A 230,686-nucleotide genomic window follows, 5' to 3' on the forward strand; every position below is an offset into this window, starting at 1 on the left:
CGATTGCAGACCAGGAGATCAGATCCTGCAGATACTGAGGGGAGATCGGGTCGAGTGCTTCGGTCGCCAGAGGCAGGCCCATTTCCGACAGATCGATAAGCAGTTTACGGGCGATGTGCAGGCCCTCTTCAATTTCGAAGGAGTCGTTAAGGTGTGGATCGTTGATCAGGCCTTTCCAGCCCACGGTAGTCCGGGGCTTCTCGAAATACACACGCATCACCAGATAGAGAGAGTCTTTAACCTTTTCCTGCAGTTCCTGCAGTTTTTTGCCGTACTCGATCGCAGCATCAACATCATGGATAGAACAAGGCCCGATTACAACGAACAGGCGCGGGTCCTTGCGGTCAAGAATGTTTCTCACCACTTCGCGGCCCTGCATTACGGCAGCAGCAGCTTTTTCAGAGATTGGCAGTTCAGCTTTCAGGGCGTCCGGTGAAACCAGGACGGTATTGGATTCGATATTTAAATCTTCAACGCGTGTATCGGTCATTATTACTTATCCTGCAGTAGAGGGCCTTTAACGCTTTGTTTTAGTGGCTCTCTGGACTCTTTGTCATGGTGAGACCTGTTTTACCATAAAGCTATGCAGGTTATAAGTAGACGCCTGGGTTAATCTTCGTTAATTCTGATCTGAGCCAGTGCTTTCTGCTGCTTGTCGGAACAGCCGTGGTACAATGGCGCAAATCGCTCAGGGAGCTTGCGAATATGTTGTGCAGGCACTCTGGCTTGAGTGATGATTCACAATCAAGGAAATGCTTTGCAGCCATGTCCGGATCTTATACAAGGTAGTTCCTTAGCTGATGGATCGAACTGATTCGTTTTTCTGTTGTCAATCAGGCGTCTGGCATCTAATTCATAGGATTTATTGTGTTCGAGCTTCTCTGCCTGCCGCGGCGGCTTCTTCTTACTCTGCTTCTGATTTTTCCATTCACGGCCAGTGCCGGCCTGTTTGATAGCAATCCCTTCTCTGAAAGTGGTCCTCTTGAAGTGGATCAGGCGTTTAAATTTACCCATATTCAGCAGGGCAACAATCTGCGGCTGTTCTGGGAGATACCTGATGACTACTACCTGTATCGGGATCGCATCGAACTGAAAACAGATACGACTACCCGTATTCTGCAACGGAGTAACAGCCCGGCTGAACAAAAGAATGATCCTCTGTTTGGACAGGTCTGGGTTTATCATAATCAGGCTGAAGTGAATTTCAGTCTGGCCAGTGAATCCGAAACGGCAACGGACGCTACGCTGATTGTCACCTATCAGGGCTGTTGGGAAGGGGGAATCTGTTACCCTCCCGTAACCCGGGAGCTACGGTTGACGGGTATAACGCCGGTCAGTGATGAAGCGCTGTCACAGGTCGCTTCTGAGAAGGACACATCAAATCAGGCTCAGTCATCGGGGGAGGCCCGGGTATCTGTTACTCCGGTTACCCTGAGCGAGCAGGATCGCTTCGCAGCCATGCTCAGTGGTGACAATCTGGCCCTGACCCTGCTGGCGTTTTTTGTTGCCGGGCTGGCGCTGTCCTTCACGCCCTGCGTTTTTCCTATGATTCCGATTCTCTCCAGCATTATCGCCGGACATGGCGGCAAGGTGTCCGCAGGCCGTGGCTTTATGCTGTCTCTGATTTATGTTCTGGCAGTCTCTGTGACCTATACACTGGCGGGGATTTTTGCCGGGCTGTTTGGTGAAAACCTTCAGGCGATGTTCCAGAACCCCTGGATTATCGGCAGTTTCAGTCTGATCTTTGTCTTGCTGGCGCTCTCTATGTTCGGTTTTTATGAGCTTCAGTTGCATGCCGGTTTGCAGAGCCGTCTCAGTCAGGCAAGCAACAGCCGCAAGGGAGGCACGTTTACCGGTGTTGCCCTGATGGGGTTGTTGTCTGCGCTGATCGTCGGGCCCTGCATGGCTGCTCCGCTTGCCGGGGCACTGATCTACATCGGTCAGAGTGGTGATCCGGTACTGGGTGGTTCTGCGTTATTTTCCATGAGCCTGGGTATGGGTGTGCCGTTGCTGCTGATCGGTACTTCTGCTGCGAAGCTGCTGCCGCATGCCGGGGTCTGGATGGCGAAGGTAAAAGCCGTGTTTGGCGTGCTGTTACTGCTTATGGCGATCTGGATGCTGGATCGTATCGTGCCAACGGTTGTAACCATGTGGCTGACAGCCGTTGTGCTGATTCTGTCATCCGTTTACATGGGGGTTTTCAGTCGCGGCGATCGTACAGAGCACGCGGTTGTTAAGCTGGCTCGCGGGTTTGGCCTGATTGTGCTTATCTATGGTGCTTCGCTGATGATCGGAGCGCTCTCGGGCAGTAACAGTATGCTCTATCCACTGCAGGGGGTAGCCGGCACACAGGCTGCTGAGAAACGAGCCCTGCCGTTTGTTAAAGTCACAACGCCTGCCGGATTAGAGCAGCAGCTTGAGCAGGCCAGAGCAGCGGGCCAGCCGGTCATGCTGGATTTTTACGCGGATTGGTGTATCTCCTGCATCGAGCTGGAGGTGTATACCTTCGCTGATAATCAGGTTCAGTCTGCACTCGGTCATTACAAACTGATCAAAGTGGATGTGACGGCTAATGACAGCGCAGCCAAAGCCTTAAACCGGGCCTATTCTCTGATTGGCCCTCCGGCGCTCATTTTTTACAACGCCAATGGGGAGCACTTGCCGAACAAGACGTTAATCGGCGTGGTTGATCCTGAAGATTTTGTCACCCACATCAGTACCATCTGATCGCATATATCTGATAATGATTCCCCGAGGCGCCACCCCAGTGTGGCGCCTTTCTTTTTTACCTGCCGATTTCCTGCTTATTGCCTTCCTGTTTCAGGATCAGGCCTGGTTTTTGCAAAACACCTTTCTGGCTTAAAAATTTGTTTGCAGCAGGTTGCGACTGCGTGAGGTTGAAATGAACAGTCTGTGACGGCTCTGCCGTTTCGGTCTGGGCTATCAGCTAAACCGCGTAAGCCTTGGCTGTTGTGTTGTGGAGGGTGCCTGACGAAGTAGATGAGATTGTTATTTATCGTATGAATTAACTGCGTATCAGCCTCAGGCCTGTTGCCTGATGGGCGGGAGAGTATTGCCGCTTATCAGTGAAAACAGGCAAGGCTTTACCGCCTTTCAATCCGGGATGGAATTTTTGTTTTTGCATTCAGCAAGAACCGGTTTTCTGCGCCCTGAATTTTGATTTCTGCTGTGGAGCTGGCTCTGCGGTACGGTGGTTTTTACGCAACAAAAACAGGATCTACCGGAGGATGTAATGATTATTCAATCAAGTCATATACAGATGGGTGTTGAGCACGAGAAGGTGGAGCAAAGCCAACTGATCAGTCAGGTTATCAGTGGCGGTGATAATCAGATCAGTGGTTTTGGTTTTGCGTTACAGCGGGCACAATCCGAGTCCCTGTCTATGAATGCGGGATGGTTTACGCAGCTAAATGATACGCCGGAAGAGAATGGCACCGCGCCCTCAGTTCTGGTGCTGACAGATCAGGGTTTGCAGTTCAGAACAGCCGAGTCTGATTCCACCATGGAAGAGCAGCAGAGTCTTTATCGTGAACGTCTGCTCCAGATTCTGTTGAGTGCCCTCCATCCGCAAAACCGTTCTGTTACGCAGTCAGAACCCATTGAGTTACCGGCTGGCGCCGCAACTGAGCAGGCTCCAACACAACCGATCAGGCTGTCACCGGTTAGCCTCGAGCTTTCCTTCAGAGTGGAGGAGAGTATCAGTGAGTACGAATGTACAGCGTTCAACAGTTGCGGACGGGTGACCACTGCCGATGGGCGGGAGATCGAGTTCGCGCTCGATCTAAAGATGGAACGAAGCTATAGCGCAACCCGTGAATATGAGGAGACCCGGGAGGTGGTCTTTACGGATCCGTTAATCCTCAACTTTGATGGTAATGCAGCCGATCTGAGTGACGAAAAATATGAGTTTGATCTGGATGCGGATGGTGATCAGGAGCTGATCAGTTATCTTGCCGGGAACAGTGCGATGCTGGCCATTGATCGCAATGAAGATGGCATCATCAACGATGGTTCTGAGCTGTTTGGTGCGCTTAGTGGCAATGGTTTCGCCGATCTGTCAGCTTATGATGAAGATGGTAACCAGTACATTGATGAAGCGGATTCGATCTATGATGAACTGCTGCTCTGGAGTAAAACAGAATCGGGTGAAACCCTGGAAACTCTGGCGGAGCGGGATATAGGGGCGATCTATCTGGGTTCAACAGAAACGCCGTTTGATATCAAAGGGGAAGAGAATCAGCACAATGGCCGGGTTCGTGCCAGCGGTATCTATCTGACGGAAGCAGGTGAGGTAGGCACCCTGCAGCAGATTGATATGGTGGTCTGAGTCACAAGCCCGGGCCAGTCACCGGGACTGTGTCCGGGCTTTACTATACAATAGCCGCTGATTTTTCCCGGGAGATGCATCACTGATGCCTGATAATCTGCCTCTGACAGTCGTTCAGATCCGCCTGCTCCGTACTGCCATCTTTGCGACAGGTGTGATTCTGTTGCTGGGGCTGGTCTCGCCTATGCTGACCATGAGCCAGTTCTACTTTTTTGCCAGCTCATTTTCGGTGCTGGGTGGGGTGCAGAGTCTGTTTGTTGAGGGTGAGTATCTGCTGGGGGTGCTCATCTTTATGTTCAGCGTGGCCTTGCCTGTCGCCAAGTTATGGTTGCTGTATCGTCTTACAGACCAGACTCAACCTGCCGCTCAGCAGCGAAAATGGCTGCACTGGATGCACGAATACGGACGCTGGGCGATGCTGGATGTGATGGTCGTGGCTGTATTGATTGTGACTGTCAAACTGGGTGCGCTGGTTTCGGTCGAGGTCCATTGGGGGCTGTATATCTTTGCGTTGGCAGTGCTTTTAATTATGTTGTTAACCCGATACCTTGTGAAGTTAAGTGATGGATGAGTTAGGCCCGTTCTATACCCGGCTGGCGAAACGCAAAAACTCCCTGACCGTATTTAATCCTTACCGCGAACCTTTCAAACTGGCTAACCTGCAACGTTATCTTGAGCTGGTGTTCGCCCAGTCAGGGCCGCGGGTCATGCTGGTAGGCGAAGCGCCCGGGTTTAAGGGGTGCCGGCTGACTGGCATTCCGTTCTCCAGCGGGCGTTTGTTCAGTGACATTCAGCACCCGTTTCTCAAGGCGTTGGCTTCGCAGATTGAGTTAGACCCTTCTGACCTGAGCCATGAAAATACCGCATCGATTGTCTGGAACTACCTTAGCGGAAAATCGATCGTCCCTCTGTTCTGGAATGCGTTTCCATTTCACCCGCATCCATCCCGGGTGCAGAAGAAGAATCGGGCACCGAACCGGCTTGAGCAGGAGGAGGGGATGAGCTATCTGACTGAGCTGGTTGATTTGTATCAACCTGAATATATCGCCGGGCTGGGACGCAAGGGTGCTGATTCTGTGCAGAAAATGTTCCCGCAGCGTTCCGTCGCATATATTCGCCATCCATCTTATGGCGGCAAGCAGGATTTTATTCAGGGAATGGAGCTGCTGTTACATCAGACGCGGCTCTGATTTGTCTTTTATACGCAGGGAGCTGTAACCGGCAGGGAGTGTCAGTTAAAGGAAGTTAAATGCGCAAGCAGTTAGTGAGTATCGCGCTCCTTCTGCCGGCAATGGCGCTGGCAGATAAACCACACACATTCAGTCAGTCGAAGAAGCAGTTGGCAGTTATTTATGCTGACAACCAAACCAGCTTTTATTGCGGCTGTGAATATTACAAACAGGGTAAGAAATTAAAACCCGCACTGGCTGGCTGTGGCTACCAGCCAAGAAAAAATGCCAATCGTGCGAACCGGATCGAGTGGGAGCATGTGATGCCGGCCTGGGCGTTTGGGCATCAGTTACAGTGCTGGCAGGAGGGTGGACGTAAAGCCTGCCGGAAAGATCCGCGTTTCGTACAGATGGAAGGGGATATGCATAATCTGGTTCCCGCTGTAGGTGAGGTCAACGGAGATCGTTCTAATTACAGCTTTGGCATGTTACCCGGCGAGTCCCGGGTGTACGGTCGCTGTGATGTGGAGATCGATTTTAAAGCCCGAAAAGTTGAGCCCCCTGAGCAGATACGCGGAGATATAGCGCGAACCTATTTTTACATGCGGGATCGCTACGGGATAAAAATCAGTTCAAAGCAGGAGAAGCTATTCTCGGTCTGGGATCGACAGGACCCGGTCGATGCGTGGGAAAAGGAGCGTAATCTGCGAATCAGCAGGATACAGGGCAATGCTAACCCCTATGTCGACGGTGCCGAATCAGTTACAGTGAAGGAGTCGTCTGTGCTTGCAGGCCTGAGGCGGCTATTAAGTACGGATTAATCGTTAACGGTCTAGCCTTGCTGTTTTTTGAGGGAATATGAATGAATATTGTGAATCTGATTCTGGCAATTTTACTGCCACCACTCGGTGCCTTCTTACAGGTGGGCACCAGCAAGCATTTTATTATTAACCTGCTGCTATGCCTGTTAGGCTGGTTCCCGGGAATCCTGCATGCCGTCTGGCTGGTGGTAACCAACCAGAAAGGTTAACGCCGACGTTTATTTTGTCCGCTGCGACGGTTAGCCTGGGGTGATCGTCGCCGCTTCTGCCCGCTATTAAAGGCCCGGGGCTTCAGTTTCAGCTCCACTTCCAGAGTCCGGGCTTCGCCCGGTTGCAGTTTATCCAGTGTCCATTCACCAATGGCGTAACGAATCAGGCGCAGTGTCGGAAAACCTACCGCTGCGGTCATCCGTCGTACCTGACGGTTTTTGCCCTCAGTAATCTTCAGCTCAAGCCAGCTTGTAGGAATGTTCTTCCGCTCGCGTATCGGTGGATTCCTCGGCCACAGATCCGGTGCCGGTATCTCTATGGCTCCGGCCGGTAGGGTGAGGCCGTCTTTAAGTTCAACGCCTTCCCTGAGCTGTCGAAGCGCTGCTTCGCTGATAGCACCTTCTACCTGAACCCAATAAGTTTTCTCCAGCTTGGTTGCCGGGCTGGCCAGATGATGCTGTACCGGGCCTTTGTTGGTCAGAATGAGCAGGCCCTCTGAATCATAGTCAAGACGTCCCGCAGCATAGAAGCCGGGACGCTGGATGTAGTCGGCGAGGGTGGACTTGCCATCATCACTGGTAAATTGGGTAAGTACCTGAAAAGGCTTGTTAAAAAGGAGCAGTTCTGACATCGGTTCTGGCTGATAAAAAGTATCTGGATCGGATTGAAGGCGGTTGGCTGATCTATACTGAGTCTGTTCGCACAATAATAACACTCTCAGGCCATAGAGTATCAGGCCGTTTAATCAGATGGAGCATTTGCATGGGATACAGCAAAATTTCGATTCCAGAAGGTGAGAAAATTTCAGTCAATCAGGATTATTCACTGGTTGTACCTGATAAACCAATCATCCCTTATATTGTCGGTGACGGAATTGGCGTGGATGTTACTCCACCCATGCTGAAGGTGGTCGATTATGCCGTGAATAAAGCTTACGGTGGCCGAAGACAGATCGCCTGGATGGAGGTCTATGCGGGTGAAAAAGCGACTGCAGTTTATGATCAGGATACCTGGCTGCCGGATGAGACTCTGAGAGCTTTTAAAGAGTTTGTTGTAGGCATTAAGGGGCCGTTGACCACGCCGGTAGGTGGAGGCATTCGATCCCTCAATGTGGCACTTCGCCAGGAGCTGGATCTGTATGTCTGCCAGAGACCGGTACGGTGGTTTAAAGGTGTACCAAGCCCGGTTATTAAACCTGAAGATGTCGATATGGTGATCTATCGCGAGAATTCAGAAGATATTTACGCGGGTGTCGAGTGGAAAGCGGGCAGTCCTGAGGCCGATAAAGTGATCCGTTTCCTGAAAGAGGAGATGGGTGTCAGCAAAATTCGCTTCGATCAGAACTGCGGTATCGGTATCAAACCGGTGTCTGAAGAGGGTACCAAGCGGCTGGTCAGAAAAGCGCTGCAGTACTGTATCGACAATGACCGTGATTCCCTGACGCTTGTCCATAAAGGAAACATTATGAAGTTTACCGAAGGGGCTTTTAAAGACTGGGGCTATGAGCTGGCACGGGATGAATTTGCGGCGGAGCCATTGGATGGAGGCCCCTGGATGCAGTTCAAAAATCCGCAGAATGGAAAACAGATCATTGTTAAAGATGTGATCGCTGATGCGATGCTGCAGCAGATCTTACTCCGCCCGGCTGAGTATGATGTGGTTGCCACCCTGAATCTGAATGGTGACTATCTGTCTGATGCGCTGGCCGCAGAAGTGGGGGGGATCGGAATTGCTCCGGGAGCGAACCTCTCAGATAGTGTGGCGATCTTTGAGGCGACACACGGAACGGCGCCTAAATATGCGGGCAAGGATATGGTCAACCCGGGGTCTTTGATTCTGTCTGCAGAGATGATGCTGCGCCACCTGGGGTGGAGCGAAGCAGCAGATCTGGTCATCAAAGGGATGGATGGTGCGATTGGTGCGAAAACCGTCACATACGATTTTGAACGCTTAATGCAGGGGGCAACACTGTTGTCTTCATCTGAATTTGGCGATGCGATTATCGCAAATATGTAACTCAGCAGCGATTGGCTGTAAAAAGTGTCCCCCAAAAAGACCAGCCTTGCTGGTTTTTTTGGGGTGTCAGCATAAGTTGTTGGCTTATTATTGTTGTGTTTCTAAGGGTTTAATCTGGACTGCGTGGGTTCCCTTGGGTCCTGGTTTGGTTTCAAACTCGACCTTCTGGCCAGCTTTGAGGCTTTTGTAACCATCTACGTCGATCGCAGAATAATGGGCAAAGAGATCCTCTTCATGTTCGTCGGATAGGATAAAACCGTACCCTTTAGAATTGTTGAACCACTTTACTTTCCCTGTCTGCATAAATCACTCCCGTATCCAATAAACATCTGGATTACTAACCTGAACGTCCTACCCATTGGTGCTAGAATGACACTTAAGGTAGTTTCATATACTTGCAGGTACATCAGGGGTGAACCTATCCTGCCCCAGATCAAAAATGTAAGGCCGGTATGCCTGGCTAATTCTTGATCGTTTACCATAATAAATTGTAGTACAAGAAATTAGAAGACTTACATCAATGTTTATAGGTTTAAACGGAACAACCATTAGAATGTCTAATGAAGATCAACCGGATCAGGATCATTTTGACCATGGGCTTGTCACAGAGGAGGCTAAACCGCAATTAAAAAAGCCGCCCATGTATCGGGTTGTGCTGATCAATGATGATTACACCCCAATGGATTTTGTTGTGGCTGTGCTGATGATGTTTTTTTCTATGGACCAGGAAAAGGCGACACAGGTGATGCTTTCGGTCCATACTCAGGGAAAAGGAGTTTGCGGGATATTTACCCGTGATGTGGCTGAAACTAAAGCAGCTATAGTTAATCAATATGCCAGAGACAATAGTCATCCTCTGTTATGTGAAGTTGAGAAAGTCTGAAAGGAGCCGTCATGCTAAACCGAGAACTTGAAGACACGCTCAGTGCAGCTTTTCAGGCCGCGAAGGAAAAGCGACATGAATTTATCACTGTCGAACATCTGTTACTGGCGCTGCTGGACAACTACGAAGCACATGAAGTGCTCGCAGCCTGTGGTGCTAATTTTGAGGGTATACGAAAAAATCTTTCTGACTTCATAGAAGAAACCACGCCTTTACTGTCTGATACGCTTCCTGATCTGGATACACAGCCGACGCTTGGCTTCCAGCGGGTATTGCAGCGGGCTGTTTTCCATGTTCAGTCTTCAGGTAAGAATGAGGTGACAGGTGCTAATGTGCTGGTCGCGATCTTCAGTGAACAGGAGAGTCAGGCGGTCTACATTCTTCAGCAGCACGGTATTGAGCGTATTGATACGGTTAACTTTATCTCCCACGGCATCTCTAAGATGTCCGAGCATGACCATGATCATTCCGAAGCGCCGGTTGATAATGAAGGGGTAGAGGAAAAAGATGACAGCCCGCTGGCGAAATACGCGATCAATCTGAATATTGAAGCCGAGAAAGGCCGCATTGATCCACTGGTAGGGCGAGACAGTGAAGTTGAGCGGGTGGTTCAGATTCTCTCCCGTCGGCGTAAGAATAACCCGTTGCTGGTGGGTGAGGCCGGTGTTGGTAAAACGGCGATAGCCGAAGGCCTGGCCAAATTGATTGTGGAGCAGCAGGTTCCTGAGATTATTAAGGATTCAGTGGTTTATGCGCTGGATCTGGGGGCGTTGCTGGCGGGCACCAAATACCGCGGTGATTTTGAGAAGCGCCTGAAGGGTTTGCTCAACGAGATTAAAGAGAAGGATCATGCGGTCCTGTTTATCGATGAGATTCATACCATTATTGGTGCCGGTGCAGCATCCGGTGGATCGATGGATGCATCGAATCTGCTTAAACCGCTGCTCAGCTCAGGTCAGATCCGCTGTATCGGCTCGACGACTTTTCAGGAGTTCCGTGGCATCTTCGAGAAGGACCGGGCACTGGCGAGACGCTTCCAGAAAGTGGATGTGCTGGAGCCGAGTGTGGAGGATACCTACGCTATTCTTAAAGGCCTTAAACAGCGCTTCGAAGATCACCACGAGCTGCAATACAGTGATGCGGCGCTACGTGCTGCAGCAGAGCTGGCCGGTCGTTATATCAATGATAAGCATATGCCGGATAAGGCGATCGATGTGATTGATGAAGCCGGTGCTTACCAGCGACTGTTACCTGCGGAGTTGCGTAAATCTGAAGTTGAGGTGGAAGATATTGAGGCGATTGTCGCTAAAATTGCGCGCATCCCGCCGAAAAGCGTCTCTGCATCCGATAAGAATCAACTGGCTAAACTGGACTCTAACCTGAAAATGGTGGTGCTGGGGCAGGATGAAGCCATCGATACGCTCTCGTCGGCGATCAAGCTGTCCCGTGCAGGGCTTAAAGAGCCGAACAAGCCTGTGGGTTGTTTCCTCTTTGCCGGCCCAACCGGTGTAGGCAAAACGGAGGTCACGCAACAACTCGCCCGGATTATGGGTATTGAGCTGGTTCGTTTTGATATGTCGGAATATATGGAGCGGCATACGGTATCCCGTCTGATCGGCGCGCCTCCGGGCTATGTAGGCTACGATCAGGGCGGCCTGCTGACCGAAGCGATTACCAAGTCGCCGCACTGCGTTTTGTTGCTGGATGAGATTGAGAAAGCCCATCCTGAAGTCTTTAATCTGCTGCTGCAGGTTATGGATAACGGTACATTGACTGATAACAACGGGCGTAAAGCGGACTTCCGTAATGTGATTCTGGTGATGACGACCAACGCCGGGGCGGAAGATATGAGTCGTGCATCTATCGGCTTTACCAAGCAGGACCATGCAACGGATGGTATGGCGGCGATTCGTAAGATGTTTACCCCTGAATTCCGCAACCGTCTCGATGGCATTATTCAGTTCAAAGCGCTGAGTACCGATATTATCAAAGGCGTGGTTGATAAGTTCTTCGCTGAGCTGCAGGTGCAGTTGGAAGATAAGCGGGTGGTGTTGCATCTGGATGATTCTGCCCGCACCTGGTTTGCTGAGAAGGGTTATGATGCCCAGATGGGAGCAAGGCCTATGAAGCGTCTGATTCAGGAGAAGCTGAAGAAGCCACTGGCTGAGATGATCCTGTTTGGTGAACTCGCCGACGAAGGCGGTGAAGTATCTATCAGCGTGGATGAAAATGGGGAGATCAGCGTAGAGGCGATGAGCTGCGTCTGATCTTAAACGACCGGTTCGGATACCTTTGGTTGTCCGGGTCGGTTGTACCCTGGTCTGAAGCAGCGGGTCTGAAACAGCCGATTCAAAACACAAAAAAAGGCAGCTTGATGGCTGCCTTTTTTTGACTTTCCTGAACCGGAATTCAGGGAAGAGAGCGATGGTTAGCGGGCACGGTACACGATACGGCCTTTGCTCAGGTCGTAAGGAGTCAGTTCAACTTTAACCTTGTCGCCTGTCAGAATGCGGATGTAGTTCTTACGCATTTTGCCTGAGATGTGTGCAGTTACCACGTGACCGTTTTCGAGCTCAACCCGGAACATAGTGTTCGGGAGCGTGTCGATCACGGTGCCTTCCATTTCAATGCTATCTTCTTTAGCCATTAATTCTCTACCTTGTTAAGGATCTCCAGAGGTCTGGACCTGATAATTGCGCGGTATTGTGCCTGAAAACAGCGGTCATATCAAAGGTAAATCTGCCTAATCTCTTGATTAGCGCGGCTTAACCAGCATCCAGTCGCCGTCGATCAGAAGCTCAAAAGGAGAGAACGCTGTCTTGTAGCTCATCTTGCGGCAGGCTTTCACCCAATAGCCCAGGTAGAGGTAAGGTAGCTGGTGCTCCTCGCAGTACTGAAGTTGCCAGAGGATACAGTAGGTGCCGAGGCTGCGTTTGCTGAGTGACGGGTCGTAAAAGGTGTAGATGGCAGACATACCCTGTTCCAGCATATCCACCACACTGACAGCAAGCAGTCGCCCTTCAGGGTCGCGGAACTCCATAAAATAGGTATGTTCCTCACCTTCAACCAGAAATGAATTGAATTGCTCAAGGCTCGGTGGGTACATATCCCCGTCCTGATGGCGTTCATTGATGTAACGGGAATAAAGGGCGTAATACTCATCGCTGAACGCAGGCGTGGTCTTGCTGACGGTGAGATCGCGGTTTTTGTTGAGGATCCGTTGCTGGCTCTTACGAAATTTGAAGTGGCGAACAGGTACACGGACAGAGATGCAGGCATTACAGCCATCACAGTGCGGTCGATAAATGTGTTTACCGCTACGCCTGAAGCCCAGATCTGATAAGCGGCTATAGGTTGCCTGATCTATCTCGGCTTGCGGGTCGACAAACAGGGTCTTGGCCGTTTTGCCAGTGAGGTAGCTGCAATCATGCTCAGGCGTGGCATAAAAATGTAAAGCCCTGAGATTGGTCACGGGTTACTCCACAAAATCTACAGTCGGAGGTCGAACTGCCAGTCGTGACTGACGGGACTGTCCAGGTAGCGGTTAAGGTATTGCTGGAACTCTTCCCGGGGCATCTCGCTGGCACCAAGAGAGAGCAGGTGGTCATTGCTAACCTGACAGTCAATTAAAGCATAGCCCCAAATTTTGAGCTGTTCGACCATTTTTATAAAGGCGATCTTGGAAGCATCGCGTTGCCGGCTGAACATGGATTCACCAAAAAACAGCTTACCCATCGCCAGTCCATACAGGCCGCCTGCCAGCTCATCATCTATGTAGACCTCAACCGAATGGGCTATACCGCGCTTATGCAGTAGTGCGTAGGCCTGCTGCATCTCCTCAGTGATCCAGGTTCCGTCAGAATCTCTGCGTGGCCCGGCGCATGCGGCCATAACAGAATTGAAATCCTTATTAAAAACAACGCGGTAGTCGTTTTTGTTAAGGCGCTTTCGCATGCTTCTGGAAATGTGGATCTGATCCGGGATCAGTACGCAGCGCGGGTCAGGGCTCCACCAGAGAACGGGTTCTCCCGGGCTGTACCAGGGGAAAATTCCGCTACGGTATGCGCTGATTAAACGCTCCTGAGAGAGTCCGCCGCCGGCTGCCAGTAGCCCGTTAGGGTCTTCCAGCGCCTGACTGATCGGAGGGAAGGGGTCTGTAGGATATTGAAGCCAGGGGATCATAAGATGGAGGAGCCGCAGTGGGCGACTCCTCTCCGGTACTTACTTTTTCTGGTCGTCGAGGAAGCGTTCAGCATCCAGCGCGGCCATACAGCCGAAACCTGCAGAGGTGATCGCCTGGCGATAAATATGGTCGCAGACATCGCCTGCGGCGAATACGCCTTCAACGCTGGTCTGGGTGGCGTTACCTTCAAGGCCTGACTGGATCTTCAGGTAGCCATCTTTCATTTCAAGCTGGCCCTGGAAGATATCAGTATTGGGTTTATGGCCGATGGCAATAAATACGCCAGCCACATCCAGATTCTGCTCGTTACCATCGACGGTGCTTTTCAGGCGCAGGCCGGTTACACCGGAATCATCGCCGAGCACCTCTTCCAGAGTGTGGTTCCAGAGAATGTTGATGTTGCCGTTTTCGGCACGCTCCAGAATTTTATCCTGAAGGATTTTCTCTGAGCGCAGGCTGTCGCGACGGTGAATCAGGGTCACTTCAGCGGCGATGTTGGAGAGGTAAAGCGCTTCTTCCACAGCGGTGTTGCCACCACCGACAACGGCTACTTTCTGGCCACGGTAGAAGAATCCATCACAGGTGGCGCAGGCAGATACACCTTTGCCGGCAAAGGTTTCTTCAGAAGGCAGGCCCAGGTACTGAGCAGAAGCGCCGGTAGAGATAATCAGAGCGTCACAGGTGTACTCGGCCATATCGCCTTTCAGACGGAAAGGGCGGCTCTGCAGATCTGTTTCATTGATATGGTCAAAGATCACCTGAGTATCAAAGCGTTCGGCGTGCTGCTGCATACGCTGCATCAGCTCAGGGCCCTGAACGCCGTCTACATCGCCGGGCCAGTTGTCGACATCAGTTGTCGTGGTGAGCTGGCCGCCAGCCTGCATGCCGGTGATCACAACCGGGTTCAGATTTGCGCGGGCTGCGTAAACAGCAGCGGTGTAACCGGCAGGGCCACTGCCAAGAATAATAAGCTGATGGTGTTGTGTTTCGCTCATGGTCGTAAAACTAAATCCGTTAAAAAGGTTGCTGATTAAATGGGGGGGGATAACAGAAAATCAACCCGCCTTACTGATTTTTGCGTTGGCTTGTTCGTAGAATTTGTCCAGAGCCAGCATCATGAAGCTGACCCCGGAAGGATCACGAACATAGCCTTTAACCGGTTCGCCCTTGTCGATACTGTTGAGGGTGTCCATGGCCATGGGCGGGTAATCGATAATATCGCCGATATTGTCCAGCACCATGGAAAACCAGGGAGTGCGGCCATCTTTGGTCAGATGTAAAACGATCGGATGGATGCTGTTTTCGAGGTAATCACGGATGTAATCCAGCACCCTGAGGAGTTTTTTCAGGGTGGTCTGTTTTTCCAGTTGCAGTTCGTTGATCGCCTGAGCCTGTTTTCCGGCTGCGGTCATATCCAGCAGGGTATCTGCAAGGGAGTGAATATGCTGGTGTGGTTCTTCAATCTTGTCGAGCAGGGTTCTGAGGCCGCTGTCTTCAGTCTGAAACGAGTAGAACCACTGTCCAAAAGCACACATCCGCGGGTTTCGCGGTTTGGTGAAAGGTTCGCCGCTGGTGATGGAGTGTTCCAGCGCGTTGACCCAGTCGATATGGGCCTGCTGGTAAGTTTTTACATCCTCAACCAGATCGCTGACGGAATCCCGCTCTTTGTTATGACTTAATGAGGTAGCGCATTCGAAGACCTGAACCAGCGTGTTGCGAAAGTCCAGATAGCCGACAAAACCTTCAATATTATCACTGGCGTATTTGATCTCAGAAAAGCTGTCGGAGAAGGAGAGTATGTGGCTGACATCGATCCCGAACAGGCTGTCACCGATCGAAAAAGTTAATGCACGACGGTTATCTGTATGCAAATTAGCCAGAGACATAAAACAGCTTCCCTCTATTCATAGATTCGCTAACTATGAATCATAAACACGGGGTCTTCAACCATTAGCCGGGGAATAAATTATGTTATTGTAGGGGCTGGATTTTTTACATAGTTACGGAGCTGGACCCTTGAGCGCGACCGATAGCGGACAACGATTAAGTTTTACTGAATTACTGGCCCGGATTAGCCGCGAATCCGGCCTGATTATTGTGATTGCGATCACCGTTTTTCTGTTGGTCGCACTATTAGGGTACAACCCGAAAGATTCTGGCTGGTCTCATCTGGGTTATCAGCCTGAAGTGACGAATATGGCCGGCCCGGTGGGCGCCTGGATTGCCGATCTTTTTGTATCCGGGCTTGGTCTCGGGGCGTACCTGTTGCCGTTACTGATTATCTATCCACTGGTGCGGTTTCTGCTGCGCCGTAGCCGATCACTGATGGATAGTGTTCCGTTCTTTATTGTTCGGGTAAGCGGCGGACTGCTGTTGCTCGCTTCATTCAGTGCGCTTTGTTCAACGCATATCTCCAATACCGGGCTGGATTACCCCTTTAGTGCGGGCGGTATCATTGGCGAAGCTATCTCCGATCTGAGTGTAACCTGGCTGAGTCTGGTGGGTAGCTCCGTTGTACTTTTTACTGGACTGTTGTTTGGCCTGACTCTGCTGCTCGAGATGGGCTGGGCCGGGTTGCTGGAGAGATTAGGTGAGAAACTGATGCGGCAGGCGGACCGTTTGCCAGCGCAGGGTAAAGCCGAAACGGATGCAGAAGAAAGCAGCTTTGACCTCAGTGAACAGCAGATGCAACGCGCCGAGAGCTCACTTGCCAGTGAATTAATGCAGGAAGCGGCAGAGGCGCAGGCACCGCCGGTAGTTCGGCAGCGGGTAGAACCTGAATTCAATATGTCTGTGGCGGCCCCCTTAAAACCGGCTGCACCTGAAGTTGATCCGGAGCCTGCAGCGCAGAATGTTCCGCTGATCAAACCTGAAATGGCGCCTGAGCCAGAGCCAGTCAAGGCGCCTGTTGCAGCAGACGAGGATCTGCCTCCTTTTGTGCCGGATAATCCACCGTCTGTTGCCCCGGTGCCACAGGCTGAGGCTAAGCCGCAGGTGAAGATCGTACCGCTATCTGAAACCCATAAACCGATGCAGGATAACGAACTTGGGCTGGATAAAACCGAAGCCGGCAATAAGCGTAAACCGGCGCGTAAAATCCCGCCGCTTGAGCTGCTGGATCCGCCTGAACTGAATACCGACACCGGTTACTCGCCAGACGAGCTGGAACAGATGTCTCGTCTGCTGGAAAGCAAGCTGAAAGACTTCAACGTGGTTGCTGAAGTGGTTGAAGTTAATCCGGGGCCGGTGATCACCCGTTTCGAGATACAACCTGCCCCGGGCGTAAAAGCCAGCAAAATTACCAATCTGGCAAAAGATCTGGCACGCTCCATGGCGGTCAGCAGTGTCCGGGTCGTTGAGGTTATTGCCGGTAAGTCCGTGGTGGGTATCGAGATTCCGAATGAAACCCGGTTAACGGTACACCTGAGTGAAGTGCTGAGTTCCAAACCTTACCTGTCGGCTGCCTCGAAACTGACACTGGGTCTGGGTAATGACATTGCCGGTAACCCGGTTGTGGCGAATCTGGCGAAGATGCCCCATCTGCTGGTTGCGGGTACGACCGGTTCCGGTAAATCGGTAGGGGTGAATGCTATGTTGCTCTCCCTGCTGTTTAAAGCGACACCGGAAGAGGTTCGCCTTATTCTCGTTGACCCTAAAATGCTTGAGCTGTCGATCTATGAAGGTGTGCCTCATCTGCTGACACCGGTTATCACCGATATGAAAGATGCGGCTTCAGGCCTGCGCTGGTGTGTGGGTGAAATGGAGCGTCGCTACCGCCTGATGGCGAAGATGGGTGTACGTAATCTGGCGGGCTTTAACGATAAGATTGAACAGGCGCGCAAACAGGGCAAACCGTTACTGGACCCGCTCTGGAATCCTGAAGAGCATGGTGAGCCGTTCGGTACGCCTGCGCCTGAGCTGGACCCACTGCCTTATATTGTCGTCGTGATCGATGAGTTTGCCGATATGATGATGATCGTCGGGAAAAAGGTAGAGGAGCTGATCGCGCGAATTGCGCAGAAGGCTCGTGCAGCCGGTATCCACCTGATTCTGGCCACGCAGCGACCGTCGGTCGATGTGATCACCGGTCTGATCAAGGCAAATATTCCGACCCGCATAGCATTTCAGGTTTCTTCCCGCATAGATTCGCGGACTATTCTGGATCAGTCCGGCGCCGAGCATCTGCTGGGGTGGGGTGACATGCTCTATCTGCCTGCTGGTACCAGTCTGCCAAACCGTGTTCATGGTGCCTTTGTCAGCGATGATGAAGTACATCGGGTGGTGGAAGCCTGGAAGAAACTCGGACAACCGGAATACATCACAGAGATCACCGAAGGTGAGACCCTGTCAGACGGCGGCGGTTCAGGTTCGTTGTTTGATGATGAGCAGGATCCGCTTTACGATGAGGCGGTGGCGTTTGTACTGGAAACCCGCAAGGCTTCTATCTCCAGTGTCCAGCGTAAGCTCAAGATTGGGTATAACCGGGCTGCTCGTATGGTTGAGACAATGGAAGCTGCGGGTGTGGTCAGTCCCGCCGGCAGCAACGGTCAGCGAGATGTGCTGGCTCCGTCGCCGCATGGCGAAGTTTAGAGTCACCCTGAGGAAGTTTATGTTTTTGAGTCGTTCTACTGTAACCCACTGGATGAAGAAGACGCTGCTGGCTGGCTGTCTCGGTATTTCTGCAACCGCGCTGGCGGATGAAGCCGGTGCTGACCGTCTGCAGACGATGCTCAGTGGTTACACCAGTTTCAGTGCCAGTTTTGAGCAGATAACACTGGCTTCAAACGGGCGCAAGGCGCAGAGTACTGAAGGTCGTTTACAGCTCTCCAAACCGAATCGATTTCGCTGGCATACTGAACAGCCTTTCCCGCAGGAGATTGTCTCTGACGGTGAAAATATCTGGATCTATGATCCTGATCTCGAACAGGTGACGCAACGTAGGGCGGGAAGTCAGCAGAGCAGCGTGCCTGCGCTGATTCTGAACGGCCAGATTGAGCAGCTCAGTGAGCGCTATGAGATTAATCTCATATCGGCAGGCGAGACCGATCCGATTTTCGATCTTCAGCCTCTGACTGAGAACTTTAACTTCAGCCTGATTCGGCTGGCGTTTTCGGATGGTGTGATCTCCGAACTGATGCTGGAAGACTCGCTCGGGCAGCGCACCTCGGTTGTTTTTACCGAACAGCAGCTCAACCCGGCGCTGGATCCGGCAACCTTCCTCTTCCGCGTACCTGATGGTGTGGATCTGATTGTAGATATCGAAAACTGATGGATCTGTTTAGTTCTGCACCGGCCTATGAACCGCTGGCGGCGAAAATGCGCCCGCAGAGCCTGGCTGAGTATTGTGGTCAGGCACATCTGCTGGGGCCCGCTAAGCCGTTAAGAACGGCACTCGAGCAAGGCTCTGCTCACTCCATGATATTCTGGGGCCCCCCGGGTGTCGGGAAAACAACACTGGCCCGATTAATAGCACACCATGTGGATGCACATTTCCTCACTCTCTCTGCAGTGTTGTCCGGAGTAAAGGATATCCGTCAGGCCGTTGAACAGGCTAAACAGCATTCGGCTCAGAGTGGTCGAAAAACCATCCTGTTTGTAGATGAGGTTCATCGCTTCAACAAATCACAGCAGGATGCGTTTCTGCCTTATATCGAGGATGGCACCATTATTTTTGTCGGTGCCACCACAGAGAATCCGTCATTTGAATTAAATAATGCGCTGCTGTCCCGCGCGCGGGTGTATTTGCTCAGGGCGCTGGATGAGCAGGATATCCTGCAGGTACTGCAACGCGCGCTGGAGGATAAAGAGCGGGGGCTGGGGCAGCGCAAGCTCAGGTTATCGGATGAGATGCTGGGTCAGTTGGCCCGGGCGGCTGACGGTGACGCCCGACGCTCACTTAACCTGCTCGAACTGGCCGCCGATCTGGCCGAGTGTCAGGACGATGGCAGTGAGTTGATTGACGAGCAGATCCTCTCTGAAGTGCTCAGATCAAGTGGGCGGCGATATGATAAACAGGGAGATCTGTTCTATGACATGATCTCAGCCTTTCATAAATCCGTCCGTGGCTCCTCGCCGGATGGCGCGCTGTACTGGTATTGCCGGATGCTCGATGGTGGTTGTGACCCGTTGTATGTGGCACGGCGTCTGGTTGCGATCGCCTCTGAAGATATTGGTAATGCGGACCCCAGGGCCATGCAGGTTGCGTTGTCTGCCTGGGATGCTTTTGAGCGGGTTGGCCCGGCCGAAGGTGAAAGAGCGATCGCACAGGCTGCGGTTTATTGTGCCAGCGCGCCAAAAAGTAATGCCCTCTATCAGGCGTTTAATCAATGTCTGGCGGATGTGAAATCACAGCCGAGCTACGAAGTACCGGTTCATCTGCGCAATGCGCCAACCAGCCTGATGAAAGAGATGGGTTACGGTGAGGAGTATCGTTACGCACACAACGAACCCGATGCCTACGCCGCAGGGGAATCCTACCTGCCGCCGGAACTAGAGGGGCAGCAATGGTACCATCCGCAGGCCCGGGGGCTGGAGATTAAAATCGGGGAGAAGCTGAAGCATCTGCAGCAGCTTGATCAGCAAAGCCCGCGCCGACGCTATTCAGATGAACAGAATTAAACGGGGATAATCTGATGCTACATATTATCGCTATTGCCATAGGTGGTGCAGCAGGTGCCCTTGGACGTTACTGGGTCAGCGGGCTGCTGAATAATGCGGATCACCGTATTCCTGTTGGCACCCTGACCTGCAACGCGCTGGGGTCATTTCTTATGGGCGTCTGTTTTGTGCTGATTCTGGAAAAGTCACGACTCAGCCCTGAGATGCGGCCTCTGTTGATGGTCGGATTCATGGGCGCGTTTACCACTTTTTCTACTTTTTCTCTGGAAACTGTCGCAATGCTGCAGGAAGGGCATGTCATGTCGGCAGCGATTTATATATTATTAAGCGTTCTGTTGTGCCTGGTTGCCCTGTATTCAGGCCTCTGGTTCACCCGCTTGTTCTAATCAGTGTTTTAAAGGTGTTTTAGATACTCATGCTTGACGCAAAATATGTCCGCGCCAACCCGGAAGAGGTTGCGCAGCTTCTGAAGAAGAAAGGTTTCGATTTCCCGGTAGACCAGTTTGTGAAGCTGGAGAATCAGCGTAAGCAGTTGCAGGTAGATACTGAAAACCTGCAGAACGAACGAAACACCCGATCGAAAGGCATTGGCAAGGCGAAAGCCGCGGGTGAAGATATTCAGCCTTTACTGGCTGAAGTAGCTGATCTGGGTAATAAACTGGACGCGGCCAAAGCTGAGTTGGGCGAAGTGCAGCAGCAGCTTGATGAGCTCCTGTCCGGCGTGCCAAATGTACCCTCTGAAGAAGTGCCTGAAGGTGCAGATGAAGAGGACAATGTGGAAGTACGCCGCTGGGGTACACCTCGCGAATTCGATTTCGAACCTCAGGATCACGTAGCACTGGGCGAGGCGAGCGGTGAACTGGATTTTGAAACCGCTGCCAAACTGACCGGCTCGCGTTTTTCTGTGATGACCGGCAAACTGGCGCGCCTGCATCGTGCTCTGATCCAGTTTATGCTGGATGTTCAGACCGAAGAGCACGGTTATACCGAAACCTATGTGCCGTATATGGTGAACGAAGACAGTCTTCGTGGTACCGGCCAGTTACCAAAATTCGGCGAAGATCTGTTCAAAGTACCTTTTGGCGATCGCCAGTATTACCTGATCCCTACGGCAGAGGTACCGGTAACCAATATTGTTCGTGACGAGATTATCGATGCCGAACAGTTGCCAATGCGCTTTACTGCGCACACGCCTTGCTTCCGTTCTGAAGCAGGCTCTTCCGGTAAAGATACCCGGGGTATGATCCGCCAGCACCAGTTTGAGAAAGTTGAAATGGTGCAGATTGTTGAGCCTTCCCGATCCTGGGAAGCGCTGGAAGCTATGACCGGCCATGCGGAAGCAATTCTGCAGAAACTGAACCTGCCGTATCGGGTTGTAACCCTGTGTGGTGGCGATTTGGGCTTCAGTTCTGCGAAGACATACGACATCGAAGTATGGCTGCCCGGACAGGATAAATACCGTGAGATCTCCTCCGTTTCCAATATGACTGATTTCCAGGCACGTCGCCTGAAAGCGCGCTGGCGTAACCCGGAAACCGGCAAGCCTGAGCTCCTGCATACTCTGAACGGTTCAGGTCTTGCGGTAGGTCGTACACTGCTGGCTGTTATGGAAAACTACCAGACGGCGGAAGGTAACATTATGATTCCTGAAGCCCTGCAGCCTTACATGGGTGGTAAAACCGAAATCTGACCGGTTTGTATCAGGGTTAAAAAAACACGCCTTCTGGCGTGTTTTTTATTGCCTGAAAAATATGCAGCGAGCCCGCTGTTTTAAGAGTAATATCCGAAGAGGCCGATTTACCATTCACCAGCCAGAGGAGGGTGTGCTGATGCATTTAAGCAAAGGATTAATGGTTTTACTTATGGCGCTCTCACCAACCCTTGCCGTAGCGGATATCTACAGTTGGGTCGATGAGCAGGGCGTCCGGCATTTCAGTGATAAGCCGCCTCAGGGGGCAGCCCGTTCGGCTGTCAGGGGGGAAGTACAGAGCAAAGCATCGCGGGCACCGATTAATGCAATGCAGCCTTTTAAGCCAGTGATACAACCTGAAACCGCAAGCGCCTCTGAAACACCTGCGGACACTGCAAAGGGCGGAGATAGCAGCGCAGAGTCAGAACCAGAGTCACGCAGTGCCGGCACAGGCAGTAACAACAAATCTGATCTTAAGAGACTGAGTCAGCAGAAATCCGGCTACAGTGTTCAGAAGCGGGTTGCTGAAATTAAGGCCGAAAAAGCCCAGGCGATTGCAGATAAAAAGGCGATTCAGCAGGGTAGCGCCACAAAGGATTTTTCAAAACCCGACAAACTCAGTAAGAAACTGAAAAATTATAACGACGCTAAAGGCGCTCAGTAGATTCCTCAGGCACCCCAGCGTCTGACGCGGCCTACATCCAGGTGGACAAAATTACTCCGTGTATAGAGGCCCACTCCGCCGGCTTTTGCTTTCAGTGCTGCATGGTGCAGATCTTTAAGTTCCACGCCGGGAATACGAATATCAATTGCCATTCCGCGCATATGATAGCTTTTCTTGGCTACCTTGCTGCTTTTCTGGCTGAGCATTGCATTAGTTTCAGGTGAACGGTACGCCGAGATAACATGAATCGGCTTCTCTGCACCGAACTGCAATTGCAGATCGCCGAGCAGTGAGAGCAGTGCCGTATCCATCTTATGAATCTGCCCGTTGCGATGATCGCGAAGCAGGTGATCCAGTTCTTTCAGGCTGCTACGCTGAAACTGACCTTCACTGAAGAAAGTGCTGTGTATACTTTCCCCGGTATGCAGGTTAATCAGATTCAGTGCCTGATCTTTTACGCTGTGAACTTTGCCTTGGGCAGTAACGGGAATAGTGCTGAGGGCTGAGAATCCGCCGATTGCTTTAATCAGCTTTCTGCGGGTATGGCATACCTGCGGTTCAGGCTGTAATAGGTCGTTCATTAATCCAGATTTTTTGTCGCTAAAATTAACCGCTGATTATGCCTTAGCCTGTGTTTTCTGTATATAAATTGATCGATTGTCCGCTTGAAAGTTATTAAAGCGAATCAGTGATTCAGTTGGGCGAGTTCATGACGATCACGTTTATAAAGGTCGGGTCTGAAGTTCAGACGTCCCTGATCGTCAATGAAACTGGTCCAGTAAATAACATACAGGGGGATCGGGTCGGGCAGCTTGAGATAACGCTGCCGGGTTTGTGAGAACAGCGGGTCGAGCCGGGTTTTACTCCAGCCATGTGTCATACGCATCAGCTCATCTGCTAATTGTCTGGGCTGTTCAAGACGGATGCAGCCAGAGCTGAACGCGCGACGATCTGATTCAAACAGCCGTTTCGCTGACGTGTCGTGGAGATACACAGCGTAGGGGCCACTGGTAAGGAATTTCACCTTACCCAGTGTATTGCCTTCACCCGGTGGTTCCCAGAACCGCTGAAAGTTGTCGCCACGATAAAGCCGGTCTTGGTCGAGTTCACTGGCCGGCAGCACTTTTTGCTGATTACCGTAGCCGGTTACCAGCTTGAGATTTATCTTTGTCAGATACTCCGGGTCCTCCTTAAGGGCGGGAAGTATGTCTTTATAGGCGATGCTTTTGGGAACATGCCAGGAGGGGTTGATCACAATTCTGTCGACTTCGGTATCGAACACCGGGGTTTTACGTTTGCTGCGGCCGACGATGGTTTTCATGTTCAGCACCGGCTTGTCATGTTCAAACAGGCGCAGGCGGAATTCAGGAATGTTGACCTGAATATAGCGATCAGTGCGGGGGGTAAAATTACTTTGCCGATGGATATTTAACTGGATCTGATCGGCCCTTTGTCCAGGAGAGATGTTCAGCTCCCGGCGGCTGCCGGGGCCGAGGATACCGTCAACCTTTCGGCCGTGGCGCTGCTGAAAGTTTTTTAATGCCTGCTCCAGTGCCGGATCCATCACCTGTTCCTGCCCGGGAATGTAGGCGCTGGCGTCGAGATCATTCAGGAGTAACAGTTTACTGCGCAGTAAGGCGATATGCGGATGGGTATCGCCGAGTCGCAGATAGGGGCCTTTGGGAATGGCTGGCCAGTCATGGGTAGCTGCCAGTTCGCGATAGTAAAGCAGTGCCTGTTGCATGCGTTGGATCTGATGCTGCCGGGCAGGCGCGGTGGTTACCGGTGCAACCACATCCTGAAGAAGCGCATCAGTCTCAGTATGGGGTGCTGTCTGCTCCAGCGATGTTGCCCTGACTATTTGCAGAGATTCATTGTCGGCGGCTGCCGGCAGACTTAATAACAGGGCGAATAGTGGTATATAACGCATAACAACTCCTGAACATAATCCCTTGTTCGGTAAAAGCGTTATATAAGTACAGGGCTGAATTGCTCATGAATCAAGTCAGGCAGGGTGAAGGTTTTTCAAGTGGCCGGTTACAGGAGGGGGGTTTACGCGGCGCAGTCAGGCTGCGCCGGAGTCAGGAGGGCTTATTACGTTTTGCCTGTTTCAGTTTCTCATCATCCTTGTAATAACTGTCTTCGTAGTAGATGCCTTTGATCTGGAGACGCTTTTCAACCCAGCGGTTGTATCGGGCCCAGATAAAGAAACCCGGCGTCATCAGAATCATAATGCCAAGCATCAGGCCTGATCCGGCATATTTTGCAGGCATTTGCAGGGTGATCCAGTCGAGAAAACCTAACTGGCGACCGGCATAGAACCAGGCTAAAAGGCCTATGAATCCAACAGCTACCGCCAGATGATGAATGATTTTATTGTTTGCGTTGCTCATGGTCGTCTATACCGGTGAATACGAAGGCTGGGCAGATAAGGCTCCGGCTCAATAGCCAGATCGTTGCGTAACTGCCGTTTACGTTGCTCCGGTGGAGTTGGAGGAGGCACATTATATTCTGGAAATGGCTCGGTTGCATCCAGCGGGAAAAAGACCGGCAGCGGGCAGTTGCGCGCTTTCCTCAGCCATTGCTCCCCGGACTTCCAGGCGATATTGGCGCGCATAACGGGTACCTGTTGCTGAATCTGAACCAGAGGTTCTGATTGCGGAATTCGCCCGAGTGCAGCCAGTTGTATCTGAATATGGGTATTTCCTGTATCCATCTTCAGTAATCGCTGTTCGGCCTCTGCCACCGTTAATTTCTTCAGGCTGCGGCCACTGCAGTACCAACTGAAGGTGACTTTGTCTGGTCTTTTTTCCAGTAAGGGCAGTTGCCGGTAACACTGTTTCAGATGCAGCCGCGCTAAACCTGAGTCCTGAAGCTTCTGGTTGAGTTCGCAGGCGCGTTGGTAGAGCAGGGGCGTGGGTTCCCCGTGTTTGTCGCGGAATCGTCTGACGGCCTGCTGAAAGCGCTGCTTGATCTGGTTTAACTGTCTGATCAGAGGTATAAGGCCGGGATCAACCCCAATAAGGCCATACAGGTTTTCTGTGCGGCGGCCATCCCCCTGAGCCTGATACCAGATCCCGGTGATTCGCTGGCAGGCCTGAGGCAGGGATATATCAGATTCTGCCGGGCCGAGAAACCAGTAGCGCGGTGCAGATTCAAGCAGACGCTGGCTGAACTGCTGCTGTGCATTATCGAGTTGTTCGTAGGCATCAAGCAGATCAGCGGTCAGGCGGGGCATTGGTCAGACGTCGTCAGATTGCTGCTTGCGCAGTTGCGCCTGGCTCTGGAATACCTGGCGGGCGAGTATCATGCGGCAGCTCTCCGGCAATTTGACAAATTCTACGCTGGTAAGGAAGTTACCGTCAGCCATCTCAACGGAGCGGCAGCACTGGGCATACAGCAACAGGCCGATGCAGGACTCAGGGAAGATCAGCTTAATGGAGAGGAAGCTGCCTTCAGCAAAGCCCTGTGTATGCCTGAACTGCAAACCGCCTTCAGAAATATTAACTTCCTGAATAGCAGCGTTGCTGACCACCATTTCAGATGAAGCGACTGCCTGTGCAATGCGTTCGACCTTGTCGTGCATGATCCGCAGAAAGGCAGCGATATTGCTGTCTTTTTCAGCGATCTTGCGCAGCAGGTGGCTGCTGTCCGTATCCATCTCCTGAAGCTGACTGAGGAGCAGGAAATTAGGTGATACGTCAAACTGAGTCGGGCTGGGCTGGGAGGTGATCTCAGACTCGGAAATCTCCTTCAGTTCCAGGGAAACCCGTTGCTCTATACGGAAATACTGGCGACGATCATCTTCCTGCATGTGCAGCCCTCGTTGGAATAACACGGATAGTGAAAGGAGTATAAAAACAAACCGTAAGAAAATCATCCACCTGGATTCATCAATCAGCCTGAGACGTTGAATTTAATCGGATCATTACGCAGACCGTCACCCGGGAGGGACCGATGCCGGCAGAGTGAAAGACGCATCTGCGGCGATTGGCTCATTCTTAATAAGTGATTGCTTGTTAAACATAGGCTTAGTCTGTATTTTTGTGGCTTCATTTATCTGGTGACTGTTTTTACACCACTATACAACTATGGTTTAATCGGCCGATGTTTAAGCCCCTATCTATCTTTATTGGCTTGCGCTATACCGCAGCCAAGCGCAGTAACCATTTCATCTCTTTTATCTCTATGGCCTCCATGCTCGGTTTGATGCTGGGTGTGGCCGCACTGATTGTTGTGCTCTCGGTCATGAACGGGTTTGACCGTGAACTGAAACAACGCATTCTTGGTATGGTGCCCCATGCCACAATCAGTGGTTATGGCAAGCCCGTTGAAAACTGGCCTGATCTGGTAGCGAAACTTGAAAATCAGCCTGAGGTAATCGCCGCTGCGCCCTTTATACAGGCACAGGCGATGCTGACCAGTCGTGGTGTTGTCCGTGGCGCCCTGATCAATGGTATTGATATTGAGGCAGAAACCCGGGTTTCGATTCTGGGACAGCATATTAAAACCGGTTCGCTGACAGCACTGAATGAGCAGCGTTTCGGTATTATCCTCGGTGATCTTCTGGCCCGTTATCTGGGGGTTCGGGTCGGTGACAAAGTAACTCTGGTGTTGCCGGAGGCGAGTATCAGTGTGGCGGGGGTGGTTCCCCGGCTGAAGCGATTCACCGTAGTGGGTACCTTTGAAGTGGGTGCAGAGCTGGATGCGAATCTGGCGTACATCAGTTTGAGCGATGCGGCCAAAATTAAGCGCCTCGGCGAATCAGTAGAGGGCGTAAGACTGAAGTTTGATGATTTGTTTGCAGCACCGCACCGGGTGCGGCAGATAGCATCTTCGCTGGAAGGCTACTATCAGGCCAGTGACTGGACCCGTACTCATGGCAATCTTTTTCAGGCGATTCAGTTGGAAAAACGCATGATTGGTCTGCTGCTGTTTCTCATTGTTCTGGTCGCAGCGTTCAATATTGTCTCTACGCTGGTCATGGTGGTCACCGATAAAAAAGCGGATGTGGCGATCCTGCGTACCATTGGTGCCACGCCGGGGCGGATTATGCGTATCTTTATGGTTCAGGGTACCGTGATCGGTATGCTGGGTACGCTGCTCGGAACACTGCTGGGTGTATTGCTGGCGTTTAATATCGCCGGCATTATCGCCTGGGTTGAGCAGGCGTTTGGTATTCAGTTCCTTGATCCCAGTGTCTATTTTATCAGTGAATTTCCATCTGATTTACAGTGGCCCGATGTAGGCATTATCACACTGAGTGCACTGGTCATTAGTTTTCTGGCCACTCTCTATCCCGCCTGGCGGGCATCTAAAACCGATCCGGCAGAGGCATTGAGATATGAATAACCGACCTGTTGTTCTGCAGGCCAGGGCAGTGAGTAAAACCTATCGGGATGCCGGAACTGAAGTGAGCGTTTTGCGCGAACTTGATTTTGATCTTCATCAGGGGGAGCAGCTGGCGATCATCGGGTCTTCCGGTTCAGGCAAAAGTACCTTGCTTAACATACTCGGAGGCTTAGATCGTCCAACCAGTGGCGAGGTGCAGATACGTGGCAACAACCTGCATGCCGGTAGCGAAGCACAGCGGGCAATGACCCGTAATCAAAGCCTTGGTTTCGTTTATCAGTTTCACCATTTGCTGCCGGAATTTACCGCGCTGGAAAATGTAGCGATGCCGCTGCTGATGAGGAATATGCCGCTCTCTGAGGTGCGTCAGCAGGCTGCAGAAGTGCTTGGATCGGTTGGTCTGGCTGAGCGGATTGGTCATAAGCCTGCCCAGTTAAGTGGTGGTGAGCGACAGCGAGTGGCAATTGCCCGTGCGCTGATCGGCAAGCCGGCAGTTGTGTTAATGGATGAACCGACGGGTAATCTTGACCGTACTACCGCCGCGCATGTACAGGCGCTTATCGACAAACTGAATGCAGAATACGGTATCGCTTTTGCGCTGGTCACTCATGACCCGGCGCTGGCTGATAAAACCGGCCGTGTGCTGGAGTTAGTGGATGGGCAGTTGCGCCAGCACTGAGATCTGATTCACCCGGAGTTACGTTCGCTGCGGCGCTTCCAGCTCCGGCCTACGTGCCATGCCCAGAAGCTTTGCACGCCAAAATAGCCGAGCAAACCAAAAAAGATTCCGCACAGAACAGACCCGAAAAGCAGTGGCCACCAGATGAGTCCCAGACTGTGCTGGAGCCACTCCATGCTCATCTCAAAATTAATGGTCTCCCCCGGATCACCGATCAGAAAATCTCCGACGCGATAGGTAAAATAAAAGATAGGTGGCATGGTCAGTGGGTTGGTGATCCAGACCAGTCCTATGGAGATTGGCAGGTTGCTGCGCAAAAAGATCGCCATGAAGGCAGCGACCAGCATCTGCAGGGGTATAGGTAAAAACGCACAAAACAAACCAACAAAAAATGCCCGGGCCACTGACTTGCGGGTAAGGTGCCATAGGTTGGGGTCATGGATATGACTGCCGAGCCAACTCAAATGCTTATGCCGTTTGAGCTTCTCTTCGTTGGGCATGTATTTCTTGAACAGTTTGCGCGGCATGTTTTAATTTACTTATTATGGCACACGGGGTGGATGGCTATTATGCCCCCTGAAACCGGCTAAGCCAAGGGCATGTCCGGAACAGGCAAAATGCAGCCGAAAATGTTCAGCCTGTTCGTAAAGTTTAATGCACAGCGAAAACGATGCTGAAGTCTGGCCCGTTTCGCTGTGCGGCATTTGGAGCTTTCCGCGTGCCTGTGAATTGATATTGACTAAAGGGTGCTACAGGCATGAGATCAAGGATGATCCTGCTTGCCGCGGGCCTCGCCCTCGCTGTGCTGCAAGCGCCACTTATACCGATCCACGATTGCATTATGATTGCACTCGGTATGCTTATATTGCGTGTCTGGCGATCGGTATCCCTGTTTGCCCCCGCAAACTGTTTTCTGCTGGGTTTGATCTATGCCACGCTCTGGGCGCACTGGCAGACAGTCCAGCAACTGCCCAGTGAGATGGCGGGTACAGACTGGCAGGTTGAAGGCAGTGTGATCGGCGTGCCTGATCGCACCTCGCAACGCCAGCGTTTCAATTTGCAGGTAGATCGCTTACAGCCCCATGGCTGGGATGTTGCCAGTATTCCCCCGATCGGACGTCTCCGATTGAGTTGGTATCATTATGACAAGCCGCTCATGGAGGGGGATCAACTTCAGTTGATTGTCCGTCTTAAACCACTGCACTCGCTGTTTAATCCTGCGGCTGTAGATTACAAACGCTGGTTAATGTCCCGGGGTATTGATGCCACAGGCTATGTCCGCAGCATGCAACAGCATGTGCCTGATGCAGGATCAGGGTTGGTTAGATTGCGTGGCTGGATCTCACGGCAATGGCAGGGTGCACAATTAACACCGGCAAACAGTGCGTTGTTTGCCGCACTGACAACCGGCAGTAAGCAGGGATTCAATGATCGTGACTGGGCGCTGCTGCGCCACAGTGGCACGGTTCACCTGGCTGTCATCAGCGGGTTGCACATTGGTTTTATGGCCATGGTCGGCTGGTGGCTTGGCCGGCTGATTTCATTGCTCTGTTATGGGCGTGGTTTTCTGCTGCCCTGTCTGGGGGCGTTGACGCTGGCACTGGTTTACCTGCTGGTTTCGGGTTCTGGCCTGCCTGCGCAGCGGGCGTTTATTATGCTCTCTGTGCTGCTGCTCAGTTCCGGGCGTAGTGCTTATATGGGCCACTGGGATCGCTGGTGGCTGGCGCTGGTGGCGGTGCTGCTGTTTAATCCTCTGGCGTTGTTTGAGGTAGGGTTCTGGCTCTCTTTCGCAGCGGTAGGCTGGCTGGTCTATCTGGCAGGTCAGCCGCGTAACTGGATAACACTGCTGAGATTGCAGTTCGGCCTGCTGATCGGCATGCTGCCACTGTATCTGCAGTTTTTCTCCTCGATTTCACTGGCAGCACCGTTTATCAACCTGTTGGCGATTCCACTGTTCGCACTGTTGGTTCCGCTGCTGTTTCTGCACCTGTTATTCACGGCGTTTGATCTGGCGCTGTTGCTGCCAGTGCTGGTGGCTATGGCAGATCTGTTCTGGTGGGTGTTATCAGAATTGCAGGCTCAGGAGTGGCTCTATCAGACGTTGCCTGCGCTAACGCCGGTATCGGCTGTCATGCTTTTAGTTGTGCTGTTTTTGTTGTTGATGCCCAGTGGGGCGTTCCCCCTTTGGCTTGCCTGTCTGATTCTTTTGCCGGTTATCGTCGGAGTACCATCCCGCCAAAGTGATCTGGTCTATGAGGCCTGGGTATTTGATGTGGGTCAGGGGCTATCCGTGCTGATCCGTGTCGGGGATTATCATCTGCTGTATGACACCGGGCCGGGTTACCCCGGAGGCAGTAGCTTTGCATATTCGGTTCAGCCATTTCTTGAGGCGCAGGGGATTGAGACGATTGATGATCTGGTGATCAGTCATGACGATAAAGATCACAATGGTGGAGCAGAGCACCTTTACCGTTATTTTAAAATAGACAGGCTGCATAGCTCCTACCCGACCAGATATGAACCTCAGCGTCGCTGCCGTAAAGGCCGGAGCTGGCGAGCAGGGGCGGTGCAATTTCGTTTTCTGCATGGCTCTGACGGTCTGAGTGATAACGATCGTTCCTGTGTGTTGCTGATAGAGGGGGCGGGCTGCCGCCTGATGCTGCCCGGTGATGTGAGCGGGGTAGTAGAAGCTGAACTCGCACGGGAGAATCCTCAGCCGGTTACCTGGTTACTGGCGGCACATCATGGTAGCCGCAGCTCAACAACACCGCTTGCGATGCGGCAATGGTTGCCTGAAACCGTGATCTTCAGTAGTGGTTTCGGGAACCCGTTCGGGCATCCGCATCCTGAGGTTGTTGAGCGGGTCGAAAAGTTCGGCGCAGTCGCGCTGAATACGGCTGAGGTCGGGGCTGTCAGACTGATGGCGAATTCCCGTCAGGGGTGCAGCTACGAGACAATGCAGCAGCGGGAAAAACGCTTCTGGCGATAGTTTCAGCCCTTGTGATAGAGTACCGCGCAGTGAGTAAGGAGATTTTACTGTGTTAGAGCTTTTACAATCCGGCGGTTGGCTGATGATTCCTATCGTGGCCTGTTCAGTTATTGCTTTGGCGATATGCCTGGAGCGTTTGTGGACACTGCGTCCGGCCAGTATTGCCCCTCCGGGCCTTCTGGCGGAAGTGTGGGCTCTGATACAGCAGCGTAATATTACCGCAGACCGGCTGCGGGATATCAAACAGGGTAGCCCGCTGGGGCAGATTCTGGTGGCGGGTCTGAACAATGCCTCTCATGGTCGGGAGATCATGAAAGAAAGCATTCAGGAAGCGGCCGGGCAGGTCGTTCACGAACTGGAAAAATACCTTAACCCGCTTGGAACCATTGCCGCGATTACGCCGCTGCTGGGCCTGTTGGGTACGGTCATCGGCATGATTGAGGTGTTTACCGAAATCATGATTCAGGGTACCGGTAATGCCAATGTGCTGGCCGGCGGTATCTCACAGGCGCTGATCACAACGGCATCGGGCCTGACAATTGCGATCCCCGCGCTGATCTTCCATCGTTTCTTCCAGCGTCGAATCGATTCGCTGGTAGTGACCATGGAGCAGGAAACCGTCAAGCTGATTGAAGTCATGCACGGTGAGCGTGACATTGACGTTGAGTAAGGATAGCTAGCGTGAAATTTCCCCGACAGCGTCAGGAAGAGGTTAATGTTAACCTCACGCCTCTGATCGACGTGGTATTCCTGCTTCTGATCTTCTTTATGGTTTCCACCACGTTCACCAAAGAGACTCATCTGGAAGTCGATCTTCCCGAGGCGGCCGGTGATCCCGGTTCACTCGACGATAAAATTCTCGAAATTCTGATTACCGATGAAGGTAACTACAGCGTCAATGGCCGTCCTCTGGTCAATACCCAGCCAAAAACCCTGAGCCGCGCGCTCAAGGAGTTGTCTGGTGGCAATAAAGAGATGCCTTTAGTAATTACTGCGGATGCAAAAACTCCGCATCAGGCGGTGGTAACGGCCATGGACGTTGCGGGTAAGCTGGGCTTTGATAAGCTCAGTATTACGACTCAGGAACTTCCGCGAGAATGAGCTGGCTCGAGCGGCGCTGGTATCAGTCAGGTCAGGCGCCTTTATTTTTACGTCCGCTCTCAGCGCTCTATTCTTCACTGGCCCTGCGCAAGAAGAGCAGGGATCTGCGCAGCCAATGGAATGCGCCGGTTCCGCTTTTGGTCGTCGGCAATATCAGCGTGGGAGGCACCGGCAAAACACCACTGACCAGTTACCTTGTCCCTGTGCTGAAGGAACAGGGTTACCGTCCGGGCATTATCAGTCGTGGTTATGGGGGACGTTCCGGGGTCTATCCGCTTGATGTCAGCCAGGCGCAAGGCCCGCAACAGACGGGTGATGAGCCTTTCATGCTGCATAAGCGCTGTCAGTGTCCCGTCGTGGTCGGGCCGGATCGGGTGGCTGCAGCGCAGTATCTGCTGCAACACTATGATTGCGATCTGATTATCAGTGATGATGGTTTACAGCACTACCGTCTGGGGCGCGATATTGAAATAGCGGTGGTTGATGGTCTGCGGGGCCTTGGCAATGGTTGTTTGCTACCGGCCGGTCCGCTACGTGAACGGCCAGAGCGTCTGCAAACGGTTGATCTGGTGGTGTGTAACGGCCAGATGCCAACCGGGCTGGCGGATCTTACCGGGGCCTTTGTTATGCAACTGGAACCTGAAGCGCTGCGCAGTTGCAGCGGTGAGGACGTGTTGCCCGTGGCCCATTTTACCGGACAGAGTGTGCACGCTGTTGCAGGCATTGGTAATCCGCAACGCTTCTTTCATGCCCTGAAGCAGACACTGGGTATGAAGGTGATCCCTCATCCGAAACCTGACCATCATCAGTATCAACGGGATGAGTTTCATCTGGTTCCGCGTTTGCCGATCATCATGACTGAAAAAGACGCCGTTAAGGTCGCTGATTTTGGCCTCGAAGATGCCTGGTATCTGGAAGTTTCTGCCCGGCTGCCGGATAATTTTAAGTTACAGCTGCTGGAAAGACTGGCAGCAGTCAAATCTGATAAAGGTAAATCTCAACATGGATAAGAAACTCCTGGATATTCTGGTGTGTCCTGTGACTAAAACCCCACTGGAATACAACGAGGAAACCAATGAGCTTATCGCTAAAGCCAGTGGTCTGGCTTACCCGATCCGCGATGATATTCCGGTGCTGCTGGAAACTGAGGCGCGGGAGCTGACGGCTGAAGAACGAGAAAGCAAATAAGGTTGAGTGATGGGATTCACAGTAATCATTCCAGCGCGTTATGCGTCTACCCGGTTCCCGGGTAAACCGCTGGCGTTGCTGCAGGGTAAGCCGATGGTGCAGCACGTATATGAGCGTGCCTGTGAAAGTGAAGCAGAGCGGGTGCTGGTGGCCACTGATGATCAGCGTATCGCTGATGCTGCGGCTGGTTTTGGTGCAGAAGTCTGTATGACTTCACCCGATCACCCTTCAGGCACAGACCGGCTTCAGCAGGTGGTCAGTGATCTGGGCTATTATGCCGATGATATTGTGGTCAATGTGCAGGGTGATGAACCTCTGGTACCGGCGCGGATCATCAATCAGGTAGCGCACAATTTGCGGGCCGAACCCGAAGCAAGTATTGCGACCCTGAGTGAACCGATTGAAGATCTCGAGAGCCTGCTGAACCCGAATGTTGTCAAAGTGGTGACCGATACCCGGGGCATGGCGCTTTATTTCAGTCGTGCACCGATTCCCTGGCCGCGCAACAGCTTTGCTGCGGGTGATACACCAGCCGAAATGCCGCAGGGTTATAACTGGCAGCGTCACATCGGCATCTATGCATACCGGGTTAAGTTGCTGAATGATTTCGTGAAATGGCCGGCGGCACCGATTGAAGAAACCGAGTGTCTGGAACAGTTGCGGGCGATGTGGAATGGCGCCCGTATCCATGTAGCCGCTGCGGATGAGCAGCCACCTGCCGGTGTCGATACACCTGAAGACCTTGAGCGTCTGAAGCGCCTGCTGGAAGGGAGCTGAGGATGGTTCAGGTCTTGTTTGTCTGTCTGGGTAATATCTGTCGCTCTCCCACCGCACACGGTGTTTTTCAGGCAATGGTGAAAGCGCAGGGACTGGATTCTGTGATCGGGGTAGATTCAGCCGGTACGGCGGCCTATCACGTGGGTAACCCACCGGATTCCCGCTCCGCACAGGTGGCTGCCAGACGCGGTTATGACCTCAGCCCTCTGCGTGCCCGACAGGCCATCGAAGAGGACTTTTCGCGTTTCGATTATATTCTGGCAATGGATGCTGAAAATCTGCGTAATCTGCAGGCGCTGCAGCCTGCCGGCTATCAGGGGCATCTTGGCCTGTTTCTGGATTTTGCATCAGCTTCAGAGCGTGAAGTCCCCGATCCATACTATGGAGGGGATGCGGGGTTTGAGCACGTGCTGGATCTGGTCGAGGCTGCATCGGAAGGTCTGCTGGCGCAGATCAGGAAGGAGCTTTAAGTGATTGTCTGGCAAAAAGAGGCAGACCTGACCCGGCAGAACAGTTTGGGTTTCAGTGTTTGTGCTGAGCGTTATCTCAAGGTCGAAGATCTGGAGCAACTACGTCTGGCGCTTGATGAAGTTAAAGCCAATAACTGGCCACTGCTGATCCTCGGGGGAGGCAGTAATCTGGTGCTGGCTGACTATCTCCCCGGTGCGGTGATCTCAGTCGGATGTCAGGGCGTGCGCGTACTGGCAGATGATGAAGATCAGGCGATTGTCGAAGTGGGTGCCGGAGAAAACTGGCATGGCTTTGTCGGTAAACTGCTGGAGATGGGGCTGCACGGCCTGGAGAATCTGGCGCTGATACCCGGTTCGGTAGGCGCGGCTCCGGTTCAGAATATCGGTGCTTACGGGGTCGAGCTTGCGGATTGTTTTCACAGCCTCACCGCCTATGACCGGGAGCAGGATGAACTGGTGCAGTTGAATGCAGAGGACTGCCGGTTTGGGTACCGGGATAGTCTGTTTAAGTCTGTTGCACCCGGCCGCTACATTATCTGGCAGGTGCGTTTCTCTCTCAGGACTGTGTTTCAGCCGCGACTGGAGTACAAGGCACTGGCGAATCACCTTAAGGCCGAGGGCATTGGGCAGCCCGGTGCGCAACAGGTCTATCAGGCCGTGTGTGAGATACGTAACTCAAAGCTGCCGGTACCTACGCTGATCGGAAATGCCGGGAGCTTTTTTGAAAACCCGGTAGTTACTGCTGAGCAGCATGAGCAGCTTAAACTGCAGTTTCCGGAACTGGTCTCTTATCCGGACCAGCCGGGTTTTTATAAACTGGCTGCGGGCTGGCTGATCGATCAGGCAGGCTGGAAAGGTCATAACGCCGGAGCTGTTGGTGTCTATGAAAAACAGGCGCTGGTGCTGGTGAATCATGGTGGTGGCGATGCGCAGCAGTTGTTGCAGCTCGCAGGTCAGATTCGGGATTCCGTTCAGAAAAAATTTGCAGTGAGCCTGAAGATGGAGCCAAGAGTGTATCCGGGCTGATCTTATTTGGCAGATGACATATCAAGGCGAGCTCAGGCTCGCCTTTTTTGTGCCTGGGAACTGCTGTAAAGCTGATCTGAGTCAGTGGCTTCTTATTCTTTGGTTGTAGCCAATAAAATGATTATTGTCGACAATCCTCTGTCAAAGCCCCTTGTTTACTGAATTCTATAAGATCGGGAACTGTCGTTATTGCTCATATATAGCGGGTTGTAAACCTTTCGTAGTAGTTAAATCTGCAGGTAACTCGTTTAGAGTGTGTCAACACATTTAGGGAAGTGTCTACAATAATTATAAACTCCCTGGGATAACCGACCGTTAACTTATAATAAAAGGGCCTATACACATGTCCTATCAAGCAGAGTATTCCAAGTCGATCGACACGCCAGAGTTATTTTGGGGCGAAAAAGCTCAGGATCTGAAATGGTATAAACAGCCAGAGCAGATTCTGTCTAAAGATGAAAACGGCATTGATCGTTGGTTTGCTGATGGTGAGTTAAATACTGCCTATCTGGCACTGGATTACCACGTAGAGAATGGCCGTGCTGATAACACAGCAATTATTTATGACTCTCCGGTGACCGGCCAGAAGCGGAAAATCAGCTATCTGGAACTTCGTGATGATGTCGCTAAGTTTGCCGGCGTCCTGAAAGCGCAGGGTGTTGCCAAAGGCGACCGGGTTGTTATCTATATGCCGATGATCCCGGAAGCGGTTGTTGCCATGCTGGCAGTGGCGCGCCTCGGTGCAATCCACTCCGTGGTATTCGGAGGCTTCGCGCCTCACGAGCTGGCAGTGCGTATCGATGATGCAGAGCCTAAAGTGGTGGTATCGGCGTCCTGCGGTATCGAGATCTCCAAAGTGATCGAATACAAGCCGATGCTGGATCAGGCTATTGAAAAGTCTGCCCATAAACCGACCGTCTGTATCGTACTGCAGCGCCCTGAAGCCGAGGCGTCTATGGTCGCTGGCCGTGATCTGGACTGGAACGAAGCTATGGCCGGTGCTGAGCCTGCCGACTGTGTCCCGGTTAAAGGCACTGATCCGCTATATATCCTCTACACCTCCGGTACTACCGGCAAGCCAAAAGGTGTGGTACGCGATAACGGCGGTCATGCGGTGGCTATGAAGTACTCCATGAAGGCGATCTACAACGTAGAAGCCGGAGATGTCTTCTGGGCTGCATCTGATGTGGGTTGGGTCGTGGGGCACTCTTATATCGTGTATGGGCCGTTACTGGCAGGTTGCACCACCATCGTATACGAAGGTAAGCCGGTGCGTACGCCGGATGCGGGCGCGTTCTGGCGCGTTTGCGAAGAGTATCAGGCGAAAGTGCTGTTTGCTGCGCCGACTGCGTTCCGCGCAATCAAAAAAGAAGACCCGGATGCCAAACTGCTTGAACAGTATGATCTGAGCAATCTGGATACTATTTTCATGGCCGGTGAGCGTCTTGATCCGCCAACCTACCACTGGACCATGGAAAAAACCGGTAAGCCCGTGATTGATCACTGGTGGCAGACTGAAACCGGTTGGGCAATCTGCGGCAATATGACCGGTATTGAGAAGCTGGAGCCGAAGCCGGGTTCTGCGACCGTGCCTTCCAGCGGTTATAACGTCCAGATTCTGGATTCTGAAGGTAATGAGCTGCCAGCAGGCGAGCAGGGCTCTATCGCCATCAAGCTGCCGTTGCCACCAAGCTGTTTGCCGACCGTATGGGGTGATTTCGAACGTTTCCGTACCGGTTATCTGTCAGAGTTTCCGGGCTACTACTGCTCGGGTGATGGGGGTTATAAAGACGAAGATGGCTACGTTTTCATCATGGGCCGGACCGATGATGTCATTAACGTAGCGGGCCACCGTCTCTCTACCGGTGAAATGGAAGAGATTGTTGCTGGCCATGATGCCGTTGCCGAGTGTGCAGTGATCGGGGTTAATGATCCGCTGAAAGGGCAGCAGCCCATCGGTTTTGTACTGCTTAAAGACGGTGTTGAGATCGAAGAGGATGCGCTGGAAGCTGAACTGGTTGCGCTGGTTCGTAAGGAGATTGGAGCGGTTGCCTGCTTCAAACGTGCTGTCGTTGTGCAGCGCCTGCCGAAAACCCGTTCCGGTAAAATTCTGCGTAAGCTGATGCGTCAGATCGCTGATGGGCAGGACTACAGTATTCCGTCAACGATTGATGATCCCGCCAGCCTGCCAGAGCTGGAAGATGTAATGAATCGCAATGGGCTGGTATCGGCCTGAGTGAGACTGGCAAAAACTTGAATTACCCTTAGCTCTGAGGCGATCTTATGATCGCCTCTTTTTTTGCCTGAAGGCTGCTAGAGCTCCAAATGCAGAAGGCCCGTTCCTGGCTGATAAATGACCGGCAAAGAGCGCGATGAGGGTTGCTGCGGAAGCAAGGGAGGCTATCGATGCGTCCATTGCGGTTTACGTTTATGAATAAACGCATCGATCCCTTCCTGAGCATCTGCGGTCAGCATATTTTCCGTCATCACCCGGCTGCACTGTTGATAAGCGCTGGCCAGATCCTGTTCCTGCTGCTGATAAAACGCCTGCTTACCGATACTCAGGGTGCGCCGGGATTTGGATGCGATTTTGCCTGCCAGTTCAGCCACAGCCTGGTCGAGCTCATCGGCCGGTACGGTCTTATTGACCAGCCCCATCTGCCACGCCCGTTCAGCACCGATCAGATCGCCACTGAGCAGCAGTTCCATTGCATGCTTGGGGGCAACCGCCCGGGTCAGAGCGACCATCGGCGTCGAGCAGAACAGGCCGATATTCACACCCGGTGTCGCAAACCGTGCATTGTCACTACATACCGCTAAATCACAGCTGGCAACCAACTGGCAACCCGCTGCCGTAGCAACGCCATGGATTTGGGCAATGACCGGAACCGGCAGGTTAACAACTTTCTGCATCATGGTTGAGCAGGTGCTGAAGGTTTTCTGATAGTAATCTTCTTCACCGGCATCCAGCATCTGCTTGAGATCGTGTCCGGCGCAGAAACCTTTGCCGCCACCACGGATGACCACCACGCGAATCGAAAGATCCTCAGCAATCTGGTCGAGTTGTTCAGATATGGCCTTCATCAGCTCCATAGAAAGAGCGTTATAGGCATCGGGGCGGTTCAGGGTCAGAATGCAAACGCCATCCTGATCCTCACGAAGTAGAAATGCTTCCTGATTCATAAGCTATCCTGCGCTGTTATTTTTATAAGGTTTGTGCAGGTTACCTAATATACAGATATAAGGGAATATACTTATGTCTGTTTATTTTCGTCATCAGACACCTTAAGCAGAACCCAGTCCAGTGCACGGGTGGGCAGCAGACGTCTCAGGATGCCAAGCAGCCAGGTAGGGGTGGTGACATAGTAACGCGGTTTGGGGCGGGCACTGGTCAGTGCATGCCGCAGGGGTTTACAGACCGCTTCGGGGCCCAGTGTAAAAGGATCGGATTTACCGCTCTCTTTCTGCTTTGCCAGCCTGCGCTCAACAGCCTGATAGATCGCCTCATGAGCGCTGCCTTGCGTGGTGATATTTTGCTTAAATGCTATGTAGGCATTATCCCGAAAAGCGCTTTCAACCGGGCCCGGTTCAATCAGGCTGATATGTATATCGCTGCCGGCCAGTTCCTGCCGCAGTGTATCGGTTAGGCCTTCCAGCGCAAATTTTGATGCATTGTAAGCCCCGCGGTATTTCATGGTAATCAGGCCCAGCACCGAACTGTTCTGGATGATCCGGCCGTAACCCTGATGCCGCATTACTTTCAGTGCTTCGCAGGTCAGTTCATGGGTACCAAACAGATTGGTTTCAAACTGCTGCCTGAGTACATCCCGGCTAAGATCTTCTACCGCACCGGGCTGACCGTAAGCACCGTTATTAAACAAAGCGTCGAGGGTGCCGCCGGTTTGCTGCAGAACCCAGTCGAGTGCTGCCCGAATGGAATCTGGGTCATCCAGATCAAGCGGGTAGCTGTTAAGTCCCTGCGCCTGCAGGCGGGCAACATCATCAGGATTGCGTGCGGTGGCAAATACCCGAAAACCCTCCTGATGAAGGGCAGTGGCGCAATAATAGCCGATACCACTGGAGCAGCCGGTGATAAGTATGGATGAAATGGTACGGTTCTCAGGCATAGTGCGGGCCATTAAAGGTGTCTGGTTTTGCCAGTATAAAGCAAATTAACTATATGAAAAATAAGCACTTAATAAGGTTTTGGGAGAAGCCTGAAAAAGCCCTGTTGCTGGCGTCTGACCGAAATGAGGACGTATTTCGTTCCAAAGTACCATACCTGCGGTAGACGGCCGTACCTATTATCTTTCAGTACATACCTTTTCAATAACAAAAAACAGAGGATAAGCATTATGTGGACTAAGCCTGCTTACACAGATCTGCGCATCGGTTTCGAAGTAACAATGTACTTCGCAAACCGCTAACAGAGCTACGCTCAGAGATCTTAAATTACCCCGGCCTTTGTCGGGGTAATTTCTCTTGGAAGGACCCTCAGCCTGTTTCAGGGCATAGCAAGACGCTTATCATCCTATCCCGGCCGGATGACATCATTATTATGGCGGGGAACGACGGTCAATCTACAGAAGAATAACAAATGAAAGTACATGTATTAGGTTCAGCCGCCGGTGGTGGCTTCCCACAGTGGAACTGTAACTGTAAAAACTGCAGCGGTATGCGTGCCGGCACGCTGAATGCGAAGCCCCGTACCCAGTCCTCGATTACAGTCAGTGTCGACGGCGAACACTGGATTCTGTTTAATACCTCTCCCGATATTCGTGAGCAACTGGCAAGCTTCGGGCCAATGCAGCCCAACCGCGCTATTCGCGATACCGGTATCTCTGCCATTGTCTTTATGGACAGCCAGATCGATCACACCACCGGCCTGTTAATGTTACGGGAAGGTTGTCCGCACAATATCTGGTGCACCGAAATGGTCGAGCAGGATCTGAGCACCGGGTTCCCGGTATTTAATATGCTTAAGCACTGGAACGGCGGTAACCATGTTAACCGCATTCCGGTTGGCGAAGGTGATAACAGCTTTGTGGTGCCGCAGGTACCGGAGCTTAAACTGACCGCCGTGCCGCTGCTGAGCAGCGCGCCTCCTTATTCCCCACATCGGGATGATCCGCACCCGGGTGATAATATCGGTATCCAAATCGAAGATACCCGTAGCGGCAAAAAACTGTTCTATGCACCTGGTCTGGGCCAGATTGAACCTCATCTGCGTGAATACATGGAAGCAGCCGATCTGCTTCTGGTAGATGGTACGATCTGGCAGGAAGATGAACTGATCGTTACCGGCGTTGGCGACAAGCTGGGCGTGGCGATGGGGCATCTGCCGCAGTCAGGTGAGGGTGGCATGATCGAGTATCTGGATACGCTGGATAAACCGCGTAAGGTACTGATCCATATTAATAATACCAACCCTATACTGGATGAAGACTCCGCGGAGCGGGCTGAAGTGCTGGCCCATGGTATCGAAGTTGCCTACGACGGCATGTCGATCGAACTCTGAGCCATCCGGCCCTGAACAGAGGTCAAGATTTATGAACAGTAAAGCAAACGAAAATCTGCCAATGAGCAGAGATGAGTTCGAACAGGCGCTGCGTGCCAAAGGCGATCTGTACCACACACAGCACCCGTACCATATTGCTATGTATGAAGGGCAATCCACGCCGGAGCAGATCCGTGGCTGGGTGGCGAATCGTTTCTACTATCAGATCAGTATCCCGGTGAAAGACGCCGCTATTATGGCGAACTGCCCGGATCGTGAAGTACGCCGTCACTGGGTGCAGCGCGTGCTGGACCATGACGGATATGACGGCGCTGAAGGCGGAATTGAAGCCTGGCTGCGCCTCGGTGAAGCGGTGGGTCTGACCCGTGAAGAGATCCTCTCCGGTGAGCATGTGCTGCCCGGTGTGCGTTTCGCGGTAGATGCATACATCAACTTTGCCCGACGGGCGACCTGGCAGGAAGCGGCCAGCTCCTCACTGACCGAACTGTTTGCGCCAACGATTCACCAGAACCGTCTGGATACCTGGCCGCAGCACTACCCCTGGATCAAAGAGGAGGGGTACCAGTACTTCCGTAACCGTCTCACGGAAGCGCGCCGTGATGTGAAGCATGGTCTGGATATTACACTCGATTTCTATCAGACCCGTGCTCAGCAGGAGCGGATGCTGGAGATCCTGCAGTTTAAACTGGATGTACTCTGGACCATGCTCGATGCGATGACCATGGCCTATGAACTGAAACGTCCGCCGTATCACACCGTAACGGCTGAAAAGGTGTACCATAAGGGATTATTCAATGAGTGAAAATAATACGCTCAGTGCGGCCTCTGTGCCGCGCATGAACCCGATGTTCCGTTTTCAGTGGGAGAAGGCGCAGAACTGTTATGTACTGCTTTACCCGGAAGGGATGATTCAGTTGAACGGTCCTGCCGGCGAGATTCTGGCACTGGTAGACGGCGAGCAGAGCGTGGCGGATATTACCGCTGCGCTCCAGGCAAAATTTCCTGAAGCCGGTGATATCAGTGCTGATATCGCTGATTTCCTGAGGGACGCCCATGAGCAACACTGGATCACCCTGTAGCGCCCAGCCACTTCCCGGTACGGGCGCCGTAGTCAAACCCCATGGTCAGCCGCTCTGGCTGCTGGCCGAGCTGACCTACAAATGCCCTCTGCAATGCCCTTATTGCTCTAATCCGCTGGATTTCGCCGATTTTGGTGGTGAGCTGACCACGCAGCAATGGCTCGATGTGTTTCAGCAAGGGCGTGAAATGGGCGCCGTTCAGTTGGGCTTCTCTGGCGGTGAGCCGCTGGTACGTCAGGACCTCATTGAGCTGATTGGTGGTGCCCATGAGATGGGGTATTACACGAATCTGATCACCTCAGGTGTGGGCCTTAATGAGCGCAAGATGGCCGAGTTCCATCAGGCCGGGCTGGATCATATTCAGGTCAGTTTTCAGGCCAGCGACGAGTCGGTTAATAATATGCTGTCGGGCTCACAAAAGGCGTTTCAGCAGAAGCTGAAAATGGCCCGTGAAGTGAAAGCTCAGGGCTATCCGATGGTGCTCAACTTCGTCACCCATCGGCACAATATTGACCGTATCGACCGGATTATCGAGCTCTGTGTTGAGCTGGAAGCCGATTATGTCGAGCTGGCGACCTGTCAGTATTACGGCTGGGCCTTTGAGAACGTCAAGCAGCTTCTGCCGACCCGGGCGCAGCTTGAGCGGGCCGAACGCATCACCAACGAATATCGGGAAAAGCTGGCAGCCGAAGGCAATCCGATCAAACTGATTTTTGTGACCCCGGATTATTACGAGGAGCGTCCGAAAGGCTGTATGAACGGCTGGGGTCAGGTATTCCTGACGGTCACGCCGGATGGTAAGGCGTTACCATGCCACAGCGCGCGGATGCTGCCGCTGGAATTCCCGAATGTGACCGAGATGAGTCTGCAGCAGATCTGGGATGAGAGCCCCGGTTTTAACCACTTTCGTGGTGATGAGTGGATGAAGGAACCCTGTCGCAGTTGCGATGAAAAAGAGAAGGATTTCGGTGGCTGCCACTGTCAGGCCTACATGCTGACCGGGGATATGCATAATGCGGATCCGGTGTGCAGCAAATCAGAGCACCATCATCTGATCGAATCAGCCCGTGCTGAAGCGGAGCAGGTGAGTAACAACCCTGAAGAGTTTGTGTTCCGTAATGAGCGAAACTCCCGTGTCTTCGCCAAAGGCTGAACCGGCACCCGTACAACCCGGCTTCTGGCCTTCTGACCTGAGTGAAGCGGCGGTGATGTCTGCTTCACGTGATTATGCTCAGGTACAGATTGCTGCCAATGGCGATATCTACTGGGTTGAGTTCCGCCCTGAAGAGGGCGGACGTTGCTGTCTGTGCCGTACTAAGGCGTCGGCGCAGGGCGTTATTGAATCCCTGACTCCCGACAACTTCAGCGTACAGAGTCGTGTGCATGAATACGGCGGTTTAAGCTGGGGCCATCTAGGGGATGCGCTGGTATTTGTTAATGCTGCCGATCAGCAACTTTACCTGCAGGATCTGCAGGCCGGATCTCAGCCCCGCCAACTGACACACCAGAGTCAATCCCGTTTTATCGAACCCTTATGGGATAACTACCGACAGCAGATTATTGCCGTCGAAGAGCGTCATTGTGAGAGCGGGGTGCTTAATCGTCTGGTGGCGATCAGCCGGTGTGGTGAGATTGAGGTGCTGGCCGAGGGCGCAGATTTTTATGCTTCTCCTGCACTGAGCCCCGATGGTCGGTCACTTGCATATATCAGTTGGTATCATCCTCATCAGCCATGGAACGCTACCCACCTGAATCTGCTGCGGTTTGAGGATTGCGGCAGGGTGCTTTGCGACATCGTGCTGGCCGGAGATGATCGCGAGGAGGCGCTGTCTCAGCCGCGATTTGATACAAATGGCTTGCTGCATGTCATGACGGATCGCGAGGGGTGGTGGAACCTCTATCGCTGGCAGTCAGGCACGCTGGTACCGGTTCTGACTGACTGTGCCGATATGATCTCTGCACCCTGGCAGTCAGGGCTGAGCCATTACGGTTTCAGTGATGCGGGAGTGGTTTCCATCACTCACCAGCATGAAACCGGTCTGCTGTGTCTGGACGGACGTCCGCTGGATGCAGAGTACACCTGTTTTCGTTCGCTTGCGGTGCATGATGATTTTGCCGTTGCTGTGGTTGCCGCGCCGGATCGTCTGCCCGGTATTGCCCGTATTGATCTCATGCAGGGTGGTTTTCAACTCATCTGCGGAGGTGAGCAGCCGCTGGCTAATCAGGACTGTTCCAAACCGCAGGCGCTGAGTTTCGGTGCAGGCGATCAGCGTTGTTATGGCTATTTATACGCACCTGCGAATAAGGTCATCCAACCGCAGCCGCATGAGTTGTTTCCTCTGGTGATCTTTCTTCATGGCGGGCCTACAGCGGCCAGTTATCCGATCCTGAATATGAAATTGCAATACTGGACCCAGCGAGGCTTTGCCGTGCTGGATCTTAACTATCGTGGCAGCAGCAACTATGGGCGGGCGTATCGTCAACAGTTACATCAGCGTTGGGGGCAGCTTGAAACCGAAGATATTTCACAGGCGCTATCGGTCCTGATTGCCGATCACCGGATCGATCCAAAGGCAGTTTTTATACGTGGTAACAGTTCGGGCGGTTATACCGCCCTGAATGCGTTGTGTGCGCTGGATTGCTTTGCGGCGGGGGCAAGCCTTTATGGGGTAACAGATCCACTGCTGCTGAATCAGGGGACGCATAAATTTGAGTCCCGGTATCTGCATTGGCTGATCGGTCACCCGGAACAGGATGCAGCACGATATGAGCGTTTTGCGCCGTTAAATAAAGTAGCGCAAATCTCAGCGCCGGTGATCTTCTTTCAGGGTGAGCAGGACCGGGTGGTACTGGCGGATCAGACCCGGGCCATGGTCAGTGCTCTGCAGCAGCGTGGGGTTCCTGTAGAGGCGCACTATTTTGCAGATGAGGCCCACGGCTTCAGACGGGCTGAAAATATGATTGAAGTGCTGCAGAAGGAGCTGGCGTTTTATCAGTGCCAGATCAGGCCTTCTGCAGTCGGGAGGAGGTGTTAGTTGCCTCGTCGTAGGGAAGATATCTTAAGGCGGCAGACCAAAGTATTAGTCAAAATCGTTCTGTTGCAGAGCAGCATAAACTCAGTCAGCACGGGATAATACAGGTATTGAAGAGCAGCGAGTTCTTCACATCCACTCTCTGGCTTTGAGTTATCTGTCTAAGAGCTCTAACCGTCGTACTTTGCCTGCTGATGCAGGCTTTTTTTTGTCTGATTGTTCTGTTCCAGCCAGGTGTGAAGACTGGTAAATGCATCGATCTCCCGGGATTCCACGCCGACCACATCCTTAATGCTCTTTACACCCATCGACAGGAGGTACTGCAGGTTGTGGTCAAAGGAGGCTTCCTCAATCACAAAGATATTGTCTTTGTGCACTTCAAACATATAACCGCCGTTGGGGATCGGGGTTTGAGACAGGGTAACCGTATAGTGATCTCTGATGATTGATTCGGTCTGAGAGTACATCAGGCCAATATTGTAGCCCTGACTGGCAAAGCCGCGTATCGCCACGACCAGCACCTTGTTTTCTCCCTCTTTGGAAGAGTTAAAGATGCCGATAATATCCTTGATAGTGGAATATCCGGGAATCTTCGCAAAAACACGTTCAGTGAAGCTGGCCAGACGGGTTTCCATCAGGTGGCCAACAAAGTAGAGCATGACGACCAGCAGGAACAGCACCAGCGAAAACCAGAGGAAGTGGTTCTTTTCTGGCTGAAAGCCCACCAGTGAAAGGGCGCCGTTAACAACAATATCCACTTTGTCGTAGAGCCAGAAGGCGATCATGGCGACGATGACAATCGGCAGAATACCGAAAAAGCCCTGTAGCACCAGTTCAAAAAAATGTCTGTATTTGCTTTTTAGCATTGCTTCGTCCCTAAGCAGAAATGGACCTGTGGTACTGGGTAAAGGTAAGAATATAGCATGTTAGCTCTCTGTGTAGAGAGGCCTTTAAGAGGCAATAATGACAGCGATTAACGTGATCGCAGGGGCAGGTGGGAAGCGTGAAAAACAAAAAGGCCGCGGCTCTGTGAAGGGGGGAGTCAGAGCGGCGGCCGGGTGTGCTAAGGGCTGATTACCAGCTCAGAGCAGCACCAATGGCGAACTGCTTAGTATCCTGACCCAGCGTTTGAGAGTCAGCGATATCGTATTCAGCAATCAGTTTCAGGTTGCTGTTAACGTTGTAGAAGTACGCGATAGACTGCATTTCGTCTGAAGTTGTGTCAGTGTCTGTCTCGCCGTGGGAGAGAATGAAACGGTGATCACCTGCCTGGTAAGCTGCCTGAATCAGGTAGCCATCGCTGTCTGCTTCAGTTGCCAGGTTGTTACCGGCAAAGACAGTAGAGATACCTTCCTGATCGAAGCCGGAAGCGGTGAACTGGAAACCACCAACAGATACGCGAGCACCGTAAGCAACACCGCTGCTGTCAACGTCAGCCGCATCATTTTCGCCTACTGCACCACCGATCCATGCGTTGAACTTGCCGCCATCAAAATCAGTCGCGTAAGTCAGCTCACCTTCAAAGCGAGCGCTGTTGTCGGTGTTAGCCTGAGTTGTTTCACCACTCTGCGGGTCGATGATACCTACAGCAAGCTGGAAACCGTTGTTGACCGGTGTACGGTAAGTGATCTGAGCACGTGGCTGAGCGTATGGGTAGCCGATAGAGATGTTACCCAGTGTTACTTCGTCGTTATTGATGGTTGGCAGGCCAGTACCCAGCAGCAGTTCATCAGAGAAGATGTTTGAACGTGCGTACAGACCGAAATCTTTACCGAACAGGACCTGACCGAAGTCAGCATCGATGGTGCCGTAGAACTGTCGAACGTCGATCGCTGTGTCAGTTGCTTCGTTGTTACCATCATTGATAGTAACCCAGAAAGAGGAGCGACCACCCAGTTTCAGGCCGTCTACTTCTTTGCCTACGTTGAAGCCAATGTAGTTAGGCAGGAAGCCCATGCGAACACGGCTCTGTTCTTCATTGTTTGCGTCGTTATCAGTGTGTACGTAGAAAGCATTGAAGTGACCGTCAGCAGAGAAAGTCGTGCCATCCTGGTTATACAGCTCAATTGCAGCGCTCGCCTGAGTGCTGATTCCCATTGCAACTGCTACTGCCAACAGTTTGGCTTTGTTATTTTTCATATCGCCCCCGAAGTTCGGAATTAAGGTTTGTGTATCGATGAGCCGATTATGTTGGAGCGCCGGGCAGGGCAATATCCGGCAATGGCACTGAGCATGCTGTTCCTTGGTCTTGTTAGACTGCTCGTTATTCAGACGCTGGAAATTGTGCGGGAGGGGGAGCGCTACGAAGGCGTTCATCCCCGTTGTCTCAGGGTGTAGGCGTTCTGACGTGGGTGGAACGAAGACTTTGGGTGTCGGCAGTCTCTGCTACCGAAGTGCACTATTTTTGAGCGCATGCACAAAATTCTGTTGCGCAGGGCAGAGCGTGCAGGTTATTTATTACATAGGTATGACTTTGGGAAACCCCGGCCTTTAGGGTAAACTCCTGAATCTATTGACGATAAAAAGAAACCGAGGCGTCTGGATCTGTGACTGACGCCAAACGAGTAGATCTGATGAGTAATGACATTTCTAACCTGCGCAAGTTTGTGTCACCTGAAATTATTTTCGGTGCAGGTGCAAGAAAGTCGGTTGCCAACTACGCCAAAACTTTCGGCGCGCGCAAAGTATTACTGGTCTCTGACCCGGGGGTTGTTGCAGCCGGTTGGCTTCAGGATGTCTCCGATCTGTTGGCGGAAGATGAAATTGAGCATGTCACCTTTACCGGTGTGTCACCTAATCCTCGCACCGAAGAGGTGATGAAAGGTGCCCAGATCTATCAGGAACATAATTGTAACCTGATCGTCGCGGTTGGGGGCGGCAGCCCGATGGACTGCGCAAAAGGGATCGGTATCGTCAGTGCCAACGGTAAGCATATTCTGGATTACGAAGGGATCGACACCATCAGTCTGCCGATTCCGCCGCTGATCTTTATCCCGACTACGGCAGGCACATCAGCAGATGTGTCCCAGTTTGCCATTATTACGGATCCGGTTGAGCGGGTTAAGTTCTCTATTGTCAGTAAGGCAGTGGTTCCGGATGTCGCGCTGATCGATCCCGAAACCACACTCACCGTTGATCCTTTCCTCAGCGCCTGTACCGGCATTGACGCTATGGTCCACGCGATTGAAGCGTTTGTTTCAACCGGCGCAGGCCCACTGACCGACATGAATGCGCTGGATGCCATGCGCCTGATTAATGAAAACATTGTGGATCTGGTGAACGACCCCCATGATCTGCAGCTCCGTGAACAGGTGATGCTGGGTTCGATGAAAGCGGGCCTTGCGTTCTCTAATGCGATTCTCGGGGCAGTGCATGCCATGTCTCACAGTCTGGGTGGGTATCTTGATCTGCCACACGGTCTCTGTAACGCCATGCTGCTTGAGCATGTGATCGACTTTAACTACCCGGAAGCTGAAGAACGTTTTAAGGTGATTGCGACCACGCTGGGGCTGGATACCCGCGGTCTGAATAATCAGCAGATACGCAAAGCACTGATGGATCGTGTGATCGACCTTAAACGTCAGGTAGGCCTGAGCCAGAAACTGGCAGAGAGCGGGGTGAATATCTCGGATATTCCGGTGCTCTCCGATCATGCCATTCTGGACCCCTGCATACTGACCAACCCCCGCAAATCGAATAAGCGTGATGTAGAAGCGGTTTATGAAGAAGCACTCTGATAATCCGGATAGCGCCCTGACCAGTCTGATTGGTCTGGGCAACCTCTCTACCCGGAAGAGTTACTACCCGGAGCTGGTCACTAAGCTGGATGAGCTTGAAGCGGAACGTAACCGCTATAAATGGCTGTTCGAAAACGCTCAGCACGGCATCTTTCAGGCCCAGCTTGACGGTGGTATTACGCGGGCCAATCCGGCCATTGTTGCGATATGCGGTTATCACTCAGAGAATGAATTTATCGAGCGGGTCGAGCAGCTGGATTCCCTGCTGTTCTGCTGCGCAGATGCCTACGGTGAGTTCCGTTACAGTCTGGCTCAGTACGGTAAAGTCTTTGGCTTTGAAACCCTGTTTCTGCGTGGTGACGGTGAGTGTGTACAGGTCTCGATTAACGCGCTGCTGAAAGATGCGGAAAGCGGCAAGCCCACCATCGAAGCGTTTGTTCAGGACATTACCGAACGAAAGAAAACCCAGGACAAGCTCAAGCGCCTCAACGAAGAACTTGAAGAGCGGGTATCAGCCCGTACTCAGGAGCTGGTTTCCCTGAATGATAAGCTCTGGCAGGAGATCACCGAGCGAGAGCAGATTCAGAAAGAGTTAAAAGTCGCCAAAGAAGCCGCAGAGGCGGCGAATCAGAGTAAAGATAAGTATCTGGCCGCAGCAAGCCATGACCTCCTGCAGCCGATGAATGCGGCCCGGTTGCTGATTGCTGCTCTTCGCGAGCGTGAGCTGAAGGAGCAGGATGCCCATCTGGTTGAGCGGATCCATCTGGCACTTGAGAACGCCGAGGATCTGCTGACCGATCTGCTGGACATCTCTAAGCTGGATCAGAACGCGGTGAAGCCGGATATCAGCGAATTTCGTATCAGCCAGCTACTGCGCTCTATGGTCGGTGAATTTACTCCGGTGGCGGAAGATAAAGACCTGGAGCTTCGTGCTCAATACAGTTCGGCTGTTGTACGCAGTGATTCCCGGCTGCTTCTGAGAATTATCCGTAACTTCCTCAGTAATGCGATCCGTTATACCGAAACCGGCCGGGTGCTGATCGGCTGCCGTCGGCGCGGCGATATGCTGAGCATTCAGATATGGGATACCGGTGCCGGCATACCAAAGGACAAGCAGCAGGAAGTATTCAAAGAGTTCCAGCAGTTACATAACGCAACCGCCAAAGACCGGCAGGGCGTCGGGCTCGGGTTAGCCATAGTTGAGCGTATCGCTAACATGCTCGGTCACCGGCTGCAGGTGAGTTCGGTGGATGGCCGTGGTTCCATGTTTTCGGTTGAGGTACCGATTGTGGATCAGCCGCTGCTGAGCCCTCAGGTGTCGGGCTTCGAGTTACCCGCAATAGATCAGCTTAACGGTCTGGTTGTGATGGTGATCGATAATGAAGACAACATTCTGGTCAGTATGGAAGCGCTGCTGAGTCAGTGGGGTTGCCGGGTTCTGATTGCCGATTCGCTGGATGAAGCGATACGTTGCTGTGCTGATGAGTCACTGGTGCCTGAGGTTATACTGGCGGACTATCATCTGGATTACGATAAGCTGGGTACCGATGCGATTCAGGGGCTGCGTAAACATTTCGGGCTGGATATACCGGCCGTGATGCTGACCGCCGATCGCAGTACGGAATGTCGGCAACAGTTCCGGGAGATGGGCTTGCCGGTGCTGAATAAACCGGTCAAGCCGGGTAAATTGCGTGCGCTGCTGACCCATCTGCTGTAAAAACAGCGGTCTACTTCTTAAGTAGATAATTACATTTTTGTGAAATTTTAATCATTTAAAAACATTGTGTTACAGCAATATTTTGATTTGGTTAAAAAGGGTCGCAAGTAGTATTTTGGTATTGGTTCTCAGGTCCTAGAATGGATCAGACCACGTTCCGAGGATGCCATTTTGACTCAGGAAACCGCATTTACCACCGCTGCATCTTACAGCTCAGATCCGGCTATTGCCGCTGCCGAGCTGCAACGCCAACTGACCTCTCCGGATATCAGTTTCATCATCTTTTTCTGCTCAGCAGAATACCCCCTCGACCAGTTGGCAGAAGCCATGAATTCGGCGTTTCCTCATACCGAAGTCGTTGGCTGTACCACGGCCGGTGAGATCACCCCGCAGGGCTACGGACAGGGGTGTATAACCGCGATCGGCTTTAAGGCGGCGGGTTTTGCGATTGAGGCAGCCTCAATCGAAAGCCTGGACAGTTTCAGTTTGACCGATGCCCAGCAGTTGGTTGAGCAACTGATCGATGGTTGCCGTCAGCACGAGATCGCGCCGATTAAAGGCAACACTTTCGCCCTGACCCTGCTCGATGGCCTGTCGATTCAGGAGGAGCGGATTCTGGTCGCTCTGAATGCTGCACTGGGAAGTATCCCCAGTTTTGGTGGTTCGGCCGGTGATGATATCCATCTGGCAAAAACCCACGTCTATTATGACGGTGCGTTCCATACCGGGGCGGCCGTGGTGATGCTGGTCAATACCCTGTATGACTTCGAAGTATTCAGCAGCCACCATATGCAGCCGAAATCAGAAAAACTGGTGGTCACCTCGGCCGATCCGGAAAGCCGACAGGTATTTGAGCTCAATGCAGAGCCCGCCGCGATGGAGTATGCACGGGCGATCGGCGTGCCGGTCGAAAAACTTAATCACGAGGTGTTCGCGCTTAACCCCATTGCGGTCAAACTCGGTGATGAATATTTCGTCCGTTCTATTCAGAAAGTCGATGACGATATGAGCATGAAGTTCTACTGTGCAGTGGAGAGCGGTATCGTTATGACGGCAATGGCACCGGGGGATCTCGCCTCAGACCTGATTAAAAAGCTCGATATCATTCAGGAGAAGATCGGCGAACCCCAATTGATCATCGGTTGTGACTGTTTCCTGCGGCGTCTTGAATGTGAGTTATTGGGCTATTCTCAGTCGGTTTCAGAACTGCTGCGCAATAACAAAGTGATAGGCTTCAATACCTACGGCGAACACATGGAAGGGATGCATATCAATCAGACCTTTACCGGGGTCGCCATTGGGAGAAATCTGAATGGCTGAACAGAGCCTGCAGCAACGTGTCGCTGAGCTCGAAGAGCAGAACCGCAAATTAAAGAAGATCAACAAGGTGCTGGTCGAGAGGGTCGAGGCCGGTGGTGGTCAGGGCGCGAATGCTTACGCGGCTTTTGAGCACTCGGTGATCCTGGCGGAACAGGTACGTGAACGTACTGAAGCACTTAATCGCGTGCTCTCCGAACTCAAGGTCAGCCATCGTGCGCTGACGCTGGCGAACAATCAGGCTGCACTGGCCAATCAGCGTTTAGTCGATGCCATTGAAAGTATCTCCGATGCGTTTGTGCTGTTTGATGAGAACCGTAAAATTGTTCTCTTTAACAGCAAGTTCAGTGCTGTCTGGGCTTCAACCGGTCTGACCATCCGCACCGGCATCACCATTCAGGATATCAGCCGTCTGGCCCGCGAGAGCGGGCTGATCGATGAAGAGTACCCGGCCACCGGTGCCGAAGTGGGGAGTAAGGTTTTCCGTTTGCGTGATGGCCGCTGGGTTCAGATGTCGGAGCGCCCGACTCAGGACGGCGGTCTGGTTATCCTCTACACCGATATCACCGCGCTCAAAGAACGCGAGATGGCTGATCGTGAACATGCACTGGCACTGAAAACAAAACTCCTGCAGAACACCGTCGATAACCTTTCGCAGGGGGTGGTGCTGGTCACCCCGGAAGGGCGAGTTGAGTTGTGGAATGACCGCTTTCTGGACCTGACAGGGGTCGAAGCGTCGCAGGTCGAATCCTACCCGCCATTTGCTGCCCTGATGCTGGATAATCATTCGATTCTGCAACATGCTCTGACCGCAGCCCAGCAGGGTGAGGTTTTGGCCTCTGAGCAGCGGGGGATCCATGGCCAGGTCATTGAGGTGCGTACCCATCCGATGCCTCAGGGTGGATTTGTTAATACCTATACCGATATTACCGAGCGTCATCGTTACGCAGAATCTCTGCGACAGAGCGAGCAGTGGATCAGGCTGATCACCGATAACGTACCGGCGCTGATCGCCTTCCTTGATCAGGATCTGAACTTCCGGTTTACCAATAAAGTTTATAACGAATGGTTTGGTAAAGAGGATGGAGTACTCAACGGCAATAACCTGTTTGCGGTCTATACGCCGGAACAGTATGAAGAGCTGCGCCCCTATGTAGAGCGCGCGCTCTCAGGCGAAAACGTCACCTTTGAGGCCTGGCAGCGTAATGCCCGGGGTGAAGCGCGGTATATGCTCAAATCCTATGTCGCCAATATCGACAAAGATGGCCACCCGGACGGTTTCTTCGTTATGATCCGCGACATAACTGAGCGCCGTCGCTCCGCTGAAGCGCTTGAGCTGTCCCACCAGTTACTGGAACAACGTGTCGAAGAGCGTACCTCTGAACTGACTGAGCTGAACGATCAGCTACGTTCTGAAATCTCAGAGCGTGTTGAAGTGGAGGAACGGCTCCGCGAAGCCAAGCTGGAAGCGGAGCAGGCCAACCTCTCGAAAACTAAATTTCTGGCCGCAGTCAGCCATGATCTGTTGCAGCCGCTGAATGCAGCCAGGCTGTTTTCCGGTGCGCTCTCGGAACAGATACAGGACCCGAAAAACTGCTCCCTTGCCCAGTCTGTTTCAAACTCGCTCGACGATGTGGAATCGCTGCTGCGTACGCTGGTGGATATATCCAAGCTGGATGCCGGGGTCGTCACCGCTGATGTGATCAGTTTTCGCATCGAAGACCTGCTCACTACGCTGTCTGCGGAGTTTGGTCAGTTGGCTAATGCAGAAGGGCTGGTATTCCGCTCTGTCTCCTGCCGCGCAGCCGTGCGGTCAGATTCGCAACTGCTGGCGCGAATCCTGCGTAATTTCCTGACCAATGCGATCCGTTATACCCGGCAGGGGCGCATCCTGCTCGGTTGCCGGCGTAGTGGCGATGATCTGTGGATCGAAGTACATGACACCGGGCCGGGTATTCCAGAAAACAAACTGCAGGAGATCTTTCAGGAGTTTAAGCGTCTGGAGCCGGAGCAGCCCGGCAGTGAAAAAGGACTCGGGCTGGGGCTCGCCATTGTCGATAAAATATCCCGGGTGCTGGGGCACGAGATCCGGGTTGAATCGAAAGAGGGGCAAGGCTCAGTGTTTGCCGTAAAAGTACCGCGTGCAGCTTCACTGATGCCACAGGAGCATCTTGGCCCCAATCTGCCGATGTTAACCGAGCGGTTAAACGGCGCCAATATCTGGCTGATCGATAACGATGAGTCGATCTGTCAGGGAATGGACACACTGCTTTCCGGCTGGGGTTGCCGCGTTACTACAGCGCTGTCGTTTGAAGATCTGGCTGAGCAGGTCGACTTCGAAGAGGACCCTGTTGAGCTGCTGATTGCCGATTACCATCTGGATAATGGTGAAAATGGAGTCGATGCGGCCCGCATGGTCACTTCAAGAGTCGAGGTTGATCTGCCGGTGCTGATGATCACCGCTAACTACAGCAAAGAGCTGAATCAGGAGATGCGTGATCTTGGGTTTATTCTGGTGAATAAGCCGGTTAAGCCGCTGAAACTGAAAACCACGATGATTCACCTGCTCAACAGTGCAGGTTAGGCGTGTACAGGGGCTCAGTACGTGTGGCTTTAACAGCCCTTGCTGCATACCGCAGGGCAGGCTTTTGAAAGCAAAACCGGTAACAAATCAGCGCATTATTATCATTTCTCAATAATGGTGATATTTCGTTAGTAGTGTTAGCTGAACCCACCCAAACGGTGGGTTTTCTGTTTCTGCCTCATGGGTATTTATCTCACAGGAAGGAAACATCATGAAGATAGTCGTAACCAGCGATCTTCCATTTACAAAGCTTGATACGACTGATTTGTCAGGTCAGGCATATAACGCTGACTTCGTTGCGTTACGCGATTGTGTATATGAGGAAAATCATGTCTGAACTGATTGAAATGACAGCAATTATCGATGCTAAAGAAGGTTGTGCGGACATCCTGGCAGAAGCTCTACCGGAGTTTGAGCGTTTGAGTAATGATGAGGCGGGCTGTATTGAATTCCGGTTTTTCCGCGAGGAGGGAGATGGAAGGCGCTTTGTCCTTTGGGAGCGGTTTGTAAATCAGGAGGCATTAACAGCGCATATGCAAATGGCGCATACCCGAGCGCTGTTCGGGCAGGGTCTGATAGAAAAGACCTCTGTCATTAAGCATCATCGTGTCACGTAAAGCCCGGGAGGCGATAAAAAAGCCCCTCAACGAGGGGCTTTGCTTTACAACCGTTAAGCGCGATAACGGAACAACGATCTGGGGATCAGCGCTTAAGGTATTCGTTAAAATCGATATTGCCTGCTGAAAGCACTGCCTGTATCCGGTTATGTACGCCCAGCTTGCGCAGAATGGCGGAGACGTGTGCTTTTACCGTAGTTTCGGCGATGTTCAGGTTGTACGCGATCTGTTTATTCGATTCGCCCTTGGACATGCGCTCCAGTACCAGCAACTGACGCCGGGTCAGGGAGGAGAGCAGTTCCGGTGGAATCTGGTTGTCATCATTCCGCTGGGTACGGCGGTTTTCCGGTTGGCTGGAGCGGATAATGTCGGATGGCAGATATACATTACCGGCCAGAATCTGCTGCAGCGCGTCAGCCATCTGATCGCGTGGGGAAGATTTGGTGATAAAGCCAACGGCACCGTAGGTGATGGCCTGCAGGACAATCTGTTTGTCCTCTTCGGCTGATACGATCACCACCGGTACGGTAGGGAGATCATTACGCAGTGTGATCAGACCGTTGAGACCGTTCATGCCCGGCATATTCAGATCAAGCAGGATCAGATCCAGCTCATCTTCATTCTGGGCGATCTCCAGGGCGCTGTCGAGATCATCCGTTTCCAGGGTCTGACATCCGCTGAAGCTGTTTTCAATTACATTGATTATTGCTTCGCGAAAGAGTGGATGATCGTCCGCAATCAGGATCTTGTACACAACAATATCTCCAGTCATTTCTATTTATTTTTATGCTCTCGGCGCATTCACTCATCCTGAGTTTCTGAAAACGGCAGAGGCTCTGCCTGTACCGTCTTCTGGTCGTTCTCAATCCAGCCATCAGAACCGTCCCTGTACCAGTAAAGTCGGTTATAGCCCCACCCTGAGGCCCGCTTTACGGCATTCCATGACATCCAGCAATCGGCACGACAGTAGATAATGATCTCGCGCTGTCGATTACCTTCAGTCAGCCTTTCCAGATGGGAGCTGAAGTAATGCTCCCAATCTTCGTCCAATTCGCCGCGACCCACATTGGGCAACCACACACTACCGGGGATATGGCGGCGTGGCTCCTGCTGAATAAAGACCCGGTTCCAGGTCAGTGGCTGTACATCAATCAGCAAGGGCGGGCGCTCAGCCCTGAGCATATCAACAACCTGGGCTGTGCTCAGGGTTTCTGCATAATCAGAAGAGGCAGGTGTCGGGCTTCGGTACCGATAAAGGCGATAGCCATCGTAAGTATAAAGCTCTAAATCATCCATCTCTTCTGCTGTAGCGGCCATGCTGCAGGGTGCATGGCCAAGCAGAAACAGCGCGATAATGGTACAGAATATCAGGTTTAAAATAGCGAGAATCCTGCAACGATTATTGAGCTTCTATTACACCGTGCGAAAGTGTGTGCCTAAATTCTACCATCAGCCAAAACAACAGGTACGAAAGTACTATTTTGACACACAGCCAGCAGCGCTTATGTTGGGTGAAGGTTTTGTATTCCATCTGACCCCGGGCCACTCCTTGCATGAATATTAGGTTTATCTATCTGTTTTGGCTATGTTTTTTTTCAACCATAACATCGACTTCAGCGGCATCGGACACACCGGTTATCCGCGCGGCTGTGCTGGCTACAGGTACGGTTAACTGGGAACTTCAGCACATCAGCCGGCAGCAACTGGATCTGCAGAATGGTTTTAAGCTGGAGATTACACCCGTGGCATCGCTTGCTGCCGCCAGCCTGGCACTGACCAGCGGCAGCGCTGATACCATTGTTTCGGACTGGCTCTGGGCAAGCGAACGACATGCTCAGGGTTCGGGCATGCGCTTCCTACCTTTTTCCAGTCAGATAGGCGATCTGGTTAAGGCCAAAGGTAGCAATATCACTTCTATCCGTGATCTGCGTGGCAAACGCATTGGGGTAGCGGGCGGACCGATGAATAAAGGCTGGGTGTTGCTGCAGGCTGCTGCGTCTAAACAGGGAATTAACCTGCGTCAGGAAGCAGAGATACAGTTTGGAGCGCCACCGTTGCTCAGCCAGTCACTGAAAAAGGGGCGGGTTGATCTGCTGGTGACCTTCTGGCACTACGGTGCCCGTCTGCAGGCTGAGGGCTACGAGGTGTTGATCAGCCTTGAGCAGTTAATGCAGTCGCTCGGCCTGAAGAGCCAGGTGCCGATGCTCGGCTACCTGTTCCCGGCCACTTATGCTGAACAACACCCTGAGCTGATCGCAGCATTCAGCCGGGCGGTGACCGGAGCAAAGCAACAGTTGAACGCTGATATGCGTTACTGGCAAACCCTGCGACCCTTAATGAAAGCCGGCTCAGAATCGATTTTTCAGGCGCTGGTCAGCGGTTATCGTCAGGGGATACCTGCGCCAATAAGCGCGGATCAGATCGCAGATGCGGCGCGCTTCTATCGGATAATCGATCAGTTGCGTCAGCAACCAAGGGGCGATCAACTGGCGCCTGAGCTGTTCCTGGTGCTGCAGCCATGAGTCAATCTGGCACGCACGCCCAGCGTCTCAGAGATCAGTGGCTGGCTATACTGGTACTGCTGCTGTTCTGGTGGCTGGCCGCCTGGTTTGTAGCGGATCCCTTATTGCCGGGGCCGGGGCAGGTGATGACGGCAATACAGGTTGAATGGCAGCAGGGCAGGCTGCTGCATAATCTCTGGGTCACACTGGAGCGGGTCGGCGTCAGTTTCTGCTTTGCCATGATTCTGGGTGGCATACTGGGTGTGCTGATGGGGCGCTTTGCCAGTGTTAACCGCCTGCTTGATCCACTGCTGATCATACTTCTGAATATCCCGGCACTGGTGGTGATTATTCTTTTATATATCTGGTTCGGGCTGGTAGAGGTGGCTGCGGTCAGTGCCGTGATTATCAATAAGCTGCCTAACGTAGCCGTGGCGCTTCGTGAAGGTGGCAGGATGTTTGATCCAAAGCTGGAGGAGATGGCCCGGCTTTACCGTTTTACCTTCTGTCAGAAGCTGACGGAAGTGTGGTGGCCACAGTTATTCCCTTACGTGATGGTGGCGACCCGCGGTGGGCTGGCGCTGATCTGGAAAATTGTGCTCGTAGTCGAACTGCTGGGCCGCTCCGATGGGGTCGGCTTCCAGCTTCATCTGGCATTTCAACTGTTCGATGTGGCCACGATTCTGGCCTACAGTTTTGCTTTTATCCTGATCGTACAGCTCATTGAATGGTTTATTCTGCAGCCGCTGGATCGTAAGGCTACGCGCTGGCAGGAGGTGAGTCATGTTTAACTGTCAGGTCCAGCCCGTGCAGGGTGGTGGGCGACTCATTCTCGACAGAATCGGTTTTACCGTCGCGCCGGGCGAAACGATCTGTATTCTCGGCCCGTCAGGTTGCGGCAAAAGCACACTGCTGAATCAGTTGGCCGGTCTCGGACGTGCGCCCGCCTGGCAGGCGGGTTCGCCGGATACCGGCTATCTGTTTCAGGAACCGCGTCTGCTTCCCTGGCGCACGGTGATGCAGAATCTGTTACTGGTTGAACCGGACCCTGATAAGGTTATATCGCTGTTGCAGCAGGTTGGGCTGGCTGAGTACACCGGCTACTATCCGACCCAGATATCCCTCGGGATGGCGCGGCGGGTTGCGCTGGTTCGCTGTCTGCTTATTCAGCCGGAACTGGTGCTGATGGATGAACCACTGGCGTCGCTCGATCTGAATACGGCCGATGAGATGCTGGCACTGATTCGTAAGCTGATCGTCGATGATCCGGCTCGGTCATTAATCTACGTCACCCATCAGATTGATGAAGCGCTTGCACTGGCGGACCGGATTATTGTCATGACCGGATCACCCGGGAGGATTGTGCTCGATAGCAGGGTGGAGCAAACCGACCGAACCGGGTTAGAATCGCTGCTCAGGAAAAAGGTGATTTAACTATTGTAACTGGCTGAATTATAAGGAAGTAGGATGAGCGCAAGGCCGTTTTATATATTACCCTGTATCGTCCTTGCGCAACTGCTGGGTTCCTCTACCTGGTTTGCCGGCAACGCCATTCTGCCGATTCTGCAACAGCAGTGGGGCCTGCCCGACAGCGCTGTGGCACCGCTGACCAATGCTGTGCAGTTTGGATTTATTCTGGGGGCACTTTTGTTCTCTCTGTTGGCGCTGGCAGATCGGCTTTCACCCCGGGTACTGTTTTGTCTCTGTGCCTGTGGCACAGCCCTGTTTAACCTGCTGATCGTCTTCTGGGCCAGTCGTCTGGAGGAGGTGCTCTGGTTGCGTTTTCTGGGCGGGATGCTGCTGGCTGGTGTTTACCCGGTGGGTATGAAGATTGCCACCGGCTGGTATCCGGAGGGCTTAGGCCGTGCGCTCGGCTATCTGGTTGGCGCGCTGGCAGTGGGTACCTCTTCGGCACACTTTTTCTCGGCGCTGCCGTTTACCGGCTGGCAGCCGGTTATCTATCTGTGTAGCGCCTGTGCGGTCCTTGGCGGGCTTCTGGTGCTGATCTTTGTTCCCGATGGCCCGGCCTTACATAAAGGCGGTGCACTTAAACTGAGGGATTTGTGGCAGGCTGCCCGGCACAAACCTCTGCGTGCATCGGCCGGTGGCTACTTTGGCCATATGTGGGAGCTGTATGCGGTCTGGGCGCTGGTGCCTTACTGGCTGAATGCCTGGCAGAGCTATCACGGCGTTGAGATCAACACGCCGTTCTGGTCGTTCTATATCATCGCGATCGGTGGTTTGGGTTGTGTGCTGGGGGGTTATGCCTCGCAACGAATCGGCAGTCGTCAAGTAGCCAGCCTGATGCTGCTTATCTCAGGCCTGTGTTGTCTGCTGTCACCTCTGGCGATGCAGTGGTCACTCGGTTTGATGCTGCTGTTCTGGACGATATGGGGAATCGCGGTGGTAACCGATTCACCCCAGTTTTCTGCACTTTCTGCCCGGACTGCACCCAAAGCGGTGGTCGGGAGTGCATTAACCATGATTAATGCCGTCGGTTTCAGTATTACCATTGTTGCGGTGCAGATCAGCGCGATGCTACTCGAATCGCTGGCAGTGGAGTGGATTATGCTGTTGTTGTTTCCGGGGCCGGTGCTGGGGCTGCTCAGCCTTTACCGGCTCAAGAAGCTCCAGCCCGGTCTGTGAAGATCAGCGGCCGGATTTTTGTGGATTAAACCCGGTGACGGCCATCAGTGTGAAAAACAGTGTGGTGCCTGCGGTAATTCCGAGCGCTTCAGGATTAAGCCGGGAATAGAGTGCAAAGCGAACCAGTTCCACTGCATGAGTGAAGGGATTTACCTGACAGATCCAGTAGAGCCAGTCACTGGCTTCCTGCATCTTCCACAACGGGTAGAGCGCTGAGGATAGGAAGAACATCGGGAAGATGACAAAGTTCATCACCCCGGCAAAGTTCTCCAGTTGGCGGATTCGGGTGGACAGGAACAGGCCCAGCGAACTCAGCAGCAAAGCTACCAGCAGTAAGGCGGGTAACACATGCAGATAACCCATCAGGGGCGGTTCCACATCAACCAGCAGGGCGATCAGGAGGAAGGCATAAACCTGTGTCAGCGAGATCAACGCCGTGGCTACCATCTTACAGCACAGCAGGTAGGGCCTTGGCAGCGGGCTCATCAGTAATACACGCATACTGCCCATCTCCCGGTCATACACCATCGACAGGCTGCTCTGCATGCCGTTGAACAGCAGAATCATGCAGCACAGGCCCGGTGCGATATAAGTTTCGTAGGTGATGTAGGTGTCATAAGGCTGAATGATCGCGATCCCCAGCGCTGCGCGAAAACCGGCAGCGAACACGATCAGCCAGAGCAGGGGGCGCACCAGCGCACTGAGAAAACGCGAGCGTTGCTGCACAAAGCGCAGAAACTCGCGTACCAGAATGCCACGGAAACAGTGCCAGTAACCTAAAGCGCTCATGAGGCCTCCTGTATACCGGTCAGTTGGTGGAATGCGTCTGTCAGATTATCTGCACCGCTGCTGTTCAGCATCGCCTGGGCCTGATCACAGATAAGAATGCGACCTTGATGCAGCAGTATCACCGGATCATCGGGCTGCACCTCCTCCATCAAATGGGTAGCCCAGAGCACGGTCAGGTTCTGCGACAGGCACAACCCGCGCACGTACTGATTGAGGCTGCGCCGGGTCTGGGGATCAAGGCCCACGGTGGGCTCATCGAGCAGCAGTATCTCCGGTTCATGCAACAGGGCGCGTGCGATCTCAACCCGGCGCCGATGACCGCCGTTAAGTTTACGGACTTTGTCGTTGGCCCGTTCCGTCATTTGCATGCGGTTGAGCTCAGCGTCAATCTTCTGTTCGGCTGTGCGGGTATCGATGCCATGCAGAGAGGCGTGATAAAGCAGGTTCTGCCGAACCGTCAGATCCAGATCCAGTGTGGATTGCTGGAATACAACACCAATACGCCGCATCAGTCCGGCAGGTTGCTTGCGGATACTCAGATTATCGATGCTGATATCGCCACTCTGCAGTGCATTCAGGCGGGTGATCAGCGAGAACAGGGTCGACTTGCCTGCACCGTTAGGGCCAAGCAGGGCATTGAAGCTGCCCGGACTCAGTTCGAAGCTGATATCGCTGAGGGCCTGACGTGGCCCATAACTGAAACTCAGTGATTCTACTCGGATACTCATGGCTACTCTTAAACCGATAAAGGCCCGCGCTGCCATTTCGTATTAAAACGAAGCTGGCAGCCGGGCCTGTTAACTCAGGTGTGGGCTAATCAGGGCGTTACACGCACACCCCAGGGGTAGCGGCCCACTTTAATACTTTTAACGGCCTTCATTTTGCTGATATCGATGACCGAAACGTCGCCACTGATGCCGTTGGTTGTCAGGAGCATGCTCTGATCCTGATTGAAGTCCATATGCCACACCCGGCGGCCCACCAGAATGTAATCCTCAACCTCATAGGTCTGCGCATTGACCACGGCAACATGGTTAGACGGGCCCAGTGCAACAAAAGCATAGCGACCATCGTCGGTCAGGCGGATGCCTACCGGCTGAATCTTATCCGGGTGCACGCCTTTAATCTCGAAATTCAGTTTCTTAAAGATCTGCCGGGTTGCCACATCGATAACCGATACCGTGCCACCGATCTCTGAGCTGGCCCAGAGGATCTTGCTGTCTTTGCTGAATTCTACGTGACGAGGACGCTGATCAACCAGTGTGTTATCGACCAGTTCATAGGTAGAGGTATCGATCCAGTGAACCATATTGGTGGTTTCACTGGTATTTACAGCGATTTTTCCGTCAGGGCTGACCGCCATGCCTTCAGGCTCTACACCTACGTCGATCTGGGCCAGTACTTCACTGGTCTCGGTATCAACAATGGTCACCAGCGCATCATCCTCATTAGAGATATACAGGTGACGGTCGTTTGGGTGCAGGGCGAACTGTTCAGGGTCTTCGCCGGAGGGCAGCTCTTTAATGATGGTTTTGGTTGCCAGATCCATCACCTGAACGGTGTCCGAATCTGAAGCGCAAATATACAGTTTCTTGTGATCTTTAGAGAACAGAATGCCGCGTGGTCGCTCGCCCACCTCGATGGTATCGGTGACTTCCATGGTGTTCAGGTCGATCACCGAAATCGTATCGTCTTTCTCATTGGAAACATAAGCCAGCTCGGCCATCGCAACCGGGGAGGCGAGTACCATCGCCGCAGCCACCGGTTTGAGTAAATTTTTAAATTTCATAACAGCTCCTTAACCTTATTATTTGCTGCACTTAACTTCAGATTTGTCGAACCCCAGAGTATCCAGTTCATTGCTCGGATGGAGGAAACCCTCCTGCGGAGACTGAGATACCAGTGAACGGGGGTGTACTAATGGAATCGGTTGACGTAGCTGGCCGTTCCATTCCCGATAATTGAGCTTGCGGCCCTTAAAGCCTGCCAGTTCAAACTGATCAGAATGGATGTAACCAGAGACTGTGGTGCTGTCCGCTTTGCCGGTACGGGTGACCGCCTCTGCCACCGAACGCACGCCGGCCCAGGCTGCGTAATCTTTGCTGGTCATCCAGCGTCCGGTCAGCTTGTCGAAACGGCTTTGCAGTTGTGCCGCGCCCCACTGCTCAACAACCCGGTGCCAGGCAACCGGGGAGAGGCCCTGAGTACCCACAACCGGGCGCGGGAGCCAGGTGTTGTAGAGCACATATTCACCGAAGTCACCGCGTTCATCAGCCACAAAGACAACATCGTATTCTTTGCCCTGAGTGAACAGGGGAAGCTCTTTCTGCGCGGTGCGTCGCAGGTCGGTATCAAATGACCACTCTTTTTCCGCCACGGTTTTGATGCCGAAACGCTTGGCTGCACGTTTAAAGGCGGCGGAGTAAGCTTTATCTTCGTCGGTCGGGCCGGTAATGATCAGTACCTTGCTCAGACGTTTGGCTTTCAGCCACTGAGCAAGTGCATCGTTTAACATTGCACGGCTTGGCAGGGTGTGCAGCACCCGGCTGTCGCAGGATTCCTTTCGCAAACGGTCATCCGCAGAGCCGGCATTGAAAATCAGCGCCTCAGGGCCCAGTGCAGCAGTAATCTTCTGCAGGGTATCCGCGCGGCTGTTAATCACGAAAAAGCGCTGACCGGACTGATACAGTTCAGTTGCCTGTTTCACCAGTTCGTCGGCCTGATCGCTGCTGATACTGTTCAGCAGGTATTTCTGCTTGAGGAAACGGCCGGTGGTGTTGCTGTCCTTGATACCCAGTTCGGCACCGCGCAGACCTGAGTCTTCGGGTTCAGGCAGAATATTGGAGAGAACCGGGCCTGAATCTACCTCCTGCTGAAGATAGTTGATGCTGATCTCAAGATTGGCGCTGACGCTGCCGGAAAGGGCCAGACCCGTGAGCAGGACGCTGGTACTGAGTTTTGTTGGCAAAGTAGGCATAGGAATGTCTGTAATCGTTATTGTGATTTATGCCCAGCATAGGTGGGATTTCGTGACGCAGGAATATGAAGAAAGTCCAAATCAAATAGTTCTGAAGTAGCATTCTTTTACCCAACATGGCCTTTAGCATAAAGCACATAAAAACAACCGACGAAAATATCAGTGGTGATTATTATGAATTTTATGAAATCTCTTGCGACCTGTGGTCTGGCTTCTCTGATTGCTGTCAGCAGCACAGTGGCAGTGGCTGAAGGAGATCTGACCCGCCGCCCGACTAAACTGCCTGATCTGGTACTGGGGACCGAAGACAACCGCTACCTGCTTTCCCAGACCGAGTACAATCTGGAGACCGGTAAGTCTTACAAATTGAAAATTATTTCCAGCGGTCAGACAGAATACGCCCTGAAAGCGCCGGATTTTTTCAGCACGATTTTCCTGCGCAAAATCGAAGCTGGGGATATGGAGATTAAAGCAACCAGCCTGAATGAGCTGGAGTTTGAACAGGAAGGCGAAGCCGAGATTTACTTCGTGCCGATCAAGCCGGGTAAATTTGAGTTCTACGCCGAAGGTCTGGAAGAGAAGGGCATGGAAGGGGTGTTTAACATCAAGTAGTCAGCCTCTCTGCGATCTGATCATAAAACCGGTCTGAGCATCACTGCTGACCGGTTTTTTTGTGAACGCGGGCTAAGTGAATGAGTCTTCAATTTGGTAAACAATTTCCCGGTTCGGTGGTAGGATTGGAGCTCTTGATTCCTGCCTGAGAGAGCCGATGAAAATTCTTATCACCGATGATCATTCTGTCGTCCGTCAGGGCTATGCCAGTGTGCTGCCCACCGTCCTCGAACCCTGCGAAATTGTTGAGGCATCGAGCGGCGAGGAGGCGCTGGAACAGTATGCGGCGCAAAAGCCGGATCTGGTGATTATGGATATCAACCTGCCGGGTATCAGTGGCATCGAAGCGGCGACCCGTATTCTTGAGCAGGATCGTGATGCAAAGATCATGTTTTTCAGCATGTACGATGAAGCACTGATGGTGAAGCAGGCGCTGGATGCCGGCGCCATGGGGTATATTACCAAATCAGGTTCGCCTCAGATTCTGCTGGAAGCGGTCAGTCGTATCGCCAAAGGTGAGATCTTTATCGAATATGATCTGGTGATGAAGCTGGCGCTGAATAACCAGAACGTCACTGACGGCAAGCTACGTGATCTGACCCAGCGTGAGTTCGAAGTGTTTGTGATGCTCGCCCGCGGTCAGAGCAATCAGGTGATCTCCGATACCCTCGACCTGAATATCAAAACTGTGTCCAACTATGTGACCACCATCAAGAGCAAGCTGGGCATCAGTTCCAGCGCTGAACTGGTGCATCTGGCTGTGGAGGCCGGGGTCGTTAAATTCGCTCCCTGAGCTGTTTTTGCCTCCGGCTCGGGTGCAATCCGGTACTGAAGTCGTAGTCTGAATAGATCCAACGTCGGGTTCAGCCCTTTGCCCCGGCATTTGCATACTTAGATTCTGGCAAATTGCGCCAAGATTACAGGTAGGCAAATGAACGCGGTTCTTCGATTAAATCTGCTTGTGGCAGCGGTTTTTACCCTGGTACTGGTTATTACCCTGAAGGGGATGCTGCAGCAAGCAAACAAAGATATCAGCCGGGAAGTGACGGCAGGTATCAGTTTCAGTCATCAGCTTCTCAGCAGTGCGGCCAATGATCCTCATCTGTTGCGTACCGTATTGCGTGGCGAGGTGCGTCATGTGCGTCTGCAGATTATCGATCCTACCGCGGTTGAAGAGCCTGTTGCACAAGCGATCTCCGATGAAGTGCCTGCCTGGTTTGCAGAGCTGATTCCGGGGCTCGAAGCCCTGCAGGACAAAGTTTATTACCGTTATCTGGATGATGGGCGCGCCCTCAAAATTCAGGCGGACCCCAGTCACGAGCTGGCAGAGGTCTGGGAATCCGTTCAGGACATTTTAATGTTATTCGGCCTCAGTGTGGTGCTCTCTACATTGGCCATTACCCTTGGTGTTCGGCAGGGTGTGAAACCCGTAGCGGATTTCCTGAGCGCGCTCAATGCGATCGAAAAAGGTCGCTACACGGCCCGTCTTGAAAAGTATTCTATAAAAGAGATCAATGACTTATCTGAGCATTTTAATGCTATGGCTGAGGCAGTCGGCGAGGCGGAAAAGGAAAATAAAGTGCTCACCCATGAATTGATGAGAATACAGGAGAGTGAGCGCGCTCACCTTGCCCGCGAGCTGCATGATGACCTTGGTCAGTACCTGACAGGCATCCGCGCCCAGGCGTATCTAATCAAGCAAAGTGCTCATGTTCCTGAGCTGGTGGCATCAGTAGGCCAGCAGATCGCGGCGAATTGTGATGCGATGCAGAACAGTTTCCGTCGTTTGATCCGTGAGCTGCATCCGGTGATTCTTGAGCAGCTTGGCCTGCTCGATGCCATCAGAACCCAGGTTGATAACTGGCGCCAGATTCATCCGATGGTTGCTGTGGAGCTCAATTTACCGGAGTTTCTGCCTACGTTTGATGATGAGACCCATACTCATATCTATCGAATTTTACAGGAATCCCTGAGCAATGTAGCTCAGCATGCAGCCGCTGACAGCGTGGATATCCGGCTGACGGTTACAGAGGAGCGGTTACAGCTCCGGATCAGTGATAACGGTCAGGCGGGCATTGCCAGCAATGGGCCGGGATTCGGGCTGCGTTCGATGCAGGAGCGGGCCCGTTGTATGCAAGGTGAACTGAGCTTCAGTTGTGACCCCCGGCAGGGAAGTGTTGTGCTGTTGAAGATGCCCATTAAAGAGGAAGTGTTATGAAAATTCTGATTGCTGATGATCATGCAGTGGTACGACAGGGCTACGCCAGTCTGCTCTCTGCGATGTTTGCGCCCTGCACGGTACTGGAAGCCGGCAGCGGTGATCAGGCCTGCAGCCAGTGTCAGAATGAACTGCCTGATGTGGTGATCATGGATATCAATATGCAGGGCATCAGCGGCATTGAAACCGCCCGGCGCATTCTGCAGCGGCATCCGCAGATGAAAATTCTGTTTTTCAGTATGTATGATGAGATTCCCGTTGTAACACAGGCGCTGGACGCCGGGGCGCGGGGTTATATCACCAAAAGCTGCACACCCGATATCTTGATTGAGGCGGTCAACAAGGTTGCTGCCGGTCAGCTTTATGTGGAGCACGAGCTGGCGATGCGGCTGGCGGTATCCCGGCCGGCGCAGAAAGATAAGCGGCTGAATGATATGACGCAGCGGGAGTTTGAAATTTTCGTGATGCTGGCCGAAGGCAACAGCGCTAAAGAGATTTCCGAACAGCTCTGTATCAGTAATAAAACCGTCTCCAATTACACCGCTATTCTCAAGAGCAAGCTGAACATAGCTTCCACCGCCGAACTGGTGCATCTGGCAATTGAGGCCGGGTTGGTCAAAGTGGGTGGCCAGATTCAGTAGCCATCTGAGTTGCCATCTCAGTTACCGGAAGGGGGGATGGTATATACTCCACAGTAAACCGTAGTTTCCCGGCGGGGCCGGGACGCTGTTAAAGCCGGCTCAAGACGTTGTTCGTGCGTATTCCGGCTGGCTTACGTTGAGGGGGTGCTGCAATGACCGGTTCGGTTCTGCTGATTTATAACCCGAATTCGGGCTATTTTATCGAAAACAGTGTTGAGAACATTGAACCGTTTTTTACCGAGCTGGTGCAGCAGTCCGCTGCTTCCATTCAGTTAAGCTTCCTGCCGTTGACAGCACTTAAGACTGTCAATTTAGTAAAACATCTCAAACGTCTGGCCGTTGATCAGGTCTGGGTTGCGGGAGGCGACGGTACCGTGATCAGCATTGCCGGCCAGCTCGAAGGCGAGCAGATTCCACTGGGTATCCTGCCGCTTGGTACCATGAATCTGCTGGCAAGAGATGCGGGCATGTCGCTGGAACTCACAGAGGCCGCAGAACAACTGGTCAATGCCAGACCGGTTCTGATTGATATGGCCTTTATGAATGATAAGCCTTATCTCTGCCTGTCGAATATTGGTATGTCGACCCGCCTCACCGCTCTGCGGGAAGCCCTGCGGCAACATCGTGCCTGGTCTCGCTGGCCCTTGATGTGCTTCTACCTGTTACGTTTTGTAGTCAAGTTTCCGGCAATGGAGGTTGAATTGGTTCAGGATGGCCGTTGTCATCGGTTGAAGACCCGGTCGATCTCCATCAGTAATAATCGATTATCGGATTCGGGTGGTCTGATCCCCAGACGTAACCAGCTCAATTGTGGCGTACTTGGTGTCTATGCGGTGCGCGACCGTTCGCTCTGGACGCTGCCACGTATGGTGCTGCGATTGTTTAGCCGGGACTGGTTTGGCGATAAAGACCTGCTCAGTTTTGAGGCCACTCAGGTTGCCATCCGATTTAAAAAGTACCGTAAGGTGGTCTCGGTGATGTGTGATGGTGAGCTGAGTCAGGAGGCGCCCCCTCTTGAGTATCGGATCAGGCCTCAATCGGTCATGCTGCTTTGTCCCGGAGAGCAGAAGTGAGCCGTCTTGCACATATTTCAGATTTACATTTTGGCCGGCATAACAAAGAGGTTATGGCGGGGTTACTTGATACTCTGGGAGAGCTTGATCCGGATCTGGTGGTGATCAGTGGCGATCTCACCCAGAGGGCGACCCACAAAGAATACCGGAAAGCGCAAAGGTTTCTGGCCGGGTTGATCTGGCCCAGTCTGGTCATCCCCGGTAATCACGACATTACCGCTTATCATCTTGCAGAGCGGTTGTTTTATCCCTGGCGTAAGTGGCGCCGCTATATCAACCCCGAACTGGAACCGGATACCCGTTTGCCGGGATTGCGGGTAATGGGCGTGAATTCCGCCCGACGATTCGGCTGGTATCTGGACTGGTCAAGAGGGCGTATTAATCAGGATCAGACAGAGATGGTTGCCCGGCAGGCGGCTACCGCTGCAGAAACCGACCTGCGCATCATGGTTGCGCATCATCCGTTCTGGTTGCCCACCCTCAGTCTCCGGCGTCAGCTTATCGGGGGTTATGAAGAGGCGCTGCCGGCGCTTAACGCCGCCGGTGTGGATCTGATACTGGGAGGGCACATACATCTGCCATTTTTCAAAATACAGGAGGGGGTGATCATCTCGCATGCGGGGACCAGTATATCCAACCGGTTGGTGAAGGGGCAGGCGAACAGTTTTAATATCATCGAAGGGGATCGTCAGCAGCTACGCATCAGCGTCATGGAATGGGACGGCAATAGGTTCAGTGAGCGTCAGGCTAAGAGTTTCAGGCGCGGCCGGGGAGGCTGGGACTGACCACACCTCCTGCTCAAGCTGCAATTCGCAAGGGTTATTACTGCCGGGCCCAGTCAAACGGACACCCTTTACAGCCCTCCATGTAGGTCGCCTGAAAAGTAGCGAAATGCCGGCGCACGCCGCTGAAGTCAGCATTCTCCAGTGAGGCGGCATTGAGTTTAGCTTCCTGAACATTCGCATTGCGCAGGTTAGCTCCGCTCAGATCTGCCTTGATCATCCAGGCCATCTCGAGGTTCGCAGCCTGCATATCTGCCTGACGTAATTTGGCACCGCTGAAACGGGCGAATTCCAGATTAGCGCCCCTCAGGTTCGCCTGTTTGAAGTCTGCACCCTGGGCAAACAGGGCCCAGCCATGAATTGCTTCAAGATTGGTCTTGTGCAATTTCGCACCACGTACCGATGCATGCCGCAGATCAGCACGGGCCATATTAGCCTGACTCAGATTGGCTTTTTCAAGATTGGTGTTTTTCAGCAGCGTATGACGCAGATCGGCGCCTTGCAGATTAGCACCCTGAAAATTTGCGCCGCTGAGATCCAGATGCCTGAGGTCGGCACCGGACAGATCAGCGCCGGGGCACTGAGTGGCAGCCTTGAGCTGGCAGCCGTTGATCATGAGATCATCGGCTGTGACCGGTTGCACGGCCAGCAACAGGGCTAAAGTAAGAGGTGTACGCATAAGCTTTTCTCCGAAGAGTCCCACCCGGTTTAAAGCCGGGCGGGCAGGGAAGGTCGGTTAGTGTTTTGGCAGTTTGAAGACCCAGAAAGAGCCGCCCTGTGTGACCGGTTTAGTCAGGTCAGCCATATCGCCGCCCCAAAGTGGTACTGCACCGCCATAACCGCTGGCGATCCCAATGTACTGCTGGCCATCCTGTTCCCAGGTGATTGGCGAGGAGACAATGCCGGATCCGGTCTGGAACTTCCACAGCTCTTTACCGTTTTTGGCATTAAAAGCTTTAATGAAGCCATCACCGGTACCGGTGAAGATCAGGTTGCCTTTAGTGGCCAGCACGCCTGCCCAGAGTGGCAGTTTCTCTTTGTGTGACCAGACAATTTCACCCTTCACCGGATCAACCGCACGCAGAATGCCGACATGGTCGTCATACATTTTACGGATACGGAATCCCTGACCGAGATAGGCAGCCCCTTTTTTGTAGTGCACCTCTTCGGTCCAGTAATCCTCTTTCCAGTGGTTAGCGCCGAGATAGAACAGTCCGGTGTCCTGGCTGTAAGCCATTGGGTTCCAGTTTTTACCACCGAGGAACGGAGGTGATACTTCAACGGATTTTCCGCGTTTCTCGCCCGGTTCAGGTTTGGGTGGGCGCTGGCCTTCCACCTCGACAGGGCGACCGGTTTTCGGATCGATATGGGTCGCCCAGGTGATGTTGTCTACAAACGGGAAGCCGCGAATAAAATCACCGTTCTTACGGTCGACAACATAGAAGAAGCCATTACGGTCGGCATGACCTGTGGCTTTGACCGTTTTACCGCCATCCTGATATTCGAACAGCACCAGTTCGTTGTTGCCTGAGAAGTCCCAGGCATCATTCGGCGTATGCTGATAGAACCACTGCACTTCGCCGGTAGAAGGGTCGACGGCCACCTGACCTGAGGTATAGAGGCTGTCATAGTCGGCAGGGTTGCCGTCAGGCGAGGTGCGGGCCCAGCCGTTCCATGGAGCTGGGTTGCCGGCACCCACAATGATCATGTTGTTTTCAACGTCAAAGCTGGCGGACTGCCAGGGTGCACCGCCACCGTGGCTCCAGGCTTCAACTTTGCCAGTAGGAGAGTTTGGATCATCCGGCCATGACGGCGCTTTCGGATCGCCGGTCGGGGTGCTCTTCTCGCCGTTCAGGCGGCCATAGTGACCCTCAACGAACGGGCGCATCCAAACCTCTTCACCGGTATTAGGGTCACGCGCAAACAGTTTACCGATAACACCGAATTCATCACCAGATGAGCCGTGAATCAGCAGTACACGGCCGGTTTTCTGATCTTTGATGATCGTTGGTGCGCCGGTCATGGTGTAACCTTCCGTGTGATCGGCGAATTTCTTCTTCCATTTCACCTTACCGGTTTTCTTATCCAGCGCGACAATGGCTGCATCCAGTGTGCCAAAGTAAACCAGATCACCGAAGATCGCTGCGCCACGGTTGACTACGTCACAGCAGGGGCGAATATCATCCGGCAGGCGATAAGCGTACTCCCAAAGTTTTTCGCCGCTTTTAGCGTCCAGTGCAAACAGGCGTGAGTAGGAACCGGTAACATAGACCACGCCATCATGCACCAGTGCCTGTGTTTCCTGGCCGCGTTGTTTCTCGCCGCCAAAAGAGAAAGACCAGGCAGGTACCAGCTTATCGATGGTTTTGTCATTAATCTCTGTAAGGTTACTCCAGCGCTGGGCCTTAGGGCCGATACCGTAGCCGAGGACATCTTCGGGCGTGTTGGCGTCATTTTTAATATCTTCCCAGGTAACCGGTTTGGCGGTTACAGACCCAGCAATCAGACCCAGACTGATTGCTGCACAAAGGGGCTTGAGCCCGCTGATTATTGTTTTTGTCATTTAGAACACCCTGTTATTGCTTCAGATGGTGATACACACGTTTGCGGTATCGCTGATTAATTCTCAGTTTGAAACAGGCTCTCGGACAACGGCAGTTCACCCCGCATTTACGGGTGCGTATCCCGGATATAAATGAAATAAACCCGCAGGTATTAGGGAAATTGCCCGTAGTAATCAGTGAGGATTAGTGCCTTGGTACTGCGCGTTGCCGCAGAAAGGGCTACTTAGGTCGCAATATGTGAGCGATCTCCTACCAAGGGAGTAGTTTTTGAAATCCAAAGTACAATTCTGAGGATTTTTGCACTGGCAATATCATATAGGCATCCCTGCTGAAGTGGGTGGCTTCAGTAAAGTAGAGATTCCACGCAGTGCTCTGACTTGGCAGAGATTGACCCGATCATTACATGAGTTTCCTTCGGGCGCGTGAACAGTATAAAAACTAAGTGGTGAATAAAGATGTCTATCAATAAGAAACTTATGAGTTTGACTGCCGCAGGTATGCTGACGGTTGCTGTTTCCGGCCAGGTTCTGGCGCATGGTGATGTGACTCCACAGAATGTGGACATTGCTGGCCTGTCTCCTCTGGGTGAAGAGTGGCTGGATCAGAACCCATACAATGAAGACTACGAGAACCGTGATCTTGCGGTTAAGATCGGTGAGTCTGCTTATACACAGAACTGTGCCCGCTGCCATGGTCTGGATGCCATCTCCGGTGGTATTGCTCCGGACCTGCGTTATCTGGAACCAGGTATCGAAGGTGATGAGTGGTATCAGTACCGCGTTGTGAATGGTGCGGTACGTGATGGCCGTGTTTACATGCCGAAAATGGCGGAGCATCTCAGTCAGGAAGCACTGTGGGCAATCCGTGCTTGGCTGGAAACTCGCTATGTTCAAGAATAAACAGTCGCTTCTTAATGTCGCTCTGTTTACTTGCGCCAGCCTGCTCAGCAGCCTGGCGCAAGCGCGTTATTACGATGACGTAATTGCCAGCGGCTATATCAAAATAGGTTTTTATAAAGATTTTCCCCCTTACTCCTATCTGGAAGAGGGCAAGCCCGTCGGTGTGGATGTAGAAATTGCCAAACGCATCGCCACGGGACTGGGTGTGGAGTTTCAGCCGCACTGGATTACACCCGACGAAAATCTGGAAGATGATCTGCGTAACAACGTCTGGAAAGGGCATTACCTCGATAAGAATGAGGAGAACCCGCTGGCGCTTAAAAATATCGCAGATGTCATGATGCGCGTACCCTATGACCGTGAATACAGCTACATGCAGGATTCTACCGGTGCTGTAATCAACGATATGGTGGTCATGTTCGGTCCCTATCAGCGCGAGAGCTGGCAGGTGGTTTATGACGGCCGGAAAATGGATGACGTATCAACACTGGCCGTTTTCCAGTACCACCCGATCGGAGTTGAGATTGACAGTCTGCCCGATTTTTATCTGACCTCTGCGTTTGGCGGGCGGATGCGGGATAAAACTCACCATTACACAAATGCCCGTGAAGCCTTTGCCGCAATGGAAAAGGGTAAGGTTGATGCGGTAATGGCGATGCGCGCTGAAGTTGACTGGTTGGTGGCAAGAAGCAAAGACCCGAACTTTAAACTGGCTTCGAACGGCTACCCGACTATGGGTAAACAGAAGTGGGATATCGGCATGGCTATCAAGCATACCTATCGTCAACTCGGCTATGCCGTGGATGACATTGTTGCCGGTATGGTTCGTTCGGGTGAGATGGAAAAGATCTACAATCAATATGGTTTGCGCTACGAACTTCCCGGGTTTTACCAGGAGGTCAGTCAGCAATAGGACCTGCTGCGTACCTGCTACGTAGTCCCCGAAAATAACAATAAGAGGGATGAAGATGATCAGAAAAACGGTTGCTGCCTACCTGTTGAGTACTCTGCTGCCGGGTGCGGCTATGGCCGGGCAGCCCGATCCGCTCAACTCGCCGCTATGGGACTACATGCGACAACGCTATATCGGGGATCAGGCCTATGAGTTTGATCCCCGGGTAAAAGTCAGTGTCCCGGATTTTGCAGAAGACCCCACCCAGGTGCCCGTCAGTATCGATGCCGAAGCATTGGCGGGTAATATTCAGCGCATTGTGGTCTGGGCAGATCTCAATCCCATTCAACACATATTCACCTATTACCCGCATCCCCGCGTGGTTCCGCGTGTTTCTCTTCGCATCAAAGTTCAGCAGGGTACTGCGGTTCGCGCCGCAGTACTGACCAAAGAGGGAATCTGGCGTATTGGCGGTGGTTATCTCGATGCTGCCGGAGGTGGCTGTACCACACCCAGCGCTGCCGCGGCGAACCCCTACTGGGAAAGTCATCTTGGCGAGATGAAGAGCCGGTTTTTCTCCCGCAACCAGGGTGGTCGTTATAAGTTTAAAGTGATCCACCCAATGGACACAGGGTTAGTCGATGCGATCCCTGAGTTTTATATTCAGCAACTGGTGGTTCGTGGTGAGCAGGGTGAAGATCTTGCCCGGATGGAGTTATCTCAGCCGGTCAGCGAAAACCCGGTCATCACGCTGGATGTACGTGACAGCAGCCGCCGGCACACTATCTGGATGCGTGATAACGGCGGTAATGAATTCGAGCAGGCGCTGTAGGAGGTGAGTATGAAAGGAATCTTCAAAGCGCTGCTTATTGGCTGTGTGTTACCACTGACCGCAGTTGCCGCGCCACTGCAATATGAGATGGATGCCCGTGAAGTAGTACCCGGCACCTGGGTGCTGCAGGGGAAGACCGAAGACTTTACCCGGCGTAATGGCGGCAATATTGTTAATACCGGTTTTATTATCACAACAGACGGAGTGCTGGTAATTGATACCGGTCCGTCACTGAAATACGGTCAGGCGATGAGGCGCTTCATCGAGTCTAAAACTGATCAGCCGATCCGTTATGTGTTCAATACCCACCATCATCCCGATCATTTTCTCGGAAATCAGGCATTCGCAGACAGTCGCATCGTTGCCCTGAAAGGTACCGGGGAGCAGATTGCAGCGCAGGGCGATGGGTTAGCAGAGAACATGTACCGTATGATCGGTGACTGGATGCGCTCAACCGAGGTTGAGCTGCCGCAGGAACAGATAGAACCGGGCGTGCTTGAGGTGGGTGGACATCGACTCAGGTTGCTGGCGTTTAGGGGTCATACCGGTGCTGATCTGGTGTTGCTGGATGAAACCAGTGGGGTCTTGTTTGCATCTGATATGGTGTTCTACCAGCGCGCACTGACTACCCCGCATACTCCCGGGTTGCAGGTCTGGCTGACTGAACTCGATCAGCTCAGTGAGATTGAGTTCAGATACCTTGTACCGGGGCATGGCCCGGTCGTGCAGGATCAGCAGGCCTATCGACAGATGCGTGATTATCTGCGCTGGCTGGATCAGATCCTGACGGAGTCGGCTGAACAGGGCCTCTCCATGACCGAGGTCATCAGGTTGCCGATACCGGAAGAGTTTGCCTCTGTTGCATTAAGCCGTATGGAGTTTATTCGTACGGTGGCGCATCTCTATGCAAAGTATGAGGAAAAAGCATTCTGAACCGGGGCAGAGCCCGGTTCAGGCAGGCTTATCAGGAACGTCCCAGCATGCGCTGCAATGTCCCATCCCTGTCGATCAGGCTGTGTTTGAAGGCTCCCGCTATATGCAGGGCAAGGGCAAAGATCAGGAGGTTGGCGCCGCCACCATGAACAGCTCCAGCCAGCGATTTTAACCACTCAATCTGGTAGCCACTTGCGCCGATCAGCTCAAGGCCAAACATCTCAATCGGTCGACCTCCTGCGTAGCTCATTAACATGCCGGAAAACGGAATGAAAATTGTCGCTGCCAGCAGGAAGGTATGGGTCAGTTTGGCGGCTTTTAACTGCCAGTCGGGGGTTGGGCTGAGTGGGGCGGGTAATCCCTGTTTGAGGGTGTAAAGTAATCTGAAGACGGCCAGAGTCAGTACCAGAATGCCCACTGATTTATGCAGGCCCATCAGGGTACCTTTCATGGCGGAGCGCTCCATCTCCTCGACGATCATGCCAAAGATCAGATTAGCGATCATCAGGATCGCGATAATCCAGTGAAAGCCGATGGTAAGGCGGGGCAGGCGGGTAAATGCAGGCATTGTTGTCTCCTTGATATGTAATTCCCTGATTATCCTCTGGCCTTATCTCCGCTTAAAGACAAGGGGGTGTAAATCTGTGTAAAGAAGGGTTAAGCGCTTTCCTTCAGATACCAGTAACCACGGCGCTTTCAGCGGGGTATCTCCAAATTGTGTGGCTGGTATTACTACCAAGTGATGAGAAAACTACTCCCGCTGTTGAATTGTTGAAAAACCCCATAAGCAAAACAATTGCCTGCATGATTCGGGAAAAATTCCCGGCTCTCTGCTAAAGCCAATAAAAAAATCCGTAGAGGAGCGCACAATGAAAAAATTCGCACTGTCTGCCTTGGTTGCTGCGATGTCTGTCGCAGGCACTGTACAGGCTGGTGTTACCGATCAGGACATCCTGAACGACCAGATGACTGTTGAGGATGTTGTTACCAACGGTATGGGCCCACGTGGTCAGCGTTACAGCCCGATGGACAAGATCAACACCAGCACTGTAAAAGATATGCGTCCGGTCTGGGCGTTCTCTTTCGGTGGTGAAAAACAGCGTGGCCAGGAATCACAGCCTGTCGTTAAAGATGGCGTTATGTATGTAACGGCTTCTTACTCCCGTGTATTCGCCATTGACACCAACACCGGTGAAGAACTGTGGGAATACAACGCACGTCTGCCAGACGGCATCATGCCTTGCTGTGACGTTATCAACCGTGGTGTTGCGCTGTATGATGACCTGGTTATCTTCGGTACACTGGACGCTAAACTGGTAGCGCTGGACGCTAAAACCGGTAAGGTTAAGTGGAAGAAAAAAGTTGAAGATTACAAAGCCGGTTACTCCATCACGGCTGCACCTCTGATTGCTAAAGGTAAAGTAATCACCGGTGTATCCGGTGGTGAGTTTGGTATCGTTGGTAAAGTTGAAGCCTACGATGCGAAAACCGGTAAGCTGGCCTGGAGCCGTCCGACCGTTGAAGGTCACATGGGTTACATCTGGAAAGATGGCAAGAAAATGGAAAACGGTATTTCCGGTGGTGAAGCAGGCAAAACATGGCCAGGCGATCTGTGGAAATCCGGTGGTGCTGCAACCTGGCTGGGCGGTACTTACGATCCTGACGTAGACCTGCTGTTCTTCGGTACTGGTAACCCGGCGCCATGGAACTCTCACCTGCGTCCTGGCGATAACCTGTTCTCCTCCTCTCGTCTGGCAATCGATCCGGACACCGGTAAGATCGTATGGCACTTCCAGACTACGCCACACGATGGCTGGGATTACGACGGTGTAAACGAGCTGATCTCCTTCGACTATAAGGAAAACGGCAAAACCGTTAAAGCGGCAGCAACGGCTGACCGTAACGGCTTCATGTACGTCCTGAACCGTGAAAACGGTGATTTCATCCGTGGCTTCCCGTTTGTAGACAAAATCACCTGGGCTAAAGGCCTGGATCCGAAAACCGGTCGTCCAATCTACGACGAAGCATTCCGTCCGGGTAACCCTGCTGACTCCAAAGATGGCAAGAAAGGTAAAGCCGTTGTAGCGATCCCATCCTTCCTGGGTGGTAAGAACTGGATGCCAGTCGCTTACAGCCAGGATACTGAGCTGTTCTACGTACCGTCTAACGAATGGGCGATGGATATCTGGAACGAACCTACTGCGTACAAAAAAGGCGCAGCTTACCTGGGTGCTGGATTTACCATCAAGCCAATGAACGACGAGTACATCGGTGTTCTGCGTGCAATGGATCCTAAAACAGGTAAAGAAGTATGGCGTCACAACAACTACGCGCCACTGTGGGGCGGTGTACTGGCGACCAAAGGTAATCTGGTATTCTTCGGTACACCTGAGGGTTACCTGAAAGGCCTGAACGCCAAAACAGGTGAAGTTGAATACGAATTCAACACCGGTTCCGGTATCGTTGGTTCTCCGATTACCTGGGAGCAGAACGGTGAGCAGTACCTGTCAGTTGTATCTGGCTGGGGTGGTGCGGTACCTCTGTGGGGTGGTGAAGTGGCCAAGCGTGTTAAGCACCTGAACCAGGGTGGCACCGTCTGGACTTTCAAACTGCCTAAGTAAACGACATTGCCTGCGACTGGGTGGCTGCGGCCACTCAGCCTGTCCCAGCAATCAAAAGCCAGCGCTAAGCTGGCTTTTTTCGTTCCGGGTGTAGGGCCTTGCCGCTATTATCTCTCGGCCCGGTTCGGCCCCTGTAGGAGAGGTGTCTCACCGCAAAGAAGTATAATCAGGGTTGGCGCAGGTTTATGTAGGGTGCAATAGCGTAGCGTATTGCACCTGACGGTGCAGGTAATTCCGCAGGGCGAGCCTATGGCGCGCTATGGAAACTACCTGACCGGGAACGCGTTTTAAACCAGATCAATGACAGCGTTAAACGCGACAACAACCCGGTCTTTAGCGCCAAAATAAGGCAGTGCTGAGTGTTTCAGGTAGGAAGGGAAGATTACGATCTGGCCTTCTACGGGCTCAAAATCCCAATACCCCTGCTGTGAAAGGTAAGCCGTACCCGGGTCGCCATAATGATCGGCATTATTGCGAGGATCATAAAACCGGTTAACACCGTTACGTGAACCCAGTTCACACTCGCCGGGGTCCAGATAGTAGATCCCGCACCATGAGCAGTTCGGGTGCGAGTGAATATCATGGTAACCACCGTTGTGGGTCACATGAAACCAGGACTCGATAATCTGCGCATCCCCCTCAGCACCTTCAGGCCAGTAGGGTGCATTAACTTCGGTTGCAACAGCCGAAAGCAGCTCCTCCAGCATCCGTCGTAACTCCATCACCGCAGGCTCCTCTGCTTCCAGAAAGCAGAGCTTGCTTTCGAAGAGCTGGTGCTTGGCATTAACCGCAACCTCGCTCGCAATCGCCTGCTGCTGGGTCTGCTGGTAACGGTAGATATAGTTCAGCAGATCCTCTTTAAGGAACTCATGATCGGGGTTACTGCTGACAAACAGAGGGGAGTTCCAGGCCTGAATTGACTCAACCTGTGGGGTATCGGAATACATGGATCGGTGCCTGCATGGTAAAAGAGGCTAGTTTACCCGCCTGGCAACGCTTTCACTACGTTTTCTGTGGCGGTCCGGAGGTACCTACCCAGCTTACCTCCAGTTCGTAAGATATCGAGCGGGCCAGACCATCCAGATCCGGGAACAGGGTGGCGTGGGTGATGTTCATACGGTACAGCGCTTCCATCGCCTCGCGGCGGATCTCAGGTGGGATAATGATCTTGGCCAGAATGTCGCCATCGTAATCGTAGTTATTGAGCAGCGTCTCAACTGATTCATCTATCCGGCCCGGCAGCATAAACGTGCCTGCCTGGGCAACGATACGGCGGTCCATCGACCAGGGTTCGCCCGGCCAGACCACGGGATATTCATTGGAGAGGAAATAGCGGTGCAGATTATTACTGTCACGCGGGTCAATCGCCTCACGCGTAAGCTGAGGCGCTTCCGGTGGGGTGGCCTCGTGCCATAACGCCGGCGTATTAACCGCCCAGACAGCCGCAGGGGCGGTACAGGAGTGAAGGGCGAAGTAACTGGCAACATAAGGCGATTTGGTAAAGTCCAGTAAGCGGGTCGGTGCGCCATGGTGCTGCATCAGAGCCAGACAGCGGAAGTCATCTTTCAGTACGCTGGTATCGTTGAGGAAATAGTGAGCTTTGCGGCGGAAAACCCGGATTGCGCGGTCTTCCTGCTCTGCCCAGGGGCGGTTGGTGACAAACTGTTTCAGTCTACGGGTGAGTGAGCTCTCAAGATTCCAGTCGGCGTCGGCCTGACCACGAAAAGCCCAGCCGCGAAGAGATTCGGATTCGACCAGAGTAAGAAACTCCTGCCAACTGGTTACTTCGTAAGCTTTAGTCATGCCGTTTCCCCTGTAGTATCACGCCGACCGGTCAGTTGCAGATAAAGGGCAACTGAGGCTGATGTTCCATTTTATATCCTGCCAATGTTGCAAGCTTGTGCGAACGCTCGCAATTAGACCTGGGAAGTAGAAATTAATGACATTTTTATGACTTTTTACTTTAGACCAATATGCCCGTTTCATGGGGCCTGAGACGGACGGGGGCCGCCCTAATTACTACCAAATGAGTAATTTTTCGATGCCAAGGAATGATACCTGTATTTCTCTGTGGGTAGCTAATATGAATCTGTAAAGAAACGGAACTGTCAGCTTACCGACAGTACATAAAAACAAGAGGCATACAGAAGATGATTTACGCTAAGCCAGGAACAGAAGGTTCCGTCGTTTCCTTTAAAGAACGTTATGGCAACTTTATCAATGGTGAGTGGAAAGAGCCGGTAAAAGGCCAGTACTTCACTAACCATACGCCTGTTACCGGTGAGCCGGTATGTGAAATTCCTCGCTCTACTGCGGAAGATATTGAACTGGCGCTGGATGCTGCACACGCGGCCAAAGATGCCTGGGGCAAAACTTCTGTTACTGAGCGTTCTAACCTGCTGCTGAAAATTGCAGACCGCATCGAAGAGAACCTTGAGAAACTGGCTGTAGCCGAAACCTGGGATAACGGTAAAGCGGTACGTGAAACGCTGGCTGCCGATGTGCCTCTTTCTGCAGATCACTTCCGTTACTTCGCAGGTTGTATCCGTGCTCAGGAAGGTACCATCGGTGATATCGATGAAACTACCGTTGCTTACCACTTCCACGAGCCACTGGGTGTCGTGGGTCAGATTATCCCCTGGAACTTCCCACTGCTGATGGCAGCGTGGAAACTGGCGCCTGCACTGGCTGCTGGTAACTGTATTGTTCTTAAGCCTGCTGAGCAGACTCCGGTATCTATTCTGGTACTGATGGAGTGCATCGGCGACCTGCTGCCTGCAGGTGTACTGAACGTAGTTAACGGTTTCGGTGCAGAAGCAGGTCAGGCACTGGCAAGCAACACCCGTATTGCCAAGATCGCTTTCACCGGTTCTACACCAGTTGGCTCACACATCATGAAGTGTGCTGCTGAGAACATCATTCCTTCTACTACTGAGCTGGGCGGTAAGTCTCCAAACGTTTACTTCAGCGACGTAATGGATCAGGAAGATGAGTTCGTAAGCAAAGCAGTTGAAGGTGCGGTTCTGGCTTACTTCAACCAGGGTGAAGTATGTACTTGTCCTTCCCGTTTGCTGGTTCAGGAAGATATCGCTGATGCCTTCATCGCTAAAGTGATTGAGCGTGCTGCACAGATCAAGCGTGGCAACCCGCTGGATACAGAAACCATGGTAGGTGCACAGGCTTCTCAGGAACAGTTCGACAAGATTCTGGGTTACATGGACATCGGCCGTGAAGAAGGTGCTGAGATCCTGATGGGTGGCGGTGTTGAGCAGCTTGAAGGCGAGTTCGGCAACGGTTACTACATCAAGCCGACTCTGATCAAGGGCACCAACGACATGCGTGTCTTCCAGGAAGAGATCTTCGGTCCTGTTGTATCGGTAACAACCTTTAAAGATGAAGCTGAAGCTCTGGCTATCGCTAACGATACTGAGTTCGGTCTGGGCGCGGGTGTATGGACTCGTGACACTAACACTGCATACCGCATGGGTCGTGGCATCCAGGCCGGTCGTGTATGGATGAACTGCTACCACCTGTACCCGGCACACGCTGCATTCGGTGGTTACAAGAAGTCCGGTGTTGGCCGTGAAACTCACAAGATGATGCTTGAGCATTACCAGCAGACTAAAAACATGCTGGTTAGCTACAGCGCTAATCCTCTGGGCTTCTTCTAAACGAAGCCTGTCAGGAGTTTGCAGCAGGACACTGCAGACTCCACTCTCTAAGCTATTTGATGTAGCTTCTTGCGTTTATTGCGGCCCCTCTGGGGCCGCTTTTTTATTTGCCCAAAGTGTTAAGTCACGTGCCGGCGAGTCAGTGTTTCTGCGATCTGTGCAGAAGGGTCTTTGCAGCTTGTTGTTACGCTTTTTCAGGACTCTCCGGGGGTGGTCCAGTAGAGGAAAAAATCTTCCTGACGCAGGAGGTGATAGGTGGTTTCTGTTGCCAGGGTGCGGGGAATAATAAACTCATGGTCGCTGAGCTGTTCAACCTGATAGGAGTTATCCGGCGGGCTGAGCAGAATCGCGGTAAGTTCTGAGGCATTCCAGCTATAGTTCTGCATCGGCAGGCCAAACTGTCTGGCAATATCCTGCTCATTCCATGATGGCTGAATCAGGTTGAGGCTGTAGCAGGCACTGGGGCTGCAGAGCTGGGCCAGTTCTGTATCAATCAGATACACATCACCGTGAATCTGGCGGGGTGTCTGCAAACTGCAGGCCGCCAGAGCAGAGGCCGCAACGCCAATGATCAGTGAATTTTGCATACCACGGTAGTTCACCAGGGCTCTCCTTGCTTATGTTTAGCAGGATGTTGAGATCCTGCTTATGAGTCTAGTCCATTGTACCTGAGTGGGTTACAGATCGAATATTTTACCCGGGTTCATAATCTGGTTCGGATCGAGCGCCTGCTTCAGTTGTCTCATCAATGCCACAGCGGGGCCGTGCTCTTCCAGCAGGTAGGCTTTTTTGCCCACGCCGATACCATGTTCACCGGTGCAGGTGCCTTCATAGCGTAAAGCATTGGCAACAATCTTCCGGGACAGGCTGCGGGCCTGTTCCGACTGGTCGGGCTGCTTCGGATCGAAAACAATCAGCATGTGGAAGTTACCGTCACCCACATGGCCGACGATCGGGCAGGCGAGCCCTGTTTCGGCGGCATCCTGCTCAGCCTGCAAAATGCAGTGCGCCAGTTCAGAAACTGGCACGCAGACATCGGTTGTCAGCACCTTGCCGCCGGGCAGCAGTTGGTGGGCCGCATGATACGCATTATGGCGTGCGCTCCACAGCGCATTGCGTTGCTCTGTTGAATCCGCCCACTGAAAAGCGCTGCCACCAAACTCGTTACAGATATCCTGCATAGTGGTGATCTGCGTATCGAGACTGGTCTGCTCGCCATGGAACTCCATAAACAGAGTCGGGCTTGCAGAGAATCCCTCTAGTTTTGAGTAATCAATGCAGGCCTGCATCTGCAAGCCATTGAGCAGCTCTATGCGGGCCAGAGGCAGCGCCATCTGTCGTGCGTTAATAACGGAATCAACGGCGTCTGCGAGGGTTTCGAAACTACAGACTGCAGCACGGATCTGCTCAGGTACAGGATGCAAGCGAAGCTGTACCTCGGTAATGATCCCCAGTGTACCTTCAGCGCCGACAAACATAGCAGTGAGATCATATCCGGCCGCACTTTTTCGGGCACGGCCGCCTGTGCGGATAATCTCGCCGCTGGCGGTCACTATCGTCAGGCCAATGACCGCATCGCGCATGGTTCCGTAGCGCACGGCATTGGTACCGCTGGCGCGGGTGGATGCCATCCCGCCAAGGCTGGCATTGGCACCCGGATCAACCGGAAAGAAAAGCCCGTCATAACGAAGCGCTTTATTCAGTGCTTCGCGGCTCACACCAGCCTGTACCCGGCAATCCATGTCTGCCGCGTTGATCTCCAGTACCTGATCCATCTCGCTCAGATCCAGACAGATGCCACCCTGTAAAGCAAGCAGGTGGCCCTCAACCGAGGATCCCGCTCCGTAAGCAATGAGTGGAATTTTATAGCGGTTACACAGGCTGGCGATCTGCGCGACCTCTTCTGTACTGAAAGGATAGATAACGGCGTCCGGCGGCATACAGCCGTAACTGTCTTCGCCCTGACCGTGTTGTTCACGGACAGCCTGTGAAAGATGGATGCGATCGGCCAGCGTGGTCGCCAGCTCATTGATGACTCGTTTCAGGTCGGCTTGAGAGTAGGGCTTAGACTGATGCATAGACTACTGAACTTTTGTTGTTATTGTTCAGTTTATTAAAGCAGGAACTGCGTAGAAAAACAGTAGAAAATCAGGGGGATATGGCAGTCCGTCGCCGTTCCCTGTGTTCTTGTCCCTGAACAGTGTGTGCAGAATACCCGGTCTTGATTACGCTTTTATGACGAAGCGGTCTGGACCAGCTGCTGAAATTCGCTCGCGATTAACTGCCGCAGGCGCAGGGTTAACATGCCGGAGGGTTTGCTGGCGCTGGGTAGCAGACGGGTCAGGCTGGTCGCCACAGCCGGATTAAACTGACGTTCATTGCCGGCCAGACGGTAGAAGCGGTTAACCTGAGCGGTACCTGCTTCTGCATCTGCTTCGACCATAAGCATGGCCTGGGCCAGTACACCCTGACGCACGCCGCGCTGATTGGGTGGTGAGATGCGATAGCGCTGCGCAGTACCTGTGACCTTCAGGCCGTCAACATTCAGGTTATAGCGACCATCACAGTAGGAGCCGGGTGTTTCTCCGTAATCTGCCTGCAGGCCCAGTTGACTGAGCGCGCCACGGATCGGCTCGCAGAGTGCCAGGTAGATCTGGTCAAGGTTGTATTGTGAGGCTTCGGTTTGGGGAAAGATCAGGCTGAAATTAAGGATGCCGGGTTGCAGGGGAACACTGGTGCCCCCGCTGTCGCGAATATTCACTGGCCAGTCTTCGGCTGCTAACCGCTGACAGGCCTCTTCGAAACGGGGAAAGCGCGTTTCTTTTCGGGTGACGATCAGCGATTGCGGCGCTTCCCAGAGCCGTGCAGTGGCCCCACGTTTGCCCTCAGCCACTTCACGTAAAAGCAGACTGTCGCGCAGTAGTGCAGCTTCTGCACTGTCAGCCAGCGGTTCGTTAATCAGGCGCCAGCGTGGCGGGTCAGAAAAGATCGTATGGAAATCCGGGTGCTCAGATATCACAGGGTAGGTAGCCTTGGCTGAGAGGTTCACAGGTTAGCGGGAATTTTGCTATGATCGCGCCCCCAATACCAGTATCACCTGCCTGAAAATGAACCGAAGAATTGCTGCTGCCAATGTGGACGACCTGAAAACATGGGTCAAGTACAACCGAAATTTGTGCCAGAGCTGTCGCGGAACCTGTTGCAGCCTGCCGGTAGAGGTGCGTTTCTCTGATCTGGTGCGGATGGGCGTGGTGGATGAATTCGAGGCCGATGAGCCCGCCAAGAAGCTGGCAAAGCGGTTGATGAAGGAGGGGATTGTCGGCCACTTTAATCACAAAACCGAGATCTATACGCTGGCTCGTTACGCCAACGATGATTGTATCTATCTGGATCAGCGCAGCCGTCTCTGCCAGATCTACCTGCAGCGTCCGGAAACCTGTCGCAATCACCCGCAGATCGGGCCGAAACCAAATCACTGCGCTTACCAGCCCAAATAAGATGACCGGGCGCAGGCTTTGCCCGGTCAGCGGTTCAACTTAGCCGTTTTTGTCTTTCAGCATCTGCTTCAGTTCATTGATCTGCTGTGACAGATCTTCCAGAGTCAGTTCACCTTCGGCAATAGCGCGCTCTTTCTCCTCCTGCGCATGTTCGCTTTCCATCACATTTACCACGATGCCGATCACCATATTGAGGAAGGCGAACGTGGTAAGAAAGATAAAGGTGAGGTAGAAGATCCAGCTAAACGGGTAGACTGCCATGGTTTCGTACATGACATCGGTCCAGTCCTCAAAGGTCATCACCCGGAATAGGGTGAGCATGGCGATGGAGATATCACCCCAGAGGTTTTCATTGATACTGGCAAAGAACGAGGCGCCGATCGCCGCGTAGATATAAAAAATGATAAACATCAGCAGGATGACGTAACCGAGCTGGGGCAGTGCCTTGATCAGCGAGTTAAGCAGCATGCGCAGCTCAGGGATGATCGATACCATTCGCAGCACACGAAAGATACGGATCAGCCGGCCGATCAACGCCATCTCGCTGTCCTCAATCGGGATCAGGCTGACAATCACTATCAGGCTGTCGAACAGGTTCCAGGGGTTTTTGAAGAAATCTTTTTTATTCGGCTCGCCAAGAAACCGGATACTGATCTCAACAAGAAAGAACAGAGTGATGCCGGTATCCAGCCAGGCGATCAGGGTCAGAACCTGGGGCGGGATATCGTAAGTTTTAGCGCCGATGACCAGCGCGGAAAAGATAATGACAGCAACCACGAATAGCTCGAAAGCGCGGTTACTGCGTAGCTTAAAGAAACTGTCCTGAAGGGATTGTGTGTTCATCTGCAAACCGTTTAAACAAAGTTACCGGGCTGAACTTTACTGTGCTTTGCAGTGGAAAAATAGTAGGAGAAAGCAGTAATTTCAGAGCGGCTGAAAGACGGCTCTCTCCCGGCTGGTCAGGCCTCCTGTGCTAAAGGAATACGCGGGTGGCGTTTACGGCGCTGGAACAGAATACTTTCGGCGCTGAAGATAGCCAGCGCGGTCCAGATCAGAACAAAGGTCAGCAGCCGCTGTGAATCCATAGGCTCATCGTAATAGAACACCGCCAGCAGGAAGGCGATACTCGGGCCGATATACTGCAGCAGGCCGATCAGGGTCAGGCTCAGGCGGCGTGCACCCGCTGCAAAAGCCATCAACGGCAGGCTGGTGACTATCCCCGCGCACATCAGCAGATAGACCGTCTCTGCCGACGCCGAAATGATCTGCAACTGATCCTGACTGTAGAGCCAGCCCATGTAACTCAGGGCGATGGGCGTCAGCCACAGGGTTTCCATCAGCAGACCGGTGATGGAATCGACCGGAATCTTTTTACGCAGGGCGCCATAGATCGCAAAACTGGTAGCCAGCACCAGAGCAACCCAGGGCAGGTGCCCCAGCAGGATCACCTGCATCAGGACGCCGACAGCAGCCAGCGCAATCGCCATCCACTGCATCATCCGCAACCTTTCTGCAAAGAATACCATTCCAAAAATCATACTTATCAATGGGTTAATAAAATAACCTAAGGTTGCCTCAACGATCATGTTCTGGCTGACAGCCCAGATAAAGACCAGCCAGTTAACCGAAATAACGGCCGCAGAGAGGGCCAGCCCGTAAAGCACACTGGGCCGCTGAAACAGTGCGATCAGATCACCCAGTCGCCGGGTCAGGCAGATAAACAGAAGCAGAAATACTGCAGACCAGATCACCCGGTGTACAATGACCTCAACCGGTGAGATATGCGCAACCGATTTAAAATAGACCGGTACCAGACCCCACATGAGGAATGCCGCCAGCGCATAATAAACCCCTTTGGTGTGTTCGCTTTGTGATTGCAGATCGGTCACTTAAACCTCCTTGGCAGGTGCTGCTTCCGGGCGGGAAACATCACGAAACAGAAACCGACGCTGAAAATCAGGGTGGGCGAGTTGTACCAGCCGGGTGATCAGACAGATCACCACCAGACTGAAGAAGAGCCGGGCCCAGAGTACCCCGGACAGATCAGCTCCCATGGTCAGTACCAGCAGGGTATCTTCAATGATGCTGTGACACAGGCTGAGCAGACAGAGAGCGGAAAAGCAGTCTTTAGGACTGACCCGGCCGCTTTCAGCCTCGCGGATCAACAGACCTCCGCCAAACGACAGGCCCAGCGTGACACCGATGATCGCCAGTGAGGTTGCCTGCCGACTGATCCCCATTAAACACAGCAGGGGCTGTAGCAGCCATATCATCAGCCGTTCTATATGCAGCCAGCGCAGCAGACGTAACAGGCTGAGCAGGGCGCTGACGATCACAATGATCATGGCAAAGCTCTGCAACTGGTTGAGGCTCCATTGCCACAGATCAGGATCTGCCGATGCCGGCTGCCAGACCAGTTCCACCGGTTGCTGCAACCAGCCGCCCCAGCGATAGATAAAGCTGAGCAACGCCCCCAGCGCAAGCGCTGCCAGCATCCGCAGCAGCAGTGCAAACAGCAGGCGGACACCGGCCCGCTGGGTGACACGCAGCTCCAGTGGCAAACTGTGAGCCATCAGCATCATGCTGCTGAGTACCGTAACCTGTGCGACAGTCAGGTTCTCCTGTGGCGCACTCTGGAAGAAGATCACCATGCCAGCATAGATATTGGTCAGCATGGTTGTGGTCCAGACCAGCCCCATGCTGTCCGGCAGGCCAACCAGTTGCATCAGCGGCTCGAACAGGGCGCTGATATAGGGAATCATTCCGGCTTCTTCAAGCAGTTTTACCGCAATCACAATGGGAATGGTCAGCTTAAACAGCAAAAAGCAGACATCGTAAATCTCCCGGCCAAGTGATGGCAGGGTTTCACGGAAAAACTGTTGCGGTGTAACGGGATTAAGCATCGGGCTGACTTCCGGAGTGGAAAGAGGATCAATTCTATTTCAACTGATTGAAATATTATTTCGTTTATCAAAGCAGGATTTTCTGAAAGTTTAATTTTTAGATGATAAATTTAATCTAATTAAGCAATCAGCCTTACTAACGAAATATTATGAAATACGAGATTGACCGCATCGACCGGCATATCCTCCGATGCCTGCAGCAGGATAACCGGATCAGTAATCAGAAACTGGCAGAAGAGGTGGGCCTCTCTCCACCGGCTTGTCTGCGTCGGGTACGAAAATTGCGCGAGGAAGGGGTGATCATGGCCGATGTGTCGCTGATCAACCCACGCATGATTGGTCAGTCCCTGAATATTATTGTTGAGGTTGAGATGGGGCGTGACTCCATCGATGTTCACGATAACTTTATGCGTAAGATGCAGCAGGCTGCCGAAGTGACTCAATGCTATCAGGTCACCGGTGAGATCGATTTTGTACTGGTGATTGTGGTGCGGGATATGGAGGCCTACGAGTCTTTTGCCCGGCGCGAACTGGCGAGTGACCCGAATCTGCGTAAGTTCAGGTCACTGATCTCACTGCGCAGAAATAAATTTTCCACGCAACTGGATGTGGATCAGCTCTGATTGGTCACTGACTGTCAGCGCACAGAGCAGTGAGGGCAGCAAATGAGCACGAAATGGACAAACCGTGTGGCCTTGCGGGCGGTGTTAATCGTACACTGCCGTCCCGGAAGTTTGACGACGTAACTGTTCGTTGAGCTGCTGCATAAACTGAGGATGATCCGCCAGATAGCGTTTTGAAATATAAGCCCCCATGGGCATTGGTTTTTCGACTATCTGTAAAAATCGTTGCGGATCGATGCCGAGGCGCCGGCAGCTATCAAGAAAAACATGCTCAGCAAGAAATACCGCATTCACCCGGCCCCGTATCAGGGGTTTTAAAAGGTCATCAACATCGCCCGGTGTGTAGGTTACACGGTAGTCATGTTCCAGCAGCCAGCGATGGGTGTTGGTATTGAGATGGGTCGCAATGCCCGCCTGTGATTTGAATGCCATGTCGTCGGGTAACAGAGGCGCATCACTTCGCAGGAACCATGACCAGCGGTTGATCAGCACCGGGTCTGATAACACGGCAATCTGGTTGCGCTCGCGGTTTTCAGATGCCAGGAAAAAGCCATCATAGTGTCCCTTGCGTACTTCCTGAACAGCCCGTCCATAGTTTGGAACCAGTGAAAATACATAGGGCTGTCGAAGTGCCTGCAGCGCACTTTCCAGTTGCTCAATGCCCACGCCCCTGAACTGGCCATCAGCATAGTAGGTCAGGGGAGGGAAGTCGGGGACTGCCAGTCGGATAGGGTGTTCGGCTCTGCTCTGAACGCTCAGAAAAAGCAGCAGTACGGTAAAGAGAAGGCTGTATAAACGATTCTGCACAGGCCGGTTCCTGTTTGATTACTGAGTGTTTATTAAAAGGTATAAAGTGGTCAGCAGAAAGTCAAAAAAAGCCGGCCAATAATGGCCGGCAAAAGAAGCACGTTTGTAAGGTACTTGCGCACAGACTCAGAACAGCTCTGCCAGGGAGAGTCGTTATAGCCGCGACGCAGGCTCTTGGGGTAACTACAAACGTTATGGTGAAGATCTTTACGGTGATAGTTCGGTGACATGCTGCCTGAACAGGCTCAGGCAGCACATTCGTCAGCTATCAGAATTACGTTTAACCTCTTCATACCAGAGATCATGGTGCTGTTTAGCCCAGGTCTCATCGACATAACCGGTTTTCATTCCCTCCAGCGCACCTTCAGTACCGATGGTGCCGATATAGATATGGCCAAGGGACGCTGCCATCAGGATCAATGACCCGGCAGCATGCAACAGGTTAGCGATCTGCATCGTTTCGCGGATCTGGCCAAAGTTCTGGAAATCCAGTACCAGACCGCTGCCGCAAACGACAAGACCTACGATTGTGAGTAACCAGAACCAGACTTTTTCACCACCGTTCATATAGCCCGCACTGGGGTGGGCTTTACCGATGATGCCGCCGCCTTTCAGGAACCAGATCAGATCATTGCGGTTGAAAAAGTTATGCTTGATCCAGCGCACGATCATAAACAGCAGGCCCAGCACAAACAGCGGCCCAAGGTAGTTATGCGCCAGTTTGCAGAACATGATGTAGCTCGCCCAGAGCGAATCACCCATCGCTGCTTTGAGGAAGAACTTGCCGTAGAGCAGGCTCAGACCGGAGAGTGCGAGGATGATAAACAGTACCGCAACCGTCCAGTGATTGGCGCGATCGAGACGTTTCCAGCGCTCGATCAACTGACCGGAACGCGGATGATCGAGTTTCTTCTGCCCGACCAGCAGGTAGAAGATCAGCAGAACCCCGAGTGTACCGCCGATGGCATACAGCCCGGCTGGCGTGATCCACTGATTACGCCAGTGACGCCATTCCTCGCCCTTGACGTTAATCAGCTGGCCGGCTTCGTTACCCTGTGCCTGGGTACGGCCGGTTTCACCCTGCTGAACCACCTGCCAGTACTCTGCACCGGCAAACCCCGCGACTTTAGCGTCGGAAGGTGTTGCCTGTACCTGAGCTGCAAACAGCAGGCCCAGCAACAGTAACAAGTGAGATGGCAATATAATACGGAGCATAAAGTCTCCTTAAATCGTGCAAGCCGGATGGAAACCATCCGGCATAGGTTGGTTATCAGACTTTTGCTGAGGCATCGTAGGCCAGGTCTTCTTCGTTCATCGACCATGCGCCATCCTTGTGACCACGATAGATCACACGCTCACGGAAGATGTCAGAAACCTGATCAGCGTCACCCGCCAGCAGGGCTTTGGTAGCGCACATCTCAGCACACATCGGCAGCTTGCCTTCAGCGATACGGTTGGCACCGTATTTCGCTTTCTCAGCAGGGCTGTTGTCCTCTTCAGGGCCGCCGGCGCAGAAGGTACATTTGTCCATCTTGCCGCGCTCACCGAAGGCTGCATCGCTCGGGAACTGCGGTGCGCCAAACGGGCAGGCGTACAGGCAGTAACCGCAACCGATACAGAGATCCTTGTTATGCAGGACGATGCCATCGTCAGTCTGATAGAAGCAGTCGGTCGGGCAGACCGCCATGCACGGCGCATCGGAGCAGTGCATACAGGCGACCGAAATAGAGGTTTCACCCGGTTCGCCATCGTTGATGGTTACAACACGGCGGCGGTTTACACCCCATTCTACTTCGTTTTCGTTTTTACAGGCTGTGACGCAGCCATTGCACTCAATACAGCGCTTGGAGTCACAGAGAAATTTCATTCTAGCCATGGTCTGTTACCTCCTTAAGCCGTTGCTTTCTGAATGCGACACAGGGTGACCTTAGTTTCCTGCATCTGAGTGACTGGGTCATAACCATAGGTGGTCGCGGTATTCGCCGCTTCACCCACCACGTAAGGTGCTGCACCTTCCGGGTACTTATCGGTCAGATCTTTACCCTGGTACTTACCGCCGAAGTGGAATGGCATAAACACCACGCCTTCATCGACACGACGGGTGACCAGTGCCTTAACCAGCACCTTGCCGCCTTCAGCACCTTCGACCCAGACATCCTCGCCATCTTTAAAGCCGAGGTTGTTCGCATCCACCGGGTTAACCTCAACAAACATCTCCTGCTGAAGTTCGGCCAGCCATGGATTAGAACGGGTCTCTTCACCGCCACCCTCGTATTCCACCAGTCGGCCGGAAGTCAGAATGATCGGATACTCCTGGGAGAGATCTTTGTCCTGAATCGACTTGTACATGGTCGGCAGACGGTACATGGACTCGGAATCGTTCCAGGTCGGGTACTTGCTCACCAGATCACGGCGTGGCGTGTACAAAGGTTCACGGTGCAGCGGCACCTGATCCGGGAAGGTCCAGACCACGGCACGGGCTTTAGCGTTACCGAACGGCGCACATCCGTGAGCAATGGCAACGCGCTGGATACCGCCGGAGAGGTCGGTTTTCCAGTTTTTGCCTTCAGCCAGTTGTTTCTCTTCAGCGGTCAGGTCATCCCACCATCCCAGTTTCTTCAGCAGCTTATCGCTGAACTCGGGATAGCCATCACGGATATCGGAGCCTTTCGAGAAGGAACCGTCGGCCAGCAGGCTGACGCCATCGCGCTCTACACCAAACCGGGCGCGGAAGGTGAGGCCACCTTCAGCAACGGTTTTGCTGGTATCGTAGAGAATAGGCGTACCCGGGTGACCCTGTTCGGCTGTACCCCAGCAAGGCCAAGGCATACCGTAGTATTCACCGCTGGCTGGGCCGCCTTCACCCTCAAGGGTGTCGTAGTTAAAGGTGTGCCAGTTTTTCTGGTGCAACTTGAGGCGCTCAGGGCTCTGGCCGGTGTAACCAATGGTCCACATGCCTTTGTTGAACTCGCGGGTGATATCTTCAACCACCGGCTGCTCGTTCTTGATTGCAATATTTTTGAACAGTTGCTTATCGAAGCCGAGTTTTTTCGACAGCAGATACATGATCTCGTGGTCGGGCTTCGACTCGAACAGTGGCTCAATAACCTGATCACGCCACTGAATAGAGCGGTTAGACGCCGTAACGGAACCGTAGGTCTCGAACTGAGTACAGGCCGGCAGCAGGTAAACACCGTCTTTGCGGTCAGACATAACTGCCGCATGAGTCGGGTAAGGGTCGATAATCACCAGCGTATCGAGCTTCTCGATCGCCTGTTTCATCTCTGGCCCTCGGGTCTGGGAGTTTACTGCATGTCCCCAGCAGACCATGACCCGCAGGTTATCCTGCTGATCCATCAGTTTCTTGTCTTCCAGAATACCGTCGATCCAGCGTGAAACCGGGATACCTTTGTTGTTGATCGGCTTCAGCTTACGGTACACATTCTGGTCAAAGCGGCTCTGGATCCAGTCGAAGTCGACATCCCAGACTTTAGACCAGTGCTTCCAGGCACCATCGGAAAGGCCATAGTAGCCGGGCAGGGTATGCGAGAGTACACCCAGATCGGTTGCGCCCTGTACGTTATCGTGACCACGGAAGATGTTGGTACCACCCCCGGAGACACCCATGTTACCCAGCGCCAGCATCAGGATGCAGTATGCACGGGTATTATTGTTACCGGTGGTGTGCTGGGTACCCCCCATACACCAGATAACAGTACCCGGACGGTTCTCAGCCAGCTCTTTGGCGGCACGACGCATCTGAGATTCTTTAACCCCGGTAACGTCTTCAACCTCAGCCGGTGTCCATTTCTTAACTTCTTCGCGCACCTCATCCATGCCATAAACGCGCTGGCGGATAAACTCTTTATCTTCCCAGCCGTTTTCGAAGATATGCCACAGCAGACCCCAGATAAACGCTACGTCAGAACCCGGGCGGATGCGGATATACTCGTTGGAGTGGGCCGCAGTACGGGTAAAGCGAGGATCAACGCAGATAATGTGCGCTTTATTACGCTCTTTGGCGCGGAAAATGTGCTGCAACGATACCGGGTGTGCTTCTGCCGGGTTGGAACCGATCAAAATGATCGATTTGGCAAAGTGGATATCGTTAAAGGAGTTGGTCATCGCACCGTAACCCCAGGTGTTTGCAACCCCGGCTACCGTGGTGGAGTGACAGATACGCGCCTGGTGGTCAACATTGTTGGTACCCCACATGGCCGCATATTTACGGAACAGGTACGCCTGTTCGTTGCTGAATTTCGCAGATCCCAGCCAGTAAACAGAATCAGGGCCGGATTCCTGGCGTACCTGAAGCATTTTATCGCCAACTTCGTTGATCGCTTCTTCCCAGGAAAGTTTTTTCCATTTGCCATCAACCAGTTTCATCGGGTATTTCAGGCGACGGTCGCCATGACCATGTTCACGCAACGCTGCACCTTTGGCACAGTGTGAACCGGCATTAAACGGGTGATCAAAAGCGGGTTCCTGACCGGTCCAGACACCGTTCTGTACTTCGGCATACACGCCGCAGCCGACAGAGCAGTGAGAGCAGATAGTACGTTTGACGTCGGTCGGTGCGCTGCTGGATACAGTCGCGGCTTCAGCCTGCTGCATCATGCCCGGTGCCATCATGCCGGCAGTTGCAACACCACCCGCGGCGACCCCGGAGTTCTTCAGGAAACGTCGGCGACTCAGCCCCAGGCCGGCTGCTTGTGACGGCGCCGCAGGCTGATCGGATTTCTTGGTTAGTTTCATGTCCTTACCTCACTGCGGCTGTCAGTTACGTAACGTTTCGTAGAAACTACGTACATGTTCGGTTTCTTTGTAACCGGAACCTTCCTGTTTTTCACCGGATTCGGCGGTGGTGACTTTTGCCTGCACTGTGCCTGCTACAGCCACAGCACCGGCAGCGGTACCTGCCATGCCCAGTTTTTTCAGAAAGCCGCGGCGACCTGTATCAGGCTTTTTTTCCTGGCTCATTGTTTTTCTCCGCATCAACTCGACTGCTCACACAGTCTGGATTACTGCCCTGTTGTTATTGTTGTCCGCCCTCACGTGCGGCAGGGGATAGCTGCAGGTACCAGTTATCCTCCTGTTGCAGAAACGCCTCGCCAAGCAGGCCTACAGCGGTGTAGAACACGGCTCCCTTGGCATTCTGCAAATCCGTAAAAAATCGTTTCGCCCAGCTCTGCAGGTGGGCCTGCCAGAACTGATGCTGGGTTTCATAGCTACGGCCAGTGCTGATCAGCATGCTCATTACCTCACACAGTGCGGCGATGTGATCTTCCGGCTCTTTAACATTGTCCTGGCGTTCAAAGCCAAGCAGTTTCAGGTCTTCACGCAGCAGTACCAGTGGTTTCTCCATCAGGGATCCGGTCAGGTACCAGCAGGCAAAGGGCATTAATTCGCCGCGCCCGACCCCAATAAACAGGTTCTGATACTCATCTTCATTCTGAGCCGGGTTGCTGTAGCGTGCGCTCAGTGCCAGCGTGCTCCAGGCACGGGCCATGGGGGTATCTTCATCCTGATCAGGGGCCAGCGATTCGAGCCATTGAAGCATCTCTTCAGCGGGCGCCTGACGCAGGAGGCTTGCCAGCAGGGCATAAATATCTGCGCGTAGTTCGTCGGTTTCCTGCAGAGCAGGGGCAGCGGTGATCATATTCATCTGTCCAGGCTCCATCAGAGTTCCAGTTGTTTTTCGGGGTTAGCCGCAAGGTCGGTATAAATATCGCCGACCCGGCAGTCTTCACACATTTTCAGTCGATTAATGGCATCACCCTGAAACATGCGGTGGCCACTGAGTTTGCTGAGCATCTTTTCAACGGTGCTGCGTGGTGCAAAAGGTTTGCTGCAACGGATACACTCAAACGCTTCTTCGGCGTGAATCTCTACAGACTGACTGCGTTCAGGCAACAGCGAGAGACGTGGGGTCAGGTTGATCGCCTGTTCCGGGCAACTGGATTCACACATGCCGCACTGCACACAGCTCTGCTCGGTAAAATTAAGGGCCGGCTTTTCTCCACCAGCGGTCAGGGCCTGGGTGGGGCAGACAGCTACACAGGACAGGCACAAGGTGCATTTAGCATGATCTACGTTGACCTGACCAAAAGGAGAGCCCGCCGGCAGGGGAATGAAATCCTGATCAGCGATACCATTCTGGTCGATTAACTGATCCAGAGCGGCAAACAGTGCCGCACGTTTGTTAGTTTCCTCAATACGTCCCTGCGGCATTAACGGAATGTTTTGCAGAGCGGGTTGTTGCAGCAATTCCGTGCTTGATAGCAGGCTCACCTGCTGAGCTGAATAGCCCAGCCCCTGCAACATAATTCCGGTGACTTTTAGTTCTCTTTGCAGTAATGCGCGCATCGATTCAGGCAGCGCCGGTGTATCCAGCAGGAGGACACGGGTCGCGCCGGCAGCGAGGCAACAGAGCCAGGTTTCCTGACCTGCAGCCGCAAGTTCTTCAAGCTGTACCGGAATGACATTATCTGCCAGTTCCGTTCGGACCGTGTTGAGTTGTTCCAGACCCTGTTCATGATCGTGGAACAGAATCACAGGCTCTGCACCGCCGGCCTGCAGGTAAGCATCAATCAGACGCTGCAGGTAATCGTGCATTCTGACCGGTTGCGGCAGGGCGTAACTGATTGCACCGGTAGGGCAGGCGGTTGCGCACCCACCTGCACCATGACACAGGTGCGGTTCGATGCTGATCAACTGATCGATCGAACGGATTGCGTCAGCAGGACACACATCCAGACAGCGGCTGCAGCCGGTCTGGCCACGGCTGCTGTGAGCACAGATGTCGTTATTGATCTGGAAATAGCGTGGCTTCTCGAACTCGCCGATGTAATCCGGCAGTGCAGAGATCAGTGCCTGGAGTTCTGCACTGTCAGGTCGGGCATTAAAGTAACCGGCAGGCGCCAGTTCAGCAGCAAACAGGCTCTCTTCAGCAAGATTCAGAATCAGATCAAAATGAACCCGGTTCTGGGCAATCTTAGCCAGATTTTCCTGCTGCCCCTGATGTTCTACGCTGATCTGAAACTGACCAAGAAACCCTTTACTGCTGCTGATTGCCGCGCGATACAGACGCAGGTCCGGCACTGCGGCCAGTGCGGCTTCAAGCTGGCTTTCATCCCGGGTGCTGATCTTCTCGGTTACGAGCAGGGTAATACTGGCCATGCCTCGAATACGGGCGGCTGCCAGACGGATCTGATCCTCTGCTCCGCAAATCAGAAGATGTCCGTATGTACTGTAGGTAACTGTGGCCGGTGCCAGGTTGTGTGGCAGCATCACTTTCTCAAGTGCCTGCTGACGCGCCCGGGCATTCAGGCTGTGCTCATTTGTCATTCTCTACCTCACCTTACTGCAGCAGCGGCGCTCTGACGTCGCCTCAAACTCCTGCAGCCCCGACCTGCTCTGCTCAGGAGCCGATCGTTATTAGTTTTTATATAAAGCAAACCTGGAACCATAAAGTGCGGGATCAAACTACCTGTAAAGGGAGGTAGATCTGCCGTTTTGTATGGCTTCGATGCTGACTGAGTCATTCTGTCTCGTCAGCGGTTTGCCTGCTGTGTCATTTCGATACCGAAGCTAAGCTGTTGATTTAGCGCTTAACCTTCAAGATCTGCATCGCCCAGATCATCCTCCTCTTCGGGGCTGGTGGTAGCGGCTGCGCTTTCTGCAACCTCCTCATCACTCTCTTGCATTAATTCCTTTTTAACCTGCTGCTCTGCTTCTTCGACTTCCTCATTGACCCAGCTACGTAACTTATCGATTACCGCCTGAGTCAGTTCCGGCATTTTGCTGAAGTCATCGTCATAGTCGTTGAGACCGTCACGCAGATTAAACTCAGGCAGAAGAAACAGTTTGCGCAGGGCCAGATTGCGAAGCTCCTGGCTGACCCCGGGTGAAAAGAACTGGGCGAAGTCCGATTCAGAATCCAGTGTTTCAAGGGCGGGCATATCCGCATCGGTCAGCTCGGGCTCAGTCTCAGCAGCGGGTACCCCTTCTTCTTCCGGGGCTTGCGGAATATCTTCGGCTGAGAGGGCCTCATCCGGTATCGGGTCGTTTCGGCTCTCGGCTTTGCGTTGAGACCAGCGGTTAAAGAATGAAGGCTTATCGCTCACTGCTGCGTCCTTTTCCTTTTTTCTTTTTCTTGCCTGACTCGATCAGCTCACCATGGATGCCAAGATAGGTGTCGATCCAGCACTGAATCGCTTCAGGCATCGGGGTTTCCAGTAACTGGTGCTCTCCATCCATAAAGGAAGCGGCATCATCCTGACTGGCAGTGATATGCACGGGTGTCAGTTGTTCTTCTGCTTCGTCTTCGCTGCAAAGTACAAACAGGTGAGGGCGAACTGAATCCAGATTAAATCGATAGGCTGATCGTTCATCCCGATGCAGTTCGAGCTGCAGCGGGGTATATCCTGCAGTCTGATCCTGTACCGGCAGCAGCTCGCTTATCTTCCATCGCTTACTCTCCCAGCCGGCAACCTCAACGGTCTCTGCCGACAGGGCTACCTGAAGTGGCCAGCACTCAGACGTTCTCGCTTGGTTCATCTATTTATCTCCGCCGTGTGAATCGTTGGATAGAGGTTAACGCTGGCTTCTGCAAAGGCCGGGCCATACATGGGAAAGCACGTAGTAGCAGGGAATAAGCACTGTTTTCGGATACCGGTTAGGGCAAAAGGAATCAGTAGAAATGCGATATGGGACATTTTGACCCACCAGAAAATGAGCAGCCTGATCCTGTTTCGGGATAAATCAGGTGAAAGCCGTATCCGCTCAGGTGTTGAATGGGCACCGGCAGCAAACCGGAACGGTTTTTGCTGTGACTGAGATAACAGGTTCGACCCTAAACCGTTTCGAGGTCCACATGAACAGCAACACCACTGATCTGATTCTCAGCGCCGCCGCAACCGATCTGACTTACTCTGTCAGTGTCACGGATGAGCAGGGAGAGGAGCGACAGGTCCAGATCGCCTGCGAAAGGCCACTTACCATCTACCTGAATAAACGGGAGATCGTCACCCTGATGACTTTAGGTGGCGATCCTGAAGCGCTGGTACTGGGCTATTTGCGTAATCAGGACTTTGTTCGCTGCCTGTCTGAGGTGAGGGCCATTCAGGTGGACTGGGAGGTCGAAGCAGCCGCAGTGGTCACCCATCGTGAACCTGAAGGACTCGAGGAAAAACTGCAGCAACGCACGGTAACCAGTGGCTGCGGTCAGGGAACGATGTTTGGCAACCTGATGGACAAACTGGCCGAAGTGCGGCTGCCGGAGGTGAGCATACGCCAGAGTACGATCTATGCGTTGCTGGAGAATCTGAACCGTCACAATGAGACCTATAAAAATGCCGGCGCCGTGCATGGTTGCGCCATCTGTGAAGGAGATCAGGTGGTTGCCTTTGTTGAAGATGTGGGCCGGCATAACGCGGTTGATACGCTGGCAGGAAGAATGTGGCTGGAGGGTATCAGTGCCGAGAACAAAGTGTTTTATACCACCGGGCGGTTAACATCGGAGATGGTTATTAAGGTCGCCCAGATGGGGATTCCTGTCCTGCTGTCGCGCTCCGGAGTAACTCAGATGGGGCTGGCGCTTGCCAGAGAGCTGGGGATTACCATGCTGGCCCGCGCTAAAGGCAGGCATTTCCTGCAATTCAGCGGTGCTGACCGCTTGTTGCTGGATGCCCGACCAGAGCCAAAGCTTAAATCCAGTGGAGGGAATAAGCGATGAGCGAGATGCCTCAGGCATTTATGAATGTACGCCAGTTGGCTGAGTACCTTCATCTGAATGAAAAGAAAGTCTATGCCATGGCAGCCGAAGGCGAGATTCCGGCAACCAAGCTCACCGGTAAATGGCTGTTTCCGAAATCACTGGTGGATCGCTGGTTACTGGAGAGCTGCCATAACGGCATGATGGCAGACCGTTTACTGCTTGCCGGCAGTGACGATCCCTTATTGCAGGCGGCGGCTAATCGCCTCACTCAGCAGTTGCGCACACAGGCACTGTTCAGCTACACAGTCACCGGTACTAAACTCGGCCTTGAGCTGCTGGCACAGGGGCATGCGGATGCCTGTGCGATTCACTGGGGCCGGGCGGAGGAGAGTGAAGTGCGCCATCCGGCATTATTGCAGCAATTCAGTCAGTCGCGACAGTGGATTCTGGTACACCTGTTCCGGCGGAGTCAGGGGCTGATTGTTCGCAATATGGATCTGCCACGACTGAATGACCCGGATCAGGCGCTGGATTACAGCACCCGCTGGGTTGTCCGGCAGGAAGGTGCCGGATCACAGCGCTTCCTGAACGAATGGCTGGCGTCGCAGGCGTTCCCGCTGGATCGGCTCACCGTTGGCAGCACAGCGTTTTCTGAGCGGGAAGTTGCGTCGCTGATTGCCAAGGGGGAGGCTGATATCGGCCCGGGCACCTTAAGTGCAGCCAGAGAGTTTGGTCTCGGCTTTATCCCGGTCTGCGATGAGAGCTTTGATCTGGTTGTGCCGCGCAATGTGTATTTCCGGCGTTTACTGCAGCAGTTGTTTGAGTTTTTCCAGAGCAGTGAAGGGTTGAGTCTGGCCCAGCAACTGCAGGGGTATGACCTAAGTAACTGCGGCCGTCTGATATGGAGTGCTGATCCGGGCTAGCTACTCACCGCCCGGCGATTGGTGCGCTCTGCCTGCGCCAGACCATCAAGAATGCCGCCCAGACTTCCGTCACGGGTCGTTGCCTCGGCTTCGGATCGCAGGAATACACTGAAGCAGCTACCCTGACCGGGTTCAGAGCTGACCTGAATATCTCCGCCGTGGCGGCGGATAATGCCGTAGCTGACAGAAAGCCCCAGCCCGGTGCCACTTTTCTTGGTGGTGAAGAAGGGGTCAAAGATCTTTTTCATATGCTCAGGGCTGATTCCCTTGCCATGGTCGCGCACTTCAATAACAGCGCCGATCGTCGTTTCACCTTCAGTCCAGTTACGGGTGCTGAGGTAAACCCTGCCGGGGCCTTCCAGTGCGTGGCTGGCATTAAGAATCAGGTTAACCAGCACCTGCTGGACCTGTTGCACATTGACCTCAACCGGGCAATCGGCCGTGAACGATTTGACGACCTCAACCTGTTGCTTTTCCAGTGCATGAGAGACCAGCAGCAGGGTGTCATTAATGATCCGCTCCACCTGAAGGGACTCATAGCTATCGACATAGTGGCCGGGACGACTGTACTGCAGCAGGTTATTGATCAGCGAGCGGATGCGGTAGACCTGCTGAATCACCATATCAACCTCAGCCTGCGCGGGGGCCACGGCCTCACCAAGTTCAGCAACGAGCAGATCCATGTTACCGAGAATAACCGCAGCAGGATTATTTATCTCATGCGCAATGCCTGCGGTGAGCTCACCAAGCACGGCCAGTTTTTCTTTGTCTAACAACTGCTTACGTGTGTTTTTTAATAATCTAATATGTTCTTTCAAGGCGTCTGTGCGGCGCCTGAGTGACAGGGTACGCTGTTCAACCTGAGCTTCGAGCTGATCGTTAGCCTGTCGGATTTCAAGCTCTCGCTGCTCCAGAAGGTCCAGCATAATATCGAACTGTTCTGCCAGTTCTACCAGCTCATCAGCACTGTCGAGACGGCCAATGCGCGGGTGGTTTTCACCGTTGCGCACCGATGTCACAACGGAGTGAATTTTGTGCAGCGGACGCAGCAGCAGGTTGGTGTGCTTATAGATCAGTACCGCAGATACCAGCATAATCAGGGCGATAAACGTCCCCGATTCAATCAGCGTCTTATAGTAGATCTTAGTGAAGGGGGCCTCAGTAAAACCTGCATAGATCATTCCGGCTTTTTTATTATTAAAATCGAGCAGCGGCTTGTAAGCAGAGATATACCAGTCGTTGACCACGAAGGCGCGATCGATCCAGGTTTCACCTTTAATCAGCACTTCTTTGCGCACTTCGGCGGAAACACGGGTACCAATGGCACGCTCCTTCAGCGAAAGCTGACCACCCGCGTGTCCGCTTTCCAGATTCTGCGGCACATTCGTACTGATGCGAACGTCATCCAGGAACAGGGTCACCGTCCCGATACCGTCTTCGGGCAGGGTGCCGTCGCCGTATACCAGATCACGGATTCTGTCGACCGCACTGGTGGTGTTGTTGAGAATCATGCCGGAGTCCAGAACCCCGATGAGCTCATCAAAATCGTTGCTGACCGGTACCAGTGCACGCAGCACCATGGAGCGCTCCTCGACCTGCCGTTTAGTCGGGATGGCATGGGGTGTATCAATCAGGTGGATGCGGCCTCGATCGCCAAGCCCCATCTGTATCTGATTCAGTTCAGTTGCAGGAAGCACGGTAATACCGTGCAGATTCTCCTGTTGCAGCAGGCGTTCGGTGAGCTTTGTCAGCGAGGGTTCTTCCAGATGCTGCAACTCATTCGCAGGGATGAAGCGCAGGAAATCAAAATTGCGACTGAGCTTTACCTCATGCAACTGGGATTGCAGGGCAATCTGGTTATTCTGCTTAAGATTGGTACGAAACTCATAGCTGTTACTCAACTGAACAAGAATGCTTTCCTGCTCCTGCTGCATAAAGTCCAGCGTACCACTGGCCACCGACAGGTCGGCACTGACCTTCATATAAAGTTGTCTGTCGGTATAACTGGTGGTCCAGTAGGCCGCCATCAGGGCAAAGCCCATGGCTGTCAGTAACAGCGGCAACAGCGTCAGCAATAACAGCTTATGGCGCAGTGAGTTACGCATCTTCCGTCCTTTACGATTCAAGCGGCTCAGCTTGTTCCTGCTGCGACCAGGCGGCGAGTTTCCGATCCAGTGTCTTACGCGAAACCCCCAGCTCCCGGGCAGAGGAGGATTTATTACCCTGATGTTGCTCCAGCGTCAGGAGGATATGATGCTTCTCTACCTCTTCCAGACTCCAGCCGGCAAAACTGCCACAGGCTTTCGGCCCGGAATCATCCTGTTCACGGAAATAATCCGCTGGCAGTTTGCCCAGCAGAATGCAGCGTTCAATCAGGTTTTTCAGTTCGCGAATATTACCGGCCCAACTGTAGGCCTGCATCGCCTTCAGATCATCATGGCTGAAGGGAATAGGGGTGAGGCCCAGCTCACGGGAGAGTTTGACTGAAAAATGATGAATCAGATCGGGCAGGTCCTCTCTGCGATCCCGCAAGGGGGGCAGGGTAATGCTGAGGACATTGAGCCGATAGTAGAGATCTTCGCGGAAGCGGCCGGCGGCAACCTCCTCTTTAAGGTTCCGGTTGGTCGCTGCGATAATGCGGACATCCACGCTCACTTCCTGTTCACTGCCTACCGGGCGTACTGCTTTTAGTTCGAGTGCGCGCAACAACTTAGCCTGCATCAGCAGCGGAATCTCACCCACTTCATCGAGGAACAGCGTGCCACCGGCAGCAAAATTGAACAGGCCCTCGCGGGACCGGTTGGCACCGGTAAAAGCCCCTTTCGTATGGCCAAACAGTTCGGCTTCCAGCAGATCCGGGGAGATGGCGCCACAGTTAACCGGCACAAAAGGGCCACTGCGGTTGCTCAGTTGATGCAGCATACGTGCTGCAAGCTCTTTGCCGGTTCCGGTTTCGCCCTCAATCAGCACCGCAGAAGGCGTACTGGCAACCCGATGGATAACATCGAGCACCTGCTGTATAGCCGGGCTGCTGCCGATCATATCGGTGGTGGGGAAGGCGTTTTCCACTTCTCGGCGCAGCACAAAGTTAGTGCGTTCAATCGAGCGTCTCTCAAGGCAGCGATCAACTGCATTCATCATCTGCTCGAGGCGGAACGGTTTCAGGATAAAATCAGAGGCACCCACCCGCAGCGCCTGTATGGCTGTTTCCAGATCCGCATAGGCGGTCATAAAGATCAGGTCGCTGCGGCGATTGCAATCTTCCAGTGCTTCATGCCACTCCATCCCGGAACGCCCCGGCAGCTTGATATCAACAATCAGCAGATCGAAATGACAGCGCTTACGCAGCTCTTCTGCCTCTTCAACACTCTCTGCCGTTTCCACCAGAGCGAAGCGTTTGCTCATCGCTTTTTGCAGAAAGCTTCGCATGCCGGGTTCATCATCGACGATAAGCACTGAAGCTGCGGGTATATTGCTGACACCTGCGGGTGAATTCATATCCGTCCTAATCTATAGAAATAACCAGTAAAGAAGGCCCGGGCAAAATAATCGGTACAGCTGAGACAAAATGTCCTGCTCCGGGTTGCGCAAGGACATTATGACCCACGATTGAGGATTGCGAGATACGACTATTGTTTCATTGCGACCCAGTCATCTCTCTGCTGCCGGGTTATGCCCCATAAAAAAGCAGGGGATTATAGAATGTTTGCACCATAAATGGGCAGAAAAGGCAGTTTGGCACTCTTATTGCTGATATAGCGTTTCATAGCGGCCTGGTGCCCGGCAAGTCTACCGGACAGGGCTGTCACTGTGCATAACATCAGAAAAAGGAATTGAACATGAAAAAGTGGATCGCCGCAGCGCTCTCAACAGCCGTACTGGCAACCAGCAGTGTAACCCATGCCGCGGAAGAGCAGATCATTCGCCTGGCAACCACCACCAGCACTTATAACTCCGGGCTGCTGGATAAACTGCTGCCTGTGTTTGAGAAAAAGCACAATGCCAAGGTACAGGTAATTGCGGTGGGCACGGGTAAAGCGCTGCGCATGGGTCAGGCAGGTGATGTTGATGTGGTGATGACACACGCACCCAAAGCAGAGAAAAAATTCGTCACTGAGGGGTACGGCGTTAACCCGAAAAGCGTGATGTATAACGATTTCGTTGTAGTCGGCCCGGAATCTGATCCTGCTAACATCGCAGGCAAAGGAGATGTATCAGAAGCGCTGGCTGCCATTGCTGAAGCCGATGCTAATTTCATCTCCCGTGGTGATGACTCAGGCACCCATAAAAAAGAGCGTTCTCTCTGGGCTGCAACCTCCCGGGGCAGTGAGTTTGCTAACTATAAAGAAGTCGGGCAGGGCATGGGTAAAGTGCTGCAGATCGCGGATGAGCTGAATGGTTACACCCTGACAGACCGCGGTACATGGCTGGCCTATGAAGACCGTCTGCGTCTTAAATTGCTGGTTCAGGGCGATAAGCGCCTATTCAACCCTTACCAGATCATTCAGGTAAACCCGGCTAACCATAACGGCCTTAACGTTAATGGCGGCAAACAGCTTTCTGACTGGTTCGTTTCCGCTGAAGGTCAGCAGATGATTAATGATTTCCGGATCAAAGGCAAAGCCCTGTTCCATGGCTCTGCTCAGCCAGCAGTAGCGAATAACTGAGCGGAACAGTAGCTGTAGTAATGCAAGATAATCTGCTTGAAACAACACTGGTAGCACTGCAGTTGCTGTTCAGTCTGGACGCGGATCTGTGGGACATCATTGGTGTCTCCTTCCGCGTCTCGCTGATTGCGATTACTGCGGCTACTGTGCCCGCTATTCTGGTGGGCTTTTTCCTTGCCCTGTGCGAATTCCGGGGCAGGACGGCGGTCATCGCTGTTTTTAATGCACTGATGGCTGTGCCGACGGTAGTCGTCGGCCTGACCCTCTACCTTCTTTTGTCCCGTAGCGGGCCGTTTGGTGAGCTGCATCTGCTGTTTACCCAGCCAGCCATGGTCATCGGTCAGATGATGCTGGCGTTTCCGTTACTGGTATGTATGAGCCATTCCGCATTTCAGGCGATTGACCGGCGCGCCTGGGAAACCGCCAGAACCTTAGGCGCCAGCGGGCTCATGGCAGCGGTAACCCTGATGCGCGAGGCGCGTTTTGCGCTGCTGGCTGCGATAGTCGCGGCGTTTGGCCGGGTTATCTCAGAGGTGGGTTGTTCAATGATGGTGGGCGGAAACATTATGAGTTACACCCGTAATATCCCCACTGCTATCGCACTGGAGACTAGCAAAGGTATGTTCGCTCAGGGGATCGCTCTGGGTCTGGTATTGCTGCTGCTGGCCCTGTTTTTAAACTTTATCCTGGCCTCCGTGCGGGGTAAGGGAAATCTGGTATAGAACTGTCCTGTGGGGCACTGGAGTTAAGTGATGAATCTGGAACTGAGTGCGCGTAATCTGACCAAGCGTTTTGGTCAGCGGCAACTGTTTGCGATTGAGCAACTGACCCTGCGCCAGGGGGAGAGTGTTCACCTCAACGGTGATAATGGTGTCGGAAAGACCACTTTGATGAAAATTCTGGCGGGTTTGGATAAGCCCTGCAGTGGTAAAGTTGCTATAACACCTGACAGTAACCAGCGCTGGCTCAGGCGTTTACACCCCAAGGTCGTGTATCTGCACCAGACACCTTATATTTTTTCCGGTACAGTGGCCGATAATCTGGCCTATGGCCTGAAGCTACGGGGCTGCCCGGGGCGGGAGATCCGCCATTGGGTAGAACGGGCACTGGACTGGGCCGAGCTGAAACAGCTTCGTGATCAGGCCGCGCACAGTCTGTCCGGCGGAGAAAAGCAGCGACTGGCGCTGGCCCGTGCCTGGGTGCTGCAGCCGGGGTTGCTGTTTCTTGATGAGCCAACCGCAAACCTTGACCGTCACTCGGTTAATAATGTGGCGGCTCTGGTCGGGGATCTTCTGGATAATGGCACCGCGATTATGGTCTCGAGCCACCAGTCAAACCCGGTTACCCGGCTCTGCCAGCGCAGCCTGTTACTGGCTGATGGCGAGCTGACTGAATCGCAACAACTGAATGAGACTCCGCTATATGCATAGTTCACCTGCGCAGATCAGCGCTGTTATTCTGGCCGGAGGCATGGCCCGTCGTATGGGCGGTATCGACAAAGGCTGGATGGAACTCAACGGTAAACCGCTGATCCGGCATGTGATCGATATTATCCAGCCCCAGGTCGATCGGCTGATGATCAATGCCAACCGTAGCCTTGATGCCTACGGCACACTGGGTATGCCGGTGGTCAGCGATCTGGAAGGGGATTTTCAGGGCCCGTTGATGGGTATCGCAACCGGATTACATCACGCCCAGTCTGACTGGGTACTGTTTGTACCCTGTGACTGCCCGCATCTGCCACGGGATCTGGCGGAAAGAATGCTGCATCAGGCGCAGCGCGATGAGGCCGAGATTGCCGTAGCACATGACGGCAATCGCCTGCAGCCAGTAGTCGCGCTGATTCGCCGGGATCTGCTGCCCAGCCTGCAGGCAACACTGGCCGAGGGTGAGCGCAAGATTGACCGCTGGTACGGCATTCATCGTCTGACAGAAGTTGATTATTCCGATCAGCCTGAAGCGTTTATTAATGTGAATCATCGGGATGATCTGGCTGAACTGCAGCAGATGCCGAAACTGCTCGGCTTTGCCGCCTGGAGTGGTACCGGTAAAACCACACTGCTCAAGCAACTGATTCCGGCCCTGAAAGCAGAGGGGATTCGTGTCGGTGTGATCAAACATGCACATCATCAATTTGATATCGATCATCCGGGCAAAGACAGCTATGAAATTCGCAAAGCGGGCGCAGAACAGATGCTGATCTGTTCCGGTAAACGCTGGGCGTTGATGGTTGAGCAGGATCAGGGGGATCGCCCCTCACTAAACCACATGCTCAGCCGGCTGGATCACTCACTGCTTGATCTGGTCCTTATCGAAGGATTTAAGAAAGAGCCTATCCCTAAGATTGAGCTGCACCGTCCGGCACTCGGCAGGCCTTTAATTCACCCGGAAGATTCGAATATCATGGCCGTAGCCAGTGATGAGCCGGTACCGCTGAGCCGGGACCTGCCAGCACTGGACCTTAACGACATCCCGGCGATAATCGAATTTATCAAGGCATATCTGAAAAAATAGGCGTTTGCATGTCCGAAGTGCTAAGTTGTTTTGACCCCGCAGCCAACCCGCAGCGCATGCTGCCGGTCGACGAGAGTATTCAGCGGATTCTGTCGCAGGTTATGGCCATTACCGATACAGAGCGTCTGGCGCTGCCTGCAGCGCTTGACCGGGTACTGGCAGAGGACCTGATCTCTCCGATCAATGTGCCACAACAGACTAATTCCGCGATGGATGGCTATGCCGTATGCGCTGCAGGTTTGAATCCGCAACAGCCACTGCATATTGTCGGCTCAGCTTACGCAGGCAGTGCGTTCAACGGAATATTACAGGCCGGTGAAGCCGTCGAGATTATGACCGGTGCACCCCTGCCTCAGGGCGCTGACACGATTCTGATCAAAGAGGTCTGTCAGCGCGAAGGCAACAGTCTGAGCTTCACAGGCCCGGTGCAGCCGGGTCAGCATGTACGTCAGGCTGGTGAGGACATTGCTGCGGGTAGTCTGGCGCTGTCGCAGGGCAGTCGATTGCGTCCTCAGGAGCTGGGCCTGATCGCTTCCCTTGGCCATACCGAAGTGGCGGTATATCGCCGGTTGCGGGTGGCGATCTTCTCCACCGGTGATGAGGTGGTAGCGCAGGGTCAGCCCCTGACAGAAAACTGCATCTATGACACCAACCGTTTTACCCTGCAGGGTATGCTTCAGCGTCTGGGATGTGAAGTGATCGATCTGGGTATTATCGAAGATTCGCAACCGGCCATGGAAACAGCTCTGAGCGCAGCCGCCGGACAGGCGGATGCAGTCATCTCCTCAGGTGGTGTATCTATGGGCAATGCGGACTATATTAAGAGTGCGCTGGAGCAGGTGGGTGAAATTAATTTCTGGCGTATTGCCATGCGTCCGGGACGCCCCCTGGCCTTTGGCCAGTTGCTGAACCGCACACCGTTCTTCGGCCTGCCGGGTAATCCGGTAGCCGTTATGGTTACTTTCAGCCAGTTTGTGCAGCCCGCCCTGCGTAAAATGATGGGCTCAGGGGATTGGCAGCCCGTGCGGGTCAGTGCCGTTGCCGAGGAGGCGATACGCTCCCGTGCCGGGCGCACAGACTACAGCCGGGGGATATACCGGATTGATGAACAGGGGCAGTTACAGGTAAGGACCACCGGTTCCCAGGGGTCAGGTATTTTGACCTCGATGACCGCTGCGAACTGCCTGATAGAGATTGGTGATGATAAAGCGGCCCTTGAGGCCGGGGATCGGGTACTGATTCAGCCTTTCCCCGATCTGCTCTAGGGTTTATGCCACAAACAGAGGAGGGCGCAGGCGCAAACAGGAGTCTATATTGTTGATTGTCATGACGGATTAACCACTCTGTCATAAAAATTGAGTTTTATTTACGAACCCGTGAATCAAGTCTGTTAGCGCTTTGCCTGTACGACTGGTTCACAGTTTCATACATGCCCCGCAACGGGAAGTAATGTAATAAATCAGGATAAGGCAATGAGCAGCAAACTTCGATTGGGTGATCTGGATTACCGTCAGGATAGTTTCGATGATGACGACTACATTCCCGGTGAACAGCCACTCCGTCATAAAACAAAAACAAAAAACAAACGCAGAAAACCCGAAGGCGATAACTATGCGGCACAACGCGCCAACAAACGCCGCAGCCAGGAAAACTACGATTACGGTTAACCACTGAATCGGATAAAAAAAGAGCTACCGGTGATCCGCTAGCTCTTTTTTGTTGTCAGATTTATCTGTACCAGACAGGCCTACTTTTTCTTCGCCGCTTTCTTACCAATAATCTGGGTACGGGTGGCTTTGTTCTTATGCCGTTTCGGCCCTTTCTTATGAATGCGCTTACGTAAGCCGTCACGATCACCGACTTCGTAACCGCGGCGGAAGATGCGTCGGATCGGCGTGCCGATCAGGCGTTCGATACTGGTCAGTGCCTGTTCCTCTTCACGGCTGACAAAAGAGATCGCCTTACCCTGCATGCCAGCACGTCCTGCGCGACCGACCCGGTGCACGTAATCTTCGGCAAGATAGGGCAGATTGTAGTTCACAACGTGTTCAAGACCCTGAATATCGAGACCCCGGGCGGCCACCTCGGTGGCAACCAGCACCTGAATTTTACCGGCCTTGAAATCGGCCACTGCGCGGCGACGGGCACCCTGACTCTTGTCGCCATGGCAGATCACGGCTTCGATACCGTCATATTTCAGATCCAGCATCAGCTCATTGGCCTGAGCCTTGGTGCTGGTAAACACCAGCACCTGAAACCAGTTTTCCTCTTCGAGCAGTTCGGCAAACAGATCGGCTTTACGTTGCTCCTCAACCGGATAGACCACGTGCTCAATGGTGTCGGCGATTGAGTTCTGCCGGGCAGCTTTGATTTTTTCCGGACGGGTCAGAATCTTATTCGACAGCTTGTGTACGGCTTCGGACAGGGTGGCTGAGAACAGCATGGTCTGACGTGACTTAGGTGTACTGTCGAGAACCTTGCTGACGTCTGAAAGAAAGCCCATATCCAGCATACGATCCGCTTCGTCGAGCACCACGAATTCGGTATGACCGAGGCTGACATTGCAGGCCACGATATGTTCGAGCAGACGGCCCGGTGTCGCAATCAGAATATCAGCACCCTGACGCAGCTTTTTCTTCTGAGTTTCCAGTGTGGTACCACCGTAAACTGAGAGAATGCGCAGCCCCAGATGCTGGTTATAGCGGCCAATCGTCTCCGCAAGCTGTTGTGCCAGCTCGCGAGTCGGCGTCAGGATCAATGCCCGGACTTCGGTCTCTGCCAGTGCCCGTGGGGAGTCACTCAGTTTCTGCAGGATCGGCAGGGCAAACGCGGCGGTCTTGCCAGTTCCGGTCTGGGCATTGGCCAGCAGATCTTTGCCGCGGCGGGCGGGGACTATGGCCTGTTTCTGGATAGGCGTCATGTCAGTGTAACCACTGTCATCCAGTGCTTGCTGGATCGCAGGATTCAGGTCCAAGGCTGTAAATTTCATAGTGCCCCTCAGGCAATGATCAAAAGCGCGGATTATAAAGCAAAATACGTTGTGGCGATATTTGTGTAACAGCACCTGCGAACAAATCCTGTTCGTGTTCCGAATAACCTGAGGGACTCAAGTGATGAGACATGCCCGGTGTCACTACGTTTTGCAATGTGGTCAACATTATTGCAAAGTGCTTCCCTGATCGTGAATCACCACTTGAGCCAGAGTGGCGACAAGAATGAGTCGCAGGTTTGCCCAAAAAGCGACTAAAGTATTGATCAGCGCGAGCCGAAAAATACAGTATCCTTGTCATAGGAACGTAATAACCATCTGAATTAAGGGACTTTAATGCTGCCTGAGGAAAAAAAGATCACGGTGATCTTCCGTATTGAACCCGGTTGTCTGGGCCCGGAAGGGATCAGTCATGCGGATAAGTTCTGCGTGATGGCGGCCACTGAGCTGCGTGCGGCATCTCCTCATTTCATTAAATGGCAGGTCGAGCCCCGGCACAATAAACAACTGCCGGAGATGGATTTTGCCATCAACGGCCGCGCCCTAAACCGCGAGCTCGCAGCCCGCTACTTTGAGCACTTCGATAAAGATCTTGAGCAGTTTGAACTCGATATCTTTGATCACCTGCCGGAACTTATCGATCACTATTTCGGCCGCTGACCCTCAGGACGCGGTCTCTTCCAGCTCGGGCAGAAGTTCTTCCATCCGATCCTTACGGATCAGAAAGCGCTGATCGAATTCATGCCAGTCCAGATGGTGGGTACTCATATGGATCAGCGTGCAGTTCGGCAGTAAGCGGCGAATGTTTTTGAGAATCGCTTCCTGTTCCGGTTCTTCGATGGCTGAAAGAGCATCATGCAGTATCAGAATGTCGGGTTTCTTAATCAGCCCACGGGCCAGTTGAACCCGCTGCCGGGCCGCCAGCGGCAGGCGGGCACCGCGGATACCGACAGCGGACATGCTGAAGACAATCAGCACCAGTGAGCGTGCCTCCTCCTCAATCATGATCTGCTCGATCCGCTCCTGCAGCCATTTATGCCGTTCTGACTCCGCATCAACCAGTACGCCAAACAGGATGTTCTGCAGTAAATTAAGGTTGGGATTGATCTGCTCATAATCCAGCGGCTGCAATAACTCTCTCAGATCCTGCCAGTAACTACCGGCAATCAGCCCCCGCGCTTTAACGATCTGCTTCTGATGTTCTTCATTAATCAGCGTGGCAATGGTGCTGGCAAAACAGCTCCGCAGAAACAGCTCCAGTACTAGTGCCTCGTCGCATTCTGCTTCAGTCTGTTCAATCCCGGGGCGGTAATGGCACATCAGGGCCTCACGGATACGGGGTGTATCAAAACGGGTCAGGTTGTCAGGCAGAGCTTCATAACTATCCAGTCCGACCAGCTCACGATAGATATCCCGGGCCAGCATCTGACCACCTTCCAGAGCGATACTCAGCAACTCGGTTTCGGCAAGAAACTCCCTCATTTTAGGATGCGCGGCAAGCACAGGCAGGGTCTGCTCCACATCGCTGACAACCGCAAAAGTCAGGTTCTCAATCATCATCAGTGCCGGGCAGAACTGATGTCGATGAAAGCCATAAAACTGCTCATAACCGGTCTTAGGCAGCAGCTCTTCATGCACCCGGCGGCGAACGGCCAGAAACTGCGGGCTGAAATCTTCCGGCATGGTGGCGGGGTTAAACTTTTCCTGCAGGCCCAGATGATAGAGAGTGTTACCTGAACCCAGCGCGTAGATACAGGACTCAAACCAGGGCCGCATCTCCGGCCAGGACTGATAACCCACTACAGAAAGATCACTCCAGCTCCCGGCAAAGGGGTGTTCGCTGTTACCGGAAGCGCGTGATTCTTCGAGCTCCAGCAGGCGGGCTTCGTTCTCTTCCGGGGTAGGCGGCACCAGACGTAAACCGTAGTTTATATTTTGTGCAACATTCTCATTAAACAGAAACGGATCCGGCCCGGCATAGCCGATACGGGCATGCACCAGTGTACGCGGTAACTGGTTAATATCCGTTCCGGACAGGGTGATCTGGCCGGATGAGGCAGGCTGGAGATGACAAAGCGCGAAGGCGATGGCACGGTTCTGGGCGCTGGTCACCGCCTGTACAGAGACAGTGCCGCCTTTGCGGATGCGTAAATCGGGCAGATAGAGAAAGCGCTCGCCAGCATCATTGGAGAGCCAGACCCGGTTGAACGTTATATCGCCATCAAGGCGCTGGTTATGGTCAAAACTGATCAGTTCGTCACTGATCTCAGGCCCCAGCTCGTCAATATGAAAGCGATCGATAATCTGCGCATAGCGGATTTTTGCATCCTGATAGATCTGGTAAAAATTGAGTAGTTCACGCCAGGGCGTGGTCAGATCTTTATGCGCAGCAATGGCAGCGACCAGCGCGCCGACACTGACTTCACCGCGTATCGCCAGAATCCCGCCGATTGAATAAAACATAATGGGTGTCAGGCTGTTAATGAAGTTATTGATGAACTTCATAAAGAACTTACGCTTGAATATGTCGAGCCGGATCAGAAACAGCCGCCCGAGAATCGAGGAGAATTCGGCCTGATGATAGAGTTCGGTACCGTTAAGACGGATATCGACGGCACCATCCACGGCTTCGCCGATTCGCTCGGAGAAATGCCGCACAACTTTAACGCGCTCTTTCTTCAAGTTATTAATATGCCTTTGCAGCCGGGGAATAATCAGTAGTTGCAACGGTATCAGCATAATCGACGCGATCCCCAGCACCGGGCTCTGCATAAACATAAAGATGAGGATGGTGAGCATAGTACCGCCCTGCAGCAGGGGCAGGGCGAGGCTGTCTCCAATGTAGCCTCCCAGAGGCTCTGCTTCGGCGGTAATGGTTGAGATCAGCTCGCCCTGACTGACGCGCTGAAACTGTTTTGGCGGGAACCGCAGGATGCGGTCAGTCAGTTCATACCGCAGGCGGCGCACCAGACGCTCGCCGATGATCCCTTTCAGGGTGTTAATCCGCATTTTGAACAGCCCCGAGGTGATAATCAGCAGCAGGTAGATCGCACAGTAGCTGAGCAGTAGCTGTTCGGTTGTCAGATTCATTTCCAAAATCTGAACGGTTTTTTTATCCGTGTTCAGGGCATCGTTGATGATCAGCTTGGGCAGTTCGAGTGTGGCATACAGGACAGGGAAGGAGAGCAGTGTAATGAAAACAACCTGTATCTGATCCTTCAAGCTGTGTTTCAGTATATACCTGAAGATCCGCGGTTCCATGGCAGTGTCCTGTTTGGCGGGAGCGACTTAAGGTCGAAATGCAAACCCTCCAGGAATGGGAGGCGCATCTCTAAACATAGTTCAAATACACAGCAGCAACCTTATTATTCAGCGGTAATATCATCAACTTGAAAAAGCTTCATTACCACTTTGCAATCAACGGGTTGTAGTTAATATATAAAGCAAGAAAGCGGCGCTGACAGCCACGGACTGCCAACGCTGTTCAGGAAGGGTATTTCAGATCAGGTGGGTAGTTCAGCTTCCTTCAATGCGAAAGCCCACTTTGAGTGTCACCTGATAATGGGCCACCTTACCCTGATTCAGATGCCCGCGGGTTTCCACTACTTCAAACCAGTCCATATTGGCGATGGTTTTATTACATTCAGCGATGGCATTCTCAATCGCATCCTCAATTCCGGTGGTGGATGATCCGACAACTTCGATTTTCTTATAGGTATGATGATCAGACATCAGGCGGCACTCCGTGCTGGTTTCAGGTACGTCTAAGCCTAGTCAATATTGCCGGCAGGGCCAGTCGCCACAGCCGGCAACAAAAAAAGGGGTTGTCATCAGCCCCTTCCGGATCAGACAGAGCTAATCAGGCGCCGACTTTAAACCGGTTCAACTGACCGGACAGGCTGTTTACGGTAGTGCGGAAATCATTCACCGTGGAGAGGGTGTCTCTGGAAACCTCCTGCACATGCTGATTCTGATCATTCAGTGAGTTCAGGTTCTGATTGATCTCGTCAGTCACCTGGCTCTGTTCCTCAGTCGCGGTGGCAATCTGAATCGCCATATCATTAAGCTGCACAGCGGATTGCTCGATATTATTCAGCAGATCCTGAGTGCTGTTGACCAGTTCAACCGAGCCGGTCACCTGTACCGTACCTTCCTGTATGCAGTTAACCGCTTGTTTAACCCCGGATTGCAGCTTCTCGATCATCTTCTGAATCTCTTCGGTTGAATCCTGGGTTTTACTGGCCAGACTGCGCACCTCATCGGACACCACGGCAAAGCCGCGACCATGATCTCCGGCCCGGGCCGCTTCTATGGCTGCGTTCAGCGCAAGTAAGTTGGTCTGATCGGCAATACCGCGAATAACATCCAGCACCGTGGAGATGTTATCGGATTCAACCTCCAGATCCTGAATCACCGATTGCGCCTGATTCACCGAGTCAGATAACTGCATGATCTTGTTCACGGAGTCATTAATCACCCGTTGTCCATCGTGGGAGATCGCTACCGTATTATCGGAAAAGCCGGCGGCCTGCTGGGCATTTTCGGCGACCTGACGGATCGCTGTGCTGAACTGGTTCACGGCGGCGGCGATCATCTCTGTGGAGTGGCTCTGCTGGTGGACAATATCGGTGCTGCTGTTGGCCGAAGCCTCCAGAAGGTTGGAATCCTCATTCAGTTGTTCCGCCTGCCGCCGGGTGGCACTGATCAGTTGTTCAAGGTTTTCGATAAACTGATCGAACGCTTCACCCAGGGCGCCCAGCTCATCTTTCCGACTGGAGTTGATGCGCAGAGTCAGGTCGCCATCCCCCTGACTGATCTCCTGCACCCGTCCGGTGAGTTGATTGATGCTGTTAACCAGCATTTTAGGGCTGATATAGGTGAGAAAACCGGCCACGACCAGCACGACCAGAATAAACACAGTAATGGTCAGGGAGAAGGAGGCGATCTCTTCGGCCAACTGATCACGATCGGTAGCGGCCTGTTGATCAAGAAATTCACCGGCAAGGTCGTATAAATTACGTAACCGCTGGAACGCCGCCAGCGCTTCGCCCTGACTCTGAGTCATGGCGGCATCCCGCTGGTTGCTGCTGTAAAGCTCAAATACCCGATCGGCTTTGCTCTTCCAGTCTTTAAAGGTGTTGTCGAACTGCTGTAACTGACTGAGGACATCCGGATGATCTGCCATCAGCTCTTTATATTTGTTCATCCGGTCCAGCGCCTGCTGGGCGTTGTCTTCATAATCCTTGCGGATATCATCACTGGTGTTGCCCAGCAGAAAGCTTAATTCTGCTTCACGCGCCTGATACAGATCCCGGTCAGCGTTGAGGATAGCGGAAATCGCTGGCAGGTAATTGCTGCCAAACGTATCTACCCCGGTTCGTAGGTTACTGATTAGCAGATTGCCGGAACCCGCTACAAACAGCATCGACAGGGTCAGCATCACCATGGTGATCGACAGTTTAAAGCGGATGCTCTGCCAGGGGTTAATTTTCATTCTTATTCTCCTCACTCAAGCTTGGCCTCCTTAAAATCTAACAGAGATATGCCGAATGCCAAGTTGGAGTGCGGCTCCCTCAGGGGTAACCCACAGCGTCTTTAACGTGCCGGATCACTGATTTTCAGTGAATGCATTAAAGAAAATGGAAAACAGTTCTCCCTGAGAATTAATCCGCAGTTTTGAGTAGATATTGCGTTTATGGATTCGCACGGTGCCGGTAGAGATCTCCATGACCTGTGCAGCCGCTTCTGCTGAATAGCCCTTCAGGGTGTATTCAACGACTTCGACCTCGCGCGGAGTCAGGCTGTAGTTTTTCTCCTGCAGTAGCTGCTGAATCCTGCTGTTCGCTGTGGCGGTAACGGCTTCTGAACCCGGAAAATGCTGATGGATCTCCTGCCAGTGATGAATCACTGCTGCCTGAAACAGGGGAGCGACCTCCTGCAATTTCTTCATCTGGGGTGTACTGAAAGGCTTATCGTTGCGCATCAGTGAGGTAACGATCGAGATATCACCCACGCTGACAAACAGACCAATCTCTTCTGCCAACCGGGTGGCCTGATAGTAGTTCTTGTAATACTCGCCCTGAAAAAAGCGATCTGGCGCTACCTCTTTAAAGCGATACAGGCCGGGCTCAATCGGTTTCACTGTCGCCAGATAGAAAGGGTCCAGCAGATAAGGCCCGGCCTGATAGTCCTCCACGTGCATTCTGCGTTTCTGCTCCGTCGGGAAGTCGTTATACAGGCACAGCGGCGTGTCGTCCTGACGATAGGCAAAGATCACGCAAAACTCGAAAGGGGTGATCTGACGCAACGCTGCAGTCATCTTTGCGGGGAAATCTTCTTCTCCCAGGCTCGACACTACTTCAGCAAGCTGTTTATGCCATTCACTATTGTTCATTTTCTGATACCGCTATTTGCATATTAAATTTGAGATATATACAGCAATCTGGTCATTAATTATATTTTATTTAATCCATGTGGTACCACCCAATAACAACAAAAAATGGAGATTTACCAAAATATGACATATACAGAACAGCTTAACCCGGTTGAGAGTCCCATCGCGGAGTTTCGCCAGACCTCTAAGCGGTTTGATTCGATCGTGGCAGCCGACTGCCTCAATCTGCAGATACGAAAGGGTGAGTTTCTCTCTTTTCTCGGCCCTTCCGGTTGCGGTAAAACCACCGCATTAAGGATGCTCGCAGGGTTCGAGATGCCCAGTGAAGGGGAGGTGATGCTGGACGGCGTCGATGTCAGTAACCTCCCGGCATACCGGCGACCGGTGAATATGGTGTTTCAGCACTACGCACTCTTCCCGCATATGACCGTCGCCGACAACATCGCTTATGGCCTGCGCCAGCAAAAACCCCGCCCGAATAAAGAAACCATTAACGCCAAAGTACAGGATGCACTGGATAAAGTGCGTCTGGGAGATTTTGGCGACCGCCGGATATGGGAGATGTCCGGTGGTCAACAGCAACGGGTTGCTCTGGCCCGCGCGCTGGTGAATGAGCCCAAGATTCTGTTGCTGGATGAGCCGATGGCGGCGCTTGATGCCAAGTTACGCAGCGAGATGCAGTTTGAACTGCAAAAGCTGCAACGAGAGCTGGGTATCACCTTCATTCTGGTTACCCATGATCAGGAGGAGGCGCTCTCGATGAGTGACCGCATTTGTGTCATGGGGGGAGGTAAGATCCAGCAGATTGGTACGCCACAGGAGCTCTATGATCGCCCGGTTAATCGCTATGTGGCGGACTTCGTCGGTAAATCTGATCTGTTTGAGGGGCGGGTGATCGATACCCGCGGGGATCTGGCCAAAGTTGAGCTGCATGGGGCCTATGCCTACTGCTCCTTTACCCAACCCCCTGAAAACGGCAGCGAGGTCATGATCTCGGTCCGTCCGGAAAGTGTATCTATCCATAAACATCCACCACAGGATCTGGCTGCAGATTCAACCCTGTTTCAGGGCGTGGTGCTGAATCGTAGTTTCCTGGGTGAGCATACCGAGTATGTCATTCGCCATGATTCGCTGGGTGAGTTTCTGGTGCTGGCATCCAGACAGGTGGAGATGTCTCTCGGGCAGTTTGCTGCCGGTGAGACCGCTTATGTCGTCTGGCGCGCCGGTGCCGCATTAATTGTCGAACAAAAATAAGAAGGTGATGCAATGTCTAAAGTAACGGATACGATCTCAAAGAAAAAATTCATTAAACATCTGCGCAGTTACCAGAATGGCTCCATCAGCCGCCGCGACTTTCTCGGCCTGACCGGGCTGGGTGTAGCGACCGCCGTGATGGGTACCGCGCTGGGTGTGCGCCCCGGCAGTGCAATGGCGGGGGATATGGATATTGGTGACCGGGTTATTCTGGCGACCTGGCCGAACTACCACGATCCGGCGAATTTTGATCAGTTTACCTCGGCGACCGGTGCCCATGTGCAGGTCAATGTATTCGGCTCTAATGAGGAGATGCTGGCAAAACTGCAGGCCGGAGGCTCCGGCTGGGATGTTTTCGTACCCACCAACTACACCATCACCACTTATGTTGAGGCCGGTCTGATCGAGCCGCTGGATGTGTCCCGATTGCCAAACTATGATCCGGCATCGTTCGACAAACGTTTCTCCGATGCAGGCATGGTCGACGGTGTGCTCTATGCGGTTCCCAAAAACTGGGGGACAACCGGTTTCGCCTATAACTCTGAGCATTCCGGCAATCGCCCTATGACCACCTGGAAGGATTTCTGGGATATCACCATGGCGGAGTTCTCCGGCCGTACCATGGTTCACGATTACCAGTTGACCACCATCGGTAATGCGCTGAAATACTTCGGCTACTCCTTTAACTCACTGGATGAGAAAGAGCTTGCCGACGCGGAGAAACTGCTGCTCGAAGCCAAGCCGCATCTGTTTGCGATCTCCTCAGACTATCAGCCGCCGATGCGCAATGGCGATGCCTGGCTGACCATGTGCTGGACCGGTGATGGCAAACAGCTTAACACCGATATGCCGGAGATCCGGTTTGCACTGGGTAAAGAGGGTGGAGAGCTCTGGTCTGATTTCTATGCCATTCCCAAAGGTGCGAAACACCGCGATGCGGCTTATGCCCTGATCAACCATCTGCTTAACCCCAACGTCAACAGCAAAGAGGTGCTGGCTCACGGTTATCCGGTCTCGGACGCCCGGGTTAACGCCATGCTGCCAGAGGCGCTGCTGAGTGATCCTATCCTGTATCCGGCGGCGGAGCTGCTCAATGCGCTGGAGTTCAGTGCGGCGGCTACGCTCACCGATCCGGGCCGCGCTGAGTTGCTGGCACGCTTTAAGTCTGCCTGAGGTTGCCAGAGAGCCAGATTATGACTGTTCAATCTAAAAACTGGATGCTGCTGACGCCGGCCGGACTCTGGTATGCCGCCATGCTGGTGCTGCCTTTACTGGTGATCGTCGTCTTCAGCTTTGGTGAACGGGGAGGGGCCGGGGGCTATGTCCCCGCTTTCACCCTCGATCAATACGCCAATCTGCCCTCCCGGCTGGCCGCGTTTCAGAATACCCTGACTCTGGCACCGGTAGGCACGCTGGCGTCACTGCTGATCGCTTACCCGCTGGCCTACTTTCTGGCTATGCGGGTAGGGCGAAACTGGAAAACGCTGCTACTGGTACTGGTGATCGTACCGTTCTGGACCTCGATCCTTATCCGCTCCTATGCCTGGATTTTTATCATGGGCGGGCGCGGTATCCCAGAGCTGCTGGAACTGGTGGGTATCCATGATATCCGCCTGATCAATACCCAGTTCTCCGTGCTGGTAGGGATTATCTATGGCTATCTGCCGCTGATGGTTTTCCCGATCTTCGTCAGCCTCGACCGGATGGATAAGCGTTTACTGGAAGCCTCGTCTGACCTGGGCTGCCCGCCCTGGAAGACCTTCCTGCAGATTACTTTGCCGTTGTCTGCTCCGGGCGTTGCTACCGGCTGTATGCTGGTGTTTATCCTGCTGATGGGGGAGTTCCTGATCCCGGCCATTCTTGGCGGCGGTAAGGTGTTCTTTGTGGGCAATGCGCTGGTGGATCTGTTCCTGCAATCGCGCAACTGGGCCTTTGGCTCCGCAATGGCGGTGTCTCTGGTTGTCATCATGTTAATCACCGTGACCATCTATATGCGTTTTACCCGACGGGTCAGCGCGGGTCAGGATGATGTGGCATTAATGTAAGGAGCCCGGTTATGAGACTTTATGCAATCCTGGTCTATCTGTTCCTCTACATTCCGATCGGCATTATTGTGATCTTCAGCTTTAATGCGGGTCGGCATGCGACACAGATGACCGGCTTTTCCACACAGTGGTACAGCAAAGCCCTGAACAACCCGTTTGTGATGGATGCCCTGCAGACTTCGGTCAGCGCAGCGCTTATTTCGGCGATTCTGTCGTCGGTTTTCGGCACGATGGCGGCACTTTCGCTCCGGGGCATGCAGGGGCGGCTGCGGATTTTCTTTGACGCGATGATCTATATCGCGGTGATGGTGCCCGGCATCGTGATCGGTATTGCTACCCTGATCGCGCTGGTTACCGTGTTCAATTTCGTGAATCCATGGCTCGCTTCTCTGATACCGGAGGGCGGTTTCCAACTGGGCATGGGGTACGGTTCTCTGATCGCAGCACACACGCTGTTCACCATGTCACTGGTGATCATCATTGTGCGTGCACGTATCGAGGGTATGGACCGGTCATTGATCGAAGCGTCCTACGACCTTAATGCCACTCCCTGGGGCACCATGCGTCAGGTGACGTTGCCGTTGATTGCTCCGGGCATTCTGGCGGGCTTTCTGCTCAGTTTTACCTTCAGTTTCGATGATTTCATTATCGCCTTCTTTGTGGCCGGTTCTGAAACCACGTTGCCGATCTATATTTTCTCATCGATCCGTCGGGGCGTGACCCCGGAGATCAACGCGATCGGCACCATGGTGCTGGCTGCTTCTCTGATCATGCTCATAGCCGCCCAGCTTCTGCTGCGGGGTGATAATAAGAAAACCGCATGAGTCAGGATGGATATAACAGGAGAGTTATCAATTGCTTAACAATCAAATCGCATTAATCACAGGGGCGGGCTCCGGCATAGGCCAGGCGGGTGCTATCGCTCTGGCCAGGGAGGGCGCGACACTGATCGTGACCGATATTAACCTGGAGCTGGCTGAACATACGGTCGCTCTGATCCGTGAGCAGGGCGGCACCGCCTATGCACGTGCGCTGGACGCCACCGATGATACGGCTATTCAGAGCCTGATGGCCGATATTATCCGTCATCATGGCCGGATCGATATTGTCCACTCCCATGCGGGGATTCAGGTGGAGGGTACGCTGGAGCAGGTATCTGCTCAGCAGATGGATGATTCCTGGGCGTTGAATGTCCGGTCTCATTTTGTACTCGCGCAGGCGGCGGTGCCGCATATGCGTGAGCAGGGTGGTGGCAGTATTATCATCACCTCATCTAACTCCGGTGCGCAATATGACCGGGAGATGATCGCCTACTGCACCACCAAACATGCGGTGATCGCCATGACCAAGCAGATGGCGGCGGACTATGCTAAATACAATGTCCGCTTCAATGCGCTCTGTCCGGGCTTTGTCGATACGCCGTTTAATGCCGGGTTTGAACAGCAGATGGGCGGCCGAGAGCAACTGGAAGCCTACATCAGCAGCGAGATTCCGATGGGACGCTGGGCCAGTACCGAGGAGATCGCCGAAGGGATCGTCTATCTGGCGTCGCCGCGCTCCTCGTTTATGACCGGTCAGGCACTGGTGATTGATGGCGGGGAGGTGCTGTAAACCCTCAGTCTGTGCTACGCGGGGCCCAAAAGCCCCGCTTTTCCTTGCCCTGTCTTTATCTTTTCATCCCTCGGGAGTTGTTCTCCCGCATCAACTAAAATACAGTTCACGTCGCAAATTTACGCGGTCAGCTTGTTTAGGTATGGGATGCTTATGTCGTTTGATATTACTGCGCTGGTGAATATTATGGGCCTGTCGGCGGTGGCTGTTTTCGCGGCTTCCGGCGCACTGGATGCTGCTCGGCAGCGCATGGATATTCTCGGCTTTATGCTGATCGGCTCGGCAACCGGCCTCGGTGGTGGCACGCTGCGAGATGTGCTGCTGGGTAAGGTTCCGGTTTTCTGGATTCGTGAACCGATCTGGATTCTGATCTGCCTGATCGCTTCTGCGGCGACCTATTTCATTGCCCCTAAGCTGGCTTCTCTCTCGCGGGCACTGATCTGGATGGATGCCGTCGGGCTGGCGCTCTTTGCCGTTGTCGGTACAGAGATCGGCATCAATTTCGGGGTGACGCCGTTGATAGCGGTCTGCATGGGCGTTATGACGGCAAGCTTTGGCGGGATCGCACGAGACGTGCTTTGCGGCAGTAACCTGACCCTGATGAATGAAGAACTTTACATCTCTACTGCACTGGCCGGTTCCGTGACCTACCTGTTGCTAAGCCAGTTGAACCTGCCTTACAGCTACGACCTGATCGGAGGTTTTCTGGTCGCCTTTACCCTTCGGGCGCTGGCTATTGTGTTTAAGCTTAAGCTCCCTAATCGTTACCGGGTGGATTAAGCCCGGCACTTTTCGGTAATAATTTAATTATTTTAAATCATTGAGTTACCACTCTTATCTCAGATTCTTTATCCGACATGTTATTGAGGCAAAACGCATTCAGGCAATGGGCAAGTGTAGTGGATGGTCTGCCTGACAACAGGTGAATATCGCCGTGGCAGCACCCGGCTTTTAACCGGATTGTGTAGTCTGTGCTTCTTCGGTAAATCTTCTTCTCAGGAGCGTGGCTGTGCCTGTAGTGGAATCGGCTTCATGCCGGCCATGGCGGGGAGTTTGGTTTTCAGGTTCTGTTTGCAGTAATCACAGTGGGACAGGTCGCGGCCGGCCTGTTGCCAGTCCTGCACTGTCATCTCTGAACTGATCAGGCTTTCCAGGCATCCGCTGCAGGAGAAGCGTTTTTTATTATTCGTTTCCATTGGTTTTCCGCTTTGACCAAATTGCCGTATTCATCCTGAATTTGCTTCAAATTAGCAGCTAAAACCGCAGTTCTTGTATAAGAAAAATTCCTAATTTTGCCCTATCTGTAAAAAGCTGTAGCGCCTGCCGCTGTGCTATTCCCGCTCAGCACTGAATAACCGGCAGATCACTCAGGCGGGTCGTGTACTGTGAAGAGAGAAACTGCCGTTTCATCGCAAATTGCTGCTGAATGCCCCGGCCTGCAAGATGGATTGTATCCCGGCCATATCGGCCATTAATGTTATCCAGACACTGCATCAGCGCGCGGTTATCGGGCTGCCCGGTAAACAGGTCTGGTTGATAGTTCGCTTCTGCGCTGATATTCAGCAGCCCGACCCCGCATTTGTAGAAGCGAACCCCAGGACGGTAAATCCATGCCAGCAACTGGCTGGCAGCGTGTGCCAGCACGGTGGTATCCGCGGTATAGGCAGGAAAAGAGTGAACCAGCGAGCGGCGATAGTAGGGAACCGCATCGTGGGGGGAGTTACTCGCAAAGACCAGTATGTTTTTTGTCAGGCTCTGCTGTTTGCGTAGTTTGCGGGCTGCGATCTCCACATGGGTAATAATCGCCTGTCTGAGCTGCTCCCTGTCAGTGACGCGCTGGCCGAAAGAACGGGTGGAGAAGATCTCCTTTTTCGGTGAACGGACCTCATCCCAACTGAGCTTAACCACGCCATTCAGCTCATGCAGCGTATTCTCCAGCAGAATATTAAACTGCTTGCGGATCAGGCCGGATGGGGCCCGGGAGAGATCCCATGCCGAGACAATGCCGAGTTCATTAAGTCGCTTGCCTGTCCGGCGGCCAACGCCCCAGACATCTGTCACTGCCATATGTGACAACACGTGCTTTCTGACCCTGTCGTCACTGATAACCGCAACCCCGTTAAAGCCCGGAATCCGCTTGGCGGCATGATTCGCGGCTTTCGCCAGGGTAGGGGTAGAGGCGATACCGACTCCGATAGGCAGGCGCACATGTTTCCATACGGTACGCCGGATCTGTTTCGCATGCTCCAGCCAGCCCTCAGCGGGTTGATAGTGATGGCCATAGTAGAGGAAGCACTCATCAATACTGTAAATATGGCTATGCGGCGCAAAGGCGGTACAGGTGTCCATAAAGCGCTGTGACATATCCGCATACAGCTCATAATTGGAGCTTCGGATTACCGCACCGGCCTGTTCCAGCTCATCGCGGACCTGAAAATAGGGCACAAATTTCTTGCCGACCCCCATCTTTTTTGCGATACCGCAGGCCGCACAGATGCAGCCATCGTTGTTGGTCAGAACCACAACCGGGCGCTGACGGATGGCCGGATCAAAGACCTTCTCGCAACTGGCGTACATCGAATTGACATCGCAAAGGGCATACATCAGCTTAAGCCCCGGGTCAGAGGCCGGTGCAGGCGGATCGAGCGGGTCACCACGCCTTCGACGATAAAGTCATCGCCTTCCTTCAACTGATACGCGTGGCTTCCCGGCGCTGATGAAATAAGCTTTTTCCCTTTAATATCAGCGATCTTACAGACAAAATTACCATTGAGTGTTGCCACAATAATGTCGCCGGATTTCACCGTCTCAGCTCTGGAGACGACCAGCAGGTCGTGGGGGAATATGCCTACCCCGATCATCGATTCTCCCTCCACAAACCCAAGATAGGTCGCAGCAGGATGATCAATCAGAATCTGATCAAGGGTCAGGTTTAATTGCGTGTACTCCGCAGCGGGTGATTCAAAACCACTGATCCCCGCCTGCGCTTTAAGAGGAATGAACTTCAACATAACCAACAACACTATACTGTATACATATACAGTTATTTTATCGCAAAGCACGGCTAAAGCAATGCAGAGAACGTCATAAACTGAATGAAGGGCAAGCGCCTCACTCGCCCTTTGAGGGCAGCAGGCCGGGCAGGCGATCAGGCAGAGGAAAGAGCGCGGCAGGATATGCCGCCAGAAAACAGGTTACGCGTGTTTAAAAGGCCCGGGGAACCGGGCAGGGCTCAGAGCTTACGGACAGGCCCCACGGGGATTGCTCCATCACGGGGTAGGAACGGGGCGATGGCTTCAGTTACAGCTCATTCGCGAGCTTTTTATAGCCTTCAACCAGCCAGTGATTGGCAGCAACAACCGACTCAGAAAACGAGGAATAGTCTGGTGGAACTTGCTCAATCTGGTTGAGATCAAAATCAGGGCCGATGTTGGTCATCGGCGGAACATGCATCTGTGCCGGCAGGTCCATGCCATCCACCACGCAGTTATGACGAATGACGCAGCCATCATTCACCTGAGCGCGAAATACCACACTGTTAAAGCCGATGAAGACATCATCACCGACTTCACAGGGACCATGAATGATTGATCGGTGAGCAATGGATGTACGCTCTCCGATGGTCACCGCAGCACCTGACTTTGAATGAATCACCACACCATCCTGAATATTAGAATCACGGCGAATGATTATCGGTTCCAGCATGCCATTCTCATCAACCTCATCAGCACGGATAACCGCATAGGGGCCAACAAATACATTCTCTTCAATAATCACCCGACCACAGATGATCGCTGTCGGGTCGATAAACGCTTTTTCGGATACTTCAGGGCTTATGCCGGAAGGATTTTTTCTTAACATAGTGGCTGATCCTGCATCATTAGATTTGAAGGTTAATTCTCGAAAGATAACGCCATGGCGTTGATAGGGGACGTGGTTTGCTGACCATCGAACACCAGAGCGCCATTCACCCAAGTGGATAGAATTTTTGAAGAAAAACGGTGCCCGTCAAACGGGGTCCAGCCGCAGTGATAATGACAATTCTGGTGACTGACCGGGGTGCCGGCCAAAGGATCAACCAACACAAGGTCAGCAAAATACCCTTCACGCAGGTACCCCCGATCAATAATTCCATATCGGATAGCGGGGTTATGGGCTGTTTTCTCTACGATCTGTGCAACCGATATTTTCTGGTTATGTGCATGATCCAGCAAACTGAGTAACGCATGCTCTACCAGCGGCAAACCAGCGGGCGCTTTACTGTATTCTGCCTGCTTTTCCTGCCAGGTATGCGGCGCATGATCGGTGGCAATAATATCTATCTGGCCGGAATGCAGCGCTTCAAACAGAGCCGCACGATCAGCGGAGGACTTAATGGCCGGGTTACACTTAATCAGATTGCCCCGGTCCGGGTAATCTTCATCACTGAACCACAGGTGATGCACGCATGCTTCTGCAGTGATCCGCTTATTAGCGACAGGGCCCGGCGCGAACAGGCTTAATTCCCGTTGCGTAGTGATATGCAGTACATGCAGCCTGCTGTTGTATTTTTTTGCCAGATCTACGGCATAGGATGAAGAGGCATAGCAGGCTTCTGCAGAACGAATTTTGGGATGATCCTGAATGCCCGGCTGAATGCCTGCTTTGAGGTATTTATCAAGGTTACGTTGCATAACCGGGCCGCTTTCGCAGTGGGTTACGATAAGGGCCGGACTTTCACGGAAAATCGCATCAAGGGCATGAGGCGCTTCAACGAGCAGATCACCGGTCGATGCGCCCATAAACACCTTAACGCCACAGTGACGGGACAGATCGAGGCGTTTTATCTCGTCCAGATTATTTTCAGTGGCGCCTAAATAAAAGGAATAGTTAGCCCGCGAATGTTGCGCCGCCAACTGATATTTATGCTCTAACGCTTCAAGGGTGGTGGTTGCAGGGCTGACGTTAGGCATCTCCATAAAGCTGGTAATACCGCCGGCAACCGCAGCCCGCGACTCACTGGCGATGGTGCCTTTGTGGGTCAGCCCGGGTTCACGGAAATGAACCTGATCATCAATCATCCCGGGCATCAACAACAACCCCTGCGCATCTATCACCTTGTCATCCGCTTTCGCAGGAATATCCCGGGCGATTTGTTCAATACGTTCTCCTGCTATACGCAAGTCAGCAACAAACGCCTTACCTTCATTAAACAGAGTGGCATTTTTAATCAAGGTGGCTTTCATCGGCACTGGCTCCCTTTAAATTCAATCAGATAACGCGATAAATGTTATACTATAACATTAACAATCTAAAGCTCGGATCATGCGAAAGATCAACAACAGAGTGGAGGCGGGAGGGGCAATACAAAGACTTTGATGCGCCGCGCTGCGCCGTGTTAGAGGATTAACGTCCAACGCAACGAAAACGCAGGATAAAACTATCGTTAGTGTTGTGATGACTGCTTCAGGGGCCTGAACTGCCTCTTGGCATCTAGCGGCAATAACAACCCGAAGGGCTTGTTATTTACAGGTTCATGCAATGCGGGTTTGGGGACTGTCAGTGGCACTGAGGGCAGGGTGGTGCACGGAAATACTCCCCCCGTTTAGTAATACGGGGGGAAGAAACTACATAACCGGAATTTGGCATGTGTTTTCAGAATCTACTTTTTAACTAAACGGATTGTTCGTTCTGCTTTTGTGCTGTTATTTGTATAGACTCGGATCTCGGAACTGTTTTTAAGCTCTTTCCTTAGCTTTTGGTTTTCCTCTTGGAGTCTGTTCAGATCTCTGTGTATGTCTCCCATGATCGACATGAAGAAACTGAAGTTTTCCATTTGGATGCTGTTAACCAGGTATCCATTGGGGCAGCTGATTTCCCCATCTATCACATACCATCCCGGTGGCCATCCCGGTATCTTTCCAAGTAGTTTAAGCTGCAGCAGCTCCTTATGTGCATCTGATAGCTTTTGTTTTTTGTTAATGATCTTGTTTGCGTGTGATTTACTAAATCCGCAGATCTCTACGAGGTCATTTTCAAAGACAATAGCAGTGCGGTATCCATCGCTTAACTTGATTCGCTTCGCTAGTGCAGATTTCTTTGAGTGAAAGTTTTTCATGGTAAACAGCATCCCTGTGCATTTTTCGATTGTGTTATCCGCCTCAGTGAGGGGACAGGGAATTTAGCTGTTTTTAGGCGGCTAATGTCCGTTTGAAGTATGCTCAAAATACTGCTGTATGAATGGGGTTTGTTCATAATGAAACAAAATATCGCATTTAACATAATATATATTATACGTAATTGCATATTTCAGGCTATTCAGGGTCATTAGCCTATGCGATTGCTTACTTCTTAGTGATGGCAAAGCTCTGCTGAAGTGTAAAAAAGCTCCGTGTTAGCGCCCGGTAATTTGCTGCATAAGAGCAAAATACCGGGGCTGACTATGGGCCTAACGAGGATGCACTACATGATCAGATGATGAGTATCGGAGGTGTTTTGCGAATGCCAGCCAGTGACGAAAGCTGGCGTTTTTTTACGCGCGGGATACAGGTGTTGCAGCGGACTGGTAGCTGCAAAGCAATGCCGGATGCAGGTTGATCAGCTCGCCGGTGATATCAGATTCAACCACCAGAAACGATGCTTCAGGCGCCATACTGTGGAGCTTGGCAACCACTTCGTAAAGCTGGTATTTGTGGAGTTTAAAGGTGTTGGATTCGTAAAGATCGGCATCCAGCATGACGCTGTCGCCGACAGAGATCTCATTCCAGAGCAGTTCAGTTTCAAGGTGCAGTTCGGTGTAATCCAGCACAGTCATACGCAGACCCTCGTGATGAGAGAAACTAACAGCTTAAGCTTGGACGATATTGTGACGAATTGCGAGGTGAACGAGTTCGGAATTATTGCTGATTTTTAGCTTACGGAAGATATTGGTACGGTGCGCATGGACCGTTTTCGGGCTGAGAAACATCTCTTCAGCAACCTGAGATACCGTTCGCCCTTCAGCCAGAAAAGAGAAAATCTGCAGCTCTCGCCTGGTAAGGCTGGCCAGTGAAGCAGACTCACCTGCGCCCTCCCCGCTGATTCTGGAGCGAATCTCTTCGGTAATATACTCCTCACCCGCATAGATCGCTTTAACCGCTTCCAGCAGCTCATCAGGGGCACAGCGCTTGGTCAGAAACCCTTTGGCGCCCGCGCTCACCACATGCGCCGGGAAAGGATCAATCTCCATCGCAGTTAATACCAGCACCCTGGCCTCAGGATCATGGGAAATAATCCTCCGGATCGCTTCAAGCCCGCCATTGAGGTTCTGGCTGACTTCTTCCGTGTTCGCATCCGAGGGCATATTAAGGTCCATGATGACCACGTCCGGCTGATGTGTAGCATACATGTCGCAAGCCGATTGACCATTATCCGCTTCACCAACGATCTCAATACTGTCATCAGCAATCAGCAGACGCTGGAATCCAGCCCTGACTAACGGATGATCATCAACAAGAAGAATTTTAATGGGGCTGGTAAAGCTCATTTCAGGGCCTATTCGATATGCGCACAAACAGGTTTAAGTGTGCTGTTAATATTTTTATGGATCAATCAGTTAGCTGGCTATTCTGAAGTAATTTAAAGGGCAGATTCAGGTGCAATGGCATCCGCGCCTTTATAAACATCATGGCAGTTCACATCCAGCGCTCCCGCACTGGAAATCTCTTCCATGGGAACATGTGCCGGAATGGCGACCAGCTCATCACTGTATCCGACTAACTGAATTCCTTCCTGCCGGCAGTGCTTCAGAACCTTTTCCAATGCCCGGATAACGGCGATCTGACGGCCGCTTAACTGATCTTTAGGGACTGTTTTTGGCTTACTGGACACCTGGCGAATGGCATAACCATCCTCGTCCAGCAGCTGAATTGTGACATTTTTTCGCTTCTCTTCGATGAGCAGCGCTTTTGCCTTAAGGAACAATGCCTCGGTGGTACAGCAGACCGCATCTTCAGGAGTACACTGATGCAGTGCAGCAATGATTTCCGCACGATCCGCAGTTTCACTTAAAACAATATCCATTTCAGCCGGTTACCTGTCAAAATTAAACGTTTCCCTTGTAGGGTTTTCAGCTCGGCACAGCGCCTTCAAGGGTACCATTCCTGCTGCTGCAGTGCATTATGATTGTTGCGCCTTTAATACGGCATTTTCCTGCTGCAGCCGAAGCACTTCCTGTTGAAGGCCCGATTTATCATTGATCAAAATATCGATCTGCTTATTCAGTCGTTTATTTTCTTCCCTGAGCGTGCGCGCAGTAACCTGCAGCTCAATATAATCATCAAGGTTCTGGCTGCCCGCAGACATCAGACTCGCCTGTTTCAGCTCTCGAGCCATAGCTTCTTTTGCTGCCTGCTCGCCAATCAGCCGGCTTTCACACTCTGCCAGTTTCAGGTGCAATTCCCGCTTTTCATTGCTGATTTGATCATTATCTTTAAGCAACTGAATGCACTGACCGCGCAGATCCTTCAGCTCCTGCTGAGTCTCATGGCTCTCCTGCCCTTGTGCTTTAAGCTTCCGCCTGAACTCTCTCTCAAGCTCCTGTTTGCGCTCTTCGAATGCGTGCTCCGCATAACCCAGCGCCTGATGCCAGAGCTTAGCCGCTGACTCAGCAACAGGATCCGGAATCATTGGGTGAGAGCTGTTGGCTTTCATCCGCTCACCAAGCTCCTGCCACCAGCTATTCAGCGCCTTATTGATGGTGGTAATAGAGCCGCTACCCATGCGCTCCCTGACATTCTGCTGGGTCGGGCGAACACCCTCCTTCAAAAGCTGATCAGCGACGGCCTTAGCTTGTTCCTGAGTGCTGTTTTTGGCTGGCATATTAGTATCCAATATGTACTGTATGATACATATTGTATTTTAATGCCCATACATTGCAACTCATTAAACCAAGCTAAATCACTAAGTTATGAGCTAAGCTATCAAAAGAGACCACAAGGAGAGCGATGTATGACTATGCGTATAGCGATAAATGGTTATGGCAGGATTGGCCGCAACGTTCTGCGCGCCCTTTATGAGTCAACCAACCACAAGGATCTGAAGATTGTTGCCATTAATGATCTGTGCGATCCACAGGTTAATGCTCATCTGACTGAGTACGACAGTGTGCACGGTAAATTCAGGCATGCGGTGCGGGCCACAGATCACTCACTGAGGGTGGCTGATGATGAGATTGATGTATTCCATGAAAAAGAGGCCTCCGCCCTGCCCTGGCGTGAGCTGAATATCGATCTGGTGTTTGAGTGCACCGGCCGCTATACCAGCCGCGACGCTGCGGAAGAGCACCTTAAGGCAGGTGCAAAACGGGTGCTGATCTCAGCGCCGGGTACCGATGCAGATGTCACGGTGGTTTTCGGTGTTAATCACCACACCCTTAAACCCGAACACCGGATTATCTCTAATGCTTCCTGTACCACCAACTGCCTTGCCCCCATGGCGAAGGTACTAAATGATACGTTCGGTATTGAAAGCGGCGTAATGACAACCATCCACGCTTATACCAATGATCAGCACCTGACTGATGCCTTTAGTGGCGACCTGTATCGCGCCAGAGCGGCGGCCACATCGATGATTCCAACCCGAACCGGCGCGGCTAAAGCGGTGGGACTGGTTCTGCCTGAGCTGAATGGCAAGCTCTCGGGGATGGCGGTCAGGGTGCCTACGGCGAATGTATCACTGGTAGATCTGAGTTTTATCCCGCACCGTCAGTGCAGTGCTGAAGAGATTAACGCACGGCTTCTGAAGGCCAGTCATGAAGAGTTCAGCGGCATCATAGGCTACAACGATAAGCCGCTGGTCTCGGTAGATTTTAACCATCATACCGAGTCATGTATCTTTGATGCGACCCAGACCATCTGCAGCGACAGGCTGATCAAAGTCTTCGCCTGGTATGACAACGAGTGGGGGTTTTCTAACCGAATGCTGGATACAGCAAGCTACATTGCCACGCTGTAAGTCTTTAAGAGGGGTTAGATCGGCTAATCTGGCAGCCCTGAAATGACTGTCAGATTAGCCTTCTGCTTTACTACGCCTCTACCGTTTCCTCAGTGACGGCTGGCTCAGTCTGCTTCTCAGTGGCCAGATCGATCATCACTGAGAAGTTTTTCATTGACTGCAGGTGAATGTAGATCATCTCCAGCTCACCGCTTTTGGCCAGTTCTGACAGTGTGTCGCCCGGCAGCGTATTAAGTTTGCCGCGGTTGATTCCTAAAAAGCCGGTGAGTGACATCTGCTTCCCTGTCTCAAGTGCCACCTTCGCCTGCATAGGCTCGAAGAGGTCCAGTTCCTTCAGTCTTTTTGTGAACGCCTGCGTTCTTTTAAAGTGTGCCTGGTACTCCTCAACAAATGAAAGAACACTCTTCAGGTATTGAGTTCTCTCCCCTTCGGCGTCGAACAGGCGCTCCCCCACACCCTCCTGGTTAAACCCTTCAAAGCTTTCATCAATGCAGAGCATTAATGTGCTTCCGTCATCCGTGGTTGAGAATACAAAAGGATAACGACGCACAAAGGCGGGTATATATTTAGCCTTCCAGTGCCCCTCCTCATCAACAAACATATTCCGTTCGTCTGACACACCCAGTATCGCTACAGGCAGTACCGCATCATCTGTCTGAGCAAAAACAACCGGGTATTCCTGTGCGGCGTTCGGAAACTCTACTGCCATTAAAGGAACAGAGTTTGTTGATCTGGCGTACTCATAATTGCTACCCACTTTCACAGACCAATCCCTGTGTTTGCTGCTGGAGACGGGTACTGCATTCGTATAGAACAACAATTGCTTACTCACGACATTCCCTCCGTGATTTATGCATTGGACTGACAAAACAGGGATGCGAAATTGATTCATTCAGACTGCTCTGCGCCCCTTTCCGTCGATAGCAAATGACCTCCGGGTGCGCCTTTTAGTCCAGGAAAATTCAGGATTCTCCCTGCCTGACCCTAGGTAACTATAGTTGAAGATTCGGTGCCGCGAGCAAAAATTAAAACAGTTGTTTATGCTTTTTTTATGAACATTATGCTATGGCATACTGGATTTTAATTATAAGGACACCCTTTGATTATTATTCATATAATCAGTAGGTTAAGTAATTATATTAACCATTTACATTAGTTATTTGTAAAGTTGATCTGGCACCTCACTCCACTGGGAATAGCCAGCCCCGGGTTGCTCATCTCAAGGCGGACGCCAAATGTATCACTGGCGGGATCTACAATTCTGTCCACTACTGCGACCGTCGCAGAGTGTGTGGTCGCACCCGGGTACTCGGGGAGTACGTTGGCGTTCATGGCTACCTTAATCTGGCCGAAATAATCTACCGGCACAATCAGCTCCACATTCAGGGGGTCTACCTCCGCAACCTGCAAGATGGGACGATTATCAACGGACTCACCCAGTGATATTTTCCGGTCTACGACAATACCGTTAATCGGGCTGCGAATAATCCGTCTTTCATATAACCGGCTGGCTCTGTCCAGTTCGATCTCTGCCACCTGCTGCCGGTGTAAGGCCTGCTGAAGCTGCAGCTGTGCTTTGGCTGAGGCGGTGCGGGCTTCGTCCAGTAACTGGGATGATATGGCCCGTCGCTCATGCAGCTCTCTGATTCTCGACAGTTCACGGTTGGCAAAACGGAGATCTTCCCGCTTTTCAGACACCTCTGCTTTCATATCAGCGCGCGCTCTGGCCAGTTTGACGGTCACCTCCTCAATATCAGCATCCAGATGCGCAATCTCCTGCCCCTGCTTAATCAGGTCTCCCCGGTCTACCAGAAGTGAGCGGATTACCCCTTGCTCGCGTGTACTGACGTCTGCCAGGGAGTGCGGCTTGATCAGGCAGTCAAAGCCTGCCAATGGCGGGGTATCCTGTGCCGGGGATAGCGTAGCTGAGAAGCCCGCGACGATAATAAAAATCCTGAGTGCTGTATGCATGATCACGGTCCTGTAACGGTTCCCTATTCCTGCTGCCCTGAGTAAGACAGCATATTCCCGAGGTGTTCATCTATACGCAGGAGCTCTTTGCGTATCTGTGCATGTCTGTGCTCCGCTACCCCCTGTGCCACCCGCGTGCAGAGTTTTCTCAAATGGCTGCGCGGACTCAGGGTATGTACCTGAAGCTGAAGTACCCACCGGGGGCTGAATTTCTGTACGATCTCATCCTCCAGAGATAGGATGTATTCATAGCTCCCCGGGTCCCCCTGACGTGCCGAGCGGCCAAACAACTGCCTGTCAATTCTGCTAGCCTCATGCTGCTCTGTGGCAATCACATGCAGCCCGCCCAGGGCACTGACGCTCTCTCCCAGATGTATATCTGTTCCGCGGCCAGCCATATTGGTGGCGACGGTGACCCGTCCCCGTTTACCGGCCTGGGCTATAATTTCGGCTTCTTCCAGATCTTGCCTGGCATTCAGAACGCTGTGGGGTACAGACAGCTCATCAAGTAGCTGGCTGAGCTGCTCTGATGCAGCGACCGAGCGTGTGCCGACCAGTACGGGACGCCCGACCTCCCTCATCTCATGAATGCGCGCTAAGATGGCGTTATATTTCCGGTCCAGATCGGGATAGACACGGCTTCCCAGGTTCTGCCTGAGTTGCGGCTTATGGGTGGGTATAACCAACGAGCCTAACCCATACACCGCACTTAATTCGCCGGTTATCTCCCGTGCGGTGCCGGTCATGCCGGAAAGGTGCAGGTAACGTCGGAAAAAGCGCTGATAACTGATCCGCGCCAGGGTTTCAGGCTGAGCGCTGATCTCACACCCCTCCTTCGCTTCAATTAACTGATGCAGCCCCTGCTCCCATGATCGATCCGGCATCAGGCGGCCGGTATACTCATCAATAATAAGTACTTTGCCATCCTGAACCAGATAATGCGTATCGCGGATAAAGAAATGCAGCGCACTCAATGCCTGCCTGATCAGGCTTTCACGGTGTCTTTGCCCGCGCCAGATGCCGCCCAGAGTTTCCCCGTAGCCCGCTATTTTGTCCTTGCCCTGCCGGGTGAGTTCAACCGCGCGCTCCTGCTGGATCAGCTTAAAGTCGCTGAGCGGTTCAAGCTCAGTGGCCATCTCCAGCGCCTGCTCGTAGATCTGGGGTTCTTTCCTGGTATCGCTGGGTCTGGAGATAATAAGCGGGGTGCGGGCCTCATCGACCAGTACAGAGTCTGCCTCGTCGACGATGGCAAAGCAGAGCCCTCTGAGCAGTATCTGCGACTGCTGTTTTCCGTCATTGCAGAGGCTGTCCAGCTCAAAACGCAGGGGACCACTGTTATGACCCATAACGATACGGTCTTTGAGGTAATCAAACACCAGTTGCTTATTGGTACAGTAAGTCACATCACTGGCATAAGCGGCGCGTCTCTGCTCCGGTGTCATGCCTTCACTGATCAGGCCCACAGAGAGGCCTAAGGCGCTGTAGACCGGGCGCATCCATTCGGAGTCCCGCTGTGCCAGATAGTCATTCACTGTGATGATATGCACCGGTATCCCGCTGAGCGCGGCGGTGCATGCCGGGAGGGTTGCGGTCAGGGTTTTACCTTCGCCGGTCTGCATCTCGGCGACGTGGCCATGGACCATGGCCCAGCCGCCCATCAGCTGGCTGTTAAAGTGACGCATCCCCAGTGTACGGTCTGCCACCTCCCTGATCAGTGCAAAGCAGTGCGCGATATGCTTATCAGTCATGCCCTCGATACTCAATGCCTCGCGTAACCTCTGGCGGGTTGCAATCAGCGCCTCATCACTGCACTGCTGCAGCCCCGGTGCATACCGGTCCACCTGATGGATAAAACGCTGAAATTGAGCGCTGTGCCGTGATGGCAGTAAGCGGGTGATGTTACTGATCACCTGCGCAGCAATCCGGTCCAGCCGGCCATGCTGGGCCGGTTGCCGTTGCGGGTAATGTCCCAGCACCATGCCGGGACGCAGGGAGGCGCTAGATTTCAAAACGGCTCAACAGCAGTTGTTTGAGCTGGCGATACCACTGAATTGCGAGTGGTTCGTAGCCATGGTCAAATCTGACATTTACACGTCCTCCAATGTTTCCGATCGTTTCAATATCCGGCAGCAGCAGGTCAAACTGGAAGAATCGTTCGAGGGTTTTCAGCCCCTCAGGATCGCTCAGATCTACCGGGAAATTACCGCCACCACTGCTGCCTAGCGCTGCGGAAGGCAGCTTAAAGATCCCCCCCGGTACTTCCCGGTCGATACTGGCAACCTGAGGCACACTACCGGCACTTTCGATCCAGGCATCGACCCTGAGGGTGTTATTGCGTACCAGACCAATCTGGTTCTGACTGACAATGGTGCGTATGCGAGTGGTCGTAGGCTCCAGTACATAGCCGATAATGTCTCCACGGTTCATAAATCGTCCCGGCATATCGATCGCTGAGGGAATAATAAACAGCCCGTTGGCTTTGCTATATACGGTCAGCGCTTCCAGCTTTTCATTAATGATGACCTGTTCAGCCCGGACACTTTCAATCTCTTTGCGGATCACTTCTGCCTGGGAGCGATTGGCAAACTGCATAGCCGTTAAACGCGCCTTCAGTTCACTGTGCTGTGCCTGCAGTAAACGGGAGCGAGCCTCCAGAAATGGGTCATGGGATTTCACCAGCGCCTGTCCCTGCTCCACCATGCTGTTTTCTAAGACCAGCAGTTCATCCACGAATCCATCCACCTGCATGCGCACATGGGAGCGCTCAGGTAGCCAGACAATGCCTTCTGTCAGGGTGCGCGAGGGCGCCGGTATAACAAACAAGGCTATAAACACCATGCCCAGGCCAGCCGCCGTCCGAGAGATCGCCTTATACCGCTTGTGTTTCAGCCTCGAATGGTTAATCAGGAAATCAAGCATCTTCAGCAGTGGCAGTATTAACTGTGTGCTGACGGCCCAGGCAGCCAGCAGAACTCCGATAAAGAACAGCTCGCCGGCGATAAACAGGATGATCACGAACATGATAAACATGCGGTACATAAAGGATGCGATGCCGTAGAACACCAGCCAGCCCCGCTCCCCTCGCTCTGCCGGTGAGGGTTTATCCTTCATCGAGAACAGGTAGCGCTGAGTCAGGTAGGCCAGATATTTTTTAGACCGGCTGGCGAGATTGGGCATTTCGATCAGGTCTGAAAAGATGTAATAGCCGTCGAAGCGAAGCAGCGGATTACCATTGAAAAACAGTGTGGAGATGCCGCCAATCAGCATCACATTAAATGCGATAGCCCTGACCGGGCCCGCCTCAACATTGAGCCAGACAAACATCGCAATCGACGCCAGAAACAGCTCCACCATAATGCCCGCCGCACTGACAATGACCCGCTTATAACGCTCGGGAAACGCGGTGGCAGAAGAGGCTTCAACATAGGGTATAGGCATCAATACCAGTAACATAATGCCCATCTCATGGACTTCACCGCCCCAGACTTTTGCGGCGTAGGCGTGACCCAGCTCATGCAGGGCTTTAACTGCCGGATAGATCAGCCAGAGGAGGAACAGATTATTGTAGGTGACGGCCTGATCGACCGCATTATCTGCCAGATCCGACCAGTGAATGCCTGCCTGCACTGCCGCTGCAATCACCAGCCCGAGCCAGAGCAGCAGGCCGGTCAGACTGAAAAAGGGCTTCACCAGAGATAAGGTGCGTGCCAGAAACCGGTCCGGGTCCCACAAAGGGAAGCGCAGCGCCAGCGGCGACATCAACCGCTGTTTCCATTTAACGTTCTGGTGACGCTGATGACGTTTAAACAGCTCTTCGCTGTCAGGGATAACGTCGGTTTGCAGAACGTTTGCCACATGCAGCTGGCTGAGAAACTGCATGGTCTCGTCCTGAGACGGCGCATCATCACCCAACTGTTTGCAGAGTAACTGCCAGATTTCATCAACGCTCCGGTTACCGTCCATCAGGCCAATGAAATGATAGGCCGCTGGTGTAAACCGATGATACTGTCCGGAGGACGGTTCTTTGATGATGTACCAGATCTGACCGCGGTAGTCATGGCGGTTAATCTGGGTGTGGCTGCGGATATGGGGCTTCAGGTCAGCAACCCGGTACCACATTGAGCTGTATAGGTTATCTGCCATTGTCCTATTCGCCTAGGGCCACCAGGACCAGAAGGTGAATCGAACCCACTCGGTCAATTCGTGGGTCCAGATCCAGATGAGTTTTCTGCGGTCAATATTTACTTTGCCGACCCCTTCCATACCGGGCCTCAACTGCTCTATATTGCCGTCGATATAAGCCTCCACCCTGAAATAGTTACGGCCATCTTCTGCGATCGCGACAGGCGTTTTCTTGACGATAACCATATCGATCAGCTGGTTGGGCATGCTGGCCAGCTTGAGGGCACCGCTCTGCCCTTTTTCTATCTGGGAATATTCCCGTTCATCCACTTTCAGTACGACCCGGTAACTGTTCAGAGGCGCCAGTTCAAACAGTACCTCTCCACGCTCCACCGGTGCGCCGAGCATCTGACTGAGGTCGCCACTGACAATCACACCGTCAAAGGGAGCCAGCACTTCGGTTCGCTCCAGCTGTGAATCGATCAGTGCGATCTGGCTGTCTGCCTGATCTTTCTGGGCGCGGAGTATTCGCATCCGTGCTCTGTCGCCATTGGCCAGGGCTTCCAGATACTCTCGCTGGCGCTGTTCTTTCTGGTTATTCCACTTAACCCGCTCCAGCTTCAGATCTTTATCCTCCATCGCAAAGAGCAGATCATCCTTGGTCACCACATCACCGGCACGGACGTTGGAATGAGAGATATACCCGGTAAATTTAGCGGTGATTGCGCGCTGTATTGAACCTTCAAGCGTGGCGTCCGCCGAGACCCTGTACTCACCATCGGCGACACTCAGAAACAGCGTCAGCAACAGCAGTGAGCTGATGATCAGCTTCAATCCGGTATGGCCTCCACCGACCAGCAACGGCATAGCATCAGTTACGGAATCCCAGAGTTTACTGCCGATCCAGCGATCATCGCGACGCCGGGCATCCAGCACCGGGCCGACCAGCAGTGCTACATAGCGACAGAAGTCCAGCTCCTCTTCCGTAAAGGGCTGCCCTTTGGCCCTGGCCAGTGTGAGGCTGCCTATCGGATCGCCCTCGCTGCCCATGGGGATTGTGCAGACATGTCCCAGGTTATCCTGTCGGGCCAGATCTTCATGTGCTTTAAGCGCTCTGGGAGTGGCCTCCTCAATGGCCGGATAAACCAGCAGCGCCTGCTGGTCCAGTGCTTCATCCATCGCTCTGGCGATCAGACGCATCAGATTATTTTTCTCTTCAAACTCTGCACTGTGAGAGAAGGCACTGAGTTGCACGTGCTGCCCTCGGAGAAAGCCAATGCCGACCCATTCGCAGTCCATGCAGGCAGTCATCTCGGTGACAAAGGCCGTGGCTGCGGCTTGAAACTTTTTCGATTCCAGGCTGACAGCCACCATCTCCAGAGCAAGTGCCAGACGTGATTTGGACGTAAGCGTGGTCTGGCGTACCAGCGATTCAAGCCAGGCTGATCCCCACTGCAACTGACGCATCACCTGACTCAGTTGTCGCTGATCACGCTCGGTTATCTCCAGCGCGACAACGCCGCAGAGCTGTTCATCTACCAGCAACGGATAGGCAATGGACGTATGTTGATTTGAGGATTTGCCAGCGCGGACGGAACCTTTGCGTTCACTCATGGCGAGCTCTGCCACCACGGTCATATCAAAACTGGCTTCGCTGTCACGGGGCCAGTGGGCAATCGGTGTGTAGGGCCCCTGTTCAGGCTCGCCCATGGCAACAACCGCCAGATGCACCCCATCGATTAACTGGCATTGCAGGCCAAGCCAGGTATTAACATAGGCCTCACGGGACGTGGTGCTGGTCAGTTTGGACCAGCTACCAGGGTCAAGAAAGGCATGTGGAATCCGAGTCGATTCTGTTTCACCTGAGTTGCCTTCCGCTGGCTGCTCTATGCGGTATTCGTCAGTTCCCACAATATAACCTTCCTTACTGGTTAACGCCGTAGATAAAGGTTAAGGGAGTTGAATGCCAAGCGCTGAATTCTGAAACATTGTTCAGTCCCCTAAAACTAAACAGAGAGGGTCATCGTTGCTAACCCGGCTGGCTGTATTCTGTATAGTTACTCCGTTGTAGGGAAAGTATAGACCCTGATTTTTCAGTTCTCAAAAACAAAACCCATCCAACCAAAAACAAATAAGTGCTTATTATTCAAATGGATCGATAGGTTTTGTTATGTTTTTTGTTATCCTCAATTTATTTATCTTTTTTCAATGAGGGAGCGACAGAGGTATGCCCCCACCCAACCATGGGCTTACCATTGGGATAAGCGCTCTCTTCCGACAGTACCCGATCATCGACTAACCACTCGCCATGGAACGGATCTACCGCGGGGTCAGCCGGATTATCCACGCTGTGATCATCCTGCTGGCTGAAATCGATATAGGGCAGTTCAGCCGCCTGTTGCGGATCAGGGCTATCAGCCGCTGGCTGCGGGTTGGCCAGCTCATCGCTGACGTACTGTTCTGCCCGCTGATGCGCCACCTCTTTCGCCGTCAGACTGCCCAGAGAGTGGATCTGCTCAAGTCCGGGGACATCCTCAGGCATCATCATATTCAGCAGCTGATGGCCGCTCAGCGCCAGGTGAGCCGTTTCCGTGCCAGCTAGCTGATCTGCCGCCAGGATGGTCATATGGAAAGGTTCCTCCCCGGCACCATCATGATGATGATCCACCGACAATCGGACCCCGACTTTGAGCTGTTCTGACATCAGTTCAGCATGATCTTCACTGTCATGGTCGAAGCCCAGCAGGTGTCCTATCTCATGTGATACCACACTGAGCAGGTCCATCGCCTGTGCGGCTTCACTGTCGCCGATTGCCCGCAGGCTGTCGCCGGCTATGCTGACAATGAACTCGCTGTCATCATCCGGCGATTCATCGATAAACCAGCCGAAACCAGCCGCGTTGTAGTCAATGATAATGCTGTCACCCTGAACCTCACCGAGGGTATTGCCCTCCAGATCGGCAATCTCTATCTGAATAGAATTCAGCACATCCAACTGGCTCTGCGTCAGCTCACCGGTTGCGATCCAGCGATCGATCGCTGCATCAACAATCGGTTCGAGATCCGCGTCAGTGACCACCTGGGCATCCCCTTTCTGCGGCGCGCTGTGCTGTGCTTCCATGCGATTATCATCGTCCAGGATGGTGATCACCGCTTCGTCATCTATCAGATCGATACCGGTTGGGTTACTGAAGATCACGCTGAAGGTTTCATCGCTTTCCCGGCTGCGATCACTGAGGATCCGCAGATTGAGGGTGGCGCTGGTCTGCCCTGCAGAGAAGATTAACGTACCGGATGCTGCCTGGTAATCGTTGTCAGCCAGTGTGGCTGTACCGTCCAGCGTGCTCCAGTCAACACTGACACTTTCACTCGCTGCAGATGAAAGATTCACGGTGAGGCTGAAGTTAGTGAATTTTTTATTGCCTTCAGTGATCGAGATATCATTGACGGAGAGCTCAGGGGTGACCGTGGCAGGCTGATCATCATTGATAATGGTCACCATGCCGGCACTGTTTCCGATTACAGCCCCTGTCGCATCAGACAGGTTGAGGGTGAAGAATTCATCCCCTTCGATCTGCGTATCGCCAAAGACCGTAATGGTCACTTCAGCGCTGGTTTCACCTGCGAGGAAGGTCAGTACTCCGTTGGAGGCCTGATAATCCCCGTCGGCTGTGCTCGCGGTTCCGTCCTGAGTACTGTAGTTAACCGTGACGGTATCTGTCAGCGCTTCAGAGAGGCTCACACTGAGGGTTGCGACTGTACTGCCGCTGTCACCCTCAACCCACTCAATGTCAGAGACGGAAAGCTGTGGCTGTGCGGGTTGCTCAAGTTCAGGTTCATCGGTGCGAACCACCAGATCATCGAACTGGCTACGGCCATTTTTGCTGATCAGACCGAAGCGGCCATCCAGCACATGCGCGTTAAAGGCATAATCTACCCGGGCAATATCATAGACTGAGCCCGCTTCGCTGAGAGTTGCAGTCACAGTCAGACCTTTGAAAGAGAGATCGATGTCATAATCCTGACCTGCCTGAACTCCGCCGTTGACTGCGTAAGATTCATCCACTACCCAGCCTGCTGACTCGGTGTGATGGCCCACAACCAGCGCACCGTTATCGGCATCCAGCGCAACAAATTTGAAGTCATTCTCGCCGTAATAGTCGAAGATAAAGCCGCCTTGATGTTCCGTATTCAGGGTTGCAGCCAGTTCCAGAACAGAACTCACATCAAAACCGTTACTCAAACCCAGATCGATCAGGCTGATCACCTGCGCATCCGCACCGGCTGTGCCACTGTAAACGCCGTTCGCCACACTCCAGTTGGCTGTATCAAGCGGTTCAAACATTAAGCCGGGGGTGCCGTTGAACGATTCACTGGCCTCAAAGGTGATCTCAGGTGGCAGTACCTGAACCGCTACATTATCGAAGGTGCCGCGGGCATTATCAGAACCGACACCCACCAGGCCGCTGTTCAGGCCGTAGACGAAGCCGTCAGGATCAACCCGTGGATCAAAGGTATGGGTAAAGTATTCGTTTCCGTTTACCACCAGAGTCGCCGTTGTGCCGTTGATCGCCAGCAACAGGTTGTAGTTGCGATCCGGTTTCACCTGAACCGGTGACTGCACATCCACAATCCAGCCGTCTGCGGTACGGCGTCCCATTTCGAACTTGTCATTAGACACGTTGATGCCAGCAAACTTGAAGTCTTCAGGCCCCTGATAATCGAAGATCAGGTACGCATTGGCTTTCCAGCCGCCGGTGGGTTTCTCGGTGCTCACCGTTGCGGTGATCTCAAAGTAGCCTGGCAGTACATCATCGATGTAGAAGACGCTGACCGCATCGCCCCCCAGAGAATCCGCAGAAACTGTCAGGCTGCCGGATTCCACTTCAAAGGTGCCACTGTCGGTGTAGAAGCCCTGCGACTGACTGTTCAGGCCATCATTGAAATCAGCACTGCGCAGCACATCGCGGCGTCCGCCCGGAATATTACCCGGCTGCGGATCGGTTGGACCACCGGTCTGATCTTGCCACAGACCATGATCTTTCTGGGTCACCATACCCATCTCGCCATAAGGTTCTGCTTGCAGATGGGCCACATTGCTGTAACGGCTGGTGGAGTTCTGTGTACCTATATCAGCAGTTCGGGTGATATCGACACCGTCGCTGGCGGCCTGAGCCCAGAGGAAGTCATACAGATGCGGCGGTACCTGACGGCTCACTGTAGCGATACCGAATGGGGAGAATGGCACGATATAGGAGTTATATTCGCCCACCCAGTCGATCAGGCGGTCACCACCGGTGTTACCGATCAGAATATCCAGACCGGCCCCCCCGTAGACACGGTCTTCATACAGCAGGTGGGTATCCGGCGCATCGTTAAGCGCACCAGTCTGATCATAGCTGCTGCCGGAACCGCCGGTAACATCATCGGCATTCATCAGGTCATTACCCCAGCCGCCATAGATATGGTCACGGCCGGTACCGCCCACGATCCAGTCATTACCCAGATCACCGAACAGCACATCGTCGCCGTCACTTTCGCGCGCCTGCATATCACCGATCGGCGTACCGTTCGGTGCAAAATCTACGTAGCCTTCGGTGGTTACGCCCTCGTTATCCATTGCATTGAGGAAATAATGTTTCAATGTATCAGGATCAATTGAGTCATCTTTCCAGACCGAATTATCCTGATTGAAAAGAATCAGGCGTCGTGGATCGTACTCATCGTAGAGATAGAACTCACCCAGCCGGCTCTGAACCGGTTTCGGCGCATTCCACGGATCGTTGTCATCCCCGAACAGCAATACATCACCCGGATTGTATGGGCGGCTGAAATCAATACGAATCAGGTAATCGATCTCCTGATTTTCGTTGATCACTGGCGCATAAGATTCATCCAGTGCTTCAGCACCGCTCATCGCATCATCACCGGCACCACCGTGGATAAAGTCTTTACCCAGTCCACCGAAGATGATGTCGTCGGCAAACAGCGGATTGTAATGCGGATCATCGATTCCCGGAGCCAGATCCATTGGCGTCAGATCGACCGATTTTTTCAGTTCATATTCAATATTGATGGTTTCGGTCTGTACCTGACCCGGGGTGTAGATATATTCATTCAGCACATTACCCTGACTGGTACGGGTATCCGGGTCACGCTCCAGCAGCAGCTCAACCCCGTACAGGACCTCTTCTCTGCCTTCAGTTGCGGTGTTACGGCTGGTAAAGATACGACCATCATCACCCAGAATACCGTCGATACCGGTACCGCCGGAGATCCAGTCAGAACCCCAGCCACCAATAATGTCGTCATCATCGGCATCACCGAAGGCGATATCGTTGCCACCACCAAGGTAGATAAAGTCATCGCCGGTACCACCATGAACCTCATCGTTACCGCCGATATCCACTTTTGCGTAGAGGCCGGTATGAACATCATCACCGAACATAGCGCGGAATTCAGAATCTTCAGGATCATCCAGCGAGAACAGCTCCGGTTTAAAGTCAGGGCCGCCCGGTGTGTAATCGAGCAGACGGACACCACGGACGATGATCCGTTCGTTGCCCCGGTCCTCGACACCCTCAACCGACTGATCGTAGGCGTATTCCAGATAATCCTCACCCAGAGTATTCACATCGATGCCATTCACCCCGACAAGGCGGATAATGTCGCCGTTATCGCCGACGATCGCATCAGAATCACGTGCGTGGCGGTTTTCATTCGCGGTGCTGTCAGTAAGCTGCGTCACATCGGCGTTGCTTTCAACATTAAAGCCGTTATTGCGATCGATCTGCGTACCGGCACCGCCGAAGATCATATCGCAGCCATCAGGGCGGTTATTTGCGCTGATCAGGCTGAAGTGGGTTGAGGAGCCCCCCACCAGGTCATCCTGACCCAGGCCGCCGAAGATGACGTCATTGCCGCCACCGCCTTCGATATAGTCCTCGCCATCGCTGGCCAGTTCGATATGGGCGATGACAGTCAGCGGGCCGACCGGGTCTTCCGCGCCCATCCGTTCACGGGCAGCACCAATATGGGCTTCGGCTGCTACGGCACTGTCGATGGAGCCATCCCCCTGAATCACATCGTTACCCAACTGGCCGAACAGGGTGTCATGCCCTGCGCCACCGGCGATGTAATCGTTACCGAAGCTGCCAACACCGGCTTCACCGGAATCGATCTCAAAGGTATGGTACTGTGCGTAATCGATTTCATACTCAGCCCACCACTGCGGTCCGTTCGGATCACGGTAATCACGCATCAGGCCATCCGTCAGCAACCGTCCGGCGGTTTCGCCACTCAGTGGTGTCTGACCTTCGCCATCACCGTAGGCGTAGAGTGGATCCACGCCATCCGGCAGATCCCGGTCGGTACGCGCATAGATCAGGGTACCGGCCAGTGTCTGGAAGCGCGCATTGAGGATATCGTCGAGCAGATTACCGTCAATGATCACGCCATCCTCCCCGGCCATGCGGGTCAGACTGACCATATCACCGAAGATCAGGTCATCACCTTCGCGCCCGTCCAGCATGTCGTGGCCAGATCCACCGATCAAGACATCGGCAATCGCGGTACCGTAGATAATGTCATCAGCACCGTTCTGTGGGTTCAGAGCATTGATCTGGAGGATAGTATTCAGCTCGGTGGTCTGAATTTTCTGCAGCAGTGGCAGAACGCCCGCTGGCAGTGGTACCAGTGCATCCAGATCCGGAGAGTTCGGATCATGTACAAACTGGATCACTTCACCGTGGTCACCAAAGATGATGTTCTGGCTGTCGGCGAGCTCGTTGTCGATGCCGTCTACACGACCATCGCCTTCCAGTGTGTCTCGTCCGGCGATCAGGTGATCGCTGACCGGATACGGTACACGGACCGGCGCAAAGGTCTGGTCACTGGAGCCCAGGGTTGGATTGATGGTGGGTGCGGGGTTGGTATCAACCGCTGTAATATCCAGCGCACGGGTAAAGATATTCACGTTGATACCGTTGTCGCCGTAGATATGGTCCACACCGCGCTGTCCGAGAATGGTGTCGTCACCGGAGCCGCCGGCAAGATGATCACCCGCCTGGCTACCGATTATCAGGTCATTCCCGGCACCGCCGTAGGCGGTAATACCCACGCTTGGCATGTCGGCGTCTGCGACACCGGCAAACAGCTGCGAAGCATCAATTATGTCATGACCGGCATAGGTGTAAGGGTTAGCCAGCGGGAAGACCCACTCGTTATCTTCATTTTCACCATCCGGCAGATGGGCAAACGGATCGAATGGTTTCTCGCCAAACTCCTGACCCAATCGATCGAAGGAGTGACCTGAATACCAGCTGCCGTCCTGACTGGTGTCACCGTAGATCACCAGCGGACTGTCAGGACCTGCACCGCCGCTGATGACAAAGTGATCGCCGCCTACCTCAGAACCGGTATCTGTGGTGATATCGATTCGGGTGATGGTGACAGTTTTCGATTCGAGTACACACTCATGGATCGCCGCACCCTGCAGGTACATCGCGCTCGCGGTTACTTCTGCAACGGTAAAGCCACCGGCTATACCCTCGATATAGATCACCTGACCTTCTTCAAAGCCATCCGTGATCCAGCTGCCGCCATCACTTCGTACCAGCCGATCAACAATCAGTTCGACCTCCTCGACTTCGGTAACGGTGGTTTCTGCGATAGAGAGGTGCAGATTGAGATCAACAACCGTGCCTTCACCAAAACCGGCACCGGAGAGGATCATGGCGGCACCCTGCCCCCAGGTGGCAAACTCGCCATCAGGTTTCAGTTCAGGGTCAGCATCGGCAAAGCCCAGAATTTCGCGGGTTTCACCCTCTGCGCCAACCTGTATCAGCTGTCCGATCTGATAGCCATCGTCCTGCCAGTCCCGACCATCGAGTCGGGTCAGAGTGTTAATCTCGCCATCTGTAGCGGTATGGTAGTCACCCACGGTTTCGACAAACAGGTTACCGCCACCGTGCAATACGGTCAGGCTGCCGTGTGGTCCCTGTACCCAGATCAGCTCCTCTGCAGACTGCTGGGTTTCCAGTTCTGCGCCGAGCACGGTCATGCTGTCGCCGTCGATCTCAAGAACCCGGTACTGCACGGCGTTATCGAAACCACCGAGCGAGATCAGATGACCTTCAAGGAAGCCATGCTCTTCCCAGTTGTCGCCATCCTGACGGGTGAGTACGCCGCCTTCGGCATTACCGGCGATATCCAGAGTCAGGGATTCGATCACCAATGCATCCACCGCAGTCAGGCGAACATCGCTGCTACCATCCAGCAGCGGTACCGGGGTGGCACCGGCCAGTACCAGAATGGAGTTATCGTTTGGATCGGTAATCTCAACGGTACCGACACCACCCGGCGCAGTAACAAACTGAGATGCATCCTGCACTTCTACCACAGTCCATGTACCTGAACCGTCAATAGTGACCGTCTGACCCGGCAGGAAGCCCTGTGCTTTCCAGTCATAACCGGCCAGGGTCAGGCTGCCGCCGCCCAAAAGATCAGGAGTGGATGTAAAGGCGTTTTCTGCGGAGACAAACGCGGTTGGATTGAGGGTACCGGTGACATCCAGACGGTCGTTACCTTCACCGAGCATCAGATTCAGCACTTCTATACTGCTTTCGGCGCTGTCGGTGGCGAAGCCTTCTGATCCCAGATTGATCTTACCGAAACTGATACCGCCCGGAATCACGATGTTACCGCCGCCACTGCCTTCACCAAAGGTTGGGCCACTGACCGGACCGAAGTCCAGATCATCCGCCATCCCGAAGCCCTGCAAAGTGGTTTCGGTGAGGATACCGCTGGTATCGGCTTTACTCGAATCGTTAAAGATATTCAGCACATCGATCTGCTGGCTTTCCGGTGGCTGAGCGCCAATGGCGATCAGGAAGTCGTCGGTTTCACCCGGCAGTTTAATACCGTTGGTCAGGGAGCGGTCTGCACCGGTAGGCCCTCCCTCGACTGCGAGCGGTCCGCGCAGTTTAGACAGCAGATGATTAGAAACCGGGAAGACTTTCACACCTTCTCGGGTTGGCGGAACGGTGTAGTCATCATCCGCCTGCAGCTCAATGGTCTGCATATCGTAGTAGTCGGTATCGGTAAAGGTGGCCAGCGGAGCAATCCGCACCACGGTCACGCTGTCAGCATCGCCGTCACCCAGCCAGGTGTCATCCAGATCGGATTCCACGCCGTCGATCATCACATGGATCAGCTGGAGTTTGCTGTCCTGAGCGTCGTTGTCGCCGCGGATCAGCTGTACTTTCGCTTCCACATCGGCTTCTACCCCATTCTGATCGCTGATACGCACCCACATGCCTTCAAGGAATCCTTCGGAGAGCCAGCCGGCTTGTTCGCCTTCAAGACTACGATCAAGGAACTGACCCGGGAAGAAGTCTGGGTTAGTCTCTTCACCAAAGCTGACTTCGCCGGAGTAGATAAAGGCTTCTGCCAGATCCGACAGCACCACCGGATCATCCGATTCGCCTGCGGTGGTCCAGCTGCCGGTCGCAGTAAGGGTCAGAGTCTGACCATCTTCAGAGACGGAAAGGACTTCATAGTCACCGTCGTTATCTGTGCTGCCTCCTACCCTGATGCTCTGGCCTGCTACCGGAATCAGATAATTCAGTGCGGTCGCATCCGGAGACTCACCTTCCTCAACCCAGCTGCCCAGCGCCGTAAGGGTGATGGTCAGCGCGTTGATTGACAGAATCTCGTAGTGGCCGTTATTCGCTGAGTAGCCGCCATTACCGCTGGCATCCACCTCGATAGTCTGGCCCACCGCAAAACCGTCAGCGCTGAAGTCGCCCGCTGCACGAGTCAGGGTCAGATTGGTACCATCATCATCAAAGGTAACCTGATCACTGAACAGTGCCTGCGGATCGTAACTGGCACCGTAGAAACCTTCATCAGCAAAGCTGCCAAGGTCAGAACCGGTGCCCCGGGTGATGGTCAGGTGGGTGCCATCATCACCGAAAATCAGCTGTCCGTTAAAGATCTGGTTGGCCTGCAGACCACCAATCGCGGCGTACTGTTCAGGCGTGATACTGACACCATCAATGGTGATTACATCCGCCAGTCCATCGGTGAGCACTGCTACCTGAACCTCGCCGCTTGGCGCACGGGTCAGACGCAGCTCGTAGCTGTCGGTCTCACCACTACCGGCCGGAATATCCCGGATCAGCTGTGTAGCACCGGCGCTTTCGATTACCACCGCTCCGGCGGTTTCGTTGTCGTAGACCTCAACATCGAGCAGTTGCAGGCCGGAACGCAGATTCGGGAAGATATAATCCGCATCGCTGGTTGCAGCGTTGCGCTCAAATTCCACCACGGCCAGTTGCAGATCTTCGCGCACATAATCGTCACGGGCTTCGATGCCGATATTAATCGGATCGTTCCAGTCCGGATCGGCAATGCCATCGATAAAGGTAAAGGTCGCCTGACCAATTATCACCCGGTCGTTGAGCTCGTCATACACCGGGTCAGTAAACAGTTCGAGGCGGCTGTCGTTATCCGGGTTGGTGAATTTAATCGCTTTATCAGCAAAATCATTCAGGACGATATCCACCAGAACCACACTGTTTGCTGCAGGCTGTTTAGCCAGCTGCAACTGGATCTGGTCGTTCAACTGGGTTGTTGCATCGCCTTCGATCACGATGGTCTGGCCGTCTACCAGACCGTTTTCATCAATCTCGGTAATCAGAACTCCCGGTGTATCATTGTCCTGCACCTGGACTTCAACATTGCGTACATCTGCCGCATCATAGATACCGACGTTGGAGATCACCGAGTGCTGGATTACCACAACCCGGTCACCCTCAGCGCGCAGATCATCCGGAGCAAAGACGTAAACCTCCTGTTCGAGATTCCAGTTGGTGTGGTCAAATCTGAGTACAACCGCCCGGTTATCAATCTGGACAGGTACTCCATCGATCATCACCGTACGCTGGAAGTCAGCATTGGTCACCAGCCCACCCGGATCATTGGTGGACAGCCAGATGCTGTCGCCCAGCGCATCAACCAGTGGATCGGGGTTCAGATCGTAAGGCTGGCCGGTTGATGGGTCGATAGTGCGCTCTTCCTGAGTGGAGCGTGCTGCGGATACGGTGACATACACTACCTCACCTGCGGCCAGCTCTTCCGACAGGCGCACAGTATAGAAATCACTGAACTGATCGGCTTCGATCAGCTCCTCTCTGACCAGAGTCTGGCCCGGACTGCTGTCACCGCCCGCCTCTTCATTGATGACAACCAGGCCTTCCAGCGCATTGGAGACGTTGTAATCGAAGCCATCCACGACCAGTCCGTTATAGAGCGGATCGTCAGAGGTCACCAGATGGTCAACCGCACCGGACACGCCCTCAAGCTCACGGGTGATAATGTCTTCTACCACATCACCGCCCACATTGATGGTATCGGAACCCAGACCACCGATGACCCGATAGGCCACGCCAAACGCGGTGGACTGAACGAAGAACTCGTCGTCGCCCTCAAGGCCATCCACCTCAACCACTTCTACAGTGGAGTACCGGACATTCAGGCCAGCGCCGTAGATACCGTCTTTGGTAATGACAATATCATCAGCGAACTCGGTACCCAGAATCACCAGCTTGTCGAATCCGGCACCGCCCTCAACAGACACCGGCGCATTGATGTTGTAGCGCACCTCATCCTGACCGCCACCAGCACGGATATCGGGTGCCTGAGACACGGAGAAGCCAAGGCCTATCTGCGGAGTGGCGACGCCCTCTTCATCCAGAACAATCACATCATCGGTCGGATCTTCGGTGAGCAGCAAGTCGAGGTAGTTAATACCGCCATCGCCGTTGACGTCGAAATCAGTCAGCAAGGCATCCAGCGCGGCGCCATTATCCAGATCGTCGAAGCTGATCACGCCATCCTGCAGGTCCTGCAGAATCTGCACGCCCGCATCCAGGTCGGCTTTATCGATGGTTCCGCTGTTGTCGAAGTCGAAATCTACAGTTGCAGACAGGGCGAAGGCGCGGACGATAAACAGATCGTTATCATCATCCCCTTCCAGTCGCAGCTCGGCCTGATTTGAATAGACCCGGAACTCATCATCACCGCTACCCCCCTGAGCCACTAACGGAGCTGTAGCGCCGGCAGAGAGCCAGCCGCGGGTGGTGGCGACCAGATCAGGGAACTGATCCTGTGCCAGCAGATTACCGTCGGCGGTATCGCGCTGGGCCCCGAAGATCTGGCCGATCTGGAACTGATCGTTACCTGCACCGCCATCGATGGAGGTGATCACGGTGGTATCGTCAACGAAGAAAGCATCATTACCGCCTCGACCCTCAACCAGCAGGCGCCCATTGAGGCCGGTGTCATAGTTGATCCGCTGCACTTCGTTGCTGTCTTCATTGTTCTGAACCACATCGCCGTATTCAGCCAGGTTACCATGCAGAATCGAGACATATCCCGGCCGGTCTGCGCTCTCATTCGGCAGGAATGCCGCCGCCCGCATCAGGAAGATATCATCGGTCTGATAGGCCTCGCCGCTGTTCGGATCGATGCCACTATCAGCACTGTCGTAACCGAAGATATTGAGCTCATCGACCCCGTCGAACTCGGCGCCGGTATCCAGCACGTTGATCACATAGTTGCGCTGATCGGTGCCATTACTGCCCAGTGAATACACTTCGTAGTAGTCGGTGCCGGCCTGACCATCCAGGGTCAGGGTATGTTCTGCCACCGTCACTGTATTAGGACCGGTTGTGGTCGCGGTATCCTGCAGGAAGTACACCCGCATCTGGTCTTCACCGTCGGCCACCAGAGATTCTATGTCCGCGCTGCCGTGCACCCGGGTTTTCGAGCCGAGGAAGATATAACCGTCATCCCCCTGACTGGTGCCACCGCTGGCACCGCTCAGGTCACCGAACTGGATAAAGTCAGCATCCGCATTACCCCAGATATTGGTGAGATAAACCGGCGCGGTATAGGTGGGTTCCGCGCTGCCTACCGGATCGCCTGCAGTCACATCCGCACCGGCGATAATCCGGCCGCGCAGCTCCATATGGGTGCCGTAGAACAGATCGGCGTTATTGTAGTCACCATAAATATCGATGTTCTCAGCGGCGAGAATCTCACTGTTCTGATGCAGGTCGACATTATCCCCCACACGCAGCAGGACGGATCCGCCCTCAGCAAAGATCTGACCATTCGGCACCACACGCAGTGCATCAGGATCAAGGCCCGGTAACCGGTTGTTACTTTCTGCAAAACGGGCCGTACCGGATTCAAGCAGGATCAGGTGTTCGTCCAGGTCGGCAGACTCACGTACGGTCAGGCGAATATCACCGGTGTAGCTGTGTGCCAGTACCAGTCGCAGGTCAGCGTCGGTTTCAGTCAGGTAGATATTGTCAGTGGCTTCCAGTCCCACATCGTCGGTGTTAGCTGCAGAGCCACGGCGGGAGTCGATTTCGACATCGTTTCCGCTGCTACCTATATCTGCCCCGCTGCCGTTAGCATCCAGATCGATGGTCTGTCCAAGCACGTTGGCAGCGTCATCACCCAGCCCGGCATTACGCGCATCACGGATGGAACCCTCGGTGGTGCGCAGCGAGATATCCTGGATGGTGTGAACGGTGTCCAGCTCAAGCGGTCCGGTCAGCTCATCGATATAGATGCCACCGTTAAATGGCGCATTAATATCGTAGGCGTTCAGTACCCCGGTGCCGTCGTTGCGGTCTACGTTGATCTCAAGATAATCACCGATCTGGCCGATGCCACCGAACAGCGGGTTGGGTGTCTCACCGGTGATTACACCGGAGTTGAGGGTGATATTCACACCGGAAACATCCACGGTGGTTGAGGCACCCGAGTCGGTATCCGCATCGATAATCCGGGCACCGGAGTTCAGGGTGACGTCATCCTCAGTGGAATGGATATGGCCGACCAACATATCGCCGGTCAGCTCATCGGCGATGATTTCACCATTGGTGGTGAGGAAGATCTGTGGCGTGCCATCCGGTGGTGAACCGCCGTTCCAGTCCACATCTGTATTGATAATGAAGTCGATGGTGGTATCAGGCGTCAGGTCAGCCACCACATTGGATCCATAAGGTGATCCGGTAATGGAAGTGGTCCGGTAGCTGCGGTTCTCTGCACCGGTATAGCCATCGCTGGTGCTGACATGACCGATATCGATATCATCGCCGGCACGCACTTCGGTGAAGGTATAGACGGAATCCACCTCAATATGACCGGTGCCGTATCCCCGGCGAACCCAGTTATAGAGTGATTCACCCACAACGTCCGGGCTGAAATGATCCCAGTACAGACCGGTACGATCGGGTAAATACAGACCGTAGGTAGCGACGTTGATGCCATCAATCACAGCCCAGTCATCACCGGCGCGGGAATCATTAATCACCACATCCACATCATCACCGGCGGTGATTCGGTGGAGGGTGATATCCAAGCTGTCGGTTTCTGCCGGATCCTGAGAGCGGTCATGCAGGGTAATATCCAGTACCGTATCGTCACCGGCATCCGCTTCAAAATGGATCTCCTGCAATGTTGCAGTGACATCATTGCTGGGAGCATGGACCACACGCACCAGCTCAACCATCAGCGGGGTACGGCCATCGCTGGCGTTCTGGTTACCGATGTCGCCACTGGCATCCACATCCAGGGTGTTGCTGCGAATCAGGCCCTCATCAAAGATGGCGGCAGGCAGAACGCCCTGCTGGACCACCAGATCCCGCTCATCCACCCGGATATCACCGCGTTGGTTTTCGATAACCGTATCACCGATGACGTTATCAATGCCGCCTAAGAGTATGATATCGCTGTCATTATTATCGCCAGCAATACGGTTTCTGATCTCAACCAGCGTGCGAGGGTACGTCAGGTCCAGATCGAATTCGAAGGTATCACCCGGGGTGACCGGATCCAGTGAAACATTATTCACGGAGGCAGGATTGAAACGAATATCATCAACGATGATATCAACCGCAGCTGAGCCATCGTGGGTATCGATATGGTTGATGACCAGATCGTATTCAGAGTCATTAATGATCCTGACGTCATCCCAGGTGCGCTGGCTTTCAACCAGACCGCTGTTACCCCAGATGATGCCGTCGGTACCGTTGACGTGGTTGGCATAGAAGGTCAGCAGGCCACCCTCATCGTAGATAATGTCATCCAGAATCACCTGATCATTCGCTGCACTCAGGGTATCCCCCACTTGTTTGCCGGTATTGGAACCCAGTAACACAATATTAGTGAGGGTGAGAATTACCCCGTTTTCATCGATTACCAGTTCTGGATTCGCTTCACCAAGCAGCACCACATGGGATTCCCAGAAGATATGGCGTCCGGGTGTTTTATAGACCGGGTCATTCGCTTCGATATCAACACTGAGGAAGTTAAAGCACACTTTGGCTTCGCCGGCACCGATACAGATTTTCAGGTCAGGCAGATTGGTTTCTGTGTCCGCATCGGCCGTGATGGTGGCGATATTTTCAGAATTGACGGTGACGTTCTTCGCTTTCAGGAAAGAGCCGTCACGGCCACTGTCCCGGGTTAGGCTGTTATAGGTGGTGCTGGCATTGGCATGCACATCCACCGGAATCGGGTTAAGAACCTCCAGCACGGCACTGATTGCACTGGCCAGCGCATTATCGTAATCATTGTATTTGGCGGTGGCGTCCGAATGCATCTGGGTGTTGTCGTGACGGGCCTCAACCAGAATATTTTCGTTACTGATAATGGAAGAACCATCATGCAGCAGGGTCTCAACCAGATCCCAGGAACTGATATGGGCGTCCGCTGTAGAATCGGCCACCGGATAGGCTTTGGTGTCGGATACCGTGGTTACATTGGCTGACCACTCGGTGACCAGGCCGCTGTTGTCGATGATCACATCGCCTGTGGTGTTATCAATGGTGCTCTGGCTACCGGCCCGGGAGGCGATCGCCACATTGTTAGCCTGGATATCCGAGTTCGCATTCAGAATCACCTGAGTCAGGGCCGGATCGTTGGCAGCACCGAGGGTGAGATTACCATCCGCATCAGCAAACCCGGCGATCGCGGTGGCGTCTGCATTTGCGATCACATCTGCGTTCAGTCCGGTGCGCGCTTCAACCAGTACGGTACGGTTGGCTTTGATGGTCGCATCAGAGCTGACAATGACATCGTAATTAACCACGATATCAGCATCCGCATCGGAGTCAGTGACCAGACCAAATGAACCATCGGTCTCTGCCAGTGCATAGAGTCGCTGCATGCTGGTCGCCAGTATTTCGACATCCTGCTGGGCAATAATCGAACCACTGCCAAGCTGCGTCAGCACGTGGCTGTCAGAGCTGACCGACGCATCAGTATTCCCGATCACAATACCGCCGGCCGCATTGTTGGTGGCGATCGCGCGGGCATCCGTGTCGGCACTGGCTTCAATGCTGACCCGGTTGCCGCGCAGAATATCGGAGTCGATCAGCGCCTGTACGGTCGGGTTAGACTGCGCGGTGGCATCAGTATTACCCACGGCGACCGCGCCGACACCAGAACCGGTGGAGTCTGCTTTGATCTCATTACCGCTGTGCACCGCGCTGAGGGATAACAGGTTACCGGATTCTACATAACCGCTACCGGTGATAACCTGAATGGTTGGGTTGGCTACTGCGAACGTATCCAGACCGTTAATATCGATTGCTGCACCACCAGCAGAATCGGCATCGGCTTTGGAGGTGGTATTGGACTGTGCAGAAAGCGTGACATTACCGGAGGCCGTGATATGACCGCTGCCAAACTCGGCTATCACGGTCGGATTCACGCGGGAAGTCGCTACGGAAGAATTGGCGCTGATAGCGCCGCCATCTGCGGCAGACACCACCGCAATGGCGGTATCCGTAGAAGATGCGGTCACCGTAACCGTAGAAGCGCCGGCCACACCGTAGGTGGTCGCTGCACCCTCGCTGTCGAGACCCGCCACCGTGGTACCGACACTGCCCAGCAGTTTCGCAGAGGTATCACCATAAATATTGGCGGTTGGACTGGAGCTGCTGACGGAGACAAAGCCGCCGCTCAGCACACCGGCATCCGCTTTGGCATAGTTACTGGAGTTCGCAGTTACCGTGACGGCAGACCCCGGAATAGTAATCAGTGCACCGGAACCGATGCTGGCGTCTGTATCGGCGCTGTTGGTGATTTCAGCCAGGGCATTGGCCCCACCGCCGGCAAACAGACCAATCGACAGCACATCGGAGGTCGCTCTGGCATCGTTATCTGATGTGGCTGTAACGCTCAAAAGACTGGCATCCACCACATCAGCGTTCATCTCTGCTTTAGTACCGCCACCGACTTTGGCCGTCGGGATGGAAACCCCTACTGCAACCAGACCACCACCGGCAGAATCCGCATCGGCAGTGGCATCATGATCGGAGGTCGCGGTAAAGGTGATGCTGCCATTGATATCTAGCACATTACTACCGTTACCCCCGGTGGCATTTACATCGGCGGCACTGGTGATTTCGGCATAGGCTGCGGCACCATTGACGGTAAATCCGCCCAGACCGGCGGTGACTACATCCGCATCGGCGGTATTATCACCATCCGCTTTCACCAGCAAAGAGGCGGCGGTCACGTCGCCATCCATATCGGCGATCACTGCCCCCCCAATTTCAGCTTTAGCCCCCACCAGAGACGCCGTAAACAGGCCCCCTGCCAGACTGAGCGCATTCGCCGTTGCCTTATTCTGATCGCCTTCCAGCAACGCCTGAACTTTGACAGCGCCGCTGGTCCAGATATCTGCGGTGGAGCCAACGCGGGCTTCAACATCCGCATCACTGCTGATAATCGCATTCGCCTGTGCACCATTACCACCCGCGAGGCTTACGGACCCCATAGTCACTGTGGCCAGCGCAATATTCTGGCCGGTAGCTTTCACATCCAGTGAGCCGGCTGCGGCATCGATTATCTGACCATCAAATTCAGCCAGCACGCCACCTCCGACGGTGGCGTCAGGTAGCATAACGGAGATGGAGACCAGACCCAGGGTAGCACTGTCGGCTACGCCCTCAGCTTTGTTATAGCCGGAGGCGATCACATCAATATTCGCAGCGGGAACGGAGAGTTGTGCCGTTGAGCCAACTTTTGCTTCAACATCCGCTTCAGCGGTAATGTCGGCAACCGCACTGGCAGCGGCCCCGGCGAACAGACCAAGGGAGATGGTCAGTGCATCCGCATCCGCATAGTTATTACCGGTTGCCAGCACATCCAGGGTATTAGCATCATTAACGTCACCGTCCATCTCAGCTATAACGGCACCCCCTACCCGGGCTGCCAGTTCACCGCCTGCCAGAGAGACCAGTCCACCGGATGCCAGATCTGAGCTGGCGCTGGCATCGTTATCACCGGTGGCTTCAACCTGCAGTGTGTTTACCGTAGTCAGCTCGGCGGTGTACGCGACGGAGGCAATCACATCCGCCGTATCGGTAATCTCTGCGACCACACCACTGCCTGCACCACCGAAGACACCAAAGCCACCGGCCAGGGTGTAGGCCTGAGCCAGATTACGACCTACTGCTTCGATGGTAATCGATGAGGAATCAGTGATATCACCCTCCACCTCAGCGATCACAGATCCGCCTACTGTGGCACCGGCAAACATCACAGAGACACCGGCCAGCGCTCCCCCTGCAGCACCGATGGCCAGGGCTGTCGCTTTGTTCATTTCACCCTGCAAACGGGCATCCACCACAACGGCACCTGTGGTTGCAACCGAAGCGGCCGTACCGAGGCGGGCTTCGACGTTGGCATCTTCTGTAATACTGGCGATCGCCTGAGCACCGGATGCACCGGCCAGAGAGATCGTAGCAACTGTTGTATTGGCATCTGCAATATTTTCACCCAGTGCTTTCACATCCAGTGTGGAAGCGGAAGAGCCGGTCATCTGTCCGTCAAACTGAGCCAGCACCCCCCCGGCGACATGCGCTTCAGGCAGCATCACTGAGATTGAAATGCCACCGACGCTACCGCCGACCGCGCTGCCGAGGGCTTCGTTATAGCCGGTGGCCAGCACATCAATATGGGCGAAGGGAGTATTAAACTGCGCGGTGGCTCCCACTGTCGCATTCACATCGGCATCGGCGGTAATCTCCGCTTTAGCGCTCGCACCGGCGCCGCTGAACAGACCCAGAGAGATCGCCAGTGCATCCGCATCGGCAAAGTTATTACCGGCCGCGAGCACATTGATGGTGTTGGCATCATTTACATCACCATCCATCTGTGCAGTCACCGCACCGCCCACACGGGCTACCAGTTCCCCGCCTGCAATCGAGACGGCGCCACCGGAGGCCAGATCAGAGGTGGCGATGGCATCATTATCGCCGGTTGCTTCTACGGTGAGGGTATTGGTTGTGGTCAGGTCTGCATTCTGGCCCACCAGAGCGATGACATCCGCCGTATGGGTGACTTCAGCAACGACACCGCTACCGGCGCCACCGAAGGCGCCAAAGCCGCCTGCCAGCGTATGTGCCAGCGCCAGATTACGACCTGCCGCTTCGATGGTAATGGAGGAGGACTGAGTCACATCGCCGTCGACTTCAGCCATCACCGAACCACCCACGGTAGCGCTGGCAAACATCACCGAAACGCCCGCCAGTGCACCGCCCGCACCACCGACAGCCAGTGCGGTGGCCTTGTTCATTTCACCCTGCAAACGGGCATCCACCACAACGGCACCTGTGGTCGCAACCGATGCCGCCGTACCGAGCCGTGCTTCTACATTGGCATCTTCGGTAATAGTGGCGATCGCTTGTGCACCGGAGACGCCGGCCAGAGAGATCGTAGCCACTGTTGTCGTGGTATCTGCAATATTTTCGCCCAGTGCTTTTACTTCCAGCGTGGAGGCCGCGGCGCCGGTCATCTGACCGTCAAACTGAGCCAGCACTCCGCCACCAACAATGGCCTCGGGCAGCATCACTGAGATCGACAGCCCACCCACACTACCGCCTACCGCGCTGCCCAGTGCTTCGTTATAGCCGGTGGCCAGCACATCGATATTGGCATCAGGGGTATTAAGCTGCGCGGTGGCTCCTACGGTTGCATTCACATCGGCATCGGATGTGATCTCTGCTTTAGCGCTGGCACCGGCGCCGCTGAACAGACCCAGCGAGATCGCCAGTGCGTCCGCATCAGCAAAGTTATTACCGGTCGCCAGCACGTTGATGGTATCGGCATCGTTTACAACACCATCCATCTCTGCGATCACCGCGCCACCGACACGAGCCACCAGTTCGCCACCGGCAATGCTGACGGCACCACCGGAGGCCAGATCTGAGGTGGCGATGGCATCATTATCGCCGGTTGCCTGAACGGTCAGCGTCGTGGTTGTGGTCAGCGATGCCGTATGACCGACCGAGGCGATGACATCCGCAAATTCAGTGATCTCAGCAACCACGCCGCTACCGGCACCGCCGAAGGCACCAAAGCCGCCTGCAAGAGTATTAGCCACGGCAAGGTTACGACCCTCTGCGAGAATATCGATCGCGAAAGCGCCGCTGATTTCACCGTCCACATCCGCGATAACAGAGCCTCCAACCTCAGCCGTAGCCAGCATCACGGAAACACCTGCCAGCGCGCCACCAACAGCACCCACGGCATTGGCTGTAGCCAGATTCATATTGCCCTGCAGACGGGCATCCACCAGAACGGTGCCAAAGGTGTCTACCAGACCAGCAGCGCCGATATGCGCCTGAACCTCGGCATCCGAAGTGATAACCGCATTAGCATTGGCTCCGGCTCCGCCCAGAAGGGAAATATTACCCACCAGTGTTTCGGCATTAGCCCAGTTATCACCCAGGGCTTCGACATTCAGTGATGCCACCTGAGCCAGGGTCTGGCCGCTGTACTCAGCCAGTACACCACCACCCACAATAGCTTCCGGAAGCATGACATTGATGGAGAGACCGCCAATACCACCGCCGGCTGCACTCGCCTGGGCTTCATTGGTTCCGGTGGCCAGCACATTGATATCTGCCCATAGCATGGTCAGTTCAGCGGTGGAACCGACTTTTGCCTGAACATCGGCATCCGCAGTGATCTCAGCGTAAGCATCAGCTCCCGAGCCACTGGCGATACCTACGGAGATTGCCAATGCATCCGCTGCGGCATAATTATCCCCGGTGGCGATCACATCCAGTGCTGTCGCATTGAACAGATCGCCATTCATCTCGGCAATCACTGCGCCCGCTACGGTAGCACCCAGTGCAGAGCCGGATACGGATACCGTACCCCCAGAGCCCGCGTCAGAGTTACTCAGGGCATCGTTATCGCCGGTCGCTGTGACCAGTACGGCACCTGAGGTGGTAATCGATGCATCGGCGCCGATACGTGCTACCACATCGGCAGTGTCAGTGACTTCAGAGACCGTGCCGGTACCAGATGCACCAAAGCCGAGACCGATGGCTACGGCCAGGGTATCAGCCTGCGCCAGATTACGACCATTCGCGGTGACAGTCACAGAATCAGAACCGATCACATTCGCATTCAGTTCAGCCCTGACACCGCCTTCAACATAGGCTTCGGCCAGCATCACAGCGAGACCACCTAACTGTCCCCCGGCGCCACCGAGTGCCTTGGCCAGCGCAGTATTCTGATCACCGATATGATGGGCATCTACCAGAATATGATCTGCCGTCAGGGTAACATCTGATCCCACAACCGCTTCCACATCCGCGGTTTCGTTGACAACCGCCAGCACATCAGCACCGGAACCACCGATACCCACAACCGAGAGGGAAAGCACCAGCGCTTCCGCTTCAGCCAGGTTAGATGCAGTAGCGACCACATCCACATCGCCGGCCTCCACACTGACTTCGCCATCCATACCGGCCACCGTCCTGCCACCCACTTCTGCGGTAGGCAGAGAGACATCCACGGCGAGCACGCCGAGGGTAATGGCAGAGCCGAGGGTATCAGCAACGGCGGTCCGGCTGGCTGTGGCATCCACCGACAGCGCGCCGGCCCCTGTAACAATCACTGAGGTTGCGGCACCCAGTGATGCCTCGCCGACCCGGGTACCGATAAAGGCTTCAGTATTGCTCAGCACCTGCGAAGTCGCACTGGTGACACTTACGGCAGCACCCGCCACATCCAGCGCGATGGTAATCGTTTCTGATGTAGCAACTTCAGTGCTGGCCGCGCTGACGGAAACCGAAGAGGCTGTCACGCTGCTGCTCTCGCCGATATAGGCCAGTGTATTACCCTCAATAATGGCTTCAGTCAGCGTCACCGCCACGGTAATACCGGCGCCCAGTCCGAAATTCAACGGTGCAGCTATCGCGGTAAAGGTTGAATTAGCATCAATGGTTAACGGGCCACCGGTGAGCATCAGGTTGGTGGTTCCGGCAGGAACCGTGCCCGCCCGTGCGCCGACATAGGCTTCTGTGGTGCGATCAATAGTGGCCGATACAATGGCCCCTGAGCCGGCACCACCCAAAGACAGCGCAACTGAGGTGACATCTGGCAGCGCGTTGGCGATGGAATCAGCAGTCACATCCATGGCCGCGGCAGTCACGTTCATAGTGCCATCCGCAAATGCCCGTGTGGCACCCCCGATGTTGGCGTTACCATTGACAACCGAGACACCGGCGGTGGTTGAAGCTGCAAGACCAAACGCCGTGGCATCGGCGGTATGTTCGCTGTCTGCATCGATCTGAACCAGATTACCCGCTGCGGTGAGCGTAGCATTGCGGGCGAAGGCTTCGACATCGCTGCTGATATCGGTCACAGCAGAGGCACCGGCACCCGCCAGACCTCCCAGAGCCACCGAGACAGATACCACAGAGCTGTTGGCTTCGATCGTCTGGATCGCATCCGCATCAATAATGATGGTACCGGAGCCCAGCGCGGTTACTGAGCTGTCTTCAACCGAAGCTGTAACGGTATTCGACAGGTAGTTTTCTGCCAGCGATACGCCGACCGAGGTGCCCAATGCACCCACGGAAACCGCAAAGGCGAGTACGTCTGCCTGAGCGTCTGAAATATCATGGGCCGCGATCTGAACATCGTCCGCCGATGTAATGACCGAACCGTTGCTGATCCGTGAATTCAGCGCCGCATTGGCGGTGTTACGGGCAAAGCCCCCTGCCCCTGCGCCGGAGAAGCCGATGGAGATAGAAACAGACACGGCAACCGAGGCGACAAAGGCATCCAGTACCGATTCAGACTGCGACAGCACATCGATCCGCCCGGTCTCGGAGGTCACCACCGAGTTATCGATCTCTGCACGGGTGACACTGGTACTGATGTTTTCAGAGGTGGCAGCAGAGACAGACACCGCAACCCCCACATAAGAACCGCTGACCGAGAGGGTTACAGCGGCCGCATCTGAGGTGACGGTGAGGTCATCAACTGCAGTGACCAAGACATCGTCACCGGCAGTGATGGCGTGAGCACCGCTGGCATCCTCAATATAGGCTTCAACCACGCCCTCTACGGTGTTCGAGGTCACCGCGGCGCTGATGCCTGCAGCAAGTGAGAAACTACCGGCGGCAGCCACGGTAACCGAAGCGGCGACACCCAGCACATTGACGGTGGCTTCCGATTCGGCATCTACCCGTAAGGTTCCTCCGATATCCACGGAGGAGTTTTCAATGGCTGAGCGGACCACTCCACTGTACGTATTACTGGCTACCGAAGTGGAAAGCCCGACAGAGATAGCCACAGCACCGGAAGCCCCCACAGAGACACTGGCCGCTACCACATCGGTATCGATATGGGTCAGATCATAGGCTCTCAGGGTCAGGTCGCCGGGTGCGTTAAAGTGGCTGTTGTCGGTCAGCAGAACTTCGGTCAGATTAGCGGTGTTGACGTCGGCGATAGAGACCCCCACCGCTGCCGATATGGCCGCATTACCGCTCGCAGACACGCCCAGCGCTGCACCCACAGACAGGGTGGTGATATCACTGTCGGTGGTTGCTGCGATCAGGGTTGGTCCGCCACCAGTCAGATCAACATCCGTACCAGCGATGACTGCACGCACCTGGGTATCGTAGTTTACGCTGGTGTCGGCCACTGCACCGGCCAGCGATACGGAGATATTACCGCTGGCACTGACGCTGGCGGCGGCTGCAACGGTCAGCGTATCCAGAAGCACACGGTCTTCAGCGCTGACGGAGAGTGTGACTGCATCGATATCACTGCCCTCAATACTGGCCGTGATACTGTTGCTCATATTACTTGCAACGGAAGCACCGCTACCGGCGCCGGACAAGCCGAAATTACCACCGACGGTGACTGAAAGCGCGGCAGATACACCGCTTGTAGTGACCCGTGCCCGATCCCCCCCCATAAAGGACTGAGCATTAACGGTGACATTATCCGCTTCGATTACAGAACCCTGAATACTGGCCAGGAGGCTATTGGAGACGTTAACCGTCGCCAGGCTCACCGATATTGAAACGTCAATCGCAGCGGTAGAGGATGCTGCTACGCCAATGGTGGCAGACACCACCAGTGTATCCACCTCACTGATATCGATCGCTTCAACCAGTACATTGTCAGCTGAAGTAACCGTAGAGGGGTTGATGACCGCTTCGGTGATTCCTCCCACATTCGCCACAGTTTCAACCACCGCAAAGCTGACGCCTACTGCTGCGGAAGAGCCCGCAGCCAGGGTCAGTGTTGCAGCCACAGACTGCGTCTCGATATCGGTATCATTAAAGGCCAGTACAGATACATTGTTCGGATTGGTCAGGGTTGAGCTGCGGAGGCTGGCAGAGGTCAGGGTATTCGCGTCGAGGGTAGCCAGTGTCACAGAACCCGCCACGCTCACCGCGGCAGTACCACTGACAGAAGCGCCAATGGAGGCGGCAACGGCCAGGGTATCGAGGCTTTGCTCATTGGTGGCCATCACTATCAGATCAGCCACATTATTCAGGGTTGAGGTGTCGACAGTGGCCTCAACCGTATTATTCAGCGTATTGGTAACCGAACTGCCGGAACCTGCGGCGCCGACACTGACGGTACCACCCCCTCCCACAGAGATGGAGGCTGCCACGGCATTGGCATCCACGCTGCCATCTGCCAGCGCGGTGACATTCACATCACCATTAGCCGTAATCAGGGAACCGTTTTCGATAGCGGCACGCAGATCTGTATTCACATCATTATCCGCGATGGACACGGCCATGGCAGCAGAGATAGCGGCACTGCCGCCGCTGCTGATCGCCAGTCCGGTGGAAGACGCCACCACGGTAGAGGTAATGGAGGAGCGGTCTTCAGCGTATACATCCACCCCGCTGCTACTGGTCACGTCGCTGTTGCTGATCCGGGCAGCCAGCGTATTATTCAGGGTATTCAATGAGGCCGCACCTGCGCCCGCACCGGTGATGGCAATATCACCGGCTGCCAGTGACAGACTGGCGGCAACACCGGTAGACAGAATGCTCATCTGGGTGTCTGTGGTGACATCCACGCCACCGGCAACCACCGTTGAATTAAGGATGCCAGCCTCAGTCGTGCCGCTGATATCGTTTGTCGCCAGTACCACGGATACACCCAGAGCAAAGGCTGCGGTACTGCCAATCGCCACGGATGCGGATGCAGAAACCACTTCAGAATCGAGCAGCGTGGTATCGGCTGCATCAACGGTAACCGCGCCAGTCGCTGTCACCGTACTGTTTTCAATCACTGCACGGGAGACGACGCTGTGCAGGTTATCTGCAACGGCACCAGCTCCGGCAACCGTACCGGCTATATCACCGGATGCGCCTACGGTAACGGCCACTGCAACCGTAGTTACCTGCATCTGCAGTGCGGAGTTGAGATCAATATCGACAAAACCACTGCTGGTCAGATCAGAATCCAGCCCCCCTGCAGTGACTGAAATACCGGCATCGTTCAGGGCAACGGCCGCTGAAGCATCCAGCCCGAATGCAATAGAACCACTGGTTGCGGTCACACCTACACCGACTGAGGTACTGATCGCGTCGATCAGTGTGGTGTTGGAAGCCGAAATCGTTACATTCGCGGCGTCGACAACTGAACCATGATCAATCACCGATTCAACGGCCCCGTTGACGGTGTTGGATACGACCGCAACGGTGACTGACGCACCCACGGCGATATTTCCGCTGCTGGCATTAACGCTGAGGCTGGCGGCCAGACCGAGAGTTTCTATGGTACCGGCCGAATCAGCCGAAAGAATCAGATCCCCTCCGGTCAGCAGATGGCTGTTGTCGATCTGGGCGCGGGTGGCCGTGGAAATCACATTATCCGCAGTCGCCCCTGTGACATTGAGGGTAATCGCACCGTCACTGCTACCTGTGACCGATGCGCTGGCGGCGGCCACATCCGCATAGATCTCAGCCGCATTGATCGCAGCAATCTCAGACAGGCCGGTTACCGTGGCATCACTGCCGTTGACCATGCCCGCCTCGATGCTGTTGGCAATGGTGTTTTGTGCACCGGCGCCACTGCCGGTGCCGCTGAGGGAGTAGGAACCGCTGATCGTGACGCTGATCGCCGCAGAGACCGCGATCGCATCGATAGTGCTATTGGATACCGCACTGATATCCATCGCTGAAGCGGTCAGGATAGAGTTCGAGATCAGCGCCCGGGTAGTATTGCTGATCTGGTTATTTGCGTTGGTGGCGGTAATATTCAGACCACCGGAACTGCCTGATCCACTCACGGCGGCATTGATGCTGGCGGCAACAATATCAGCGGTAATCGAAGTGTTGTCCTCGGCAGACAGGACCAGTGTTCCGGCCAGGTCAACAACCGAACCACCTTCCACCATCGCCTCAACAGTACTTCCTATCTCATTGAATGCCAGGGAAACATCGGCCGAGAAGCTGGCTGATGTGCCGTTAGAAGATGAGCTGACCCCCACCGAAGCAGAAACGGCCACGGCTTCGATAACCGCATCTGAGAGTGCGGTGATATCCGCGCCCCCGGTCAGGCTGGTAACACTGATATCGTTAATGGCAGCACGCGCCAGATTGCTGATATCGTTGTCTGCCACCGCGACACCAATACTGCCGGATACGGAGGTATTGTCAGAGCTGATAGCAAGGCTGAAAGACGCGGCTGCCGCATCCGCCGTAATCAGAGACTGATCCGTAGCGGAGAGCAGAACCGGGCCATCGACGGTAACGCCAGCGCCGAGGTCTGCCGTATCCTCAATCTCCGCAATGGCGCTGTTGCTGATGGTATTGAAGGTCAGTGCACCGGTGGCTGAAGCGCTGATCGCATTGTTATCACTGGATTGTGTAACCGAGAGCGCCACGCCAAAGGACAGTGCATCTATCTCGGCTGCGGTTAAGGCGGTCAGGCTAAGTGAACCCGACCCGTTAACAGTAGTCGAGGACAGCAGCGCTTCACTGCTGACATCCACTTCGTTTACCGCAACAGAGACACCCAGACCGACACCGGCCTGTGCACCACTGCCACTGCCCACACTAATGGAAACGGCTGCAGAACCGGCAGTGGCTGTAATCAGGCTGGTATCACTGGCTATGAGGCTGATATCACCGGTTGCGTTAATTGTGCTTGGATTGATAATCGCCTGGTTCTGGCCGGTGATGTAGTTACCTGAGCCGGAACCTGCCAGTGCAAGCGCACTGCCATCATTAGCCAGGGCACCGGCGATACCGAGTGTAAAGGCGTTTACGGTGGAATCAGAGAGTGCAGCAACCGTCACATGGTCGGCACTGGCGTTGACGTTGCGTAATGCCGCCGTGGTCTCTTTCGTAATGACGTTTCTGGCGGCGGCTGCCCCTGCGGCCGCAGCCCCCAGATCACCGCCTCCCAGCGAGAGCGCCAGTGCGCCGGCACCTGCATCAGCATCGATCAGGCTGCTGTCGGTGGCGGTAACAGCGATATTACCATCGGTTGTGAGCGAAGCGGCGTTATTGATGCTGGCTTCGGTGGTTGCCAGGATAAAGTTACCGGAGCCGGAGCCCGCACCGGCCAGCGCATCAGAGTCATTGGCTACTGCCGCAGATCCGGCAATAGTCAGTGCTTTGATGCTGGACGCGTTTGTCGCCGCCAGACCGATACCGGCTGTTGCTTCAACCGTTGTATCCGTGATGCTCGCTTTGATGGTCTGAGTCACATCATTGACAGCGACCGAAGCCCCTACTGCACCGGCTGTGCTGCCACTGTTATCGTAAGCAAACGCGGCGCCACCGGAATCGGCTTTAATATCGGAATTATCCTCAGCACTCAGGCTCAGTGTACCGGTGGTGGACACTGTGCCACCCTCAATCTGTGCCAGCACTTCAGATTCAATCACATTCACGGTGACGCTACCGGCACCGGCAAAGGTAATGTTACTGGAGTTGTTATTGTTGCTGTTGCCGGATTTAACCGCACCGGCCACCGCAATGGTGAGGGTGTCACTCAGGGTAGCGCCTGAAGCAGACAGGCTGATACCGCCGTCATTTGCATTCAGCTCATTACTCCCCAGCGCCCGGGCCCAGACAGAATTGTCGATCACGTTGACCGACACTGAACCAGTAACACCGGCATCGGCACCGCTGGTGATCGCCAGACCACCGATAATATTGCTGATCCGGGTTTCATCGGCACCTCGCAGAAGAATCCCCTGAGCGGCTGCAGAACCGCTGTTATCGCCGTTAACGGTTGCCCCATTGCCCAGAATGGCATGGGTCTCGCCGTTCAGCACCGCAACGCCGACTGAGGCTGCAATCCCGACGTTGGTGCCACCATCATTGTCACCGTTCTGGTTGCCGCCGTTATCCTGTCCCAGTGAACCGGATGCAGCGATCGCCAGCAGGGTCATATCTTCAAAACTGGTGGCAGTGACAGCCAGGCCATGAATATTTTCGCTGCCCTGATTGCCGTCGTTATCAAATATACCGTCCCGGACATCCAGACCGGCGCCCTGCCCCAGCGCGCGGATCTCAGCACCGGAACCGATCACGGCATGAGTTCGGTCAATATCGACCAGCACGCCCACTGAAATGCCGACCGACGACCCGCTCATGGAAACGCCCAGGGTACCAGCATAGCTTTCAATGATGGTCTGGCTGTTGGCGGCGATCATGGCAGAACCAGTTGCATCGACCACGACATTACCGGCTTCAGGCGACTCTGCATCCGGGTCCTGCCCCAGAATCGCACGGGTATCAGTCAGGTTAACCAGTACATTCAGTCCACCTGCACCGGAGGTACTGTCACCCGCACCGATATTGGCGGTTAACTGGAATATCTCCTCACTGCCGTCCGCTTCCAGTATCAGGTCACCACCGGTGCTGATGCTGGTAGGTGACAGTGCATCATCGGAAGCCGCGATCAGAGCCTCGGTTGATTTGGTGATCACGGCCACACTCAGGCCAATCCCCACCCCGGTGGCATCCTTACTGGCTGCAAGCGCGCCGGCAAAGGTGGTCAGCTGGGTTGCATCCACTGCACTGACCAGAAGATTCTGTCCGGCGGTAATAGTGGCCCCGGCACCCACAGAGGCCTCAGTGTGGAGAATAAAGACATCAATCGCGGCAGAACCTGCACCGGCATCGCCACCGGAGCCGATGGCGGCACCCGCCACCAGTGTGGTGACATCGATGCCAGTTTCATTCAGTAGCGGCGCAACGATCTCCAGAGGGCTGACCGTGGCGTTAGCTTCCACTGAGACATTGCCGGCGGCCTCAACGGAGGTTCCTGCCCCCAGCCGTGCCCGGGTGGTGTTTTCAACCACGTTAACACCGATTGCGGCGCCGACACTGGTGCCGGAATCGGACAGCGTCAGGGCCCCGCCACCGGCGATGTTCTGTAATCCGATATCCTCACGGGCGGTTACGCTGATATCCGTTGCCGTGGCTGTCACAGTGGCAGAATCCGCCACCATCGCAGTGGTTTCACTGATAACAACATTGACCCCGACAGCACCGGCCACCGCGGTATTGTCATTCTCGCCTTTCTGAGTGGAACCACTACCGGCCAGTGAGAGCAGTTTAAAGTCGTTTGATTCGCCCTCGGTGGAACCGGCTTCGATACTGACTGAAGCCGCCGTCACATCGCTGTTACCGATACTGGCGGAGGTATCCAGCAGGCCCACGTTGACACTGATCGCGGCACCCACGGTAGTTTTGGCATCATCAGCAAAGGCCGTAGCGATCGCCTGTGTATCGGCATCGGCATCGCTCATCGCTTTTACGACCAGGTCACCACTGGCATCGATCACCACCCCATCAGCGATGGAGGCATTTACCTCCGGTGCCAGCACTGTGGCGCCGATTGCTGCGGCCACACGTACCGTGCCACCCCGGGTCTGCTGGGAACCCTGTGCTCCGGTACCACCCTGACCACCCGGGTCTGCGGTCTGGGATTCGGCGGTCGTATTCGCACTCTCTACCTGATCGCCGGCGGTCGGTGCTGTTACTGAAGTTCCCGCCCGGTTATTGGCAAAGTCGGTCTGATTACCGGTCTCTTCATCGGCAGTATTGCCGCCCTCTTCTTCGGATTTAGACCCTTCAGCGCTGGCTGTGGCAAGGGTGGTCGCTTCAATAGTGGACAGCGCTTCAACTGTTACATTGGCAACACCGCTGTTAAGGCTTCTGGCCAGCGATGCATTCGTATCGTCTTCAACCCATCCCATCGCAAAAGAGACACCGACGCCGGTATCGCCGCCATCGGTTTCCGCATCCGCTTCGGTGCGCTGGGTTTCCAGTGTGGCTGCGGTAATACTCAGATCACCCGTCAGCGTCAGCGCCGCGCCATTCGCATCAATCAGCGCTGAGCTGTCATTATTGGCGACAGCCACTGCCACAGCACCACCAAACGCCAGACCATCAGAGCCGGTCGCCTCTGCACCGGCTTTTGCCAGTGTATGCTGGGTATGATCACCGCTGGCATCCAGGGAAAGATTGGCAGCCTGACTGATATCGCCACCCAGCAGGGCGGCCTGTGTGTCATGGCTGCTGACATTCACCGCAACCGAAAGGCCGCCACCACTGCCACCGGATACCGGATCCCCCGGCAGAGCCCGGGCATCATTGCTGGTTCGTGCGGTGGCACTCACGGTCACATCACCGGTGCTATGGATATCAGTACCCGCACCGAGGCGAGCTTCTGTCAGTCCGCTTGACTCGTTGATGGCAACCGAACCGGCCACGCCGATATCGCCGCCGCTGGCACCGGAATTGGCCCGCGCAGCGGAGCTATGGGTTGCTTCAGTGATCTGATGATCGTCGCCACTGCCGGTACTGGTCAGCTCCAGCGCGTCACCCGCCAGTGCCTCTTCTCTTGATTCCGCCAGTTTCAGGCGGCCATTGCCTTCAATAATAGCGAAGTAGGTTTCACCGTCACTCAGCCCCCCAATATCACTGCCACCGCCATTGCTGTAGACCACCTCATCACCGGTGTTCAGGCCGATACTGTCGTCCAGATGCAGCTCATAGCGGTGTTCATCAGGATCAAATTCAAGACTGTCTTTACCATCGCGATCCAGACTGTGGGTATCGCCACTGCCCAGTGAGGTGAGATCGATTGCAGTACCAGCATCCGCATCTGCTTCCGATGCAGCCAGTTGGATTTTGCCGTCACCCAGATCGATTACATAGTATTTGGTGGTGCCGCCATCATCGGTGAGGCCACCGACACTGCTTCCCCCGCCGTTGCTGTAGCTGATTTCATCGCCGGTTTCCAGATCATCTATATCACCGACATAGATCGTCTCTGCATCCAGATCCACGCTTATCGGATCAGCCGGGGTGATATCAACGCTTCTTTCTGCCATTTCGGCGGAAAGAGTGACCTGGGAGGCGGTCACAGTGGCATGCTCAAGCAACGCCTGATTGCTGATGTCTGCCGTGCTCAGGGCCACGGCCACACCCACGCTGGTTCCGCCCTCTGTGGTGGTGGCGCTGCCATCCGCCTCAGACAGAGCATCGGCATTAGCTGCACTGGTGACGTTCACGCCACCGGCAACATTAAGGGTGATGGGGGTCAGATCGGTGCCGCCAACATAGGCGGAGGTATCCGTATCGCTGATATTAACGGAGATCGCGGCAGCCACACTGATGGTGCCTTCAGAGGTGGAGGCATCCGGGCTGGCATTGTCCCCCGAACCGTCTTCACTGTTGCCATCGGCAAAGGTGCGCTGGGAAGCGATCTGATCATTAACCCCGCTGTCATCGCCGCTGTCCTCAACACCGTCATCCTGTTCAGCCCCCTGCGCACCGGCTTTAGCGCTGGTACGAGAAGCGCTATACCCCTTGGCCATAAGCATCAAAGCCCCGGCCGCTGTGAGGTCACGCGCAATCAGCACGGCGGTGGTGTCATTGGCTGAAACCAGTGCCAGAGAGGCACCAATGGCGGCATCCGAACCTTCCACATCGCCTTCGGCATCGGCCGTTGTCCGGCTGTGCTGTTCGGCACTGAGTGTGAGATCACCACTGATATCCAGCAATGATCCTGCCTGCAGATTTGCGGCGGTGTCATTAAACGCGATGTTGAGCGCAACCACCGGGGTGATCGCGACGCCACCGGTCGCACCGGCCCGGGCCAGAACCCACTGGTCGTGGGTCGCTTCTGCCACCAGGGAGATATTGTCTGCACCTGTCACCGATGCGTTTTCGGCTAATTCAGATAGGGTGTCATTATCGCTGACATTCAGCGCTACCGACGCTCCGATGCCAACACTTTCGCCACCGGCGTTCTCCAGCGGCAAGGCCATGGCCCAGCTCTGAGTACTGGATTCGCTGTTCAGACTGAGGGAACTGTTGTTCAGCAGACTAATCTGGCTATCGGCTGCAATCTGTGCGGTGGTTTCCACATCCGCCAGATTAATCGCCAGAGAACCCGCCACGCCAACATCCCCGCCACTGGCACCGGATACCGATGCTGCCGCAGTACGATGGAAAGATTCGGTCAGGCTATGGTTATCGCCACTGCCACTCCCGCTGATCTCGACTGCATCACCCGCCAGAGCCGCCTCACGGGATTCAGCCAGTTTGATGTCTTCGCCGACAATCAGGTAGTAGGTTTCGCCGTCAGTCAGTCCGGTAATATCCGTGCCACCGCCGTTATGGTAGACCACTTCATCACCGGTGATATATCCCTGGGGCAGATCGAATGTCAGCTCATATTGCGGGTTGAACTTGATATCTTCTTCCCCTGCGCGCTCCAGGGTATGCTGAGTCCCCTCACCCAGGGAGGTGAGATCAATGGCCACGCCATTGTTGGCGTCGGTCTCATTCAGGGCCAGCTTATATTTTCCATCACCGGCATCAATCAGGTAGTAGGTGGTGTCATCAGTTAAGCCACCGATAGCGCTGCCTTCGTCGTCCTGCTGATAGGTCACTTCATCAGCGGTTTCCAGCCCTTCAACCCCCTCAAGTAACAGGGTATCGGCAGCCAGATCAACCACCGTATCTGAACTGATATCACTGCTGCGTTCGGCCATCAGAGCATTCACGGTAACGCCGTCAGCAGTCAGCGTCGCCCCGGTATCAACCAGTGTCTCATCCCCCACCGAGGCGAGGTTGAGGGTTTCCGACCGGTTGAGGGATACGGCAGCGCCGACGCTTACCCCGCCGTCTGAGGAGGTTGCACTGGCATCGGCCAGTGCTGCAGCATCGCTGTTCGCACGGGACATTACCGAGGCCGCCCCGGCCGCGGTCACCAGAGTGCCGTCGGCAATCTGCGCAGCACTGCGGGCATCACCCAGGTTAACCGAGATCGCCGCTGCGACGCTGACACTGCCGTCGGAGCTGGAGGCATCCGGGGACTCTGAGCTGTCAGTCGCGCCTGAATCGGTCCGGCTGGCCGCCTGAGTATTGGCAAAATCCAGCTGCTGCTGGTTCTGATCGTTCACCCCGTCAGGATTGGAGCCATCATCCTCTTCCGCCCCTGCAGCACTGGCCTGGGCCAGCGACCGACTGGCCGTAGCGCTCTGCGCCAGTAGCATCACACTGCCGCCGGTAGAGATTGCATCACGCAGGATTTCTGCCTGTACGCTATCCTCGGCAATGGTCAGCGCCAGGGATGCACCGAACCCGACGGAATCACCTTTAACATCACCCGCCGCGCGGGTTGAAGTTACACTGGTGTGATCGGCTGTGAGTGACAGGTCACCGGCCAGTGTCAGGGTGTTACTGCCCGCCGCAACTTCAGCCTGAGTGGTATTCCGGGCGATGGAGATCGCCACCACGGGGGTCAGTGCTGTACCGCCCGCAGCGCCGCCGATCGCCTGTGTATCCATGAAGTAGGTGCCGGTTGCATTCACATCCACACCGGCCACGTTAGTCAGCAGTGCATCTTCGACTGCGGCCCGGGTCAGGATATCGGAGATATTGACTGCGACTGAGGCCCCTAAACCGGTGCCTTCGCCGCTGTTGCCGTCTGCGTCATCCGTATCATTGCTGTCACCGTCACCCTCAACGTCTGCTTTGGCCAGTACATTTGCTTTGACAGCCGCGAGCGCATTCAGGCTGAGATCGGTATTGCCCAGATCAAGGGTCGCTCCGGATTCAACCGTCGCCTCTACCCGTGCCGTTACTGCGTTAACCGCCAGTGATCCCGCAACGCCCAGACTACCGCCCCCGGAGCCTGATTCCGCTTCGGCTTCAAAGCTCTGATCAGCATCCAGTGTGGCATTTACGGAGATCGCATCCGCTGAGAAACTGCCAGCACCGTCCAGGTACGCCAGGCTGTCTACGGTTGCGATATTCAGCGCCACAGCAATCCCTACGCCCGGTGCTGCGTTGCCTGTATTTGAGCCATCGGCGGTTGCGGTAACGGTGTCGTTAGAGGTCGCCTGTACATCAATATTGGCATCCGTGAGTGAGGTATCGGTGGTAATGCTGCCGCTGGTCGCGATATAAGCGGCGGTTAGGTTATCAACCAGAGTGAGGGCCAGCGCGCCTGCAAAATCCACATCGCCTTCAGCGGTGCTGGCACGATCTGAATTGTCACCATCATTGTTCGGGTCCTGAAGTGCACCTTCGGTCTGGTTACCCCCACTGGTGTTGGCCTCTGCGCCACCCTGGGTTGAGGTCGCACGGGTGTGTATCTGATTATTGGTCAGGGCACTGATATTGATCCGCTCTGCGGTTGAACCCAGAATTGATGATGCACCATCAATAAAGGCCTGGGTGTCGGTAAATACCAGCGCCATCGCCAGCGTTGCACCGGAGGTGCCAAGGGTGCCATCGGTTTCGCTGTGAACGTTAATATCGGTGGAAGCGATCAGGTCCACATCGCCGCTGATGTTTAATGTACTGGCACCTGAAACATGGGCTTTAGCCACCGAGTCCACAACCACCAGAGAGATGGCTGCATCCGCTTCACTGTCGTTATCGCCAGCAGTGGCGGCATCGGTCTGATCACTGCTGACGTCTGAGGTGGCTTCTACCATCAGGCTGTTCGCGGTGATATCAGAGTCCAGAATAGACACTTCCGCACGTGCTCTGGCGTATACACCAACGCCCTCGAAGCCTGCACCGAGCAGATCAGCAGGGACCGCATTAACAGGGGAGGACGCCTGTGCTCTTAAAACAACAGCCGCACCACTGACAACCGCAGACGAGAGGTCAATGATGGCGCTGGGGTCGGAGAAATAGAGGCCGCTCAGATCGACAGGCAGTTCAATATCTTCCAGTGCATCAAGCGGCCCGGTAAATTCGTTATAGAGATCGGCAACGGATTCGATAACCCCTGCATCGCTCGCGGTTGCGGTCAGGGTAATGTCACCGGCGGTTAAGGTACCGCTGACGATGATCTCTTCTGCATTGACGTTCAGGTCGACACTGCCCAGATCCAGATTGGTCAGGGTAATAGTGTCCTGCCCGTCTCCGCCGTTGATGGTTAGTGAGTTAAGCGGAGTCAGGAAAGTGGTGTCTTCGAAGGTACTGCCCGATAGCGTATATTGTCCGGGATTAAGACCGTCACTTAACTGTGCATCATGGTCATCTCCGGCAGTCAGATCAAAGACGACATCAGACAGCGTACCTAATGCGGTAATGGGTTCCAGGCCGACGTAGGTGATCAGGTTGCCATCCAGATCAACCGTACCGGAGTCAGGGCCTGTCGGTGTGAAAATAGCTGAAGTGTAATCACCGCCCTCGATCACCAGAGAATCAAAACCACCCTCGCCGCCGTCGATCACGCCACTTAATCTGCCACTGGCCGTGAAAGTAAAGGTGTCTTCGTTATCAGCAGAACCGGTCAGATTCTCGACATTGCTGAACATCAGATTGCTGTTCAGGCTACCCGCATTCAATCCGTCTACGCGCCATTCACTGTTTTCCGCAGGTCCAATCAATGTGTCATTACCTGTTCCGCCTTCAAAACTAATAACCAGGCCAGGTGCATCAGACAGGTTGAAATCCAGGGACAGACTGTCATCCAGATCAGAACCGGTAATCACCACATCACCGACTTCACTGAGCAGACGCTCAGCCAGCAGCACCGGCGTCTCACCGGTGGTATCGAACAGTTGTAAAATCGGCGGCGTGGCCAGTTCTTCAAACAGCTTTAACGAAAGGTCAGTTGCGGTGTCCGGATCTGCGACAAATGAAAGAGGATCGGCTGAAAGTAATAAGCGTGGCTCTACCGGTTCACAGATGATACGACCTACCACTTTTGAAGTAGGATTTTTGATGAATTGGGGCCGAGCAGTGGTGTCCCGCATGGGGGACTGATGCCGGAACAGCCTGCCACAGAAAGCGCTGCACCGGTCTTTCCAGCTCCGTCTGGTATCCTGCGTTGCCTGTGCACTTCGACCCGCGAATGGAAATGCCATTTTCAACTCTCCTTCGGTCAGGAAAGATCCATGATTGAATGATTCCTTCAACAATGGGTTAAAGAGGGCAATTTCCGTACCACCACTTTTAAATCAGAGGGTTAGATCCCTTTTGACAGTCAAAAGCGGCATAAAGAGCCCCGGTTAGGGCTAAATAGCCTCAGGCCTGTAACACAAATGAACACCTGTCAGGCCTGAAATAATTAAACGTATGTTTTACAACGAGATTTCCTAAATTCATGACTGTCCCATAAATAGGAATCCAACGTTTAGTCATTATAAAACAAGGGGTTAAATAGATAAGGCTGCAAAAACGCCAGCCCACCTGGAAAGCATTTACTTTATTGACAGTGACGGGTTTGCCAACAATGCTTAGTCCTGCAAGCCAATTTCGACCTGCTTAACTTAACGCCCTAACCGGTTAGGCGGGTTGAGAACACTGTGTATTTTTACTGTTACTCGTTGTTGTATCACCTGCCAGCTCGGGTAAAAGCCTCAGGGATGAGAGTGCAGTACAGACAGGATCAGTTCTCATGGACAAACAACTTGTAAATGATGCTTATGATTATCAGCCTGTAGCTGAGCCCGCTTCATCAATCTCAGCTGCGGGAGGGATGAAAGACGCCCACATTATCTATTTCAGACCCAAAGTATCAGACGATCTGGCCACCCCCGATCTGGAGAATGTGCATGTCATGAATAATCATGTCCATGCCGCGACAGATGCCCAGCACGCCATCCAGTTAATCGCCTCAAAAAAGTTTCAGTTAGGCATTGCGGCCTGTCACTTCCTGGATGACCGGATTCTGGATGAACTTAAACAAATATTTACCCGGGATGAGAGCATCCTCTGGATTCTGTTGCTGCCCAAGGCTTTTGTTGACAACCCCAGGGTCGCGTCCCTTATCTCACATTACTGCTTCGATTATCATACCTACCCGGTGGAGATTGAGCGTCTGGGGATTATCCTCGGCCACGCACTGGGCATGACCCGGTTGCGAAATAAAACCGCCGGGGCCATCCCTAAAGCCACCCAGACACGCCTTATCGGCAAAAGCCCGGCCTTTAAAAAGATCCTGATGAAATGCGCCAAAGCGGCACAGGTGGACGCCCCGGCTCTGCTGATCGGCGAAAGTGGTACAGGTAAAGAGCTGCTCGCCAACTATATCCATGACCACTCCGCTCGCGCAGATAAACCCTTTATTGCCGTTAACTGTGCAGCCTTGCCTGCCAGCCTGATTCAGTCAGAACTTTTCGGGCATGAAAAAGGCGCGTTTACCGGGGCCAACAGTCGCCGGATTGGACGGTTTGAGGAAGCTCACGAAAGTACCATCTTCCTCGATGAGATAGGTGACCTACCCCTCGATATGCAGGTCATTCTGCTTCGCTTTCTGGAAACCAAAACCATAGAACGCCTGGGCAGTACGCAAACCATTCAGGCCAATGCACGGGTCATTGCCGCCACCCATGTCAATCTGGAACAGGCGGTTAAAGAGGGGCGCTTCCGTGAGGACCTATACTACCGGTTGAATGTTCTGCCGCTGGATGTCCCGAACCTGCAAACCCGGGGTGCGCAGGATATCAAACAACTGGCGGAATTCTATCTCAATCGCTATACAAGAGAAAATGACCTCAAGAAAAAGAAATTCAGCAGCACGACCCTGCAGTTGATGGGTCAGCATGACTGGTCCGGGAATATTCGTGAACTGATTAACCGGGTCTGTAATGCGGCCATTATGTCTGACAGTATGATCATTACGCCTCAGGATATGGGGCTTGATCGACGTGAGGGGGAACGGCGCCTGATGCCTCTGGCAGAAGCCAGAAACCGGGCAGAGAAAGCAGCTATTCTCAACGCACTCACCCACTGCAACAATAATGTCTCACGAGCTGCGGCTATTCTGGAGACCTCACGCTCATCACTCTATCGCCTGCTGGAAAAGTACGATATTACACCTTGATCAGGCGGTTGGCGGTTATACGCTTCCGGGATTGGCTGCGAAAACGGTCTTGAATCACTGGACCACCAGTCCCAGACCAAATCGGTACTGGTTGAGCTGGGCGATCTTGAATCCCCTAACGCCTGATCAGTCAGCACATTTATTAAGGCTGCTGGCCACCAGCTACGCAGGCTTTCCATCGGCCATCCGCGTATCAAGCATAGATGATATTAGTCTGAACACTCTTCGCCAGCAGGCGCCCGTCCGGGCCCCAGATCTCAGCATTCGAAGAGCTGATACCCTGTTCGCCAAAGTTTACCTTAGCGTGATAACCAAGATACTCCTGCGGATCCAACGGCTCAGGGAAATGGGCGAAATGAATGCTCCAGCTTATCGTCGACAGCGGCTGAAAGCCGACATAATGTGGGCTGGCAGTAGGTGGCCAGGCATCGATCATGCATACCAGATGCGCGTAACTGATTTGCTCAGGCGGCTCACGAAAACGTACCCAGCCGCCCAGCTCCGGTACCTGCTGGCCACTGAACGGAATACCGGCGGTAGCAACCCGACCATCAAAGTGATTAAAGAAATTTGGCAACCCCTCTCCGGCTATCGGCATCGACGCTTCCGGCTGCTTCAGCCTGGGGGCACTGAACGTGTCAATTTTTACGGCGGAATCCAATGGCAGCACATAGTCGGCCCGCGCCACAGCACGCACTTTTCCCTCCTGAATAATCCGGGCACTCTTCACTGTCAGTGTTTTACCATTCGCCAACGTTTCCACTTCAATCTCATAGGGTTTCATGGATTCAAGCGGGCGAACAAACCCAACCTCAAAATTACGCAGAATCCGCTGCGGATCAGTATCTTTCGTGGTTGCATGACAGAGTATCGCGCCCGTCAGCCCGCCAAAGGTTGTCCGGCCCTGCCCCCATGATGCCGGGATCAGCATAGGCTCACCGCTATCAATCGAGCTCAGGATTTCATCAATGTTCATCAGGCATCCCCCTTAATATGCTTACGTATATTTCGCATACGTAATAAATAGCCAAATTTTTTATGCTAAAGCGTTCTCAATAACTCACGCAGTGTTTCTGCCTGCTCTGCGCTAAGGTGAGAGAGAAACTGTTCGTTTGCCGGACGAACCCGGCTGTACACCTCAGCAGCCAGCTTTTCGCCCTCCTGCGTCAGGCTGATCATTATCGCTCTGCGGTCATCAGCTTTGGGCTGGCGATTTAAAATACCCGTCGCTTCCAGTCGATCCAGTAATCCTGTCATGGTGGCATTATCGATTGCGACCTGCTGACTCAGCTCACTGGCGGTAATGCGGCCACTGACATAGAGAAAATTAAGTAACTTACCCTGTACGGCTGTAATGCCGAGATCAGCCGTTGCCTCTTTCCAGCAGCGCACTCCCGCTTTCGAGGCTTTTGCCAGCAGGTGAAAAATGCAGTCCTGAGGGTTCATTGTGTTATCCATAAAGCCGAGTCTAACGAAGTTTTATTTTGCATACAAAATATTTTTTACGCTCAGTTATCGATCATTACCCGGCATGTAATCGGCACTCCACTAGTGCACATATTAGTGCTTACAGCTATATTTTCAGTGGGTAGTATTGGAAAAATCATAGAGAATCCGCTTATAAAAAACACAGCTAATTTTAAATAATAATCTTCAAAATCAGCGGATTGGGATATCAATCTAATAATTAATTTAAATAAAAACGGGAGCAATGCCCCCGTTCATTCAGGCTCAGGCTACAACCTCTTCAAGCTCGACCAGAGTCGGATAATCGTTATACCCTGCCGCTCCCTGAGAGTAGAACGTGGCAGGATCTGCTTCGTTCAATTCAGCACCTTCACGGAGGCGTTCCGGCAGATCAGGGTTGGCGATAAAGGGCACACCAAACGCGATGGCGTCAGCCTCTCCTGAGTTGATCGCGGTATAAGCCTCTTCCGTGTTATAGCCCATATTCAGAATCAGGTTTCCAAAATAATGCGCCCGCACCGGCGAGATAACGTCCGCCTGCTGTTCACCAAGAAAATCTGCACGCATCAGGTGAAGGTAGGCCAGATTGTAATCATTCAGACGTTTCGCCAGCCAGGTTGCCAGTGCCACCGGGTCGCTGTCTTTCATACTGTTAAAACTATTGAGCGGCGATATACGTACCCCCACCCGTTCATCGCCCCATACAGCGACAACCGCATCAATCACTTCCAACAGAAGGCGGGCACGGTTCTCTATTGGGCCACCGTATGGGCCTTCACGGCGGTTAGCACCATCCCGTAAAAACTCATCCAGCAGGTAACCATTGGCACCGTGCACTTCTACTCCATCAAACCCTGCGCACTGAGCATTCTCTGCTGCAACTCTGAACCCCTCTACAATGGCGGGAATCTCCTCATCCTTTAATTCTCGCGGTACCGTATAGGCCTTTTTACCTTCCGGTGTATGCACCTCATCATTAGTAATGGCTATTGCACTCGGAGCAACCGGCACCCGCCCGTCGTTCAAAAGTGGATGGCAGGCCCGGCCACCATGCCAGAGCTGCAGGAAGATTTTGCCGCCTTTGGCGTGGACTGCGTCTGTGATCCGTTTCCAGCCGGCAACCTGTGCTTGCGAGTAGATTCCCGGTTCACGCCAGAACGCGGAGTTACCCTCCATCACCATGGTCGCCTCAGCGATAATCAGGCCGGCAGATGCCCGCTGCGCATAATGCTCCACCATCAGGTCAGTAGGTACATGGTCAGCGTCCGCCCGGCAACGGGTCAGGGGCGCCATCAGTACGCGGTTATCGAGTTCTACGGCACCCAGTTGTATCGGGGTAAAGAGATTAGTCATATCAGACCTCACAATAATCAGCAGTGACTGCAGCCGAAGCCCGTCAGTGTCGCCTTGAATAATGTGAGACTCATTGCATCAAATTCAGCCGTGGCCCGGTAGCCGCGCCTTATTTGATACCGTTGTGAACAAAAGTTACAGCAAACGCCATTGAACCCGTCCCCCATCGTCACCATGTTGCGCAGGGCTTGTCGTCTCTTACCTGTTTTGCTTTGCGTTACAGGCAGCTTGGCGCGTTACGTTTCTACACAGACTTTCTCGCTTCAACCGTCGGTTGAATCCATTGTGAACAGGAACCGCCTACAAGGGTGGCCACGGATCACTTAATCTGAGCCCTATAAACCAGGAGACACACTATGAATATCTTTATTGTCTACTGGCATCCGGAGCCAGCCAGCTTCAATGCTGCCATGCTGAGGACCGCAGAAAAAGTGCTGACAGCACAAGGACATGAGGTTCGGGTTTCTGATCTGGATGCCATGGCTTTCGACCCGGTTTCGGGTCGTCATAATTTTACAACCCGCAGTAATCCGGAATATTACTGCCAGCGCCTTGAAGAGGCCTATGCTGCAGAACATCAGGGTTTCTGCAGCCTGCTCGAAGATGAGATTCGCAAACTGGAATGGTGTGATCTGCTGATCTTTCAGTTTCCTCTGTGGTGGTGCTCCATGCCCGCCATGATGAAGGGCTGGCTGGACCGTGTGCTGGCCTATCAGCGTACCTACAGCGAGGAGCAGAACTATAACCTCGGTCACTTTTGTAACAAGAAAGCGATGCTGTCGCTGACCACCGGAGAGCCTGCTGGCAGTTATACAGAAGATGGCGCTCACGGGGAGATCAATGCGGTGCTTAAGCCGCTGCAACAGGGGGTACTGGCGTTTCTCGGATTTCAGGTACTGGAACCCTTTGTTGCATACCAGCCGGGCCAGTTAACCGAGCAGGTACGCATTAACATGCTGGAACAGTTTAGTGATCGTTTGCGTCATCTCGAACAGGAGCAACCCATCCTGCAACCTGCCGGATGTGATCTTTAATAAGGATTTATAACAGAATGAATATGCAATATACCCCGCCTCAGGTCTGGACCTGGGATAGTGATAACGGTGGTGAATTCGCCAGCATCAACCGGCCAACTGCCGGAGCCACCCACGAAACCACCCTCCCTGAGGGCGAACACCCCCTGCAACTGTATTCACTGGCCACACCCAACGGGGTCAAAGTGACTATTATGCTTGAAGAGCTTCTGCAACTGGGTATCAGCGGTGCTGAATACGATGCCTGGCTGATTCGTATTGGTGAAGGCCAGCAGTTCTCTTCAGGGTTTGTGGAGATCAATCCGAACTCTAAAATCCCTGCACTGCTGGACAAAAGTTCAGACCAACCTGTCCGTGTGTTTGAGTCCGGTTCTATTTTGCTCTATCTGGCAGAGAAATTTTCTGCCTTTATCCCGCAGCAATCCGCCGCCCGTACAGAGGTTCTTAACTGGCTGTTCTGGCAGATGGGTTCCGCACCCTATGTTGGTGGCGGTTTCGGCCACTTCTATAATTACGCACCGGAGAAATTTGAGTATCCGATCAATCGCTTTACCATGGAAACCAAGCGTCAGCTTGATGTGCTGGAACGCCAACTGGCCAGCCATCCCTATATTGCAGGTAACGAATACACGATTGCCGATATTGCGATCTGGCCCTGGTATGGCGCGCTGGTACGCAATGAGCTTTACAATGCTGCGGAATTTCTCTCCGTGTCGGATTATCCGCACCTGCGTGACTGGGCCGAACGTATCGCACAGCGCCCGGCAGTCATACGCGGGCGACGGGTCAATCGGGTCTGGGGAGATGAAGCACTGCAATTACCTGAGCGGCACAGTGCCGAAGACTTTGCCTGAAAATTTATCCTTAGTCCGGGTAAGCTCACCCGGACTAAGGTAACATCAGTAGTATCCTGATGTTGTTGTACAGTAGTGTTCTTGCCTATGATCCCTAACCAATTTCATATCTTTATCGCCGTTGTTAAAAATGGCAACTTTTCTGAAGCAGCCCGGCAGTTAGGGGTGTCTTCAGCCGCAGTCAGTAAAGCGATTGCCCAGCTTGAAAAGAATCTTGGCCTTCGCCTGTTCCACCGTACCACCCACTCCCTGACCATGACTGAAGACGGACACGACCTTTATCGGCGCACCGGCGGCCTGGTAGAGCAACTTGAGGATCAGATCCGCCTCAGCACCGATAAACAGAAAGCCCCGCACGGACGGCTGAAGGTGAACCTGCCAGACAGTTTCGGACGGATGTCGGTACTCCCGCTGTTACCGCCCTTTATGGAGAAATACCCTGATATTGAGCTGGATCTGAGTTTTGACGACCGGATTGGTGATCTCGTCAAGGAGGGTGCTGATGTGGGCATCGGCGTGATGCTCAATCAGGACAGCCGCCTGATCGCCCGTGAGTTCTACAAGCTTCAGCCGGTATTGGTGGCGAGCCGGGATTACGTTGAGAAATATGGCGAACCGCAGCACCCGGATGACCTGGCACAGCACAACTGTATTGCCTACCGCTCATCGACTACAGGGCGCAAGAAAACCTGGAACTTCCGTGTCGATGGCAAACTGATTCAGTTAGAGCCGGAAGGTAACCTGATCGTGAACAATCTCTCCGCAGCGATTAAAGCCGCCGATATGGGGCTCGGCATTGCTGCGGTTGGCATTGGTCACACCAAAGCCTGTATCGAAAAAGGCTATTTCCGCCGCATCTTGCAGGATTATGAAGCAGACCCGATCCAGATCATGATCTACTACTCATCCCGTAACTATCTGCCGGCTAAGACCCGGCTGTTTATCGATCATATTCTTGATCACGTTTATGACGAGCGCACCCTCGATCTGGATGAAGTGATTCACGACCTGTAATAAAAATACAGATCAGGCTGCCCCGCGGGGCAGCTTCAGCGAAATAACTGTTGTCAGCAGCAGGAACAGCGTCGACAGCCAGAGACAGGCCTGCAGGCCTTCACTGCCCTGCCCGGCTATCTGAAATATCCACCCGGATAACAGCGTGCCGATCAGGCGCCCCATGGCATTGGACATATAGTAAAAACCAACATCCAGCGAGACCCCGTCACTGCCCGCATAGTGCACAATCAGAAAGCTGTGCAGTGAAGAATTGATCGCAAACAGCGCTCCGAACACCAGTAATCCGCTGACCAGCACCGTTGCCGGATTCCAACCCTGCAGCAACCCAAATGCGATAAATCCGGGTATCAGGCTCAGCAGCGCCACCCAGAGTGTCGCGCTGCGACCATCTGGCAGATGGCCTGCCTGCCGTCCGGTAATACGTGGCGCCAGCGCCTGTACCATCCCGTAGCCGATCACCCATACGGCAAGAAACCCGCCGGTCTGACTATGGTTCCAGCCTAATGATTGCGACAGAAATACCGGCAAGGCCACGACAAACCAGACATCCCGCGCCCCGAACAGAAACATCCGCGCGGCGGAGAGTATATTAATCGCTTCGCTTTTCGAGAAAATATCGCGGAACTTAGGCTTATTTTTTGCCCGTCCCAGATCCGCCCGCAACAGCACCAGACTGAGCACAAACACCAGTGCTAACACTGCCGCCATAGCGGCTACCGCACCCTGAAAGCCCAGCAACATCAATAACAGCCCGCCAAGAAAGAACCCGACTCCTTTGAGGGCGTTCTTAGAACCGGTCAGGATCGCCACCCACTTATACAGGCGTCCTGCCGCATCTTCAGGTACCAGCAGCTTAATTGAGCTTTTAGCGCTCATTTTATTCAGATCTTTGGCGATGCCTGATAAGGCCTGAGCAGCCATCACCCAGGGGACGCTGAGCCAGCTTGCGGGCACCAGCAGCATAGCCAGCGCTGCTACCTGCAGTGCGAGGCCGATATTCATCGTGCGATTCAGCCCCCAGCGAGCCCCCAGCCAGCCGCCGATCAGGTTGGTGATCACCCCGAAAATCTCATAAAACAGAAATAACAGGGCGATATCCAGAGGCGAATAACCCAGTCCATGGAAATGCAGCACCACCAGCATGCGCAGGGCACCGTCCGTCAGGGTAAAGGCCCAATAGTTACCCGTAACCACCAGATACTGGCGAATCGCTGGTGAAAGCTGCATCAACATACCTTATCTGCCCACCTTCAGTACCAGTTCTGCAGTACGGTTAGCGTAACCCCACTCGTTATCGTACCAGGCATATATTTTCACCTGAGTGCCGTTGACGACCATCGTCGACAGGGCATCGATAATGCTCGAGCGCGGATCGGTTTTGTAGTCGATAGACACCAGCGGACGCTCCTCGTAGCCGAGAATGCCCTGCAACTCCCCTTCCGCAGCCTGCCGAAGTAACTGATTAACCTCAGCGGCACTGGTATCCCGAGCTACTTCAAAAACACAGTCGGTAATAGAGGCATTCGCCAGCGGAACCCGGATCGCGTGCCCGTTCAGTTTACCCTTGAGTTCGGGGAAAATATGCGTAATGGCCGTGGCCGAACCGGTGGTTGTCGGGATCAGGCTCATGCCACAGGCACGGGCGCGACGCAGGTCTTTATGCGGCGCATCCAGAATTGTCTGGGTATTGGTGATATCGTGAATAGTCGTCATTGAACCATGCACAATGCCGAGCTTTTCATGCAGCACTTTCACTACCGGAGCGAGACAGTTAGTGGTGCAGGAAGCGGCGGTAACAATCGGATGCTGTTCAGCAACGTACAGGTGATCATTCACCCCCATCACCACATTCAGCACCCCCTCCTCTTTGACCGGTGCCGTAACCACCACCCGCTTAACGCCCTGCGCCAGATAGGCCTCCAGTACCGCTTTGCTTTTCATCTTGCCGGAAGCTTCAATCACCAGATCACAACCGGACCAGTCCGTATCGTCTATGGCTTTGTTCTGGCTGGTGGTGATTCGTTTATCACCAATCTGCAGTGCGTTACCCTCAGCCTGCGCTTCTTCGCTCCAGCGGCCATGTACCGAATCAAAGTTCAGCAGATGTGCCAGCGTTGCGGCGTCCCCTGCCGGATCATTAATATGTACAAACTCAATTTCGCTCTGACCCCAGGCCGCACGAAAAGTCAGTCGCCCCATACGACCGAAGCCGTTGATTCCTACCTTAATTTTTGTCATGAGATTGTCCTGTCTCTGCTGAGATCTTCAAGATAACCAAGCGCGGATCGCATCCTGATTCGGAATACTGCCACTGTGCATAAGCTGCTCATCAATCACGACCGCCGGTGTGCTCATTACGCCGTAGTTCATAATTGCTTCGGGGTTCGTTTCTTTAATCACATTCACATCAACCCCCACTTCAGAGGCGACTTTGCTGATAACTTCAGCCGTTTTAAGGCACTTACTGCAACCACTGCCCAACACTTTAATCTGTTTCATACACTCACCTTGTTAACGTTTGCGGCTGGCCTTCAGATAAAGGGGGTCAGCACGTTAAAGATCCATCCGACCAGAGTAAAAGCTGCCAACAGCAACGCGAACAGCGTTGCCAGAAGACGCCACTGCATCACCTGTTTAAGCAGAATAAACTCAGGAAAACTCGCTGCCACGGTACTCATGCAGAACGCCAGTGTGGTACCAATGGGCAAGCCATTGACGATAAGGCTCTCCATTACCGGAATCACACCCGTTGCATTGGAATAGAGCGGTATTCCCAGTGCAACGGCAGCCGGTACCGACCACCATTGCCCCTCTCCGAGGTGCTGTTCAATCCAGCCATCCGGGACAAAGCCATGTAAAACGGCCCCCAGACCAACACCGATGATCACCCATTTCCAGACCCGCCCGAAGATTTCCAGAGTTTCAGTTCTGGCAAACTGATGCCGCTCCTTAAAAGACAGGCTGACCGGAGCAGTGGCATTCGCTGTTGCCGCCTGCTGCTTGCCCCGCTCAAGCGCTTTGCGGGCGAAAGATTGCAACCAGCGCTCGGCACGGATCTGATCGAGGAAAATACCGCCCAGCACGCCCACAGCCATACCCACCACCACATATAACAATGTAAACTTCCATCCCAGCAGACTCAGCAGCAGTAATACCGCGACCTCATTGATCAGCGGCGAGGTCAGGAGGAACGCCATGGTAATCCCTACCGGAATACCGGCCGAGGTAAAACCGAGAAAAACAGGAATGCTCGAGCAGGAACAAAAAGGCGTAATCGCCCCAAATCCTGAACCAAGAAGATAACCCAGGCCCCGGTTACGCCCGGCAAGAAAATCACGTACCCGCTCAACATTCAGCGAAGCCCTGACCAGCGCAATGAGGTAGATCATCAACAACAGCAGGACGTAGATTTTGCTGACATCCTCCACAAAAAAGTGCAGCGAATCACCCAGTTTGGTGTCCGGGTTCAACCCCATAATCTGGTAAATCAGCCAGTCGGCAAAAACCGTAAAGATCTCAAACATACGCTAACCTGCAAACCAATGGCGGGTACGGTTGGCAATGGCCACCAGAGACAACATCACCGGCACTTCCACGAGTACCCCGACCACAGTCGCCAGTGCCGCACCGGAGTGCAGACCAAACAGTGAAATGGCAACAGCCACGGCCAGCTCAAAGAAGTTCGAGGTACCGATCATGCACGCCGGTGCTGCCACGTTATGCGGCAATCTGAGCCAGTAAGCTGCCGCATAGGAGAGCGCGAAAATACCGTAAGTCTGGATCAGCAATGGCACCGCGATCAGCAGAATCGCCTGTGGCTGGCGGATAATGGTTTCTGCCTGAAAACCAAACAGCAGAACCACCGTTGCCAGCAAGCCCAGCACCGACCAGGGTTTCAGCGAATGCAGAAAGGCCTGCAGCCGCTGACCATCAGACTGGCGCTCAAGCCGGTGACGTGTCCAGGCCCCCGCCACCAGTGGCAATACAACATAGAGTACAACCGAGATGAGCAGCGTTTCCCAGGGTACGTGAATATCCGTCACCCCTAACAGGAAGGCAGCGATCGGCGCAAAAGCAAAGATCATAATCAGGTCATTGATCGACACCTGAACCAGCGTGTAGTTAGGGTCGCCTTTGGTTAACTGACTCCAGACGAACACCATGGCAGTACAGGGGGCAACCCCAAGCAGAATCATCCCGGCGATATATTCAGTCGCGGTTTGCGGGTCTACCCAGTCGGCGAAGACCCCACGGAAAAACAACACCCCCAGTGCCGCCATCGAAAAAGGCTTGATCAACCAGTTAACCACCAGTGTCAGCATCAGGCCTGCCGGCTTTTTGCCAACATCTCTGATCGCACCGAAATCAATCTGCACCATCATCGGATAGATCATCACCCATATGAACAGCGCCACCACCAGATTAACGTGGGCCACTTCCAGAGAGGCCACCGCAGAAAACAGCGCCGGCCAGATATTGCCCAGCACCACGCCGGTGATAATACAGAGCGCCACCCAGACACTCAGATAACGTTCAAAAATTCCCATTGTTCCGACTCTCCTGGATGGAACGTTGATTTACCCGTGCTGAGAGTTGTTCTGCACTTTCGACCCGCTCCGAATAACGCTGGGTCAGATAGTCACCACAACCGCGGGTCAGCAGAGTAAACTTCATCAGCTCCTCCATCACATCGACTATCCGGTCGTAATAAGATGAAGGCTTCATCCGATCCTGATCATCAAACTCGAGGTAGGCCTTGGCCACCGAGGACTGGTTGGGGATCGTGATCATCCGCATCCAGCGGCCGAGCACGCGCATCTGATTCAACGTGTTAAAACTCTGTGAGCCCCCGCTGATCTGTATCAGGCCGAGGGTTTTACCCTGCGTCGGACGAACCGCGCCCATACTCAGCGGAATCCAGTCAATCTGCGCTTTCATTACCGCAGTCATTGCACCGTGTCGCTCCGGAGAACACCAGACCATGCCGTCACACCACTGCACCCACTCGCGCAGTTGGCGCACTTTGGGATGATCCTCATCCTCCTGATCGGGTAAAGGTAAACCACTGGGGTTAAAGATATGGGTTTCAGCCCCCAGTGCCTGCAGTAACCGGGCAGCTTCTTCGGTTACCAGTCGGCTGAATGAGCGTTCACGCAACGAACCATAAAGAAGCAATATGCGTGGCGGACGCGCTTCGCCTTTCTGCAACAGGGATTCCATGTCAGGGAGATGCAAATGCTCAGCATGAATATTGGGCAGGTCGTTCATTGCGCTCTCCTCACTCCGCGACCGGTAAACATTGCGGACGCCCTTCCATGCTATGCAGCCGTGAAAGAGGCGCCTGCAGCAATGTTGCAGAGTGCACCAGCGTGCTCGAAAGTACCTGTTTCATCCAGTCATTAAGTAACGGATGCATACGATAAAACACCCATTGCCCCTGCCTGCGGTCCAGTAGCAATCCGGCCTTGCGTAACTGGCTCAGGTGACGCGAGATCTTGGTCTGCGGCATAGCCAGCGCTTCCATCAGCTCACAGACACAGAGTTCGCCTTCACGCTCGATCAGCAGCAGGCTCAGCAGACGGGTTTCATCCGCCAGCGCTTTGTAAAATTCGACCGGTTGCAGATTTTTGACTTCAGTATCGATGCTCTTACTGTTAACCAGCACAAACAGACGCAGGCGTTCGCTTATCTCCTGCAGGGTTCGCTGAAACGCTTTAGGGTCATCACTGGTTACCGGATCAGGAAAATCCCAGGCGATCACCACCCCGCTATCGGGCCAGAAACGGCACTCCTGATGCGCTTTGTCACAAAGGCTGATCACATAATCAAATGCTTTCTCCTGAAGGCTCTCTACCGATTTAGCCTGCAGCCCTTCAGTTTCAAGGCCAAAGCTTTCAAGGGCATCGAGTGTGCGGGGATCAATTTCTGTCGGTGCGGTACCGGCACTGAAGACCCTGAACTGATCACCCCCGAGGTGACGCAGCAGCGCTTCAGCCATCTGTGACCGGGCTGAATTAGCGGTGCAGACGAATAAGACTTTTTTCATAGCATTCCTCCAGAATCTGCACGCATGTTACATTCGAAAAAAAGCATATGCAATATTCCACATATGCAATTTTTCAGATAAAAGAGTTCAGATAAAAGAGGTAGCGCTCATCAAGGATGCCTGTCAGGCAAGAAGGTAACTACAGAGGAAGGCAATAAACGAGGAAGATAACAATCAGAGGAAGGTAACAACAGCAAAGCCCGGCACTGGCCCGGGTTGAACAAACCCGCATTGACAGAGCGCCGCCCACGACAGAGTGCCGGGGCGGCTCGGGAGATCAGGCGTCGGCTGTCAGGCCGGACACCCAGGTGCCGGAGAACACACGCTGCAAGCGGGTATACGCTTCGAGCTTACGGGTTCTGGCAGTCACCAGATCTGCCTCAGAGTTCAACAGATCGCGCTGGGCGTCCAGATAATCCAGATAGGGAATAATCCCCTCCTCATAACGGGACCGGGCCTGCTCATAAGCATCGCGGGCGTAAGCCTGACGTTGCTCCAGCTCGGCCAGGCGAACCTGATAGGCCTGCCAGTCAAGAATCGCACCATCTGCCCGGTTCAGCAGGTTGAGCCAGGTTTGTTCATACTCGGCGACAACCGCCTGCTCTTCAAGGCTACGGGCTTCCAGATTGGCGCGTAACGCCGATAGATTAAACAGCGACCAGTTAAGCCGTGGCTGTATGGCAATCTGCTCCCGGGCATCGGTCAGATTCAGACTGGAGGCACTCAGCCAACCCAGCACGCCACTGACACTGATATCCGGATAGAGCGAAGCCTGCGCTTCGTCAGACAGTGCTACAGCATCCGCCACACGTGCTTCTGCGAGACGTACCTCAGGGGCCTGACGCAAGGCTCGTTCCGGTTCTCTGATTTGCAACTGCAGCGCCTGTTCCGGGTAAAGCTGCGGGATCTGTACCCCGGCTTGCAGTTCTGTCAGGGTTTGTCCGGTCAAAGTCGCCAGCGCTTCCTGATATTGGGTGCGCAGTACATCCAGATCAGGTTTTCGCGCCCGATACTCAAACAGCAATGCCTGAGTACGGCTGAGTTCCAACGGTGTTGACAGCCCTTCATCAACGCGCAACTGCAGCACACTTACACTCTGGTTGAGTAACTGCAACTGCTTATTGAGCAGAGTGAGTTGCTCTTCGGTACCCATTAAGCGGATGTAGGTATCCACCACCCCGCTGACCACATCAGCCAGACTCTGCGCACGCAGAGCCTGCTGATTTTCAACGCTGGCCTGAGCCTGACGGATACGCGCACTGATCCGGCCAAACAGATCCAACTGCCACTCGGCTGCCAGCCCTGCGGCAGCACGTTCCTGACGGCTGACCTCCAATCCACTACTGCCCTGTTGCCGGGACATTTCCAGTGAGCCGGATACCCCACCCTGCGGGCGACGCTGATCGCGACTGACCTGCAAGCGGGCCAGTTCTGCTTCCAGTCGCAGCGCCGTTGCTGACAGATCATGGTTGTTTGCAAGCGCCTGATTGACCAGCGCTGCCAGTTGCGGATCTGAGAAATCCTGCCACCAGCGATCCCCGTTCCGGGTTTCCGTCGCCTGAGCAGCGACACTGCCGGTGACCTGCTGCAGGGCCCGGGCATCGGGCGCAGGCAGAGGTGCATGCTGAGCTGTGATTGCACAGCCCGCCAGCCAGATTGCCGCCGCCATCACCGACACAGGACGCACAACCGTCCGCGATAAATGCAACTTAGTCATGGCTTGCCTCCACAGTCTGCTGTGTTTCTTGTTTACGTCGCTCCAGTGCCGTCATGGCCATATAGAACACCGGCGTGAACAGCAGGCCAAACAGGGTCACCCCGATCATCCCGGAAAAGACCGCCACACCCATGGCCTGACGCATCTCTGCACCCGCGCCACTGGCCAGTACCAGTGGTACAACACCGGCGGTAAAGGCAATGGAGGTCATCAGAATCGGGCGCAATCGCAGGCGACAGGCTTCGAGAATCGCATCCAGACGCGATGCCCCCTGATGACGGCTGTCCCGTGCGAACTCAACCATCAGTATCGCGTTCTTACAGGCCAGAGCCACCAGTACGATCAGCGCAATCCGGGTGAAGATATTATTATCTCCGTCCATCAGCCAGATACCTGCCAGTGCCGACAGAATGGTCATCGGTACGATCAGGATGATGGCCAGAGGCAGAGTCAGGCTCTCATACTGTGCAGCCAGCACCATAAACACCAGCAAGACCACCAGCGGGAAGATATACACCATGGTGTTACCCGCCAGAATCTGCTGATAGGTCACTTCAGTCCATTCAAAGGCCATACCCTTATCCAGCTCCTGCTGCAGGATTCGCTCGATGGCTGCCTGAGCCTGATCGGAGCTGTACCCCGGCGCCGGATTACCATTTAACTCGGCACTCGGGTAACCGTTGTAATGCATCACACGATCGGGCCCTATTGCCGGTTCTACCGTCAGCACCGAACCCAGCGGAACCATATCACCCGCAGCATTACGCACTTTCAGACGCAATATCTGCTCAGGATCAACACGGAAGCCGGCGTCGGCCTGTGCATTCACCTGATAGGTCTTACCGAACAGGTTGAAGTCGTTGACATAAAGAGACCCCAGATAGATCTGCAGGGTTTCGAAAACCTGCTCCAGAGGAATTCCCTGTAACATAGCCTGTTCGCGATCGACCTCGATATCCATCTGTGGCACCTGAATACGGAAGCTCGAATAGAGCCCGGTCAGCGCCGGATCCTGTCGCGCAGCATTCAGCACCTTCTGCAGGTTCTCAAACAGCGCCTCAAATCCAAGGCTGCCACGGTCTTCAATCTGCAGTTTGAAGCCGCCGGTTGTACCCAACCCCAGAATCGGAGGTGGCGGGAATACCGCAACAAAGGCTTCATCAATCGCCGCAAAGCGCCCGTTAAGCTGACCGGCAATCGCATTGGCCGACAGCGCAGGGGCACCACGTTCAGCGAAATCTTCCAGTGTTACAAACACGATGCCGCTGTTAGAGCTGTTGGTAAAACCGTTAACCGACAGGCCGGGGAACGAAACCGTCTGCATCACACCCTTGGTCTGCAGCGCGATTTTTTCCATCTCACGTACTACTGATTCAGTACGGTCCAGGCTGGAAGCATCCGGCAACTGCGCCACCGCCACCAGATATTGCTTATCCTGCAGTGGAATAAAACCACCCGGCACTGCATCAAACAGTTTAATGGTTCCACCCAGCAGGCCCAGATAAACAACACCGACGACAACACTGAGACGAATCAGCTTCTTAACGCCTTTTTCATACATCCGGCCACTGCGCTCAAACAGGCGGTTGAACGGTTCAAATAACCAGCGACCAAACAGTGCATTCATCCCCCGGGTCAGCAGATCCGGTTTTGCATCATGTCCGCGCAACAACAGTGCCGACAGCGCCGGAGACAGCGTCAGAGAGTTAAACGCTGAGATCAGCGTAGAGATCGTAATCGTTAACGCGAACTGCTTATAAAACTGGCCACTCAGGCCCTGAATAAAGGCTGTCGGAATAAAGACCGCACACAGTACCAGCGCAATCGCAATAATCGGGCCGGTTACTTCAGTCATGGCCTGACGGGTTGCCGCAACCGGTGAAAGTCCGTTGGCGATGTTACGTTCTACGTTTTCCACGACCACGATAGCGTCGTCTACCACGATGCCGATCGCCAGAACCAGCCCAAATAGCGACAGGGTATTAATCGATACACCGAGCCACTGCATCACGGCAAAGGTACCGATCAGCGATACCGGTACTGCAATCAGAGGAATAATCGAAGCGCGCCATGTCTGCAGGAACAGAATCACCACAATCACAACCAGCACAATCGCTTCAAGCAGCGTATGAATCACCGCATCAATTGAGCCCCGGACAAATACCGTCGGGTCATAGGCAATTTTGTATTCAACACCGTCCGGGAACTGCTGCGCCAGATCATCCATCGTGGTGCGGACCTGATCAGAAAGCTCGATCGCGTTAGCACCCGGACGCTGGAAAATCGGGATCGCCACGGCGGTCTGCCCGTTCAGCAACGCCCGCAGTGAATAGGTATCCTGCCCCAGATCGATGCGGGCCACATCACGCAGCCGGGTAATCGCACCGCTCTCATCAACCTGAACAACAATGTTCTCAAACTCTTCGGTACTTTCCAGACGGCCCTTCACGTTCAGCAGCACCTGAAATTCGCTGTCGAGGCTGACCGGCTGAGCGCCAAGACTACCCGCAGCCACCTGCTGGTTCTGTTCACGTACCGCAGCAACCACATCACCGGGCACCAGATTACGCGCCGCCAGTGCATCCGGGTCCAGCCACAGACGCATGGAGTATTTGCCACCGCCGAAAAGCTGCACATCACCCACACCCGGCAGGCGTGCAAGCTGATCTTTAATATAAATATCGGCGTAGTTAGACAGGTAGCTGATCTCACGATCCCCCTCCGGGGAGAACAGATGAACCACCATGGTCAGGTTTGGCGACGATTTCTCGGCGACTACACCGAGCCGCTGAACCTCCTGCGGCAGCCGTGGTAGCGCACTGGTTACGCGGTTCTGCACCTGAACCTGAGCCCGGTCGAGATCGGTACCCAGCGCGAAGGTCAGTGTCAGAGTCATCCGCCCGTCGGTGGTTGCCTGTGAGAACATATACAGCATGTTTTCAATGCCGTTCATCTCCTGCTCCAGCGGCGAGGCAACGGTTTCAGCAATGACCTTCGGATTGGCGCCCGGATAATTAGCCGTCACCACCACTGTCGGTGGCACCACTTCCGGGTACTCGCTGACCGGTAACTGAAACAGCGAGATACTGCCCCCGACCAGTATCAGCAAAGACAGCATGGCCGCAAAGATGGGCCGGCTGATAAAGAAATGACTGAATTTCATGTGTGCTGTTTCCGTTTATGCTGAAGGTTTTGACAACTGTGCAACCAGTGTCAGATCCTGTGCTTCAATTTTTACATCACGCGGTGCCACCGGCATGCCGGGGCCAACCCGTGCCGGTCCATTCACCGCAATGCGCTCGCCCGGCTCCAGCCCGGATTCAACGATACGCAGAGCGCCTTCACGACGGCCCAGTTCAACCCGGCGGTATTCCAGCACATTGCTGTCGTTAACGATCAGGACAAAGCGGCTTTTAAGATCCGTTCCTACCGCCCGGTCAGGTACCACGATCTTCGGCTGGCTGGCCTCTGCTTTAAGCTGAATACGGGCAAACGCACCGGGTCTCAGACCTGCATCTGCAGAAGCTAAAACGGCACGCACGCGCAGGGTACCGGTCTGTTCGTTAATCCGGTTATCGATAAAGTCGATCACCCCGTGATATTTCTGATCATGGTTGCCGGCAAGGCTCAACTGCGCCTCTGTCTCGCTGTTCATCTTGACTGCGGCAAAGGAAGCGTTCCAGGTGCGTTCATCGACATCAAAGTAGGCATACAGCCGGTCGGTAGCTACCAGCGAGGTCAGTACACTCTGCCCGGCCTGCACGTTATTACCTGCGGTAATAAATGCATTAGATACCTGCCCGTCGATCGGTGCCCGGACTTGAGTAAATTCCAGATTCAACCGGGCAGCTTCCAGCGCGGCTTTAACCGAGCCCAGCTCAGCCAGACGCTGGCTGGCAACGGAGAGACGCGATTCAGCCTGCTCAGCAGACATCGCATTGCGTCCCTGCAGGCGTTTCGCACGCTGCGCTTCGGAACGGGCCTGACGCAACGCCGCCTGGGCACGATTCAGCTCAGCTTCCAGCCGTGCCACTTCGGCAGCAAAGGGCCGCGCATCAATGCGGAACAGCAGGTCGCCGCGTTTAACGTGGCTGCCCTCACGAAACTCAACTGATTCAATGACACCCGACACACGCGGCCGTAATGCAACCTGCTGTGGTGATTCCAGTCGGGTGGTAAAGGTATATTCCGGGCTGTACTGTGCATACAGCACCGGTGCTACATCTACCGGCTGGGCCGGCGGGGCCGACGTGCTGGACGGGTCTGCCTCGGCAGTACAACCAGCCAGTACAACAGCAAATAAAACAGAGGACAGTAAGCGAAGTTGCATAGTTCTCACTCCAGTGTGGCCTGTAAAGGGTCGAAGGGGATTGTCAGACGCAAGTATCAGGCAAGCAGAACAGTGCTTGTAGACCGGTAACGGTTACATTGGTTAAAACAATAAGTTGAAAGCTGATTAAAACCTTTGTAACCATGCGGCATTGGCACGTGCAATACAGTGGTATCAAAGGTCAAGACTGGCCCCCTGCAGAGGCCCGGCCGCCACGGAAAACGAGGGCTTGCCGATGCGGCACTTTATACCGCTATTCTCCATGAAACGGGAATGGTCACACTGGCGGTAATCACCAGCCTGAATTTTAATTTTTTAAGCAAGCCTGATGCACAGCGGGATCTGATGGCGCGCTGCAAACTACTTAAGGTGGGCAGGTCATTAATCGTCGGCGAGGTTTTTCTGCATTCAGACGGGCGCGATGAGCCGGTTGCCCATGCGGTAGGCACCTACGAGATCCCTTCAGCCAACGCTTAACCAGATAACCCTGCCGGAGATTGCCGGCAGGGCTTCGACTCAGGAGGATATTGGCGCTTAGCCAACCGTTACTTCAGGCGCGTTCAGGATCTGCAATTTGACATCGGAGATCCATTCACCCACCGCCTGATGATATGCCCGCATATGCGGGGTATTGAGGTGGGATTCAAGATCCGCAACGGACTCCCACTGTTCTATAAGGGTAATCACATCCTGACGATACTCTACCTGCCTGGGTAGCCCTTCAGGGGTATCAATGAGGGGCTCGTAAGCATAACAGCCGGGCTCTTTGAATACGTCAGAACGCACGTTGAACAGCGCCTGCAGCACAGCGTCTCGCTGCCCATCGGTTGCTTCAATCGTAGCAATGACATGAATCATTGTGTTCTCCAGACAATGGGGGTATCCCCCCCCACTACTCTGATCAGGCTTCAGCCAGTTCGGCCAGAAACGGATAGTCGGTATAACCCTTTGCCCCCTTAGAATAGAAGGTAGCAGGATCGGCTTCATTCAGTTCGGCGCCTTCACGAAGACGTTCTGGCAGGTCAGGATTAGCAATAAATGGCACGCCGAATGCAATCGCATCGGCCACACCTGAGTTCACAGTTACTTCCGCTTCTGTTCCGCTGTAGCCCATATTCAGAATCAGATTACCAAAGTAATTCGCCCTGACCGGAGAGATAACATCTGCCTGCTGTTCACCGAGAAAATCTGCGCGCATCAGGTGCAGGTACGCAAGATTGTAGTCATTCAGGCGCTTGGCCAGCCAGGTCACCAGACCAACGGGATCACTGTCTTCCATGCTGTTGAAGCTGTTCAGTGGCGACAGGCGAACACCCACCCGGTCATCGCCCCAGACACCTGCAACCGCTTCGATCACTTCCAGCAACAGACGTGCCCGGTTCTCAACAGTGCCGCCATAAGGCCCTGAGCGTCGGTTAGCACCATCACGCAGAAACTCATCCAGCAGGTAACCGTTGGCGCCATGGACCTCGACACCATCAAATCCGGCACGTTTCGCGTTTTCGGCGGCGACCCGGAAACCTTCAATGATGGCCGGAATCTCACTATCCTGAAGCTCCCGCGGAACGGTATAAGCCTGTTTACCTTCCGGGGTATGCACTTCATCGTTTGTAATAGCCAGCGCCGACGGTGCAACCGGCACACGCCCGTCGTTGAGTGATGGATGGCAGGCCCGCCCGCCATGCCAGATCTGCAGGAAGATTTTGCCACCTTTAGCGTGCACAGCGTCGGTGACCCTTTTCCAGCCGGCTACCTGCGCTTCAGAGTAAATGCCAGGCTCCCGCCAGAAGGCAGAACAGCCCTCCATCGCCATGGTCGCTTCTGCGATGATCAGGCCGGCAGAAGCGCGCTGCGCGTAATGCTCAGCCATCAGTTCGGTGGGAACATGCTCAGCATCTGCACGACAACGGGTCAACGGTGCCATGAGTACGCGATTGTTCAGGTTTACTGCACCGAGCTGTACAGGAGAAAAAAGATCGGTCATGTCATTCCTCACAAATAATGACGGTTCTTAAAGCAAGCCGGATACCATGGCTTTGCTGATATTGAACGCTATTTCAACAAAATGCCATTCAGGATGGTAGTAGCTCCGGCTTTGATACGGTTATGAAGAAAAGTTAAAGCCAGTCGCTCAGCTTAATTCAATAACGTACTTGAACGCTTTTCGCTGTTCTTTATACTCAATCACCGAAGAGGGCCGCCTGTTCAGCGAACAAGCCCGCCTTGGCTTACATCAACTGGCGTCTGCTGAAGAAAATATCCGGACGCTGAAAGCGGCACCCTCAGGCCGCCTGCGGGTAGATGCGGCGACCCCTTTTATTCTGCATCAACTGGTTCCGCTGGTGGCCGGATTCAGGCAGTTATACCCGCAAATAGAGCTGGAACTGGTCGCCAGTGAGAATATTATCGATCTGATTCAGCGTAAAACTGATCTTGCTATCCGCATCGGCCCCTTACAGGACTCTAACCTGCACGCACGCTTTCTGGGGCGCAGCCCTCTGCATATCGTCGCCTCTGCAGACTATCTCGAACAGCACGGTACCCCCGGCGAGCCGGACGATCTGTCCGATCACCAGATCATTGGTTTTGCTGATGCACCCCATCTTAACCGCTGGCCGCTCTCAAGCCAGATGAGTCTGCACCCACGGCTGAGTAGCAGTAGCGGTGAAACGGTTCGACAATTATGTATCGCCGGTGAAGGGCTCGCGCTGTTATCACGATTTATGATTGATGAGGATCTGCGCAATGGCCGACTGATTAACGTCATGGATGCGCATGTCGTCAGCCCTAACAACCGGGAACTGGTGCACGCGGTTTATTACCGCAATACCAGCCTGTCGAGCCGGATCAGCGCTTTTCTTGACTACATTGGCCCCCGCCTGAAGCTGGTTACATTTTATCCCGTTGCTGAAACAGAATTTTCCTGAAATCGCACCACAGGTAAACTGTGGACGCAGCCGCGAGTTACGAAAGCTGATTCAGGATGGTCAGTTGGATATTGCTGTAGTAACCGGCGAACCTGCCTTTACGAATGAAGAGACGCTGTGGAGCGAGCGAATGATATGGGCTGCGTCACCCAGCCTGACTATCGATAAAGATCAGCCGTTGCCTCTGGCACTGTTTGACGGAGATTGCATTATGCAGGCGTGCTGCCTGCGTGATCTGAACCAATCCGGGCGTCATTTCACGACGGTGCTGACCAGCCCTGAGCTGAATAACTTGCGGGACGCGGTAATAAGTGGTCTGGCGGTCTCTCTGCTGCCGGAATCATCACTCCACGGTATTCCTCAGAGCACACAGTCTGTACCCGGCTTACCTCAGGATAATCTGCTGAGCATCAACCTGATTCATGCAGAAGATATAGACCGTGAATTTCTCAAGCCACTTGCTGAATGTTTCAGGCAGGCCGCTGCAAATGCGCCCAGATAAAAGGGAATCAAATTGTGAAAAAAGAAATAATCAGAATGGAGTAACTTAAAGACTGGTAACCTGCTGAGAGGCTGAAAATGGTGCCCGAGACCGGAATCGAACCGGTACGCTCGCGATGAGCGGGAGATTTTAAGTCTCCTGTGTCTACCAATTTCACCACCCGGGCGAAGTAGAAATGGAGGCGCGGGTCGGAATCGAACCGGCGTACACGGAGTTGCAGTCCGCTGCATGACCACTCTGCCACCGCGCCTCATTAGATCTTGCTTTTCAGATTTGGAGCGGGAAACGAGGTTCGAACTCGCGACCCCAACCTTGGCAAGGTTGTGCTCTACCACTGAGCTATTCCCGCATCTGCCGTAGCAAGTGGTGCGTATTATAGAGACCCCCGGATATATGTCAACACTGTAATCAAAAAAATTTTTGCTTAATTATTAACCACTTACATCTCTTCAGATAAGGCAGGCCAGGCAGCTCTAAGGTACTGAAACATAGACCATATTGTCAGCAGAGCTGCCAGGTACAACGCGACAATACCTGCCCAGGAGATCTGCGAGAACGGCTCGGACACAATCATCAGCATGATCGCGAGCATCTGCAGCGCGGTTTTGACCTTACCTATATAGGAAACGGCCACACTTGCCCGCTGCCCTAACTCGGCCATCCACTCACGCAATGCAGAGATCACAATCTCACGCCCGATGATGACGACCGCAGGAATCGTAATCCAGGCAGTTTCATAACTTTCCACCAGCAATGCCAGCGAAATTGCCACCATCAGTTTGTCAGCGACCGGATCAAGAAATGCACCAAAGGGTGAACTCTGATTCAGACGTCGGGCCAGATAACCATCCAGCCAGTCGGTAAAACCTGCAACGGCGAACACGCACCCCGTCGCCAACGGTGCCCAGTTGTATGGCAAATAGTAAACAAGAACAAACACCGGTATCAGAACGATGCGGAGTGAAGTGAGTATATTTGGTATTTTCATCGTGCCTTTATACATCCGGGTGAAGCGCCGCATAGATCTCTTCGGCGATAGTCTGGCTTATGGTAGAGACTTTTGCGATTTCTTCAATACTGGCGCGCTCAATCTCCTGAATCCCGCCAAAGTGACGCAACAGCTCTCGACGCCGCTTCGGGCCTACCTTGGGTATATCTTCCAGAACTGAGCGCTTGCGCGCTTTACCGCGTCGGGCCCGATGCCCGGTAATCGCAAACCGGTGGGCTTCGTCGCGAATATGCTGAACCAGATGCAGCGCCGCAGAGTCGCTCTCAAGCACGGTTTCCTCACCACTGTCACCTGAGATTAACACCTCAAAGCCCGCTTTTCGGGTCGGGCCTTTCGCCACACCAATCACCAGCACATCGCTTATCTGTAACTCATCAAGAACTTCCATTGCCTGAGTGACCTGACCTTTACCACCATCGATCAGCAGTATATCAGGCAACTTGCCCTCGCCTTTTTTCAGTCGGGTGTAACGTCGCATTAGTGCCTGATGCATGGCGGCATAGTCATCACCCGGGGTGATCCCTTCAATGTTGAAGTGACGGTAATCCGATTTCAGCGGGCCATTTCGATCAAACACAACGCAGGATGCTACGGTCGCTTCTCCCGAGCTGTGACTGATATCAAAACATTCGAGACGCTGCGGTACTTCATCCAGCCCCAGCAGGTCCTGAAGCTCCAGATAGCGATTGTAGATATTCTTCTTGTTGGCCAGAAAACTGCCCAGTTGCTGTTCGGCATTGGTTTGCGCCAACCGCTGCCAGCCGGCACGCTCACCCCTGACATTCGAGGTCAGAGTAACCTTTTTACCGCGCTGGCTGACCAGTGCTTCTTCAAGACAATCCTGATCGTCGAGCGGTTGCGGAGTAATCACGTAGGCAGGTATCTCCCGTTGAGACCCTAAATACCACTGGGCAATGAACGCCGAAATCACTTCGGTTTCACTCTCTTCGACCGATACTTTCGGGTGGTGCACTTTACTGCCGATAATGCGGCCACCGCGGACAAACAGCATATGCAGACACACCCCGCCGGGCTGAAGCGCACAGCCAATCACATCCGCATCGCCCTGCATACCGGAGACGTACTGCTGTTCCTGCACTTTCTGCAGGCTGATTAATTGATCCCGGAGTAACGCCGCCTGTTCAAAATTAAGGGCCTGCGAAGCAGATTCCATCTGTGAAGCGATCTCATCCATAACCGCCTTGTTCTTACCTTCGAGAAACATGGACGCATGGCGGATATCCTGCTGATACTCTTCCGGACTGATCGCTTCTACGCAGGGCGCAGTGCAGCGTTTTATCTGATACTGCAGACAAGGCCGGGAGCGATTTTTAAAGAAGCTCTCTTCACACTGACGGATTCGGAATATCTTCTGCAAAAGGTTAAGGCTGTCGCGTACAGCCCCGCCACTGGGGAAAGGGCCGAAGTATTTCCCCTGTTTACGCTTAGCCCCACGGCTGAACTGAACCGCCGGATACTGCTCTTTTGAAGAGATAAAAATATAGGGGTAAGACTTATCGTCACGCAGCAGAATGTTATACGGAGGCCGGTATTGCTTGATCAGGTTCTGCTCCAGCAGCAGCGCCTCAGTTTCACTGTTAGTTACCGTAACCTGTATATCAGCAATCTTGCTGACCAGCGCCTGGGTTTTAATACTCAACCCGGAACTGCGGAAATAACTGCTAACCCGGTTTTTCAGGTTTTTCGCTTTGCCTATATAAAGCAGCGCTCCCACAGCGTCATACATCTGGTAAACACCGGGGCGCCGGGTTAACTGCTTGAGAAAGGATTTAGCATCAAAAAGCGTGTGTTCTTGCGGATCGGTCACTGCTTAATCTTCTGTAACGGCGCTCAACTTACGATTGTCCATATACTCATGCGTGGCGATTCGATGGATCTCTTCCAGCGCGGCCATGGTTTCCTCTGTAATGCCGGCACCACGGGAGAGTGAAACTTCCAGATAAACGCCAATCTCTGCGTAGTAGCAAAGCTGTGCGTCAACATTTCTGGCACGCCGAAGTTTGGTCAGAGAGATCTGGGCACCGTTAACCAGAATGGTGTTGATATCTGATTCAGACAACAGCACATCACGATTCTGCTCATTCAACGGCAACTGATTATCACTGATACGGCTCATAAATCCCCTCTTACGCCTTAAATAATTTTGCTCCATACTTTAAGCATTAACCGCCTTCATGTAACTAGCTAATTGATATGATACAAGACCCCGACTGGATTTTATCAGCCCCGCCCTTGATGCTGCCCCCTGCCGGAGTTGAATCATCTGACTGGTTGAAAACTGCTTTTTCACCCGACCCCACGGGCATTAATAGCCAAACCTCCTATCACCGGCGGCTCGGTATCTATTACGAAAACCTTGTTGAAGAAATTATTAAAAGCTCTTCTCAACCAATTGATATATATAGAAATATAAAAGTGCTTGAGAACAAAATAACGCTCGGCGAGTTTGACTTTATCGGCGTGATCAATGGCCAGCATTTTCATCTCGAATGCGCGATTAAGTTCTATCTGAGGGTGGGCGATGGCAGCCAGCTCAGCCATTTTATTGGCCCCGGAAAAAAGGACCGGCTGGATATAAAGTGGCATCGCATGCTGGAGCATCAACTGCCACTGTCGACCACCGGGGCCGGAATCGCCAGTTGTCGTCAGTACCAGATTGATCCCGAGGTACGGGCATTATTGCTGCAGGGTTATCTGTTTCACCCCTACTCCGAATGGCAACAGACGATGCCGGAACTGCATGCTGATATTAACCCTCAGCACCTCAGAGGCTGGTGGCTGAGATTCAGTAAACTGGAACGGATAAACACCGCTTGCGCGTACAGCATTATGCAGAAGCCAGACTGGCTCACCGCCGATTATCGCACTCTGCTCAGCTTTGCGGAGCTGAAGGATTATTTATCTGCAGCGAAAGGGCCGCAACTGGTGGCGCGTTTTAATCAGGCAGGTGAAGAATCAGATCGTGGTTTCGTGGTGTCGGATGACTGGTAGGGAGAGGTAGCCGGGTTACCGAAAATCGGAACCCGGCAGATGTTCAGCTTACTTTTCAGCAGCCTGAGCGTCTTTTGCGATAACCTTTTTCAGGGCGCCAACGGCAACAAAAGTACCAATAATCATGGCAGCCACGATTACCAGGCTCGGTGCAGCAGAGATCATGCTGTATTTATCCATAGAACTGTCCTCAGATTTTTTTAGTAATGTTCAGGGATCGGCGAACCAGTCTCATAATTTCTCAGAGGAGCTGTTCCTGGGTCCCTTTTATTGCCGCACATTATATCGAGATAGACTTCCCTGTCTATCCACCTGAGGTGCATATAAACCATGCATTTCACATGGTTATAGGTTATTTTCCTGGCTCAAGCCGTTTCAGCAGGCTGGATGTATCAAAACGCCCGCCCCCCTGAGACTGCACATCTGCATAGAACTGATCCACCAATGCAGTTACGGGCAATTTCGCGCCGTTTTTACGTGCCTCTTCGAGGACGATATTCAGATCTTTGCGCATCCAGTCCACCGCAAAACCAAAATCAAACTCGTCGGCAATCATGGTCTGATGGCGGTTGACCATCTGCCATGAGCCTGCAGCACCGTGCTGGATCACGTCAAATACCTGCTCCGCATCCAGACCGGCACGCTTGGCAAAATGCACACCCTCAGCCAGACCCTGTACCAGACCGGCGATACAGATCTGATTAACCATCTTAGCTAACTGCCCGGAACCGGCATCCCCCAGCAAACGGATCGATTTGGAATAACAATCCATCACAGCTTCAGCCTTTTCAAAGATTCGCGCATCGCCGCCAACCATTACGCTGAGTACGCCATTCTCAGCACCGGCCTGACCGCCGGATACCGGCGCATCAAGAAAACCGACACCCTGCTCAGCGGCGCGCTCAGCCAGCTCACGGGCGATTTCAGCCGATGCGGTGGTGTGGTCAACCAGAATAGAACCTGCCTGCATGCCAGCCAGCACGCCCTGCTCTGTGCAGGTGACTTCGCGCAGATCATCATCATTACCGACACAGGTAAAAACAATCTCGGCACCTTCGGCTGCTGCTGCCGGGGTCAGTGCGTAACTGCCCTTGTAATCATCTACCCAGGCTTCCGCTTTGGTAGCCGTGCGGTTATAGACTTTGACCTCATGGCCGGCCTTCGACAGGTGTCCTGCCATTGGGTAACCCATAACACCCAGACCAATAAATGCGACTTTCATAATAATCCTTCACTGGTTAATTATTATTGGATGGCAGTGAGTATATAGGATCATCCTGATAATTCCCTAATAGGCCCGGTTACGGGATACTGTTATGATCCAGCTCAGTTGCCAACAAACCGTGCTGACTCCTGTATCACATTTTATGGAGCTGATATGAATCATATACTTCGTCTGTGTTTGCTGAGCCTTTTGCTGCTGACACCTCCCCTGCACGCCGCACCCGCCAACCTGTATCAGCTCAGTTATTCCGATCTGACCAACACCCCTGTTTCGCTGGCGCAATACAAAGGCAAAGTGATACTGCTGAATTTCTGGGCAACCTGGTGTCCGCCCTGTATCAAAGAGATGCCCTCTATGCAGCGTCTGAAAACGCAGTTAGCGGATCAGCCATTTGAAATCGTTGCGATCAATATGGGTGAAGACAGCCAGTCTGTCACAGACTTCCTGCAGCAACTGGAAACGCAACTCAGTTTTCCTGTGCTGCTTGATCCGGACAATGACTCTTTTAAAACCTTCAAGGTTCGCGGTTTGCCGATGACATTGCTCTATGATCAGGAGGGTAATCTGGTAGAAACCATCATGGGGGTCAGAGAGTGGGATCAGCCCTCAGCCGTTGCAGGCATTAAGGCACTGATCCGCAGATAGGCCAGAGTCAGCGCTCTGGCCTCGGATCGGCGAGCGTTTATTCAGCCAGAACAGCCGCTGCTGCCTGTGCTGCCACACCGGTATTGATCGGTGCCTGCATCGCGCTCAGTGTGTTCTCCAGTGCATCCAGACACAGCATGACGTTACGCTGAGTGCAGGCGCTGCCCATGAGGCCGATGCGCCATACTTTACCTGCCAGATCACCAAGCCCTGCGCCGATCTCCAGATTGTAGTTCTGCAGGAGCGCAGTGCGCACCTGAGCATCATCGACACCTTCAGGAATCATAACGGAGTTGAGCTGTGGCAGACGGCTCTCTTCATCAACCAGAAAGCCGATCCCCATCGCTTCCAGCCCTGCGCGCAGTGCCAGATGCAGCTTCTGATGACGGGCCCAGGCATTTTCCAGCCCTTCTTCCTCAACCATTACCAAAGCTTCATGCAAAGCGTAAAGGGAATTAACCGGAGCCGTATGGTGGTAGGCACGTTTACCGCCGCCTCCCCAGTAACCCATGACCAGATTCTTATCCAGAAACCAGCTCGGCACCGGCGTTTTCCGGTTTTTCACGGCTTCAACTGCCCGAGGGCTGAAGCTGACCGGCGAGATACCCGGTGGGCAGGACAGACACTTCTGGGTACCAGAATAGATCGCATCGATTCCCCAGCCATCGACATCAACCTCAATACCACCCAGTGAGGTAACCGCATCGACAATCGTCAGGGCACCGTTTTCCTTGGCAATCTGGCATAAAGTGCGGGCATCGGAACGCACACCGGTCGACGTTTCGGCGTGAACAAAAGCCAGCACCTTAACATCATCATGTTCGGCAAAGGCTGCTTTTACTTTCTCAGGATCAACCGGCTTACCCCAGTCATCCTGCAACAAAATGCATTCGCCACCGAAGCGCTCAACATTCTCTTTCATCCGACCACCGAAAACGCCGTTCTGGCAGACAATCACCTTGTCACCCGGCTCAACCAGGTTAACAAAGCACGCTTCCATTCCGGCAGAACCCGGTGCGGAAACCGGTAGCGTGAGTTCGTTGTCGGTTTTGAACAGGCTTTTCAGCATGCCTTTAAGTTCATCCATCATCCGGATGAATTCAGGATCAAGGTGGCCGATGGTGGGCCGCGCCATAGCAGCCAGTACACGTGGACTCACATCGGAGGGGCCCGGGCCCATCAGCGTCCGCTGGGGCGGGTGGAAAGAGGTTGTCATTATAAGGCCTTTACGCTCAGGTAGTTATAAAGGCCCTATTTGTATCAGTTGGCTGCTAACTCGGCAATCATCGCTATGATCATTTCAGCCGAATGTCTAGCAGCGGTGACCAGGAACTGATCAAAAGAGATACCGGATTCCTGACCGGCAATGTCAGACAGTGCACGAATCACAATAAACGGGGTTTTAAACTGGGTACAGGTCTGAGCAATCGCCGCCGCTTCCATCTCAACCGCTTTCATCTGCGGAAACAGCTTACGTTTACGCTCAGTACGCGCCGGATCATTCATAAACTGATCGCCGGTACAGATCAGACCGCGTGTGGTCTGCATACCTTCCATACGGGCAATGCAGCGTTCCGCAATCTCTGCCAGCGTAGGGTCCGGGGAAAACGCAGCCGGCTGACGTGGTACCTGGCCATATTCATAACCGAAAACAGTCAGATCAACATCGTGATGACGCACTTCCGAGGAGATAACAATATCACCCACCTGAAGTGAAGGATCAAAACCGCCGGCAGACCCCGTATTGATAATGCAGTCCGGCTTGAAGACCTGCAGCAGAATGGTTGTGCCAATCGCTGCATTCACTTTACCAATGCCGGATTTGAGCAGAACAATATCTTTACCATGGAGGGTACCGGTAAACAGGTGGTAACCCGCAATTTCATGGTCTTCCCGATCCTGAAGAGAGGACTTCAGCAGCTCAATCTCTTCATCCATCGCACCGATAATGCCGATACGTATATCACCGCTTTTCTGCTTCAGCAGATCCGCCAGGGTCTGTTCAGTGCTCATCTAACTTAGCTACCACCTGCCAGGTAATGGGGGTTTAAATTAAAGCGCGATTAGAGCACAGCTCCGGTTAAAAACCTAGCGCTCCGAGTATAGATTATTGGTTAATATGCCGTTTTTTTCCTCTCCGGCTTCGCCAGCAAACATAAGGCCTCAGAGCGGATACTTTCCCTGCCAGCCAAATTCAGAAAACAACTGCTGTGTGTACTCATCAACCGGAGCGGTAAAATGCATCGTTTCGCCCGTAGCCGGATGCCTGAAAGACAATTCGGTCGCCATCAACATCAGCCTGTCCAGATCGTAACGCGCCCGCAGGGCCTTGTTATGTTTGTTATCGCCATGCTTGGTGTCGCCGGCAATCGGATGAAAGATATGCTTCATATGCCGGCGAATCTGGTGCTTTCTGCCGGTCTCCGGCCGCACCTCGACCAGCGAGTAACGGGATTGCTCATAACGTCCAACCGGCATGTCGATCTCGACCTGAGCAAGGCAACGGTAATTCGATACCGCTGACTGTGGCTCTTTATCCTGACTGGCATGTTTATCCGCAATTTTATCCAGTTGTTCCAGCAACGGGTAATCGATACACCCCGCTTCAGGAACATAGCCACGGCACATGCAGAGATACGTTTTGGCGACATCCCGCTGCTCAAACAAAAGGTTAAGATCTCTGGCTATCTCTTTGTTTTTACCAAATAAAATAACCCCTGATGTAGGCCGGTCGAGACGATGTATTGTGTACGGGCTTCCCCCTTCGAAGTATTCTTTAAGCATCGAAGCGAGGTTGGGTGTACCCCGTGGCGCAAGCCAGCTCGGATGCACCAGCAGACCGGAAGGCTTATTGATGGCGATCAGATGATCGTCCTCATAGATAATATTCAGATCTGTCATGGCGGGGATCCCGTATAAAGCCGGTAATAGTTGGATAATCAGGAGCGCAGATTCTACCCCTGCGCAAATCTAAGTAAAGAACCTTGAAAAACCAACCAAAATACTTATATATAAGGTAACTCAACAGGGAAATGAATTTCGAGGACACTATGCGTAACATCAACACATATCAAACACAGTCCGGAGCCTCTGCGCTGCAGACCAACAAGGTGCTGAGAAACACCTATTTCCTGCTTGGTCTGACCCTCGCATGGTCCGCTCTGATCGCCGGTGTTGCTGCTGTGATGGCACTGCCCCATCCAGGCTTCCTGATCACCATCGTCGGCTTCTATGGCCTGCTCTATCTGACCGAGAAAAACCGCAACAGCGGTCTTGGCCTGCTGTTCGTATTTATGCTGACAGGCTTTATGGGCTACACCCTGGGGCCGATCATTAACTACGCCACTGTCGGCGGAGGCAGCGAGATTGTGATGACCGCACTGGGCGGTACAGCACTGGCATTCTTCGTTACTTCTGCATATGCCCTGACCACTAAACGCGACCTCTCCTTCCTGGCGGGCATGCTGATGACAGGCTTTGTGGTACTGATCGTGGCTGTCATTGCCAACATCTTCCTGCAGATGCCGGCACTGACACTGGCTATCTCTGCGATGTTTATCCTGTTCTCCTCTGCAGCGATCATGTTCACTACTCAGCAGATCGTTAATGGCGGTGAGACTAACTACATCTCAGCGACGGTGACACTGTATGTCTCCATCTACAACATCTTTATCAGCCTGCTGAATATGCTTGGCATCATGGACGACTGATCGCCAGCCCCTTAAACAAGCCCCGCTTTCTTTGTTAAGATGGCGGGGCTTTTTATTTCTACAGTATCCGGTTATGAAATTTTCCTTAATTGTTCAGTCATCCCCCTGCAGCCAGCAGGCAGCTTCTACAGCCTTGCGTTATGCCAGAGCACTGCTCAGCGAAGGCCACGAGCTGTTTCGGGTTTTCTTCTATGCGGACGGCACCCTGATTGCTAACTCACAAATAGCACCACCACAGGATGAAACCCACCTTCCCGCAGAGTGGCAGACACTGGCCAAAGAACACAAGCTGGATCTGGTTGTCTGCATTGCTGCGGCGGTTAAGCGAGGCGTACTCAGTGATCAGGAAGCGCAACGTTATGAAAAGCCCGCTGGTAATCTGGCTCCCCGGTTTGAGCTCTCCGGTCTTGGACAACTGGCAGAAGCCATTGCGCTGTCTGACCGCGTTGTGACGTTTGGGGGCTGATGATGAGCGAGAATAAATCCGTTCTGATTATTAATCGCAGCGCCCCCTACGGTAGCAGCGCTGCACGTGAATCGCTGGATGTGGCCCTGACCTGCTCAATTTTCGAAATGCCGGTCAGCCTGCTGTTTCTGTCTGATGGCATTTTCCAGTTACTGCAGGGGCAGTCCCCTGAGGCACTTGAGCAGAAAAAGCTTGAGGCCATGCTCAGTGCCTTACCCATGTATGACATCGATCAGATACTGGTTTGCAGGGAAGACTTCGAACAACACGGCCTGAGCGAAGCGCAACTGTGCCTGCCGGTTCAACTGATCGATGCCGATCAGATCGCTTCATTGATCCAGAAACACGACACGGTTTTGACCTTCTGATGACCCTACACCTGCTGAATAAATCGCCTGAAAACCAACCGTTGATTCAACGGATGCTGCAGAGCATGGCTCAGGGTGATGCCCTGCTTCTGATTGAGGATGGCGTGTACAACGCACTGCCTGCTTATCAGCCTGCCTTTAACAACCTTCCTGAGAATGTCTCCCTGTTTGCGCTCGAGGCTGACTACCAGGCCCGCGGCCTCACAGGCCAGATCTCTGCGCAGTTTACGCCTGCCAACGACAGGATGTTTGTGCGCCTCAGTTGCGAACACTCCAAAGTCGTGAGCTGGTTTTAATCATGGGTATAGCATTTGACGACGAGGGCTACCTGCGCAATCTGGCAGACTGGAGCCCGGCTGTAGCAGAACAGGTCGCCAGCGCTGAAGGGATCGAGCTGAGCGCTGCACACTGGGAGATTATTGAGGTGATCCGCGATTTCTATCAGCAATTCGAACTCTCCCCCGCCATGCGCCCGCTGGTGAAAGCTGTTGCCATTAAATTAGGCCCGGAGAAAGGTAAGAGTATCTACCTTATGAAACTGTTCCCGGGCAGCCCGGCCAAGCTCGTTGCTAAAATTGCCGGTTTACCCAAACCCGATAATTGCCTTTGACAGACATCATAGTTCAGCCCATCTGGCTGAAATAATTAAAAAAATTACGCAATCATTTGTTTAAACCATACTCTAGCTGGTCTATCCTTTAACAAACAAATCAGCACAGCTTTCACCTGCGGTAAAGCTGTGGGATACTCGATTTTCAGTTGCTGCGGCTCTTTACCGAGCCCAACAGCCACCGGTAGTAAAACAGGTATAGGTAAATCACGATGGGTCTAGAATCAGCTGCGGAACATCTGAAAAAACTGCAATCTGAACATATGATTGGTCAGGAGGCGAACGACGCCAAACGCGGCAATCAGGAAGAAGTGGTATACCACCAGTGGGCGACGTTTAAGGTAGACAACGAGCTCTACGGTGTCGATGTCATTCAGGTTAAAGAAGTCCTGCGCTACAGCGAAATTACACCGGTGCCCGGTGCGGACTATTTTATTCTCGGCATTATCAACCTGCGTGGTAACGTGGTTACGGTAATCGATACCCGGCAGATGTTTGGCCTGAGCCGCCATGAACCGGACGACGACACGCGCATCATCGTGGTTGAGTATAACGAACAGGAAGTGGTTGGGCTGGTAGTCGACAGCGTTGACGAAGTGATCAACCTGCCACAGCAGGATATCGATCGCGCACCCAACGCCACCGGCGAAGAGACGGCTAAGCGTTTTGTTCAGGGTGTTTGCTACTACAATAACATCCTGATTATCCTGCTTGATCTGCTGAAGATGCTGCAGAGCATCACCCCGATGGAAGTAAGTGACGAATTCTGACATCTCCATCAGCAGAAATATGAAGAAAGGCTGCAACCGCAGCCTTTTTTTGTGCCCTACCGACCGATATGAACGGCTATCTTGCGTGAGGAAGCATGATGTCTATGCTCCCAGCAAAACACACCCTGCCAGGTCCCCAGACATAACCGGCCGGATTTTATCGGTATCGACAAACTGGTGCTGGTCAGAGCACTTTTAATGTGGGCCGGCATATCATCCGCGCCCTCAAAGGTATGGGTGTAAAGCGAATCGTTTTCCGGCACCAACCGCGCCAGCCAGCGCTCAAGGTCATGCTGTGCACTGGGGTCGGCGTTCTCCTGAATCGTCAGGCTGGCGCTGGTATGCTGAATCAGCAACGTACACAACCCCTCCTCCGTCCCGGAACGATCAACCAGCGCCTGAACCTGCGCGGTGAACTCAAACAGGCCCTGACGACCGGTGCTGACTGTAAGAATCTCTACCATAAAAAATGCCCCTCCGATGAAGGGGCACTTTAGCAGATCAGAACCGAAAACCCAGCTTACATAACCCGGTTAGTGGTCATAAATTTGCTATCAGAATCCGGCCCAGTGTTATCCGCATACAGGGTGACACCTGATCGCAGACAGATGGACAGGTTCTGATGGGACTCTTCTGTCTCCTCAGGCAGCAGGTGTTCGACCACCGCTTTCTCATCCAGCAACTCCTGTTCGGTTGCGGTCAGACGGCCACGACTGAAATCGTTCACATCAATATCGCGCACGATCTGATAACGGCCGTAGTTGCAGCGCACCGGGAAGGAAAAGAAGATCCCTTTGGTGATCCCGTAACTGCCATCACTGAGGATACCCATACTGATGATCTCGCCGGGTTCCGTACCCAGCACCCAGTCACGCATCTGATCGACAATAGCCTGAGCTGCGGAGGCAGCACTGGACAATCCGCGGGCTTCAATGATCTCCGCGCCACGTTTCTGCACTTTAGGAATAAACTCTTCGCGGTACCATGCAGTATCGATCTGAGCCATGGCGGGTTTATCCAGAATGGTCGCCTGATGCAGATCGGGATACTGAGTCGCGGAATGGTTACCCCAGATCATGATGCCACCGATATCACGGGTCGTCGCACCACAGTGGTTGGCGAGAATCCCCTTGGCGCGGTTATGATCGAGACGGGTCAGGCAGGTAAACTGCGACGGGCTCAGGTCGGGCGCATTGCGGCTGGCGATCAGCGCATTGGTATTAGCCGGATTACCGGTGACCAGCACTTTAACATCGCGGTTGGCAAAATCGTTCAGCGCCTTACCCTGACGGGCAAAAATCTGCGCGTTCTCTTCCAGAAGGTCGCTACGCTCCATTCCCGGACCACGTGGTTTAGCACCGACCAGCAGTGCGTAGTGACAGTTTTTAAAACCATCTTCGACGTTGTCGTGCAGGGTAATGGTATGCAGCAGAGGATAAGCGCAATCCATCAGCTCCATCGCCACGCCGCGCAGCGAATCCATCGCATGGGGCAGTTCAATCAGCTGCAGAATCACGGGCTGGTCTTTACCCATCATTTCGCCAGCGGCAATTTTAAACAGCAGACTATAACTGATGGCACCTGCGGCACCGGTTACGGCTATACGAACAGGACGTCTCATCGCTTAAAACCTCTTTGTCTATCTTCTTATTGAGAGAGTGTCTGAATGATACCAAAGTATAAACAGACCCAGAGGTAGTGTAATTAGTTCTCTGGTACAGAACTATTACAATTAACGACACTTAAGCACTATTTAGAGACCCCGCATCCCTTCGGAGCGCAAAAACACCGAATCAGACTGATTCAGGGCCGCTTCAATCCGCTGCATCAACAGAGCCTTGTCGCGCCCCAGCACGCCTTTGAGGACAAGGTAGTTAGACGCATGATCACTGCGGAAAATCGTTTTCTCAAGCTCCAGGCTGCCGATCAGAACCTGCATCTCTTCGATTAACTGGCGCTGGTCGCACGCAATAAAGTCGCCGCCAAACTCTTTGCGGAAATGTGCCTCACCCTGACGAAAAAACAGCACCAGGGTAGCCAGATAATCTGGCTGAGCTTCATTAACCAGGCTGGCAGAATCCAGCGCATGCTGCTCGCTGTACGCCGCTCCTCCCATGCCGTTAATAATCATCACCGACGAACGCATCCCCGACTGGCGGATCTTCAGTAACGCCTCCAAAGTGGAATCATAGGTCTCACCTTTAGCGATCTTCTCCAGCACAAGGTTGTTGCCGCTTTCAGCACCGACATACATCAGCTCCAGACCCAGTTCACGCAGTTCACTGAGCTCTTCAACTGATTTATTCAGCAGATTCCGTGGCAGACAATAAGAGGAAACCCGGCGCACTGAGGGCAGATGCTGACGAATCGATAGCAGAATCTCTTTCAGCCGCTTAAAGGAGAGCGCCATGGCGTCACCGTCTGCCAGAAAGACTTTGCGCACCGGCCCCAGTGCGGCGGCACAGCGCTTGATCTCGGCCTCGATCTCAGCCTGCGGTTTAGGCCGAAATTTTTTCTGCGGTAATGTATACATTTCGCAGAAGGTACAGTTATTCCAGCTACAACCGTTTGTAACCTGCAAAATCAGAGAACCGGCCTCACTGGGGGGCCGGAAAACCGGCTCGATGTAATCAATTGGCGGGTAGACCGGCATCATGGCGCTACGGCCTTAGAGAACAGGGTGTAGAAATTCTGACTGGTCTGCTCAGCCAACTGCTCCAGACTCACACCTTTCAGATCAGCAATACACTGCGCCACTTCGACTACATATTTCGGCTCATTTTTCTTGCCCCTGTGCGGCACGGGTGCGAGGTAAGGCGCGTCAGTTTCGATAAGAATACGTTCCAGCGGTACCTGACGAACCACATCACGCAGCTCTTCTGCATTGCGGAAGGTAGTAATACCGGAAAATGAGATGTAGTAGTTCATATCCAGCGCCGCTTTAGCCATCTCCCAGCTTTCAGTAAAGCAGTGCAGGACACCCCCGGATTCTGGATTACCGTGCGCCTTAATCAGCGCCAGCGTATCTTCCCGGGCATCGCGGGTATGCACAATCACCGGTAGCTTCAGCTCAGCCGCAGCCTCCAGATGGGTCTGAAAGCTCTGCTGCTGCAATGCGAACTGCTCAGGGCAATCCTGATAGAAGTAATCAAGCCCGGTCTCACCAATCGCAACCACCTGCGGCTGACTGGCCAGCGCAAGCAACTGCTCTTTTGTGGCGAGGCCTTCATCAATATTCAGCGGGTGAACACCCAGCGATGCAAAAATTGCCGGATTATCTTGGATCAGTTCACACATAGGGCCAAACTGACTGAGGGAGATCGATACGCACAGCATCGCATTAACCCGGCGCTCAAAAGCCGCCTGCAGCATGGCATTAAAATCGTGGTTATACGGGGACAGGTCCACCTTGTCGAGGTGACAGTGGGAATCAATGAACATCGTGGTTTGAACTAGCTCGGTCTGGTCTGGCCCGAGAGGCCTGATTACAGGGCGTTGGTTTTCCGCCCTGAACTTAAGGCGCCTGCCAGATAGGTTTCAATTTTGCTGATCAGCGTGGAGTCATCAGGAGATAACTGAATCCCGATACCCGGTGTACGGCCGCCCTGAGCGCCTTTAGGCGTCACCCAGATCACCTTACCGGTCACCGGGATCTTATCGCCCTCTTCCATAAGCTCCAGCAGCATAAACACCTCTTCACCCAGGTGATAGGAACGCAGCGTCGGAATGAACAGTCCACCGTTGGTTATATACGGCAGATAGGCCTGGTACAGCTCTTCTTTCGTTTTGATCGTTAACGACAGGATGCCGTGACTTAAACGGGGTACCGCTACCATACTGTTCAGATCTCCTTATTTGAGCAACGCAGCCCATTCCAGAAGTATACACTCAAGCAGCAACTGCTTATTCGGGTTCTGTCTTTGCAGTATAGCTCTGCGTTCTTCATGAACCTTGTCTGCTAACCTGAAGATTCTAACCGGGTCAGTTTTTTTCGCAACTGCCGTAAGCATATTCCGCGCATCATCCTGACGGATACTTTCGGCATCCTGACACAATGCTCCTCTGGCCACATCGGTCAGCAAGCTGTAAAACCAGCCCAGCAACAACTCCAGATCATGTTTCTGCCAGCTTTGCGCCACCTCTAGCGGTGAACGCCGCTGTTTCAGGATATCCGCCAGCCCGCGAATCAACTGCGCACGCTCTTCAGCCAGATCTTTTTCTATGTACGCGAGGGCCTCTTTTGGCGCCCCACGATTGATATGCAGCACAGACCGGGCCCGCTCAGCATCAAGCTCTGTAGCTGCCTGCAACCAGTTAATCGCTTCATCTTCTGCTGGTGGATGGCATTCAATCTGCTGGCAACGGCTTTTGATGGTCGGCAGTACCTGACCCAGCTTTGAGGTCACCAGTATGATCAGCGTATCCCTGCCCGGCTCCTCAAGCATTTTAAGAAGCGCGTTGGCTGAAGCCACATTCATAGCATCCGCCGGATTGATCACTACCGCACGATAGCCGCCCTGTTGCGGCGTACTGTAGATAAACTCGGTGAGCGCCCGGATCTGATCCACCTTAAGCTGCTTACCCTCCTCTTCCGGCATCAGCAGATAAAGGTCGGGATGGCTACCGGCGGCGTTCAGCTCGCAGGACTTACAGCGACCACAGGACTGATTTTCCAGCGGCGACTGACAGAGCAGGTACTGCGAAAAGGCAGTAGCAAAGTCCGCTTTACCAATGCCGGCCGCGCCATGCAGCAGCAACGCATGAGGCAAGCGACGATTGCGGTGGAGGCCGGCCAGATGGCTAAAGCGCTCATAAAACCAGGGATACGCAGATACAAGCTCACTCATACAGGTTGTTCCAGAAACCGGGTTACGCTCTCAGCGATTTGCTGCTGAACCAGATCCAGAGTTTGCGATGCATCGATAATCGCAAATCGTTGAGGATCGTTAGCTGCCCGCTGAAGATAGGCGGTGCGAACGCGCTCGAAGAAGGCTTTCTTTTCCTGCTCAAAACGATCCGGCGCGCTCCGGGCGCTGGCACGACGAAGCCCGACCTCCACATCCAGATCCAGCAGCAGAGTAAGCTCAGGTGCCAGTTCTTTCTGTACCAGCTTTTCCAGAATCTCTATCTCGTGGAGATCAACACCGCGCCCACCGCCCTGATACGCAAAGGTCGCATCCGTGAAGCGATCACTGATCACCCAGGCACCCCGTTCCAGCGCCGGACGAATCACATGGGCGATATGCTGCGCGCGCGCAGCAAACATCAGCAATAATTCAGCATCCTGACTGATCTGCTCTTCGCGCGGGGTCAGCAGCAGTTCACGCAGCTCCTCGGCAAAGGGCGTGCCGCCCGGCTCGCGGGTCAGAACCACCTCAATCCCGCGCTCACGCAGCAGGTTGCAGAGAAATTCAATATTGGTGCTTTTACCCACCCCTTCGGTGCCTTCTACGGTCAGAAAGCGCCCTTTCTTCTGTTCGCTCATAAAACTCATTATTACTGACTACGGGGATGAACGGTAATCTTTTCGACGACTTAACTGATAGCGCCGAACCGCTGCATTATGTTCTTTCAGAGTGGCAGAAAAATAGTGACTTCCATCGCCTTTGGCAACAAAGAACAGCGCTTTGCCATCTGCCGGATGCAGCGCCGCTTCGATGGCCTCCCGACCTACCATAGCAATCGGCGTTGGCGGCAGCGCCGGGATCACGTAGGTGTTGTAGGGGGTTGGTTTGCGCAGGTCGGAACGGCGAATATTTCCTTTGTAGTCATCACCCATCCCATAAATCACGGTCGGATCGGTTTGCAAACGCATTTTTTTATTCAGACGGCGGACAAACACCCCGGCAATCACCGGGCGTTCATCGGCCCGCGCGGTTTCTTTCTCGACAATAGACGCCATAATCAGCGCTTCGTAAGCATTTTTATAGGGTAATTTTTCAGCCCGTTTCTGCCAGGTCTCATCCAGCGCTGTAACAAGATGATTATTCGCCCGCTTCAGCAGAACACTGGCCGGGGTATTTTTTTCATAACTGTAGGTCTCTGCCAGGAACAGCCCTTCCGGGTGCTTATGCTCCAGCCCCAGCTTATCTGAAAGCGCCTCAACAGACAGCGCAGAGATATCATCCTCAATATGCGGCGCTGCAGCCAGGCTCTCCAGCAGCGACTTCAGATTACTGCCCTCAATGATAGTGAAGCTGTAGTTGATCGAACGCCCGGAGGTGACCAGTTGAAGAAAGCTGCGTGGCGTAAGCCCTACTGCAAGCGCGTACTCTCCCGCCTTTATTTGCTCTGCCAGACCAGAATGGCGCCCGTAAAAGCGCATGTAATAACGATTCAGCCCGACGGTAATCGCTTCCAGATCATCAATGACCTGACGATAGTTAGCGCCCTTTCGCACCTCGAAAACATCAGCCCCGGTGATATCCAATGGTTCAGCAAGATAGTTCTGATAATCATGCCAAACCAACGCAGCCGCGGCCCCAGCAAGGAGCACAACCGCCGATAGCGAAATAAGTAACTTCTTTAACAATGTAAATCCTCAGACAATACACTCTGCAACCGACGAACCGTTTCACCGATTTCATAACGCTGCGCTTCAAACTCTGTCACAGGCCAGATACCGATAAGGCTGTTACAGAGAAACAGCTCATCCGCCTGAGTCAGCACTTCAGCAGGATAACGCCCCTGCTCAACCACAACCCCCTGCTTCCCGAACAGCCCCAGCAGATGATCTCTCATGACGCCCTGCACACCACAACAGCTCAGATCGGGAGTATACCAATGGGAGCCCTGTCGCCAGAACAGGTTACTCATGGTTCCCTCAACAAGATTGCCTTCCAGATCGCATACAATGCCTTCTGCCACATCCGGATCATCCCATTCTGACCGGGCCATGACCTGCTCAAGCCGGTTAAGGTGCTTTAACTGAGCCAGTGCCGGATTCAGCCCCAACCGAAACTGACACAAACGCGCCCTGACGCCGCGCTCACGATTGAGCTGCATCCCCTGCCGGGCAGGGGAAAGCGAAAGGATTCTGCTGGGCTGTAGTGGATCGGGAATGGCATAACCCCGCGCACCACTTCCCCGTGTAACAGTAATCTTCAGCGTCTGATCACCCTGAAAATCCAACCGGGCTAAATCTTCCTTAACAAGCGCCAGAGTACCCACAGGAAACCGTAAACGCTGCAGTCCTTTCTCAAGACGCGCGAGATGTGCATTAAGCAGACGGGGCCTGGAATTAACAACAGCGATCGTTTCAAATAACCCATCACCGTAACTCAGCCCACGATCGCTGGCAGCAATCGTCTCCTGGGGCACCCCATTGATCCAGCAACCCATGAGTAACCTCAGATACGCTTAAACAACAAACTGCCGTTGGTACCACCGAAACCAAAGGAGTTTGACAGCGCGGCATCGATACGGCATTCCTGCGGCTGATGAGCGACATAGTTCAGGTCACAGCCCTCAGACGGATTATCCAGATTGATCGTGGGCGGCGCGACCTGATCACGAATCGCCAGAATACTGATAATCGCTTCAACAGCGCCCGCTGCGCCCAGCAGGTGTCCGGTCATGGATTTGGTAGAACTCATGCGCAGCGAGGATGCAGCACTGCCCCAGACCTCTTTAGCAGCATTGGACTCAGCAATATCACCCGCAGGTGTGGAGGTACCATGAGCATTAATGTACTGAATCTGCTCCGGATTGAGTGACGCATCCGCTATCGCATTCTGCATCGCCAGCATCGCGCCCTCGCCACTCTCTGGCGGCGCCGTCATATGATAAGCGTCATCGCTCATCCCAAATCCGGCCAGCTCACAATAGATTGATGCACCGCGGGCAACAGCATGATCATAAGATTCGAGCACCAGAATACCGGCTCCATCACCAAGCACAAAGCCATCCCGATCCTGATCCCAGGGCCGGCTGGCCGTTTCGGGTGAGTCATTACGTGTTGATAGCGCACGGGCAGCAGCAAAACCGGCAATCCCCAGTGGCGTGGTCGCCATCTCAGCACCGCCTGCCAGCATCACATCGGCATCGCCATACTGGATCATCCGCATCGCCTGACCGATATTGTGTGTACCGGTCGTGCAGGCCGTAGTAATGGCAATATTCGGCCCTTTAAGCCCGTGTTTGATCGCCAGATTACCACCAATCATATTGATGATACTGCCGGGGACAAAGAAGGGAGAAACGCGACGAGGGCCACTCGTGCTCAGCACCTCAACATTTTTTTCTATCATCGGCAGACCGCCGATACCAGAACCGATGGCGCAACCGATGCGTGCCGCGTTGGTGTCGGTAATCTCAAGACCGGAATCTTCCAGCGCCTGGCTGGCTGCAGCCATACCGTACTGGATAAACAGATCCATCTTACGGGCTTCTTTAGGGCTCATATACTGAGCCACATCGAACTGCTTAACCGAAGCGGAGAATCGGGTAGTAAAAGGCTCAGCGTCAAACTGCGTAATAGGTGCCGCGCCGCTCTTTCCGGAAAGCAGATTCTGCCAGCTTTCCCCGACCGTATTACCGACCGGGGTCAGCATCCCCATACCGGTAACAACAACACGTCTACGTGTCATTCATTATCTCCATATAAAGATCAGACAAAGACAGAAGTATAACCCGCAGGCAAAAGAAAAGCCGCACTATCGTGAGATAGGCGGCTTGTCAGAAATACTTGCTTGAACGATTACTGGTGAGCGTTGATGTAATCGATAGCCAGCTGAACTGTAGTGATCTTTTCAGCTTCTTCGTCTGGAATTTCAGTTTCGAATTCTTCTTCCAGAGCCATTACCAGCTCAACTGTGTCCAGAGAGTCAGCGCCCAGATCTTCAACAAAAGAAGCTTCCTGAGTAACTTCTTCTTCTTTAACACCCAGCTGCTCTGCGATGATCTTCTTTACGCGCTCTTCAATGTTGCTCATATCTCTTCCTATCTTCTTATTAACCCCGCACACCGTTGGATATGCGGAAAGAAATTTTATTAAAGCCCCCCTGCTTTAGCAAGCAGGGCAGCGATAGTTCGTTCTCTGCCTGACGGCACATTATCAACAATTCGAAGAAAAAAACAATTCCTTCGACCGGGTTTTACCCCATATACATGCCGCCATTGACCTGGATCGACTCCCCGGTCACATATCCGCCGCCCTGACTGGCCAGAAAACCAACAACCGCCGCGATCTCTTCCGGACGCCCCAGACGGTTCATCGGAATCTGTGATTTCAGCGCTTCTTTGTGCTCTTCAGCCAGACCACTGGTCATATCCGTATCAATAAAACCGGGCGCAACACAGTTAACGGTAATGTTACGAGAGCCCACTTCACGCGCCAGAGCACGGGTGAAACCTTCCATACCGGATTTAGCAGCCGCATAGTTTGCCTGACCTGCATTACCCATAGACGCAACCACGGAGCTGACACTGATAATGCGACCCCAACGCGCTTTGGTCATACCGCGCAGGCAGCCCTTAACCAGACGGAAGACAGAGTTGAGGTTGGTATTCAGAACAGAATCCCACTCATCATCCTTCATACGCATGAGGATATTATCACGGGTAATACCGGCGTTATTCACCAGAATTTCGACAGTGCCAAAATCATCCTGAACCGTTTTCAGCACAGCAGCCACGGATTCTGCATCGGCGACATCCAGTACAAGACCTGTGCCTTTAACGCTACTTTCAGCCAGATAAGCACTGATCGCCGCCGCACCGTTCTCACTGGTAGCAGTACCTACCACAACAGCTCCCTGACGGCCCAGCTCTTCTGCGATCGCCTTACCAATACCCCGTGTAGCACCTGTAACCAGCGCCACCTTACCTTCAATACTCATTATTTAATCCTTTGCGCAAAGATTACTGACCCAGCGCCTTCTCCAGGCCCGCTGCATCACTAATTGCCGCCACGCTCAGCGGTTTATGGATTTTTTTATTCAGGCCAGACAGTACTTTGCCCGGTCCACACTCTACCGTAGATTCAACACCCTGATCTACCATACCCTGTACCGACTTAGTCCACAGTACCGGGCTGTAAAGCTGAGCCAACAGATTATCTTTCAGCTCATCAACACTGGCCGGAACGGCTGCAGTGACGTTCTGAACCACAGCAATCTCAGGCAGTTTAATTTCAATTTTAGCCAGCTCGGCGGCCATTTTCTCAGCCGCAGGCTTCATCAGCTCACAATGGGATGGCACACTGACCGGCAGAGGAACAGCACGTTTCGCGCCGGCAGCCTTGCAGCCTTCAATGGCACGTTCAACAGCGGCTTTCTGGCCGGCAATCACAATCTGCCCCGGGCAGTTGTAGTTAACCGGAGAAACCACTTCACCCTGTGCCGCTTCAGCGCATGCCTGCTCGATTGCATCATCAGCAAGCCCCAGAATCGCAGCCATGGCTCCGGTACCGGCAGGTACCGCCTGCTGCATAAATTCGCCACGCAGCTTCACCAGATTAACACCATCAGCAAAGCTGATTGCACCTGCACATACCAGTGCGGTGTATTCACCCAGACTGTGACCGGCAACCAGAGCAGGCATCTGACCACCCTGCTCCTGCCAAAGGCGCCACAGCGCAACACCGGAGGTCAGCAAGGCTGGCTGAGTTTTATCAGTTTGATTCAGATCGGCTTCAGGGCCGTTCTGAACCAGATCCCAGAGATCGTACCCCAGAACCTCGGAAGCTTCTGCAAAAGTGCTTTTAATAACAGGATGGGCGTCTGCAAGTTCCGCAAGCATACCCACCTGCTGAGAACCCTGACCCGGAAAGACAAATGCAAGAGATTGCGACATGATTTCCTCGAATCATCAATTAGAACCGTGCCTGACCATAATCAGGCGAATGGCCCGTAGTTTACAACATTCAGAGGCAATTAAAACTGTAACCGACCGTTTCAGGCCAGCTTATCTTCAATTTCATGACAGATACGGCGGGGGACGTTCTGCTCAATCTCGGCGACCGCCTGATCAAGTGCAAAACCAAAACATTTACGGTTAGCCGAACCGTGACTTTTAATCACAATCCCCTGCAGGCCGAGCAGACTGGCGCCGTTACGCCGGGAAGGATCCATCTGGCGCTTAAGCTCACTGAGTACAGGGCTGGCCAGCAACGCCAGAAAACGACGATACAATCCTTTCTTGAAACTGGCCTGGAATTTACGGCTGATCAACCGCGCCAGACCCTCACTGCTTTTCAGTGCGATATTACCGACAAAGCCATCACAGACCACTACATCAGCCTTACCGGCATAGAGATCATCGCCTTCGACATAGCCGATATAGTTGAGGGTGCCATGCTCCTCAATGAGGCGTGAGGCCAGCTTGACCTGTTCATTACCCTTAATCTGCTCCTGACCGATATTCAGCAAGCCCACTCTGGGCGCCTCAATACCATCAACAGCCTGCGTCATCACCGACCCCATAATGGCAAACTGCAACAGGTGCTCCGCACTGCAGTCTACGTTCGCACCGAGATCCAGCATATGACAGTGACCTGTCAGGGTTGGCACGGACGAAATAATTGCCGGACGGTCAATCCCCGGCAGCGTGCGCAGGATGTATCGCCCCAGCACCATCAGAGCACCGGTATTACCCGCACTGACACAGGCTTCAGCCTTATGCTCAGCCACCAACTGCAATGCTTTGTACATGGAGGATTCCTGTCCGCTGCGCAGTGCCTGTGAAGGTTTTGCAGCCATAGAAATGGTATCCGCCGCATGGACAATCTCTATGCGACAGGCAACGTCGGAATTAAGCTTAGTAAGCTGAGGCGTTATTGCTTCGGTATGGCCAACCAGTTTGGCTGACAGATGGGGATAGCGCTTAAGTGCGCTGAGTGTTGCGGGTACAGTAACGCGGGGACCGAAGTCCCCGCCCATCACATCAACTGCGATGCTGTAATAAGCTGACAAACGCTTATTCGTCATCCTGCTGGGCAATTACCTGCTTGCCACGGTAGAAACCGTCAGCAGATACGTGGTGACGACGGTGAGTTTCACCGGTAGTTGCTTCTACAGACAGAGTCGGGTTGCCCAGAGCGTCGTGGGAACGACGCATGTCGCGACGGGAACGTGACTTCTTGCTTTTCTGAACTGCCATGACTAAATAGCTCCTGGTTCTTTCTATTTGTTGTCGGCTTTTAATTGAGCCAACACACTAAATGGGTTCGGTTTTTCGGTTTCTTCAACCGCCGCCTCTGATTTACCAAAAGAAGTTTTTATTGAGCAGTCATCATGATAAGCATCGAATGGCAGACTCAGGATTACTTCTTCCTCAATCACAGGCAACAGCTCAATCTCTTCAGCCTCAACGATCAAAGGATCGTAGCTACGGGGCAACTGCTTCGCAGCTTCCTCGCTGGCGGCTATACCGAGATTAAATTCTGCCGCTACGGCGACCTCTACTGGTTCCAGACAACGTTGACAGGTCATAAAAAGACGACCTGACGCGCTGCCTGTTACAGTACGAATTCGTTGCTCATCGACAGAAAACTGCAGATCAACATCGATGACGCTCTCTTTGTCAACTAACGACTGACAAAGATTCGGCAAAGATTTAACGCCTGCCTCGCCGCTGATTCGTACTCCCCGCTCAGCTAATTTTCGCGGGTCAACTCTATTAGGTAATGGACCGTTTGACATAAGCGCGCAATTCTAGGGCCCGATGCCCCATCTGTCAAAGACTTTAGGGTTTAAATCCGCAATAAAACCGCTAATATTTGGGCCTTCATTTATTTAGGGTTAAAAAACAGATGAGAAACCTGATTTTAGCATCCAGCTCCCCTTTTCGTCGCCAGATTCTCGACAAATTAGGGCTGAAATACGAATGCATCTCACCGGAGATTGACGAATCTGCTCTGGAACAGGAAACACCGCATCAGTTAGTGGCCCGACTGGCTGAAGCCAAAGCCCGTAAAGTGGCCGAGACCGGTCAGAATGCTTTGATTATCGGTTCAGATCAGGTTGCCGTGCTGGGAGATGAGATTCTTGGCAAACCCCACACCCATGAGAATGCCGTACATCAGTTAAAAAAGCTGTCCGGGCACCGCGTGACCTTTCTCACCGGCTTGTCACTGGTTAACAGCGCAAGCGGTGAAGCTCAGACAGAGGTAGTCCCCTTTGACGTTGTGTTTCGTCCGCTCACGGACAGCATGATCGAAAACTATCTCAGGGCAGAACAACCCTATAACTGCGCCGGCAGTTTTAAATCCGAAGCGCTGGGGATTGTCCTGTTCGACAAACTCGAAGGTGAAGACCCGAACACCCTGATCGGCTTGCCATTGATTCGCCTGGTACGCATGCTCGAAAACGAAGGCCTGCAGGTTTTATAACCCGCAGCGTCAGCAGCATAAAAAAGGAGGGCCCCTGCCCTCCTTTATATTCGCGGTCTAACGCAGATGCGGCCCCTGACTGAGGCCAATCTGAGTCGATATAGCTCTGGTAACACTCACACCCAACTCATCAACAATCTGCTTCCAGGGTTCTGGCTGCGGTGTGTAATCGATTAGCTTTTCGGCCTGCACCACTTCCCGGGCCACATACCCGGTACTACCCAGACCATCAATCAGGCCCAGTTCGAGTGCTTGCTCGCCGGTCCAGACCAATCCGCTGAACAGCTTCGGATCATCTTTAATCCGATCACCACGCCCCTTGCGTACCTGATCGATAAATTGCTGATGGGTCGTATTCAGCACACTCTGCCAGAACTGCTCTTCCCCCTGATTGCTCGGTGAGAATGGATCGAGAAAGGCTTTATGCTCACCGGCAGTATAGAGCCTGCGCTCAACCCCCACCTTATCCATCAGGTCAACGAATCCAAATCCACCGGCCACGACACCAATAGACCCCACAAGGCTGGCTTTGTCGGCATAGATCGAATCCGCCGCAGCCGCAATGTAATAGGCACCTGAAGCACCGATATCCATGATCACCGCATACAACGGTTTTTCAGGGTACATTGCCCGCAAACGCTTGATCTCGTCATAGATATACCCGGCCTGCACCGGACTACCGCCGGGGCTGTTAATTCTCAGCACCACCGCCTTTGCATGGGGCGCTTCAAAGGCATCACGCAGTCCCCAGATAATATTGTCGGCGTTAGCCGGATCATCAGCACTGATGGTGCCTTTAATTTCAATCACAGCAGTATGGTCTTTCTGCGCGACATCCGGGGTCAGATCTTTGCCTATGAAGAACATTGCCAGCAGCCCGAACAGGTAGGCAAACGTCAGCAGTTTAAAGAAAACCCCCCAGCGACGCGCCCGGCGCTGCTCGACAAAAAGCCCGTTCAGGGTTTTCTCAATCAGTTTCCACTCTTTACTGCTGGCCTTGTCTTCACGGGCGTTTTCTACCGCCTGCTCAGCTTTACTCGCAGCCTTACGCGGCGCTGCCGTTTCAGAGCTGCCGTGCTCGGGCTCATTCCATGGGTTATCAGACAAAACTATCTCCTTAAATCAGGCAAACACGCCCTGAGCCTGCAGCCATTGCTCCAGCTCAGGAAAGTTATCTACTTCAAGCACCGGTTTATACCCCTTAAGCCGATCAAGGTGGTGCGCACCGTAACTGACAGCGATCACATCCATCCCCGCTCTGACGCCCATCTCGAGGTCATATTCAGTATCACCGATCATAACGGCTTCGGACGCTTTGACACCGGTTTCTAAAAGAATCTCCTCAAGCATATGCGGATGTGGCTTGGAAGTCGTTTCATCAGCACAGCGGGAGGTTTCAAATACAAAAGCCAGGCCAGTATCGGCAAACACACGATTTAATCCCTGCCGACTCTTACCGGTTGCTACCGCCATCCGCATCCCTTTGCTGTGCATACTCTCAAGACTATGGCGCGCTCCGGCAAAGAGCGGAGTCGGGGTTGTATCCTCAGCCAGATAGTAGTGGCTGTAACGCTGCCGCATCTGTTCGATCCCCTCATCTGTTACGTCGGGAATCAAAACCCGGATCGCTTCAGGTAACCCCAGACCGATGATATTACGCACCTCATCATCACCGGGCACCACAAATTCACAATCCTTCGCTGCAGACTGCATGCTGGAAACAATACGCGCCGCAGAATCGATGATTGTGCCGTCCCAGTCGAAAATTAATAGTTTATACACTCAGATATCCTTGAGAGCCGGTTCTTCGGAATACATCTATATATAGGAGACTGACTAAAGTTCAAGGGGGAGACGCGAGGATTTGCCTGATTGGCCTTGCCTTACCAGTAGCGCATAACGTATATTTTCAGGACATTTTTCGAAGCTTTTGTAAGCCATCACGCCTCATGCAACTCAGCCGATTTACAGATTACACACTCCGCGTCCTGTTTTATGTCGCGACCAATAATGACCGACTGGTAACACTGGCTGAAATTGCCGGTTGCTATAACATCTCCGTTGAACACCTGCGTAAAGTCGTGCACGCCTTATCAAAAGGCGGCCACCTCGCCACATTCAGAGGCAAAAACGGCGGCATTCGCCTGGCAAAAGCCCCCGAGCTGATCAACATCGGTCAGGTTGTTGCGGAAGCCGAAGGTCAGGAGCCACTGATCAACTGCAGTCAGCAGATGTGCATTCTGACCGGGTTTTGCAGCCTGCAGCAGGTTCTCGGCGAAGCGCAACAGGCTTTTATGGCCGTGTTACAGCAACACACTCTGGCGGACATGCTCAGCAATCCTAAAATCACACAGACTCTGATCAAACCTGCCTGATCGAATCTGCCAGTGCTTTACCATATTCCTGTTCCAGCCAGGGAAACAGCTCCCGCTCTTCGAAACGGACATGCTCCATAAGCCGCTGCGCAAAACACAACGCATCTGAAGCCTGTCGTGAATTCAGTATTTTCCTGAGATTGGCATGATCTTCCAGCAGCCGCTCTTTGAGGGGTTCCGCCTTATCACTCAGCAATGGTAGCAGACAGGCTTCTTCGACCTGAAAGTGCGGCTGCAATTCAGCCAGCAGCAACTCCCGTTTCGCTGCCCAGTAATCTTCAATTTCTGCATCTGCCTGCTCACGCAGGTCATTGATTCTTTTTGCAGAAACCAAGGCCCGATGATGCTCCCGGCTCAGCGTGATTAATGCTTCATTTCGTTTCATTAATGGCTCCCCCGATGCGCTTACCCTGTTTTGTAGCGGCCCCCACCGGCCCTTTATATCCATTTGTCTGATGACGCCGATTAACGGCCCCGGCAGTGACATCCATCCAGTTTTGATGCTGTTCTTTAAGTGTCTTCACTTCGCGACCTTTATTTAATGTATTTACAATACATTTTACATATGCAAAGATATATATCAAATACATTTACAGGTAATGAGCCATGGTTGTCTGGAGTAATACAGAAATTGCCGTTTTCTTCGTCGTGCTGGGTATGGTGGCCTTTAAACTATGGACCGTATGGCACGTTTCAAATAAAGCCCGCGCCACTCTGGAAGGGAGGCTGATATTCATCTGGGGGATTGCAGGCATGACGCTGTTTACCCTGGCTGCCAAAACCTATATCAGCTACCAGATGGGTATGGCCTGAATCGAAGATATAAAAAAGCCCGCTGATCAATGCGGGCTTATGCGGCGGCAGGGAGATTACCCGGCCACTTCCAGCTTCTCAGGTGAAACCAGTACGCCATTATTATCGGCGTAGATGTAATCACCCGGACGGAAAGTGACACCACCAAAGGTGAGCTCTACATTAAGTTCACCCAGACCTTTCTTCTCCGTTTTCATCGGGTGACAACCCAGTGCCTGCACACCGATATCCAGATCACCGATCGCATTCACATCACGAATGCAGCCATAGATGATAATCCCTTCCCAGCCGTTCAGGGTCGCTTTCTCTGCCAGCATATCGCCGAGCATCGCTTTACGCATAGAGCCACCACCGTCTACAACCAGCACTTTGCCTTTACCCGGCAATGCAACCTGCTCCCTGACCAGAGAGTTATCTTCAAACGCCTTCAGGGTGACGATCTCACCACCAAAGCGCTCACGGCCACCAAAATTACCAAACATTGGCTCTACAACCTGAACCAGCTCAGGGAACTGATCGCACAGTTCTGGCAGAAGATCTTCCACTTTCAACTCCTTAAATAAAAACTACAGCACTGATGTTCGTGCTCTATGCTATTACAGAGGGTTATGTTCGCCGATTCATTGTGCAATTGCACTACAACTATGGCAATAAAACACTGATGACTTTTACCCGCACCATTCGACCTGCATGGCTGTTGATATTACCTATAGCACTGATCATCAGTGGCTGCAGCAGCAAGCCGCAACATCATTGCGCCGCTGACAGTGATTGTGCTCCCGCACCACCCGGTCGCGCAGCACTGCTTGATCAGGCCCGGCAGCATACCGTGGTCACCACCGCTGCCTCTGCCTCAGCGGGCCCTGACCCCGATCTGACGGCTCGTATCCGTGCCGCTCAGGTACGCTTCGCTAACCAATCCCGACCCGTTCTTCCGGCAGCATCACCTCCTCCTGAGCCAGCACCCTTAACAGATCAGGAAACGAAGCCGGCAGCGATATCACCTGCACCCTCTGCTGACACTTCGATTAATACGAGTGCCACGACTACAGAGATGAAAAATCCGGGCTACACCATCCAGATCGGTAGCTTCAAACAGCGCGAAAACCGTATCAAGCTGATCCGGCGCTTCCCGGATGATGCCCCCCTGTATCAGTTTCGGGCAGCAGACCTGTTCGCCCTCTCCTATGGACACTTTCCGTCAGCGGTCGCAGCAGAGGAACAAGCCGGTAGCTTACGCCTTCAAGGCTATGAAGACCTGTATATCAGACCTATGCCTGTAGCGCGGGAAGCCCGGTAAAGCTTCTTAAGCGGGCTATGCTCTGGGCAGAAAGCTTATGCTACACTGCGCGCTATTGAATCAAGGTAAACCGATGAAGCTTCCCTATCATAGCGCTGTGCTGTTGAGTTTACTCTTCAGCCTGCCAGCTCCGGCAGAACAGATCACCGTTGCTGTGGCATCCAACTTTTATGCCCCTTTGCATGCACTCGCTGAGCGCTTTCAGGCGCACACTTCGCATCAGATTAATATCGCTTCCGGATCCTCCGGCAAGATCTTTGCCCAGATCAGCCATGGAGCCCCGTTCAGCCTGTTTTTCTCTGCCGATCAGGCAAAACCTGCCGCACTGGAGGCGAAGCAACTGGCTGTTGCCGGAAGCCGTTTTACCTATGCGGTTGGTCGTCTGGCACTGTGGTCAAATAGCCGTGAAACGCCCGACCAGCTTAGCCAACGCCTGCAACAACACAGCTACCGCAAGCTTGCCATAGCCAACCCGCGGCTTGCGCCCTATGGGGTTGCGGCACATCAGGTACTGGAAAATCTGCAGTTAACCGCCAGCAGCCGCCCCCACTGGGTCATGGGAGAGAACATTGCTCAGACCTTCCAGTTTGTCCGCAGCGGCAGTGCTGATCTGGGCTTTGTCGCGTTCTCACAGATACATGACAGCCATAATCAGGGCTGGCTGATCCCCGAATCCCTGCACCAGCCGATCCGTCAGGATGCGGTCATTCTGCAACGCGCCGCCAGCAGCGAAGCTGCCCTGGCATTTGTTCGCTTTATCCAAAGCAAAGAGGGGCGGGAGATCATCCATAGCTTTGGTTATTCCACACCGCTTTCGGAGAATGCCAGCCAATGATTTTTTCTCCCGCTGATCTGTCGGCATTATGGTTGACGCTGAAACTGGCCACCACTGTGACTGTACTTCTGCTGTTGATCGGCACCCCTATCGCCTGGTGGCTGGCAAATACCCGTTCCTGGCTGAAAGGCCCGGTTTCGGCGATCGTTGCCCTGCCTCTGGTTCTGCCGCCTACCGTTCTCGGTTTTTATCTGCTGCTGGCATTAGGGCCTGAAGGACCGGTAGGCAAAGTAACCGAAGCACTGGGGCTGGGCCTTCTGCCCTTCACGTTCTGGGGGCTGGTCATTGCGTCACTGTTTTATTCCATGCCTTTTGTTGTGCAGCCAATTCAGAATGCACTTGAGCAACTGGGCAGACGCCCACTGGAGGTTGCAGCCACGCTTCGCGCGGGGCCGATCGACAGTTTTTTTACTGTGGTCCTGCCGCTGGCTAAGCCGGGCTTTATCAGTGCAGCGATTCTCGGCTTCGCACATACCGTTGGCGAATTTGGTGTCGTTCTGATGATCGGCGGTAACATCCCCGGCGCTACACGGGTTGTTTCTGTACAGATCTACGACCATGTTGAAGCACTGGATTACCCTCAGGCCCACGCACTGGCGGCACTGATGATTATTTTCTCATTTCTGGTACTACTGGCCCTGTACAGTTTCCAGCGGAATAAAGGTTCTGTGGGTATGAAATATGGCAATTAATACAGAGCCTTGCAGCGCCGAGCCGATTCGTGCCCGTTTCCGGCTGGACTACACCCTGGCCCAACGTACAGGCTTTTCTCTGGATCTGGATCTGACGCTGCCAGCTCAGGGCGTAACGGCGATCTTTGGCCATTCCG

203 protein-coding genes and 3 tRNA genes (2 of these 206 only partly in view) are annotated in these 230,686 nt (G+C 53.5%); 93 read left to right on the forward strand and 113 right to left on the reverse strand.

Features of this window, described 5'->3' with window-relative positions; all coding sequences use genetic code 11:
* Positions 1-490, reverse strand: partial view of a 3-deoxy-7-phosphoheptulonate synthase gene (locus QUD59_RS16745; protein WP_286238359.1) — the start only. The gene continues 578 nt to the left of window position 1, outside the view; only the first 490 of its 1,068 coding nucleotides appear in the window; the start codon lies at positions 488-490; the stop codon falls past the left edge of the window.
* 377 nt (positions 491-867) lie between these two features.
* Between QUD59_RS16745 and dsbD the strand changes: the two genes are divergently transcribed.
* The 6 genes from dsbD to QUD59_RS16775 all read left to right on the forward strand — a co-directional run bounded on the left by dsbD (position 868) and on the right by QUD59_RS16775 (position 6,547).
* Positions 868-2,727 (forward strand): protein-disulfide reductase DsbD, encoded by a 1,860-nt coding sequence (gene dsbD, locus QUD59_RS16750; protein ID WP_286238360.1) that lies wholly within the window; start codon positions 868-870, stop codon positions 2,725-2,727.
* Between the two features lie 526 nt (positions 2,728-3,253).
* A complete protein-coding gene (locus tag QUD59_RS16755; protein ID WP_286238361.1) occupies positions 3,254-4,348 on the forward strand; it encodes an SPM autocatalytic domain-containing protein in 1,095 nt (364 codons plus the stop codon).
* A gap of 85 nt (positions 4,349-4,433) precedes the next feature.
* Positions 4,434-4,919, forward strand: a complete 486-nt coding sequence (locus QUD59_RS16760; RefSeq protein WP_286238362.1) for a paraquat-inducible protein A — start codon at positions 4,434-4,436, stop codon at positions 4,917-4,919.
* Positions 4,912-5,538, forward strand: coding sequence for a uracil-DNA glycosylase family protein (locus QUD59_RS16765; RefSeq protein ID WP_286238364.1), 627 nt, complete (start codon positions 4,912-4,914; stop codon positions 5,536-5,538). Before QUD59_RS16760 ends, QUD59_RS16765 begins: the two co-directional genes overlap by 8 nt.
* A gap of 59 nt (positions 5,539-5,597) precedes the next feature.
* Positions 5,598-6,338, forward strand: a complete 741-nt coding sequence (locus tag QUD59_RS16770) for an endonuclease (RefSeq protein ID WP_286238365.1) — start codon at positions 5,598-5,600, stop codon at positions 6,336-6,338.
* 41 nt (positions 6,339-6,379) lie between these two features.
* Positions 6,380-6,547, forward strand: a complete 168-nt coding sequence (locus QUD59_RS16775; RefSeq protein ID WP_286238367.1) for a YqaE/Pmp3 family membrane protein — start codon at positions 6,380-6,382, stop codon at positions 6,545-6,547.
* On the opposite strand, the gene QUD59_RS16780 is transcribed toward QUD59_RS16775, so the two are convergent.
* Positions 6,544-7,179: a pseudouridine synthase gene (locus QUD59_RS16780; protein WP_286238369.1), complete on the reverse strand. Its 636-nt coding sequence runs from the start codon at positions 7,177-7,179 to the stop codon at positions 6,544-6,546. The two genes, QUD59_RS16775 and QUD59_RS16780, sit on opposite strands and share 4 nt — an antisense overlap.
* 131 nt (positions 7,180-7,310) lie before the next feature.
* On the opposite strand from QUD59_RS16780, the gene icd reads away from it, so the two are divergent.
* Positions 7,311-8,564, forward strand: a complete 1,254-nt coding sequence (icd, locus tag QUD59_RS16785) for an NADP-dependent isocitrate dehydrogenase (protein WP_286238370.1) — start codon at positions 7,311-7,313, stop codon at positions 8,562-8,564.
* 87 nt (positions 8,565-8,651) lie between these two features.
* On the opposite strand, the gene cspD is transcribed toward icd, so the two are convergent.
* Positions 8,652-8,867, reverse strand: a complete 216-nt coding sequence (cspD, locus tag QUD59_RS16790; protein WP_286238373.1) for a cold shock domain-containing protein CspD — start codon at positions 8,865-8,867, stop codon at positions 8,652-8,654.
* A gap of 250 nt (positions 8,868-9,117) precedes the next feature.
* On the opposite strand from cspD, the gene clpS reads away from it, so the two are divergent.
* The gene (gene clpS, locus QUD59_RS16795; protein ID WP_434025368.1) at positions 9,118-9,447 is read left to right on the forward strand and encodes an ATP-dependent Clp protease adapter ClpS; all 330 of its coding nucleotides are present in this window, start codon (positions 9,118-9,120) and stop codon (positions 9,445-9,447) included.
* 11 nt (positions 9,448-9,458) lie between these two features.
* Entirely contained in the window at positions 9,459-11,714 is a 2,256-nt protein-coding gene (gene clpA / locus QUD59_RS16800) for an ATP-dependent Clp protease ATP-binding subunit ClpA (protein ID WP_286238378.1), read from the forward strand.
* 161 nt (positions 11,715-11,875) lie between these two features.
* Here the strand turns inward: clpA and infA are convergent, their stop codons facing one another.
* From infA to QUD59_RS16825, 5 genes are all read right to left on the reverse strand, one after another.
* Positions 11,876-12,094, reverse strand: a complete 219-nt coding sequence (gene infA, locus QUD59_RS16805) for a translation initiation factor IF-1 (protein WP_007019821.1) — start codon at positions 12,092-12,094, stop codon at positions 11,876-11,878.
* Positions 12,095-12,202: 108 nt separating this feature from the next.
* On the reverse strand, positions 12,203-12,919 hold the full coding sequence (locus QUD59_RS16810) for an arginyltransferase (protein ID WP_286238386.1): 717 nt from the start codon (positions 12,917-12,919) through the stop codon (positions 12,203-12,205).
* Positions 12,920-12,936: 17 nt separating this feature from the next.
* The gene (aat, locus tag QUD59_RS16815; protein WP_286238387.1) at positions 12,937-13,629 is read right to left on the reverse strand and encodes a leucyl/phenylalanyl-tRNA--protein transferase; all 693 of its coding nucleotides are present in this window, start codon (positions 13,627-13,629) and stop codon (positions 12,937-12,939) included.
* A gap of 39 nt (positions 13,630-13,668) precedes the next feature.
* Positions 13,669-14,625: a thioredoxin-disulfide reductase gene (gene trxB, locus QUD59_RS16820; protein ID WP_286238389.1), complete on the reverse strand. Its 957-nt coding sequence runs from the start codon at positions 14,623-14,625 to the stop codon at positions 13,669-13,671.
* A gap of 60 nt (positions 14,626-14,685) precedes the next feature.
* A complete protein-coding gene (locus QUD59_RS16825; protein WP_286238392.1) occupies positions 14,686-15,516 on the reverse strand; it encodes a CZB domain-containing protein in 831 nt (276 codons plus the stop codon).
* 130 nt (positions 15,517-15,646) lie between these two features.
* Between QUD59_RS16825 and QUD59_RS16830 the strand changes: the two genes are divergently transcribed.
* The 6 genes from QUD59_RS16830 to QUD59_RS16855 all read left to right on the forward strand — a co-directional run bounded on the left by QUD59_RS16830 (position 15,647) and on the right by QUD59_RS16855 (position 22,602).
* Positions 15,647-18,220 (forward strand): DNA translocase FtsK, encoded by a 2,574-nt coding sequence (locus QUD59_RS16830; RefSeq protein ID WP_286238394.1) that lies wholly within the window; start codon positions 15,647-15,649, stop codon positions 18,218-18,220.
* A 25-nt stretch (positions 18,221-18,245) separates the two neighbouring features.
* Positions 18,246-18,899 (forward strand): outer membrane lipoprotein periplasmic chaperone LolA, encoded by a 654-nt coding sequence (lolA, locus tag QUD59_RS16835; RefSeq protein WP_286238395.1) that lies wholly within the window; start codon positions 18,246-18,248, stop codon positions 18,897-18,899.
* Positions 18,896-20,248 (forward strand): replication-associated recombination protein A, encoded by a 1,353-nt coding sequence (locus QUD59_RS16840; RefSeq protein ID WP_434025561.1) that lies wholly within the window; start codon positions 18,896-18,898, stop codon positions 20,246-20,248. Before lolA ends, QUD59_RS16840 begins: the two co-directional genes overlap by 4 nt.
* Positions 20,249-20,262: 14 nt before the next feature.
* On the forward strand, positions 20,263-20,634 hold the full coding sequence (gene crcB / locus QUD59_RS16845; RefSeq protein ID WP_286238398.1) for a fluoride efflux transporter CrcB: 372 nt from the start codon (positions 20,263-20,265) through the stop codon (positions 20,632-20,634).
* A gap of 29 nt (positions 20,635-20,663) precedes the next feature.
* Entirely contained in the window at positions 20,664-21,938 is a 1,275-nt protein-coding gene (serS, locus tag QUD59_RS16850; protein WP_286238400.1) for a serine--tRNA ligase, read from the forward strand.
* A gap of 172 nt (positions 21,939-22,110) precedes the next feature.
* On the forward strand, positions 22,111-22,602 hold the full coding sequence (locus QUD59_RS16855; protein WP_286238401.1) for a DUF4124 domain-containing protein: 492 nt from the start codon (positions 22,111-22,113) through the stop codon (positions 22,600-22,602).
* A 5-nt stretch (positions 22,603-22,607) separates the two neighbouring features.
* Here the strand turns inward: QUD59_RS16855 and mepK are convergent, their stop codons facing one another.
* The 5 genes from mepK to QUD59_RS16880 form a co-directional block, all read right to left on the reverse strand.
* Positions 22,608-23,183, reverse strand: coding sequence for a peptidoglycan L,D-endopeptidase MepK (gene mepK / locus QUD59_RS16860; RefSeq protein ID WP_286238405.1), 576 nt, complete (start codon positions 23,181-23,183; stop codon positions 22,608-22,610).
* Positions 23,184-23,287: 104 nt separating this feature from the next.
* Positions 23,288-24,532 (reverse strand): L,D-transpeptidase family protein, encoded by a 1,245-nt coding sequence (locus QUD59_RS16865; protein ID WP_286238408.1) that lies wholly within the window; start codon positions 24,530-24,532, stop codon positions 23,288-23,290.
* 151 nt (positions 24,533-24,683) lie between these two features.
* A complete protein-coding gene (locus QUD59_RS16870; RefSeq protein WP_286238409.1) occupies positions 24,684-24,995 on the reverse strand; it encodes a hypothetical protein in 312 nt (103 codons plus the stop codon).
* Positions 24,992-25,840 (reverse strand): DNA replication terminus site-binding protein, encoded by an 849-nt coding sequence (locus QUD59_RS16875; protein ID WP_286238410.1) that lies wholly within the window; start codon positions 25,838-25,840, stop codon positions 24,992-24,994. The genes QUD59_RS16870 and QUD59_RS16875 overlap by 4 nt, the downstream gene beginning before the upstream one ends.
* A gap of 3 nt (positions 25,841-25,843) precedes the next feature.
* Positions 25,844-26,416, reverse strand: coding sequence for a PilZ domain-containing protein (locus QUD59_RS16880; protein WP_286238411.1), 573 nt, complete (start codon positions 26,414-26,416; stop codon positions 25,844-25,846).
* A gap of 293 nt (positions 26,417-26,709) precedes the next feature.
* On the opposite strand from QUD59_RS16880, the gene QUD59_RS16885 reads away from it, so the two are divergent.
* Complete coding sequence (locus tag QUD59_RS16885) at positions 26,710-27,954, forward strand: lipoprotein-releasing ABC transporter permease subunit (RefSeq protein WP_286238413.1); 1,245 nt, start codon at positions 26,710-26,712, stop codon at positions 27,952-27,954.
* The gene (locus QUD59_RS16890) at positions 27,947-28,633 is read left to right on the forward strand and encodes an ABC transporter ATP-binding protein (RefSeq protein WP_286238414.1); all 687 of its coding nucleotides are present in this window, start codon (positions 27,947-27,949) and stop codon (positions 28,631-28,633) included. Before QUD59_RS16885 ends, QUD59_RS16890 begins: the two co-directional genes overlap by 8 nt.
* Positions 28,634-28,641: 8 nt before the next feature.
* On the opposite strand, the gene QUD59_RS16895 is transcribed toward QUD59_RS16890, so the two are convergent.
* The gene (locus tag QUD59_RS16895) at positions 28,642-29,160 is read right to left on the reverse strand and encodes a DUF2062 domain-containing protein (RefSeq protein ID WP_286238415.1); all 519 of its coding nucleotides are present in this window, start codon (positions 29,158-29,160) and stop codon (positions 28,642-28,644) included.
* 242 nt (positions 29,161-29,402) lie between these two features.
* On the opposite strand from QUD59_RS16895, the gene QUD59_RS16900 reads away from it, so the two are divergent.
* The 9 genes from QUD59_RS16900 to QUD59_RS16940 all read left to right on the forward strand — a co-directional run bounded on the left by QUD59_RS16900 (position 29,403) and on the right by QUD59_RS16940 (position 38,420).
* Positions 29,403-31,622 carry a DNA internalization-related competence protein ComEC/Rec2 gene (locus QUD59_RS16900; protein ID WP_286238417.1) on the forward strand — a complete coding sequence of 740 codons (2,220 nt, stop codon included), beginning with the start codon at positions 29,403-29,405 and terminating at the stop codon, positions 31,620-31,622.
* Between the two features lie 49 nt (positions 31,623-31,671).
* Complete coding sequence (locus tag QUD59_RS16905) at positions 31,672-32,292, forward strand: MotA/TolQ/ExbB proton channel family protein (RefSeq protein WP_286238418.1); 621 nt, start codon at positions 31,672-31,674, stop codon at positions 32,290-32,292.
* A gap of 11 nt (positions 32,293-32,303) precedes the next feature.
* Positions 32,304-32,723, forward strand: a complete 420-nt coding sequence (locus QUD59_RS16910) for an ExbD/TolR family protein (protein WP_286238419.1) — start codon at positions 32,304-32,306, stop codon at positions 32,721-32,723.
* On the forward strand, positions 32,720-33,733 hold the full coding sequence (lpxK, locus tag QUD59_RS16915; protein WP_286238420.1) for a tetraacyldisaccharide 4'-kinase: 1,014 nt from the start codon (positions 32,720-32,722) through the stop codon (positions 33,731-33,733). Before QUD59_RS16910 ends, lpxK begins: the two co-directional genes overlap by 4 nt.
* Positions 33,726-33,911 carry a Trm112 family protein gene (locus tag QUD59_RS16920; RefSeq protein WP_286238421.1) on the forward strand — a complete coding sequence of 62 codons (186 nt, stop codon included), beginning with the start codon at positions 33,726-33,728 and terminating at the stop codon, positions 33,909-33,911. Before lpxK ends, QUD59_RS16920 begins: the two co-directional genes overlap by 8 nt.
* A 9-nt stretch (positions 33,912-33,920) precedes the next feature.
* Complete coding sequence (kdsB, locus tag QUD59_RS16925) at positions 33,921-34,688, forward strand: 3-deoxy-manno-octulosonate cytidylyltransferase (protein ID WP_286238422.1); 768 nt, start codon at positions 33,921-33,923, stop codon at positions 34,686-34,688.
* A 2-nt stretch (positions 34,689-34,690) separates the two neighbouring features.
* A complete protein-coding gene (locus QUD59_RS16930; protein WP_286238423.1) occupies positions 34,691-35,158 on the forward strand; it encodes a low molecular weight protein-tyrosine-phosphatase in 468 nt (155 codons plus the stop codon).
* Positions 35,159-36,184, forward strand: a complete 1,026-nt coding sequence (murB, locus tag QUD59_RS16935) for a UDP-N-acetylmuramate dehydrogenase (protein WP_286238424.1) — start codon at positions 35,159-35,161, stop codon at positions 36,182-36,184.
* Between the two features lie 343 nt (positions 36,185-36,527).
* A complete protein-coding gene (locus tag QUD59_RS16940; RefSeq protein WP_286238425.1) occupies positions 36,528-38,420 on the forward strand; it encodes a propionyl-CoA synthetase in 1,893 nt (630 codons plus the stop codon).
* A gap of 164 nt (positions 38,421-38,584) precedes the next feature.
* Here QUD59_RS16940 and QUD59_RS16945 read toward each other — a convergent pair whose 3' ends face one another.
* Positions 38,585-39,367 carry an enoyl-CoA hydratase gene (locus QUD59_RS16945; protein WP_286238426.1) on the reverse strand — a complete coding sequence of 261 codons (783 nt, stop codon included), beginning with the start codon at positions 39,365-39,367 and terminating at the stop codon, positions 38,585-38,587.
* Positions 39,368-39,438: 71 nt separating this feature from the next.
* Positions 39,439-40,311, reverse strand: a complete 873-nt coding sequence (locus QUD59_RS16950) for an SDR family oxidoreductase (RefSeq protein WP_286238427.1) — start codon at positions 40,309-40,311, stop codon at positions 39,439-39,441.
* Positions 40,312-40,539: 228 nt separating this feature from the next.
* On the opposite strand from QUD59_RS16950, the gene pqqA reads away from it, so the two are divergent.
* From pqqA to QUD59_RS16980, 6 genes are all read left to right on the forward strand, one after another.
* On the forward strand, positions 40,540-40,611 hold the full coding sequence (gene pqqA, locus QUD59_RS16955) for a pyrroloquinoline quinone precursor peptide PqqA (protein WP_003243383.1): 72 nt from the start codon (positions 40,540-40,542) through the stop codon (positions 40,609-40,611).
* A gap of 170 nt (positions 40,612-40,781) precedes the next feature.
* Complete coding sequence (gene pqqB, locus QUD59_RS16960; RefSeq protein WP_286238428.1) at positions 40,782-41,702, forward strand: pyrroloquinoline quinone biosynthesis protein PqqB; 921 nt, start codon at positions 40,782-40,784, stop codon at positions 41,700-41,702.
* A 31-nt stretch (positions 41,703-41,733) separates the two neighbouring features.
* Positions 41,734-42,504 (forward strand): pyrroloquinoline-quinone synthase PqqC, encoded by a 771-nt coding sequence (gene pqqC / locus QUD59_RS16965; RefSeq protein WP_286238429.1) that lies wholly within the window; start codon positions 41,734-41,736, stop codon positions 42,502-42,504.
* Positions 42,497-42,781 (forward strand): pyrroloquinoline quinone biosynthesis peptide chaperone PqqD, encoded by a 285-nt coding sequence (pqqD, locus tag QUD59_RS16970; RefSeq protein ID WP_286238430.1) that lies wholly within the window; start codon positions 42,497-42,499, stop codon positions 42,779-42,781. Before pqqC ends, pqqD begins: the two co-directional genes overlap by 8 nt.
* Positions 42,756-43,934: a pyrroloquinoline quinone biosynthesis protein PqqE gene (gene pqqE / locus QUD59_RS16975; protein ID WP_286238431.1), complete on the forward strand. Its 1,179-nt coding sequence runs from the start codon at positions 42,756-42,758 to the stop codon at positions 43,932-43,934. The genes pqqD and pqqE overlap by 26 nt, the downstream gene beginning before the upstream one ends.
* Positions 43,915-45,816, forward strand: coding sequence for a S9 family peptidase (locus QUD59_RS16980; RefSeq protein ID WP_286238432.1), 1,902 nt, complete (start codon positions 43,915-43,917; stop codon positions 45,814-45,816). Before pqqE ends, QUD59_RS16980 begins: the two co-directional genes overlap by 20 nt.
* 167 nt (positions 45,817-45,983) lie before the next feature.
* Here QUD59_RS16980 and QUD59_RS16985 read toward each other — a convergent pair whose 3' ends face one another.
* Positions 45,984-46,679: a DUF502 domain-containing protein gene (locus tag QUD59_RS16985; protein ID WP_286238433.1), complete on the reverse strand. Its 696-nt coding sequence runs from the start codon at positions 46,677-46,679 to the stop codon at positions 45,984-45,986.
* A gap of 208 nt (positions 46,680-46,887) precedes the next feature.
* The gene (locus QUD59_RS16990) at positions 46,888-47,952 is read right to left on the reverse strand and encodes a porin (RefSeq protein ID WP_286238435.1); all 1,065 of its coding nucleotides are present in this window, start codon (positions 47,950-47,952) and stop codon (positions 46,888-46,890) included.
* Between the two features lie 434 nt (positions 47,953-48,386).
* Between QUD59_RS16990 and ercA the strand changes: the two genes are divergently transcribed.
* The 5 genes from ercA to QUD59_RS17015 all read left to right on the forward strand — a co-directional run bounded on the left by ercA (position 48,387) and on the right by QUD59_RS17015 (position 55,785).
* Positions 48,387-49,550, forward strand: coding sequence for an alcohol dehydrogenase-like regulatory protein ErcA (gene ercA / locus QUD59_RS16995; RefSeq protein ID WP_286238436.1), 1,164 nt, complete (start codon positions 48,387-48,389; stop codon positions 49,548-49,550).
* Complete coding sequence (locus QUD59_RS17000) at positions 49,534-51,267, forward strand: PAS domain-containing hybrid sensor histidine kinase/response regulator (protein WP_286238437.1); 1,734 nt, start codon at positions 49,534-49,536, stop codon at positions 51,265-51,267. Before ercA ends, QUD59_RS17000 begins: the two co-directional genes overlap by 17 nt.
* A 171-nt stretch (positions 51,268-51,438) precedes the next feature.
* Positions 51,439-52,587, forward strand: coding sequence for a nitric oxide-sensing protein NosP (gene nosP, locus QUD59_RS17005; protein WP_286238438.1), 1,149 nt, complete (start codon positions 51,439-51,441; stop codon positions 52,585-52,587).
* A complete protein-coding gene (locus QUD59_RS17010; protein WP_286238439.1) occupies positions 52,580-55,168 on the forward strand; it encodes a hybrid sensor histidine kinase/response regulator in 2,589 nt (862 codons plus the stop codon). The genes nosP and QUD59_RS17010 overlap by 8 nt, the downstream gene beginning before the upstream one ends.
* Positions 55,169-55,497: 329 nt before the next feature.
* The gene (locus QUD59_RS17015) at positions 55,498-55,785 is read left to right on the forward strand and encodes a putative quinol monooxygenase (protein ID WP_286238440.1); all 288 of its coding nucleotides are present in this window, start codon (positions 55,498-55,500) and stop codon (positions 55,783-55,785) included.
* Positions 55,786-55,870: 85 nt separating this feature from the next.
* Here the strand turns inward: QUD59_RS17015 and QUD59_RS17020 are convergent, their stop codons facing one another.
* Positions 55,871-56,539: a response regulator gene (locus QUD59_RS17020; protein WP_286238441.1), complete on the reverse strand. Its 669-nt coding sequence runs from the start codon at positions 56,537-56,539 to the stop codon at positions 55,871-55,873.
* 47 nt (positions 56,540-56,586) lie between these two features.
* Positions 56,587-57,102 carry a rhodanese-like domain-containing protein gene (locus QUD59_RS17025; protein WP_286238442.1) on the reverse strand — a complete coding sequence of 172 codons (516 nt, stop codon included), beginning with the start codon at positions 57,100-57,102 and terminating at the stop codon, positions 56,587-56,589.
* Positions 57,103-57,434: 332 nt separating this feature from the next.
* On the opposite strand from QUD59_RS17025, the gene QUD59_RS17030 reads away from it, so the two are divergent.
* The 4 genes from QUD59_RS17030 to QUD59_RS17045 are packed head-to-tail and all read left to right on the forward strand — an operon-like array spanning position 57,435 to position 60,932.
* Complete coding sequence (locus QUD59_RS17030) at positions 57,435-58,307, forward strand: ABC transporter substrate-binding protein (protein WP_286238443.1); 873 nt, start codon at positions 57,435-57,437, stop codon at positions 58,305-58,307.
* Complete coding sequence (locus QUD59_RS17035) at positions 58,304-59,077, forward strand: ABC transporter permease (RefSeq protein ID WP_286238444.1); 774 nt, start codon at positions 58,304-58,306, stop codon at positions 59,075-59,077. The genes QUD59_RS17030 and QUD59_RS17035 overlap by 4 nt, the downstream gene beginning before the upstream one ends.
* A complete protein-coding gene (locus QUD59_RS17040; protein WP_286238445.1) occupies positions 59,070-59,720 on the forward strand; it encodes an ABC transporter ATP-binding protein in 651 nt (216 codons plus the stop codon). The genes QUD59_RS17035 and QUD59_RS17040 overlap by 8 nt, the downstream gene beginning before the upstream one ends.
* Positions 59,721-59,753: 33 nt before the next feature.
* Positions 59,754-60,932, forward strand: coding sequence for an MFS transporter (locus tag QUD59_RS17045; RefSeq protein ID WP_286238446.1), 1,179 nt, complete (start codon positions 59,754-59,756; stop codon positions 60,930-60,932).
* A 3-nt stretch (positions 60,933-60,935) separates the two neighbouring features.
* Here the strand turns inward: QUD59_RS17045 and QUD59_RS17050 are convergent, their stop codons facing one another.
* The 4 genes from QUD59_RS17050 to QUD59_RS17065 form a co-directional block, all read right to left on the reverse strand.
* Complete coding sequence (locus QUD59_RS17050; RefSeq protein WP_286238447.1) at positions 60,936-61,721, reverse strand: ABC transporter permease; 786 nt, start codon at positions 61,719-61,721, stop codon at positions 60,936-60,938.
* Positions 61,718-62,449 (reverse strand): ABC transporter ATP-binding protein, encoded by a 732-nt coding sequence (locus QUD59_RS17055; protein WP_286238448.1) that lies wholly within the window; start codon positions 62,447-62,449, stop codon positions 61,718-61,720. The genes QUD59_RS17050 and QUD59_RS17055 overlap by 4 nt, the downstream gene beginning before the upstream one ends.
* A gap of 89 nt (positions 62,450-62,538) precedes the next feature.
* The gene (locus QUD59_RS17060; protein ID WP_286238449.1) at positions 62,539-63,510 is read right to left on the reverse strand and encodes a YVTN family beta-propeller repeat protein; all 972 of its coding nucleotides are present in this window, start codon (positions 63,508-63,510) and stop codon (positions 62,539-62,541) included.
* A gap of 18 nt (positions 63,511-63,528) precedes the next feature.
* Complete coding sequence (locus QUD59_RS17065; protein WP_286238450.1) at positions 63,529-64,698, reverse strand: ABC transporter substrate-binding protein; 1,170 nt, start codon at positions 64,696-64,698, stop codon at positions 63,529-63,531.
* Between the two features lie 174 nt (positions 64,699-64,872).
* Here QUD59_RS17065 and QUD59_RS17070 point away from each other — a divergent pair, with 174 nt between their 5' ends.
* The 6 genes from QUD59_RS17070 (at position 64,873) to QUD59_RS17095 (ending at position 70,027) form a co-directional block, all read left to right on the forward strand.
* A complete protein-coding gene (locus tag QUD59_RS17070; RefSeq protein WP_286238451.1) occupies positions 64,873-65,310 on the forward strand; it encodes a cupredoxin domain-containing protein in 438 nt (145 codons plus the stop codon).
* A gap of 157 nt (positions 65,311-65,467) precedes the next feature.
* Positions 65,468-66,103, forward strand: a complete 636-nt coding sequence (locus QUD59_RS17075) for a response regulator (protein ID WP_286238453.1) — start codon at positions 65,468-65,470, stop codon at positions 66,101-66,103.
* Positions 66,104-66,241: 138 nt separating this feature from the next.
* Complete coding sequence (locus QUD59_RS17080) at positions 66,242-67,528, forward strand: HAMP domain-containing sensor histidine kinase (RefSeq protein WP_286238454.1); 1,287 nt, start codon at positions 66,242-66,244, stop codon at positions 67,526-67,528.
* Positions 67,525-68,169 (forward strand): response regulator, encoded by a 645-nt coding sequence (locus QUD59_RS17085; RefSeq protein ID WP_286238456.1) that lies wholly within the window; start codon positions 67,525-67,527, stop codon positions 68,167-68,169. The genes QUD59_RS17080 and QUD59_RS17085 overlap by 4 nt, the downstream gene beginning before the upstream one ends.
* 152 nt (positions 68,170-68,321) lie before the next feature.
* Positions 68,322-69,242, forward strand: a complete 921-nt coding sequence (locus QUD59_RS17090; protein WP_286238457.1) for a diacylglycerol/lipid kinase family protein — start codon at positions 68,322-68,324, stop codon at positions 69,240-69,242.
* Positions 69,239-70,027: a metallophosphoesterase family protein gene (locus QUD59_RS17095; RefSeq protein ID WP_286238458.1), complete on the forward strand. Its 789-nt coding sequence runs from the start codon at positions 69,239-69,241 to the stop codon at positions 70,025-70,027. The genes QUD59_RS17090 and QUD59_RS17095 overlap by 4 nt, the downstream gene beginning before the upstream one ends.
* A gap of 37 nt (positions 70,028-70,064) precedes the next feature.
* Here QUD59_RS17095 and QUD59_RS17100 read toward each other — a convergent pair whose 3' ends face one another.
* The gene (locus QUD59_RS17100; RefSeq protein ID WP_286238460.1) at positions 70,065-70,703 is read right to left on the reverse strand and encodes a pentapeptide repeat-containing protein; all 639 of its coding nucleotides are present in this window, start codon (positions 70,701-70,703) and stop codon (positions 70,065-70,067) included.
* A 57-nt stretch (positions 70,704-70,760) separates the two neighbouring features.
* Positions 70,761-72,587 (reverse strand): methanol/ethanol family PQQ-dependent dehydrogenase, encoded by a 1,827-nt coding sequence (locus QUD59_RS17105; RefSeq protein ID WP_286238462.1) that lies wholly within the window; start codon positions 72,585-72,587, stop codon positions 70,761-70,763.
* 456 nt (positions 72,588-73,043) lie between these two features.
* Between QUD59_RS17105 and pedF the strand changes: the two genes are divergently transcribed.
* The 4 genes from pedF to QUD59_RS17125 are packed head-to-tail and all read left to right on the forward strand — an operon-like array spanning position 73,044 to position 76,144.
* Positions 73,044-73,487, forward strand: a complete 444-nt coding sequence (gene pedF / locus QUD59_RS17110; protein ID WP_286238464.1) for a cytochrome c-550 PedF — start codon at positions 73,044-73,046, stop codon at positions 73,485-73,487.
* Complete coding sequence (locus tag QUD59_RS17115) at positions 73,474-74,400, forward strand: substrate-binding periplasmic protein (RefSeq protein WP_286238465.1); 927 nt, start codon at positions 73,474-73,476, stop codon at positions 74,398-74,400. The genes pedF and QUD59_RS17115 overlap by 14 nt, the downstream gene beginning before the upstream one ends.
* Before the next feature lie 55 nt (positions 74,401-74,455).
* Positions 74,456-75,211 carry a quinoprotein dehydrogenase-associated SoxYZ-like carrier gene (locus QUD59_RS17120; protein WP_286238466.1) on the forward strand — a complete coding sequence of 252 codons (756 nt, stop codon included), beginning with the start codon at positions 74,456-74,458 and terminating at the stop codon, positions 75,209-75,211.
* A gap of 9 nt (positions 75,212-75,220) precedes the next feature.
* A complete protein-coding gene (locus QUD59_RS17125) occupies positions 75,221-76,144 on the forward strand; it encodes a quinoprotein relay system zinc metallohydrolase 1 (RefSeq protein WP_286238467.1) in 924 nt (307 codons plus the stop codon).
* Between the two features lie 31 nt (positions 76,145-76,175).
* On the opposite strand, the gene QUD59_RS17130 is transcribed toward QUD59_RS17125, so the two are convergent.
* Entirely contained in the window at positions 76,176-76,712 is a 537-nt protein-coding gene (locus QUD59_RS17130; RefSeq protein WP_286238468.1) for a cytochrome b, read from the reverse strand.
* Positions 76,713-77,013: 301 nt separating this feature from the next.
* On the opposite strand from QUD59_RS17130, the gene QUD59_RS17135 reads away from it, so the two are divergent.
* On the forward strand, positions 77,014-78,765 hold the full coding sequence (locus QUD59_RS17135; RefSeq protein WP_286238469.1) for a PQQ-dependent methanol/ethanol family dehydrogenase: 1,752 nt from the start codon (positions 77,014-77,016) through the stop codon (positions 78,763-78,765).
* 287 nt (positions 78,766-79,052) lie between these two features.
* On the opposite strand, the gene QUD59_RS17140 is transcribed toward QUD59_RS17135, so the two are convergent.
* A complete protein-coding gene (locus QUD59_RS17140) occupies positions 79,053-79,712 on the reverse strand; it encodes a putative 2OG-Fe(II) oxygenase (protein ID WP_286238470.1) in 660 nt (219 codons plus the stop codon).
* A gap of 55 nt (positions 79,713-79,767) precedes the next feature.
* Entirely contained in the window at positions 79,768-80,568 is an 801-nt protein-coding gene (locus QUD59_RS17145) for an FRG domain-containing protein (protein ID WP_286238471.1), read from the reverse strand.
* Positions 80,569-80,915: 347 nt separating this feature from the next.
* Here QUD59_RS17145 and exaC point away from each other — a divergent pair, with 347 nt between their 5' ends.
* The gene (gene exaC / locus QUD59_RS17150; protein WP_286238472.1) at positions 80,916-82,436 is read left to right on the forward strand and encodes an acetaldehyde dehydrogenase ExaC; all 1,521 of its coding nucleotides are present in this window, start codon (positions 80,916-80,918) and stop codon (positions 82,434-82,436) included.
* Between the two features lie 194 nt (positions 82,437-82,630).
* Here exaC and QUD59_RS17155 read toward each other — a convergent pair whose 3' ends face one another.
* The 3 genes from QUD59_RS17155 to QUD59_RS17165 form a co-directional block, all read right to left on the reverse strand.
* On the reverse strand, positions 82,631-83,038 hold the full coding sequence (locus tag QUD59_RS17155) for a hypothetical protein (RefSeq protein WP_286238473.1): 408 nt from the start codon (positions 83,036-83,038) through the stop codon (positions 82,631-82,633).
* A 75-nt stretch (positions 83,039-83,113) separates the two neighbouring features.
* Complete coding sequence (locus QUD59_RS17160; protein WP_286238475.1) at positions 83,114-84,514, reverse strand: FAD-binding oxidoreductase; 1,401 nt, start codon at positions 84,512-84,514, stop codon at positions 83,114-83,116.
* A 155-nt stretch (positions 84,515-84,669) separates the two neighbouring features.
* Positions 84,670-85,455 (reverse strand): lipoate--protein ligase family protein, encoded by a 786-nt coding sequence (locus QUD59_RS17165; protein WP_286238477.1) that lies wholly within the window; start codon positions 85,453-85,455, stop codon positions 84,670-84,672.
* Between the two features lie 88 nt (positions 85,456-85,543).
* Here QUD59_RS17165 and QUD59_RS17170 point away from each other — a divergent pair, with 88 nt between their 5' ends.
* Positions 85,544-85,933, forward strand: a complete 390-nt coding sequence (locus tag QUD59_RS17170; protein ID WP_286238478.1) for a YkgJ family cysteine cluster protein — start codon at positions 85,544-85,546, stop codon at positions 85,931-85,933.
* 39 nt (positions 85,934-85,972) lie between these two features.
* Here the strand turns inward: QUD59_RS17170 and QUD59_RS17175 are convergent, their stop codons facing one another.
* The 3 genes from QUD59_RS17175 to QUD59_RS17185 form a co-directional block, all read right to left on the reverse strand.
* Positions 85,973-86,776 carry an ion transporter gene (locus QUD59_RS17175; protein ID WP_286238479.1) on the reverse strand — a complete coding sequence of 268 codons (804 nt, stop codon included), beginning with the start codon at positions 86,774-86,776 and terminating at the stop codon, positions 85,973-85,975.
* 116 nt (positions 86,777-86,892) lie between these two features.
* Positions 86,893-87,822: an EamA family transporter RarD gene (gene rarD / locus QUD59_RS17180; RefSeq protein ID WP_286238481.1), complete on the reverse strand. Its 930-nt coding sequence runs from the start codon at positions 87,820-87,822 to the stop codon at positions 86,893-86,895.
* Positions 87,823-88,836: a hypothetical protein gene (locus tag QUD59_RS17185; RefSeq protein WP_286238483.1), complete on the reverse strand. Its 1,014-nt coding sequence runs from the start codon at positions 88,834-88,836 to the stop codon at positions 87,823-87,825.
* A gap of 149 nt (positions 88,837-88,985) precedes the next feature.
* Between QUD59_RS17185 and QUD59_RS17190 the strand changes: the two genes are divergently transcribed.
* Entirely contained in the window at positions 88,986-89,459 is a 474-nt protein-coding gene (locus QUD59_RS17190) for an Lrp/AsnC family transcriptional regulator (RefSeq protein WP_286238484.1), read from the forward strand.
* A gap of 84 nt (positions 89,460-89,543) precedes the next feature.
* Here the strand turns inward: QUD59_RS17190 and QUD59_RS17195 are convergent, their stop codons facing one another.
* The 9 genes from QUD59_RS17195 to QUD59_RS17235 all read right to left on the reverse strand — a co-directional run bounded on the left by QUD59_RS17195 (position 89,544) and on the right by QUD59_RS17235 (position 98,825).
* On the reverse strand, positions 89,544-90,266 hold the full coding sequence (locus QUD59_RS17195) for a substrate-binding periplasmic protein (RefSeq protein ID WP_286238485.1): 723 nt from the start codon (positions 90,264-90,266) through the stop codon (positions 89,544-89,546).
* A 261-nt stretch (positions 90,267-90,527) separates the two neighbouring features.
* Positions 90,528-91,481 carry a formate dehydrogenase subunit gamma gene (locus tag QUD59_RS17200; protein WP_286238486.1) on the reverse strand — a complete coding sequence of 318 codons (954 nt, stop codon included), beginning with the start codon at positions 91,479-91,481 and terminating at the stop codon, positions 90,528-90,530.
* 55 nt (positions 91,482-91,536) lie between these two features.
* Entirely contained in the window at positions 91,537-92,142 is a 606-nt protein-coding gene (gene fdh3B / locus QUD59_RS17205; protein WP_286238488.1) for a formate dehydrogenase FDH3 subunit beta, read from the reverse strand.
* Positions 92,143-92,156: 14 nt separating this feature from the next.
* On the reverse strand, positions 92,157-95,021 hold the full coding sequence (locus QUD59_RS17210) for a molybdopterin-dependent oxidoreductase (protein ID WP_286238489.1): 2,865 nt from the start codon (positions 95,019-95,021) through the stop codon (positions 92,157-92,159).
* A 21-nt stretch (positions 95,022-95,042) separates the two neighbouring features.
* A complete protein-coding gene (locus tag QUD59_RS17215) occupies positions 95,043-95,246 on the reverse strand; it encodes a twin-arginine translocation signal domain-containing protein (protein ID WP_286238490.1) in 204 nt (67 codons plus the stop codon).
* Positions 95,247-95,301: 55 nt separating this feature from the next.
* Positions 95,302-95,931, reverse strand: coding sequence for a TorD/DmsD family molecular chaperone (locus QUD59_RS17220; RefSeq protein ID WP_286238491.1), 630 nt, complete (start codon positions 95,929-95,931; stop codon positions 95,302-95,304).
* A gap of 14 nt (positions 95,932-95,945) precedes the next feature.
* Positions 95,946-97,613, reverse strand: coding sequence for a 4Fe-4S binding protein (locus QUD59_RS17225; protein WP_286238493.1), 1,668 nt, complete (start codon positions 97,611-97,613; stop codon positions 95,946-95,948).
* A gap of 263 nt (positions 97,614-97,876) precedes the next feature.
* Positions 97,877-98,392, reverse strand: a complete 516-nt coding sequence (locus tag QUD59_RS17230) for a DUF3306 domain-containing protein (protein ID WP_286238494.1) — start codon at positions 98,390-98,392, stop codon at positions 97,877-97,879.
* Positions 98,382-98,825, reverse strand: coding sequence for a DUF3305 domain-containing protein (locus tag QUD59_RS17235; protein ID WP_286238496.1), 444 nt, complete (start codon positions 98,823-98,825; stop codon positions 98,382-98,384). The genes QUD59_RS17230 and QUD59_RS17235 overlap by 11 nt, the downstream gene beginning before the upstream one ends.
* 271 nt (positions 98,826-99,096) lie before the next feature.
* Between QUD59_RS17235 and QUD59_RS17240 the strand changes: the two genes are divergently transcribed.
* Both QUD59_RS17240 and QUD59_RS17245 read left to right on the forward strand, forming a co-directional pair.
* Positions 99,097-100,002, forward strand: a complete 906-nt coding sequence (locus QUD59_RS17240) for a formate dehydrogenase accessory sulfurtransferase FdhD (protein ID WP_434025385.1) — start codon at positions 99,097-99,099, stop codon at positions 100,000-100,002.
* A complete protein-coding gene (locus QUD59_RS17245; RefSeq protein WP_286238498.1) occupies positions 99,999-100,907 on the forward strand; it encodes a substrate-binding domain-containing protein in 909 nt (302 codons plus the stop codon). Before QUD59_RS17240 ends, QUD59_RS17245 begins: the two co-directional genes overlap by 4 nt.
* On the opposite strand, the gene QUD59_RS17250 is transcribed toward QUD59_RS17245, so the two are convergent.
* Both QUD59_RS17250 and QUD59_RS17255 read right to left on the reverse strand, forming a co-directional pair.
* Positions 100,904-103,012 (reverse strand): sensor histidine kinase, encoded by a 2,109-nt coding sequence (locus QUD59_RS17250; RefSeq protein ID WP_286238499.1) that lies wholly within the window; start codon positions 103,010-103,012, stop codon positions 100,904-100,906. The two genes, QUD59_RS17245 and QUD59_RS17250, sit on opposite strands and share 4 nt — an antisense overlap.
* Before the next feature lie 10 nt (positions 103,013-103,022).
* Positions 103,023-104,405 (reverse strand): sigma-54-dependent transcriptional regulator, encoded by a 1,383-nt coding sequence (locus QUD59_RS17255; protein ID WP_286238500.1) that lies wholly within the window; start codon positions 104,403-104,405, stop codon positions 103,023-103,025.
* Between the two features lie 341 nt (positions 104,406-104,746).
* Between QUD59_RS17255 and QUD59_RS17260 the strand changes: the two genes are divergently transcribed.
* The 6 genes from QUD59_RS17260 to QUD59_RS17290 all read left to right on the forward strand — a co-directional run bounded on the left by QUD59_RS17260 (position 104,747) and on the right by QUD59_RS17290 (position 109,755).
* Positions 104,747-105,574 (forward strand): ABC transporter substrate-binding protein, encoded by an 828-nt coding sequence (locus tag QUD59_RS17260; RefSeq protein ID WP_286238501.1) that lies wholly within the window; start codon positions 104,747-104,749, stop codon positions 105,572-105,574.
* A 20-nt stretch (positions 105,575-105,594) separates the two neighbouring features.
* Complete coding sequence (locus tag QUD59_RS17265; protein ID WP_286238503.1) at positions 105,595-106,296, forward strand: ABC transporter permease; 702 nt, start codon at positions 105,595-105,597, stop codon at positions 106,294-106,296.
* A 30-nt stretch (positions 106,297-106,326) separates the two neighbouring features.
* Entirely contained in the window at positions 106,327-107,004 is a 678-nt protein-coding gene (locus QUD59_RS17270) for an energy-coupling factor ABC transporter ATP-binding protein (RefSeq protein WP_286238504.1), read from the forward strand.
* A complete protein-coding gene (gene mobA / locus QUD59_RS19290) occupies positions 106,997-108,088 on the forward strand; it encodes a molybdenum cofactor guanylyltransferase MobA (protein WP_434025386.1) in 1,092 nt (363 codons plus the stop codon). Before QUD59_RS17270 ends, mobA begins: the two co-directional genes overlap by 8 nt.
* Before the next feature lie 8 nt (positions 108,089-108,096).
* The gene (locus QUD59_RS17285; RefSeq protein ID WP_286238505.1) at positions 108,097-109,353 is read left to right on the forward strand and encodes a bifunctional molybdopterin-guanine dinucleotide biosynthesis adaptor protein MobB/molybdopterin molybdotransferase MoeA; all 1,257 of its coding nucleotides are present in this window, start codon (positions 108,097-108,099) and stop codon (positions 109,351-109,353) included.
* A gap of 207 nt (positions 109,354-109,560) precedes the next feature.
* Positions 109,561-109,755, forward strand: coding sequence for a hypothetical protein (locus QUD59_RS17290; protein WP_286238506.1), 195 nt, complete (start codon positions 109,561-109,563; stop codon positions 109,753-109,755).
* An 80-nt stretch (positions 109,756-109,835) separates the two neighbouring features.
* On the opposite strand, the gene QUD59_RS17295 is transcribed toward QUD59_RS17290, so the two are convergent.
* The gene (locus tag QUD59_RS17295; protein WP_286238507.1) at positions 109,836-111,077 is read right to left on the reverse strand and encodes a DEAD/DEAH box helicase; all 1,242 of its coding nucleotides are present in this window, start codon (positions 111,075-111,077) and stop codon (positions 109,836-109,838) included.
* Positions 111,078-111,413: 336 nt separating this feature from the next.
* Here QUD59_RS17295 and QUD59_RS17300 point away from each other — a divergent pair, with 336 nt between their 5' ends.
* Positions 111,414-111,737, forward strand: a complete 324-nt coding sequence (locus QUD59_RS17300; protein WP_286238509.1) for a hypothetical protein — start codon at positions 111,414-111,416, stop codon at positions 111,735-111,737.
* A gap of 3 nt (positions 111,738-111,740) precedes the next feature.
* Here the strand turns inward: QUD59_RS17300 and QUD59_RS17305 are convergent, their stop codons facing one another.
* From QUD59_RS17305 to QUD59_RS17320, 4 genes are all read right to left on the reverse strand, one after another.
* Positions 111,741-114,338, reverse strand: coding sequence for an ABC transporter transmembrane domain-containing protein (locus tag QUD59_RS17305; RefSeq protein WP_286238510.1), 2,598 nt, complete (start codon positions 114,336-114,338; stop codon positions 111,741-111,743).
* 255 nt (positions 114,339-114,593) lie between these two features.
* Positions 114,594-114,809 (reverse strand): dodecin, encoded by a 216-nt coding sequence (locus QUD59_RS17310; protein ID WP_286238511.1) that lies wholly within the window; start codon positions 114,807-114,809, stop codon positions 114,594-114,596.
* A gap of 127 nt (positions 114,810-114,936) precedes the next feature.
* The gene (locus tag QUD59_RS17315) at positions 114,937-116,571 is read right to left on the reverse strand and encodes a methyl-accepting chemotaxis protein (RefSeq protein ID WP_286238512.1); all 1,635 of its coding nucleotides are present in this window, start codon (positions 116,569-116,571) and stop codon (positions 114,937-114,939) included.
* 114 nt (positions 116,572-116,685) lie between these two features.
* Positions 116,686-117,471, reverse strand: a complete 786-nt coding sequence (locus QUD59_RS17320) for a helix-turn-helix transcriptional regulator (RefSeq protein WP_286238513.1) — start codon at positions 117,469-117,471, stop codon at positions 116,686-116,688.
* A 123-nt stretch (positions 117,472-117,594) separates the two neighbouring features.
* Between QUD59_RS17320 and QUD59_RS17325 the strand changes: the two genes are divergently transcribed.
* The 6 genes from QUD59_RS17325 to QUD59_RS17350 all read left to right on the forward strand — a co-directional run bounded on the left by QUD59_RS17325 (position 117,595) and on the right by QUD59_RS17350 (position 123,161).
* Positions 117,595-118,725 (forward strand): ABC transporter ATP-binding protein, encoded by a 1,131-nt coding sequence (locus QUD59_RS17325; protein WP_286238514.1) that lies wholly within the window; start codon positions 117,595-117,597, stop codon positions 118,723-118,725.
* A 12-nt stretch (positions 118,726-118,737) separates the two neighbouring features.
* Positions 118,738-119,898, forward strand: coding sequence for an ABC transporter substrate-binding protein (locus tag QUD59_RS17330; protein ID WP_286238515.1), 1,161 nt, complete (start codon positions 118,738-118,740; stop codon positions 119,896-119,898).
* 20 nt (positions 119,899-119,918) lie between these two features.
* A complete protein-coding gene (locus QUD59_RS17335) occupies positions 119,919-120,770 on the forward strand; it encodes an ABC transporter permease (protein ID WP_286238516.1) in 852 nt (283 codons plus the stop codon).
* An 11-nt stretch (positions 120,771-120,781) separates the two neighbouring features.
* Positions 120,782-121,594 carry an ABC transporter permease gene (locus tag QUD59_RS17340; protein ID WP_286238517.1) on the forward strand — a complete coding sequence of 271 codons (813 nt, stop codon included), beginning with the start codon at positions 120,782-120,784 and terminating at the stop codon, positions 121,592-121,594.
* A 31-nt stretch (positions 121,595-121,625) separates the two neighbouring features.
* Positions 121,626-122,381 carry an SDR family NAD(P)-dependent oxidoreductase gene (locus QUD59_RS17345; RefSeq protein WP_286238518.1) on the forward strand — a complete coding sequence of 252 codons (756 nt, stop codon included), beginning with the start codon at positions 121,626-121,628 and terminating at the stop codon, positions 122,379-122,381.
* Between the two features lie 153 nt (positions 122,382-122,534).
* The gene (locus tag QUD59_RS17350; RefSeq protein WP_286238519.1) at positions 122,535-123,161 is read left to right on the forward strand and encodes a trimeric intracellular cation channel family protein; all 627 of its coding nucleotides are present in this window, start codon (positions 122,535-122,537) and stop codon (positions 123,159-123,161) included.
* A 215-nt stretch (positions 123,162-123,376) separates the two neighbouring features.
* On the opposite strand, the gene QUD59_RS17355 is transcribed toward QUD59_RS17350, so the two are convergent.
* The 10 genes from QUD59_RS17355 to QUD59_RS17400 form a co-directional block, all read right to left on the reverse strand.
* Positions 123,377-123,577, reverse strand: a complete 201-nt coding sequence (locus QUD59_RS17355; RefSeq protein ID WP_286238521.1) for a hypothetical protein — start codon at positions 123,575-123,577, stop codon at positions 123,377-123,379.
* Between the two features lie 145 nt (positions 123,578-123,722).
* Positions 123,723-124,985 (reverse strand): Y-family DNA polymerase, encoded by a 1,263-nt coding sequence (locus QUD59_RS17360; protein WP_286238523.1) that lies wholly within the window; start codon positions 124,983-124,985, stop codon positions 123,723-123,725.
* Entirely contained in the window at positions 124,985-125,392 is a 408-nt protein-coding gene (locus QUD59_RS17365) for a LexA family protein (protein WP_286238525.1), read from the reverse strand. The genes QUD59_RS17360 and QUD59_RS17365 overlap by 1 nt, the downstream gene beginning before the upstream one ends.
* 289 nt (positions 125,393-125,681) lie before the next feature.
* Entirely contained in the window at positions 125,682-126,242 is a 561-nt protein-coding gene (locus QUD59_RS17370; RefSeq protein WP_286238526.1) for an LbetaH domain-containing protein, read from the reverse strand.
* Between the two features lie 32 nt (positions 126,243-126,274).
* Complete coding sequence (locus QUD59_RS17375) at positions 126,275-127,606, reverse strand: dihydroorotase (RefSeq protein WP_286238527.1); 1,332 nt, start codon at positions 127,604-127,606, stop codon at positions 126,275-126,277.
* Between the two features lie 416 nt (positions 127,607-128,022).
* Positions 128,023-128,478, reverse strand: coding sequence for a hypothetical protein (locus QUD59_RS17380; RefSeq protein WP_286238528.1), 456 nt, complete (start codon positions 128,476-128,478; stop codon positions 128,023-128,025).
* 414 nt (positions 128,479-128,892) lie between these two features.
* Positions 128,893-129,174, reverse strand: a complete 282-nt coding sequence (locus tag QUD59_RS17385; protein ID WP_286238529.1) for a hypothetical protein — start codon at positions 129,172-129,174, stop codon at positions 128,893-128,895.
* 33 nt (positions 129,175-129,207) lie between these two features.
* On the reverse strand, positions 129,208-129,885 hold the full coding sequence (locus QUD59_RS17390; protein ID WP_286238530.1) for a response regulator: 678 nt from the start codon (positions 129,883-129,885) through the stop codon (positions 129,208-129,210).
* 92 nt (positions 129,886-129,977) lie between these two features.
* Positions 129,978-130,421 carry a response regulator gene (locus tag QUD59_RS17395; protein ID WP_286238531.1) on the reverse strand — a complete coding sequence of 148 codons (444 nt, stop codon included), beginning with the start codon at positions 130,419-130,421 and terminating at the stop codon, positions 129,978-129,980.
* Between the two features lie 96 nt (positions 130,422-130,517).
* Complete coding sequence (locus QUD59_RS17400; RefSeq protein WP_286238532.1) at positions 130,518-131,219, reverse strand: DNA-binding protein; 702 nt, start codon at positions 131,217-131,219, stop codon at positions 130,518-130,520.
* 129 nt (positions 131,220-131,348) lie between these two features.
* Here QUD59_RS17400 and gap point away from each other — a divergent pair, with 129 nt between their 5' ends.
* A complete protein-coding gene (gene gap / locus QUD59_RS17405; protein ID WP_286238533.1) occupies positions 131,349-132,353 on the forward strand; it encodes a type I glyceraldehyde-3-phosphate dehydrogenase in 1,005 nt (334 codons plus the stop codon).
* 70 nt (positions 132,354-132,423) lie between these two features.
* On the opposite strand, the gene QUD59_RS17410 is transcribed toward gap, so the two are convergent.
* The 6 genes from QUD59_RS17410 to QUD59_RS17435 all read right to left on the reverse strand — a co-directional run bounded on the left by QUD59_RS17410 (position 132,424) and on the right by QUD59_RS17435 (position 176,181).
* Entirely contained in the window at positions 132,424-133,185 is a 762-nt protein-coding gene (locus QUD59_RS17410) for a SapC family protein (protein ID WP_286238535.1), read from the reverse strand.
* 320 nt (positions 133,186-133,505) lie between these two features.
* Positions 133,506-134,324, reverse strand: a complete 819-nt coding sequence (locus QUD59_RS17415; protein WP_286238536.1) for an efflux RND transporter periplasmic adaptor subunit — start codon at positions 134,322-134,324, stop codon at positions 133,506-133,508.
* Positions 134,325-134,347: 23 nt separating this feature from the next.
* Positions 134,348-136,333 carry a preprotein translocase subunit SecA gene (locus QUD59_RS17420; protein WP_286238538.1) on the reverse strand — a complete coding sequence of 662 codons (1,986 nt, stop codon included), beginning with the start codon at positions 136,331-136,333 and terminating at the stop codon, positions 134,348-134,350.
* Positions 136,323-138,467, reverse strand: a complete 2,145-nt coding sequence (locus tag QUD59_RS17425; protein WP_286238539.1) for a peptidase M50 — start codon at positions 138,465-138,467, stop codon at positions 136,323-136,325. The genes QUD59_RS17420 and QUD59_RS17425 overlap by 11 nt, the downstream gene beginning before the upstream one ends.
* Positions 138,468-138,479: 12 nt before the next feature.
* The gene (locus QUD59_RS17430; RefSeq protein WP_286238540.1) at positions 138,480-140,357 is read right to left on the reverse strand and encodes a GAF domain-containing protein; all 1,878 of its coding nucleotides are present in this window, start codon (positions 140,355-140,357) and stop codon (positions 138,480-138,482) included.
* A gap of 280 nt (positions 140,358-140,637) precedes the next feature.
* A complete protein-coding gene (locus tag QUD59_RS17435; RefSeq protein ID WP_286238541.1) occupies positions 140,638-176,181 on the reverse strand; it encodes a Calx-beta domain-containing protein in 35,544 nt (11,847 codons plus the stop codon).
* A gap of 533 nt (positions 176,182-176,714) precedes the next feature.
* On the opposite strand from QUD59_RS17435, the gene QUD59_RS17440 reads away from it, so the two are divergent.
* A complete protein-coding gene (locus tag QUD59_RS17440; RefSeq protein WP_286238542.1) occupies positions 176,715-178,142 on the forward strand; it encodes a sigma-54 dependent transcriptional regulator in 1,428 nt (475 codons plus the stop codon).
* A gap of 193 nt (positions 178,143-178,335) precedes the next feature.
* Here QUD59_RS17440 and QUD59_RS17445 read toward each other — a convergent pair whose 3' ends face one another.
* The 3 genes from QUD59_RS17445 to QUD59_RS17455 all read right to left on the reverse strand — a co-directional run bounded on the left by QUD59_RS17445 (position 178,336) and on the right by QUD59_RS17455 (position 180,962).
* Complete coding sequence (locus tag QUD59_RS17445; protein WP_286238543.1) at positions 178,336-179,118, reverse strand: thioesterase family protein; 783 nt, start codon at positions 179,116-179,118, stop codon at positions 178,336-178,338.
* Between the two features lie 65 nt (positions 179,119-179,183).
* Positions 179,184-179,588, reverse strand: coding sequence for a MarR family winged helix-turn-helix transcriptional regulator (locus QUD59_RS17450; RefSeq protein ID WP_286238544.1), 405 nt, complete (start codon positions 179,586-179,588; stop codon positions 179,184-179,186).
* Between the two features lie 285 nt (positions 179,589-179,873).
* A complete protein-coding gene (locus QUD59_RS17455) occupies positions 179,874-180,962 on the reverse strand; it encodes an alkene reductase (RefSeq protein ID WP_286238546.1) in 1,089 nt (362 codons plus the stop codon).
* Between the two features lie 356 nt (positions 180,963-181,318).
* Here QUD59_RS17455 and QUD59_RS17460 point away from each other — a divergent pair, with 356 nt between their 5' ends.
* From QUD59_RS17460 to QUD59_RS17470, 3 genes are all read left to right on the forward strand, one after another.
* Complete coding sequence (locus QUD59_RS17460) at positions 181,319-181,996, forward strand: NAD(P)H-dependent oxidoreductase (protein ID WP_286238547.1); 678 nt, start codon at positions 181,319-181,321, stop codon at positions 181,994-181,996.
* A 17-nt stretch (positions 181,997-182,013) separates the two neighbouring features.
* The gene (yghU, locus tag QUD59_RS17465; RefSeq protein WP_286238548.1) at positions 182,014-182,850 is read left to right on the forward strand and encodes a glutathione-dependent disulfide-bond oxidoreductase; all 837 of its coding nucleotides are present in this window, start codon (positions 182,014-182,016) and stop codon (positions 182,848-182,850) included.
* Between the two features lie 87 nt (positions 182,851-182,937).
* Complete coding sequence (locus QUD59_RS17470; protein ID WP_286238549.1) at positions 182,938-183,864, forward strand: LysR family transcriptional regulator; 927 nt, start codon at positions 182,938-182,940, stop codon at positions 183,862-183,864.
* Positions 183,865-183,876: 12 nt separating this feature from the next.
* Here the strand turns inward: QUD59_RS17470 and arsJ are convergent, their stop codons facing one another.
* The 10 genes from arsJ to QUD59_RS17520 all read right to left on the reverse strand — a co-directional run bounded on the left by arsJ (position 183,877) and on the right by QUD59_RS17520 (position 195,960).
* On the reverse strand, positions 183,877-185,100 hold the full coding sequence (gene arsJ / locus QUD59_RS17475) for an organoarsenical effux MFS transporter ArsJ (protein WP_286238550.1): 1,224 nt from the start codon (positions 185,098-185,100) through the stop codon (positions 183,877-183,879).
* Positions 185,101-185,103: 3 nt separating this feature from the next.
* A complete protein-coding gene (locus QUD59_RS17480; RefSeq protein ID WP_286238552.1) occupies positions 185,104-186,105 on the reverse strand; it encodes an ArsJ-associated glyceraldehyde-3-phosphate dehydrogenase in 1,002 nt (333 codons plus the stop codon).
* 27 nt (positions 186,106-186,132) lie between these two features.
* Positions 186,133-186,366: a thioredoxin family protein gene (locus QUD59_RS17485; RefSeq protein WP_286238553.1), complete on the reverse strand. Its 234-nt coding sequence runs from the start codon at positions 186,364-186,366 to the stop codon at positions 186,133-186,135.
* A 32-nt stretch (positions 186,367-186,398) separates the two neighbouring features.
* On the reverse strand, positions 186,399-187,391 hold the full coding sequence (locus QUD59_RS17490; protein WP_286238554.1) for a permease: 993 nt from the start codon (positions 187,389-187,391) through the stop codon (positions 186,399-186,401).
* A gap of 3 nt (positions 187,392-187,394) precedes the next feature.
* A complete protein-coding gene (gene arsB / locus QUD59_RS17495) occupies positions 187,395-188,414 on the reverse strand; it encodes an ACR3 family arsenite efflux transporter (protein ID WP_286238555.1) in 1,020 nt (339 codons plus the stop codon).
* Positions 188,401-189,135, reverse strand: coding sequence for an arsenical resistance protein ArsH (arsH, locus tag QUD59_RS17500; protein ID WP_286238557.1), 735 nt, complete (start codon positions 189,133-189,135; stop codon positions 188,401-188,403). The genes arsB and arsH overlap by 14 nt, the downstream gene beginning before the upstream one ends.
* A gap of 10 nt (positions 189,136-189,145) precedes the next feature.
* Entirely contained in the window at positions 189,146-189,913 is a 768-nt protein-coding gene (locus QUD59_RS17505; protein WP_286238558.1) for a metalloregulator ArsR/SmtB family transcription factor, read from the reverse strand.
* A 277-nt stretch (positions 189,914-190,190) separates the two neighbouring features.
* Complete coding sequence (locus QUD59_RS17510; RefSeq protein WP_286238559.1) at positions 190,191-191,630, reverse strand: TolC family protein; 1,440 nt, start codon at positions 191,628-191,630, stop codon at positions 190,191-190,193.
* Positions 191,623-194,793: an efflux RND transporter permease subunit gene (locus QUD59_RS17515; protein ID WP_286238560.1), complete on the reverse strand. Its 3,171-nt coding sequence runs from the start codon at positions 194,791-194,793 to the stop codon at positions 191,623-191,625. The genes QUD59_RS17510 and QUD59_RS17515 overlap by 8 nt, the downstream gene beginning before the upstream one ends.
* Positions 194,794-194,808: 15 nt before the next feature.
* Positions 194,809-195,960, reverse strand: coding sequence for an efflux RND transporter periplasmic adaptor subunit (locus QUD59_RS17520; protein ID WP_286238561.1), 1,152 nt, complete (start codon positions 195,958-195,960; stop codon positions 194,809-194,811).
* A 273-nt stretch (positions 195,961-196,233) separates the two neighbouring features.
* On the opposite strand from QUD59_RS17520, the gene QUD59_RS17525 reads away from it, so the two are divergent.
* Positions 196,234-196,437: a PaaI family thioesterase gene (locus tag QUD59_RS17525; protein ID WP_286238563.1), complete on the forward strand. Its 204-nt coding sequence runs from the start codon at positions 196,234-196,236 to the stop codon at positions 196,435-196,437.
* 57 nt (positions 196,438-196,494) lie between these two features.
* On the opposite strand, the gene QUD59_RS17530 is transcribed toward QUD59_RS17525, so the two are convergent.
* Both QUD59_RS17530 and QUD59_RS17535 read right to left on the reverse strand, forming a co-directional pair.
* Complete coding sequence (locus tag QUD59_RS17530) at positions 196,495-196,818, reverse strand: putative quinol monooxygenase (RefSeq protein ID WP_286238564.1); 324 nt, start codon at positions 196,816-196,818, stop codon at positions 196,495-196,497.
* A gap of 43 nt (positions 196,819-196,861) precedes the next feature.
* Complete coding sequence (locus tag QUD59_RS17535; protein ID WP_286238566.1) at positions 196,862-197,944, reverse strand: alkene reductase; 1,083 nt, start codon at positions 197,942-197,944, stop codon at positions 196,862-196,864.
* Positions 197,945-198,113: 169 nt separating this feature from the next.
* On the opposite strand from QUD59_RS17535, the gene QUD59_RS17540 reads away from it, so the two are divergent.
* Positions 198,114-198,887: a LysR substrate-binding domain-containing protein gene (locus QUD59_RS17540; RefSeq protein ID WP_286238567.1), complete on the forward strand. Its 774-nt coding sequence runs from the start codon at positions 198,114-198,116 to the stop codon at positions 198,885-198,887.
* Positions 198,865-199,389: a substrate-binding domain-containing protein gene (locus QUD59_RS17545; RefSeq protein WP_286238568.1), complete on the forward strand. Its 525-nt coding sequence runs from the start codon at positions 198,865-198,867 to the stop codon at positions 199,387-199,389. The genes QUD59_RS17540 and QUD59_RS17545 overlap by 23 nt, the downstream gene beginning before the upstream one ends.
* A 78-nt stretch (positions 199,390-199,467) precedes the next feature.
* Here QUD59_RS17545 and QUD59_RS17550 read toward each other — a convergent pair.
* The 6 genes from QUD59_RS17550 to QUD59_RS17575 form a co-directional block, all read right to left on the reverse strand.
* Positions 199,468-199,555: transfer RNA gene (locus QUD59_RS17550), tRNA-Leu, on the reverse strand.
* A gap of 10 nt (positions 199,556-199,565) precedes the next feature.
* A tRNA-Cys gene (locus QUD59_RS17555) sits at positions 199,566-199,639 on the reverse strand.
* Between the two features lie 24 nt (positions 199,640-199,663).
* Positions 199,664-199,738 (reverse strand) — tRNA-Gly (locus QUD59_RS17560).
* A gap of 90 nt (positions 199,739-199,828) precedes the next feature.
* Positions 199,829-200,377 (reverse strand): CDP-diacylglycerol--glycerol-3-phosphate 3-phosphatidyltransferase, encoded by a 549-nt coding sequence (pgsA, locus tag QUD59_RS17565; RefSeq protein WP_286238569.1) that lies wholly within the window; start codon positions 200,375-200,377, stop codon positions 199,829-199,831.
* Between the two features lie 7 nt (positions 200,378-200,384).
* Positions 200,385-202,145: an excinuclease ABC subunit UvrC gene (gene uvrC, locus QUD59_RS17570; protein ID WP_286241056.1), complete on the reverse strand. Its 1,761-nt coding sequence runs from the start codon at positions 202,143-202,145 to the stop codon at positions 200,385-200,387.
* A gap of 84 nt (positions 202,146-202,229) precedes the next feature.
* Entirely contained in the window at positions 202,230-202,535 is a 306-nt protein-coding gene (locus QUD59_RS17575) for an excinuclease ABC subunit C (protein WP_286238570.1), read from the reverse strand.
* Positions 202,536-202,654: 119 nt separating this feature from the next.
* On the opposite strand from QUD59_RS17575, the gene QUD59_RS17580 reads away from it, so the two are divergent.
* Positions 202,655-203,410: a DUF1853 family protein gene (locus tag QUD59_RS17580; RefSeq protein WP_286238571.1), complete on the forward strand. Its 756-nt coding sequence runs from the start codon at positions 202,655-202,657 to the stop codon at positions 203,408-203,410.
* 48 nt (positions 203,411-203,458) lie between these two features.
* On the opposite strand, the gene QUD59_RS17585 is transcribed toward QUD59_RS17580, so the two are convergent.
* Together QUD59_RS17585 and QUD59_RS17590 are read right to left on the reverse strand one after the other, a co-directional pair.
* Complete coding sequence (locus QUD59_RS17585) at positions 203,459-203,590, reverse strand: hypothetical protein (RefSeq protein ID WP_286238572.1); 132 nt, start codon at positions 203,588-203,590, stop codon at positions 203,459-203,461.
* Positions 203,591-203,762: 172 nt separating this feature from the next.
* Entirely contained in the window at positions 203,763-204,632 is an 870-nt protein-coding gene (locus tag QUD59_RS17590; RefSeq protein ID WP_286238573.1) for an NAD(P)-dependent oxidoreductase, read from the reverse strand.
* 156 nt (positions 204,633-204,788) lie between these two features.
* Here QUD59_RS17590 and QUD59_RS17595 point away from each other — a divergent pair, with 156 nt between their 5' ends.
* Positions 204,789-205,280, forward strand: a complete 492-nt coding sequence (locus QUD59_RS17595) for a TlpA disulfide reductase family protein (RefSeq protein ID WP_286238574.1) — start codon at positions 204,789-204,791, stop codon at positions 205,278-205,280.
* A 37-nt stretch (positions 205,281-205,317) separates the two neighbouring features.
* On the opposite strand, the gene QUD59_RS17600 is transcribed toward QUD59_RS17595, so the two are convergent.
* The 3 genes from QUD59_RS17600 to QUD59_RS17610 all read right to left on the reverse strand — a co-directional run bounded on the left by QUD59_RS17600 (position 205,318) and on the right by QUD59_RS17610 (position 208,181).
* Complete coding sequence (locus QUD59_RS17600) at positions 205,318-206,496, reverse strand: pyridoxal-phosphate-dependent aminotransferase family protein (protein ID WP_286238575.1); 1,179 nt, start codon at positions 206,494-206,496, stop codon at positions 205,318-205,320.
* A gap of 44 nt (positions 206,497-206,540) precedes the next feature.
* Positions 206,541-207,293, reverse strand: a complete 753-nt coding sequence (gene mtnN, locus QUD59_RS17605) for a 5'-methylthioadenosine/S-adenosylhomocysteine nucleosidase (protein WP_286238576.1) — start codon at positions 207,291-207,293, stop codon at positions 206,541-206,543.
* A gap of 150 nt (positions 207,294-207,443) precedes the next feature.
* Positions 207,444-208,181: a pseudouridine synthase gene (locus tag QUD59_RS17610; RefSeq protein ID WP_286238577.1), complete on the reverse strand. Its 738-nt coding sequence runs from the start codon at positions 208,179-208,181 to the stop codon at positions 207,444-207,446.
* A 131-nt stretch (positions 208,182-208,312) separates the two neighbouring features.
* Between QUD59_RS17610 and QUD59_RS17615 the strand changes: the two genes are divergently transcribed.
* The 6 genes from QUD59_RS17615 to QUD59_RS17640 all read left to right on the forward strand — a co-directional run bounded on the left by QUD59_RS17615 (position 208,313) and on the right by QUD59_RS17640 (position 211,204).
* The gene (locus QUD59_RS17615; protein WP_350227787.1) at positions 208,313-208,990 is read left to right on the forward strand and encodes a Bax inhibitor-1/YccA family protein; all 678 of its coding nucleotides are present in this window, start codon (positions 208,313-208,315) and stop codon (positions 208,988-208,990) included.
* A gap of 73 nt (positions 208,991-209,063) precedes the next feature.
* Positions 209,064-209,456, forward strand: coding sequence for a sulfurtransferase complex subunit TusD (tusD, locus tag QUD59_RS17620; protein WP_286238578.1), 393 nt, complete (start codon positions 209,064-209,066; stop codon positions 209,454-209,456).
* A gap of 2 nt (positions 209,457-209,458) precedes the next feature.
* Entirely contained in the window at positions 209,459-209,824 is a 366-nt protein-coding gene (tusC, locus tag QUD59_RS17625; protein WP_286238579.1) for a sulfurtransferase complex subunit TusC, read from the forward strand.
* The gene (tusB, locus tag QUD59_RS17630) at positions 209,824-210,120 is read left to right on the forward strand and encodes a sulfurtransferase complex subunit TusB (protein ID WP_286238580.1); all 297 of its coding nucleotides are present in this window, start codon (positions 209,824-209,826) and stop codon (positions 210,118-210,120) included. The genes tusC and tusB overlap by 1 nt, the downstream gene beginning before the upstream one ends.
* 2 nt (positions 210,121-210,122) lie before the next feature.
* Complete coding sequence (locus QUD59_RS17635) at positions 210,123-210,434, forward strand: TusE/DsrC/DsvC family sulfur relay protein (protein ID WP_286238581.1); 312 nt, start codon at positions 210,123-210,125, stop codon at positions 210,432-210,434.
* Positions 210,435-210,646: 212 nt separating this feature from the next.
* Entirely contained in the window at positions 210,647-211,204 is a 558-nt protein-coding gene (locus QUD59_RS17640) for a chemotaxis protein CheW (protein WP_434025402.1), read from the forward strand.
* Positions 211,205-211,260: 56 nt separating this feature from the next.
* Here QUD59_RS17640 and QUD59_RS17645 read toward each other — a convergent pair whose 3' ends face one another.
* The 16 genes from QUD59_RS17645 to QUD59_RS17720 form a co-directional block, all read right to left on the reverse strand.
* Positions 211,261-211,668, reverse strand: coding sequence for a secondary thiamine-phosphate synthase enzyme YjbQ (locus tag QUD59_RS17645; protein ID WP_286238582.1), 408 nt, complete (start codon positions 211,666-211,668; stop codon positions 211,261-211,263).
* Between the two features lie 56 nt (positions 211,669-211,724).
* Complete coding sequence (locus QUD59_RS17650) at positions 211,725-212,825, reverse strand: malate dehydrogenase (RefSeq protein ID WP_286238584.1); 1,101 nt, start codon at positions 212,823-212,825, stop codon at positions 211,725-211,727.
* A 132-nt stretch (positions 212,826-212,957) separates the two neighbouring features.
* Positions 212,958-213,860 (reverse strand): radical SAM protein, encoded by a 903-nt coding sequence (locus tag QUD59_RS17655; protein ID WP_350227788.1) that lies wholly within the window; start codon positions 213,858-213,860, stop codon positions 212,958-212,960.
* Complete coding sequence (locus tag QUD59_RS17660; RefSeq protein WP_286238585.1) at positions 213,857-214,645, reverse strand: TatD family hydrolase; 789 nt, start codon at positions 214,643-214,645, stop codon at positions 213,857-213,859. Before QUD59_RS17660 ends, QUD59_RS17655 begins: the two co-directional genes overlap by 4 nt.
* Before the next feature lie 44 nt (positions 214,646-214,689).
* Positions 214,690-215,040 (reverse strand): PilZ domain-containing protein, encoded by a 351-nt coding sequence (locus QUD59_RS17665; RefSeq protein WP_286238586.1) that lies wholly within the window; start codon positions 215,038-215,040, stop codon positions 214,690-214,692.
* A 15-nt stretch (positions 215,041-215,055) separates the two neighbouring features.
* Positions 215,056-216,051, reverse strand: a complete 996-nt coding sequence (locus tag QUD59_RS17670) for a DNA polymerase III subunit delta' (protein ID WP_286238587.1) — start codon at positions 216,049-216,051, stop codon at positions 215,056-215,058.
* Positions 216,048-216,689, reverse strand: a complete 642-nt coding sequence (gene tmk, locus QUD59_RS17675) for a dTMP kinase (RefSeq protein ID WP_286238588.1) — start codon at positions 216,687-216,689, stop codon at positions 216,048-216,050. The genes QUD59_RS17670 and tmk overlap by 4 nt, the downstream gene beginning before the upstream one ends.
* Positions 216,690-216,707: 18 nt before the next feature.
* Positions 216,708-217,673 (reverse strand): endolytic transglycosylase MltG, encoded by a 966-nt coding sequence (gene mltG, locus QUD59_RS17680; protein ID WP_286238590.1) that lies wholly within the window; start codon positions 217,671-217,673, stop codon positions 216,708-216,710.
* A 56-nt stretch (positions 217,674-217,729) separates the two neighbouring features.
* The gene (pabC, locus tag QUD59_RS17685) at positions 217,730-218,524 is read right to left on the reverse strand and encodes an aminodeoxychorismate lyase (RefSeq protein ID WP_286238591.1); all 795 of its coding nucleotides are present in this window, start codon (positions 218,522-218,524) and stop codon (positions 217,730-217,732) included.
* A gap of 29 nt (positions 218,525-218,553) precedes the next feature.
* On the reverse strand, positions 218,554-219,792 hold the full coding sequence (gene fabF / locus QUD59_RS17690) for a beta-ketoacyl-ACP synthase II (protein WP_286238592.1): 1,239 nt from the start codon (positions 219,790-219,792) through the stop codon (positions 218,554-218,556).
* Positions 219,793-219,902: 110 nt separating this feature from the next.
* On the reverse strand, positions 219,903-220,136 hold the full coding sequence (gene acpP / locus QUD59_RS17695) for an acyl carrier protein (RefSeq protein ID WP_007019607.1): 234 nt from the start codon (positions 220,134-220,136) through the stop codon (positions 219,903-219,905).
* A gap of 163 nt (positions 220,137-220,299) precedes the next feature.
* Complete coding sequence (gene fabG, locus QUD59_RS17700; RefSeq protein ID WP_286238593.1) at positions 220,300-221,043, reverse strand: 3-oxoacyl-ACP reductase FabG; 744 nt, start codon at positions 221,041-221,043, stop codon at positions 220,300-220,302.
* A 22-nt stretch (positions 221,044-221,065) separates the two neighbouring features.
* Positions 221,066-221,998, reverse strand: coding sequence for an ACP S-malonyltransferase (gene fabD / locus QUD59_RS17705; RefSeq protein ID WP_286238595.1), 933 nt, complete (start codon positions 221,996-221,998; stop codon positions 221,066-221,068).
* A gap of 101 nt (positions 221,999-222,099) precedes the next feature.
* Positions 222,100-223,116, reverse strand: a complete 1,017-nt coding sequence (plsX, locus tag QUD59_RS17710; protein WP_434025562.1) for a phosphate acyltransferase PlsX — start codon at positions 223,114-223,116, stop codon at positions 222,100-222,102.
* 4 nt (positions 223,117-223,120) lie between these two features.
* Complete coding sequence (gene rpmF / locus QUD59_RS17715) at positions 223,121-223,303, reverse strand: 50S ribosomal protein L32 (protein ID WP_286238598.1); 183 nt, start codon at positions 223,301-223,303, stop codon at positions 223,121-223,123.
* Between the two features lie 23 nt (positions 223,304-223,326).
* On the reverse strand, positions 223,327-223,845 hold the full coding sequence (locus QUD59_RS17720) for a YceD family protein (RefSeq protein ID WP_286238599.1): 519 nt from the start codon (positions 223,843-223,845) through the stop codon (positions 223,327-223,329).
* Between the two features lie 110 nt (positions 223,846-223,955).
* Here QUD59_RS17720 and QUD59_RS17725 point away from each other — a divergent pair, with 110 nt between their 5' ends.
* On the forward strand, positions 223,956-224,534 hold the full coding sequence (locus QUD59_RS17725) for a Maf family protein (protein WP_286238600.1): 579 nt from the start codon (positions 223,956-223,958) through the stop codon (positions 224,532-224,534).
* Positions 224,535-224,591: 57 nt separating this feature from the next.
* Here the strand turns inward: QUD59_RS17725 and sppA are convergent, their stop codons facing one another.
* Together sppA and QUD59_RS17735 are read right to left on the reverse strand one after the other, a co-directional pair.
* Positions 224,592-225,641 carry a signal peptide peptidase SppA gene (gene sppA, locus QUD59_RS17730; protein WP_434025409.1) on the reverse strand — a complete coding sequence of 350 codons (1,050 nt, stop codon included), beginning with the start codon at positions 225,639-225,641 and terminating at the stop codon, positions 224,592-224,594.
* Positions 225,642-225,656: 15 nt separating this feature from the next.
* Positions 225,657-226,316 carry an HAD-IA family hydrolase gene (locus tag QUD59_RS17735; RefSeq protein ID WP_286238601.1) on the reverse strand — a complete coding sequence of 220 codons (660 nt, stop codon included), beginning with the start codon at positions 226,314-226,316 and terminating at the stop codon, positions 225,657-225,659.
* A 167-nt stretch (positions 226,317-226,483) separates the two neighbouring features.
* On the opposite strand from QUD59_RS17735, the gene QUD59_RS17740 reads away from it, so the two are divergent.
* Positions 226,484-226,909 (forward strand): RrF2 family transcriptional regulator, encoded by a 426-nt coding sequence (locus QUD59_RS17740; protein ID WP_286238602.1) that lies wholly within the window; start codon positions 226,484-226,486, stop codon positions 226,907-226,909.
* Here QUD59_RS17740 and QUD59_RS17745 read toward each other — a convergent pair.
* Complete coding sequence (locus QUD59_RS17745) at positions 226,896-227,294, reverse strand: hemerythrin domain-containing protein (RefSeq protein WP_286238603.1); 399 nt, start codon at positions 227,292-227,294, stop codon at positions 226,896-226,898. The two genes, QUD59_RS17740 and QUD59_RS17745, sit on opposite strands and share 14 nt — an antisense overlap.
* Before the next feature lie 221 nt (positions 227,295-227,515).
* Between QUD59_RS17745 and QUD59_RS17750 the strand changes: the two genes are divergently transcribed.
* The gene (locus tag QUD59_RS17750; protein WP_286238604.1) at positions 227,516-227,722 is read left to right on the forward strand and encodes a hypothetical protein; all 207 of its coding nucleotides are present in this window, start codon (positions 227,516-227,518) and stop codon (positions 227,720-227,722) included.
* Positions 227,723-227,778: 56 nt separating this feature from the next.
* Here the strand turns inward: QUD59_RS17750 and rraA are convergent, their stop codons facing one another.
* Positions 227,779-228,267, reverse strand: a complete 489-nt coding sequence (rraA, locus tag QUD59_RS17755; RefSeq protein WP_286238605.1) for a ribonuclease E activity regulator RraA — start codon at positions 228,265-228,267, stop codon at positions 227,779-227,781.
* Positions 228,268-228,299: 32 nt separating this feature from the next.
* On the opposite strand from rraA, the gene QUD59_RS17760 reads away from it, so the two are divergent.
* The 4 genes from QUD59_RS17760 to modC all read left to right on the forward strand — a co-directional run.
* The gene (locus QUD59_RS17760) at positions 228,300-229,022 is read left to right on the forward strand and encodes an SPOR domain-containing protein (protein WP_286238607.1); all 723 of its coding nucleotides are present in this window, start codon (positions 228,300-228,302) and stop codon (positions 229,020-229,022) included.
* Positions 229,023-229,095: 73 nt separating this feature from the next.
* Entirely contained in the window at positions 229,096-229,857 is a 762-nt protein-coding gene (gene modA / locus QUD59_RS17765; protein WP_286238608.1) for a molybdate ABC transporter substrate-binding protein, read from the forward strand.
* Positions 229,854-230,549, forward strand: a complete 696-nt coding sequence (modB, locus tag QUD59_RS17770) for a molybdate ABC transporter permease subunit (RefSeq protein WP_286238609.1) — start codon at positions 229,854-229,856, stop codon at positions 230,547-230,549. Before modA ends, modB begins: the two co-directional genes overlap by 4 nt.
* Positions 230,539-230,686, forward strand: partial view of a molybdenum ABC transporter ATP-binding protein gene (gene modC / locus QUD59_RS17775; protein ID WP_286238611.1) — the 5' portion only. Its footprint extends 968 nt past the window's final position; the window shows 148 of its 1,116 coding nt (coding positions 1-148); it begins with the start codon at positions 230,539-230,541; its stop codon lies off the right edge, out of view. The genes modB and modC overlap by 11 nt, the downstream gene beginning before the upstream one ends.

Source organism: Neptuniibacter halophilus (assembly GCF_030295765.1).
In the GTDB taxonomy this organism is placed as follows: domain Bacteria; phylum Pseudomonadota; class Gammaproteobacteria; order Pseudomonadales; family Balneatricaceae; genus Neptuniibacter; species Neptuniibacter halophilus.

What these genes read in the sequence shown, in the direction of transcription:
- fabD (WP_286238595.1), bottom strand. Translation starts at nt 221,998, where the DNA reads ATGTCGCAATCTCTTGCATTTGTCTTTCCGGGTCAGGGTTCTCAGCAG.
- QUD59_RS16900 (WP_286238417.1), top strand. Translation starts at nt 29,403, where the DNA reads ATGATCCTGCTTGCCGCGGGCCTCGCCCTCGCTGTGCTGCAAGCGCCA.
- QUD59_RS16990 (WP_286238435.1), bottom strand. Translation starts at nt 47,952, where the DNA reads ATGAAAAATAACAAAGCCAAACTGTTGGCAGTAGCAGTTGCAATGGGA.
- QUD59_RS17065 (WP_286238450.1), bottom strand. Translation starts at nt 64,698, where the DNA reads ATGCCTACTTTGCCAACAAAACTCAGTACCAGCGTCCTGCTCACGGGT.
- QUD59_RS16865 (WP_286238408.1), bottom strand. Translation starts at nt 24,532, where the DNA reads ATGCGTTATATACCACTATTCGCCCTGTTATTAAGTCTGCCGGCAGCC.
- QUD59_RS17380 (WP_286238528.1), bottom strand. Translation starts at nt 128,478, where the DNA reads ATGAAAAACTTTCACTCAAAGAAATCTGCACTAGCGAAGCGAATCAAG.
- exaC (WP_286238472.1), top strand. Translation starts at nt 80,916, where the DNA reads ATGATTTACGCTAAGCCAGGAACAGAAGGTTCCGTCGTTTCCTTTAAA.
- QUD59_RS17595 (WP_286238574.1), top strand. Translation starts at nt 204,789, where the DNA reads ATGAATCATATACTTCGTCTGTGTTTGCTGAGCCTTTTGCTGCTGACA.
- QUD59_RS17375 (WP_286238527.1), bottom strand. Translation starts at nt 127,606, where the DNA reads ATGAAAGCCACCTTGATTAAAAATGCCACTCTGTTTAATGAAGGTAAG.
- QUD59_RS17325 (WP_286238514.1), top strand. Translation starts at nt 117,595, where the DNA reads ATGACATATACAGAACAGCTTAACCCGGTTGAGAGTCCCATCGCGGAG.
- QUD59_RS17295 (WP_286238507.1), bottom strand. Translation starts at nt 111,077, where the DNA reads ATGAAATTTACAGCCTTGGACCTGAATCCTGCGATCCAGCAAGCACTG.
- QUD59_RS17525 (WP_286238563.1), top strand. Translation starts at nt 196,234, where the DNA reads ATGGTCACACTGGCGGTAATCACCAGCCTGAATTTTAATTTTTTAAGC.
- QUD59_RS17200 (WP_286238486.1), bottom strand. Translation starts at nt 91,481, where the DNA reads ATGCTCCGTATTATATTGCCATCTCACTTGTTACTGTTGCTGGGCCTG.
- QUD59_RS17505 (WP_286238558.1), bottom strand. Translation starts at nt 189,913, where the DNA reads ATGAAAAAAGTCTTATTCGTCTGCACCGCTAATTCAGCCCGGTCACAG.
- QUD59_RS17255 (WP_286238500.1), bottom strand. Translation starts at nt 104,405, where the DNA reads ATGAATTCACCCGCAGGTGTCAGCAATATACCCGCAGCTTCAGTGCTT.
- QUD59_RS17160 (WP_286238475.1), bottom strand. Translation starts at nt 84,514, where the DNA reads ATGCATCAGTCTAAGCCCTACTCTCAAGCCGACCTGAAACGAGTCATC.
- uvrC (WP_286241056.1), bottom strand. Translation starts at nt 202,145, where the DNA reads ATGTATGACGCTGTGGGAGCGCTGCTTTATATAGGCAAAGCGAAAAAC.
- tusC (WP_286238579.1), top strand. Translation starts at nt 209,459, where the DNA reads ATGAGCGAGAATAAATCCGTTCTGATTATTAATCGCAGCGCCCCCTAC.
- QUD59_RS17115 (WP_286238465.1), top strand. Translation starts at nt 73,474, where the DNA reads ATGTTCAAGAATAAACAGTCGCTTCTTAATGTCGCTCTGTTTACTTGC.
- QUD59_RS17265 (WP_286238503.1), top strand. Translation starts at nt 105,595, where the DNA reads ATGCAAGATAATCTGCTTGAAACAACACTGGTAGCACTGCAGTTGCTG.
- lpxK (WP_286238420.1), top strand. Translation starts at nt 32,720, where the DNA reads ATGAGCTGGCTCGAGCGGCGCTGGTATCAGTCAGGTCAGGCGCCTTTA.
- QUD59_RS17035 (WP_286238444.1), top strand. Translation starts at nt 58,304, where the DNA reads ATGAGTCAATCTGGCACGCACGCCCAGCGTCTCAGAGATCAGTGGCTG.
- clpA (WP_286238378.1), top strand. Translation starts at nt 9,459, where the DNA reads ATGCTAAACCGAGAACTTGAAGACACGCTCAGTGCAGCTTTTCAGGCC.
- QUD59_RS17650 (WP_286238584.1), bottom strand. Translation starts at nt 212,825, where the DNA reads ATGAGACGTCCTGTTCGTATAGCCGTAACCGGTGCCGCAGGTGCCATC.
- QUD59_RS17130 (WP_286238468.1), bottom strand. Translation starts at nt 76,712, where the DNA reads ATGCCTGCATTTACCCGCCTGCCCCGCCTTACCATCGGCTTTCACTGG.
- QUD59_RS16945 (WP_286238426.1), bottom strand. Translation starts at nt 39,367, where the DNA reads ATGAATCAGGAAGCATTTCTACTTCGTGAGGATCAGGATGGCGTTTGC.
- QUD59_RS17635 (WP_286238581.1), top strand. Translation starts at nt 210,123, where the DNA reads ATGGGTATAGCATTTGACGACGAGGGCTACCTGCGCAATCTGGCAGAC.
- QUD59_RS17125 (WP_286238467.1), top strand. Translation starts at nt 75,221, where the DNA reads ATGAAAGGAATCTTCAAAGCGCTGCTTATTGGCTGTGTGTTACCACTG.
- ercA (WP_286238436.1), top strand. Translation starts at nt 48,387, where the DNA reads ATGAGTAATGACATTTCTAACCTGCGCAAGTTTGTGTCACCTGAAATT.
- QUD59_RS17015 (WP_286238440.1), top strand. Translation starts at nt 55,498, where the DNA reads ATGTCTGAACTGATTGAAATGACAGCAATTATCGATGCTAAAGAAGGT.
- acpP (WP_007019607.1), bottom strand. Translation starts at nt 220,136, where the DNA reads ATGAGCAACATTGAAGAGCGCGTAAAGAAGATCATCGCAGAGCAGCTG.
- QUD59_RS17445 (WP_286238543.1), bottom strand. Translation starts at nt 179,118, where the DNA reads ATGAACATTGATGAAATCCTGAGCTCGATTGATAGCGGTGAGCCTATG.
- tusB (WP_286238580.1), top strand. Translation starts at nt 209,824, where the DNA reads ATGACCCTACACCTGCTGAATAAATCGCCTGAAAACCAACCGTTGATT.
- QUD59_RS17075 (WP_286238453.1), top strand. Translation starts at nt 65,468, where the DNA reads ATGAAAATTCTTATCACCGATGATCATTCTGTCGTCCGTCAGGGCTAT.
- cspD (WP_286238373.1), bottom strand. Translation starts at nt 8,867, where the DNA reads ATGCAGACAGGGAAAGTAAAGTGGTTCAACAATTCTAAAGGGTACGGT.
- QUD59_RS17340 (WP_286238517.1), top strand. Translation starts at nt 120,782, where the DNA reads ATGAGACTTTATGCAATCCTGGTCTATCTGTTCCTCTACATTCCGATC.
- QUD59_RS17615 (WP_350227787.1), top strand. Translation starts at nt 208,313, where the DNA reads ATGAATTTCGAGGACACTATGCGTAACATCAACACATATCAAACACAG.
- QUD59_RS17485 (WP_286238553.1), bottom strand. Translation starts at nt 186,366, where the DNA reads ATGAAACAGATTAAAGTGTTGGGCAGTGGTTGCAGTAAGTGCCTTAAA.
- QUD59_RS17145 (WP_286238471.1), bottom strand. Translation starts at nt 80,568, where the DNA reads ATGACTAAAGCTTACGAAGTAACCAGTTGGCAGGAGTTTCTTACTCTG.
- QUD59_RS16950 (WP_286238427.1), bottom strand. Translation starts at nt 40,311, where the DNA reads ATGCCTGAGAACCGTACCATTTCATCCATACTTATCACCGGCTGCTCC.
- pqqC (WP_286238429.1), top strand. Translation starts at nt 41,734, where the DNA reads ATGAACAGTAAAGCAAACGAAAATCTGCCAATGAGCAGAGATGAGTTC.
- QUD59_RS17400 (WP_286238532.1), bottom strand. Translation starts at nt 131,219, where the DNA reads ATGCCAGCCAAAAACAGCACTCAGGAACAAGCTAAGGCCGTCGCTGAT.
- QUD59_RS17080 (WP_286238454.1), top strand. Translation starts at nt 66,242, where the DNA reads ATGAACGCGGTTCTTCGATTAAATCTGCTTGTGGCAGCGGTTTTTACC.
- QUD59_RS17535 (WP_286238566.1), bottom strand. Translation starts at nt 197,944, where the DNA reads ATGACCGATCTTTTTTCTCCTGTACAGCTCGGTGCAGTAAACCTGAAC.
- QUD59_RS17225 (WP_286238493.1), bottom strand. Translation starts at nt 97,613, where the DNA reads ATGACAAATGAGCACAGCCTGAATGCCCGGGCGCGTCAGCAGGCACTT.
- aat (WP_286238387.1), bottom strand. Translation starts at nt 13,629, where the DNA reads ATGATCCCCTGGCTTCAATATCCTACAGACCCCTTCCCTCCGATCAGT.
- fabG (WP_286238593.1), bottom strand. Translation starts at nt 221,043, where the DNA reads ATGAGTATTGAAGGTAAGGTGGCGCTGGTTACAGGTGCTACACGGGGT.
- trxB (WP_286238389.1), bottom strand. Translation starts at nt 14,625, where the DNA reads ATGAGCGAAACACAACACCATCAGCTTATTATTCTTGGCAGTGGCCCT.
- QUD59_RS16875 (WP_286238410.1), bottom strand. Translation starts at nt 25,840, where the DNA reads ATGCCCCGCCTGACCGCTGATCTGCTTGATGCCTACGAACAACTCGAT.
- QUD59_RS17310 (WP_286238511.1), bottom strand. Translation starts at nt 114,809, where the DNA reads ATGTCTGATCATCATACCTATAAGAAAATCGAAGTTGTCGGATCATCC.
- QUD59_RS17305 (WP_286238510.1), bottom strand. Translation starts at nt 114,338, where the DNA reads ATGGAACCGCGGATCTTCAGGTATATACTGAAACACAGCTTGAAGGAT.
- QUD59_RS16890 (WP_286238414.1), top strand. Translation starts at nt 27,947, where the DNA reads ATGAATAACCGACCTGTTGTTCTGCAGGCCAGGGCAGTGAGTAAAACC.
- QUD59_RS17285 (WP_286238505.1), top strand. Translation starts at nt 108,097, where the DNA reads ATGTCCGAAGTGCTAAGTTGTTTTGACCCCGCAGCCAACCCGCAGCGC.
- QUD59_RS16855 (WP_286238401.1), top strand. Translation starts at nt 22,111, where the DNA reads ATGGCGCTCTCACCAACCCTTGCCGTAGCGGATATCTACAGTTGGGTC.
- serS (WP_286238400.1), top strand. Translation starts at nt 20,664, where the DNA reads ATGCTTGACGCAAAATATGTCCGCGCCAACCCGGAAGAGGTTGCGCAG.
- QUD59_RS17040 (WP_286238445.1), top strand. Translation starts at nt 59,070, where the DNA reads ATGTTTAACTGTCAGGTCCAGCCCGTGCAGGGTGGTGGGCGACTCATT.
- QUD59_RS17745 (WP_286238603.1), bottom strand. Translation starts at nt 227,294, where the DNA reads ATGAAACGAAATGAAGCATTAATCACGCTGAGCCGGGAGCATCATCGG.
- QUD59_RS17610 (WP_286238577.1), bottom strand. Translation starts at nt 208,181, where the DNA reads ATGACAGATCTGAATATTATCTATGAGGACGATCATCTGATCGCCATC.
- QUD59_RS16765 (WP_286238364.1), top strand. Translation starts at nt 4,912, where the DNA reads ATGGATGAGTTAGGCCCGTTCTATACCCGGCTGGCGAAACGCAAAAAC.
- QUD59_RS17290 (WP_286238506.1), top strand. Translation starts at nt 109,561, where the DNA reads ATGAGCAGCAAACTTCGATTGGGTGATCTGGATTACCGTCAGGATAGT.
- QUD59_RS17105 (WP_286238462.1), bottom strand. Translation starts at nt 72,587, where the DNA reads ATGACAAAAACAATAATCAGCGGGCTCAAGCCCCTTTGTGCAGCAATC.
- QUD59_RS17350 (WP_286238519.1), top strand. Translation starts at nt 122,535, where the DNA reads ATGTCGTTTGATATTACTGCGCTGGTGAATATTATGGGCCTGTCGGCG.
- QUD59_RS17440 (WP_286238542.1), top strand. Translation starts at nt 176,715, where the DNA reads ATGGACAAACAACTTGTAAATGATGCTTATGATTATCAGCCTGTAGCT.
- QUD59_RS17600 (WP_286238575.1), bottom strand. Translation starts at nt 206,496, where the DNA reads ATGACAACCTCTTTCCACCCGCCCCAGCGGACGCTGATGGGCCCGGGC.
- QUD59_RS17100 (WP_286238460.1), bottom strand. Translation starts at nt 70,703, where the DNA reads ATGCGTACACCTCTTACTTTAGCCCTGTTGCTGGCCGTGCAACCGGTC.
- QUD59_RS17425 (WP_286238539.1), bottom strand. Translation starts at nt 138,467, where the DNA reads ATGGCAGATAACCTATACAGCTCAATGTGGTACCGGGTTGCTGACCTG.
- clpS (WP_434025368.1), top strand. Translation starts at nt 9,118, where the DNA reads ATGTCTAATGAAGATCAACCGGATCAGGATCATTTTGACCATGGGCTT.
- crcB (WP_286238398.1), top strand. Translation starts at nt 20,263, where the DNA reads ATGCTACATATTATCGCTATTGCCATAGGTGGTGCAGCAGGTGCCCTT.
- fabF (WP_286238592.1), bottom strand. Translation starts at nt 219,792, where the DNA reads ATGACACGTAGACGTGTTGTTGTTACCGGTATGGGGATGCTGACCCCG.
- QUD59_RS17390 (WP_286238530.1), bottom strand. Translation starts at nt 129,885, where the DNA reads ATGAGCTTTACCAGCCCCATTAAAATTCTTCTTGTTGATGATCATCCG.
- pqqE (WP_286238431.1), top strand. Translation starts at nt 42,756, where the DNA reads ATGAGCAACACTGGATCACCCTGTAGCGCCCAGCCACTTCCCGGTACG.
- QUD59_RS17000 (WP_286238437.1), top strand. Translation starts at nt 49,534, where the DNA reads ATGAAGAAGCACTCTGATAATCCGGATAGCGCCCTGACCAGTCTGATT.
- QUD59_RS17480 (WP_286238552.1), bottom strand. Translation starts at nt 186,105, where the DNA reads ATGACAAAAATTAAGGTAGGAATCAACGGCTTCGGTCGTATGGGGCGA.
- QUD59_RS17515 (WP_286238560.1), bottom strand. Translation starts at nt 194,793, where the DNA reads ATGAAATTCAGTCATTTCTTTATCAGCCGGCCCATCTTTGCGGCCATG.
- QUD59_RS17250 (WP_286238499.1), bottom strand. Translation starts at nt 103,012, where the DNA reads ATGCGTAACTCACTGCGCCATAAGCTGTTATTGCTGACGCTGTTGCCG.
- QUD59_RS17415 (WP_286238536.1), bottom strand. Translation starts at nt 134,324, where the DNA reads ATGCATACAGCACTCAGGATTTTTATTATCGTCGCGGGCTTCTCAGCT.
- QUD59_RS16940 (WP_286238425.1), top strand. Translation starts at nt 36,528, where the DNA reads ATGTCCTATCAAGCAGAGTATTCCAAGTCGATCGACACGCCAGAGTTA.
- QUD59_RS16885 (WP_286238413.1), top strand. Translation starts at nt 26,710, where the DNA reads ATGTTTAAGCCCCTATCTATCTTTATTGGCTTGCGCTATACCGCAGCC.
- QUD59_RS17370 (WP_286238526.1), bottom strand. Translation starts at nt 126,242, where the DNA reads ATGTTAAGAAAAAATCCTTCCGGCATAAGCCCTGAAGTATCCGAAAAA.
- QUD59_RS17270 (WP_286238504.1), top strand. Translation starts at nt 106,327, where the DNA reads ATGAATCTGGAACTGAGTGCGCGTAATCTGACCAAGCGTTTTGGTCAG.
- QUD59_RS17220 (WP_286238491.1), bottom strand. Translation starts at nt 95,931, where the DNA reads ATGAATATGATCACCGCTGCCCCTGCTCTGCAGGAAACCGACGAACTA.
- modA (WP_286238608.1), top strand. Translation starts at nt 229,096, where the DNA reads ATGAAGCTTCCCTATCATAGCGCTGTGCTGTTGAGTTTACTCTTCAGC.
- pgsA (WP_286238569.1), bottom strand. Translation starts at nt 200,377, where the DNA reads ATGAAAATACCAAATATACTCACTTCACTCCGCATCGTTCTGATACCG.
- QUD59_RS17655 (WP_350227788.1), bottom strand. Translation starts at nt 213,860, where the DNA reads ATGATGCCGGTCTACCCGCCAATTGATTACATCGAGCCGGTTTTCCGG.
- QUD59_RS17330 (WP_286238515.1), top strand. Translation starts at nt 118,738, where the DNA reads ATGTCTAAAGTAACGGATACGATCTCAAAGAAAAAATTCATTAAACAT.
- QUD59_RS17025 (WP_286238442.1), bottom strand. Translation starts at nt 57,102, where the DNA reads ATGGCCGCTACAGCAGAAGAGATGGATGATTTAGAGCTTTATACTTAC.
- QUD59_RS17120 (WP_286238466.1), top strand. Translation starts at nt 74,456, where the DNA reads ATGATCAGAAAAACGGTTGCTGCCTACCTGTTGAGTACTCTGCTGCCG.
- pqqB (WP_286238428.1), top strand. Translation starts at nt 40,782, where the DNA reads ATGAAAGTACATGTATTAGGTTCAGCCGCCGGTGGTGGCTTCCCACAG.
- QUD59_RS17090 (WP_286238457.1), top strand. Translation starts at nt 68,322, where the DNA reads ATGACCGGTTCGGTTCTGCTGATTTATAACCCGAATTCGGGCTATTTT.
- QUD59_RS17085 (WP_286238456.1), top strand. Translation starts at nt 67,525, where the DNA reads ATGAAAATTCTGATTGCTGATGATCATGCAGTGGTACGACAGGGCTAC.
- QUD59_RS17760 (WP_286238607.1), top strand. Translation starts at nt 228,300, where the DNA reads ATGTTCGTGCTCTATGCTATTACAGAGGGTTATGTTCGCCGATTCATT.
- modB (WP_286238609.1), top strand. Translation starts at nt 229,854, where the DNA reads ATGATTTTTTCTCCCGCTGATCTGTCGGCATTATGGTTGACGCTGAAA.
- QUD59_RS16920 (WP_286238421.1), top strand. Translation starts at nt 33,726, where the DNA reads ATGGATAAGAAACTCCTGGATATTCTGGTGTGTCCTGTGACTAAAACC.
- QUD59_RS17170 (WP_286238478.1), top strand. Translation starts at nt 85,544, where the DNA reads ATGAACCGAAGAATTGCTGCTGCCAATGTGGACGACCTGAAAACATGG.
- QUD59_RS17365 (WP_286238525.1), bottom strand. Translation starts at nt 125,392, where the DNA reads ATGTTGAAGTTCATTCCTCTTAAAGCGCAGGCGGGGATCAGTGGTTTT.
- QUD59_RS16930 (WP_286238423.1), top strand. Translation starts at nt 34,691, where the DNA reads ATGGTTCAGGTCTTGTTTGTCTGTCTGGGTAATATCTGTCGCTCTCCC.
- QUD59_RS16985 (WP_286238433.1), bottom strand. Translation starts at nt 46,679, where the DNA reads ATGCTAAAAAGCAAATACAGACATTTTTTTGAACTGGTGCTACAGGGC.
- QUD59_RS17260 (WP_286238501.1), top strand. Translation starts at nt 104,747, where the DNA reads ATGAAAAAGTGGATCGCCGCAGCGCTCTCAACAGCCGTACTGGCAACC.
- QUD59_RS17435 (WP_286238541.1), bottom strand. Translation starts at nt 176,181, where the DNA reads ATGGCATTTCCATTCGCGGGTCGAAGTGCACAGGCAACGCAGGATACC.
- QUD59_RS16780 (WP_286238369.1), bottom strand. Translation starts at nt 7,179, where the DNA reads ATGTCAGAACTGCTCCTTTTTAACAAGCCTTTTCAGGTACTTACCCAA.
- pqqD (WP_286238430.1), top strand. Translation starts at nt 42,497, where the DNA reads ATGAGTGAAAATAATACGCTCAGTGCGGCCTCTGTGCCGCGCATGAAC.
- QUD59_RS17460 (WP_286238547.1), top strand. Translation starts at nt 181,319, where the DNA reads ATGAATATCTTTATTGTCTACTGGCATCCGGAGCCAGCCAGCTTCAAT.
- QUD59_RS17740 (WP_286238602.1), top strand. Translation starts at nt 226,484, where the DNA reads ATGCAACTCAGCCGATTTACAGATTACACACTCCGCGTCCTGTTTTAT.
- QUD59_RS17360 (WP_286238523.1), bottom strand. Translation starts at nt 124,985, where the DNA reads ATGTATGCCCTTTGCGATGTCAATTCGATGTACGCCAGTTGCGAGAAG.
- QUD59_RS17210 (WP_286238489.1), bottom strand. Translation starts at nt 95,021, where the DNA reads ATGAAACTAACCAAGAAATCCGATCAGCCTGCGGCGCCGTCACAAGCA.
- QUD59_RS17335 (WP_286238516.1), top strand. Translation starts at nt 119,919, where the DNA reads ATGACTGTTCAATCTAAAAACTGGATGCTGCTGACGCCGGCCGGACTC.
- tmk (WP_286238588.1), bottom strand. Translation starts at nt 216,689, where the DNA reads ATGAGCGAACAGAAGAAAGGGCGCTTTCTGACCGTAGAAGGCACCGAA.
- QUD59_RS17245 (WP_286238498.1), top strand. Translation starts at nt 99,999, where the DNA reads ATGAGCGAGATGCCTCAGGCATTTATGAATGTACGCCAGTTGGCTGAG.
- QUD59_RS17060 (WP_286238449.1), bottom strand. Translation starts at nt 63,510, where the DNA reads ATGAAATTTAAAAATTTACTCAAACCGGTGGCTGCGGCGATGGTACTC.
- QUD59_RS17045 (WP_286238446.1), top strand. Translation starts at nt 59,754, where the DNA reads ATGAGCGCAAGGCCGTTTTATATATTACCCTGTATCGTCCTTGCGCAA.
- QUD59_RS17750 (WP_286238604.1), top strand. Translation starts at nt 227,516, where the DNA reads ATGGTTGTCTGGAGTAATACAGAAATTGCCGTTTTCTTCGTCGTGCTG.
- rpmF (WP_286238598.1), bottom strand. Translation starts at nt 223,303, where the DNA reads ATGGCAGTTCAGAAAAGCAAGAAGTCACGTTCCCGTCGCGACATGCGT.
- mobA (WP_434025386.1), top strand. Translation starts at nt 106,997, where the DNA reads ATGCATAGTTCACCTGCGCAGATCAGCGCTGTTATTCTGGCCGGAGGC.
- QUD59_RS16775 (WP_286238367.1), top strand. Translation starts at nt 6,380, where the DNA reads ATGAATATTGTGAATCTGATTCTGGCAATTTTACTGCCACCACTCGGT.
- QUD59_RS17470 (WP_286238549.1), top strand. Translation starts at nt 182,938, where the DNA reads ATGATCCCTAACCAATTTCATATCTTTATCGCCGTTGTTAAAAATGGC.
- QUD59_RS17355 (WP_286238521.1), bottom strand. Translation starts at nt 123,577, where the DNA reads ATGGAAACGAATAATAAAAAACGCTTCTCCTGCAGCGGATGCCTGGAA.
- kdsB (WP_286238422.1), top strand. Translation starts at nt 33,921, where the DNA reads ATGGGATTCACAGTAATCATTCCAGCGCGTTATGCGTCTACCCGGTTC.
- arsH (WP_286238557.1), bottom strand. Translation starts at nt 189,135, where the DNA reads ATGAACGACCTGCCCAATATTCATGCTGAGCATTTGCATCTCCCTGAC.
- arsJ (WP_286238550.1), bottom strand. Translation starts at nt 185,100, where the DNA reads ATGTTGATGCAGCTTTCACCAGCGATTCGCCAGTATCTGGTGGTTACG.
- QUD59_RS17175 (WP_286238479.1), bottom strand. Translation starts at nt 86,776, where the DNA reads ATGAACACACAATCCCTTCAGGACAGTTTCTTTAAGCTACGCAGTAAC.
- QUD59_RS16880 (WP_286238411.1), bottom strand. Translation starts at nt 26,416, where the DNA reads ATGCAGGAAGATGATCGTCGCCAGTATTTCCGTATAGAGCAACGGGTT.
- QUD59_RS17490 (WP_286238554.1), bottom strand. Translation starts at nt 187,391, where the DNA reads ATGTTTGAGATCTTTACGGTTTTTGCCGACTGGCTGATTTACCAGATT.
- QUD59_RS16870 (WP_286238409.1), bottom strand. Translation starts at nt 24,995, where the DNA reads ATGAGCAACGCAAACAATAAAATCATTCATCATCTGGCGGTAGCTGTT.
- mepK (WP_286238405.1), bottom strand. Translation starts at nt 23,183, where the DNA reads ATGAACGACCTATTACAGCCTGAACCGCAGGTATGCCATACCCGCAGA.
- QUD59_RS17050 (WP_286238447.1), bottom strand. Translation starts at nt 61,721, where the DNA reads ATGAGCGCTTTAGGTTACTGGCACTGTTTCCGTGGCATTCTGGTACGC.
- QUD59_RS17450 (WP_286238544.1), bottom strand. Translation starts at nt 179,588, where the DNA reads ATGAACCCTCAGGACTGCATTTTTCACCTGCTGGCAAAAGCCTCGAAA.
- QUD59_RS17190 (WP_286238484.1), top strand. Translation starts at nt 88,986, where the DNA reads ATGAAATACGAGATTGACCGCATCGACCGGCATATCCTCCGATGCCTG.
- QUD59_RS17580 (WP_286238571.1), top strand. Translation starts at nt 202,655, where the DNA reads ATGCTGCCCCCTGCCGGAGTTGAATCATCTGACTGGTTGAAAACTGCT.
- QUD59_RS17725 (WP_286238600.1), top strand. Translation starts at nt 223,956, where the DNA reads ATGAGAAACCTGATTTTAGCATCCAGCTCCCCTTTTCGTCGCCAGATT.
- QUD59_RS17660 (WP_286238585.1), bottom strand. Translation starts at nt 214,645, where the DNA reads ATGTTCATTGATTCCCACTGTCACCTCGACAAGGTGGACCTGTCCCCG.
- QUD59_RS16825 (WP_286238392.1), bottom strand. Translation starts at nt 15,516, where the DNA reads ATGTCTCTGGCTAATTTGCATACAGATAACCGTCGTGCATTAACTTTT.
- QUD59_RS16770 (WP_286238365.1), top strand. Translation starts at nt 5,598, where the DNA reads ATGCGCAAGCAGTTAGTGAGTATCGCGCTCCTTCTGCCGGCAATGGCG.
- QUD59_RS17640 (WP_434025402.1), top strand. Translation starts at nt 210,647, where the DNA reads ATGGGTCTAGAATCAGCTGCGGAACATCTGAAAAAACTGCAATCTGAA.
- QUD59_RS17215 (WP_286238490.1), bottom strand. Translation starts at nt 95,246, where the DNA reads ATGAGCCAGGAAAAAAAGCCTGATACAGGTCGCCGCGGCTTTCTGAAA.
- tusD (WP_286238578.1), top strand. Translation starts at nt 209,064, where the DNA reads ATGAAATTTTCCTTAATTGTTCAGTCATCCCCCTGCAGCCAGCAGGCA.
- icd (WP_286238370.1), top strand. Translation starts at nt 7,311, where the DNA reads ATGGGATACAGCAAAATTTCGATTCCAGAAGGTGAGAAAATTTCAGTC.
- QUD59_RS17235 (WP_286238496.1), bottom strand. Translation starts at nt 98,825, where the DNA reads ATGAACCAAGCGAGAACGTCTGAGTGCTGGCCACTTCAGGTAGCCCTG.
- QUD59_RS16760 (WP_286238362.1), top strand. Translation starts at nt 4,434, where the DNA reads ATGCCTGATAATCTGCCTCTGACAGTCGTTCAGATCCGCCTGCTCCGT.
- QUD59_RS16755 (WP_286238361.1), top strand. Translation starts at nt 3,254, where the DNA reads ATGATTATTCAATCAAGTCATATACAGATGGGTGTTGAGCACGAGAAG.
- QUD59_RS17575 (WP_286238570.1), bottom strand. Translation starts at nt 202,535, where the DNA reads ATGAGCCGTATCAGTGATAATCAGTTGCCGTTGAATGAGCAGAATCGT.
- QUD59_RS17070 (WP_286238451.1), top strand. Translation starts at nt 64,873, where the DNA reads ATGAATTTTATGAAATCTCTTGCGACCTGTGGTCTGGCTTCTCTGATT.
- QUD59_RS17010 (WP_286238439.1), top strand. Translation starts at nt 52,580, where the DNA reads ATGGCTGAACAGAGCCTGCAGCAACGTGTCGCTGAGCTCGAAGAGCAG.
- QUD59_RS17455 (WP_286238546.1), bottom strand. Translation starts at nt 180,962, where the DNA reads ATGACTAATCTCTTTACCCCGATACAACTGGGTGCCGTAGAACTCGAT.
- QUD59_RS17585 (WP_286238572.1), bottom strand. Translation starts at nt 203,590, where the DNA reads ATGGATAAATACAGCATGATCTCTGCTGCACCGAGCCTGGTAATCGTG.
- QUD59_RS17510 (WP_286238559.1), bottom strand. Translation starts at nt 191,630, where the DNA reads ATGACTAAGTTGCATTTATCGCGGACGGTTGTGCGTCCTGTGTCGGTG.
- QUD59_RS17315 (WP_286238512.1), bottom strand. Translation starts at nt 116,571, where the DNA reads ATGAAAATTAACCCCTGGCAGAGCATCCGCTTTAAACTGTCGATCACC.
- infA (WP_007019821.1), bottom strand. Translation starts at nt 12,094, where the DNA reads ATGGCTAAAGAAGATAGCATTGAAATGGAAGGCACCGTGATCGACACG.
- fdh3B (WP_286238488.1), bottom strand. Translation starts at nt 92,142, where the DNA reads ATGGCTAGAATGAAATTTCTCTGTGACTCCAAGCGCTGTATTGAGTGC.
- QUD59_RS17135 (WP_286238469.1), top strand. Translation starts at nt 77,014, where the DNA reads ATGAAAAAATTCGCACTGTCTGCCTTGGTTGCTGCGATGTCTGTCGCA.
- QUD59_RS17140 (WP_286238470.1), bottom strand. Translation starts at nt 79,712, where the DNA reads ATGTATTCCGATACCCCACAGGTTGAGTCAATTCAGGCCTGGAACTCC.
- pedF (WP_286238464.1), top strand. Translation starts at nt 73,044, where the DNA reads ATGTCTATCAATAAGAAACTTATGAGTTTGACTGCCGCAGGTATGCTG.
- QUD59_RS16895 (WP_286238415.1), bottom strand. Translation starts at nt 29,160, where the DNA reads ATGCCGCGCAAACTGTTCAAGAAATACATGCCCAACGAAGAGAAGCTC.
- QUD59_RS17720 (WP_286238599.1), bottom strand. Translation starts at nt 223,845, where the DNA reads ATGTCAAACGGTCCATTACCTAATAGAGTTGACCCGCGAAAATTAGCT.
- mtnN (WP_286238576.1), bottom strand. Translation starts at nt 207,293, where the DNA reads ATGAGCACTGAACAGACCCTGGCGGATCTGCTGAAGCAGAAAAGCGGT.
- QUD59_RS17385 (WP_286238529.1), bottom strand. Translation starts at nt 129,174, where the DNA reads ATGACTGTGCTGGATTACACCGAACTGCACCTTGAAACTGAACTGCTC.
- QUD59_RS17645 (WP_286238582.1), bottom strand. Translation starts at nt 211,668, where the DNA reads ATGGTAGAGATTCTTACAGTCAGCACCGGTCGTCAGGGCCTGTTTGAG.
- QUD59_RS17320 (WP_286238513.1), bottom strand. Translation starts at nt 117,471, where the DNA reads ATGAACAATAGTGAATGGCATAAACAGCTTGCTGAAGTAGTGTCGAGC.
- gap (WP_286238533.1), top strand. Translation starts at nt 131,349, where the DNA reads ATGACTATGCGTATAGCGATAAATGGTTATGGCAGGATTGGCCGCAAC.
- QUD59_RS17590 (WP_286238573.1), bottom strand. Translation starts at nt 204,632, where the DNA reads ATGAAAGTCGCATTTATTGGTCTGGGTGTTATGGGTTACCCAATGGCA.
- QUD59_RS17670 (WP_286238587.1), bottom strand. Translation starts at nt 216,051, where the DNA reads ATGAGTGAGCTTGTATCTGCGTATCCCTGGTTTTATGAGCGCTTTAGC.
- QUD59_RS17520 (WP_286238561.1), bottom strand. Translation starts at nt 195,960, where the DNA reads ATGCAACTTCGCTTACTGTCCTCTGTTTTATTTGCTGTTGTACTGGCT.
- yghU (WP_286238548.1), top strand. Translation starts at nt 182,014, where the DNA reads ATGAATATGCAATATACCCCGCCTCAGGTCTGGACCTGGGATAGTGAT.
- QUD59_RS17530 (WP_286238564.1), bottom strand. Translation starts at nt 196,818, where the DNA reads ATGATTCATGTCATTGCTACGATTGAAGCAACCGATGGGCAGCGAGAC.
- QUD59_RS17665 (WP_286238586.1), bottom strand. Translation starts at nt 215,040, where the DNA reads ATGGTAGCGGTACCCCGTTTAAGTCACGGCATCCTGTCGTTAACGATC.
- arsB (WP_286238555.1), bottom strand. Translation starts at nt 188,414, where the DNA reads ATGGGAATTTTTGAACGTTATCTGAGTGTCTGGGTGGCGCTCTGTATT.
- QUD59_RS17055 (WP_286238448.1), bottom strand. Translation starts at nt 62,449, where the DNA reads ATGAGTATCCGAGTAGAATCACTGAGTTTCAGTTATGGGCCACGTCAG.
- QUD59_RS17395 (WP_286238531.1), bottom strand. Translation starts at nt 130,421, where the DNA reads ATGGATATTGTTTTAAGTGAAACTGCGGATCGTGCGGAAATCATTGCT.
- QUD59_RS17300 (WP_286238509.1), top strand. Translation starts at nt 111,414, where the DNA reads ATGCTGCCTGAGGAAAAAAAGATCACGGTGATCTTCCGTATTGAACCC.
- QUD59_RS17185 (WP_286238483.1), bottom strand. Translation starts at nt 88,836, where the DNA reads ATGCTTAATCCCGTTACACCGCAACAGTTTTTCCGTGAAACCCTGCCA.